This is a genomic window from Streptomyces sp. NPDC048504, assembly GCF_043200035.1.
Taxonomy (GTDB): domain Bacteria; phylum Actinomycetota; class Actinomycetes; order Streptomycetales; family Streptomycetaceae; genus Streptomyces.
This window is the reverse complement of record NZ_JBICXA010000017.1, coordinates 111,404-278,826: the sequence shown is the minus strand read 5'-3', so window position 1 is coordinate 278,826 and position 167,423 is coordinate 111,404. Positions and strand designations below refer to the sequence as shown.

Sequence of the window (167,423 nt, the reverse complement as noted above, 5' to 3'; positions counted from 1 at the left end):
ACCGGGAAGCCTGCCGACCCGCGGCCCCGGTCGCGTACGCGAGGAGCCCCCCGACCCCCCCCCCCCCCCCCCCCCCCCCCCCCCCCCCCACCCCCCCCCCGCCCCCCCCCCCCCCCCCCCCCCGCGCGCGCGCCGCGCCCCCCCCCCCCCCCCCCCCCCCCCCCCCCCCCCCGACGGGGACTCACCCAGACAGGGACGGTCTGTCACAGGCGGGGTAGGGCAGAGCGGTCCTGGGCGGTGATGTGGAGGGTGTGCAGGGGCTGGGTCCGGGTGGGGCGGACGACCTCGAACCAGTCGGTGCCCTCCTGCAGGTGGTGGGAAATGCTGCGGTGGTGGCTCCAGCCGAATCCGATGCCGGTCTGCCAGGTGGTGTTGCTGTAGCGGCTGCCGATGACCGGTTCCCCGTGGAGGTAGACGGAGTCGAGGGGGCGGGAGGTGGCTTCGAGGTGAGCGAGGACGGCTGCCGCGGCGCGGCGCAGCGGGCTGGTCTCGCTCCAGCGGGTGAGGGCTTCGAGGGCTGCGGGATGGGCGGGTTCGGCGTCGGGGAGCTGGAGTTGGCGGATGGTGGCGGCCTTGCGGTCGACGAGGTCGGTGAGATCGATGCGGACTGGGCGCGGGACCCAGCGGTCGATGCCGTCGAAGGCTTCGATCATGTGGTCGCGTGGGGCGCGGCCTGCCTCGGGGTCGGGGGTGATGGCGGCGAGCCGGGTGCGGGCGGCATCGACGGGTTCGCCCCGGATCCACAGCAAGGTCAGTTCGAATCCTTCCGCTTCGAGGCTCTTGCGTTCACCGAAGTGGATCTGCAGGCCGCGGCTTCTGCCCTTGAGGGCGCGCTTCATCGAGGCGGAGGGGTCGCCGCCGTAGGACAGGGAGTGAAGGAACTCGGAGGTGAGGCGGTCGTCACGGCGGTGCTCAACGACCATGTCGACGTCCGAGGGGTTCAGTGCGCCGCGTGCGTAGGAGCCGAAGACGAGGATCTCGTCGACGAGGTCCAGCGGCCAGCCTCCCTCCTCCAGGCGGTCGAGCATGTCGTTGAGGAGCGTGGTGGCGCGCTCGCGTTTCACGGAAAGCCTCCGCTGGTCGGTTCGGATGACGGCTTTGAGCTTGTGGTTTTCAGCCGGTCTGCCGCGGGGCGCCCGGCCAGGGGTGTAGATGCGGTGGTGTCCTACAGGGTGGTCGGCAGGGAGATCACCGGCTGGGAGATGGCCTGCGGGATGCAGGCGGGAGCGGTGCGGCCCGCCTGGGTGCAGGTCAGGGTGAGGAGTTGGAGGTAGCCGAGGGAGACCGGGCGTCCGGGGAGCTTGCCCGTTGCCTGTTCGAAGCGCTGGAGTGTGGGGGGCTTGATGCCCAGGTGGCCGGCGGCGTCGTGGAGGTCGAGTCCTGCGGCTTCGCGGGCTTCCTGGAGGGTTTGGGCGTTGTCGTGCCAGACCTGCGGTGCACTCTCGGCGGTGTCCCGGGCCACGGCTGCCCGGGCCGCGGCAAGGGCGGTGTGGATCCGGTCGGTACGGGGTCCGAGCAGGAATCGGGCGAGGCGGGCGGCGTCGGCCGCGTGGTCGACGCCCTCGCTCCAGGGCTGTGAGGCCTCCTCGTACACACGGCCTCGGGCCCTGGCGCAGTCCTCACGCCCGCCGGATTCGGCACCGTAGGAGCGGTGGCGGTCGCTGGTGCAGGCCAGCGTGCTGTCCTTCGCGAGGTCCATGTCGCGGTCCTCGTCGTCGGCCTCGATGGCGTCGATGACGTCCTGGACCTGCCGGCGTTCTTGTGGAGTCAGGACGCTCGCGAGTGCTTCCGCGGCCGCCTGGGCTTCGGGACGTCCGGCGGGCTCGAAACTGCCGCCCCAGGCGTGGGATGCGTCTTCTCCCTCCGCCTTCTGGAAGGCCACGTCGATGGCTTCGAAGGTGTGCGGGCTCCAGGCCTGCATCATCAGGATGATCTCCTGCAAGGCACGCTGGGCGGCCGGCTCCGTCTCCTCCGCGGTACCGCTGCTGTGGCGGCCCCGGGTTCCGCTCATCCAGTCGGTGAAGGTCTCAGGCCGGCGGGAGTCGGACGGTTGCGCGGCCGCGAACCAGCGCGCCGCCCTCACGACGCAGGCGTGCGCGTGCTGGATGGCGGCGTACCAGCCGAACAGCGCCTCACGGTAGTCATCCACATGACGGTCCTCGGCAAAGGTGCCGGTCTCCGTTCGGCAGCGCTGCGGGCACTCCGCCGCGCTCACCCGGTAGAGAGCGGCACGGGTCTCGGGGAACGTCAGCAGAGCGGCGTCCAAGTGCTCATATTTGGGGCCGCGGTTGCGGCGCTTTTCGAGCCCCTGGTCGAGGAAGACATGGAAGCGGGGTTCCTCATGCCAGTTGGCCGCAGCGCTGCGGACACGGAAGTCGCTCTGCCACGCTCCGGTCGCGATGACCTCCCGCAGCGCCGAAGCCACGTCCCGCCGCAGTGCCGCACCCAGTGAGATCAGCACCGGCAGGCACTGGGGATCACTCCCCAGCGCGGACATCACCAGATCGACATCGTCATGACGATGAAGATGACGCTGGAACACGAACTCCCCCTTGAGTGCAACAGTCCCCAACTGCCGCCGCACCGTGGTGTGGAGGCAGTCCCCCATCTTGCACGAGGGCTACGACAACGCACCGGTCGATGGGGGCACCGGAGCTTAAGGAGTTCGACGGCGTCGTCACCGTCGAGGGCATCTACAGCTCGAAACTCCTCGACGCGCGATGGGACGCGAGACGCACGGATGAGGCGCGACGGCTGCTCCGGGTCGCGATCACACGCGCCCGCCGCACCGTTGTCTTCATCCGCCCGGCCGACGCTCTCCCCCTCACCCCGCCGCTCCCGGCCACGGGCTGAACGGTCTCTTTCTCCTTGCGCACCGCATTGACCGTGAAACCGGCGACTGCGGCATCGGGTCGTTGGAGGCGGGACGGATGGGCCGTCGCATCAAAATCGGCCGCCCTTTCGGGATTTCGCGCACGCGTCTCAATCGAAGCGACCTGGTGTCAGTGGGCGCTGCCATGTTGATCGCTCGCGGCCTGAACTAGGCCGAAGGCTGAAATGACCCGCAGTGCGGGTGGATGGGACGTGAAACGTGGCCTTGAGGGCGACGGCTGAACAGGAGGCGGCCCGGGAGGCGTTCGCCGCGGGCCAGGACTTGGCCCTGGTGGCCGGCGCCGGTACGGGAAAGACGTCGACGTTGGTGATGATGGGCTCGGGGACGCGGCGGCGGGGCCTGTACGTGGCCTTCAACAAGCCGATCGCGCAGGAGGCCAAGGGCCGGTTCGGGCCGAACGTGGAATGCCGTACGTCGCATTCGCTGGCGCACCGCGCGGTAGGCCGCCAGTTCCAGGACCGTCTCGACGCCTCTCGCCATATGCCGCTCAAGCGCACGGCGCAGTTGCTGGGGCTGGATCGGGACCTGGCGGTGGGCAAGCGGCGGCTGAGGGCGACGACGCTGGCGCGGCTCGTGATGGAGATGGTCCGGCGTTTTTGCTACAGCACGGACGAGCAGGTGGCGGCCCGGCACCTGGGGCCGGTGAACGGGCTGGACGACCAGGGTGCGCAGTATCTGGCGGAGGTGCTGCTGAAGCGGGCACGGTGGGCGTGGGAGGACATCTGCTCGCCTGCCGTGGGAAGCTGCCGTTCCAGCACGACCACTATCTGAAGATGTGGGCGCTGACGCGGCCGAGGCTCCAGCGGACTTCGTGCTGCTGGACGAGGCGCAGGACACCAACCCGGTGTTGGAGGAGATCTTTCTGACGCAGGACGCCCAGCGGGTGTGTGTCGGGGATCCGGCGCAGCAGATCTATGAGTGGCGGCATGCCAAGGACATCATGAGCGGATTCCCGGGGCAGCGGCTGGAGTTGACGCAGTCGTTCCGGTTCGGTCCGGCGATCGCGGAGGTGGCGAACCGGTGGCTGCGGGCGGCGGCGGCGGCGACGCAGCTGACCGGGCACGCCGGCGGGGCCTCCGCGCTGGGGCAGGTGGAGGTCCCCGATGCGGTGTTGTGCCGGGGCAACGCGGACGCCCTCGCCGAGGTGCTGCGCTTGCTCGAGGAAGGGGTGTCGGTTGCCCTGGCCGGGGGGCGGCAAGCCGCTGCTGAAGATCGCTGAGGCGGCGGCGGCAAGCCGCTGCTGAAGATCGCTGAGGCGGCGATCGACCTGCAGGCGGGCCGGCGGACCTCCCATCACGAGCTGTTCTTGTTCTCGTCCTGGGGCGAGGTGCAGGAGTACGCCGAACAGGACTCCGCGGCGGCGGAGTTGAAGGCGATCGTGGAGCTCGTCGACGCCTACGGGCCGCAGCAGATCATCGCGGCCGTCCAGCGGATGGTCGACGAGGATCGGGCGCGCGTGGTGGTGTCCACGGTGCACAAGGCCAAGGGCCGCGAGTGGCGGCGGGTGCGGATCGGGGACGGCTTCACTCCGCCGGCGGACGAGCCCCGGGCGCGGGGTGTGCATCCGGCAGAAGCACGGCTGATCTACGTGGCGGTGACGCGGGCGCGCGAAGTGCTGGACATCTCTGGGATCCGGTGGGCCGAGGCCCGGATCCGGCAGAACCGGCGCACCTCGGTGACGAGTACCCCGGAGGGTGTGCCGCTGGCCGCGCTGCCTTTGACGGGGCAGCTTCAGTACCCGCGCTCCCCCATGTCCACCTTCTTGTCCCGGCATCTGCCGCGCACGGAGCGGGTGGTCGGCTCATACCAGCACCGGTCGCGGGACCTTCCGCCTGCCGTGCAGCCGATGGACGAGCGGCGTCCCGACTATGCGGCTCTCGGACACACCGTCGACTACCGCCTGCGGCTCAGCCTCGGCCGCAGCCCGGGAAGCGCGGTACTGGCCGGTGTTCAACTGCTCGGCAGTACCTACCCGCTCGAGGGCTCTCCCCCGCCCGAGGTGCGCGCGGCCCTGCATGCGGCCGGCACCCGGCTGCTCGCCGCCCTCCACGCCCATCTGAAGGGTGCATCCCGGCTGGGTGAGCAGGAGCTGACCCGGCTGTGTCACGTGGCGGGGTTCTGCGAGGCGGTCTACCGCAACGGCGTCTTCTCCCGGCGCCGCAACCTGCTCGCCCACGCCGACGCGCACATCACTCTGGATCAGCTGACCGCGGCAGTCCCGGTCTATGTGCTGGACGACATTGCCGAGCAGATGGAACTCGCCGACCGGCCCTTTGCGCCGTTTCGGCGGCTGCCGGACGAACAGCGGGTGTGCGGACCGGTGTTCACCGGCAGCAGCGACCTCGGCGGCGCCGACGCGGACTTCATCGTGGGCGGCCTGCTGATCGACTGCAAGGCCACCACCCGCCCCCACACCATCAACCGCCCCGCAGTACAGCAACTCGCCGGATACCTGCTGCTCGACTACGACAACACCTACGCCATCGACCGAGTCGGCCTCTACCTGTCCCGCCAGGGCGCCCTGCTCACGTGGAGCGTCCCGGAGTTCCATACCGCTCTGGGAGCTCGCGTTCCTCTGCCCCGGCTGCGCGCCCTGCTACGCGATCACCTTCGCCAGGCACAGCGCTCGGCATCCTCGAAGGAGGCTTGACCGAACGCCTGGCTTGGCTCGCCCCGCCCGAAGCACGGGCGAAGCGCTCCAGCCTCTGGTTCCTGGAGCTCTTCGGGCGTACCGGCAAGGACGCGGTCCTCGCAGGTGGCAGCGCGAGTCTCCGAGCCGGTTGGTCATCGCAGGGCATCGAGTCTCTATGGCTCGGTGCCCTGTGGGACATCTGCGGGCGCTCGTCTGAACGCTTCCCGGGCGAGGGCGCGGCTTGTACGGGCGGCTGTGTCAGGAAGTGAACCATTTGGCCTCGTCCGCTACATCGGCCAGGTAGGCGTCCGCTCCGCTGCGTGCCGCCCTGTCCGCTTCGAGTACGAAGGTCATGGGGTACTCGAACGGAGACTCAAGGATGGCGGCAGCGGCCTCGGGAGGGATGCGACTCGGCACGGCCGTAACCGCGGCTCGGGGGCCGTGTGCTTTAACAGCGGCCAGAGTCTCGGGCCTGAGGGTGTGGGCCGTGCGGGCAGTGAGTGCCAGATGAGCGGGCCAGGCTGCCGTGCTGTAGGCGGCCATGCCCGCCAGCGCGGCGTCGGGCAGGGGACGCAACTCCAGGTCGCGCGCTGACTGTGCGGGGTGGGCAACGTAGTGGGCAACAGCAAGAGTGGTGCACGGGGCGAAGGCAGTGGCGGCGGGGAGGATGGCCGGGGACAGGCGGCGTGCGAGGGTGGCGCCCAGTCGGCTTGAGCTCATGAGGAGGGCGTGGCGCACATCCTCGGGAAGGCTCTGGAGTGCTTCGTCGATGCGGGGTAGGTGCGTGGTGACGACGGTTTCGTCGGCGATGGCCAGTAGGCCGAGTGTCCAGGTGGCGCGGGAGAGCGGATCGGTGTGGGTGGTGAACTGCTCGCTCCACCAGGCGGCGGCGGTGCGGTGGCGGCGCAGTTCCTGCAGCAGACGGCCGTAGTCGGGCTCGGGTCCGAGGGGCTGCGATCCCGCAGTGATGTCGCCGCCGGTGGTGAAGGCGGTCGCTGCAGCGCCGATCACGGTGATCTCTGCGGCCAGCCAGCACGGTCCCAGCAGGGCACTGAGCGTGCGGGCCGCGTTGCCCCAGGGTGAGGTGGTGCGTTTTTGGCCCTTACGGAAGGCGAGGGCGGTCTGCAGCGCGTCGAATCGCGGATCACGGTCTTTCAGCCGGGTCAATGCTGCCTGCCGCTGCTGGCCGAGTAGGTCGGGGTCGCGGTGGCCGACCGTTTCCAGCAGTGAGGGAGCGGAGTCGCTGGCCGCCATGCGAAGGAAGTTCTGCGGGCGCAGGATGCGCAGGAGGTCAGCGGCGTAGGTGGGTGTGGGGCAACTGGATTCGCTGGCATGGCCGTTGAGGACTGCCTTAACGAGTCGCTGCTCGTGGCGAGAGCCGGGCTCGGGGGCCAGGCCTGCGTGCAGGGCCGCGGCGGCCGTGGTGTCGTCGGCGAGGGCTAGGCGTTCGAGGTCCAGCCCGGTGAGCCGGCCGGCGCAGTGGAACGGTGCACCGAGGGTCAGCCAGGCCGCCTCCTGGCCGGTTCCCAGGGCCTCCCGCATGCATGGGTGCCACCAGGCGTGGAAGACGTGGGCGTCGTCCAGCAGGAGGACGGCCAGTTGCAGACGTTCGGCAGCCGCCGGCGAGGCGGGATCGCTCGCCACCTGCTGCAGGAACTGGTCGGCCAGGTGCTGGGCCCCGCGGTCGGCAGTGGGCAGGGGAAGATCGTCGTTGGTGTTCAGTTCGTGGTGGACGAAGCGGACGCTGAGATCGTCGAGAAACAGTTCGGCAGCGCGCCGCTGGGTGCGGGAGCGGCCGCTGAAGACACCGTCGGCCAGCAGGACCCAGGCGGACAGACGCAGTTGACGCGGGCGGGTGCCCTCGTCCCGCTCTTCTTCCAAAGTCTCCACCAGCCCTGCCAGTTCGTTGGGTTTGGCGAAACCCGCAAAGAATCGGCTGGTGTTGAGCCAGTAGCCTCTGCGCACCAGTTCGCGCAGGACTTCCGCCCGGTCGAAGCCGCGCTGATCGGCGCCTGCGAAGTCGTACAGGTAGCGGGCGGCGAAGTACTCCCGCAGCGGCTGCACATCGAACTCGAAGGTGCCCTGCGCCTTGCTGGTCAGGGCCCACACGCGGTCGGTGACGGCGGTGAAGAGGTCGTCGACCAGGGTGACGTTCTTGTCGACGCTGAACAGGTAGTTCAAGATCGCCCGCTGCAGTTCACGGGTCGGCAGCTGGCCGTTTCCGCCGTCCTTTTCCGCGCGGGCCTGCAGGTGCCAGCCCAGGTAGGCGGTGACCTCTTCGAGGTCGGTGCGGTGTTCGTCGACCGCGGCGGTCTTCTCCGCCTCCCGGTCGAGGAAGGTCTCCATGTAGGACGTGTAGAGGTCGGTGCGGTTGGCGGGCACCGAGTTGCCCCGCTTGTGCATCAGATACAGCAGGATGGTCAGCTGCATCGGGTTGTCGGCGAGCTGGGAGATGTGCGGTTCCGCGGAGCGGTGGCGGAAGATCCGCTCCAGAGCGCGGTGCTCCTTTTCCGGGATGGCTCGCGCTCGCGCCCATTTGTGCAGGTAGGTGATGCGCAGCGTCTCGTTGAGCCGGTTCAGGGCGATCGTCTCGAAGCGCTCTGGACTGGGTTCGGCCAGTCCCGCCACGTTGGGGCGCGTCGTGACGATCACCTGAGGGCGGAAGGCGGTGCGCAGCCGTGCGGTGAAGCTGTCGATCTCGTCGACGACTCGCTGGCGGGTTTCGGGGCGTGCGACTTCGTCCAGGCCGTCGAGGACGATCAGGACGGGCAGGCGTTCGAGGATGTCGTTGACCGTGGCGACGGTGGCGGGCAGACCGCCGCTGCGGGCGGTAAGCAGCTGCGCGAGAAAGGCTTCCAAGGAGCCCTGCTTGCGCAGCGTGGGGCGGGCAGGACGGTCTTCCTCGTTGAAGGGATCGCTCCCGGCCAGCCACGAGGCGTAGTCGCGCAGGTCGATCCTCAGCGGCAGACGGGGATCGGTGAGCAGGGCCCGGCCCAGGGACGAGGCGGGGTTGACCGTGGGTTCTTCATCGCTGAGGTAGGCGGCACGGTGCAGTTGGCAAAGGTACTGGCCAAGGGTCGACTTTCCCTGCCCGGGCTCGCCCCGCACGAGGGTGAACGGCTGGCGCGCGGTCAGCAGATAGTCGGCCGCTCCGCCCAGATCGTCGACCTCCAACTGCTCGAAGCGGCCCCGGCTGATCGCCGTCGGCATCGCCACGCGCAGTGCCTCGACGTCGATGAACAGATCCCCCAGACGGTGGGAAGTCAGCTCGACCTGCTTGAACTTGACCTTGGCGTCCTCGTCCCACTGAGTGGCGACGACCTTCAACGCCAGTGTGCGCAGGGCATGGTCGTGCGCGGCCTGTCCGGCCCCATCGATCAGATAGCGCACCAGGTCCTGGCCGGCGAGCATGTCCGAGTACGCCCACTTCAGCTCGGTGGGCGCGGCATCCACGCGGGCGTCGAGGTCGGCACGCCACCAGATATGGATGGGAATGCCGAACTGGGCGGTGTACTTGGCCAGGAGGGCATCCATCGTGTCCATCGAGCCACGCTGCGGAACAGCTGTCCCTGCCACCGACGTCAGCAGGTAGTAAGCCTCGGCGCCCTCCTCCACCAGACGGCGAATGTTGTCGGCCTCGCCGTTGATCGCCGCGTTCAGCCACGCGACCGGATTCTGCTGGGGCTTACTTGTCCACTTGACCTGGTAGATGGCCAGTCGGCCACCATCGCCACGAGTGGCGTCGCGACCGCCGTCGGAGTGCCCGACCGGGTAACAGCGGGTGTCACTGAAAACATGAGCGAGCAGGGCGTTGCACAGCCGCTGGAATGTCTTCTCCCCCAACCGCTCGTAGAGGTATCGCCCCTCCGGTGCCGCCACCTCGTGCCCTGTTTGCCTGGCCAACGCCCTGCCCCTCCCGATCTTGATGATGAGCGCTGCCCACTGTAGGACGCACCACTGACACGCTGCATGTGCTGCGGTGCAGGCCCCGGATCCACCAGCCCCGGTGCCTCACGCTGTGGCCTGGGCCAGCCGCTGACGCTCCTCACGGCTGGTGGCGCGTGAGGATGTACGGCCGGAGGCGCGAACGCCGAGTCGGGTCTTTCATCTTGTGCGCATTGGGCATCCGCGCGCTGCCGACTGCTTAGGGTCGATACGTCCGGCCTATGGAGAGGGACAATCCGTTGGGAAAGAAGTCGAAGGCGCAACGTCAGCGGGACAACACGCGTGCGCGTGCTCGCGCGGAGCAGCAGCGGCGCACAGCGGCGGTGGAAGAGTTCACCGAGGAGCACGCCCGGATGGTGGCGCGGCGTCACGGCGATCCGCGGTTTGTGCAACGGCGCCGGGGAGTGGACGGATCGGTCGAGGTGTCCTGGGCGGCCGGGTCCGAGCTGGATGTGCACATGCGGGAGGCGATGGAGGAGCAACGGGCCGCTTTCGAAGAGAAGTTCGGACGGCCTCCCGGCCCGCACGATCCGGTCTTCTTCGATCCCGAGGCCGACGAGCCGCGTCCTTTGACGCAGGAGGCCATCGGCCGGGTGATGGACGAGTTGCTGGAGGCGGCGGACCGTTCGGGAGTGGATCCCGCGCTCGTGCACGCCTGGCGCGAGTGCGGGTATCTCGTGACGGAGGACAACCGGCACACCTTCTCCGCCGCTGAGGTGATGGCCTTCAGCGATGCCGTGCACGCCTACCGGTCGACGGCGCACGGCGAGCAGGAAGCCGCCGGGGCCGAAGCCGTCACGGACGAGGTTCTCCCCGACGACGGCCGGGCGGCGGCGGTCGCAAGTCTGCGCAAGGTGGTGGCCACGATCCTGGTGCGGCGCGATCCGCGCATCGCACTACGGGTCGTGGTGGGACTGGAGCGGCTGGCGGAGGAGTCCGGGGACGAGGCCGCCGGGCTGGCGGGAGCCCTGTCGTTCGGGGTGCTGGCGGGATGGTTGGCCGGGGCGCGGGAGTCGGGCCTGTCACCGGACGAGGCCAAGGCGGCGACGGCCTGGGTCGATGAGTACCTCGGCGCCCGGGCAGGCGAGACGGCCTCCCGGATGTCAGGGCTGATCGGAGTTCCCGGAGCAGGCGACGTGACCGTGGCGGAGGTGACCGAAGACCTGGGCGACGATCTGCTGCCGGCGATGATCTGGCTGACGTGCGGCGTCGTGGCCGTCGCCGGAGCAGGCAACACCGACTGGCTGGAGCAGTTCGACCTCGACGTGTCCTGAAGACAGAAGAAAGTGGGTGATGAGAAGGCCGTGCACGAGGAGGGACCCGCGCTGGGTCCGCCGGTGATGGTGATACAGATTCCTCGCCTGGCGAAGGCCGTCGGCCCGGGCTGGCACGCCGTACTGCACCGTTTGCACGAGCAGCTGGTCGCCCGTTGGCCCGACTACCGGGCTGTTGGGGTGAAGGAGAAGTTCGGGGGCCTGCGGGTACAGATCGATGCCGGTGAGCGGGCCGCCCGCGAGGCGGCCTCGCGGTTCGTCAGGGCCGCCGAGGCGGAGGCTGCCGTGCTCTGCGAGTTCTGCGCGGGCTCGGGGCGGGCGCGGCCTCGCGGTGACGCACCAGCCGGGTGGATCAAGACCGTGTGCGCCGACTGTCACCGCGCATGGTCCGCCCGCGAAATCATGATCGCCAACGGTGCTGTCCGGTATTCCGGACGGGGCCCGCACAGTCCCGCGGCGCCTCCCGGGGACTAATAGAGCCAGGGGGCAGCCCTTGCGCCAGCCAGTTCAGGCTCACCGGCTCCAGCCCCCTCACCCCTCGACCTGGCCTGACCCGCTGACCCAGCCGACGGCCTTCCAGCCATGAAAGGAGCTATCCGGCCACGGCCAGCCCCACCACTCTCGGCCGCCACTACCGGCCGCCCACTAACGCTGAGCAGTCAACGCTCGTAGTGAGCAACCCTCAGAACCCGCAGGTCACATCACCTCAACCGGCGCGACCCATCAACCTACCCGCAAGTAACTTCCGGCGTGTCCCACTCATTAAACTGAGCAGTGCACAGGTCAGTCTCAAAGAGCTGCTCACTTTCAAGGGAGCCGCAACAACTGGCCCCATACCTGCACCAGCGCACCGCCGGCCGCATCGGCAGCTTCGCCCGCCTCATCCGCCAGGCCGCCATCACCGCCCTCATCGACGGCACCGAACGCATCACCAAAACCTCGCTCGACGCGATCCGCCTCGACCACCTCGCCGAACAGCACCACCGCCCCCGGGCCCGGAGCACCAACACCCCGTGAGCCCGACAGACGTCGCGGCCCGTGCTGCGGCAGGGGCCGGCACCGCGCAGCGCAGCGTCGTCACCACAGGGGCATGGCATCGGATCCCCTTCGCCGCGCCGGGCGTGTTCCGCGTACGGCCCCTGCCCCGCGAAGCGACCGCCTCATACATGCAACGCCTCGCCGACACCTACCAGCTGACGCTGCCCCAGCTCCTCGACGGCGCCGGCATCACCCTCCACCGCCACGGCACGCCACCGAGCGCCGAACTCATCCTCACTGCGGGCGCGGCCCGGCGCCTCGCCGTCCTGGCCCGCACCCCGCTCCCCCGCCTGACGTGCGCCCTGCCCCACCTCCCTCTCAGCGACGCCGCCCACGACACCGAGGCGGCCGCGTACTGGAAACGACTCGATGCCGGGCAACAACCCGTCCGTGCCTGCAGGCTGTGCACCCGCCACCGAAGTCACAACGCCACCGACACCGCCTGGATCCACCCACCGCCGCACCAGCTGGTGTGCCCACGCCACCACCAAGGAGCCCCCGACCCACGGCTCACTTCCACCGTCCGCACCTGGGCCGTGCCGGAGCTTGTCGCCGCGCACCACGCACACCAGCGACTCCTACGACGCCCCCGAGCTGCCACCGCCTGGACCACGGCACGCGCCATCACCACCCGCTGGTACGACCACCAGCAACACCTCACCCACCGCTGGCGCACCCGCCTGACCAGACTCTGCACGGCCAGCCCCCACCTGACCACCACGGGCAACGCCTCCCCCGCACTCCTGGCACGCGACCTGGTGACCTACCCCGAAACCGTCGCCCTCGCCCGCATACTCGCCACCCTGCCGAACCGACCACACCACACCACCGACCACGCCCTCAGCCTCATCGCCCACCGCCTCGGACTGCCCCGCCTGGCCAGCAACGCGAACGATCCCCTCCGGGTCTTCCTCACCCACACACGCCACTGACCAGCGCCAGAAAAGCCGGATCTGTCCATACACCATGCGGTGTGCTGCAATGCCAAGGCTGACCTTGTCAGGAACGTCGTTCCTGGCTACAAACTGCGCTGGCCCGACGGGCGAAGCCGCAGGGCAAGGACCAACGGAGGCTGAGAACGTGGTCACGTCGCGGAGCGGAGTTTGGTGGGCTGCCGATCATCCTGGCCGGCGGGTACCAGGGACCTTGGTCCGCGAGGACCGTACCTGGTCGCTCAACCTTGTTGGGACGCTGCTGCCCTTCGAGCACGACCATGACGGCGCCCTGTCGCTTGTCTCGCCCATGACGATCTACGGCATGTATTTGGGCACACGCTGCACTCTCGCCCCGGCGTACCTGTCCGAGCAGCAAGAACCCGGGAGACGCTATGACGTTCCCCGGGACGAGCGCGCCACAGACGATGATCAGCACTCACAGGTCTGGACCGCCTACAGCTTCCTCGAAGGCGACGCTCTACCCGACGACGCTTTGTTCCAGGCCGCCTCATTCGAATTGACGGGCCTGTCAGCGTGGTGGCCGCTGAGCGGTTTCAGGACACGCCGGATCGACCCGTCCGAGGTAAAGGGCTACGAGCCCCCAGAACCCACCATTGCGGACTGCGGCAATGGCTTGACCATCACTATCTGGGCCAGTCTGCGAGAGACCAGCAGGTGGAACCGATACCACTCTGTAGCGGAACGGGTGTGCATGGAAGTAGTCAGCGAGACCGGTCTCACGCTGACTCAACTACAGGAAGGGGTGATCACGCCTCTGCGCAGCCTGCTGGCCATCATCAGTCACCGGCGAGTCGAGTGCTTCAATCTGCAGCTCCGGCCACTCGACGCTGATTATCCCGACCAGGCCCGCTTCGGATACCCGATCACGGTTGATCCCGGAATGATCGACGGAGAGGCCGAAGTTGCGTCGGACCGTCCAGGTGAACGGCCGACGTTCACCGCGGATGACACCGACCTGAGCTCGTTCATCCCCGCATGGTTGACGCTTGCAGAGGTCAACTCGGTGCCTATCTCTGCTGCGGAAACACGCCACCCCTCGGGAGTCCTTCAAACAGGGGTTGTGGAGGTCGTCAACGCGGCCGAGACGCTCCACCGGACCACCCACAGCGAGCCTTCCGACTACCCGTTCGCCGACAAGGTGCTCGACATCCTGAAGGAATCGGAGAGGACGAACCGGAAGGAGCGGGACACCGTGTACTCCGCCGTCAAGATGACCCAGCTGCGTCTGGAAACACGGCTGCTGCAGTTGGCCGGAGGGCTGGGTGAGGAGTTCTGTACCTGGTTCTTCCCGAGCGGAGCAAAGGACTGGGCGTTCGTGGCATCTGTCATCCGAAACGCGCTAAGTCACGGCTACCCCACCAAGCATCGCCTTGAGCACGACGCAGAAGCCCTCGTAGGGGTCCTGCGAGTAACCCAGGCCGTCATCCAGCTCCGGCTGCTCGTCGAGGCAGGCCTCCCCCGCGGCAACGTGCTGAAAGCTCTTGTCGAGCAAGACCCCACGTTCGCCGCTGTGCGGCACCAGACCGTAGCCAACTGGCCAGCCCTCGCCGCCACCATCCGGTGATCTGCAACAGCAACTCACAGCTGCCTAAAGGCACACCACTACACCAACGAGATATCCAAGATCATTCCCACAAAACTACAGGACCGCAGGCCAACCATCAGAACACTCAAATCGAACAGACCTCAATGCCCTCCTCACCATCTCCGTACCGGACCACCCTCCTAGCCCCAAATCCCAACCAAATGACGAGACACCAGACCAGAGCCACCCAGACCCCTCAAAACCACTGCTCCATCACACTTGGGCACGCGGGAGCAGAGCGGCCGAGGTTGACCGCCCAGGAAGAGTTTACGTCAGATAGACGAGAATGGTGGGGCCCCCGCCTACTCGCAACCCTGAGGAACCGCGGTGTCCCGTCAGATGGACTGCACGAGGATGCCGCTGGCGCGCGCGGTGAACTCGCCTTCGCGGATGCTGGCCGCCGCGTCGAGACGCTACGGAGCACGGGAACGTACAGACCCCAGTCGGCATCACCGGCAGTGAGCCAGTCCCCGGCCCACGGGCCCGGGGTGGTCGACAGCTCCCGACCACCGAGCGGGCCGCCCACGAGTCGGACGATCACAGCGGCACCTCCATCCGGCGGGGCTCTCCCGCCTCACCCCTTAGGCGGGGCTCAGCCGCGAGAGGACTGCATCGAGATCACCACCGAGTTCTCCAGCCGTCCGGCGTCTCCCTCCCGTCCGGCATCGCGCGGCCCCGCCGTCGCGCGCGAGGAACACCGGCGGCGCCCGATCCCCTCGCCCGCCGCCCGGGGCCTGTCCCACCCACCCACTTCTCTTTCTTCCTGCTGTGGGGCGTGGACTCGGGGGCGTAGAGGGGATGTCGGCCTCCCGGCCATGACCCAACCAGGGATGGTGACCTGCGGTTTCACGGACAGACGCGGCAGAGCGTGCGGACGGTTGTCGGCCGGATTGTCGGCGGGGATGTGGGCCTGGTCCACGGCGGTGTTGTCGCTTCGTGACCGTGGTCGGGTCTTCGTGGTCGGGGTTCGGTCGGGGCCGGCTGCTGCTGTGACCGGTACGCGCGGCGCCGGACAGGACGGTGCCGCACCGTACGGGAAGCGAGCGGATCCGTGATGATCGGCGTGGACGTGGGCAGCGGGGACCGGATGGCGCTGGGGGTGCTGGCGCAGTACCGGATGGCCACCACCGAGCAGATGCACCGGGTGATCGCCCCCGCAGTACGCATCGAGCAGACCCAGCGGCGGCTGGCCCGGCTGCGCGGTGAGGGGCTGATCGACCGCATCACCCTGCCGCAGGCCGGACGGACCCGGGTGTGGTTCCCGACCTCGTACGGCGTGCAACTCGCCTGCGAGTGGCCCGAGATGCGCAGGCACCGGCCCTCAAGGACCTTGTCCGATCCGATCGCAGTACGGCTGAAGGTGGGCCACGCGCTGACCGTGACCGAGACCGCGTTCGCCTTCCTCGAGGACGCCCGCCGCCGCGGCGACGTGTGCGAGCCGCTGGACTGGATCCCCGAGGTCCACCATCCGACCGGGAGCGGCGAGGCCGTCATCACCGACGCGCTCCTCTACTACCGGAGCGGCCCCGTCGACGGCGCAGGCGGGGCGATGCTGAGGGCGTTCGTGGAAGTCGACCGGGCCACCATGGGCCCCGAACGCCTCGCCGTCAAACTGACCGCGTACGAGCGCCTCCACCGCTATGTGCCCGTGGTCCCGGGGCGCCGGCCGACCCTCCAGGAACCGGCGGTGGAGGAGTGGCGGCGGCGCTATCCGCTCTTCCCGCGTGTCCTGTTCGTCCTGGACGGCACCGGACCTGCCGGTGTCGAGAACCGGATCAGCGCCCTGCGCGCGGGGGCCGGGCTGCTGACCCCGTCGCGCTTCCTGCACGACGTCCCCGTGCTCGCGGCGCCGCTAACCGACCTGCTCCAGCACAGCCCCTCCGCACCCGTGTGGCGCCCCGTCCACGACCCCGACCGGCGAGTCCGCTGGACAGAGACCGGGCATCGGCAGACCTGACGTACGTGCCTCCACAGACGACGACACAGGTCTGCACTCGCTTCGCCCGACAACCCCTCCGCAGCAAAGCAGCCGGCCACCACACCCGCGCGAATCCACCTCTTCTCGCCCCAGTCAGCTGGTCGATGCGGTGCGAACGTATTTGCACAGGCAATGCACCTGCGGGTGCAATAGGTCAGAGCTGGCGGAGACCGCCGAGCACTCTCTTCAGCAGTCCCGCGTCAAGTCGGCCGCGGGTGGCCTCGGCTCCGTCAGGCTGATGAATCGCCACCAGTCCCTCCGCCGCCATGTCGGCGATGAGCATGCGCGCGATACCCAGAGGCACACGGAGAAGGGCTGAGATCTCGGCAACCGACCTGATCTCTCGGCACAGCTCCCAGATCCGCACCTGCTCGGGCAGATGTCCTTGTATCCGAGAGCGGTCCTCTGTGCTGCGCACCAGCGCCTCCACAGCGAGCCGGGGGCGTCCCCGGGCCAATCCGCTCTGAGGATCCAGACCGCCCATGGCATCCCCGCGCATATGTGCCGCGATCGTCGCCCGTCGGCGAGCCTCTACTTTTACGCGTAGGAGCACGGCCGCGACGGTCTCCGGCCCAGAGTACTGGTCAACGAGTCGGGTGTAGGTGGTGTCGATGTCAGCCGACTCAGGCTCATCGAGAGCGCTACGCATCGGGTCCATCGCCGGCCTCCTTCCTGTGGATCGCGCTGCTTACTGCACGCCGTGCGTGGGCAAGGTTGCCCCGCGCCTGTTCCGGGGTGCACCGGAGAACGTCGGCGATCTCCGACGGCGTCATGTCGACGAGCGTCAGTGTCATCACTTCCCGCTGCCGCGGAGGCAGAGCCGCGACTGCGGAACCCGCGACCAACGCCATTTCCACCGCGGCCAGGTCGTCCACGGCCCTGTGATCGACGATGTCCCGGTCGGACAGTACGGCCTGCTGATTCCACTTCAGGAGGCAGGCATGACGTAACGCGACGGTCCGCACCCAGGCCTGCGGCGTGGACACCTTCTGCCAGTGAAGAAGAAGGCGCGTCATGGCCTCGGCAGCCGCGTCCTCCGCGATATCCGGGGTGAACCCGCGGTAAGCGATCAGCATCGCTACTACCCGGGGGTACTGACACTGGAAGAACGCCGTGTATCCGTCGGACTCACTATCCACTCCGATCGTCCTTCCGGCCCGGGTGGGCTCCACGTCCACTCCTGAGCCCCACGACAAGAACCACGATGATGATCAGCAGGACCAGCACGGCCGAACCGAGCGTGACGGTAGCCGACTTAGTGGTTACGTAGAAGGTGCCCAGGCCCCCCAGAACAGAGTTGACGAGCAGCACCAGGCCCGCCATCTCACTCCGTCCCGAACCGCGTTCTTCCGCCTCCGGCACGACCGGCCGCCCCGGCACCTTCTCTCCTGATCCGGCCACAGGTCCGGGAGTGGAATCAGGCAGCCTTGGAAGCCGCGCACTGTTGTCCGTCATGCCTCTCTAGAGCCCCCGGACCCCGCCCGCATGAAAGTGACACCGGTCACTGCCCGAAAGCACAGGCCGAGGTCGAGCCTATGGCGTGGGAACGCCCCATGCGGCGGCTTCGGCGTCGGTGAGGAGCAGCGCCTGGGTCTGGCGGGCGCCTCCGCGGTGGGCGATGTGGACGCGGCCCGGGTGCAGTCGTCGGCCACAACCTGACGAAGATTGAGATACTGCCTCCTCTTTGAGACGGGGAGGCCTTGTTGATCATCTTTGATACGAACGCGGTGCACCTTCTGCCGCCTGAAGGACCGCGTGCCGACATCATCCGGAAGTTGCGGCAGTCGAAGCATCACAGGGTCGCCGTGCCGTGGATGGTGCTGGAGGAAATGGCCGCCCATCAGGCGCACCTCTACCCGGTGAAGCACCAGTCGGTCCTGAACGCCCTGGAGAAGTTGCGGGACATCCTTCCCTGGGAGCTGGAGAGCTCGGTGGAGTCGCTGGACCTGGAGCGGTATTTGGATCACTGGCGGGAGGTCTACGGAGAGATCTTCGAGGTGATCGAGACCAGCGACGGAGCCATCCGCAGGGCGTTCCAGCGGGAGGCGATGGCCCTGCCGCCGACGAAGCGCGGCAAGGACCACTCCGAAGGCGGCCGCGATGCGGCGATCTGGTTCTCCGTCCTGGAATTCCTGGAACAGAACCCGGACCAGCACGTCCACTTCGTCACGAACAACAGCAAGGATTTCACCGACGGGACCGGCTTCCCGTACCCGATGAACGACGACATCCGCGGCATGGAAGACCGGCTCGTCTTCCTGCGGGACTTCGACCAGGTCGTCTCCCGGTTCACCAGAGAAGTGTCCGGGACGGAGGCGGAGGCTGCGGCGGGCGAGCTCCTGAGGTCACTACCTGTGCGGGAGCGGGTTTCTCAGACGGCCGTAGAGGTTCTCAGCTCTCCTGCCGGATTCGCCGGCTTGGGGACCGCCGGCGTCGGGGTGGAGTGGCGTGAGTGGCTCGCCTCACCCGAAGTCGATCTCCTCAGCGTCACGGACGTGAAGGGACATGAGATCGAAGGTGACGTCTGGTACACGGCCAAGGCCAGCTGGCTGCTGTACGGTCTCGCCTTCAACGGAGAGGAGGCCAGTGCTCACTACATCGCCTGCGTGTGGCACATGAAGGTTCTCTTCTCCGCAACCGAGGGCGACACGGCACCGACACTTCTCGCAACAGAAGAGCCCTCGCCACCGGACACTGACGACGAACCATGCATGAGGATTCTGCAGGACCTCAAGAAGCGAGCCACTGGCGCTGCCGCAGACGCGAAGCAGAGTCTCCTCGCCGCGCAGTCTTCTGTGGAACGCGTGGTCACCGAGCAGCTGCCGCCTTCCGTGCGTACGCTCGACCTCGCCACCAACCAGCTAGCGCGAAGGCTCGCTGCTGACACGGCAGCGCTGCAAGCCCTGGCTGACACCCCGGGCCAGAAACTCGCCCGGCAGTTCGCCGAAAACCAGAAAATGGTACAGGCGTTGTTCGACAACCCGGGCCTGAAGATCGCCCAACAGTTCGCCGAAAACCAGGCAGCGCTACAGGCGTTGTTCGACAACCCGGGCCTGAAGATCGCCCGGCAGTTCGCCGACTCCATGCCGAAGCTCGACATCGCCACCACGGGGCCGCAATCGCCTGCTGGTGACAATGTGTCCGATGCCGATGCAGAGCAGCTGGAATCCCCAGGTGACGTTGAAGACGGGCCCGAGGACGAACCGGATGGCGACGGTGGCGAACGCTGTGAATAAGGAGGCGGGCGTTACCGCCGACTCTTCTTCGCGTCGATCGGGCCCCTGCTCGTCATGACCCCAGTCCCGGCCCGGTGCCTGTGCAGATTTCATGGCCGCGGCATCGAACCCCTCTGGGGCGCGGCTCCACCCCTCCCAGTCCAGGACCTGCAGAGGTGCCGTGAGGTTCGCACAGTGCAGGTCGCCGTGGTCAGCGCTCCAGCAGTGCGCGACCGGGGCCGGAATGCCGAGGAACTCGGGGATGGCCCGGTCCATGTACTGCTGCCATACGGCAGCGCGGTCGGTGCTGACGACCGCCACCCTCTGCATCGTCCCGGCGAGGCCGGTCCACCAGGAGTCCGGCAGCGGGAGGTCGTGCTGGAGGACCGGCTCATCGACACGCACCGACAGCTCCGCCCGGTAGACGGTGGTGTCGTCGGCTGCGTCGTAGACGGCCAAGAGGGCGGGTCGGTGGCCGTCGAGGTGAGCGTCGCCTGTGCTCACCACGACGGCAACAGTGAAGAGGCGTGCCGCCTTATGGTCGCCGCCCTCGCCGGACTGCCCGGCGACTTCCGTTCCGGCCTGGTCCGCCGCCGCGCCCTGGACCTGTACGAAGCGATCCCCGCCCAACACCACCACGAACGCGCCGTAAAAGAGTTGCGGGACGCCCTCGCTGCTTGAGGTACAGACACCGGGGTTCTAGTCAGCAGGGTGGTCCGGCCACACGAGGCGCAGGACGACCGTCCGTCCTACTCCGGCATCCCGCATCGCCTGAACCCGGTGCTGGCCGTTGATGAAGCCGTTGCTGATGTAGTCGTCACCAGAAGGCTGGATGGCGACGGGCGGACAGTACAGGGAATAGAGCGCTGCTCGTTCCCACTTGCTCGCGCCGACCCCAGCAGCGTACGCATCGGCGTAGCGCCTCATGTCGTCCGCTTTCACATCCTCGTCTCGCGCACGCGAGAGCGCGGTGAGCGCCATGTCGTTGACGCGGTGCCAGTCGCCTGAGTGGTACCAGCAGCAACGCCGCCGCAAGAGACGGTCCGTCCAGCTCCGCGCCCGGGATGTAGCGCCCGAACCACCGGACATGCATTCTTCGCGGAACGGGCGGGGCTGCGCCAAGCGCCCCAACTCGATCGTCTCGAACCGCGGCTCCGGCTCTGCTTCCGGCTCGGGCGGCAGGTAGCCCTCGCCACGGTCTTCGGCGACCGGACCGCCGACCAGGTGCACGACGTGGTCCCTGCTGATCGTGTCCCAGTGCGGATCGTGCACCTGGTGCGGCTCGGTCTCGCCGAAGGTGACCAGCTGGAACTCCGGCTCCTCGCCGAACGCTCCCGGAAGCTGCCGCTCGATCCACACCGGCGGCAGTTCCTGTTCGGGGCAGTGCTGCTGCCACACCGCTTCCGCACACAGCTCAGCAGTGTTCGTCAGGCTCGGTGCCTCATCCAGGTCCTGAGTCACCACCGCTACCGCCCGCTGCCCGGGGGCCGTGAACAACTGCAGCCGAAACGAGGTGCGCCCTGCGCGGAACATGTGGTCGTCCACAGTGCGCTCGCGCGAAGCAGCGAGGCACAGTAGGTCCGCCAGCGCCTCCTCGGACGGCCCGGGATCTGCTGCATCATGCCTGGCGGGCGGTGGGTCCTGAGGCACATCGTTCATGCCGCCATCATGACCGCCGATCGCCCCACCTCGCAGGCAGCGGCGGCCAGTTCCTCGGGTTCGCGCGGCCGTGTCGCGCTTATGTCGCAGCGGTGAGAGCAGCCGGTGCGGGCAGCCACCACGACGTCCGCCGTCGGCTCTCCTTCATCGTCCGTGGGAAGCTCGGCCGTCGGCAGCCGCAGTCCGGAAGCCACGCGCTGCTGTACCGCGAAATACCCGCCCGCGGTGCGAGCGCCAGGAGTCCGTCAGCAACGCCCGGGCGGCACGCGGTACGACAGCACGCTGACCTGCCGTGGTCGGGGTCATGGTCGGGGTGCCCACCACGGTTGTCGGGGCGGTGGTCAGGGTGTGTCGCCGGAGTAGTAGAAGCGGCACATCACACCCGGGCCGGGCGCGCGGGGTTCGCCGGGAGCCGGGTCGTACAGAGCACGGCCGCCGGGCTACCGCGACAGCTCGGTGGACAGGGCCACGCCGTCGTCGACTTCCTCGCTCCGCCACCCGTGGATGTCCAGCAGCAGGCCGTCCAGCGGCCCGCCGACCAGTTCGGCGTAGGTCCGGTGCGGGAGCGGGCCGGGGTTGGGGTCGTCGTGGTCGTGGCCGTAGACGCGGCCGTTGCGCAGCTGCTCGTCACCGTTCATCCGACCAGCCTTCCAGCCGCCACCGACAACGCGGGTCCCGCGCCGACCTCAGCGGTGGAAGGGGCCTCTTCCCACGGCTATCGCGCGGGAAAGTCGTCGTCGCAAGAAGGCCCACTCCCCCAGAACCCGCAGTTCCGGCAGTACGTGCCGGGTAACCTCCGGGCAGAGTGCGCTGAGCTTGGGGGTGGGCGTTGAGATTCACGATCGACACCGAATCCGATTCGTACGAGGACGCGATGCGTACCGTGCGCGCGGCCTATGGAAAGCCGCAGCCCGAGCCAGGTGGGCAGCCGGAGGTGTTGCCAGAGGATGTGGTGTGGAAGCCGCCCGGCCGGTACGACTACCCGGCCTGGACTGAGGAGATGCTGCGGTCCTGGGTGAAGTCGCTACACACCGTGGAGGAACTGGACGTGGTGTGGCGGGTGTGCGCGGAGCCCGGCCCACCCGGCGTCCGGGGGCAAGTCATCGCGGAATACCTCTCCCCCCATCTGACCGGCAAGCCGGCCCTCACGGCCCTGGGCGTCGTCAGCCGACGGATGAACACTGCCGCCCGCGAGCTGTGGGCCCGGCAGACGCCCTTCGTGATCGACGAAGTGAAGCGCACCCGCACCGTCGACCGGTCGGTGGCCGCGATCCTGCTCGACGCGCTCGCCGACCACCCCTTGTGGCTCCGGATGCGCCACCACAGCAACCCTCCCGCACTCGGCTCACCACACTCCTGAGCCCAGCCGTCTCCTGCTGGACAAGCCGTCCTCAAGGGTGGCTTGCCCACCAATGTGGTCGGGGCGGTGGTCAGGGTGCGTGCTCACCGCGCCTTCGGCAGCGCGTCCAGAGAGCGGCGTTCCTCCCTCATGCCACGGCCGACCACGCTCCACACCGGCTTACCGGGGCCCTGCTGAGTCAGCTGTGCCAGCGTCGTGGTCGCCACGATGATCCGGTAGTTCACGCTGTGGACGTGCTGGGCGCGCTGGTGGAAGACCGCTTCCCGGGTGGCCGGGGCCGCGCGTCGCGGGGCGGGAGCAAAGACGAACAGCACCGGCGGGAAGGGCCGGTCCAAAGACGGCCCGGCGTAGGTCTCCTGCCAGTGGCTGCGCGGGGCACGGGCGGCGTTGCCGCGTCCGGACGGCGGCGCGTTGCGGTAGGCGTCGTAGCGCTCCACCTTGGCGACCAGGCGGGCGTAGGACATCGTGCGGTCGGTCTCCATGAACGCGCTGGAGCCGTTGTTCAGGAGCACCACGCCGTCGGGCACCAGGTTCCCGGCCGAGGTGGGATGGGACGACTTCTACCTGCCAGTCGGCGCAGTCGGCCGCCTCCGCCTGGTGGAAGGCGACGACGGTGTCGACCAGGGCGAGGCCGTGCTCCCGAAGACCCGTCTTGCTGGCCGCGATGCGCTTGCCGGTGGTCCGGCCCGCCCTCGGTGCGAGTGCACCGGAGGCGGCGGCTTCGGCGAGGCCCGCCGGGGTGCAGTACCAGTAGCTCTGCTGGGCGCGGTGGGTCCGGCCGACCAAGGGCCGGGGATTCGGCGAGCAGGTTGCGCAGGGCGCGATGGACGTGGTCGGTGTCCTGCTGGTGCGGCAGCAGCAGTGGCTTGAGCTGGCGGGGTGTGGCCAGACGCAGCTGGGCGAGGGTGAGCAGGACTTCGCCGCGGATGTCCGCACCGGCCTTCGCCGCCGCCGCCTTCCGGGCCCGGGACGCTTCTCCAGGCACATCAGTGCTGGGAGAAGAGGAGTTGCAACCGGCCAGGACGGGTCGACAAGGGGTCTGATCAGCGACAACCGCCAGACGGCGGCTCGCAGCTGCAGGGCTCGGAGCGTGGCTCGCCGCAGGGCTCGTTGCGGGGCTCGCTGTCGCAGCGCTGTCCGACCCGGTCTGCGGCGTCGGCGGGGTCGGCGGGAGGGGTGCGGTGGTCATCGCGTCCTCGGGATTCTCCGGCCGTACGCGGCCGGATCGGTGACAGGTCCGGCCCGCGCGCGAGGCGTACGGGCCGGAGCCACCGTGAGAAGGCACCCCTTGTCCGCGACCTGACGGTCACCGCTCCCGAGTGTCCGTTATGACCCTTGACCACCCCTTGACGAGACGGTTCGTCCGTGGCCGACGCCACACGGCTGCGGGCGGCGAGGCAGGGAGTGGCACCGAGCTCAGGGGCTGCCCGACTGGGTGACGCCCTGCGCGAGCTGGCCGACGACGTCGAAGACGGTCTGGCCGAACGCGGTGGGGGCGTTCAGCACGCCGAAGACCAGCACGATGACGACGGTCAGCTTTTCGTCGTTCCGGCTCCGGGAGTGTGTATGGCTTTGTATCTCAGTGCGGGCTCTGGTCCACTTCGTGTGGTCGCGTACACAGGGTGACTGTCGATCTTTGTGTCGTGGCGGTTGAGTTCGCCCGAAAATCGCTGGGCTGGATGGTGGTGTGGTCGACAGTCCTTCGCCGTGAACGAAGTGCTTCCGCAGCTGGACGAGCTGCTGTTCTCCTCGGTCGAGGGCGTGTTGTTGGAATCGGTCGAGGCGACCGACACAGTCGTCAGGATCGATGCCCGTACGACCGCAGGGCAGGTGGCCTGTCCGGGGTGTGGATGCTGGTCCGGGCGAATACATGGCACCTACCTGCGATCTCCTCGCGATCTGCCGACAGCGGGCAAGCTCGTCGTGGTGTCGTTGCGGGTGCGGCGGTTCGTCTGCGAGGAGGAATCGTGCGAGCGGAAAACCTTCGCCGAGCAAGTACCCGGCCTCACCCGCAAGTTCGGGCGACGGACCGAGCGGCTGCGGTCGACACTGGTGTCGGTCGGCCTCGCGCTCGCGGGCCGGGCCGGCGCCCGGATGACGGACGCCTTCAAGGTCCCGGTCAGCCGGAACACCTTGCTGAGGCTGATCGCCTCGCTTCCCGGCCCCGCCACCGCAGCACCCCGCGTGGTCGGCGTGGACGAATACGCCCAGCGCAAGGGCCGTGTCTACGGAACCGTGCTGGTCGACGTCGAGACACGTCGCCCGGTCGACCTCCTTCCCGACCGGGAAGCGGACACGCTCGCGGCCTGGCTCGCCGAGCGACCCGGCATCGAGATCATCTGCCGCGACCGGGCTCCCTTCTTCGCCGAGGGCGCCACCCGTGGCGCCCCGCAGGCCCTCCAGGTCGCCGACCGGTGGCACCTCTGGCACAACCTGGGCGAAGCCGCCGAGAAGTGCGTCTACCGGCACCGCGGTTGCTTGCGCCCCATGCCGACACAGCCGGAGGAACCCCAGGAGGAGCCTGAGCCGACCGCGTTGTCGCCCTGGCCGACAGGGCACCGGTTCGCCGAACGCACCCGCGCCAAGCACGCCACCATCCACGCTCTCCTCGCCGCCGGTCACAGCAAGCGGTCCGTCGCCCGACAACTCGGCATGACCCTCAACACGATCCTGCGCTTCTCCCGGGCCACCACCCCGGAGGAGATGTTCACCGGTCAGTGGCAAAACCGCGCGACCAGGCTCGACGCGTACAAGCCCTACCTCGATCAGCGCTGGCAGGAAGGCTGCACCAACGCCTGGAAACTATGGGAGGAGATCAAGGAACAAGGCTATCCACGCGGATACGCCAGCGTCCGTGACTACGTCAGCAGGACTCTTCGCGGCAAGCCCCAACCGGTCGGTCCCCGACCGCCATCGGCCCGCGCCGTCACGCGCTGGATCCTCACGCACCCCGACGCGCTACCCGAAATCGACCGGATCCACCTCAAAGCCGCCTTGGCCAACTGCCCCGAACTGACAGCACTCGCCGAGCACGTGCGCTCCTTCGCCCACATGCTCACTCACCTGCAAGGCGACCGACTCCCCGAATGGATCGAAGCAGCCAGCGCCGCTACCGAACTGCCCAGCCTCCGCCACTTCGCTCAGCACCTACTGCGCGACCTCGACGCCGTCACCGCCGGTCTCACCCTCCCCTGGAACTCCGGCGTCGTGGAGGGCCATGTCAACCGGATCAAAATGCTCAAGCGCCAGATGTTTGGCCGTGCGGGATTCGCCTTGCTTCGCAAACGAGTCCTCCTGGCCACCCGAGAGGGCGGTATGCGAGTTTTTGTGTTGTATCTGACTCTGCTACGGGATTGGCGTGCAGATCAGGGCTGTTAACGAGTGCCGGTTGCATGGCTAGGACGAACAAATCGACTGGGATTCGGCCTGGCGGGCGCGTTGCCGCGGCCCGGTGCCCGGCATGGGACCGAGCGAGAGGGCCATCTCGGCCCGGGCTCCGCGACATACTGCGGTCATGAGTGGAGAGGATTCGACACGGCTGGCGAGAGCCCTCATCGAGTTCCGGGAGGCCGAAGGCATCTCGGAGCGTGAACTCGCGCGCCGCACCTGGCTGAGTGAGGCGACCATCAGGACCTTCGAACGCGACCGTGGAGACCTGCCCACCCCAACCGTTGCCCGAAGCTTCGAGGAAGTACTCGGCTGGGCTCCGGGCAGCATCAAGACCACGCCGTCCGAGGCGATGGGCCGTGAGACATCGGCCGACTCGACCATGGACCTCGAGTAGGTGTGCTGGTCAGGGCTGGCTTCCGGGCGATTGCGGTCGTGGCCTGGTGAACAGTCCTGGCTCGGTTTCGGCCAGGATTCCGCGGTCGGCCAGCCGCTTGAGCTTGAGGCGAACGTTGTTGATGTTGTTGGGCGCGACCGGCAGGTCCATCGCCTCGCACACCTGCCGCGCACGCAGCGGATGGTCGGCCGCGGTGAACACCGCCATGATCTGCTGGTAGGCCGGATGGTCCGGCAGTTTCAGTGCCGGCGGCGCGGGCGGTTGCGGGTCCGGCAGCGCCAGCAGCGTCATGCGGGTGATCCGGACTTCGTCGGCAGCCCGGCCGAGTTCGTCGAGCTGGGCGGTCAGCTGCGTGATCTGTTCCCGCGTCGTCTCGGCCTGCGCGGTGATCTGGCGTTCCCGCTCCTCCAGTCGGGCCAGCACCGCGCCGAGCGTCAGCTCCCCGCCGGTCATGCCGTGCGCCAGGCGGGTGCGGTCGCCGCGGTCAGCCGGCGCAGTATCACCGCGGTCATCACCCAGTACACCCGCGACTCCGAACTGCGGGGCCGGTGCTCGTAGTCGCGCACCAGCCTGCGGTGCAGCATCAAGATCCCATAGGCGCGTTCCACGACCCACCGCCTGGCCTGGGGAACGAACCCGGTCTGCTTGGGATTGCGCTCGACGATCTCCACCTCGATGCCCAACTTTTCCCCGTGCGCGACGACGGCGTTCTTGAAACCCTGGTCGACCAGGGCCTTCTGCACGTTGTCGGTGTCGGCGGCGACCCTGTCCAGCAGTGCGATGCCGACGGCGTTCTCGTGCGCAGAGGCGGCCGCCACGGCTACCGCGATCACCAGCCCCATAACGTCAACGGCCAGGCCGCGCTTGCGGCCCGGTACTTTTTTTGCCGCATCACGCCCCGTCGACACCGCGGGCACCCCAGCTGCCGCATGCACGCTCTGGGTGTCAAGCACCACCAGGCTCGGGTCCGCCTTCCGACACGTCATCTCCCGCACCTGCCAGCGCAGCAGGTCGTGGATGGTCAGATCGACGCCGTCGTCACGCCAGGTGTAGAAGTAGTACTTCACCGCGCCGGGCGGCGGAAAGTCGTGCGGGAGCAGTTCCCACTGGCAGCCGGTGCGGCCCTGGTAGAGCAGCGCGTTGACGATCTCCCCCATCGTGTACCGGCCCTGATGGCCACTGACCGAGGGATGCGCGGCCTTCCACCCGGCGATCACCGGCTCGACCAGCGCCCACTGCTCGTCGCTCACGTCGGTCTTGTAGGGCTTGCGCTCGCTCACAGCGACCAGCCCAACATGCCCATGGCCGCCGACCGGCCGGGATGCCGCACCGCCACACATTCAGGTGACGACAAAACTCCCATGCACTCTCATTCCACCCTCTCAGATTCGACTGCGTGACCGCCGGAGATATCGCACCCGGAGTGCACTTCGGGTCCTCGCTCGGCTCGCCCTTGAGATACCGGTAGTGGCAGGAGCCCGCGGCCAGCTGCTGCTGCACCGTGTACGTCTTCTGCGCCCCCCCACCGCGATCGCCCACCGCGATCGCCCGCCCGGCCCCGCCGGCGGCCGACGGACCCGCCGAAGGGGTCCCGCTCCCTGACGCGCCCGCGTTCGGGTTTCCGAGCGTGGGCGAGCAGCCCGCGAGCACCAGGCAGGTCAACAGCACGGATGATCCGGCACGGCGGGTGGAATGCATGACGACCCCTCACGGGCAGGCGGAAGCTGAGCAGATGCTGCCCTACCCTCCTGCCGCCCTACCGCGCGGGGCACGGCATACGGGCGCACAGATGCCGCACGCCCGGCGCCGTCGGCGCGCAAGGCAGGAACCGCACCCCGCATATCGCCACTGCCCGTGAACCACGCGTGGGCGGGCAGGGACGGCTCAGATCACCGACCAGATACTCAACGAGCGGGCCGGTGCGCATCGTCCACCGGATCCGGTCCAGCCGAATCCGCCACCGCGCTTCTCAGAGACAGCGCCCACGACGGGCTTCCCGAGGCCATGTCCGGTCTTCAATATCAACCCCCGGTCTCAGCCGGCTGAGACCGCCCTTCCCCGGGCCGCATGCGCCAGTTGATCGCACCGAGAACGAGACACGATTCCCGGACCGCTCGCGGACGCGGTCATGGACGGTCGAAGTACGCATCAACTGACCCCAAGACCGACCGCCAGCGTCAGTTCAAGGACCCGGTGTGGCGATGAGAGATCCGGAAACAGCTCCCGCAGCTGCGCCATCCGGTACCGGACCGTCTGGGGATGGACGAACAACGCCGCCGCCACCTCGTCCCGCCTGCCCTGGTGCAGCAGCCACGCCCGCAACGTCTCCTCCAGCCGCCGCGCGGTCGCGACAGGCAAGGGCCGCAAGGGGGCGAGGGCTCGGGCACGCAGGTCTGCGAACGCGTCCGCGTCGGCGCTCAGCACCAGTTCGGGCAGGTGGTCCTCGGTGTCGCGGATATCAGGGGAGAGGGAGCGCGCGCGTAGGGCTCGTGCGTACGAGGCGGACGCACGAGTCCATGGCCGGGCCGGGCCGACCACGGCGGTACGGTCGGTCAGCTGCCGCAAGAGATGTGACCGGTCGGCGTCGGGGACGAGCATTACACCGGTGGCGTCCGGCATATCGTCGAGGACGAGGGTGCTCGGGTCGAGCGCGCGGTAGGCAGGCCGGGCCTGGGCGGCGGGCAGCAGGACGGCGGTCAGTGAAACCGGAGGCTGCCACCCGGCCCGCCCAGCAGAGGCCAGCAGCACGTCCGGGCTCGCGCCGGCGAGGAGGTCGCGGGCCAGGTGTTCCAGGTGGCGTTCCTGGTCCCTGCCCCGGGCGGCCAGTTCGTCGGCGTGGCCCGCGGCGCTCGCGGCGGAGAGCTCGTCGATGTAGGCGAAGGTCAGCTCGGCGAACTTGGCGACCTCGGCGGCGGGCAGCCCTGCGGGTACGGCACCCGCTGCCAGGCATCGCCAGGCCACGCGGGCACCGACGCGGTAGGCGCTGAGCAGGGCATCCATCGAACGGCCGTCGCGCACCTCGCCGCGGCCCAGCTCGTAGGCCGCGTCACCGGCGTCGCCGCCTGTGTCGTTCCCGCTCGCTAGGTCCAGGTAGTGCCCCAGGGCGGTGCGCACGGCTCGGCGGATGGTGGCGCCCATACGGCCCGCGAGGGCGTTGGCGTAGGAAGGGACCTCGTCGATGATCGCCTCGACGATCTCGTCGGCGGTGGTCCTCAGCGCGGCCCGAAGTGCGGTGACCGTCGTCTCATCCAGGGCCAGTTCGCTGGCCCTCCGAACTGCATGCCCCATATTTTGTTCCCTGCGAACAATTCAGCCGACCAGATTTACGTCCTGCGGTCAGGACTTTACGCCTTGGGGCGCAGCAGGCTGGGGTCATGACGAGTACAGCCCTCCGCAGCAGGGCGTGGAAACTGCTGGAGATGGTCACGACGCCGCTGCTGCCGTCGGACTACCTCGACCTGGTCAGCCCGCTGCGTGCGGGCGCTGACCTGCGTGGGCGCATCGAGGCCGTGCACCCCGAGACGGGTGACGCCGCGACCATCGTGATCAGGCCGGGACGGGGCTGGCGCGGCCACACGGCCGGTCAATATGTGCGGATCGGGGTCGACGTCGACGGGGTGCGCCTGTGGCGTGCCTACTCCATCACCTCGCCGACAGACCGCCAGGACGGCCGCGTCACGATCACCGTGAAGGCGATCCCGGACGGCAAGGTCAGCAACCACCTGGTCCGCAGGGCGAAACCGGGCACGCTGATCCAGCTCGACCAGCCGACCGGTGACTTCGTGCTGCCGCAGGCCAAGCCCGCCAAGGTGCTCTACCTGACGGCCGGCAGCGGCATCACGCCCGTGATGGGCATGCTGCGCGACACCGAGTTCGACGACGTCGTCATGGTCCACTGCGCGCCACAGCCGCACGACGTGATCTTCCGCGGCGAACTGCACGGCCTGGTCGGGGACAACAAGTTGCGGCTCACCGAGGTGCACACCGACACGGACGGCCAGCTCGACGTCGCCCGTCTCGACGAACTCGTGCCCGACTGGGCCGAGCGCGAGACCTGGGCCTGCGGGCCCGCGGGCCTGCTCGACGCCGCCGAAGAGCACTGGACCAAGCACGGCGTACAAGAACTCCTGCACACCGAACGCTTCCGGCCCAGCATCGTCGTCACCGGTGATGGCGGCGAGGTCACGTTCAGCGCCACCGGCAAAACCGTCGACGCGGACGGCGCCACGCCGTTGCTGGACATCGGCGAGGAGGCCGGCGTCCTCATGCCCTCCGGGTGCCGCATGGGCATCTGCTTCGGCTGCGTCACGCCGCTCAAGGCGGGCGCCGTCCGCGACCTGCGTACCGGCGAGATCACCGAGGCCGAGCCGGGCGTCCTCATCCAGACCTGCGTGTCCGCCGCCGCGGGCCCCTGCGACATCGAACGGTAGGAGCACCTTGACCGCCACCGACCCCACCGCCCACCTGACCGCGGACCAGATCGAGGAGCTCGGCCGCGAGCTGGACGCGATCCGCGACGAGGTGATCGCCGGCCGCGGCGAGAAGGACGCCGCCTACATCCGCAAGGTCATCTCGGCGCAGCGCAAGCTCGAACTGGCCAGCAGGGGCGTGCTGCTGTTCTCGATCTTCCCGCCCGCGTGGCTGCTCGGCACCGCCGGCCTGTCCGTGGCGAAGATCATGGACAACATGGAGATCGGCCACAACATCCTGCACGGCCAGTGGGACTGGATGCGGGACCCGAAGATCCACTCCACCACCTGGGAGTGGGATCACGTCTCGCCGTCCGAGCAGTGGAAGCACTCGCACAACGAACTGCACCACACGTACACCAACGTGATCGGCAAGGACAACGACCTCGGCTACGGCATCATGCGCGTCGACGAGGACCAGAGGTGGCACCCGTTCCACCTCGGCCAGCCGCTGTGGAACTTCATCAACGCCTGCTTCTTCGAGTACGGCATCGCAGCGTACGACCTGGAGCTCGGCAAGAACCTGAACAAGCACCGCCGCAAGAACCCCGAGTTCCGCGCGCGGGCCAAGGCCGTGGGCCGCAAGATCCGCAAGCAGGTGCTCAAGGACTACGTGATCCATCCGCTGCTGTCGGGCCCGTCGTTCCTCCCCACGCTCGCCGCCACGTTCACCGCGAACCTGGTCCGCAACATCTGGACCCACTCGGTGATCATGTGCGGGCACTTCCCCGAGGGCGTGCAGGTCTTCGAGCGCCGGTCGATCAAGGGCGAGACGCGCGGCCAGTGGTACCTGCGCCAGATGATGGGTTCGGCGAACATCAGCGGCAGCAGCGCCATGCACTTCATGACCGGCAACCTCTCGCACCAGATCGAGCACCACCTGTTCCCGGACCTGCCGAGCAACCGGTACGCCGAGGTCGCGGTGAAGGTGCGCGCGCTGTTCGCAAAGTACGAGCTGGAGTACGTCACCGGGCCGCTGCCCAAGCAGGTGTTCTCCGCGTGGCACAAGGTCTTCCGCCTCTCGCTGCCGAACAAGGAGCCCAACGCCAGGACTCCGGACCGCGAACAGGAGCTCGTCGCGGCCTGATTCCCGGTATCGGTTCAGATCTCCCGGGCGTACCGGCGCCACCGCCGGGTTCGGTGAGATCCGTTGCGGACGGCGGGCGACCGCGACATCAGACCGTACGACACGAGATCCGGGCAGCCCGTAGTCCGGCTGCGCCGCCTGGACGTACGCCAGGAGCTCAGCTTGGTGTTTAACCAAGGCCGTTCACCTGACCCGCTGATCTTGATTCGTTCCCGCGACAGCAGGGCGGCCGTTCTTCACGCTTCGAGGTGTCGAGCAACGTCGCGTGAAGGAACGGCCGCTGGTGAAGAGTCTCGCCGCTGAACAGTCCGCTGACGCCGCGTTGGGCGTCCTGTCCCATTTTCGTGTCGAGTTCTACGACTGCCTCTACACACGGGCGGATGCGCTCTTCGAGCTCACCGACGCGGTGCTGTGCTCGGACGGCCCGGTGACGTCGCTGGTCGAGCTGACGCTCACGGCCGAGCACCGGCGTGGGCACGGGGCGATGTACGACGCGGTCAACCACGGCTGGCTGGAACCGCGGCGCCTGCGCAGGCTGCTGGCCTCCACGCCGTTGCCGCGTGCCGCCGACGGGCGGATCGTCCTCGCGGTGGACGTGAGCAACTGGCTGCGACCCGATGCCCCCACCAGTCCGGAGTTGCTGTTCTGCCACGTCTACGGACGGGGCCGCAGCGCGGATCAGTTCATCCCGGGCTGGCCCTACTCCTTCGTCGCCGCCCTGGAGACGGGACGCACGTCCTGGACGGCCGTGCTGGACGCGATCCGGCTGGGGCCGTGCGACGATGCCACCGCGGTGACCGCCACCCAGCTGCGCGAGGTGGTCACCCGGCTGGTGCACGCCGGGCAGTGGCGGCTGGGCGACGCGGACATCCTCGTCGTCATGGACACCGGCTACGACGTCACCCGCCTCGCCTACGTCCTGGCCGACCTGCCGTCGAGCTGGTCGGCCGCCTGCGCTCGGACCGCGTCATGCTCCGGGACGCCGGCCCACGCCGCTCCACCCCGCGCGGCGGACAGCCCCGCAAGCACGGCGGCGTCCTCACCTTCTCCAAGCCGGAGTCCTGGCACACCCCTGACCAGGCCACGACGTGCGACACCACCCGCTACGGCACGGCCGAAGCCCTCGCCTGGGACCGGATGCACCCCGGCTTGCAGGCTCGTGGCCCCTGGCTCGACCACTGCGGCGAACTCCCTTTGATCCACGGCACGTTGATCCGGCTGAAGGTCGAGTACCTGCCCTGTGACCGCGACCCGAAACCGGTGTGGCTGTGGTCCTCGCGCACCGGCATGACCGGCGCGGACGTCGGCCTTCGCTGGCAGGCGTTCCTCCGCAGGTTCGATCTGGAACGCACCTTCCGGCTGTTCAAGCAGACCCTGGGCTGGACCGTCCCCAAGCTCCGCGATCCGCACACGGCCGACCTGCGGACCTGGCTGATCATCGCCGCCCACACGCAACTCCGCCTCGCCCGGCCCCTCGCCGAGGACCTCCTCCGGCCCTGGGAACGGCCCGCCGAGCCGCGTCGGCTCACCCCCGCCCGGGTCCGCCGGGGGTTCCGCCACCTCCGCGTGAAGACAGCCCGTCCCGCCGACGTGCCCAGACCCTCCAAGCCCGGCCCAGGACGCCCACCCGGCTCGAAGAACCGCAGGCCAGCCCCACGTCACGAGCCGGGAAGACCGTGAAACGAATCGAAACCCTCACCGAACACGTCCGCCTGAAACAGCAGCGAGGTTAATGATCAAGCTCAGAAGCCGTTGCCATACCGATCATGGAGTCTGTCGATCGAACGGCAGTCTCGATCGGGTGATCGCGGGCACTGCCCGGCCTGAGAGCAGGTCCTGGCGATATACGGGGAAAGTCCTGGGGAGCGGACCGCCGCGCGCTGCTACGGTCGGGCGCTATGAGCTGGCTCCCCGATGGCTTCGTCCATCCCGTCCTGGTAACGCTGCCGGGCAGTGGTCATCACCTGCGGCCGATCCGGGAGGCGGACACCCCGCTCGACTATCCGGCTGTGATGGGTTCGCGCGAGCGGCTGTGGACCATCTTCGGCCCGGCCTGGGGCTGGCCCGCGGCCACCATGACCTACGAGGCCGACCAGGCCGACCTGTTGCGGCACGAGAAGGAGATCGCGGCACACCAGTCTTTCAACTACGCGCTGTTCGACGCGGCGGAGACAGCTCTGCTCGGCTGCGTCTACATCGACCCACCGGAGAGGGCCGGCGCGGACGGCGAGATCTCCTGGTGGGTGGTGGACGAGCTGGTGGGCAGCAAGGTCGAGCAGGCCCTCGACGAACTGGTACCGCGGTGGATCGCCGCCGACTGGCCGTTCGCGCGGCCGCGCTTTCTCGGCCGCGAGATCTCCTGGCCGGACTGGCTCGCCCTGCCGGAGCACCCCGACGCGTAAACAGCTTTTGTCGTAATGCTCTGGGGACTTGGTACTCGAACGGCCTTCTCGATCGGGTGGTCGTCGGGTGCTCGGCGCCTGCGAGGAGGGCTTCCTGAGCAGCTCGCTGGTATCGAATCACCGAGCATCAGGAGGCCCTGGTGTCGCAGTCCTGCGTGCCGATGCCCGTGCTGCTCCCAACACGCCCCCGAGCGCCGCCCTTTGACCGCTGGTAGGGCCGGCGACGGTCGGCTACTTCGCAAACATGACCCCGCACGGCCCCTATCCCAGCGACCTGTCGGACGCCCGCTGGGAACTGATCGAGCCCGTCCTGACATCCTGGCGGAACCAGCCCCGCCCCCCGCGCACCGGACATCGCCCACCGCCCGAACACGACCTGCGCCAGATCATGAACGCCATCCTGTACGTGGACCGCACCGGCATCCCCTGGCGCTGCCTCCCGCACGACTTCCCGCCCTGGACCACGACCTACGGGTACTTCGCCAAGTGGCAACAGGACGGGGTGTCGAGCAGCTCACCGGCCTGCTGCGGCGCCTGGTCCACGAAGCCGAGGGCCGAAACGCGGAGCCATCGACCTGCGAGCTGGACTCCCAGACCATCAAGTCCTCCGCCAACGTGGACCTCGCGGACCAGGGCACGGACGCCGGGAAACGCATCGTCGGTCGCAGGCGCCACCTCGGCCGCGACACCCTCGGCCTGCTGCCGACCGTGCTGGTCAGCGCCGCCAGCGTCTCCGACTCCGCAACCGGCGTGACCCTGCTGTCCCGCATCGCCGCCACCCACCCGCACATCACGAAGGCCTGGGGTGGACGCGGGCCACAGCACCACTGCCATCGACCACGGAGGCCGCCTCGGTATCGACGTCCACCCCGTCCAACGCCCGCACGGCGCACGCGGGTTCACGATCATCCCGAGACGGTGGACAATCGAGCGCAGCATCGGCCGGCTCATGCACCACCAACGCCTCGCCCGCGACCACGAACCCCACCCGCACCGCTCCGAAGCCATGATCCATCTCGCCATGATCGACCTCATGACCCGCAGACTCACCGGCCAAGCCACCCTGAACCGGCGCGGAACCTGACCGGGACCAAACACGAATCACCGGACCGAACCCTCAGTCATACGCTCACCTCGACGACGCGCGGCCCCCGGGCACGATGTCCGTGTCACCGCTCAGTCCCCGACCCCCACCAGCCCGCTCTCGTAGGCGAAGATCACCGCGTGGATACGGTCCCGGAGGCCGAGTTTGGTCAGGATCCGACCGAGATGGGTCTTCACGGTCGTCTCCCCGACGAAAAGGCGGCCCGCGATCTCGCCGTTGGCCAGCCCCCGGGCCACCAGCGCAAGGACGTCACGTTCCCGCTCGGTGAGAACCGCCAGGCGGCCACGCTGGGCGGACACGGACGCGGGGGCATGCAGGACGAAGCGCTCGACCAGGCGCCGGGTCAGCGACGGCGCCACCATGACCTCGCCCCTCAGCACCGCACGGACGGTCACCAGGATCTCCTCGGCGGGGGCATCCTTGACGAGGAAGCCGTTCGCACCGGCACGCAGCGCCGCGTAGGCGTACTCGTCGAGGTCGAAGGTGGTGACGACGAGGATGCGGGGCCCGTCGGGCTGCGCGCAGAGGTGTTCGGTCGCTGCGAGCCCGTCCAGACCGGGCATGCGTACGTCCATGAGGACGAGGTCCGGGTTCAGGGCGGCCACCCCCGCGATCGCCGCAGCGCCATCGGCGGCCTCGCCCACCACGGTGAGATCGGGCTGGCTGTCGACGACCATGCGCAGCCCCATCCGGATCAGCTCCTGGTCGTCGCAGATCAGCACCCGCGACGACGGCGTGGTGCGATGCGGGGTCAGGGGCAGGTCGTTCATGGAGTCGTCGCGGTCGGCTCGGGTCCGGCAGGGAGCAGGGTGGCGGCGACCTGGTAGCCGCCGTCGGGTGTGGGCCCGGCGTCGACGCGCCCGCCGTACAGGGCGGCTCGCTCGCGCATGCCGGTGAGTCCGCGACCGGACGGGAGCAGCGGAGCCGGACGTCGGCCATCGGCTCCGGCCGAGTTCTCCACCCTGACGCGGATCAGTCGCCCGGGCCCCTGTCTGCCGGTGTCGACCCGCACATGAACCGTGGCGTCCGGCGGCGCGTGCTTGACCACATTGGTGAGTGCCTCCTGCACGATGCGGTACGTCTGCAGAGTGACATCCGCCGCGAGGCCCTCCCGCTCACCGCGCAGGTCCACCAGGGCGCGCCTGCCGCTCGTGTCGAGGCGTCCGACCAGTCGCCGCAGATCGGCCCAGAGGTGTTCGCCGACCCCGTCGGGACCAGGGCCGCAGGCACCGGCCGAGGCGTCCGGGCCGGGGGTGCGCAGCACCTCCAGCAGTCGGCGCAGTTCGCCCAGGGCCTCGCGGCCGGTCGCGCTGATGACGCCCAGGGTGCGATCGACGACGGCGGGGTCGACCTGCCGCATCAGCCTGCCTCCCTCGGCGTTCAGCACCATCACGCTCACGCTGTGCGCGAGGACGTCGTGGATCTCACGGGCGATGCGTGCCCGTTCCTCGGCCACGGCGACCTTGGCCAGGGCGAGGCGTTCCGACTCGGCGAGCGCGGCCCGCCGCTCGAACTCGGCGGCATAGGCACGCCGGGCACGGACGTACTCGCCGAACACCCAGGCCCCGGCCAGCAGGAGCCCCACCGCGAGCGGAGTGAGCCAGGCCCCCCGGGCACCCGGCCCGCCGTAGTCCCGCTGCCACGCGGGAATCCACAGCACGACGCAGCCGGCGGCACAGACCACCGTCGCCGCGGCGGCGCGGCGCAGGCCACGCACCGTCAGGGTGGCCACGACCGCGGCCAGGGCGACAGCACCGCGTCCCGGTTCCTGTCCCCACACCTGCCCGAGGAACTGCACCCAGAACCCGGCTGTCACCAGGATCGCGACTAGCACAGGCCGACGGCGGCGCCACAACAGCGGCAACACCAGGGCCACGTACACACCCGCCTGTACCCAGACCGGCCGCCAGCCCGGCTGCGGCCGGATCACCGGAGGCACCGCCACCAGCACGACCAACAGGGCGTCGGTCAGCCACGGGTAGCTCCACCGCAGGCGGGACAAGGTCTCGATCAGCCGAAGCACCACTTCACGCTACGGCCGGGCCCGCTCCCCCACATCGTCCCGGCGGGCGTCATGGGGTCCTCCCACGGTCGTACACGGACCGGCCGGGAACACGACGTACGGCCACCCGAAGTGCTTCGACCATGGCCGCCATGTCGATCACCGCCGAATTCCTCCGACGCCCCCTCATGACCGGTGCCGTAGCAGCCAGTTCACGACGCCTCGCGTACGCGATGACCGAGAGCATCGGCCTCGAAAAGGCCCGGCTCGTGGTCGAACTCGGCCCGGGAACAGGGGTGTTCACCGACGCGATCCTCGCCCGGCTCGCACCCGACGCGCGACTCGTCGCGATCGAGCTCAACCCGGTGCTCGCGGCACGGCTGTCGGCCACCCGGCGCGACACACGCCTGACCGTGATACGGGGTTCGGCCGCCGAGTTGACCGCGACGGTAGGCGGACCAGCCGACGCGGTGGTCTCCGGACTGCCCTGGACCGTCATGCCCCGCGAACAGCGCCGGCTCATCCTGGACGCCGTGACCGAAGTCCTCACGCCAGGCGGCCACTTCACCACCTTCGCCTATCTCCACGCGGCCTGGACCCCACCCGCCCGCCACTTCACCGCCGACCTCGCCCGCCGCTTCAGCCGGTTGGAACGCTCGACCGTGGTCTGGGCGAACCTCCCACCCGCCTTCGTGCACCGCGCCACCCACACCCCATAACCACAACCACCACCACCGCAGCCGGTCCCACGCCGGCGCCGGTGGGGCGACGATCCGTCAGGGCCTCACGGCCGTCCCGGCCTGCGGAGCTGGATTGTCGGCCCCAACCCTGATACATCACGTTGTCATGGCCATGAATGCGATGGAACTGCACAGCATCAATCGCTGGGAGGCGTCCTTCCTCCGCGAGGAGGTGGGCGGCTACTTCGCCCACGGCATCGAGTGCGCACCGGGCGCGACGGTACTCGACGTGGGCGCCAACATCGGCGTGTTCTCGGCCGCCGTGTACGAACGGCTGGACGGAGACGTGCGGATCTACGCCTTCGAGCCGATGCCGCCACTCCACGCGACACTCGAACGCAACGCCCGCGAGTTCTTCAACGGACGCCTGACCGCGCTCCCCTACGGCCTGGCGTCCCGTGACGACGAGCTCGACTTCAGCTACATTCCGGCCGCCACGATCTTCTCGTCCTCCTCACGGGACCAGGGGAACATCGAGGACGAGCGGCGCCGGGTCACCGCCAGCGTCGTCGAAATGATCCGCCAGGGCGGCCTGGGACCGGTCCTGCGCCGCATACCCGCCCCCGTCCTCACCGTTCTCATCAGCCGCAAGCTGCGGGTGCTGCGGCAACTGGAGACACACCGAGTGAAGGTCAGACCCCTGTCATCGGTGCTCGACGAGCAAGGCATCGACCACGTCGACCTGCTCAAGGTCGATGTGGAAGGCGCCGAACTCGAGGTGCTCAGAGGCATCGAGGAACGCCATTGGCCGCTGGTCCGCCAGGCCGTCGTCGAGGTCGAGCACTGGCAGCACCACCGCGACACGGTCTGTGAGGTCCTCCTCACCCACGGCTTCACCGTCAGCACCGAGCAGGACCCGGTGCAGCGGGCCGGCGACATCGGCATGGTGTTCGCGGTCAGGCCAGAACCACACGCAACGCACGGCACCCAGGGATGTGTCAACGACTGACACAAAGAGGCTGATCGGTCCTGATGGCCTTGCCCGGGGCGGGAGTTGGACGTTCGGTCCGACGCGGGCACGTCGCCGTGTACCGTGCCGGATGAGGTGCGGGACTGCTTGGAGCCGTTGCTGCCGCAGCGCGAGCGCAGCTTCCGGTATCCGGACCGCGAGGCATTGCCGGACCGCGAGGTACGGTGCGGGATCCGGTACGTGCCGCATGCCGGGATCCAGCGGGAGTACCTGCCGCAGGAGTTGGGCTTCGGCTCGGGCATGACGTGCTGGCGCCGGTTGCGGGACGGGAACGAGGCCGGTGTCCGGCAGCGGCCGCACGAGGTCCCGCCAGCCGAGCCGAACGCGGCCTCACACCCGAGCCGGTCCCCCGCGCGGCTGGCTCCTCCCTCGCCCAGGCGTTAAAGCGTTCGGGCGATAAAGAGGGGGCGGCACACGGGGCCGCCGCCGGTCGACCGGGGCCGGCCCAGCTCGCAACGCCACTGGACCCGGAGTCCCTTGACCAGACGGGTTCACCAGCCTCGTGTCGCGGCGGCGGCACGGACGCGATCGGGCCTTCCGCCTATCGCGGCCCCGACGGTCCGGCCAGCCGGTTCGGCACAGCCTCGGCATTCCTGGCCGCGGCCGCCGCGACGGCTGCCATGTCCTCGCCCGAGAAGCCGGCGCGGCTCAGCACCGCCAGAGACTTGTTCGTCGCCAGCGTGCACAACGCCGGCTCCGCCGCCTCCCGCTCACCCGCCCCCGCCGCCCGCGACGCCTGCTCCAGCCTCGCCCGCAAGCCGTCGATCATGGCGCGGACCATCGCCTGCCCCTCCGCGTCGAGCGCCGGGAACTGCGCCGCCTACACCGTGAGCGGGCAGCCGTCCGGGACCGCCGGGTCGGCGATACGGTTCAGCGCGACCTGCAGGTAGGCGGCCACAACGGCGCCCGGGCCCGGGTGGGGGCCCCACAGTGCCCGCTCGTACAGCGGGTGGTAGGTCTGCGCGTACCGCTGGAGGCTTTTGCGGAAGAGGGCGCTCTTGCCGCCGAAGGTGCCGTAAAGCGAGACCCGGCCCAGGCCCGTGCCCTCGGCCAGACGGTCGATCGAGGCCTCCGAATAACTCCAGCGCCAGAAGACATGCATCGCACGTCGTAGCGCCTCGTCCACGTCGAACTGCTTGCGGCCTGCCATGGTCCCTCACCCCACACATCTTGTAACGATCGTTCAAAGATGGACAGGGCCGCCGGCATGACAACCTTGCGCTCGCTGCGACTGCCCGACGGATTCCCCGACGTCTGCACCAGCCGGCGCATGGAGGTGAACGGACTGCGGCTGCACGCGGTCACCGGCGGGAACGGCCCGGCCCTGCTGCTGATCGGCGGATGGCCCCAGACCTGGTACGCCTGGCGAGAGGTGATGCCCGCACTCGCCCGCCGGCACACCGTCGAAGCCGTCGACCCGCGCGGCACCGGGCTCTCCGACAAACCCGACGACGGATACGACGCCAGCACCCTGGCCGCCGGCCTGGCCGCGCTGATGGCCGCGCTCGGAGACGACCAATTCGACGTGGCCGGCCACGACATCGGCACATGGACCGGATACGCACTCGCCGCCGACCACCCCCTAGCGGGTGGGCCGCCTCGCCATCATCGAAGCGCTGAAACCCGGCCTCACCCCCCGCTCTTCGGCCCGGCCGCGGCGTAACGCGGGACGATTCTGAAAGACACCGAAAGGCTCGTCTGCGCAGGCCAGAGGCGGAAGTTGCCGAATCACCGCAGGTCAGCGCCCCCAGGTAGACAACGTCAAGAAGATCTCCTCGGCGACCGACGTACAGCACCGCGAGGTCGCCGACCTGTCACGAGCAGGTGGGGGACCGCGACCAGAGGCATCACTCCTGATCACGCAGTGAGTGCCACCCCGGAAGGGGGCCGGCCGGATTCACTCCAGTCGACCCCTTCATCGCGCGCACTCACCTGCGCGCACGGCTGTCCCGCCCGTTCGCCGCGTCTCCCTGCCCGGCTCAGCCCTGCGCCAGCTCTGCCACGGGCTGCCACTTCTCCCACACCGCGAGACGCTGCTCGTAGTCGGCCTTGGCAATGCCCAGCGGCGCCGAGCCGAAGAAGCAGCGCAGTGGCGGCTCGTCGGCGTCGACGATCTCCAGTACGGCAGCGGCGGACGCGGTCGGATCGCCCGGCGTGCCGACGCGCTTGCGGCGCTGCTCCTGCACTTGCTTGTGGAAGTCGGCGTATGCGGGCAACGGCTCGGAGGTGCTTGACGAGGAGCCCGCCCAGTCGGTGGCGAACCCACCGGGCTCGATCAGTGTGACCTTGATGCCGAACGGCGCCACTTCCTGGGCCAAAGCCTGGCTCATGCCTTCGAGCGCCCACTTCGACGCGTGATAGATCCCGACCAGCGGGAAGGCGCTGATGCCTCCGATGGATGAGACCTGGAGGATGTGGCCGCTGCCCTGCTCGCGCAAGAACGGCAGCGCCGCCTGCGTGATCCACAGCGCGCCGAACAGGTTGGTCTCCAGTTGCGCACGCGCTTCGGACTCGGTGAGTTCCTCGACCATGCCGAAATGGCCGTAACCAGCATTGTTGACCACCACGTCGAGGCGCCCGAACCGCTCGTGCGCCTGCCGTACGGCGGCGAAGTCGGCGTCACGGTCCGTCACGTCGAGGCGCAAGGGCAGCAGCCGTTCTCCGTGCTCCGCGCGAAGGTCCTCCAGCATGGAAAGGTCACGGGCGGTCGCGGCAACCGAATCGCCGCGTTCGAGGGCGGCGATGGCCCACTCCCTGCCGAAGCCGCGTGAGGCACCGGTGATGAACCAGATCTTCTGCGTCATGGTGTGCTCCTCAGGGAAACTCGTCAGCCGTAGCGTCAGTACATCGCGGTGTTCCAACCACCAGACAACACTCAGCTCGCAACGCACGCCACACCAACCGGGGACGAATCAACTCCACCGCTCCCGACAACCTCCAGAGTCAGCGGGCACACGGATCCGGAACACCTCGCCCGCTCCAGGCAGTTGCAGGCCTCCGCACGCGCCGCCGACCTCATCGAGAACACGCTGACCGCTTGAACCCGCACTCCCGCTGAGAAGAAAACCCGGTCAGCAGAAGGACCCGCCGAGTCCACTCCGCGACCGGAGAAGCCAGCCGCCGCCTCATGCGCTCCCCGGACGTGGCGCCGGTGCCAGCGCCCACCGGATCATCGAGGTGAGGACGGAGCCGAGCGGGCGCACACACAGCGCGTCCACCGCCGCGACTCGGGGCAACCACAGTTCCCGCGCCGCCCAACGCGGCAGGAGCGAGACTGCGTTCGCGGCGAGCGCACCATAGGGCAGACGCACCGCGAGAGGCAGCGGCGGGTTCAGGAGGAGAAAGCGTGCCGTGTCGTGTGCCTGCGGGGTCGCTTCCAGCTCCGGGCGGTACGCGAGAAGACGCTCGGCCAGCTCGGCGCGGTTGCGCGGCGGATCGGGCACTCCGAGCGCGACGGCGACCCTGGCGGTGTTCTCCACGTACCCGTCGCACTCCGCATCCGTCAGCGGGCGCGCCCCGTAGCGCTGGTGAGCCCGCAGGAAGCTGTCCACCTCGGCCACGTGGACCCAGCAGAGCAGGTGCGGGTCGGAGGCGTGGTAGGCCTCACCCCGGTCGGTCTCGCCGCGCACCCTCTCGTGCACGGCCCGGACCTGGTCACAGGCCCGCTGTGCCTGCTCGGCGGTGCCGTATGTCGTCGTGGCCAGGAAGGTACTGGTCCGTTGCAGTCGGCCCCAAGGGTCACCGCGGAAACCGGAGTGGGCGGACACGGCCGCCATGGCCAGCGGATGCAGCGACTGGAGGAGCAGGGCGGACAGCCCGCCAATGAACATCGAGGCGTCACCGTGCACGCGGCGGACAGGCTGCTCAGGTCCGAACCAGCGCGGGCCGGGGGTGTCGTGGATCCGGGCACGGTTGCGCGGGCCGTCCGGTCCGGCGACACGAGCGAACACAGCGGCGCCCAACCACTCCCGCGGGCCGGGACACCCGGCGATGGTGGCTTTCATCGGGGCTCTCCTTCGTGGATACCCCCGGGTTCAGCCGGGGGAGGAAACGAAGCTCCCGCGAAGCAGGACAGGGAAAGCCGGTTCGCCGTCAGAGCGGACCGGCGTGCGCCTTCCACCGGCCAACACCCGCCGCTCACACGGGGGTTGATACGGTGTGAGGTATGGCGCGGCAGGTCAAGCGGGCGTTCAGGTACCGCTGTTACCCCACGGACGAGCAGGCGGCGGAGTTGTCGCGTACGTTCGGCTGCGTCCGTCTCGTCTACAACAAGGCGCTGGAAGAGCGCACCCGGGCCTGGTACGAGCAGCGCCGCGTCTCCTACGTGCAGTCGTCGGCCGCGCTGACTCAGTGGAAGAAGACAGAGGAACTGGCGTTCCTGACGGAGGTGTCCTCGGTCCCGCTCCAGCAGGCGCTGCGCCACCTCCAGACGGCGTTCGGGAACTTCTTCGCCCAGCGTGCGAAGTACCCGCGCTTCAAGTCCCGGAAGACATCCCGGGCGTCGGCCGAGTACACGCGGAGCGCCTTCACGTGGCGCGAGGGCCGTATGACTCTGGCGAAGATGGCCGGTGCGCTGGACATCTGCTGGTCGCGTCCGCTCCCGGAGGGCAGCGAGCCGACGACGGTGACGGTGTCCCGCAACGCGGCGGGGCGTTGGTTCGTGTCGCTGCTGTGCCAGGACACCATCGCGCCGGCCGCCGCGACCACGGCGGCCGTCGGCCTGGACGCCGGGATCACCTCCCTCGTGACGCTCTCCACCGGGGAGAAAGTCGCCAACCCCAAGCATGAGAGGCGTGACCGCGCCCGTCTCGCGAAGGCGCAGCGGGAACTGTCCCGCAAGGCCCAGGGCTCCGCGAACCGCGAGAAGGCCCGTCGCAAGGTCGCCCGCGTGCATGCGCGGATCGCCGACCGGCGCCGCGACCACCTGCACAAGCTGTCGACTCGCCTCGTCCGTGAGAACCAAACGGTCATGATCGAGGACCTCACCGTCCGCAACCTGCTGAAGAACGGCACGCTCGCACGCGCCATCAGTGACGCGTCGTGGACGCACCTGCGCTCGATGCTGGAGTACAAGTGCGCCTGGTACGGGCGCGAACTCGTCGTGATCGACCGCTGGTTCCCCAGCAACAAGCTGTGCGGGGCCGGCGGCACGGTCGCGGCGAAGATACCGCTGAACGCCCGCGCGTGGACGTGTGATTGCGGCGCCGTGCACGACCGCGACATCAACGCGGCCCGCAACATCCTGGCCGCCGGGCTGGCCGTCTCTGCCTGTGGAGCCGGTGTAAGACCTCAACGGGAGTCCTCCCGGACGGGGCAGTCGTCGGTAAAACAGGAACCCCTACAGCGCGAGCCGTAGGAATCCCCCTTCCTTCAGGAGGGGGAGGAAGTCAAGACGGTGATCCTCTCCCCCGGCATCCCCCCGGATGGCAAGACTCATCATGGCAGTATTTTTGAACGCGTTCAACTACGGGGTGAGGTGATCCGGGTATCGGGAGATGCCTGCCGTCCGGACGCCCGCACGCCCGGACAACGGGCGATCACCGGGCAGAAGAGCCAAAGGTCAGGCGCACAGCCCTGCCGCCGACCGAGCCGTCCCAGTGTGCGGCCGCCGCCAGGACGGCCGCGGCCGCGCCCGTTCCGAGGACGGCGCCGGCGATGACGTCGCCCGGGTAGTGCACCCCGGTGTGAACGCGCGAGTAGCCCACGGCACAGGCCAGCAGTCCGAGAGGGACCGTGACGGCCGGGAACGCGGGCCCGACCGCCGCGGCGAAGGCGACGGCGGACGCCGTGTGACCGGAGGGGAACGATGCGGACGCCGGCATGGGGACGTGCCGGCCCGGGAACGGCGAGTCCTCGGCGCGGTGCGGGCGTGGCCGCCGTACAAGACGCTTGCCCAGGAGGTTGGCCGTGGTGGACGCGACGCCGATCGCTGCCACGCCGAGCACCGCGGCGCGGCGGGAGCGGCCGGGGCGCAGGGTCAGGGTGGCGGCGATCAGAAGGGAGATCTTGGAGTGATCGGCCGCCGCGGACAGTCGGCGCAGCGCCGCGTCCAGTGCGGGTGTGCTGGTGATCGTCACGGCCTCGTAGAGGGCCTGGTCGAGGCTGGCGAGGTCGCGCAGCAGGCCCTTCGGTACTCGTTGGTGGCGAGTCCGACGGTCAATCATCGCTCTGCTCCTGGTTCTTGTCGCGTGAGGGGGCTGCTCGGTCGTGGCTCTCGCGTGCGTGGGGCGACAGGTCGAAGGCGAGGCGCAGGACGCGGTACCAGTCGACGGTCGGTGCGACGTACGGTGCCCCGGGACGTTCCCGTGGCACGCGGACCCGCAGCACGCCGGGTCGTATGGAGCACACGACGGGCGGAGGCAGGGTGAGTGCCTCACCGTCCACGGCCACCGGGATCGCCTCCTCGTCGGACTCCACGACGACGCTGCGGGACGTCAGGACCGTCATGCCGCTGGCCCGCTCCCCCAACAGCGCCAGTTCGGCGGCCTGTACGGGGCCCCCGACCCGGACCGCGATCACGCCGAGCTCGCCCGTGTCGAGCCGTTCCCGGCGGCCACCGGTCAGGGGGTCGGCCCGTGCGTAGGGGTTGTTGCTGACCAACACCGCCTGCGGGGCCTCCAACCGCTCTTCGTCGGTCCGGGCACTGAGTGCGGCGCCCGCCTCGCCCGCCAGCAGGTCCGGCAACTGGTCGAGCGCGGTGACCGCTTTGGCGTCGCGGTAGTCGGGGTTCTGCACGATGTGCGCGTACGTACCGAACGAGGCGGTGTTGACGAACGGCCGGCCGGCGATGTCTCCGAGGTCGACGCGGAGTTCCACACCGTCCGAGAGCGCGTCCAGGCTGCTCACCGGATCGTCGCGGTCCAGGCCGAGGTCCATGGCGAAGTGGTTGCGGGTGCCGGCCGTCACGACCATGAACGGCAGACCGTGTTCGGCGGCCACTCCCGCCACCAGGGCCTGGGTGCCGTCGCCGCCGGCCACACCGAGCAGGTCGGCTCCTTCGGCCACGGCCTGCCGGGCCAGTGCCACCGGATCCGGATCCGTGTCGAGGTCGAGCAGGATCACTCGCGCGCCCAGTGCCTCGGCCCGCTCCACGAGTCCGTACTGCACGACCTTCCCGCCGCCCGACTTCGGATTCATGATCAGCACGGCCCGGCGGGGCGGGCGCGCCGTGCGGGTGTGCATGCCGTGCGGCTTGCGCAGACGGCGCAGGGCACTGCGCGCGCAGCCGAGCGCGGCCGTCCACGCCGCGAGGGCGACCACCGCGACCGCCCACAGGCCCGACACGGCGTACAGCACCAGGACGCCGACGGGTGCGGTGATCGCCAGCAGGGCACCGAGGAGCCGGGCGAATCCGCGGTGCGCCAACGCCCACCACAGGCCCGCGCCAGCCAGTCCGAGACCCGCCAGGCCCAGCAGCAGGATGAGCCAATGGTTGGTGCCGGCCACGACTGCGGCCACTGCGCCCGCGATGCACAGCAGGGCGAGACGGGCCAGGGCTCGCGCCGAACCGAGACCCTTGTCGGGTCCGTGGCGTTGCGTCTCACGCGTCGTTCCGGTCTCGTTCAATGTCGATTCCCCGTCATGCATGAGGCGGACGGCCGCGATCGCGCGGCGGGTTCTTCGTCTGTCCGTCACACCGGCGATTCATGTCGGTGTCCGTGAAACCTACGCGGTGTGCCCCGCCTCGTCCTCGGCCGGTCGCGGTCGGCGGCTCGTGTGCAAGCCGCGATGCGGATCGCGGGACGGCCCGCTCGCGACGACCGATGAAGCCGGCGTTGGCGATGCGGTCGGCGGGGCCGCCGTAGTTCGGGGTGACGAACGCCGAGCCGACGACGGTTCCGGTCTCGTCCCCGGCGACGTACACGCGCTTCGGCGGGCTCGTCCACAAGGCCCGGGCCGCCTCTTCGGAGGTGTCCCGGGCCCAGGTGTAGGTGTCGCCGGCGGCGACGATCCGGTGCCAGAAAGGCCAGATCCGCGGCCAGTCGTCGGCCGCGGCTTCTCTGATCGGCATGGGCGCGATTTTCGCACGCCCATGCTGTCGGCGATCGCGAAGGGTCCCGCGGGGTCAGTCCACGCTGGGCAGGATGTGGGGCTCGGCGAGGTCGTCCTCGTAGCCCGCGAGTCGGATGGGGGCGGACCGTGCCCACACGGCCAGGCTGCCGAGCTCGTCGGACCGGTGGCCCGCACGCTCCGTGTGTTCCTCGGGGCGTTGCTCGCGATTCGTCTTCTCCGGTGTCACCGCGCACTCCTTATGTGTCGGGTCACCCTCGGGGCACGACCGGCCGTCTCCGGTCCGGTACCTGGCCCGCTCGGGCATGGGTTGAAGGCAGTTCGGACGCGGTGGCGCCGCGATGCCCAAGAGTTCCTCCAAAGAGGCGGGTACGGCGGCGACGGCCCGGGCGGCATCAGGACGCCCTCTCGGGCTGCACGGTGGTCGTCGCTTCGTACCGTGCCAGGCACTCCTCGAAGAATGCGTGAGCCCGCAGATGGTACGAGCGGGCTGCCCAGCCGAGACTCATGTTGTGGCCGGCGTCCGGCTGCCGGTCGACGACCACCCGCGGAGAACGGGAGAAGCCCGCCGCCAACCCGGCCAGAGTCACCTCGTCGTGCCGCCACCATGCCTCGTGCTCGGCGAAGGTCAGCCGCACCGGCACCAGCACACGGGAGGCGACCTCGCGGAACAACTCGGGCCAGCGGGCCACTTCGGCCCGCTCCCGTTCGGGCATGGGCGCCACCATGGAGGCGCTGTTGCGGAAGGTGTTCGGCGGGTAGAGGCGCAGCGGACCCCAGTTCCTCATCCAGTGCCCGTGCCGGGGCGAGCCCGGCAGCTCGTTCCGTGCGACGGCGTACGTGTGGCCGCACCCGGAGATGTCCAGCCCGAGCAGGTTCCCGCCGGCCGGGTCCGCCGCGGCGCTCAGCGCGACCTTGCCGCCGTAGGAGTGCGCCAGCAGGAACAAGCCCGCGCCGGTCTCGTACCGGAACGTGAAGTCGTCCAGCGCGGCGTGCACGGAGTCGGCCTGGTCCGCGAGGGATTGTCCTTCGGGCAGCCGGGTGGCGGAGTGCCGGTAGCCGGGGCGGTCCAGAGCCAGGACGGTGTAGCCCAGGCTCGCGCCCAGCGTCAACAGGGAGAGGTGCGGGTGCGCCTGCCCGTCGAAGTATCCGGCGTTCATGCCGCCGCCGTGCAGGGCCACCACCACAGCGCGCGGAGGACGCTGCTCGGCTTCCAGGAGCAGCGCGGACAGCGTCACTCCGTCGGCGTCCAGGGTGATCGTCCGTACGCCGGGCGAGCGCGGTGCCGGGGCGGCGCCGGAACGGTTCATGGTCGGGCTGCTCCTCGTCGGTGGCGGTCCAGGGGCAGTGCGTGGTTACGGCACGGTCAGGCACGGCTCCACACCACGGGCCGCGTCCCGGCCGTAGGCCCGCTCGATGCTCAGCAGCAGGTCCGCCGCCGCGAACTTGTACTCCTGGGGGCCGACCACGCCGAGCACCGTGGTGGCCAAGGCACAGCCGAGGTACCCGGCCCATTCGTACGGCAGATCCCGGGCGATGCCCGCGAGGAAACCGGCGCGGAAGGCGTCGCCCACCCCGGTGGGGTCGACCGCCGACTCGGTGGCGACGGCGTCGACGTGCAGCCAGGGCTCACCTGCCCGGCCGATGTCCGCGCCCGCGGCACCACCGGTGACGATCCAGACCTCGCACTGCCGCAGCACCTCTTCCTCGCTCCAGCCGGTCCGCTCACGCAGGAGCGCGGCCTCGTACTCATTGGTGAACAGCAGGCGGGCGCCTTCGACCAGCCGGCGGGTCTCGGGTCCGTCGAGCCGAGCGAGCTGCTGGGAGGGGTCGGCGGCGAAGGGGATGCCGAGCCGGCGGCACTCGTCGGTGAAACCCAGCATCGCTTCCGGGTCGTTGGGGCCGACGACGACCAACTCCAGGCTCCCGGCCCGCTCCCGCACGGAAGCCAGGGAGACCTCCTTGGCCTCGGACATCGCCCCGGCGTAGAAGGTGGCGATCTGGTTGTGGTCGAGGTCGGTCGTGCACACGAACCGTGCCGTGTGGAGCCGCTCGCTGACGTGTACGCAGTCGGTGCCGACGCCGTTCTCGCGCAGCCACGCCCCGTACTCGCCGAAATCCTTGCCGACCGAGCCGACGAGCACCGGCGCCAGACCCAGCCGGGCGAGTCCGAGTGCGATGTTCGCGGCCACTCCTCCCCGGCGTATCTCCAGACTGTCCGCGAGGAAGGAGAGGGAGACCCGTTCGAGCCGGTCGGCGATCAGCTGGTCGGCGAACCGTCCTGGGAAGGCCATGAGATGGTCGGTGGCGATCGATCCGGTCACGGCGATACGCACGGCGGAGGACTCCTTCGCTCAGAACTGTCGGGCCGGGAGAAGCGCGCGCTCACCACCTGCGGCGGCCCGCAGGGCGTCCACACGGTCCGTACGCTCCCAGGTGAAGGCGGGCAGCTCGCGGCCGAAGTGTCCGTAGGCGGCGGTCCGGGCGTAGATCGGGCGCAGCAGGTCCAGGTCACGGACGATGGCGGCGGGCCGTAGGTCGAAGACCGCGCCGATCGCCGACTCGATCCGGCCGGCCGGGATCGTCTCCGTGCCGAAGGTCTCGACGAACAGACCGACCGGCGCGGCCTTGCCGATGGCGTACGCGACCTGCACCTCGCAGCGGCGTGCGAGCCCGGCGGCCACCACGTTCTTGGCGACCCAGCGCATCGCGTACGCCGCCGAACGGTCCACCTTGGAGGGGTCCTTGCCGGAGAAGGCACCGCCGCCGTGACGGGCGGAACCGCCGTACGTGTCAATGATGATCTTCCGGCCGGTGAGACCCGCGTCGCCCATTGGGCCGCCGATCTCGAAGCGGCCGGTCGGGTTCACCAGCAGCCGGTAGCCCTCGGTCTCCAGCTTGATGCCCTCCTCGGCCGACTCGCGGAGCACATGGTCCACCACGAACCGGCGGATGTCGGGCAGAAGCAGCCCCTCCAGGCTGATGTCGGCCGCGTGCTGGGAAGAGACCACGACGGTGTCGAGGCGGGCCGGTTTGTCGTCCCGGTACTCGATGGTGACCTGGGTCTTTCCGTCGGGGCGCAGATACGGGACGCTCCCGTTCCTGCGCACCTCGCTCAGCCGGTGCGCGAGCCGGTGGGCCAGATGGATCGGCAGCGGCATCAACTCGGGTGTCTCGTCACAGGCGTAGCCGAACATCAGCCCCTGGTCGCCCGCACCCTGCCGGTCCAGTTCATCAGGCTCCTCGCCCGCCTCGACTCCCGCGACACGCTGCTCGTATGCGGTGTCCACGCCCTGAGCGATGTCCGGCGACTGGGCGCCGATGGAGACGGAGACGCCACAGGTGGCTCCGTCGAACCCCTTCTGCGAGGAGTTGTAGCCGATCTCGAGGATCTTCTCGCGTACGAGGGCGGCGATCGGCACATACGCCTTTGTCGTCACCTCGCCCGCGATGTGCACGTGCCCCGTCGTGATCAGCGTCTCCACGGCGACCCTGGACGAGGCATCCATCCGCAGTAGTGCGTCGAGGATGGTGTCGCTGATCTGGTCGGCGATCTTGTCGGGGTGGCCCTCGGTGACGGACTCAGAGGTGAACAGACGTGTGGTCATGAAGCGTTCCATCTCCGGTTTCTGTCGGTCTTCTCGGCAACAGACGGGGCGGAATGTCAGTCCTTGATCTCGCAGATCGCGGCGCCGGAGGTGATGGACGCGCCGACTTCCGCGCCGAGTCCCTTGATGGTGCCGGACTTGTGCGCGTTCAGCGGCTGTTCCATCTTCATGGCTTCGAGTACGACGATGAGGTCGCCCTCCTTGACCTCCTGGCCCTCCTCGACCGCGACCTTGACGATCGTGCCCTGCATGGGCGAGGCGAGGGTGTCGCCGGAGGCGAGGGTGTCGCCGGAGGCGACGGGGCCGGACTTCTTGGCCGCGCGGCGCTTGGGCTTGGCGCCGGCGGCGAGCCCGGTGCGGGCCAGGGACATGCCGAGGGAGACGGGGAGGGAGACCTCCAGGCGTTTGCCGCCGACCTCGACGACGATCGTCTCGCGGTCGGTGTCCTCGTCCGCCTCGGCGTCCGTGGGCGCCGCGAAGGGTTTGATGTCGTTGACGAACTCGGTCTCGATCCACCGGGTGTGGACCGTGAACGGGTCGGGGCTGCCGGTGAGTTCGGGGGCGAAGGCGGGGTCCTTGACGACCGCGCGGTGGAAGGGGATCGCGGTGGCCATGCCCTCGACGGTGAATTCGTCCAGCGCCCGCGCGGCCCGCTGCAGGGCCTGCTCACGGGTCGCGCCGGTGACGATCAGCTTGGCCAGCAGCGAGTCCCATGCCGGGCCGATCACCGAGCCGGACTCGACACCGGCGTCGAGGCGGACGCCCGGGCCGGACGGGGCCGCGAAGGTGGTGACGGTGCCGGGGGCGGGCAGGAAGCCGCGGCCGGGGTCCTCGCCGTTGATGCGGAACTCGAAGGAATGGCCGCGCAGTTCGGGGTCGCCGTAACCGAGTTCCTCGCCGTCGGCGATGCGGAACATCTCACGCACCAGGTCGATGCCGGCGACCTCCTCGGTGACCGGGTGTTCGACCTGGAGGCGGGTGTTGACCTCCAGGAAGGAGATCGTGCCGTCCTGGCCGACGAGGAACTCGACGGTCCCGGCGCCGACATAGCCGGCCTCCTTGAGGATCGCCTTGGAGGAGGCGTACAGCTCGGCGACCTGCGCGTCGGAGAGGAACGGTGCGGGCGCCTCCTCGACCAGCTTCTGGTGGCGGCGCTGAAGGGAGCAGTCGCGGGTGGAGACGACGACCACGTTGCCGTGGGAGTCGGCCAGGCACTGGGTCTCCACGTGGCGGGGTTTGTCGAGGTAGCGCTCGACGAAGCACTCGCCGCGGCCGAAGGCGGCAACCGCCTCGCGCACCGCGGAGTCGTAGAGCTCGGGGACCTCTTCGAGGGTGCGGGCGACCTTCAGACCGCGGCCGCCGCCGCCAAAGGCGGCCTTGATCGCGATGGGCAGGCCGTGCTGCTCGGCGAACGCGACGACCTCGTCCGAACCGGACACCGGGTCCGGCGTACCGGCGACGAGGGGGGCGCCGGCGCGCTGGGCGATGTGCCGGGCGGCGACCTTGTCACCGAGGTCCCGGATCGCCTGCGGCGGCGGGCCGATCCAGATCAGGCCCGCGTCGAGGACCGCCTGCGCGAACTCCGCGTTCTCGGACAGGAATCCGTAGCCGGGGTGGATGGCGTCGGCACCGGACTCGCGGGCTGCGGTCAGGACTTTGCCGATGTCCAGGTAGCTGCTTGCGGGTGTGTCACCGCCCAGGGCGAATGCCTCATCCGCGGCGCGGACATGCAGAGCGTCCCGGTCCGGGTCGGCGTATACGGCCACGCTCGCGATCCCGGCGTCCCGGCAGGCCCGGGCTACGCGGACAGCGATTTCGCCACGATTGGCGATGAGCACCTTGCGCACGTGTGGCCTTCCTGTCCTCTCACGGACGGTGTGATCGTGACGCTCCACGGCTGCGGCTCGCACACCGGCAGCGACCCGGTCGGCCCGCCGCCGAGAGCCGCCGACCGGGCGTGGCCGGATCGGTCAGCGATCCTTGTGGCCGACGATCAGGACGTCGTCGCGGGAGTCCGTGAGCCCGACCGTCTCGGGCCGGAATCCGGCGTCCCGCAACCATCCGTAGCAGTCCTCGACGGAGTATTCATGGCCTCCGGCGGACCAGACGAGCATGCTGAGGCTCGCCATGACGGCAAAGAGCGGAGGTGTCTCGTCGCTGACCATGGGGTCGTAGATGATCACCGCACCGCCGGGCCGGACGGCCGTGTACGCGCTCTTCAGCAGTTTGATCCGCCCCTCCGTGCCCCAGTTGTGCAGGATGTGACCGAAGATCAGCACATCAGCCTCGGGCAGCGGGTCCGTGAAGAAGTCACCGCCGTGGAAGGTGATCGGCTTCGCGGGGGCGAGCTTCTCGACGTGCTGTGCGAAAGCGCGCTCCAGGGGCGGCAGGTCGAAGACTCCCGCCTCCAGGTGGGGGTGCGCGGTCACCAGGTGGTGGGCGAGGTTGCCGCGGGCGCCGCCGATGTCGACGAAAGAGGCGTACGAGCTCCAGTCGAGTCCGCCGACCCGCGCGGCGATGGGCGTGTTGAACATGTCCATGCTGTCGAGGAAGGAGTCGGTCGCCTCCTGGTCCGCGTACAGCGAGTGGTACGGATTTCCCTCGGTGGCGGCGGTGTTGTGCGGCTGTCCGGTGCGCAGCGACTCACCGAGTCCGGCCCAGGCGGGATTCAGTTCACGCTCGCAGAACTGCAAGTAGCCACCGATGAATTCGGGGCGGCCGCGGACCAGGAAGCGCTCGGCGGCGGGTGAGTTGCGATAGGTGCCCTCGTGGAGTTCGAGCAGGCCGAGGCCGACGAGCGCCAGGAAGAAGTCTCCCGCGCCCGGCATGCGGAATCCGAGGCGCTCGCTCAACTCCGCGGCGGTGGCCGGGGTGCCCGACAGCTGGGTGAAGAGTTCGGAGTCGGCGGCGGTGAGCAGGATCTTCGTCTGCCAGTAGCCGGACAGAATGCCCATCACCTGTCCCACATTGGGCTCTGCGGGCGCCTGCGGGGCTTGAGATTCCATGTGCCCAGTTCCTCCTGAGAAGGGAAATGCGGCGGGACGGGCAGTTCGGTCTTCGCGCGTCCTTTCCACTATTTTCCGTAGCGCGCATGAGGGAGCCAAGGGCCACTGCTCAAGGATTCATTGAAGAACCATCAAATCCCGCACAGGAATGCGCGGGGAATGTCAGGAATCCGTCAAGGCCGTCGACGGGGACCGTACTGACGCCCGCCCATCGCCTCCGGACATGCGTCACCCCTGCGTCGGGGACGGGGGAAGGACCCGACGCAGGGGCTGTTTTGAGGAGGCGCGGTCCGGATCCATACCAGACCGGGGCCCCGGGTCGATCCGGTCGGCATCGTGTGCTGGGTGCGACCGGGCCGACGTCAGGACGATGCGGGGGCGTCGACGGACTGCTGGCCGGGCACGCCCTGCGGTTCCTCCCCGGCCGGGGAGGCCGCGGGTGGCACGTCGGCGCGACCCGGCAGGAACAGGGTGGCGACGAGGAGGACACCGAGCGTGCCGATCGCGAACCAGTAGACGCCGTGGATGCCCTTCAGGAAGTCGCCGTCGCCGACGGTCTTCAGAATGACCGTGACGAGGGCGATACCGATGGCCGCGCCCAGCTGGTTGAGCATGTACAGCACCGAACTGCCCTGTGGAACCAGGTGCATGGGCAGCGTGCGGTACAGGGAGCCCATGGTCGGGGCCCCCACGAAGCCGAGACCCATGCCCATCACCAGGGCGGCGAGCGACGGCCAGACCTCGTTGGCGGTCGGGGAGACACGGGCGAGGAGCAGTCCGCCGAGGGCCGCCACGACCGCGCCCGCCTGGGCCAGGAACCGGCTGCCGATCTTGTCACTGAGCGTGCCCGCCAGCGGCATGGCAAGGGCGGCGCCCAGGCCCACCGGTGTCACCAGCAGACCGGCGGCGAGCGTGCCGTGGCCACGGATCTGCTGGTAGTAGAGCGGCAGGGCGAAGAGGCTCGCGAAGGTCGCCAGACCGCTCAAGGTCATGACGGTGACGCTCGCCGTGAAGCTGGTGTTCTTGAACAGCCGCAGATCGATCAGCGGGGGGATGCGGCGCACGCCGAGGGCGTGGATCGCGTATCCGATCAGCACGACCACGCCGAGGATCAGCGGGAGCAGTACCTGCCAGACGGCGAAAGCGGTGCGGTCGGCGCTCTGCGACATGGCGAGGACCAGCGCCGCGAAGCCCGGGCCGAGCAGGGCCAGGCCCAGAACGTCGAGCCGCACCTGCGATTCCGCCGTCCCGCGCGGCGGATCGGACGGCACGACCCGCACCGCGAGCACCAGGGCGACCAGCCCGACAGGCACGCTGAGCAGGAACATCCAGCGCCAGGACATTCCCTGCAGAATGGCGCCGCCCGCGACCGGGCCGAGCACCGGCCCGAGCGACAGGACGACACCCATCAGGCCCATCACGCGGCCGGCCCTCGATGGGCCCGCGCCGCGGGCGAGCAGCACCAGGACCAGCGGGTCCAGGATGCCGGCGGCCAGTCCCTGGACCACGCGGAAACCGATCAGGCTGCCCGCGTTCCACGCCGTTGCCGACAGCAGCGATCCGAGCAGGAACACGGTGAGCCCGATGATCCACATGCGCTTGCTGCCGAACCGGTCGACCGCCCACGAGGTGAACGGGATCGTCGCGGTGACGGCCAGCAGGAAGCCCGTGGAAGCCCAGCCGATCGTGGTGATGGAGGTGCCGAACTCTTTGCTCAAGGGATCGATCGCGACGGCCACCATCGTGCTGTTGAGGATGCCGAGCATCCCGCCCAGCAGGACCACGGCGATCAGCCGCACGAGTGCGGGTTCCAGTCGGTCATCCCGAACTTGCGTCATCGCTTCTCCGGTTGAAGATCTCAGCGTCTAATTGAACCTACGAGTTCAATCTAGTGATCCCCTAGGGCCTTCGCAACCCACTGGTACGCATAGTTGAACCCATGGGTATAGCTAAACGGGCCGTCGAGGTACGATGCGGTCGTGACCGAAGCGAGCACTTCAGCGGCGTCCGGGCGCAGGGCATCCCGGGGACGCATCGACAAACGGCAGGCGATCCTGGAAGCCGCCTTCACCGTGTTCGCGCGCGAGGGGTATGCGAACGCGTGCGTGAAGGTGATTGCGGCCGAGGCGGGCGTCGCCAAGCCGACCGTCTACAACCACCTCAGCGACAAGGCGAACCTCTTCCGCCATGCCATCGAGGCGGCTTCCGACACCGCGATGGCCCAGAACCTGGCGGTCGTCGGACGGCTCGCCACCCCGGGGGACGATCTGCGGGCGGCACTCGAAGACGTCGGCGACCGTCTGCTCCTGTGCTATTCGAGCGACGAGTCCTGGGCGCTGCGGCGGCTCATCTACGCGGAGTCCGCCCGCTTCCCCGACCTCCTCGACGTCGTCAGGGGCGGCGGACCGACCAACCGGGTCACCGAGGCGCTGGCCGACCGGCTGGCGCGCCTCGCCCTGGACGGCCGGCTGCGGCTGAGCGACCCCGCTCAGGCTGCGGAGCAGTACATCGCGCTGCTCACCGGCCCGATGGAGGAGCGGTCCCGCTTCGGCACCGAGCAGGTCCCCGCCGACGAGCAGCGCCGACTGGTCCGGGCCGCGGTCCACACCTTCCTGCAGGCGTTCGGCACAGGGGCCGCGGACTCCGCCGGTTCAGCGAATGCGCAGGGAATCGTCAAAGGTTCATGAAACCAACAAGGCACTGTCAACTCCGTTGACCTAGGCCCGAGTTGCCCGGATAGCGTCACCAGTCGTCCGCACCCGGGCGGGGTTCTTCCGCCCCGCCCGCGGACGATGCGCCTGTGTCACACAGCCCGCGGTACCGCCATGTCCGGGAGGACCTATGTCTTTCACCGACTCCCCAGCTCCCGCCTTTCCGTTCAGCACCACCGGATGCCCGATGGACCCGCCCGCGCTCGCCACCGAACTGCGCGAGGAACGGCCGGTCACCCGCGTCACGCTCTGGGACGGCAGCCGTCCGTGGCTGGTGACCCGGCACGCCGACATCCGGCAGGCGCTGCGCGACCCGCGCCTCAGCTCCGACGTCCGGCGCCACGGCTTTCCCTTTCTGTCCGCCGCGCAGAGCGAGGCCATCGGCGAGGCCCTGATCACCTTCATCCGCATGGACCCGCCCGAGCACACCGCGCAACGCCGCATGCTCACACAGGAGTTCATCGTCAAGCGCATGGAGAGCATGCGCTCCGAGATCGACACCACGGTCGACGCCCTGCTCGACCGGATGATGGCGGGCGGTGCACCGGCCGACCTGATGGAGGCCTTCGCCCTGCCCCTGCCGTCGCTCGTCATCTGCCGGATGCTCGGTGTGCCGTACGAGGACCACGCCTACTTCCAGACGCGCAGCCAGCTGGTGCAGGACACGACCGCCGCGCCGGAGGAAGTGAACACCGCGCTCGGCGAACTGGCCGTCTATCTCGACCGGTTGGCCGGCGAGAAGGCCTCGGAACCGGTCGACGACCTGATCAGCCGGCTCGTGGTCGAGCAGGAGATCCCCGGGCACCTCACCCGCCACGAGGTGGCAGGCATGGCCCTGAACCTGCTCATCGCCGGCCACGAGACCACGGCCAACCAGATCGCGTTGAGCGTGCTCGCGCTGCAACGCCACCCCGAGCAGTGGGCGAAGCTGTGCGAGCACCCGGACCTGGTACCGGCCGCCGTGGAGGAACTGCTGCGGCACCAGAGCATCGTGCCGACCGGTCTGCAGCGCGTCGCCGGCGAGGACCTGGAGATCGGGGGCACGGCGATCCGGGCGGGCGAGGGCGTGCTGCTGCAGATCGGCGCCGCCAACCGCGACCCGCGCGCCTTCACAGACCCCGACCGACTCGACGTCGAACGCAACGCGCACCGCCATATGGCCTTCGGCTTCGGCGTCCACCAGTGCCTGGGGCAGCCCCTCGCCCGGATCGAACTGCAGTCCGCGCTGACCGCGCTGGTGCGCCGGCTGCCCGGGCTGCGGATCGCCAAGCCGCTGGAGGAGCTTGACTTCCGGCACGGCGGGAACATCTACGGCCTGTTCAGCCTGCCGGTGGAGTGGTGAGGTCCATGGATCTGGAGCTGACCACGGACCCCGAGAAGTGCTGCAGCTCCGGACAGTGCGCGGCCGCCCTGCCCGAGATCTTCGACCAGGACGACAAGGACGGCAGGGTGGTCCTGCTCGTGACGCGCCCGCCGGCCGAACTCGCCGACGCCGTCCACGAGGCCGCCGACTGCTGTCCGGCAGGAGCCATCACCGTACGAGAAGGGCGCTGACCGCCGTACGGACAGAGCACCGACCGGCCCCTCACTGCAAAGCGACTGTCAATTCCACAGAGCCGTGTGAAATGCCGTCACACGGCCCTACAAGAAATCCCGGCCGGGCTTCCCCCGGCTCCGGGGACCGGTCTACGTTCCCCGTGCCGAGAATTCTTACGACGCAGGGCGCCGTGACACGGCCCAGGACTTCGGAGTGTGCCGATGGCGGAAACAACAAGCGAGCGGGAAATACCCGGGCAGCGCAGGGCCCGGCTTCCCACACTCACCGGAATGCGCGGAATCGCCGCACTCCTCGTATTCTTCTTCCACATCTCGACTTCGGGACTGTTCCGCAGTGCGGAAATGAATCACGACGTCCAGTTCGTGTTCGGCCCGGCTGGCGACCTGGGTGTCTCGTTCTTCTTCGTCCTGAGTGGTTTCGTACTCACCTGGTCGGCCCGGCCGAATGACACGAACCGCATGTTCTGGCGCCGGCGGTTCGCCAAGATCCTTCCGAACCACTTCGTCACCTGGGGCCTGGTCCTGGTGCTCATGCTGGCCACCGGAATCGCTCCCTCCCCCTTCGAGACCGTGCCCAACGTGCACAGCGCGGACGGTTTCCTGCCCAGCGTCGCAAGCTTCTTCCTGGTGCAGTCGTGGATACCGGACGTGCGCTACTGCGTGGCGGGAAATCCCGTGAGCTGGTCCCTGGCCTGCGAGTTGATGTTCTATGTGTGCTTCCCCTGGCTCCTGAGCGCCCTGTCCAGGATCCGTCCGGAACGGCTGTGGTACTGGGCGCTCGGCACGGTCGCGGTGATCGTCGCCGTGCCCGCGGTCGTCGGGGTCGTCGTACCCCACGGTCCCGCGCTGCCCCGGGACCCGACTGTCTCGGCCTGGCACCACTTCGCCATCTCGTTCTTCCCTCCGGTGCGGGCCCTGGAATTCGTGCTGGGCATCCTGATGGCGCTGATCGTGCTGTCGGGCCGCTGGATCCCCGTCGGGGTGCTCCCGGCGACAGCCCTCCTCGTCGCCGCCTATGTCATCGCGCTCTACGCGCCCCTGGAGTACGCCCTCGTCGCGATCACGGTACTGCCGCTGGCCCTGCTCGTCCCGGCCGTCGCGACCCAGGACGCGCGAGGTCCACGGAACTCGCCGGGACGACGGGCCATGGTCTGGCTCGGCGACGTCTCCTTCGCCCTCTACATGGTCCACATCAGTGTGATCGCGTACGGCCATGAACTGATCGGCGGACGCGGGCGCACCTGGTCGCTCCCCGCCGGCTTCGCCATCATGGCCGCCTTCTGCCTGGTAGCGCTGTTCCTGGCCTGGCTGCTCTGCACAGCCGTGGAGATGCCCGCCATGCGCCGGTTCGGCACCACGCCCCGGCCCGCGCCCGCGCTCACATCCGTGCCGTCCGGTGCTTCCGGCGCGTCGGCGCCCCAGCCGGAGCCGAACGGGGAAACGGGCGCGCCACCCCCCTCCTCCGTACTGCCCGGCTGACCTACGCACCACTTCACCGGCGAGTGGACCGGTCCCGGCGGCGTGAGGGCCGCCGGGACCGGCGGTGCGACGCGACGCTCGACGGAGAGCTTGTCACCGTGCCGACCGCTGGAGAGCTGTCCGAATCGGCCGGACCCCGGTGTGGCCGGGGCCCGACGTGCACGGGTCTACCAGGCGATGGGCAGCTTCCGTACGCTGCGGACGGCCCGGTTCGGCGTCCACTCCACCTCGTCGGAGGGGACGGCGAGGCGCAGGCCGGGCAGGCGTCGTACGAGCGTGTCGAGGACGACCTGGAGTTCCAGCCGGGCCAGCGGGGCGCCCAGGCAGTGGTGCGGGCCGTGACCGAACGTCAGGTGGGGGACGCTCTCCCGGGCGAAGTCGAGTTCGTCGGGACGGTCGAAGACCCTCTCGTCGCGGTTGGCCGAGGCGTTCTGGGCCACGACGGCCTCCCCGGCCCGGACGGTCCGCCCGCCGATCTCCACGTCCTCGGTGGCCAGGCGGGTGAAGCCGAGCCCGCCGACGCTCGCCTCCAGCGGGGTCAGCCGCAACAACTCCTCCACCGCGGTGGCCACCAGCTCCGGATCGGCGGCCAGTTGCTCCCAGCGCTCGCGCCGGCTGAGCAGCGTGTAGACGAAGTTGCCGATCTCCGCGGCGGTCGTCTCCTGGCCGGCGATCAGCACATTGACGCCGAAGGTGACGAGTTCCTCCTCGCTGAGCCTGTCCCCCTCGTCCCGGGCGGCGACCAGTGCACCGAGAAGGTCGTCCGCCGGCTCGGCCCTGCGCTCGGCGATCATCGCTCGCAGATAGGCGCGCAGGGCGTCGTCCGCCGCCTTGATGACCTGCGGATCGGCGGCCGAGAGGGCCACCGACTGCTCGGTCCAGCGGCGGAAGCGGTCGTGGTCGTCCACGGGAATCCCGAGGACGTCGCTGATCACGGTGAGCGGCAGGGGCCAGGCGAGCCCGGCGACCAGGTCCGCGGGAGCCCCGCTCCGGACCATGCGGTCGACCAGCCCGTCCACGACCCCTTGGACGTTCGGCCTCAGCTCCTTGACCCGGCGGGCCGTGAACGCCTTGGCCACCAGGCGGCGCAGCCGGCTGTGCTCCGGCGGGTCCAGGCTGACCAGGGAGGCGTTCTGCTGGTCGGGCAGCGGCAGGGTCCGCGGTATGTCGCGGCCGGCCGCGGCGGCGCGGCTGAACCGGGGGTCGGCAAGCACGGTCTTGACGTCCTCGTGGCGGGTGACCAGCCAGGCGTCGCCGCCGTACGGCATGGTCACCCTGGCCAGGGGTTCGTCCCGGCGCAGCAGGGCGTACCCGGGGTCCAGGTCGAGTCCTTCGGCGGCGAAGTCGGTGTGCCGGTAGGGGCAGGCGCTGGGGAACCGATCGGTCATGTCGGGTCAGCCTCCTTGTGATCGCCCGGAGGTGCGGGCGGGGCGTGAGGCCCGGGCTGCGGGCCGCGGGGGGGGTCGGCCGTGCGGCCGTGGAGAGGGGGCTCCACGGGGATCACGGGCGGCCCCGTCCCTGACACTGGAGACCGGGACGGGGCGGCCGGACCACGAACCGGGTCAGCGGGCCAGCAGTTCCTCGGTGACGGTGGCGAGGCGTGCCGCGGCGTCCTTGTCGAACAGCGCCGGGTGGTCGACCCTGATCCGCTCGCCCTCCACATAGGCGCTCAACGGCTCGACGGGCGGCGCGTCGATGACGGCGTCGATGGGCGCGACGGCCTGCGCCACGGGCTTGCCCATCCGCTTCAGGGCGTCGACGTGCGCCTTGGTCATGGCGTCGTACTGTCCGGCGATGCTGGTCGCGGTGCTGCCCGGGTTGATGAGCACGTAGCGCGTGCGGCCGGTGTGCTCGGCTGCGTAGGCGACACCGAGCAGGTCATTGGCGGTGCCCGCCTGCATCTGGGCGCCGACGCCGTTGTAGCCGCGCTCCGACTGGAGGTCCTGCCAGCGGATGCCGGGCTTCTGGATGCCCGGGCCGGCGACGTTCACGATGACCGGGGCCTCGGACTTCTCCAGCGTCTCGGTCAGTCCGTGGCTGAGGAGGTAGCGGCTGAGGTATTCCAGCGCGAACGTGTTCTCGTAGCCGTCGGCGGTCTGGAAGCGGTCCGAGCGGAAGAACCGTGCGCACAGCACCAGCGCGTCGACGACCGGGAACGAGGCCTTGATCTCGTCCAAGACCCTCCGGTTCTCGGCGACCAGGCTCAGATCCGCAGCGATGAAGAAGGCCCGGTCACCTGCGCCGCGCTCCTCGGCGGCTGCCAGTAATCCCTTGCCCTTCTCCTCGCTGCGGCCGATCACGACGACCTTGTCTCCACGTTCCAGACGCGTGAGGGCCAGGCCCCGTCCGATCCCGTCGTTCCCGCCTGTGATCACAACCGTCTTCATCAAGAAGCTCCTCGAACCTCGCCGCACGGCAGACATGCCGACTAAGTCACCAACGGATGACTTGGTTCAAGCTAGGCGCCCTCCATTACGATGTCAACGACGGCTGACTTCAGGGAGACACCGGTGACTCAGACCCCAAAGCGCAAGCGGGACCGCACGGCCACCAGAGCCGCGCTGCTGGCTGCGGCCCGGGCCCGATTCACCCTTCTGGGCTACGACGCGACCGGTGTGCGGGACATCGCCAGCGACGCGGGCGTGGACCCGAAGCTGATCTTCCGTTACTTCGGTTCCAAGGAGCGGCTGTTCGAAGAGGCCTCGCGACTGGTCGAGGAGCAGTCGGACACCGACGCCGAAGACAGCCCGGCCTATCTGCCGACCCGCCTCCTGCACGCGACCATGCGGCAGGACGAGGACGGGACGGCGGGCGGACACCCGCTCACCGCGCTCCTGTTGTCGTCGAGCCGCCAGGAATGCCGCGAGCAGCTCAACTCGCAGCTGTACGACACCTACGTGCGCAATTTCGAGGAACTCGTCGACCTGCCCGACCGTGAATTGCGTGCCGAGCTGCTCACCGCCTGGCTGCTCGGTATCAACGTGGCGCGCTCCATCGCCCACACCCCGGCGCTCTCCGACGCCTGCGTCAACGACATCACGCCCTATTTCGAGCAGGTCGCCGCCCTGCTGCTCGGCACACCTCCATCGGGAGAGAATTCGCGTTGAATTGACGTTCCTTGAAAAGTCTTTGCAGAGATGGCGGCCCACTGACATTAATTTGTCGACATCCTGGACCGACCCCCGGCCGAATTCACTCCCGTGCGGCGGAGAATGGAATGAGCAGTGCCGTGTCCCACGCCTTGAGGAGTTGTGGATGTCCAGCACGCCCGACACGCTTCCCCGTATCAGCCGCCCCGACGTCGACGCCGTACTCGTCGGCGTGCTGAACTCCGGCGGCGGCGAAGATCAGGAGGCCGTCGCCGACGCCGTCGTGTCGCACTGGCGGTCCGCGGAGTGGCCTGAGGGGCTCGTCTCCGTCAACTGCTTCACCAGCACGCAGAACGGCCAGGTGCTGACCTACGAGCAGTGGGCCTCCGAGGAGACGCTCCAGAAGTCCCTGCTGGACGGGAGCGGATTCCGCGCCACGCCGGCCGGGTCCGGCGGCCCGGTGCCGTACCGGCTGTACCAGGTCGTCCGCGGGACCGCCGTGAGCGACCCCCCGCCGCCCGCCCGGAGTTTCCCGGTCGCGGCGTTTCCCATGGAGAGCCACGAGGCGGCCCGGCAGTGGATCGACGATCTGCTGAAGGCCGAGGAGGCCGCCGCGGGCGCGGACCGTGCCTACCCCGGAGCGATCGCGGCGAACATCCACATCGCCCTCGACGGCAAGAGCGTCCTGATCTTCTCGGAGTGGCTCTCGGAGGAGCAGGCGATCACGCACATGCAGATCGTGACGAAGGCGATGCTCATGGACGTCGGCAACAGCGAGGACGACCTGGGGTCCCTCTACCGCCACCACACGACCCTGACGAGCTGACACAGTTCGAGGGGGCCGCCCGGCAGCTACCGGGCGCCCCCCTCGAACTGTGTCCGTCAGACGCCGATGCTCCGGTGGAGGTGGTAGCGCTTGAAGCCGATGGGCCGTACGCCGGGGGTGTCGTCGCTGACGCGGCGGGTCGTGACGTGCGTCGCGCCCGCCAGGAAGGCGATGTGCGCCTCGTCGGTCGTCCACTCCGCGTAGTTGAGCACGCGGGTGCCGTCCTTGCTGGCGTGGAAGTTGGCCGAGAGCATCCCCGGATTCCGTCGGCCGGCCGGGTCCTGGACGGCGCCTGCGATGGACTCGACGATCCGCTCCTGGCGGTCCGGGCCGTCCACGTCGAACATGGCCACGATCACGCAACCCGGTTTCCGCGGCGCGGAGTCGAGCACCACGCTGCGGTGCGGCCGGTACTCGACGGCCTCGGCCCGGGCCACCCCGCCGAGCGTGTCCAGCATCCTCCGGTAGGCGCCCGGTTCACCGCACTGCGTGTACGTCAGCACGGTGTCGTCGTCGGTGCTGAGGAAGCAGTTGAAGGACAGCACACCCGGGGGCCACGGAGTGGCGCTCCACTGCCCGACGAGGTCCTGGAGGTCGGCCAGCCCGCGCGCGCGGTTCGGGACGTACCAGTGACTGACGAAGACGGCCGCCACGTCCGGGCGCCGTAGGTCCGGCATGTCGAGCCCGGCCTGACGGGCCGTCCGGGTCCGCTGAGTCATCGCGCCCCTCCCTCAGCGCTCGTAGGGGCGTTCGGCGCGCGCGTCGCGCAAGGTGTGCCCCCACCAGACGAGGCGGTCCAGCATCACCTTCGCCGCGCCCGCGGCATCCTCGGCGTCCTTGGGCCTGCCGTCGCCGTCGAACCGTTCCCAGGCATTGTGGAAGCTGACGGACTCGCGCACGGTCACCGCGTGCAGCTCGGCGAAGACCTGCCGGAGCTGCTCCACGGCACGCAGCCCGCCGCCCATCCCCCCGTACGAGACGAACCCGACCGGCTTGGCCGCCCACTCGTCGAAGAACCAGTCAATGGTGTTCTTCAGCGCGGCGGGGCAGGCGTGGTTGTACTCGGGGGTCACCACGGCGAAGGCGTCCGCGGCGGCGAGACGCCCGGCCACGGCGTCACGGATCTCCGCGACCCCGGCCGGCGGCCGCGCCCCGGGTTCGGGCATCACCAGGGGCAGCGGATGGTCCAGTACGTCCAGGACGTCCACGCCCACGTCGGCGTGGGCCCGCGCCTGCTGGGCGAACCAGTCGGCCACCGTCGGCCCGAACCGCCCGTCGCGGACGCTGCCGACGATGACGAGCAGCGATATGGGGCGCCCGGTCATGCGCTCGGTCATGGCAGAACCTTTCGTGGTGATGTCACGGTGAGACCTTTCGGGGTGGTGTCGCTGCGGAGCCGCGGAGTCCCGTCAGCGCGACGAGCAGGCCCGCGCCGGCGACCGCCAGGACGAGCAGCAGCGCCGGGCGGTCCTTGTCGGAGGAGGCGAGCAGCAGGGCGGTCGACGGGAGCAGCACGATGGCCCCCAGCTGGACCGCCGTCTGGTAGAGCGGGACGGCCATGGGACGGTCCTGTGCTGCGACGGTGGAGGTGGCCTGGATGTTCAGCGCGGCGAAGGCGAACACGAAGCCCGCGCCGAGCAGCAGCAGTGTCGGCAGCGTCCCGGTCGCGTACGACGCGTCCGCCGGACGCCAGGTGCGGAGCGCGCACCCGGCGAACGTCGCGAGGGCGCCCAGCGCGATCAGCCTGGGCGTGCCGAACCGCGCGACCAGGCGGCCCGCGAAAGGCACGGTCAGCGCCAGGGGAAGACACGCGGGCAACAGGGCCACCGCGGTCTGCCACGGAGCCCAGCCAAACCGGTCACGGGACTCGAAGGTGATCATCACCAGCAGGCTGTGGTACGTGCCGTTGAGCGTGGCCGCGCCCAGCGCGGCGCGCAGCAGAGGGCCGTTGCGCAGCACACGGGCGTTGACTCGCGGAGCCCTGCCGCGGCCGGCGTCGGGTGGGACGAGGCGCAGCCCGAACAGCAGCAGCGCCAGCGCCACGGGGGCGGGGAAGAGGAATGTCAGGTGCCAATCGGCCTGGAGCAGCACTCCGGAGAGCAGCAGCCCTGCCGTGAACCCGGCGGCACCGAACAGGGAGTACACCGTGACGGCCCGGCGCTGCCCGGGTCCCTCCTCGAAGGTGGTGCTGATGATCGCGAGGCCGGTCGGCGCGGTCAGTGCCGCGCAGCCTCCCTTGACCACGCGGGTGGCGATGAGCAATGTCGCGTCGTCGGTCAGGCCGCCCGCGAGCGAGGCCGCCGCGAACAGCAGCATGGCTCCGAGGTAGGAACGACGCCGGCCCCAGCGGGCGTTGACTCGGGGACCGAGCACGAGCAGGGTCGCGAAACCGATCGCGAAGCCGCTCATCATCCACTGGACCTGGAACAGCGACAGTCCGAGGTCCGCTTTGATCGTGGGCAGCGCGACGAGAACCACGGACACTTCGAGAGCGTCGAGGATCATGTTGCCGGAGAGGACGAACAGGATGCCCCACAGGCGCCGGTCCCAGCTCCCCGTCCCGGCACTCGCGGCGGACGACGCGGAGAGCGCGGTCATGACCCGATCAGGGCCGGCAGTTTCTCGCTGACCAGCTGGATGTTCTCGGCCACCAGGTCGTCCGGCATGCCGGCGATGCTCGCCCAGAAGATGAGGTGCTGGACGGGCAGACCCTTGGTCATCTCCAGGATCTGCGCCGCGGCGTCCTCGGGGGTGAGGATCTTCAGCGCCCCCCAGGGGGCGTTGGAGGTGCGGTCGCGGAATTCGTCGGCGTGGATGACGGGTGGCCTCGGTCGGCCGGTGCCCTCGACGGATGCCTGCTGATAGCTGTTGACCTGGTGTGCCAGATACGGGGCGACCCGCGACCAGGCGGCGTCCGGGTCCTCGGAGAGGATGATCGGCAGCAGGTCGGAGACCCGGGCGGTGTCCGGGTCGTGGCCTCCCTCGACGAGGCCGGCGCGGTAGTGCTCGAACTTCTCGTGGGAGATGTGGAGCAGCCCGATGCCGAGGCGACCCGCGATCCGGGCACCGCGCGGACCGTAGAACCCGCCCCACAGTGGCACTGGGTCCTGGATCGGCACCGGGGTGACGGCCTGCTCCTCCCAGAGCCTGCGGACCTCGCGGATGTTCTCCTCGGTCCGCGCGAACCGGCCCTTGAAGTCGGCCTCGTACAGGGCGTACTCGGGCACGCGATAGCCGGCGCCGAGTCCGAGTTCCAGCCTGCCGCCGCTGATCAGATCGACGACGGCGGCCTCTTCGGCGAGGTGTGCGGGCCTGCGCAGCGCGGGCAGCAGGACGGAGGTGCCGATCCGGGCGTGCCGGGTGCGGGCCGCGGCCGCCGCGGCGAAGGTCAGCGGCTGCGGTAGATAGCCGTCCTCGAAGAGGTGGTGCTCGGTGAACCAGAGACCGCCCGCGCCGCGTTGGTCGGCCTCTTCGCAGAACTCCAGGGCCCGTGCGTAGTGGTCCGCCCAGGGCCGCTTCCATTCCTCGGGATTGCGCAGGTCGAAGAGAAATCCGACGTTCATTGCCTGGTCCCCATTCGTCGACAGCTCATCGTTGGCATCCGGGCTTCAGCGGATACCGTTCCGCCAGGCCCGGGGACTTTGGAAGCCGGGGCCGCGTTCGGGCCTGCGCCAGTGGGCCGTCCGCCGCCCGTGCCGGGCGGGTCGGCCGGGCCCGGCCGCGGCGGCCCGGGCGAGCAGCACCACGGTGAGCGCGGCCAGCTCCTCCTCACTGGGGCTGCCCTTCTCGACCCGCAGTCCGCAGGGCGGTCGAAGCTCGTTCATCTGGGCCTCCTGGAGATCACTGCGGCGGGTTTCCGTGCTTGCGGCGCGGCAGTTCGGCGTCCTTGGTGCGCAGCATGGCGAGGGAGCGGATCAGTACCGCCCGGGTGTCGCGCGGGTCGATCACGTCGTCGACGAGTCCGCGCTCGGCCGCGTAGTAGGGGTGGACCAGCTCGCTGCGGTACTCCTCGATCTTCCGCGCGCGCATGGCCTCGGAGTCCTCGGCCGCGGCAATCTCGCGCCGGAAGACCACGTTGGCCGCGCCTTCGGCCCCCATGACCGCGATCTCGTTGCCCGGCCAGGCCAACGCGATGTCGGCGCCTATGGAGCGCGAGTCCATGACGATGTACGCGCCGCCGTACGCCTTGCGCAGCACCACCGAGATCCGCGGCACGGTGGCGTTGCAGTAGGCGTACAGCAGCTTCGCGCCCCGGCGGATGATCCCCTCGTGCTCCTGGTCGACCCCGGGCAGGAAGCCCGGCACGTCGACCAGGGTCACCAGGGGGATGTTGAAGGAGTCGCAGAACTGCACGAAGCGCGCGCCCTTCTCGCTGGCCTTGATGTCCAGGACGCCGGCCATCGCCGCGGGCTGGTTGGCGACAATGCCGACCACCTGGCCGTCCAGGCGGGTCAGCACGCAGACGATGTTGGGCGCCCACCCGGCGTGGACTTCCATGAAGTCGCCGTCGTCGACGAGTTCCTCGATCACCGCACGGATGTCGTACGAGCGGTTCCCGTCCGCCGGAACCAGGTCGAGCAGTGCGTCCCCGGGCCGGTCGGCGGGGTCCTCCCCGTGCGTCACCGGAGGCAGCTCGCGGTTGTTGGCGGGCAGCAGGGAGAGCAGGTAGCGGACCTCCGCCAGGCAGCTCTCCTCGTCGTCGTACACGAAATGCGCGACGCCGGACGTCCCGCCGTGGACGTCGGCGCCGCCCAGCCCGTTCTGCGAGACCTGCTCGCCGGTCACGGCCTGGACGACGTCGGGACCGGTGATGAACATCTGCGAGATGTCCCGGACCGCGAAGACGAAGTCGGTGAGGGCGGGCGAGTAGGCGGCTCCGCCCGCGCAGGGACCGAGCATCACGCTGATCTGCGGGATGACCCCCGACGCCCTGGTGTTCCGCCGGAAGATGCCGCCGTAGCCGGCCAGCGCCGAGACGCCCTCCTGGATGCGGGCGCCCGCACCGTCGTTGAGCGAGACCAGCGGCGCGCCGGCCGCGAGGGCCAGGTCCATGATCTTGTGGATCTTCTGGGCGTGGGCCTCGCCGAGGGCGCCGCCGAAGATGCGGAAGTCATGGGCGTACACGAAGACCGTACGGTCCTCGACGGTGCCCCAGCCGGTAACCACACCGTCGGTGTGCGGCCTCTTCGCCTCCAGGCCGAAGCCGCTCGCCCGGTGCCTGCGCAGCGACTCGATCTCGGTGAAACTCCCCTTGTCCAGCAGGAGTTCGATCCGCTCCCGAGCGGTGAGCTTGCCCTTCGCGTGCTGCCGCTCGGTGGCCTTGGGGTCCGGGCCGTGCCGGGCCAGTTCCTTCAGTTCGCTCAGTTCCGTCAGCCGGTCGGTCTCCGCGGACGGAGCCTGCACGGTGGTCACTGTCTGTCCCCCGGTCCTGGGTTGCTGGTTGTCATTGGGTCGGTGTCACCACGACAGCTGCTGGCCGGTCGGTGTGGCGTCCTCCCCGACGAAGGTTCCGGTGGGGCCGTCCTCGCCGAGGGTGGCCAGCAGCACCGGGATGCGCGCACCCTCCTCGGGCGTCAGTACTCCTCGGTGGCCGTTGATGTCGGTGGCCACGAAGCCGGGTGAGACGGCGTTGACCAGGATTCCGGTGCCGCGCAGCTCATTGGCGTACGTGACGGTCACGGCGTTGAGTGCGGCCTTCGAGGTGTTGTACTCCAGCAGCGCCGGGAAGACGCCCGGGGGAAAGACTCCGGTCGGATCCTCCAGGGCCGCCGCGTGGGTGAGGGAGCCGAGGACGCTGCTGATGTTGACGATGCGGCCGGCCGGGGAGCGCCTGAGGTGGGGCAGCAGCGCGTTGGTCACGGCGATGACTCCGAAGACGTTCGTCTCGTAGGTGCGCCGCACCTCGGCGACCGGGACCTGGCTGGGAGGCAGTGCGGAGCCGCCGACGCCCGCGTTGTTCACCAGGGCGTCGAGATGGCTCACCTCCTCCTCCAGCCGTTTCGCCGCCTGCGCGACCGAGGTCTCGTCGGTGACGTCGAGGTGCAGGAAGCGCACGTCGAGCCCGTCGGCGCGCAGTTCGCGCTCGGCCGCCAGGCCGCGTTCCTCGTCGCGTGCTCCGAGATAGACCCGCATGCCCAGTTCGGCCAGGCGCCGGGTGATTCCTCGTCCGATGCCCTTGTTGGCGCCGGTGACGACGGCGGTGCGCGGGGTGTCCGCGGTCGCGCTCATCCGAGGAGGGTCCCGCCGGTCGCGTCGAGGAAGGCACCCGTGATCCAGCGGGCCTCGTCGGTGGCGAGGAAGGTCACCACATCGGCGACGTCCTTCGCCGCGCCCACCCGCTTGAACGCGGAGAGCTGGGCCATCTGCTCCACCGCCTCCGGCATGTCGAAGACGGCGCTGCCGTTGTCGGTGATGCCGGGTGCCACGGTGTTGACCGTGATGCCGCGGGGGGCCACATGGCGGGCGAAGTGCAGGGTGAGCTGCTCGATGGCGCCCTTGGTCATCGAGTACGCCACCTGCTCGGGGTTGGCGAACCGGGTGAGCCCCGACGAGATGTTGATGATCCGCCCGCCCTCCGGCATGACTTCGAGGGCGCGCAGCACGGTGAAGTAGGGCGCCTTGGCGTTGACGGCGAAGTAGCGGTCGAACTGTTCGGGAGTGACGTCCTCGGGCGCGACACCGCCCGTGGTCTCCCCCGCGTTGTTCACCAGGATGTCGAGCCGCACTTCGCCGATGCGTTCCTTCAGCCCCTGTTCCAGGCCGAGGAACAGCTCGTGCACATCGCCGGGCACGCCGAGTTCGGCGGCGATCGCGAAGGCCTGGCCACCGTCCTTCTCGATCTGCGCGACGGTCTCCTGGGCCGCCTCCTCGTTGCGCGCGTAGTGGACGGCGACCAGGGCCCCTTCGCGTCCCATTTCGAGTGCGGTGGCCCGGCCGATCCCGCGGCCGGATCCGGTGATGAGGGCCGTCTTGCCAGTGAGCCTGCTCATGGGGGAACTCCCGTGTGTCGTAAGGGTTGCGGAGGAGCGAGCAGCGCGCCCGGCGGGCGGCGGAGTCTCCTCGGTGTCCAGGCCGCTGATGGCGCGGGCGAGATGGCGGCGGACGACGTCCTTCTCCAGCAGCTCGCCGAAGATCGTCCGCAGCGCCTCCACCTCGGGGCCGCCGAGCAGCAGGCGCGCCTGCGCCTGGATGTGGTTGAGGGTGCGTCGGCCCGTGGGGTGGCGTTCGGCGTGGTAGCTGTCGAGCAGTTCGTCACCGGCCCTGCCGGTGATCCGCTCGCCCAGCTTCCAGCCGAGATTCGCCGCGTCCTGCAGGCCCAGGTTGAGCGCCTGGCCGCCGACCGGCATCTGCACATGGGCGGCGTCCCCGGCGAGCAGGACGCGGCCGCGCCGGTACGCGGTGACCTGGCGGCGGGTGTTGCCGAAGGTGTTCAGCCAGACCGGGATCCCCGCGCCGATGTCCTCGCCGGTGACCTCGGCCCAGGCGGCGACGACCTCGGCGAACTCGGGCTCCCCGGTGCGGGGCCGGGGCTGTTCGCCGTAGCGGTGCACCATGACGCGGGTGGTGCCGTCGGGCCAGCGGAACGCGGTGGCGAGCCCGTTCGGCAGTCGCTCGAAGCGCCTGTCGGGTACGTCGATGCCGGCGACGTCGGCGCGCAGCATCTCCCGGGTGGCGTCCTGGCCCTCAAGGTCGAACCCGGCGAGCTGCCGTACGGTGCTCAACTCGCCGTCGCAGCCGACCAGATAGGCGGCGGACAGCCGGTAGGGCGTGCCGGCCAGCGGCATCACCAGGGTCTCGACCCGGTCGTCGTGCTGGGTCAGTCCGGTCACGACGTGCCCGCGCCGGACCTTCGCACCCAGCTCGGTGGCCCATTCGTGCAGGACGGCCTCGATCCGGGTCTGCGGGCACTTCCACTGGCCGGCGTACCGGTGGCGCGGGTCGGCGGCCGTCAGGTCGAGCGGCAGGCCCCCGAAGTGGCCGGGGCCGCCGCTCGGCAGGCTGCCCAGGCGGTCCAGGAGTCCTCGTCGGTCGAGGATCTCCATGGTCCTGGTGTGCAGGGTGGAGGCCCGCGACTCGGTGGTGGGTTCGACGAGCTGTTCCAGGACGGTCACCCGGGCGCCCCAGGAGCGGAGTTCACCGGCCAGCATGAGCCCGACCGGGCCGGCGCCGGCCACGACGACGTCCGTGTCCCCTGCCTCGTCCATGGCTCAGCGCCGCGCTTCCGCGTAGTCCTTGGCGTGTCCGAGTGTGGCTGTGCTGTTCGTACCGAGCGCGGCGCGGATGAACTCGCGGGCCTCGGTCAGGCCGGCGTCCGGGCCGAGGATCCCGGTGATGTTCTCGGTCTTGATGACCACGGTGTGCTGCGAGGTGGCGGTAGTGACGCCGTCGGCGTCCTCGTCCAGTTGCCAGTAGCCCGTGTGGAGGTCCATCAACGCGGGCAGAGTCGTCTGCTTGTACGCGATCCGGTGGTGCGGGAAGCACACCCGTACCGACTCCGTGGTGTGCGAGGAGCCGTCCTTGGTGAGCGTGTCCATGCGCAGGATCTGCAGGCCCGGGGTGTCCTCGGTCAGCCGTACCTCGGCGACGTGCGGGAGCCGCTCGGCCCACAGCCGGGCCTCGTTGATGAAGTCGTAGACGTCCTTGGCGGAGCCCTTGATGCGGATGCTGTCCTCGAAGGAGAGGGTGCGTTCGTCGGGCTGCGCGGCGAGTTCGACGTTCTCCTTCAGGGACGGGAGTTCGGCGCGGCTGTTGGTGTCCACGGCCTTGTCGATCCAGGCCAGCCCCTCCGGGTCGTCGTCGACGGCACGGAAGGTGTGCAGCAGCCGTACCCGGGTCCGTCCGGCGGGGACCGGCTCAAGGATCCAGGTGCCGCTCATCTCGGCGACCGGAGGGGTGAAGACCTCCTGGCGGAAGGTGATGCGCAGGTTCTCCGCGTCGAGTTCGCGGCGTGAACTCCAGCTCTTCACCTCGCCGTTGGCGGTGGCGAAGATGCGGATGCGCTCGCTGTCGCCGTTGCGCTCCAGGTATTCCACGTGGACCGAGGGGGGAAAGAGGCGCGGCCAGTTCTCGACCTCCGCCAGGAGCCGGTACACGTCCTCGGGGGCGGCCTGCACGGTGATCTCGTGCTCCACCTCGCGGGGTGCCTGATCGGTCATGTTCATCTCCTTGGGTGCGTCTGCGGGCTGCCGAGCGGCGGGGCGTCAGAAGTTGCCGAGGCCACCGCAGACGTTGAGTGCCTGCGAGGTGATGGAGGCAGCGGTGTCGGACGCGAGATACCCGACGAGTCCGGCCACCTCTTCGGGCGTGGAGTACCGGCCGAGGGGGATCTTGGCCTGGAACTTGGTGAGGATCGCGTCCTCGGTGGTGTCGTAGGCGTCGGCGTATCCCTGGCGGACGCGCTGTGCCATGGGGGTCTCGACGTAACCGGGGCAGACGGCGTTGACGGTGATGCCGGTCGGCGCCAGCTCGTTGCCGAGCGCCTTGGTGAAGCCGACGACGCCGTGCTTGGACGCCGAGTACGGGGCGCCCAGGACGACGCCCTGCTTGCCCGCCGTCGAGGCGATGTTGATGATCCGGCCGCGTTTCTTGTCGCGCATGCCGCCGCTGGTGAGCACCTCGCGGGTCATCAGGAAGACGCTGTTCAGGTTGGTGTCGATGACGTCGAACCACAGCTCGTCGGTGATGTCGGCCGTCACTCCGCCGCCGCTGCGGCCCGCGTTGTTGACCAGTACGTCGATGGTGCCGAAGCGCCGGACCGCAGCCTGGACGACGTTCTTGATGTCGTCCCTGAGACGCACGTCCGCCGCGACGCCGTCCGCGTCGTGGCCGGCGTTCTCCAGTTCCTTGACGGTGCGGGTCACCGCGTCCTCGTCGCGGGCGCAGAGGAAGACCCGGTGGCCCTGCTCTGCGAGCAGCCTGCTCGATGCCAGGCCGATCCCACTGGTGCCGCCGGTCACGAGGGCCACCTTGCGTCCGTCTTGTGTCATGTCGAATCTCCCGGGGTGAGAGGAGGGGCAGGGGTTCGGAGTCGCGGTGGCGTCAGCCGGCGCCGACGGCCGCCAGGTGCGTGTTGACGACCTCGATCAGGGAGCCGGGCGTCCGCACGGTGGCCAGGGCGTCCTCGTCGAGGCTGATGCCGTACTCCCGCTCGATGCGGGTGTACGTCTCCAGCAGGGCGAGCGAGTCGTAGCCCAGCAGTTCGAACTCCAGGTCGGGAGCGATCTCTCCGGTCACGCCGGCCGCGTCGCGCAGGATCCGTGTGAGGTCGTCGAGGGTGAAGGGGGTGGCAGTGCTCACCGGTATCTCCTCTGAGTGGGGTTCACCGCGCCACGGCGCGCACGACCATGGCGGAGTTGAAGCCTCCGTAGCCGCGGGCAAGGACCAGTGCGGTGCGGAGTACGGCCTCGCGCGGCGCGTCCGTGACGAGGTCGATGTCGTAGCTGTCGGACAGGGTGGTGCGTACGGTCGGCGGGATCACGCCGTCCCTGATGCTCAGCAGGGCGGCGGCCACGTCGAGCGGCGCGGCGCCGGAGTACAGCCGGCCGGTCATGGTCTTGGGCGCGGTGACCGGAACGCCCCGAGGTCCGAAGATCTTGGTGATGGTCTCGGCCTCGATCCGGTCGAGTTCGGGCACGGCGGCCGCGTCGGCGAAGACGACGTCGATGTCGCCCGGTACCGCCCGCGCGTCGGCCAGGGCCAGTTCGACCGCCTTGCGCAGACCGGGCTCCCGGCCCCTGTCCGGGCGCGGGTCGAGGGTGCCGGCGTACCCGGCGATCTCGCCGTAGATCCGTCGGGCCCCGCGGTCACGGGCGTGCTCGGCGTCCTCCAGGACGAGCAGGGCCCCGCCCTCGCCGGGCACATGGCCCGCCGCCTCGTCGTCGAAGGGCACATAGGCGCGTTCGGGATCGTTCCGGACGCTCAGCCGCCGGCTGGCGAGTTGGGCGACCCAGCCCCATGGGCAGATCGAGGCGTCGACGGCGCCGGAGAGGACGAGGGGTGTTCCCTTGCGGATCTGGCGGCGCGCCTGGGCCAGCGCGTCCAGTCCGCCGGCCTGGTCGCTGACGACGACGCTGCTGGGGCCGCGCATGCCGTTGCGGATCGAGATCTGGCCGCTGTTGACCGCGTAGAACCAGGCGAACGACTGGTACGCGCTGACGTACTGGCCGCCTTTGCTCCACAGCGCCCGCAGTTCGTTCTGGCCGAATTCGAAGCCGCCGGAGGAGCTCGCCGTGATCACGCCCATGTCGAACTCGGGCAGTTCGCCCGGCACCACTCCGGCGTTCTCCAGCGCCCAGTCGGCGGCGGCCAGCGAGATCCGGGTCATCCGGTCGGTCTGCGGCAGCAGCCTGGCGGGCAGATGGTCCTCGGCGACGAATCCGTCGATCTCACCGGCGAGCCGGGCCGGGTAGGACGTGGGGTCGAACCGGGAGACGGTGCCGATGCCGCTCTCGCCCGCCAGGGTGGCAGACCAGTACGCCTCCAGGCCGAGGCCGTTGGGCGCCGCCACACCGAGCCCCGTCACCCAGGTGCCCTCGCTCACCGGGGGCTCCTTTCGACGTCGGCGAGCACGATCGCGCTCTGGAAACCGCCGAATCCGCTGCCCACGGACAGCACGGCGTCGGTACGCCACTCCCGTGCCGTGAGCGGGGTGTAGTCCAGGTCGCACTCGGGGTCCGGGGAGTGCAGATTGGCCGTGGGCGGTACGACGTCGTTCTCCATGGCCAGCACCGAGGCGGCGATCTCGATGGAGCCGATGGCACCGAGCGAGTGCCCGACCATCGACTTGATGGAGCTGACCGGTGTCCGGTACGCGTGGTCGCCCAGGCTCCGTTTGAAGGCGGCGGTCTCGTGCCGGTCGTTCTGCTTGGTGCCGGAGCCGTGCGCGTTGATGTAGTCGATGTCCTCGGGGTTGAGCCGTGCCTCGTCCAGCGCGACCCGGATCGCCTCGGCCATCTCGCGTCCGTCGGGGCGCAGTCCGGTCATGTGGAAGGCGTTCGAGCGGGTCGCGTATCCGGCCACCTCGGCGTAGATGTGCGCGCCGCGTCGGCGGGCGCTGTCCAGTTCCTCCAGGACGAAGACCGCCGAGCCCTCCCCCAGGACGAAGCCGTTGCGGCTCGCGTCGAAGGGGCGCGAGGCCGTCGCGGCCTCGTCGTTGCGGGGTGTGGTCGCCTTGATCGCGTCGAAGCAGGCCACCGTGATCGGTGAGATGGGGGCGTCGGTGGCGCCCGCGATCACCACGTCCGCCGAGTTCTCGCGGATCACTTCGGCCGCGTACCCGATCGCGTCGAGACCGGAGGTGCAGCCGGTCGAGACGACGGTGCTCGGGCCCTCGGCTCCCGCCGCCCACGCGACCTCGGTGGCGAAGGAGCTGGGGACGAGGTAGTTGTACAGGTGCGGTACCGCGTACTCGTGGTCGACCAGTTCGAGCCGACCGCCGTCGCTGACGGTGCGGTACTCCTGGTCCAGCCCCATGGTCGCGCCGACCGCGCTGCCGATGGTGACGCCGATGCGATACGGGTCCAGGGCGTCGAATTCCAGTCCGCTGTCCGCGATGGCCTCCCGCGCCGTCACCACCGCGAACTGCGCGGCGCGGTCCATACGCCGGATCTCCTGTGGCCGCAGCCCGTACAGTTCCGCGTCGAAGTCGGCCTCCGCGGCGACCTGGGAGCGGAACGCCGAGGGGTCGAAGAAGGAGATGCGGCGGGTGGCGGTACGACCGTCGGCGAGCAGCTGCCAGAAGTCCTTCACCCCGATTCCGCCCGGGGCGGTGACGCCGACGCCGGTGATCACCACCCGGCGGGTGCCGCTCACCGGGCGTCCCAGTTGTAGAAGCGCTGCGCCATCGCGTCGGCGGGCGAGCGCCAGGTGGCCGGGTCGTAGGCCTGGATGAACGGCTTGAGGTCCTGGCTGATCCCGATGAACCTCGGATCGGTCTTGGCCTCCTCTATCCGCTCCCCGCCGTCCTCGGAGTCGAAGTCCTGCAAGTGGAAGTAGAGCCCTCGGTACGAGAAGAGCTGCCGGCGCCGGGTCCCCATCAGATGGGGCATCTCGGTCTGGTCGAACGCGGCGAACTGCCGCGCGACCTCCGCCGCCGAATCGAGCTCCATGCGTGCCACGATCAACGTGCTGTGCATCAATTCCCTCTCTCGGACGCTCGGTGATTCGTCGCTGTGCGCGCTGCCGCGCCGGTTAACGCGCGTGCTCAGCGCGCGGGCCCGAACCAGCGCTCCAGTGCCGTGGGCAGGTCGAAATGGCTGCCGGGCGCGATCCACGCGACATGGCCGTCGGGGCGCAGCAGTACGCCGCCGACGCCCTGGAGCGCGCTGCCCCGGGGAAGGTCCTTCGCACGGGCGGTGACCACGTCGATCCGGTCCGCCCAGTCGGCCGCGCGGCGGCGCAGATGCGGGTTGTCCGTCAGGTCCAGCAGTACGCCGCGGCCCGCCCGGAGCAGGGCGGTGCTGCTGGTTTCGCGGCCTGCTTCGTCGAGTTCCAGGTGCGGCATGCGCGCCCCGAGCAGGGGGTGCCCGCCGCCGACGTCGTAGCGGATGTCCAGGCCGCTCGCCTTGGCCGCGAGGTGGCGGGCGACCTCCTCGTACTGGGCGAGTTCGGCGAGCACACCACGCAGCGGCTGGACGTCCTCGCCGCCGAGGATGATCAGGCTCTGTGCCCTGGTGTTGAGCAGCAGCCGCCTGCCGACCTCGTGCCGCTCGCCGTGGTACGTGTCCAGCAGTGCGGTGGGGGCGGCGCCGCGCAGGACCGCCGCGAGCTTCCAGCCGAGGTTCACCGAGTCCTGGATGCCGGTGTTCATGCCTTGGCCGCCGGCCGGCAGATGCACATGTGCCGCGTCACCGGCCAGCAGCACACGGCCGCGCCGGTACTCGGTGACCTGGCGTGCCGCGTCGCCGAAGGCGCTGACCCACACCGGCTCGGCGTGCGAGATGTCGATGCCGGTGAGCCGCTTCCAGGCGTCGGCGACCTCCGTGAAGGGCGGCGGCCCGGTGCGGCGCTGTGGGGGCGCACCATGTTCGCTGACGATGATCCGGTGCAGGCCGCCGCCGAGGTGCGCGGTCATCACCATGCCGCCGGTGACCCGGTCCGCGACCATGCGCGGTTCGAGGTCGACCCCTCGGATGTCGGCCAGGAACAGTTCGGTGGTGGCCTCGGTGCCGGGGAAGTCGAAGCCCGTCGCCTTGCGTACGCCGCTCCGGCCTCCGTCGCAGCCCACCACGTACCGGGAGGTCAGGGTCCGTTCGCCCGACTCGCCGCGCACCCGCACCTCGACCTGGTCTCCGAGGTCCCGTACGCCGACGACTTCGCGGCCGCGCCGGATGTCGGCCCCCAGTTCACGCGCCCGGCCCTCCAGCACCGTCTCCGTGACGGACTGGGGAACGGTCCGGGCCGCACGGTGCGTGGCGCCGAGCGTGGCGAGGTCGAGCGGAATTCCCCCGAAGTGCCCGTGATTGCTGGTCTCGATGTCTCCGAAACGGGGCAGCAGACCGCGCTGGTCGAAGATTTCCATGGTGCGGGTGGTGAATCCGATGCCACGGGATTCCCCAGTGCGCCGGGCGAGGCGGTCGAGGACGATGACGTCGATACCCGCCAGACGTAATTCGCCGGCAAGCATCAGTCCCGCAGGTCCGGCTCCCACGACAATGACCGATGCGTCCATAGAGCTCTCCCGATCGTCAGTGCATTTGCTGAATTCCACGGCGACAGCGCCTGGGCGGCGGTTCCTGGAAAGGCACTGATAATCCTCATCGCTGCACCCCCGGCAGCTCAAGTCAAAAATTCAAGGACATCCGCAAGGAAGTGTCAGCGGATTGTCAACTTCACAGGGGAGACTCAACTGCCGTTCAAGAGGAAACCAAGGACGCGGGCGGGTCTCATCCGGGATTACGTGACCCGGCCTGCCGCTTCACGGCTTGGCGCGACGTCGGAGGACCATCAAATCCTGCTCGCGGCGGCGGTCAGCAACCCGCCGCGGCGTAGAGGCGCTTGAGCTTGTCCGAGGCGTCGCTGCCGGGCGCCGCCGTGTGGGTCACGATGCGAATGTCGCTGTCCGGCACCATGAGCACATGGCAGTCGATGTGCATCGGCCCCATGACCGGATGATGGAGCGTCTTGCGGTTCATGGTGTGCACCGCGATGACGTACGCGTCCCAGAGATCGGCGAACCTGGTACTGACGACGCGTAAATCGGAGACCAGGGACCGCAGTTCGTCGTCGTCGGGCCAGCGGATGGTCGCGGCGCGCAGATCCGACACGAACGCGGCCTCCAGTTCGGCCTGCTGTTCCTCGGTGTGCGTGACGATGCCTGCCCGACCGGTGAAATGAGACCACGCCACATTCCGGTCCCGTCCCCGCAGCTCACCGGGTTCGCCGCTGAGGGCCACCCAGTGCCGGTTCCAGCTGATGAGGGTCCATGAGGCGTCGTAGGCACTGGCCGCCACGCCGTCCAGCTGCTCCAGCAGTTTGCGTGCCCCGTGCGACAGTGCGGAGGTGTGGCGGTCCGTGCTCGGGGGCTGGCCGGCCAGGAGGAACAGGTGCTCACGCTCCGCCTCGGAGAGCCGCAGGGCCCGGGCGAGGCCGGTGAGGATGGGGTGGGACGGCGAGACCGATCTTCCCTGTTCGAGTCGGGTGATGTAGTCCACCGATACGCCGGAGAGCAGGGCGAGTTCCTCGCGGCGCAGCCCCGTCGCCCGGCGCCGTTCCACCGCCCCCATGACGTTGGGCAGTCCGGCCGCCTCCGGTGTGAGCCGGTCGCGCCATCGCCGCAACGCGACCCCCAACTCCCGCGAACCGCTCATCACATCAGTATGCAGGCGGCGAACGCATGTGCGCATCCTGGTATTGCCGTTCCCAGGAAGCGGAGGGCACTACCTGAAGCACGCATGTCCAGCCAAGCTGGCCGCATGACCACCACTCTCATCACGGGCGCCAACAGAGGGCTCGGCAGAGAGACCGCGCGAAGACTGATCGCCGCCGGGCACACCGTCTACCTCGGATCCCGCGACGGACAGCGGGGCCGCGAGGCCGCGGCGCGGCTCGGCGCACGGCCGGTGGTCATCGACGTCACCGACAACGCCTCGGTGCGCGGCGCGGCGGAGTTGGTCGCCGAGGAAGCCGGCCATCTCGACGTACTCGTCAACAACGCCGGTGTCATCGGGCTGGGCAACGACGCCCAGGAGGCAACGGCCGATCAGGTCCGGACCACGTACGAGACCAATGTGTTCGGCCCCATCCGCGTCACCCACGCCTTCCTGCCCCTGCTGGAGAAGAGCGCGGCTCCCGTCGTCGTCAACGTGAGCAGCGGCCTCGGCTCGCTGAGCATCGCCGACGCGCCCGAGAGCCACACGTCGCTCCTGCCCGTCTACTACTCCGCGCTGGCCTACAACTCCTCCAAGGCGGCGCTGAACATGGCCACGATGCAGTACGCGCGCAGCTGTCCGAGGCTGAGGATCAACGCCGTCGACCCCGGGCACACAGCGACTGACTTCAACGCTCACAGCGGCCCGCAGACCGTCGCCGAGGGCGCCGAGGTCATCGTCCGCATGGCCATGATCGGCCCCGACGGGCCCTCCGGCGGATTCTTCGGGAAAAGCGGGCCACTTCCGTGGTGAACGGACAGCAGCCCGATCAAATCCAGCCAAGGAGCAAGCAGACCTTTGGTATGGCAACATCCGAATGTAGTATGCATTGGCACTGTCTGATACCGGCCGTATCGGACTCCGGGGGGAGAGGATCACACGGCGTGTGCAAGGCTTCATTGCAGCGGCGCACCGTTCGAGGGAAGACAACTTTCTACTACCGGTGAAATCCAGTAGTCAACGGGGGCAGTCATGAACTGTACAGAGCAGTGGGTTGCAGGGCCGCATTCTGGGCGACCAATCCGTCGTCGGCCCCACCACACGCTACTTCATCACTTGAGTTCCCGACCGCGTTGAAGCCGGGGAACTGTTCGCACCTTTATGGCGTCGCGAACGTCACCAGAGCGTAATTGCCTCGAAACCTACTCGACTGCTAATAGAAGCCGAGGCGCATATCGGCGGGTTCCATTATTTCCCCTCACGCACACTCATCGACGAACGACACGAGCTATCACTCACGTCGTCTCCCCCGAATACACGTCGGCTACACGCGCCCCACCGGACGCCGTGATCGTCAAATCGGGTAACCAAAGATGGAAGGCGTTATGGAGCTGCTCATCGTGGCAGGTCAAGAAGCTATGTCTCAACAACTCGCGCCCCGACTCGAACGGCATGGATTCGACGTCGTGACGGTCACGACCGGAGCAGAGGCCCTGGAGGCCAGCGACAGCGCGGAGCTCATCCTGCTCGACCTCGAACTCCCCGACATCGACGGCCTGGAGGTGTGCCGTCGCATCCGCCACACCAGCGACACGCCGATCATTTCCTTCGCGGACCGCGGTGCCGACCTGGACCGCGTTCTGGGACTGCAGGCGGGCTCGGACGACTGCCTCGACAAGTCCTACGAGTTCCGCGAGTTAGTGGCACGGATCGATGCCGTGATGCGCCGCGCCTGGCGGCCACGGGAGCAGGCGGGACGCACGCCGGCCGGAATGGTCAGCGTCGGGGACATGTGCATCAACGGGGCTTCGCGGGAGGTCCGTCTGCGTGGCATGCCCGTTCAGCTCACGCGCAAGGAGTTCGACCTGCTGTACTACCTCGCGTGCCACGCGGACACCGTTGTCACCCGGCGTCGGCTGATGACCGAGATCTGGGACGACGCCTCGAACCATGCCCTGAGCCCACGGGCCAGCCGCACGATAGACACCCACGTCAGTTCGCTGCGCAGCAAACTCGGGGACAGCGACTGGATTCTCACCGTGCGGGGAGTGGGCTTCCGGCTCGGCCCGAGGCGGGGCACCCTCGGCTGAGCCGTCACTGAGCTGTTTCAGAGTGGCCACTGATCGGGTGACGTCGGCGGGGTGCGCAACGCACGAGGCTCCCGTGCCGTTGGAGGAGGTGTTCGAAGTCTCAACCCACAGGCACAGGAGCCGCGTTGGTTCCGTATTCTGTCGCACTCGATCTGCCGCATGCCCTGGTCGAGTGGGTCACGATGCTCATCGTCACCCGCGAGGGTGATCGCCGCTGCAAGCTCCCGCCGCACCAGCGTGCCCTGGTCGGCCTGGTGTACCTGCGCCGGCACGACGCCCTCGCCCAACTCGCTGCCGGGTTCGGCATTTCCGTCGGCACCGCCCACGCCTACACGACAGCCGTCATCGACCTGCTCGCAGGCCGCGCGCCCGGCCTGCTGCGCGCCCTGCGCGAGGCCGACCCCGACTACGTCCTGCTCGACGGCACCCTGGCGGAGTGCGACCGGGTCGGAGACAGCCGGGCCGACTTCTCCCACAAACACCGACGCCACGGAGTGAACGTGCAGGTGGTGACCGAACCGGCCGGGCGGCTGCTGTGGATCTCGCCCGCCCTGCCCGGCCGCGCGCACGACCTCACCGCGGCCCGCACCCACCAGATCATCAGGATCTGTGAGCGCCAGGGCATCCCGGTCCTCGCCGACCGTGCCTACATGGGAGCCGGCCCATGGGTGACGACAGCCCTCAGACGCCCACCGGGCCGCGGCCTCACGCCCACTCAACAGACCGTCAACCGTGCACTGTCCGCAGCCCGGGCACCGGTCGAGCGCGCCATCGCACGCCTGAAGTCATGGCGCATCTTCCGCAGATCCCGGTGCAGCCCGAATCGAATGACGTCAATCGCCGCCGCCGTCCTCACCCTGGAGCGGCAACGCTGAAAACGCTCACTGTGTTGTTCCTCCCTCGGTGACGGCCCATTTCGTCACCGGGAATTCGGCTCGGAATCCGTGATCCCCACTACTCCCTCCGGTATGCCGAGCCACCCAAGGAATTTGCCAATCTCTCATCCTGCCCCGGGAATCCCGGTGAGCAAGCCGGAAATGAACCTACGGCCGCGATCTTCTGCCCATGCGAAGGCGCGTCAGTCCAGCGTCCCGCGCCCGGCCACTTGGACACGGCAGCGCGACGCGCGTCCCGTCCAAGCCGTACTCGGCCGTGACGAGCGGCAGTTCACCGCTCGCGACCATCATGAGGCCGGCGGCCCTAGTTGATCCGGTTCTTCGAAGTTCAGCGGTACGGAGGAGTCTGCAGGCTCGGCGGCTGGTGGCGCCGTGTGTCCGTACGCGTGGGTTCCCGGCGGCGCCACACCGTCGGGGAGCACTACCGCGACGTGCTCCCCTTATCGCCCGCCGTACTGGCCGTGACCGCCGCGCAGACCAGCACGATTCGGTCCGTCCACGCCCGGCGCCCACAAGCGTCGAGAGTGCACGCCTTTCCGCCGGCGCGCAGCAGGCCGGCGGGTAGTTGTAGTCGCTCGGCGTCGAGGCTGCCCTCGGCGTCGGTGCAGACCATGAGCGCGGGGCCGGGGTTGCCCGGTATGGGGTAGGCGTCCCAGTCCAGGTTCAGTTCGCCGACCTGCGGATGGTCGAGGCGCATCTGGCCGCGGGTCGGTTCGGTCACGTCGTGGAGGGCCCGCACCGCCGCGAACTCGTGTCTGCGGACGGCGAGTTCACCCACCAGCTCGACCGCGCGCGGGTGGCCGGGATCGGCGGCGACCTGGGTGCGCAGCATCCCGATCAGCTCCGCGACGGTGGCCACCGCGTCCGGCCGGCGGGATCACCTGATGCGGTCGGCGACGCGGGTCGTGCCGTGGAGCACGTGTTCCAGCGGGCCGCGACGGAACCGTCGGATACAGAGGGTCGCCAGGAGCATCGAGGTGGTGATGAAGACGAACAGGGACAGACGTGCGGGGCCGTCGACTCCTCCATGCCGACGGCACAAATGGCCAGGATGCGGAGAACGTAGGCGGTTACCGCGGTCGTGCCGACCGAGGTCACGGGTGCGGCCGGCGGGTGAGCCGGGGCAGCCGGTGTGTCGTCCAGAGGCAGAGGGCTACGACGGTGAGCGCGACGTCTGTGTTGCCGAGGATGGAGAACGTCGTCTGGCTGCGCGGTGTGGCCACCAGCAGCCAGGCGGCCGGGGTGTTGTCACCGAGGTCTCCGACGGTGCCGGACCACCAGGCCGAGGATGCGGAACCGCCGTTCGTCGCCGCGCCGATCGCGGTGAGCGCGTGCGGGACGAGGTGCAGGGCCAGCCAGGAACCGCCGTAGCCGAGCACGGTCAGGGCGCCGCCGGCGAGGAGCAGACGGGCGTGGAGCCTGGGGCGAGTGAGGTCGGCGCGGGACAGTGCCATGCCCGCGACCATGAACGGCATCCAGGTGAGCACCAGGTACGCACCGGTGAACAGCAGCTCCATGAAGCCGTCCGTGCCGGTGACCCTGGCGAGCGGATCGGCGGCGACGACGGCGTCGGCCCAGTCGCCGCCTTCGATGAACTGCCGTAGCGTCTAGAGCACTTGGGGCAGGACGAGGGCGCTCGGGGCGGCGACGGCCGCCAGCGTCCGTGCGCTCAGCCGGTGCAGTGGCAGGACGAGGAGGAAGAGAAGGCCGTAGCGGACAGGATCACGTCGACGTCGGTGTCCAGCGCGGTCAGGGCGTAGCCCAGTGCCATCAGGACGAGCGCGCGGATGACGCTCCGGCCCACGGCCTGCCGCCGCGCGCGTCCGGTGCGGGGTTCCGGGCGACCGGTGATGAGCACCAGCGAGAACCCGGCGAACAGCGCGGAGGAGCGGCCGCGTGCCAGCTCCAGGACGAGGCCCAGTGGCCCGCCGATGGCGGGATCGGGGCCGACGTGCGGAGCGTACATGCCGAGGACCGCGAGTCCGCGGGCCAGGTCGATGGCCACGAGCCGGCCCGTCGGCTGTGTGCGCGAGAGAGGCGGGGGGTCCAGGGTGTGCGAGGGCGGTTGGGGGGCGGATGGGGTAAGACCGGCGGCGCTGGTTGTGTCATGCGTTTCAGGATCGGGCGCGGTGGGCTTCCCAACCATCCGGCAGGTGACCGGAGTTGACCCCGCCGACGGGCGGGGCACCCCCGCCGACGGGCGGCGCGCGGAAGCACTCGCGGAACCAGCGGGTGGCGACCGGCATCGTAGCGATCCGGCAGTGATCGGGCGGGGAGCGGTGCGCACATGATGGTCGACGACGAGGCCATGGTCCGGACGGGGTTCCGGCACATCCTCGATGCCGCGGACGACATCGAGGTGGTGGCGGCCGTGTCCGGCGGCGGGGCGGTCCGTACCGTGCGGGAGACGCGTCCGGACGTCGTGCTGCTCGACATCCGGATGCCGGACGTGGACGGGCTCACCGTGCTGGCCGAGCTGCGCCGAATGCCGGAGTCGCCGATAGTCGCCGATAGTCGCCGATAGTCGCCATGCTCACGACCTTCGACATGGACCAGCACGTGGCGGCGGCCCTGCGGTCCGGTGCGTCCGGCTTTCTGCTGAAGGACACCGATCGGGAGCAACTGCCGTACCTGATACATTCCTTGGCCGACGGCGGGGTCGTACTCGGCCAAGGTCACCCGCACCGTCGTCGGCGGCTATCTGGACGCCGACCCGCGCGGCCCGGCCGCCCTCGGCATCGGCCGGCTGACCGAGCGCGAGCGGGCCGCGCTCGTGCTCGTCGCCGAGGGGCTGTCCAACACCGGGATCGCCGAGCGGATGCACCTCAGCTCCGCGACGGTCAAGGACCATGTGAGCGCCGTCTTGGTCAAGTTGGAGGTGGGCAGCCGGGTCCATGCGGCGCTGCTCTCCGACCGCGCCGGCCTGCTCAGGGAATCGCCGCCGCGCCGGAGGGCCGATGAGTACCCGCCGCCCGCCCGCTCCCCGGCTCGGCGCCGCTCTGCTCGCCGCCGCCCTGTTGGACGTCTGGGTCCACGTCGAACCCGGCGACCGCATCGCCATGGTCTGCGCCCTGCTGGGCGCCTTCTCCCTCGTGCTGCGTCACCGGCTGCCGGTGCTGACGTACCTGCTGGCGCTGCCGGCCACCCCGTCTCCTCCCGCCCGTCGGTGATCAACCGAGCCTCGACGACATGCCAGGCAAAGTGGATCAAGAATACAGGCCGGGTCGCGCCGACCGTGTCAGGCACCGGATCCGCCGACCCGCCCTGCCGCGTGGAGCGGATTCGACTTCTCCGTGCCCGGCGACGCCATGAAGCCCGGGGACAGCAACCCCACCGTCGTCTACGGCTCCTGGTCGTGCCGAACCGTGATCCGTCGGTTTCTGCTCTCGCCAAACGGTCCACGTGTGGTCAGGCGCGGGAGAGAAGGATCTTCCCTCGACCCGTGCCGGTCTCCTGCAGGTGGTGTGCCTTCGACGCCTCGGCCAGCGGGAGGGTCCGTGTCAGACCGGGCGGGATCCGCCCCGCCGCGAGCATCCGCGGAGCTTCGGCGAAGTACTCACCGATCCACTCGGGAGCCCGCCGAGACCGGACCCTGACGGTTCGCCCAGGTCAGCGACCGAACCAGTCCCACATGCTCGCAGTTTCCCAAGCTGCTGGCCTAAAGCTGTACGTAAAGACCGCGTTGCCCACGGTCCCAGCCTCTCTCACAGCGTTGAGCCGGTCGGTCTCTCTGCCTCACGATGATCGGCGTGCTGTCCATCGCGGATCTTGCCGGCTCGGCTCCAGCAAGCGCTCCTCCCAGTGCCGTCTTCTTCGTCTTGGTGGGGGTCGGCCTGCTAAGCGCAGGGACTGTCATTGCCACCGACTGCAAAAGGGCGGCGTCCCGCCTCTACGCGGAGGCGATGAGTACGCAGAGGAACAGGTCACCCCGTATCCACGGCAGTCCTCCGGTGGGTCCGTTGCTCCTCAGAGTGATAGGGCCCTTCCAGATCCTCGGCGGCACTGGCGTGGCCGCCGACGGCGTCTGCTTCCTCAGCCGATAGTCCCTACGGGTCGCCATGGGGCTACCGACGGAATTCGGTGACTTGCGCAAACGCGACCTCTGCCCCGTGGGCATCCCCACCTGGTCTGTGCAGATCCCGGTGAACTCCTGGCCGTCAGCTGACGGCCACTCGGGCGCAACCTTCCGGTGTTCTGGCGTGTCCACGTAGTGTGCTGACGATACGTAGAACATGGCGGACAGTAGCGGCCGCCACTTTCGCGACCGCCGTTATGGCAGTCGCGACCCCGGCCGCCCACGCCGCCGGAACGACGCTCGTCCTGGACACCCAGGAGAACTACTACCTCCCCACCGAGGGCGAGGGCCCGAACCTGGGCCTCGGCATCACCGCCTCGGGCGGGGACGCCCATGACGTCTCGGTCGCGGTCGACGCGTCGTCCCTCGCCGGGAAGGCGACGATGGAGGTCACGGGGGACTGCGTGAGCACCGGCACCCTGAAGGTGAGGTGCGACGTGGGCCCGCTGTCGGGCAAGGAGTCGATCGACCCGTTCTTCCTGAAGCCCACCGCGGCCGCCAAGGCGGGCGACACCGGTGCCATCACCTACACCGCCACCGCCTCCGACGCGGCCACCGTGACGGGGAAGACGGACGTCCTGGTCGGCGGGCCGAAGCTCGTCGCCCGGCCCTACCCGGCGCTGAAGGGCATCGCGCCCGGCGCCGTCTTCGAGCGCACCCCGGCCTTCGCCGACACCGGCACAGCCCCCGCCGACAAGGGCGTCATGCTGCTGGTGCAGGACGCGGAAGGCGTCTCTCTCGCCCGTGACCACTCCAACTGCCACTACTCGGACCGGCCCGACGCCGGCGCCTGGTGCCGGTTCGACACCCCGGTCGCGCCCGGCGCGGCCTACGAGACGGACGCGCCGCTGCGCTACACCGCCTCCAAGGACACGATGTACGGCTACAACACCTACGTCGTGTGGCCGGTCGGCGGCACCGCGCCCGACTCCTTCGACCCGTCCGACTTCCCCGACACCGGCACCGGCACGCCGCTCGGCCTGAAGTCCGTCGCCTCCGGCTCCGGATTCACCGGCTCCGGGTACGGCACCTTCGCCACCACTCAGCACGCCGACTACCAGGCACTCGCTGACACCGTCGAGGGCAAGGTCGGCCAGTCGGTGAGCATCACCGTGGGCGTGCGGAACAACGGGCCGGGCCGGATGAACTTCCGGTGGATGGACGCCGACAACTCCGGCACCTTCGTGGTGACCCCGCCCGCCGGTACCACCATCACCGGCGCCCCCGGCCCCGGTGAACAGGGCGACCCCGGGCCGCTGTGGAACTGCACACCGCGCAAGGCCGGCGCGAAGAGCTACACCTGCGACATCGCCAGCACGGACTTCCGGCCGGGCGACTCCGTGACCCAGGAGTTCACGGTGCGGATCGACAAGGTCGTCCCCGACGCGACCGGCAGCGTGCGGGCGGTGGAGAACCCCGAGTACCCCAACCGCGACGACGACGCGGCGAACGACACCGCGGCGATCACGGTGAAGGCCACCGGCTCGGCGACGTCCAGCCCCTCGCCCAGCGCGTCCGCGTCCCCCTCGGCCACGGCCACCGCGAGCCCGTCCGGCTCCGGGGCGGGATCCAGCAGCGGGACGACGACCGGCGGCGGACTCGCCGCCACGGGCACGGACGGAGTCCTGCTGCGGGCGGGCTTCGCCGTCCTGCTGGTGGCGGGTGGCGCGCTGGTGTTCCTGTCGGCGCGCAAGTCGCGACCGTCCCGCGGCCGCTGAACTGTCCTTTGCCACTCAATTTCGTCCGGGAGCGAGGTGCTGAGCTGAGCGGACTGGGTTGGGTGGCAATGCGGCTGTCATGGACTCGCTTGAGCATGGCTCGCCGGGTCGGGGCCGAGCCGGGAACGTCCTGAGCGGGACCGCATCCGCTCAGGACATACAACTCGTCCAGCCGTACGCCCCCGGCCCTCACGCCGTCCGATGCGACCGGAGCGACCAGCGTTGTCACCACGGGCTCGTGCACGTCCAGGAACCAGACCTCCACGTCCAGGCCGACGCTGTGGAAGAGAAGCCCGTTGCCCGTCTGCTTCGGGCCCGAAAAGCCGACGTCCTCGACCAGGAACGCGAACTCAACGCCCACCTCCGTCCGGAATGCAGCGCCGACGGAAGACTCAGACCCGGCGGAGCTTCGCGGTCAGAGCACTAGAAGAGGCCGACCAGGGTGCCCTGTGTGAGGTTCTTGAGGATCGTGCGCAGCCACGGGCTGCGCACGGCTGGTAGCCGGACCAAGGTGTGCTGGAACGTTCTCCCGTCGGCCCGGAAGAGGCGGTTGGGGAGCAGCGGGAGCGGGTCGTCGCGGAGGACGTCTTGGGGTATGCGGCCCGACGCGGGAACCGGCAAGCCGGGCTGAGGAGAGACCAGCCACAGCCACACCCCCAGCGGCAGGGGTACCAGGTATGCAGGCGCAGTCGGACCGGCGGGGGTCCAGGTCTGCCCCGTCTGGGGATGGACCGGTACGAGCAGGATGTCGGCGCCCTCATCCGGGGACGGCTGCCCCGGTCCAGCCAGGACGGCGCGCCGCTTCGGGGGGGCCTGGGGGCAGCAGGGCGTCGAGCGCGCGTTGGAAGACGTCCGCGGTCAGACCGCCCGGGACCTTCACCGGCTGTCCTTGGGAGGCAACCAGCAGGTGGGCGAGCGCCTGGCCGGCTGCCGCCTCCCACTGCGGACTCCACGACCAGTAGTGGCTCGACCCCAGCTGCCCTCCCCACGTGGCAATCGGCTCGAACGGGGGCGTCATCTCCCCCTTCTCTGCCAGCTCCGCCCAGGAGAGGGACGCGGCGTGGACACCGTCAACGGGGACGCGGTGCACGGCGTCCGAGCTGAGCCGCACTGCCTGCCAGAGCGAGCAGTCGTCGACTCTGGTCGCCACGGGGAGGTCGCATGCCTCGCAGGCCATGTTGGGCCCGTCGGCCCCGTCGAGGCCGCAGCAGGCACCGCCGCGCTTCTCAGGAATCAGCCGGGTTCCACGGATATCACCGGGCGCGATGACACTCGCCCCAGGCGTGCCGTCGGACAGGGCGTGGACCGGCGCGTAGCTGCCGCGTGCTTCCGCCTCGCCCGGATCGATCTCGTCCCACTTCCGCCACGGCCCTCCCCAGGGGTCCGGGTCCACGGCAAACGTCCCTGACTGCATGAGCACCGGAAGCTGGATGCCGTTCCCGTACTTCTGACGGGCGTGGACCGGCAGTGAGACCTCGGACAGCGGGGTGGTCAACTCGGCGCCGCATCCCGTGCACACGAAAACGAACAAATATCCTCCACCGGGGAAACAGGCCCATCTTCGCGGCCCGGCGACAGCTGGCCAACGTGTTTCCCCGTCCCCTGCGGGAACGGTACCTGCCACCGGGCTCTACCAAAGAGGTAATGGGCGAGGCGACCTTCGGGTTCCAGTGGCGCAACGCCGACGACGATTCCCCCGTGAGTGCAGGGGTCGAAGGGCTGAACTCCAGAGTGGCCCAAGGATTGGCCATGGAAATGGACCACACTCCTGGGCTACTCGGCTCCTAGGGTCGGAGACATGACGACGAGCGCATAGCAGTCCGGCCGACACCGTCCAGATCGCCGGCCGCGTCCTGCTGGCCTCGCCGAGGTGATGCCGGACGGGCGTTCCGTCCCTGCGGAATGTCCACCGAACAGACAGATGATCGAGGAAGTGATTCCCATGAAAGCGATCGTGGTGACGGACCAGGCCGCGGGAACGGCCGGGATGACTCTGGTGGAGCGGCCCGAGCCGCAGGCGGCGATCAACGATGTCGTCGTTCGGATTCACGCGTCGGGATTCGTCCCGACCGAGATGGAGTGGCCATCAACCTGGACCGATCGCGCCGGCCGTGACAGGACACCGTCGATCCCCGGACACGAACTGGCCGGAGTGGTCAGCGCCCTCGGCTACGGCACGACGGGACTGTCGGTCGGGCAGCGGGTGTTCGGCCTCGCCGACTGGCACCGTGACGGCACCCTGGCGGAGTATGTGGCGATCGAAGCACGCAACCTCGCACCGCTTCCCGGCGACGTCGACTTCACGGTAGGCGCGTCCCTGCCGATCTCAGGTCTGACCGCGTGGCAGGGGCTGTTCCAGCACGGCCGCCTTCGGGCCGGCCAGACCGTCCTGGCCCATGGCGCGGCCGGGGCAGTCGGGACGATGGTGACCCAGCTCGCACGGGAGGCCGGCGCCCGTGTCATCGCCACCGGACGTGCCGCGGACCGTGAGAAGGCACTCGACTTCGGCGCGCATGAGTTCGTCGACCTCGATCACGACGCGCTGGAAGACGTCGGCGGCGTCGATCTGGTCTTCGATGTCATCGGTGGCGACATTCAGAAGCGGTCCGCCGACCTGATCAAAGCTGGAGGAACGCTGGTGTCGATCGTCGGCCCGGTCGAGGCGCGGCCCGCTGCCGGCCTGGCGGTGGACTTCGTCGTCGAGGCCGATCGTGCCCAACTGGGTGAGATCGTGCAGCGGGTGCGGGACGGACGACTGCGGACGAACATCGACAACGTCGCGACCCTCGACGATGCCGTCGCCGCCCTCAATCCGACCGGGCGACGCAAGGGAAAGACGATCATCCACGTTCGTCCGTGAGGGACGGTGAAGGGCCGCCGGCCGGTGACCGCCTCGAAGAGCCCGCGCATCCAAGTGAGTACAGGCCGAGGCGGTGGTCGACGGTGCTGGACAGCCCATTCGAGGGGCGACTGATGGTCGGTGGTGCGTCCTTGCCCCTGGTGCGGTGGGCGGGCTCCGCGACTGAGCCCGCCCACCGATGACGGGGCGCGAGGCCGCGACTTCGCCGCGATATACGACATCGCAGTGATCGATGTCGTGGGCGGTTCCCAAGTCCCCGTCTTTCTGGACAGGTTGAACGACAACGGACGATACGTGGCTGTCGGCGTGGTCGGCGGACAGCCCCCAGCGCCCTTCGGCTCCGGCACCGTGCCCGGCGCCGACCGGCGGGCCGTGCGATCGTCCCAGTTCGACGACGACGCATTGGGAGACCTGCGGACGGTCGTCCACGAGGTGCTGCCGTTGCGTCAGACGGCCCTGGCCCACCACGCGGTGGACGCCGGTACGGTGTTCGAGGCCCTTTACGTGTCGCTGGTGGTCCGCGCTTGAGACGTCGTCGGCAAAGGTTCTGACGGGGTCTGGGCCGGTGAGGAAGTGATCAGTACGGAGCTGCCGGTGTCGCGGTCCGTGAGGCCTGCGAGGAGGGCGAGGCCGAGGCCGGCTGCGGCGAGCGCCGCGCCGACCAGGGCCGGTGAGGCCCAGCCCCAGCCGGCGGAGATGGCCAGGCCACCGAGCCAGGCGCCGCCGGCGTTGGCCAGGTTGAAGGCGGAGTGGTTGGAGGCCGCGGCCATCGTCGGGGCGTTCTTCGCCTTGGCCATGAGCAGCATCTGCACGGGGGTGGTGACCAGGGCGCCCATCGCGCCCATGACGGCGAGGGTCACCAGGGCGGGGACGGTGCTGTGGACGGTGAAGTAGAACGCCACGAGCGTCGCGCCGAGCAGGAAGAGGCCGCCGTACAGCGTCGGGCGCAGGGCCCGGTCGGTGAGCGGGCCCGCGATCAGGGTTCCCAGCGTCATTCCGATGCCGTAGAGCGCGAGGACCCAGGTGGTGGAGGAGTCGGAGAGGCCGGTCAGGTGGGTCAGGATCGGCACCAGGTAGCTGTAGACGGCGAAGAAGCCGCCGAATCCGACGACGGCGGTGGCCAGGCCGAGGGCGACCTGCCGGTTGCCCATCGCCCGCAGTTCGTGGCGGATGCCGGCCTGGCTGCTGCGGGACTGGTGGGGGACGAAGGCGGCCAGCGCGGCCAGCGCGACCAGGCCGATGACGGCGACGGCGCAGTAGGCGTACCGCCAGCCGAGATGCTGCCCGAGGGCGGTGCCGGCCGGAACGCCGACGATGTTGGCGACGGTCAGTCCGAGGAACATCCTCGACACGGCCCGCCCGGCCCGTTCGGGGGCGACCAGCCGGGAGGCCACGACAGCGCCCACGCCGAACAGTGCTCCGTGCGGCAGGCCCGCGAGGAACCGTGCGGCGAACAGCAGGCCGAAGTTCGGAGCGAGAGCGGAGGCGACATTGCCGACCACGAACAGTGCGGACAGCAGGAGCAGGAGCCGTTTGTGGGCGATGCGCGCGCCGATGCCGGTCAGGACGGGTGCCCCGACGACGACACCGAGCGCGTAGGCGGAGACGAGGTTGCCGGCGTGCGGCACGGACACGCCCACGCCGTGGGCGATCTGGGGCAGCAGTCCCATTGTGGCGAACTCGGTCGTACCGATACCGAACGCGACGAGGGCAAGGGCCAGCAGGGCCAGTGGCATGGAGCGCAAGTACCTTTCACGGGCGGTGGTTTGCGTGCGGATGCGGGGGAAGGGGGCAGGCTCGTGATGCGTCCCGTTCGCCCTGTTTCCGTAGCCTGTCGCGCCGACCGCCGTTGCCCGATGCGCCCCTCAGGGCAGGGAAAGTCTACGGGCGCTACAGCCGCGGCACGCACTCACGCATTCCAGGATCGGACGACGAAGATCATGGCCTGCGTCACAGTCGGCCGTCGAACTGCCTTCCGAAGGCGGAACGAACTGGAGCATCCCCGCCGGTCGGCAGATCAGTGTTCACGCGGCGGTGTTCACGCGGCGGTGTTCCCGCTGTTCCGTTCGATCGGGATCCACAACTGGGAGTGGGTCTCCTCGCCGATCTCCACCGGGTGGGTCCGCAGGAGTTCCGGACCTGGCCGGCTCGTGTACGGGTTCGAGGGGAACCACTGGGTGAACACGTCTCGCCACAGTTCCTGGAGCGCACCCGGATAGGGCCCGTCGTTGTCGAAGACCGCCCAGGTCCCGGCCGGCACGTCGAAGGCGTCGAATTCCTCGACGGTCGTCTCCGGGCCGGTGGCCACGCCGATCCAGTAGTCCGCCTCGGCGCCTTCCTCCCGGCTGTCGGTCAGGTACACCGCTGCCGACAGGATCCCCTCCGGTTCCCGGCCGGCCAGCTCCTTCATCCGTACGATCGCCCGCTCGTCCAGGTTGTCCACGTGCGCCGCGGCGGCCGGGTTGACGCCCTCGCGCACCAGCGGGACCCGGACCTTCCTGCCGACGATCCGGAACGCCTCCTTCTCCACGATCCGGTACCGCATCGTCGTACTCCCCTCGACGACGACGCGGAAGGACATGCGCGGCTGAGCCGTGAGCAGTGCGCCCGTGTGCCGCGCCTCGCCCGGACCGATGCCGTGCACCGACCGGAACGCCCGGGCGAAGGCCTCGCCCGAGCCGTAGCCGTACCGCACCGCGACATCGAGGAGCGTGCTTTCCCCGGCCAGTACCTCGGCCGCGGCGAGCGTCATCCTCCGGCGCCGCACGTAGACCGGGAGCGGCATCCCGGCGAGGGCGGAGAACAGCCGCCGGAAGTGGTACTCCGACACCGCGGCGATCCGGGCCGCCTCGGCCACGTCGACCTCCCGGTCGAGGCAGGCCTCCAGGTGGTCCAGCGCCTGATTCAGCCGGTCCAGCACGTGTGTCCGTTCCTCTTCCTTGACTCTCCCCCGCAGGAATGCGCACCCCGATGCGGCGGGCCGGGCCGTCCTCAGATGTAGGTGATTCCTTCGCACCCTGCCCGACAGAAGCCGTGCGGGAATTGTCGGGCGGGTGACCTCGGCGTTGCCTGAGGCTTGCGCACATGACTGATATTAAGGGGCGGTGCGAGCCGCGGTTCGCCGCAGTCGAGGAGGCCCTCGCGGCTTCGCTCGGCAAGGACGACGTGGGTGCCTCGGTCGCCGTCCACCTCGACGGCGAGCCGGTGGTCGACATCTGGGGCGGGTACGCCGACGCGGACCGCACGGTCTCCTGGGAGCGCGACACCCTCACGGGGGTGAACTCGACGACCAAAAACATGACCGCCTTGTGCGCGCTCGTCCTGGCCGACCAGGGCCTGCTCGATCTGGCCGCGCCGGTCGCCGTCTACTGGCCCGAGTTCGCCGCGGCGGGCAAAGAGCGGCTGCTGGTGCGCCATGTGCTGTCCCATACCGCGGGGCTGCCGGACCTGTCCGGGTGGACGGCGGTCGAGGACCTCTACGACTGGCAGACCGTGACGGCGGGGCTGGCCGCGCAGGCCCCCGAATGGGAACCGGGAACGGCCGCCGGGTACCACGCGCTCACCTTCGGGTTCCTGATCGGCGAGGTCGTCCGCCGCATCACCGGCCGTAGCCTCGGCGATTTCTTCGCCGAGGAAGTGGCCGGACCGCTGGGCGCGGACTTCCACATCGGGCTCTCCGCCGCCGACGACCACCGCGTCGCACCGCTCATCCCGCCGCCGTCGCTGACCGACGAGTTCGCCGCCGGCGCACCGCTCGGACCGGACGGCACACGTCGGGAGCACACCGGTGCCGCGATCCGGGTCAGGGATGCCAACTCCGTGGCCTGGCGCCGTGCGCAGATCCCCGCAGTGAACGGTTTCGGCAACGCTCGGTCCGTCGCCCTCGTCCACTCGGTCCTGGCGAACCGGGGTTCCGCCGGTGGCGTGCGGCTGCTGTCCCCACAGGGCTGCGAGCCCGCGTGGCAGGAGGTGTTCCGCGGCGAGGACCGTGTGTTGCGGACGCCGATGTCCTGGACCGTGGGCTTCGGGAAGTTCGGCAACACCTTCGGTTGGGGCGGATGGGGCGGCTCGCTGGTCGCGAGCGATCCTGACGCACGGATGACGGTGGCCTACGTGATGAACCAGATGATCGACCGGGAGGAGCGGGAGGACCACCGTGGCATGGAGATCATCATGGCCGCCTACAGCGGACTGCGGTGACAACCCGCAGGAGGGGGAAGCCCGTGTGCACGGGTTCCCGGAGCGACGGCCGTAAGAGCGTCCCGCCCGTCACCCGGGCGCGCCCGGGTGGTCGGTTAGGTCGAGGTGTGGTTCGAAGGCCCGCGGCGGGGGCGAGCGCATGCGGTACGGCCGCATCTCGGTCGAGCCGGGGAGGATCTGGATCGCCAGGCCGTCGACCGTCGCGGTGAACCGGTCGGCGAGGTCTTCGGGCCGGCACGCGTGCAGCACGTCCGACACGACCCGGTAGCAGCCCGAGCAGATCCCCCGCTGCGCGGGCCGTAGGCGGGGGTCGAGCATCGTCTGGTTCCCGAACTGGATCCGCACCAACCATTCGTCGATTTCCTCGGCGGCGAGCGGGAGTTGCACGTCGACGGATTCGAGTGTGCCGGGCATCCCGGTCAGGACGATGTCCCCGGCCTCGTCCTGATCCCGGCCGCCGCCCGCAGGCTGCGTATCCCGGTCATCGCGTCCGGCGGCTTCGTCACCGCGCGGGCTTCGTCGCGGCCCTGGCGCTAGGGGTGTGCGCGATCAGCATGGGGACCCGGTTCGAGGCGACCGAGGAGGCTCCGATCCACCCGAATGTGAAGGGCCCGGATCGTCACGAACGACGAGTGCGGCACCCAGATCGTCTTCCGAGAGTTCGGCAACACCGCCTGGGGGGCGCGCAATTCGCTCTCGCAGGACATCGCCCGCACCGACGCGCGCCCCGGGATCGCCTTCTCCGACGTCGCCGAACTCGCCTCCGGGGAACGCGGCAGACAACGGGGGCTGGGCGAGGGCGAGGGCGGCATGTTGCGAGCCGGTCAGGCGCAAGGCCTCATCGACGCGTGGAGAGTTGCGAGACGGCGGTCCGCACCATCGTGGCGAAAGCCGAGAACATCGTGCGGGACCCGCCTCCGATAGCAACTCGCGCTCTACGGACCGGAATTGGTCTAGACGAATCTTTCCCGGATCTCTTGACGCAGGCCGACGCGGCCAGCCACCCTTCGTCACGCAGGCAGATGTAAGGAAAGTTTCCGATTAACTTCACGACTCGCCGTTCGACGGTCTTCCCCTGTCTCACCCCGCCCTGATCAGGTCGCACGGCACCTCCCCGCCCATGCCTCCCCACCGTGCGACGGGCGTGCAGGGCACCGCAATCCGCGTACTGGCGCGACGCCGTACGCGGCCTCGCCCCACGGAGGAGTATCCGCATGAGACGTGCGTCGCTGCGTGCCGCATTGACCGCCGCCCTGATGGTCGGTGGCATGGCCACGACCGCCACCCCGGCCGCCCACGCGGCCGACAACACCGGTCTGATCGCCTCCTTCGGCATCACCTCCACCTGGGGTACCGGCTTCGAGGGCGGCTACACGGTCACCAACAAGTCCACCCACACGGTCACTTCATGGACCATCACCTTCACCCTGCCCGCCACCGAGGCCGTCACCAGTTCGTGGAACGGCACGCTCACCCACAGCGGGACGCAGTACACCATCACCTCCCCCACCTGGGAGGCCCCGCTCGCCCCCGGTGACTCCGCACCCGTCGTCGGCATGGACTTCAGCTACAGCGGCTCGGTCGTCCCGCCGAGCGCCTGTCTGATCAACAACGGCCCCTGCGCCGGCGTCCCCGCCGACACCGTCGCGCCCACGACCCCCTCCGGCCTCGCCGTCCGGGCCACCGGCCCCGGCAGCGTGACGCTGGGCTGGAACGCCTCGACGGACAACGTCGGCGTAGTCGGCTACCGGGTCTACGAGGGCAGCGACGTCATCGCCACCACCTCCGGCACCGGCACCACCTTCACGGTGAGCGGCCTGCTCCCCGGCAGCAGTCACACCTTCTCGGTGACCGCGCTCGACGACTCCAACAACCAGTCGGCGCACTCCGCGACGCTCACCGCGACCGCTGGCAGCGGCACCGCGCCCGGCGTGGCGGCCCCCTTCATCGACCTCGGGGCCTACCCGACGCCGAACCTCACACAGATCGCCACGAACACCGGACTGCGGCAGTTCTCGCTCGGCTTCATCACCGCGGGGTCGACCGGCTGCAACGCGAGCTGGTTCAACTCCTTCGACCCGGGCGCGGCCTGGGACCGGGCGGACTTCGACTCGCTGCGCGCGATGGGCGGTGACGTACGGCCGTCCTTCGGTGGCGCGTCGGGCACCGAACTGGCCCTCGCCTGCACCGGCACGACCGCGCTCCAGGCGCAGTATCAGAAGGTCGTGGACGCCTACGCCCTGGACCGCGTGGACTTCGACATCGAGGGCGCCGCCACGGTCGACCACGCCTCGATCGACCGGCGCTCGACGGCCGTCGCCGCCGTCCAGGCCGCACAGCGCGCCAAGGGCCGCGACCTCAAGGTCACCCTCACGCTCCCGGTCCTGCCCAGCGGTCTGACCGCGGACGGCCTCTACATCCTCAACTCCGCCAAGTCGCACAACCTGAACGTCGACACCGTCAACCTGATGGCCATGGACTACGGCGACAGCGCCGCCCCCAACCCGTCCGGAAAGATGGGCAGTTACGCCATCCAGGCCGCGACCTCGACCCGTGCCCAGATCGCCTCGGTGTGGCCGAACCTCACCACCGCCCAGTCCTGGGCCATGGTCGGCCTCACTCCGATGCTCGGCCAGAACGACACCGCCAGCGAGGTCTTCACCGTCGCCGACGCACAGCAGGTGCTCACCTTCGCCCAGCAGAACCACCTGGGCGAACTGGGTTTCTGGGACGTCACCCGCGACGGGAACGCCTGCACCGGCGCCCTGAGCCAGTGCACGAACATCCCGCAGACCCCGTACCAGTTCTCCAAACTGTTCGCGACCTACGCCGGCTGAGCCCGCCAGACCACCGAAAGCGGCTTGTGCGGGCCGAGCCTCACCTCGACCCGCACAAGTCGGGGACACGTTCAGGATGCGGACGGCCAGCACGTGCCTGGACGCAGCGGAGTCACCGCGCCGTCCGCCCCTCTCCGCTCATCGCACCGGTCAGCGCGGTCCGCGCCAGATCTCGTAGCCACATGTGTGCGGGGTCGGTGTCGTAGCGCTGATGCCACGACAGGTACACCGGGGCCGGTGGAAGGTCGAGCGGGAGCGGGAGCAGGACCATGCCAAGATCCGCGGCAGCCGAACGCGCCGTGGACTCGGGGGCGGTGACGACGAGATCGGAGCCCCGCGCGAACTCGAACGCGGCGCTTTCCGTGGGCGCGGTGACCACCACGCGTCGCGTGAGATCGAGGCGCGCGAGAGCGTCGTCGAGGATGTTTCCGAGCCTGCCGCGCCGCGAGACGCTGATGTGATCCGCCGCGGCGTACCGCGCGGCGGTGACGGTCTTGACGCGGTTGAGTGGGTGCCCCCGCCGTACGACGACGATCTGCTGGGTCTCGGCCACCCGGTCGGCGTGGATCTCGGGTGCGGCCGGGCGGTCGGCGTTCGCGGCGAGGTCGACCTCGCCGCGACGCAATTCTGGTGTGTCGATGCTCGATTCCGCGATGAAGCGCAGCCGCACGCCGGGGGCCTGCTGGCGCACGGCAGCCAGAAGCGCGGGCCCGCTGAGGGCGACGAGCGCGTCGTGCCAGCGGAGCGTGAAGGTGCGTTCGAGTGTCGCGAGGTCGAGTTCACGGCTCGGCGCCAGCACACCCCGGACCTGCTGGAGCAGGTCGTGCACCTGTTCCCGCACGGCGATCGCGTACGGCGTCGGGGTCATCGTGCGCCCTGTGCGGACCAGGATCTGATCCCCCGTCGTACGCCGGATCCGGCCGAGGCTGCGGCTCATCGCAGGGGCGGTGACATGCAGGCGGTCGGCGGCACCGGCCACGCTGCCTTCCTCCAGCAGCGCGTCGAGCGCGGCGAGCAGATTCAGATCCAGTTGCATGGGAGTCATCCTAGCCGTGCTTTACATGCACTTGATGTTAACGATGACCTCTCCTACCTTCGAACTGCGGGCGCGGACGAACCAGGTTCTCGCCCGGTCGACCTCGATCCCCCTGCTCAGATGGGAGTACCGCCATGCCCGAATCGATGCGGAACACCAGTGCCGCCACAGCCGCCGGCCCCGCCGTCATCTCCGACGCCGACTTGCTCGCACAGACCGAGACCGCCGTACGCACGGCAGGTGCGGCTCTGCGGGACCGCTTCGGGGACGTGGTCCCCTACCGGACCTTCGACGAACTGATGCACGCGCTCGCCGCCAACGACGACGCGGTCCTCGACATCCTGCGCCCCCGCCTCACGGCCCTGCGCCCGGACGCCCGCTGGGTGGAGGAGGAGTTGGACGGCGGCGCTCTCCCGGCCGGCGAATGGTGGGTGGTGGACCCGGCCGAGGGCAACGTCAACCACCTGCACGGCCTGCCGGAGTGGGCGGTAACCGCGACCCTCGTACGCGACAACCAGCCGGTGCTCACCGTGGTCCACCTGCCGATGACCGGCGAGACGTACACCGCGCTCGCGGGCGCCGGCGCTCACCTCGACGGCCGGCCACTGCACGTGTCCCGGACCCCGGAACTCGGCCTGAGCATCGTGGCCACGAGCCAGGCCAGGCCGGACGAGGACGAGAAGGTCGTGCGGCGCGTCGGGGCCTCGATCACCGAGATGCTCGTCGACGCTCTCGTGGTGCGGACCTCCGTGCCCGCCACCCTGCACCTGCTGAACGTGGCCGCCGGCCGGATCGACGCCTTCTGGCAGTTCGCCGGAGCCCGCGCGGACCTGCTTCCCGGGGTCCTGCTCGTCACCGAGGCCGGCGGGCGCGTCTCTGACGCCGAGGGCCGCCCCTGGACTCCGGAGAGCGAGAGTTTCCTGGCCGCCGCACCCGATGTGCACGCCGACGCGGTCGCCACGCTCTCCCGCTGAGCACTGAGCACTGAGCACTGGACGCTTTCGAGAAACAGAATGACCAGGAGGACCGGTTCAGCATGAGTGACATCACCGTTCTTGGCGGCGGCCGCGTCGGCGGCAGCCTGGCCGGCGCCCTCACCCGGGCCGGACACGAGGTGACCGTGGCGACCCGCTCCCCGGACGCCACCGCGGACGCGGTACGAACAGCGCGCATCGTCATCAACGCCACCCCCGGCGCAGGCTCGCTGGAGCGGCTCGCCGCTCTGCGCGCGGAACTGCGGGGCAAGATCCTCGTGGATGTCTCCAACGCCACCGTCGACGGACCGGACGGGCTGCCCACCGACCTGCTCTACCCCGGTTCGAGTCTCGCGGAGCAGCTTCAGGAGGCGCTGCCCGAGACCCTCGTCGTCAAGACGCTCAACACGATGCTCCACTCGGTGATGACCGAGCCCTCCTCGCTCGCTCAGCCGCCCACCGCTTTCCTCTCCGGCGCGGACCTGGAAGCCAAGCAGGTCGTCCGCGGGCTTCTCGTGGACCTCGGGTGGCGGCAGGAGTGGATCACGGACCTCGGCGGGATCGAGACGGCCCGGGCCACCGAGAGCGCGATCCTGTTCGTACCGCATGTCATCCGGTCCAGCGGATTCGCGCCCTTCGCGATCTCGATCGCCCGCTGATCCATGGGCTCGGCGCGGCCTGCGCCGATCAGGCGTTCTCGCGCTCGGTGCGCCGCTTGACCAACTCCTCCACCGCGCTCGGCAGGGTCGTCTCGAAGTCGATCAGCTTCACCCATGTCGGCGTCACCACAATGCGGACCATGCCGTCGTAGAGCGAGCGGACCTCGGCCTCCCACTCGACCCGCTGCTCGGGCGTCATCTCGTAGGAGCCGTTCATCCGCAGGTACTCCTCCGGGATGCCGTCCACGGCATCCAGCTCCGTCCGGCCCCGGATCAGCAGGATCTTGGGCGGATGCACCTCGGTGTCGATCGTCAGCGCGACCGTCGGGTTCTCCCGCAGAGCCGGGAGCTTCGGGGCGTTCTTCGTCGTACACATGACGATCTCCGAGCCGTTCCAGGTGAACGCGATCGGGACGTTCCGGGGCGTGTCGTCCTTGGCCACGTAGGCCAGCCGGAGCACGTCACGTGCCAGCAGTTCCCGGCTGATCGGCCGGTTCAGAATCTCGGTGATCTCACTCGCTCGCATAACGGTCCTCCAGGGAAGTCGTCGCCATCTGCCCCGGGGACGGAGCCGTCACCGCGATCTCGACATCCGCCGGTCCTCGAATTGCCTCGACGGTGCCGTCGATCCAGCGCGCAGCGGCCCGAGGCGATTCGGGCGGAGTCAGCCCCGTCCTCCGGGAGCGGTCGGACGCCCCGCGTAGCGGTTGCGCATCGCGGCGCTGGCCGCGGGGCCCGCGGTGAAGACGTAGGCGGCACTGTCGTCGAGTCGGCGGCCGGACTTCGCGTCGACGACGACGGGTTCGACTTCCTCGCCGCTCTCCGCGTCGACGAGGATCATGCTGCGCTCCGCCGGTGTGAGGCGGGAGTTGCCCCAGGCGGCCAGGGCGACGATCACCGGGCGCAGGGAGTGCCCGAGTTCGGTGAGTACGTATTCGTGGCGCACCGGATTGGTCTGGTAGGGCCGTCGTTCCAGCAGACCGTCCGCGACCAGGGTCTTCAGCCGTGTGGTGAGCATGCTGGAGGAGATGCCCAGGTTCTCCTCGAACTGGTCGAAGCGGGTGTAGCCGTCGAAGGCGTCATGGAGGATCAGCAGCGTCCACCACTCGCCGACGTGTTCCACCGTCGTGGACAGCGGGCACTCCCGGTCCTCCAGCCTGATCCGACTTGCCACGGTGGCCACCCTCTCAGTTACTGCTAAAGTCGAAGTTAGTGGCTTCCATTTTAGCAGTAAGTACGGGAGTGGCGCCTGGCATGCCCGCGCCCGGGAACGGACTCGACGTGACCCCATCCATCAGCGAATCCCTCGAAGGCCGACGCGCCCTGGTCACCGGCGGCACCAAGGGCACGGGAGCCGCGATCGCCCGACGGCTCTCCGAAGCCGGGGCGAGCGTGCTGGTCACCGCCCGCAGCCGCCCCGACGACATCTCGGCGAAGACGTTCATCGCCGCCGACCTGTCCACCGCCCAGGGCGCAGCCGATGTCGCCGCCGAGGTGGACGCCCGCGCGGGAGGCGTGGACATCCTGGTCCACACCCTCGGTGGCTCCGAGGCTCCGGCCGGAGGGTTCGCCTCGCTCGGCGAGGACGAGTGGGCGACGGAGTTGAACACGAACCTGCTGGCCGCCGTCCGCCTGGACCTCGCGCTCGTGCCGCACATGATCGCCACCGGCAAGGGTGCGATCGTGCACGTCACCTCCATCCAGCGCCGCCTGCCGCTGTGGAACGGCACCCTGGCCTACGCCGCCGCCAAGGCCGCCCTGTCCACCTACAGCAAGGGCCTGGCCAACCAACTCGCCCCGCACGGCGTCCGCGTCAACACCGTCGCGCCCGGCTTCATCCAGACCCCGGCCGCCGACCACCTCGTCGCCCGGATCGCCCACGAAGCCGGGATCAGCCAGGAAGCGGCACTGGGCCGGCTCATGGAGTCCCTGGGAGGCATCCCGCTCGGTCGCCCCGACCGGCCCGAGGAGGTGGCCGAACTCGTCGCCTTCCTCGTCTCCAACCGCGCCTCGGCCATCGTCGGCGCCGAACACGTCATCGACGGCGGCACCACGCCCACCGTCTGAACGCACCACCTCACCGTCCCAGCCCACCGTCACCGACAGGAGCGTCATGCACGACACCCAACCCCGGACCATCGCCCCGGACGACCTGCCGGAGGTCATCACCCGCTACCTCGCGGCGCACCGCGCCCACGACACCACCACCGCGGTCACGAAATTCACCGACGACGCCACTGTGATCGACGACGGCAACACCTACCGAGGGAGCGCCGCGATCGAGCGGTGGCTGGACCGCGCAGCCACCGAGTACACCTACACGATCGAACTGACGCACGCTCAGGAGACCGACACGGCGCACTACATCGCCACCCACCACCTCGAAGGCAACTTCCCCGGCGGCACCATCGATCTCCACTACCGGTTCACCTTGCGCGACGACCTCATCGAACACCTCGTCATCGAACCCTGAGCCCGTTCCCGCGGCACCTGCTCCCGCTCGCGGGAAAGGCCTCACCTCCACCCGTGCCGGCCGGGGCACGGGTGGTACGACGACCGGCGGCACCACACGTAGGCTCCGGGGCCGTGCCCGGGCGGGACGCCCGTCAGCCGTGGAGATCTCGATACGGGCGAGCGAATCGCGCGACGCGATATTCCGGCGAACCGGGGTAGCCGCCAGACACACGGCGGCTGGACGCCCACCATTCAAGGAGCAGCATGTTCGCACTCACGTCCCGACGTCTGCGCGGCACCGCCCGTCGGGTCTTCGGCTGGCAGCAGTTGCGTCCGGCCCAACTGAGCGCGATGAGGGCCGTGATGAAGGGGCGTGACGTACTCGCCGTCATGCCGACCGGCGCGGGCAAGTCCGCCGTGTACCAGGTGCCCGCGGTCCTGCTCGGCGGTCCGGTCGTGGTCGTCTCGCCGCTGATCGCGCTGCAGCGGGACCAGATGCAGAGTCTGCTCGGATCCGGCGCGCTGCGCACCGCCGCCGTCAACTCCGCGCAGCGCCGGAGCGACAACGAGACGGCATGGGCCCGCATCAGCGCCTCCTCGGTCGACGTGGTCTTCCTCGCTCCTGAGCAGCTCGCCAAGCCGGACGTCACGGACCGGCTCGCCGCCGTCCGTCCCCGGCTGCTGGTGGTGGACGAGGCGCACTGCGTGTCGTCCTGGGGGCACGACTTCCGGCCGGACTACCTGCGGCTGTGCCACGCGCGCGAGCGGCTCGGCAACCCGCCGGTGCTCGCCCTGACGGCGAACGCGGCGGCCCCGGTACGCCGGGACATCGCCGAACGTCTCGGTATGCACGACCCGGTGGAGATAGTGGCCGGCTTCGACCGTCCCAACATCCACCTGGACGTGACGGCCTTCCAGGACGCGGCCGCCAAGGAGCGGTTCGTCCTGGAGCGGACGGCCGTCGAGGAGAAGCCGGGAATCCTGTACGCGGGGACACGCAAGGCAGCGGACAGCTACGCCGAGCAGCTGAGCGACCTCGGACTGGCCGCCGCGAGCTACCACGCGGGCCTCTCCCCCGCCGAACGCCGCCGAGCCCAGGACCGGTTCAGCTCCGGTGAACTCGACGTGGTCGTGGCCACCTCGGCGTTCGGGATGGGCATCGACAAGGCGAACGTACGGTTCGTGCTGCACGCGTCCGTCCCCGGCTCGCTCGACGCCTACTACCAGGAGATCGGCCGGGCCGGCCGCGACGGCGCACCGGCCAGGGCGATCCTCGCCTACCGCCCGCAGGATCTGGGCCTGCAACGCTTCTTCGCCGCCGGCGCTCCCGACGCCGACGCACTGCGCCGCGTCGCCGAGCGCCTGCGCGGCGACGCGGCCGCCGTGAGCGCGACCCGGCTGCGGGCCGACTGCGAACTCGGCGCGACGGCGCTGTCCGCCGTACTGAACCTGCTGGAGGGGACCGGGGCCGTCCGTACCGGACGGGACGGCAGCCGCTTCATCGGCGCGGTCGGCACCGACGGCGGCCCCGCGGATGACGACGTCGACGCCGTTGTGCAGAGCGCCCTCGCCGTCCACGCCACGCACCTCGAACTCGAACGGTCCCGGGTCGACATGATGCGCGGGTACGCCGAGACGACCGACTGTCGGCGGCGGTTCCTCCTGGGATACTTCGGCGACTCCGTCCCCGTTCCGTGCGGGGCGTGCGACAACTGCGCGGGCCCGGTGACCGAGTCTGCGAGCGGTCTGAGGCGCGAGCGGTCCGGTGACGGCGGACGGCCGCGCAAGGCCGCCGCACGCCGGCGCCGGTGGACCTGGACCGGGGCAAGTGCGGACGTCTCAGCGGGCGCCGTCCGCACGACGAAGACCGTCGTACGCCCCACGGCGGACAACCACACCTACCTCCCGGGCGTCCGCGTCAGCCACGACCAGTGGGGCCGGGGCGAGGCCATGAGCGAGGGCGACGGCAAGATCACCATCCTGTTCGAGTCGGTCGGCTATCGCACCCTGTCGCTGGCCGTGGTGACGGACAAGCAGTTGCTCGTCGCCTTGCCCGATGCGCCGCGCTGACGCGGGTCCCGGGCGTCCCGATACGGCCCTGCCCTGTTCTTGGCTGCGTGGGCGAGGGCCGGGGTGAAGGTGGGCTCGCGGTCGTCGAAGGGTGCCCTGCGGGGCTGAGGTCGCCCACGGTCCGTTGCACCGTGCTGGTGTGTGCCATGAGGATCTGCGCCGCGGGCGAGGTGGTCTGGCCGGTGCGCGGTTAGCCGGTGACCAGGAGCGAGGGCGTCGCCGGGAGAGATGAAGCGCTCGGTCACAACCTGGAGCAGCAGCTCGGCGCCACGACGGTCCAGCTCTGTACAGCCCAACTCACCCATGCAGAGAAGGACGAGCTTGGTGGCCGGGACGTACCTGCCCCGGAAGCCGGCCGTCGCGCCCTCGGTTGCTCCTGAGGTCGGAGTCCCGGGCCGGCGGAACCTTTTTCTTGCACGACCCTTGCCGTCGTTCGCGGCTGCTCCCTACAGTCTCGTCCCAGTCAGTCGATACGTATCGACATGTATCGACACCGAGGGAACCGAGGGAGGTGCTCGCATGGTGACAAGCCGGGACGTGGCCCGGTTGGCGGGCGTCTCCCAGAGCACGGTCTCCTATGTCATGAGCGGGCGCCGCTCGATATCCCCCGAGACCCGGCGTCGGGTCGAGGAGGCGATCGAGACGTTGGGGTTCCAACCCAACGCGGGTGCGCGGGCGTTGGCGAGTCAACGCAGCCAAGTCATCGGTCTGGTCGTGCCGTTCGCGCCGGGGGCCGACATGACCGGGGTGCTGCCGTTCATCGAGACGATCACCAAGTGCGCCCGGGAAGAGGACCACAACGTCATCCTGGCCACCGAGGACGAGGGCGCCGAGGGCCTCACCCGGCTCAGCGACCAGTCCCTGTGCGACGCGATCGTGCTGATGGAGGTCGGGGCGAAGGATCCGCGCATCCCCGTGGCGGCCGGCCTGAGCGTGCCCGTCATCCTGATCGGCGTGCCGGACGACCCCGAGGGGCTGTACTGCGTCGACCTGGACTACACCCTGGCCGGACGCATGGCGGTGGACGAGCTGGCCGCCTCCGCGCACGACCGCGTCGTCCTGCTCGGGTACCCGCGTGACGTGATGGCGCGCGACGTCAACTTCGTCCGACGCTTCCTGCGGGGAGCCGAGGACGCGGCCGCCGCACACGGCATCGCCTACGCCGAGTTCAGCCCGCCGGACACCAGCCGCGTCGGTGCCGAGGCCGCCCTGGACGAGGCACTCGCGGAACAGGGGCCCGGCGGCGGCAGGTTGGGTCTTGTCGTCCCCGATCCCCAGTTGATCCAGCCGACGTTGCAGAGCCTGCTGGACCGCGGTCTTGTCCCCGGACGCGACCTGTCCGTCATCGGACTGTGCACGGACCGGACGGCCGAGACCTCCACTCCCCCCGTCACGAACGTCTCGCTGGAACCCAGGGACGTTTCGCGCCGCGCGATGAGGATCCTGTTCCGGCTGCTCAACCGCGAGAGCGTGCCCACCCCTTCGACCGTTGAACTGGTGACCCCACGTCTGACCCTGCGTCAGACAAGCCTGCCTGCCCGCTGATCCCCACTGTTCGTGTCAAGGGGGATGACGCGTCACCGCTGTCGATACGCATCGACACCCCGCGCGGTCCGCCCGAGACAGCGCCGACCGAGGAGAGAACGAACATGGCTCAACGACGAGCGATCCTCAGCAGAACGACACTGACGGTGGCCCTCGCGCTGCTGGCGCCGCTCAGCCTGAGCGGCTGTGGTTCGAGTACCGGATCGTCCGGCGGCGCCGACACCCTGCGGGTGATGGACTACTACGCCGATCAGCCCGACAAGGGGATCTACGCGAAGGTCCTGGACGCGTGCGGACAGCAGAACGGCGTCAAGATCAAGCGGGAGGCGGTGGCCGGGCCGTCCCTGATACCCAAGGTGCTGCAACAGGCCTCGTCGCGGACTCTGCCCGACGTCCTGATGCTCGACAACCCCGACCTGCAGCAGATCGCCGCCAGCGGTGCCCTCGCCCCGCTCGGCGACTTCGGCCTGAAGGCGGACGGATACGCCAAGGGTGTGGTGGACGCCTCGACCTACCAGGGCAAGCTCTACGGCCTGCAGCCGGTGACCAACACGCTCGGCCTGTTCTACAACAAGGACATGCTCGACAAGGCCGGGGTCAAGCCGCCGACCACCTGGGCCGAGCTCAAGTCGGCCGCCAAGAAGCTCACTTCGGGCAAGAGGTACGGCATCGCCTTCGCCGCACCGGCCACCTACGAGGGGACCTGGCAGTTCCTGCCCTTCATGTGGTCCAACGGCGGCGACGAGAAGGACATAGCAACTCCCCAGGCCGCACAGGCACTTCAGCTCTGGGTGGACCTGGTCAAGGACGGTTCGGCGTCGAAGTCGGTGGTCAGCTGGGCCCAGGCCGACGCCGACGACCAGTTCGCGGCGGGCAACGCGGCCATGATGGTCAACGGCCCCTGGCAGTTCCCGGTCCTCGACAAGAAGACGAGCCTGCACTACGACGTCGTCCAGATCCCCGTGCCGAAGGCCGGCGGAACTCCCGTCGTCCCGCTGGGTGGTGAGACCTGGACCGTTCCGCAGACCGGCAACGCGCAGCGCCAGGACAAGGCGGCCAAGGTCGTCGCGTGCCTCAACTCAGACAAGAACCAGCTGTCGTTGGCCCAGCAGCGCCAGACCGTGCCGACGAAGACCGCGCTGATGGACAAGTTCGCCACCGAGCAGCCCCGGATGAAGGCGTTCACCGACCAGGTGCGCAACGCCCGTGCCCGCACTGGTGAGTTGGGCAAGGACTGGCCGAAGGCCGCCACCAAGATCTACACCGCGATACAGACGGCGCTCACCCAGGGGGCGACTCCGGCGAAGGCACTGAAGCAGGCCCAGGATGGCTGACGTACTGCGCCGCGCGGTGCGGGCCAAGGAGCGTACGGTGCCGGCCACGGACAGCGCCCCGGCGGGCCGGAGGCTCGGGATGCTGGGCAAACGCGGCCGGCGGGGTCAGTCCCACCTGCTGTTCCTGCTGCCCGCCGTGGCCTACATGGTGGCCTTCTTCGGCTACCCGGTCGTGAAGAACGTCGTCATGGGCTTCCAGCACTACACGACGACCACCTTCTACACCGGCGAGGCGCCCTGGGCCGGCTTCGCCAACTACCGGGCGGTCATCTCGTCCTCCGTCTTCGACAAGGCACTGCTCAACACGGTCCTGTTCACGGTGGGTTCGATCGCGGGGCAGTTCCTCACCGGTCTGGCGATCGCCCTGTTCTTCCGCCGCAGGTTCCCGCTGAACGGTGTCATGCGCTCCCTGCTGTTGCTGCCGTGGCTGGTGCCGCTGATCGTCTCCAGCGCGGTGTGGCGGTGGATCCTCGACCAGGACAACGGCGTGCTCAACCGGTTCCTCGGCGCCCTGCACCTCGTACAGGACCGTCCCGGCTGGCTGACCAGCACCTCGCTGGCGCTGTTCGCGGTGATCGTGGTCAACATCTGGATCGGGATCCCGTTCAATGTCGCGATCCTCTACGGCGGGCTGCAGGACATCCCCGAGGAGTTGTACGAGGCGGCGGCCCTGGACGGCGCGACGGGCTGGCGGGCGTTCCGGCACGTGACCTGGCCCCTGCTGCGTCCCGTGGTCAGCGTGGTGCTCGTCCTCGGCGTCGTCTACACGGTCAAGGTGCTCGACGTCATCCTCGGGCTCACCAACGGCGGACCGGCGAACGCGACGCAGACCATCGCCAGTCAGTCCTACCAACTCTCCTTCCAGCAGTTCGACTTCGGGCAGGGTGCCGCGCTCGGCAACATCCTCATCGTCATCTCCCTGGTCTTCGCCGTCCTCTACCTGCGCGCGAACCGTCGCGCCGTCGAGCAGTGAGGCCGTCATGTCATCGATCACGCACGCCTCTGTCCAACCGGCCACGCACACACCCGTCCACCGGCGGCGCTCCCGGCGGCCCTGGGGATACACCGCGATCGGCGCGCTGATCCTGGCCATGATGCTGTTCCCGGTCTACTGGATGGTCAACGTCTCCCTCCAGCCGGCCAACACCGCGGTGAGCACGCCGTGGTTCCCGACGCATCTGAACTTCGACGGCTACGCCACCGCGCTGAGCCAGCAGGGGCCAAATCTCCTGACCAGCCTGGTCGTTGCGGTGGGGAGCGTCGTGTTCAGCCTGATCATCGCGAGCCCGGCCGCGTACGCGCTCGCGCACGTCAACGCGCGCTGGGTCGGCCCCGTGCTGTTCGGGATCCTGATCAGCCAGATGGTCCCCGGGATCGTCGTGGCCAACGCCCTCTACAGCGCGTACAACGACCTCGGACTGCTCAACTCGGTCCCCGGCCTGATCCTGGCCGACTCCACCGCCGGCATCCCCTTCGCGATCCTGATCCTGCGGGCCTTCATGGGCAACATCCCCGCATCGGTGATCGAGGCGGCCCGCGTGGACGGAGCGGGCAGGGTCCGGGCGTTCGTGTCGATCGTCCTGCCGATGAGCAGGAACGCCCTCATCACGGCTGGGCTGTTCACGTTCCTGTTCACCTGGAGCGACTTCCTCTTCGCGCTGACCCTGACGACGACCGAGGACGTCCGCCCCGTCACCCTCGGCCTCTACCAGTACCTCGGCTCCCACGTCAGCGACTGGAACGCGGTGATGGCCACCGCGACCCTCGCCTCGGTCCCGGCTCTCGTGCTGCTCCTGGTGGCTCAGCGCTACATCGCCACCGGCGTGACCGGCGGAGCCGTCAAATGACCCGCCCTCAGGGCGACTTCGGAGAAAGGCAGAACACCCCTGTGACCACGTCTTCCGCACCGCCCCCGGCCCCGATCCGCGTGACCGTGTGGGGGGAGAACCGCCACGAGAAGATCGAGGAGCACGTGGCCAAGATCTACCCTCAGGGCATGCACAGCACGATCGCCGAGGGCATCAAGGAGAACCTCGGCGACGCCTGCGTCATACGTACCGCGACACTGGACGACCCCGAACACGGCCTGACCGAAGGGGTGTTGGCGTCGACCGATGTCCTCACCTGGTGGGGACACGCCGCCCACGCCGAGGTGTCCGACGAGGTCGTGGAACGGGTGCACCGGCACGTGCTGTCGGGCATGGGCCTCGTGGTGCTGCACTCCGGGCACTGGTCGAAGATCTTCGTCAAGCTCATGGGTACCAGCTGCACCCTGCGCTGGCGCAACGAGCACGACCGCGAGCTGGTGTGGACGGTGAACCCAACGCACCCGATCGCCAAGGGAGTTCCGCATCCCCTCGTCGTCGAGGAGGACGAGATGTACGGGGAGTTCTTCGACATCCCCGTCCCGGACGAACTGGTCTTCGTCAGCTCCTTCACGGGCGGCGAGGTGATCCGCAGCGGCTGTACCTTCCGTCGCGGTCACGGCCGGATCTTCTACTTCAGCCCCGGCGACCAGGACTACCCCGTCTACCACAACAAGGACATCCGCCGGGTGATCGCCAACGGCGTGCAATGGGCGCGCACGGACCGGCCCGAGCGCGCCCACCCGGTGCTGCTGCGCTACGACACCGACGACTTCTTCAACGGTGTGGACTATTCGGGGCCGCTTCGATGACCCACCGGACCATCCCCTGCGGGCCCGACAACCCCCTGCGCGTGCTGGTGGTCGGTGCCGGCTCCATGGGACAGCAGTGGCTGGCCACCGTCACCGCCGCACCCGAGGCCGAACTCGCCGGCATCGTCGACCTCGACCTGGACGCGGCCCGGCGGTCGGCGGCCGGCCTGGGCCGGCCGGACCTCCCGGTCGGCCCCGACGCGGTCGCCCTCGCGGCCGACACCGGCGCCCAAGCGATCATCAACGTGACGGTTCCGGTGGCCCACCACCCCGTCACCACCGCCGCGTTGTTCGCCGGCCTGCCCGTCCTCGGCGAGAAACCGATCGCCGACACCCTGGCCCACGCCCTGTCGCTGGCCGCCGCGTCCGAGGTGAGCGGCGAGCTGTTCATGGTGAGCCAGTCACGGCGCTGGAATCCCCAACTCTTCGCCCTGCGCGGGATGTTGGAGGAACTCGGTGCGCTCGGCACGCTGACGACCGAGTTCTTCAAGGCTCCGCACATGGGCGGTTTCCGCGAGGAGATGGCGTACCCGCTGCTGATCGACATGGCCATCCACGCCTTCGACTCGGCCCGTTTCCTGCTCGGCGCGGACCCGGTCACCGCCTACTGCCAGGCGTACAACCCGCCGTGGAGCTGGTACGACGGCGACGCCGCGGCGAGCGCCGTCTTCGAGATGGAGGGCGGAACACGCTATGCGTACAACGGCAGTTGGTGCAGTCCGGGCGCCGAGACCTCGTGGAACGGCACCTGGCGGGCGAGCGGCGAGAAGGGCTCGGCGCTGTGGGACGGCGACACCGAGCCCGTGCTCGCCGCCGACGTACAACCCGCCGAGCGGCCCCGCTCGCCGTACTCCGACATCGCCGGAGCGCTGCGGGTGTTCGTCGAGTCGCTGCGGACCGGCGGTGTGCCCATGGGCGAGGTGCACGAGAACACCATGAGCCTGGCGATGGTCGAGGCCGCGGTCGAGTCGGCCCGCACCGGGCAGCGCGTACTCGTGGACGACGTGCTCGACCGGGCATACGCGGCGGCCCTGAGCGACGAGAAACGCCCCGCCGTACGTGCTGCCCTTGCCAGTTGGCCGTCGGTCCGCGGCGCCCTCGCCCCGCACGAGACACCACCCGCCGCCGCGTCCGCCTGACGCCCTACCGATACGGAGACCAAGTGCCCCGCCCTTCACCCGACCTCGTCTCCGGCCGCCCCCGCCTCGGGGTGGCGATGATCGGCCACTCGTTCATGGGAGCCGTGCACTCCCAGGCCTGGCGCACCGCGCCCCGCGTGTTCGACCTGCCCTTCGACGTCGACATGACCGTCGTCTGCGGCCGTGACCCGAAGGGCGCGGCGCGGGCCGCCGAGCGGCTGGGGTGGGGCGACTGGGCGGCCGACTGGCAGGAGGTGGTACGACGCGACGACGTGGACGTCGTCGACATCTGCACGCCCGGCGACTCCCACGCCGACATCGCCATCGCCGCCCTGGCCGCCGGCAAACACGTGCTGTGCGAGAAACCCCTCGCCAACACGGTCGAGGAGGCCGAGCGGATGGCCGCCGCAGCGCGGGTCGCCGCCGAGGCCGGCGTCCGGTCGATGGTCGGCTTCAACAACCGGCGCGTGCCCGCCCTGGCACACGCCGCCCGGCTGATCGCCGAAGGACGGATCGGCGAGGTGCGGCACGTCAGGGCCCAGTACCTCCAGGACTGGATCGTCGACCCCGAGTTCCCGCTGGTGTGGCGGCTGCGCAAGGAACGGGCCGGTTCCGGCGCGCTCGGAGACCTCGGCTCGCACGTCATCGACCTGCTCCAGCACCTGACCGGCGAGCGGCTCACCGGGGTGTCGGCGACGCAGGCCACGTTCGTCACCGAGCGCCCCTTGCCGACGGAATCCAGCGGGCTCTCGGCGCGGGCGGGGGAACAGCGCGGCCCGGTGACCGTCGACGACGCGACCGCGTTCACCGGCCGACTGCAAGGAGGCGCACTCGTCGTGGTCGAAGCGACGCGCTTCGCCACGGGACGCAAGAACGCGCTGCGGATCGAGGTGAACGGCTCACGCGGGTCGGTCGCCTTCGACTTCGAGTCGATGAACGAGCTTCTGCTCCACGACGCCACCGACCCGGAGACGGAGGCGGGATTCCGCCGGATCCTGGTCACCGAGCCCGGGCACCCCTACCTGGGTTCCTGGTGGCCGCCCGGTCACGGCCTGGGCTACGAGCACGCGTTCGTCCACCAGGTCCACGACTTCCTGACCGCGGTGGCGGGCGACGGGAGCGATCCGTGCCCGTCGTTCGCCGACGGCCTGCAGGTCCAGTACGTCATGCGGGCCGTCGAACGCAGCGCCGCGGACTCCTCCCGCTGGACGGGCATCGGCTGACCACACGTCACCTCTCGGCGCCTTCAGGGGCTTTCTCCGTATCCGCCGTCGAGGCAGCCGGAGCAGCCGCCGGGGACCGTTGACCGCGTCGTCACCGGCGAGGCAACCAGCACCCCCACGCGCCCGCCCGGTCGGTTCGACGCGTCCAGGGCCCACAAGGCACTCCCGTGGTACTCCGCCACACGCCTCACATTCACAACATCCGAGGTCAGAGGGTTGCAGTGCTCTTCACCAGGGAGTTCACCGGAAGTCCTGCGCGCGGTCCGGCACCCGCATAGCGTGCGATGACCCGGACCATTCCCCGCCTTCTCGCGGTCCGCACCTCTTGGGGCCCACGACCCACTAGGAGATCTTGGAATGTCTTCCGACAGCTCCGAGTTACACCCGCTCCAGTACCGGCCCGGACGGCACGCCTCCCCCGCCACGCCCACGTGGGCGTCGGCCCCGCAGAGCGGCCGCCGGCCGACGGCCCTGCCCCGTTCGGCGGCCGGACCGCACCGCGATCTGCGTCTCCTGCGCCGGGCCTGCCGCTGGCAGCGGCGCGTCGCCGCGTTCGCGGCGCTCGGCTACTTCGCCGTCTTCCTCACGCTCACCGTCGAATTCCCCTCGGTGATGGCCCGTCCCGCCCCGGGCGGCTTGCCCACCGGACTGTTCCTGGCCCTGGTGCAACTCCCTGTCACCTGGCTGGCCGTGGTCTTCTACGAGGGGATCGCGCGTCGGTACGTCGACCCCCTCGCCCGCCGGGTGCGCCGTCAGACCCGTCACGCCCGCGACGGGGAGGTGCGGCCGTGACGGACTTCAAGGGCGCCGCGCAGTCCTGGTCGCTCGTGGCGTTCTTCAGTGTCGTGACCCTCACGCTGCTGCTGTGCGTGGTCACCGGTCCCGACCGTGACGACCTGGACGAGTTCTACACCGGCTACCGGTTGCTGTCGCCCCTGCGCAACGGCCTGGCCATCGCCGGTGACTACATCTCCGCGGCCACCGTCCTCACGGTCGGCGGCATCATCGCGCTGTGCGGCTACGACGGTGTCGTACTGGCCCTGAGCACCCTCCTCTCGCTGCTGCTCCTGATGTTCGTGCTGGCGGAACCCCTGCATCACACCGGCCGGTTCACGATGGGCGACGCGCTGGCCCGTCGTATGCCCGGCCGTGCGGTGCGGATCACCGCGTGCGCGGTCACCCTCGCGGCACTGGTGCCCATGATGGTCGTACAACTCGCCGGCGTGGGGCAGCTGTTGGCGTTCGTCCTCGGCTTCTCCGACAGCACGATGCGCACCGGCTGCGTCGTCGGGGCCGGAGCGCTGATGATCACGTACGCGGCCATCGGGGGCATGCGCGGCACCGCCCTGATCCAGATCCTCAAGACGGTGATCCTCCTCGGCTCCGGGCTCGTCGTCGCCGCGCTCATCCTGCACACCTTCGGCTGGAGCCCGCAGACCCTGTTCCAGTCCGCCGCACAGAACAGCGGGGCCGGTCCGAACTACCTGCGCTACGGGCTGCAGTTCGCGGGCGGACAGCATCCCGCCCTCGACATGGTGAGCACCCAGTGCGCCATCGTGCTGGGCGGCGCCTGCCTGCCGCACGTCACCATGCGCATGTACACCGCCGGCAGCACCCGTCAGGTGCGACGCGCGATGTCCTGGGCGGTCTCGGCGGTCGCCCTGTTCATGGCGGTCATCACCGTCGTCGCCGTCGGCGCCACCGCGCTCATCGGCGGCAAGACGATCGCCGCCGCGGACCCACGCGGCAACACCGCCTATCTGCTCGGGGCGCGCGCCGCGTTCGGAACGGACCTCTCCCGCGCGGAGAGCCTGCTGTTCACCACGGTCACCACGGCCATCTTCCTGACCCTGCTGGCATCCGTGGCCAGCATGACGCTGGCCTGCGCCAACTCCCTGGCCCACGACGTCCTCGCCCGCTCGAACACACCGCCCCTGCGCGAGATGGCGCTGGCGCGCCTGGCCGCGTTGGCCGTGGGGATCCCGGTGATCGTGCTGGCGGTGCTCGCCCAGCACCGAAGTCTCCAGCCACTGGCCATCGTCTCCTTCTGCCTGGGCGCCTCCGCCATCGCCCCCGCACTCGTCCTCGGCCTCTTCTGGCGGCGCTACACCCGCGCCGGTCTGCTGTGCACGCTCATCGGCGGCACCCTCAGCGTCCTCATCCTGATGACCGGCACCAACCTCGTCTCCGGCTCCCCCCAATCCGCCTTCCCCGAGGCCGACTTCAACTGGTTCCCCTTCACGACCACTGCCCTCGTCTCCGTCCCGGCCGGCTTCCTCTTCGGAGTCCTCGGCACCCTCCTGTCCGGCCGAAAGGCCACCGCACGCGAACGCCACCGCTACGAGGCGATCGAACCCGTGCTGCTGGCCGGGCCGTCGCAGCCCAGAAGCGGATGACCGTGCGCCGCCGACCGGGCCGGGGTCCGCACGCAATCGCGGGGAACGGGCACAGACCGGCGAGCCGGTCAGGACTGCTGACGGCAGGCGCCCCGTGCGGGTCAGTTCCGCGCCGCCGTGGTCGAGCGGGCGTAGTCGGTCGGCGTCCGGCCGTAGTGCTTCTTGAAGGCCCGGATGAAGTGGCTGCTGTCCGCGAACTGCCAGTGGGCGGCGAGTTCCGAGACGCTCAGCCGGCCTGAGGGCGGCGCGCTGAGAGCGAGTCGGGCTTCTTCCAGGCGCCGTTGGCGGATGTAGGCGGTCACCGATTCCCCCGCCGCGGCGAACGCCCGTTGCAGGCTGCGTACGGAGACGTTGAGTTCGCGGGCCAGCATCGCGCCGGAGAGATCGGGGTCGGTCAGGTGGTTGTCCGCGAGGTCCTTCGCGGCCTGGGCCAGCGCCAGGGCCAGGTGGGGTTCCGCGTCGTCGACGCGGCGCCTGGCGACCGCCTTGGCCAGTTCGATGAGCGTGCTGTGCGCGGCCTGCACTCCGGCCGGGCCGAGGTCGGCGGCCGTCTCGTAGATCATGTTCGAGTGGGCCACCAGTAGGCGCACCTCGGCGGAGTCCGCCGGCCCGCTGACGCTCTGCCGCTCGCCGAGCAGTGGTCTGAGGGTGGCGGCGGGCAGGACGAGAACCTTCGCCCTCGTGTCGGGCACCGTCTCGAAGTGCAGGGGCTTTCCGATGTGACGGATGAGGAACTGCCCTGCCGGCACGGTCTGTTCGTCGCGGGCGAGCGGGGCACCCACGGACCAGGAGCCACTCCGCACGACGTACATCCGCACCTGGTCCTCGACCCCGTTGAGGGGCCCCTCGGTCCGGATGGCCGACGCGCCGTGGAGATCGGTGACAGCCACGTCGCCCACCTTGGTGGCGCGGCTCCTGACCCGGAAGTCACGCGTCGTGGCCGGACTGAACGTCGGCAACGGGAAGCCGTCGCCGATCTCCGTCTCCCAGCCGTCGCGGAAGGCGTCGAACGCTCCCGGCCCGGCATCCGAAGGGCCGGAATCCCCGGAGAGCGCCGGGACCGAACCGTCGGCCTCCACTCCAGTGCGGTCCATCTGCGGTCGTCCCCAGCCTTCGTCGCTCCGGCGTCATCTGGCGCGGATGTTCTGCCGGGATGGCGCTCTGGTTCAAGCCTGTGCTGCAGCGATCTTCCTAGGCTTCCTTGGCAGAGACAACCCCCGGCCCGAACCGGGCAGTTACGCAGAAGGAGGTTCTCGTGAGCCGACGGAATACCGCCGACGTGGTGATCATCACGGCCGCCGACAGCCTCGCACAGAAAGGAGATGGCGTGATGGGACAGGAATCCCACCCGAAGCCCGACCAGGCACCCGACGAGCGATCTCACACGGCCCGTATGCGGTACTTCGTCGAGCAGGTTCAGGAGATGGGACGGCTCGACCTGATCGACGAGCTCGTCCATCCCGAATTCCGGAATCACACCGTCGAGCCGGGGCAGCGCCACGACCGCGAGGGGATGCGCGCGACCATGCCAGCTCTGCACGCGGCGTTCTCCGGCCTGCGGGTCCAGGTCCTGCACAGCGTCGGGGACGGAGATCTCGTGGCCACGCACAAGCCGTCCCGCGGGACTCACACCGGCACTGCCACCGGGACGGCCGGCTCTTCGAGCACTGGGCCGTCGCCGACGCGGTGAGTCTGCTGCGCCAGACCGGCGCCCTGCCGTAACCACTCCGGGTGCGGGTCGGCGTCCCGCTCTCCGGTAACCCCGTTGATTTCAGGGCCTGTTCGCAGACGCTCGCACTCCCCCTCCCTGCAGATCCCTTCGACACATTTCGACACATGAGGAGGTGACGTTCTCCCATGACTGAGAACACATTCACCGGCAAGGTCGTCATCGTCACCGGCGGCGGATCGGGCATCGGCGCGGCCACCGCTCACCGCTTCGCCGCCGAGGGCGCCACGGTGGTGATCATCGGCCGCACGCAGGCCAAGTTGGACGAAGTGGCGTCCGAGGCGCCGCCCGGCGCGGCTCTGATCGCCCGGGCCGGTGACGTCTCCGACGAGGAGGGCATCACGGACCTGGTGAACGCCGTGGCCCACGACCACGGCCGGTTGGACACGTTGGTCAACAACGCCGCGACCGTCGAGCCGTTGGGCACCGTGACCGACATCGACGCGGCGGGCTGGCGACGCGTCATGTCCACCGACCTCGACGGAGTCTTCTACACCTCCAGGGCCGCGCTCCCCCATCTGCGCGCGGTGGGCGGAAGCATCGTCAACGTCGGTTCGGCGTCCGGGCTCGGCGGTGACTGGGGCCTGGCCGCCTACGACGCCGCCAAGGGCGCGGTGACCAACCTGACCAACGCGATGGCGCTCGACCACGGCGCGGAAGGCGTGCGCGTCAACGCCGTCCACCCGAGCATGATCTCCACCGACATGACCGCGGGATTCCTGCAGAGCGACGCCATCGTCGCCGCCGCGCTCAACCGCGTACCGATGCGACGTTTCGGCGAGCCTGCCGAGGCGGCCTCCGTCATCACGTTTCTGGCCGGTCCGGCGGCGAGTTACGTGAACGGGGCCCATATCCGCGTCGACGGCGGTCTCGGCGCGTCGAACGGCAATCCTCACATCGCCTGACACCGCGACACGCCCCGCACGCTGCGGCACTACCCGAACGGCAACCCTCATCATGAGAGTTAACTTGCATAAAGGGATCGACTCACCTACATTGATGAGAGTCAACCCCAACGAACACAGTCCACTCTCTCAAACGGAGGCTCAGATGACAGACGTCTCAGTGGTCGGTCCCGACGCCGGTGAGTCGATCCAGCTCGGCCCGACCCGGATGCGGATCCTCGAAGACGGCACGACGACCAATCACCGCCTCGGCATCGGGGAGATCACGCTCGCGCCGCACACCGACGGTCCGCCGCAGCACCGGCACGCCCGCCACGACGAGGGCTTCTACGTCGTGTCCGGCGCGGCCCGGTTCACCGTCGGCGAGACCGTGCACGACGCGCCCGCCGGAACGCTGGTCATGATCCCGCCCGGCGCCCCGCACACCTTCGCCAACCCGACCGACGGCACAACGGTCCTGCTCAACACATTCACCCCGGACCTGTACGTCAACTACTTCCGCGACCTGCGCGACATGATCGCCGCCGACCGACCTCTGACGCCCGAGGGGACGATCGAGGCGATGAGCCGCTACGCCACCGAACCGTCCACCGACTTCGCCTGAACACCCCCACCCATAACCCGTTGACGCGTCAGCCCACGCAACACCCGAACCAATCAAGGAGAAGCCCATGGCAACCACCACTCAATACACCGTCAGCCTCGCCGGAGTCGGCCCGGTCGAGGTGTCCGTGGCCGGATACGGGGACGGGGACGGGCAGCCGTTCCTGCTGCTGCACGGCGGGGCCGGCCCGCAGTCGGTGACGGGGTTCGCCGAGGAGTTCGCCGCAGCTCACGACGTGCGCGTGCTGGTCCCGACCCACCCCGGTTTCGGCGGCACCGATCGCCCCGAGGGACTGACCACCATCTCCGGCCTGGCCAGGCTCTACGGCGCGCTGCTGGAGCAACTGGCGCTGACCGACGTCACCGTCATCGGCAACTCGATCGGCGGCTGGATCACCGCGGAGATCGCGCTGCTGAAGTCGCCGCGCGTCAGCGGCATCGTCCTGATCGACCCGGTCGGGATCGAGGTGCCCGGCCATCCGGTGGCCGACTTCTTCTCCCTGACCATGGATCAGGTCTTCGGGCTCACCTTCCACAACCCGGAGCCGTTCCGCATCGACCCCGCGACCCTGCCCCCGGCGGCGCAGGCGATCGCCGCGGGCAACCGGACCGCTATCGCCGTCTACGCGGGCTCCGCCATGGCCGACCCCACTCTCGCCGGGCGCCTCGGGTCCCTGGAGATCCCCACCCTCGTGCTCTGGGGCGAGAGCGACGGGATCGTCGACGTCGACTACGGACGCGCCTACGCCGCCGCGATCCCCCTGGCCCAGTTCCAACTGCTCCCCGAGACCGGCCACTCCCCGCAGCTGGAGACTCCCGACCAGGTCATCCACGCGATCTGGGACAGCGCCCACACGGACTTCACCGCCTTCACCCGCTGAACCCCCGACCACCCATCACTCCTGGCCCCCCGGAGAACCGACCATGCCCAAGACCGCGGTCACCCGCATCACGCACAGCTGCCACCTCATAGCAATCGGTGGCCGCACCTTCCTGACCGACCCCTGGTTCAGCACCCGCCCCGGGTACTACCAGGGCGAGCCGATCGCCATCGGCATCCCCGACCTGCCCCGGCTCGACGGTGTACTGATCAGCCACGAGCACTACGACCACTGCGACTTGGAGGCCTTCGCCGCCTACCGCGACCGCTCGGTCCCGCTGTTCGTCGCCGAGACCGTCGTCGAGGCGGCACGCAAGCACGGCTTCACGAATGTCACAGCCCTCGCGCCTTGGCAGGAGGCCGAGGTCGGCGGCGTCACCATCACCGCCACGCCCGCCAAGCACGGCGTCTACGAGGTCACCTTCGTCCTGCGCGCCGGCACCGACGCGGTGTACTTCGCCGGGGACACCATGCTCATCCCCGAACTCGCCGAGATCCCCAAGCGGTTGGGGCACATCTCACTCGCCCTGCTCCCCACCAACGGCCTGCACATCCGGCCGGCCGGCAACGCGCAGGTCGTCATGAACGCCGACGAGGCGGCCGAACTGACCGCCCTCCTGAAGCCCGAAGTGGCCGTCCCGCACCACTACGCCTTCACCAAAGGGTTCCTGGGCGACCGGCTCATCACCCACAGCGACAAGAACCCGCTGCGCTACCAGGACGCCTCCCGCGGCCTGGCTCCCGAGACCAGCGTCCGCATCGTCGAACCCGGCATCAGGATCGAGCTCTGACCCATGCCCGACACCGACAACTTCCTTGCCGCGAGCCTGAGTCACGGCAACCTCCAGGTCGACACCGACGACCCGGACCCGCGCCCCATGATCGCCGTCCTGGACGCCAGGCCCGGCCAGGAAGACGCCTTCCGCGCGAAGATCGTCGAACTCGTCCGCGAGGTACGCCGCGAATCCGGCTGCGTCACCTTCACCGCCTACGAGGCACGCGACGTCCCCGGCCGCTTCTACCTCTACGAGGTCTACACCGACGCCGCCGCGTTCGCCGCCCACCTCCGCACCGAGCATGTCCACCGCTTCATCTCCGCCATCCCCACGCTCAGCACCGGCGGCCCGAGCAGCCTCGTCCAGCTCGATGAAATCCCCATCGCATAACCGCAGTTGATCCACACGCCTTCCTGGCATCGCACCGCCACGTCAGGAACCGGCGAAAACACACAGGATCCGGCGCAGGCAACGCGCCCACCGCCACCGCATCATCCCGACGAAGGACGAGCGAGCGCCGACCGGCCCGTTTCCCCGCGCCGCCTTCCGGCCCCTTCCGCAGCCCGGTGACCACCACGAAGCCCCAACTCCCGTGCCACACCTTGCCGTTCGCGCCCCGGACCGCCGGACACGCCGTACGCCAGGGCCGCGGAACGCACCATCCCTGATCGAGGAGAACGAACATGCCGTCGCACACGCCCCTCCCGATCGACACCCGTCGGCGGGCGGGGCTCGTCCTCGCCGTGTGCTGCCTCAGCCTGCTGATCACCGCCCTGGACACCACCGCCGCGAACGTCGCCCTGCCCGCCGTGGGAGACGATCTGCACGCCCCGGTGAGCGGGCTGCAGTGGACCGTCGACGGTTACACCCTCGCCGTCGCCGCCTTCATGATGCTCGCCGGATCCACCGCGGACCGGATCGGACGACGCCGGGTGTTCCAGGCCGGGCTGCTCCTCTTCACCGCCGGTTCGCTGGCCTGTTCCCTGGCTCCGAGTCTCGGCTGGTTGATCGCCTTCCGGGTCGCCCAGGGTCTGGGCGCCAGCATGCTCAACCCGGTCGCCCTGTCGATCATCACGCACGCCTTCCCCGATCCGCGCGAGCGCGCCCGTGCGATCGGGCTGTGGGGCACCACGGTCGGCCTGTCCCTGGCCGCAGGACCGGTGGTGGGCGGTCTGCTGGTCGCCTCGGCCGGCTGGCGCTCGATCTTCTGGATCAACATCCCGATCGGAGTCGCCGCCCTGGTGCTCGCCGCCATCTTCATCCCCGAATCCAGGGCCGCCGCGCCCCGACGCCCCGACCCGGTCGGCCAGTTCCTCGTCGTTGCGATCCTCACCTCGCTGATCTTCGCGATCATCGAAGGCTCCCGGCAGGGCTACGCCAGTGCCCTCATCGTCGCCCTGTTCATCCTGGCCGCGGGCGCGGCCGTAGCGCTGCCCGCCTACGAACGGCGTCGCCAACAGCCCCTGGTGGACCCGGTGTTCTTCCGTTCGGTCCCGTTCACCGGCTCCTTCGTCGCCGCCGTCACGGCGTTCCTCGTGCTGTCCGGGTTCCTGTTCCTCAACACCCTCTACCTGCAGGACGTACGCGGCTGCAGCGCGCTGGAGGCCGGTCTGCTGACCGTGCCGATGGCCGCCGGCACCGCGCTGGCCTCACCGCTGTCCGGACGCCTCACCGCGGCGCGCGGCCCCCGCCCGCCGCTGGTCGCCGCGGGCCTGCTGATCGCCGTCGCCGCACTGACGCTGACGACACTCACCCCGACCACGCCGTGGGCGACCCTGCTCGCCGCCTATGTACTGTTCGGCATCGGATTCGGCCTGGTCAACGCCCCGATCACCAGCACTGCCGTAGCGGGGATGCCGCGTGCCCAGGCCGGGGTGTCCGCCGCGATCACCACCACCGGCCGGCAGATCGGCAACAATCTCGGCGTCGCGGTCCTCGGCTCGATCGTCACCGCCCGCACCCGCGCCCCGGGCGGACCCGGCCTCGCCACCGCCGGCCACCCGGGCTGGTGGATCCTCGCCACCGGCGGCCTCGTGATCACGGCGATAGGCGTGGCGACCACGACAGCCCGCGCCACCGCCACCGCCGCCCAGGTCGCCGCGCGCTTTCCGGCCGAGCCGGTCGTCACAGCGGTGAGCGCCGCGCCCGCGGTACCCGGCAGCGCCCAGGCCTGACACCACATCAGCGCTGCGCCACGGCATCCGGGGCGGCCCGTGGCCGTTGGTCACGCCACTGCCGCAAGAGGCCCGAACACGCCTGCCGCAGCGCGGAGTTCGGCACCAGGATGTACGCGCCGTCCCCCTTCCCGCCCAGAACCCCACCCGGCTGAACCAATGCGCACAGGAACCCTCAGCCGCAAGGGTTGACAACGATGTCGGCCAGGAGCAGATTCCACCAGGCGCGAACGGGAACCGGCACACCTCCACCACGGGCCCACGTGGCCCCACTCCAGGACGGAGCTGTCCGTGAGAAGACGATCGGCGTCACGCACCACACGCTTCCCGCGAAGACACGTCACGGTCCTCGCCCTCATCAGCACCCTGGCCGCCATGCTCGTGACCGGAACCGGAGCGGCCTCGGCGCACGCGGCGGCCAACCACCGTGCCGCATCGGTGACTTCGGGCGACGCGCGCTTCCAGGTCCTGTCCCCGACCCTGATCCGCACGGAGTACGCGCAGGACGGGAAGTTCACCGACAGCGCGACGTTCAACGCGATCGGCCGCACCGCGTTCACACCGCCCCCGTACACATCGAGTACGTCCAACGGCTGGCTGACCATCACCACGAGCGCGCTCACCCTCAAGTACCAGGTGGATTCAGGGCCGTTCGACGCGCAGAACCTCTCCGTGCACCTGTCGGCCGGCGGGTCGGCGGTCGACGCGAGCCCGTGGCACCGGCTCACCTGCGGCCTGGGCGCCCTGTGCGAGGCCGAGCAACTGCCCCACAGCGGGGCCGGTTTCGCCACGGACCACGACGGCTACACCGGGTCCGGGTTCCTCGCCGGTTTCGAGGGGACGGGCGACTCCGTGTCGGCCGACGTCAATGTCAGCGCGGCGGGGACGTACACATTCGACGCGCGCTACGCCAACTCCGTCGGCGGGGACGGCCAGAACACCACCCGCACCCTCACGCTGTCGGTGGACGGCGGCGCGAGCCGCACGGTGAGTCTGCCGACCACCGCCAACTGGAACACCTGGGGTCTCGCGAGCAGCGCGGTCCAACTCGGCGCCGGACAGCACACGTTGACGCTGACGAGGACCGCCGCCGACTCCGGGGACATCAACCTCGACAGCGTCGCCCTGGTGAACCAGGGCAGCGGCTTCCCCTCCACCTCCACGACCGCGATCACGAGTTGCGGATACGGCGTGAACTGCGAGGCGGAGGCCGACCGCGTCTCGGGTACGGCGATCACCGCCACCGATCACGCCGGGTACTCCGGGAGCGGCTTCGTCGCCGAACTCAACCAGGGCACAAGCGCGTTGACCCGCGTGGTCGGCGTACCGGCCGACGGCACCTACGCGTTGCGGGTGCGCTACGCCAACGCCACCGGCAGCGACGGGCTCTACCAGACCCGTACGGCGACGGTGTCGTCCGGCGGCACCACGCGGACCCTGTCGCTGCCGGTCACCGGCAACTGGGACACCTGGAGCACCGCCTCCGTCCCCGTCGCTCTCAAGGCCGGGGCGAACGACATCACCGTCGGCTGCCCGGACGCCGCGAGCTGTCACGTCAACCTCGACACGGTCTCCGTCACGGCGGCCAACTCCCCTGCCCCGCAACCGCACTTGGCGCTCGGCGGCTACCGCCGCAGCCTCGACGGCGTCGACGGCGACAACGGGGCGCCGGCCACCACACCCGGCCTGCTCTACAAGGACGGCTGGTACCTCCTCGACGACACCTCCTCCGCCCTGTACGACACCGGCACCCACCAGGTCACCCAGCGCCCCTCCCACGGCGGCGCGCCGTACCAGGACGGCTATGTCTTCGGCTACGGCCACGACTACCAGCGGGCGCTGACCGACCTGGCCACCCTCACCGGTCCGCCCGAACTGCTTCCCCAATGGGCGTACGGCGTTTGGTATTCGGAGTACATCGACCGCACCGCCGCCGACTACGAGAACAGGATCCTGCCCGCCTTCCGCGCCGAGGGTGTGCCCCTCGACGTCCTGGTGACCGACACGGACTTCAAGTCACCCAACACGTGGAGCGGTTGGGAGATCGACCAGTCCAAGTTCCCTGATCCGAAGGGGTTCTTCGACTGGGCCGCCTCCCAGGGGCTGCACAACACGCTCAACATCCACCCGAGCATCCTGAGCAGCGACCCGCAGTTCACGCAGGCCCAGGCGACCGCCAAGGGCAAGCTGCACAAGGGGGGTTGCGCGCCCGCCGCGAGCAGCGGTGCCGGTGACTGCTACACCTTCGACTGGGGCGACCCCGACCAGCTCAAGGCGTACATGGACCTGCATCAGACGATGGACCAGCAGGGCAACGACTTCTGGTGGCTGGACTGGTGCTGCGACGCCTCCCAGTCCTCGCTGCCCGGTGTCACTCCCGACGCGTGGATCAACCAGCAGTACGCGACGGACGCCGACAAGACCATCGGCCGGGGCTTCGCCGTCTCCCGCGCCTACGGCTCGCTCCAGGCGGGCGGTTACAGCGGCCAGCAGGGGCTGCCCACCGGGCCGTGGGCCGACAAGCGCACCACCGTCCACTTCACCGGTGACACCTCCTCCACTTGGGGCACCCTGAAGGCCGAGGTCGGCTACACGCCCGGTGAGGCGGCCGCCACCGGCATGTCGGCGATCAGCCATGACATCGGCGGCCACAACGACACGACGAACCTGACCGGTTCGGAGACCTACACCGCCGACGGCACGACCCACACCACGCACAAACTCCCCGACGACATGTACGCCCGCTGGGTCCAGCTCGGCACCTTCCAGCCCATCGACCGCCTGCACAGCAACCACAGCGACCGCCTGCCCTGGCAGTACGGCACGGCGGCCCGCGCCTCGGCCGACAAGTTCCTCAACCTCCGCGAGAACCTGGTGCCCTACACCTACTCGCTCGCGCAGCAGGCCAACACGACCGGCGTCCCGGTCACCCGCCCGATGTACCTGCAGTACCCCAACGAGCCGCAGGCGTACGCCACTTCGGGCAGCGAGTACTTCTACGGCCCCGACATGCTCGTCGCCCCCGTCACCACGCCCGGCGCCACGGCGACGACCTCGGTGTGGTTCCCGCCGGGCAGCCAGTGGACCGACTACTTCACCGGTCAGACCTACGCCGGCGGCACCACCCAGAACATCACCTCCGGCCTCGACACCATGCCGGTGTTCGTCCGGGCGGGCGCCGTCATCCCGACCCGCACGAACGACGTCACCAGCAACGACAAGGCCCCGCTGACCAAGGTCACGCTCACCGTCGCCGCGGGCGCCTCCGGCATCTCCACCCTCTACGAGGACGACGGGACCACCGGCACCGGGCGGGGCCACAGCGCCGTCACGAAGATCCGGTACCGGGAGAACGGCACCCGGCACACGGTGACGATCGATCCTCCGGCCGGAAGCTTCCACGGCCAGATCAGAAACCGGCACTGGACCGTCTCGCTCCTCGGCGTCACCGCCCCGAACACCGTCCGAGTGGGAGGGGCCCGACTCCCTTCCCACGCCTACCACTTCGACAGCACGACCAGCACCCTGACCGTCACACTCCCGGCGCGGAGCGTGCGCACGCCGATCACCATGACGTTCGGTTGATCGACTCCTAGCCGGTCGGCACGTCCGACTGGGCCTGCCGTGTACTTCCCGGCCCGGTAGCAGGGTCCGAGCTGTCCGGGCCGGGAAGGAGGCGCAGTCGGTCCCCGTGTCGGGGCTCGATCAGTGCCAGGCGCTTCAGCAGCTTCGGGGTCAGGCGTCGGTACGCGGCCGGATCGACCGGGCCGAGCCAATGGGCGGCGCGGACAAGCGGGTTGATGTCGATGTCCAGGTCGCCGAGCACTTCGTCGGCGTTGTGCATCGAGAACGGGATGATCTTGGTGCCGCGGCAGTGGTGCGTGTCGGTGGCGATGTCCATGAAGGCGAGTTGTTCCACGACCGCGTGCCGCATGGTCCCGGTGTCGGGTGTCGCCAGCGCGCCGGCGAGGTCGGCGGCGATCCACAGGGCGGCGATCTCGGCGTTGAGCGGGCTGAAGAAGGAGGAGTTGTAGCCGTTGAAGTACAGGCCGGGGATCCCGAGGGGCAGGATCTGGCGGTAGAGCATGAAGTTGCCGCGCTCGTCGAGGAGTTGCTCGCGGACTTTCTCGGGCAGGAACGGGACGCCCTGGGTGAAGCCGGTGGCGCAGACCATCAGGTCCGCGGGCAGCACGGTGCCGTCGGAGAGGCGGGCGGAGGGCTTGCCGTCCACGACGAGGAGCTGCTCGATGGTGCGGTCCCGGTGGACGGTGATGTCGCCCGCGGTGACGGCCTCGAAGAAGCCCTCGGTCGCGAGGCCGATCGCGCCGCGCACGATGTCCTCCATCGTCCCCCGGGGCACCAGATCCAGCCGCTTCAGGCCGAGTTGGCGTATCGACACCGTGCCGATGGAGTTGATCATCCGGCGGCGCAGGCCGTTGCCGGGGCCGTGCAGGAAGCGTTCGAAGCCTCGCGGGCGGATGTACCGGAACAGCGCTTCGCCGAGCCGGGTGAGCAGCAGCATCTTGAAGTTGAGTCTGCCGCCGATCTTGCGCGGGACCTTCCACAGCAGTTGGCGCGCGATCACGTCGGTGCGGGCGGCGACGGCGCTGATCGGCACGGCCACGTCGCAGGCCGACTTGCCGTAGCCGACGACGAGGACATGGCGGTCGCGCGCCTGTTCGGCGTCGTGGAACTCGGTGCCCGCGCACACCCGGCCGCCGGCCGCGGTGAACTCCGCCAGGCCGTCGAACCTCGGGACCGCCGGTTCGCAGAACACCCCATTGGCGACGACGAGACGGTCGTACGTCTCCGTGCTGTGTGTGCCCGCGGAGTCGCGGTACTCGACGCTCCACGCGCCGTCGGCGGTCGGCCGTGCAGAGAGCACCTCGGTGCTCAGGCGCAGGACGGGTTCGAGTCCGAAGTGCGCGGTGTAGTCGGCGAGGTAGGACTGGACCTGAGCGCCGTCGGGCCACTCGGGGAAGTCCGCGGGCATGGGGAAGTCGGAGAAGGAGTACTGCGCCTTCGGGCTCTGTGTGGTGACTCCCGGGTAGCGGCGTGTGCGGCTCCACACGCCGCCGACGTCCGGGGTCTTGTCGAACACGTCCGTCCGGTGACCGGCCTGGGTGAGCACCTTCGCGGTGACCAGGCCGGCGACACCGGCACCGATGATGGCGATCCTCATGATCAGGCGACCTCGGGCGGCAGTTGGAGCTCGATGCCGAAGTCGGCCATGATTTTCTTCATCAGCCCGATGTCCTTCGGGCCGGGTGGCATGTCCGCGAGCGTCTGGTAGTAGGCCTCAAGGCCGGCCGGCGAGACGACGGAGATGACGCGCGACTCCTCCTGGTAGGGGTTGCGGAAGGCGTGGATCACGTCGCGCGGCAGGTAGAGGTAGTCGCCGTGTTCGAGGACGAAGTCCTTGCCGCCGAGGTGCACGTCGAGCCGTCCGGCGAGGCAGATGAAGGACTCGTCCTCACGGGTGTGCAGGTGGGGCGGCGGTCCGTCGGTCTCCGGCGGGACCGTGTACTCGAACAGCGAGTACGCGTCGTGTGTCGCGGCACCGTCCGCCTTGAGGGTGATGCCCAGCCCGATCGCCGCGATCTTGTGTCCGTCGCGGGAGGGCAGCATGTAGCCACCGCCTAGAGTCACCGTCGTCTCCTTCCGGTCGCCACCGTGGCCGACCGGCCACGGCGCTGGTCTGCTGCGCCCAGCGTGGGTTCGGCACGGCCGATGCGCAATGATCCAGTCCCACCGGCTGGGACTTTTTCAACGACGGTTGCTGTAGGCCCGCGAGGCCGCCGCCGCGGCGAGCCGTACCGCGGGCCCGGCCCGGTCGGCGCGGACCAGGGCGGTGGGCCCGGTGACGGACAGGGCCGCGGCGACCGCGCCGGAGGGGCCGAAGATCGGGGCGGCGACGCAGCTCACGCCGATGTTGCCCTCCTCGCGCTCCACCGCCCAGCCCCTGGCCGGGACGGCGGTCAGCTCGCGGATCACGGCTTCCTTGGTGGTCAGCGTGCGCGGGTTGCGCGGCGGCGTTCCGGCATCGAGTACTGCGTCGATGGTCTCGGTCTCGCTGTAGGCCAGGATGGCCCGGCCCAGCGCCGAGCAGTACGCCGGGATGATCCCGCCGACCTGGGAGAGCATCGGCATGGGGCGGTGTCCGGTGATCTTCTCGACGACCAGGATCTGCTCGCCCTCCAGGACGCCGAGCTGCACGGTGTTCCTGGTCGCGCTGTGCAGGTCCTGCAGGTAGGGCAGCACGGCCTCGCGCAGTTCGAGCCGGATCGGCGCCAGGCTCGCGATCTCGAAGAGCCGGTTGCCGATCCGGTAGTGGCCCTGGGGTTTGTCCAGCCAGCCGAGCCGGATCATCCGGTCCGCGGTGCGGTGGGTGGTCGACCGGGGCAGCCCGCAGCGGGCCACGAGCGCGGAGAGGCTCAGTTCGCGGTGTGCCGCGTCGAAGGCGCCGAGGATCGCCGCCGCGCGCTCAAGGCCCGAGGTCTCGGTCTTGCTGTCCCGCGCAGTGGGACTCATCTCTTGTTCCCCGGGGGTCATGCCGGTCACGCTAAGGCTGTCCCCGCCCGGCGGACAAGGGGAGGGCTCGGCCACGACCGTCCCCGCCGGCGGACCTGGGGCGGATTCTGGAGGATGCCAACATCATGCGGACAGCATTGGTCGGCGGCGGTGCGAGCGGTATCGGGCACGCGGTCGCGGAACGCCTGGCCGGTTCGGGCGACCGGGTGGTGATCACCGGCCGTCGCGCCGAGGCCCTCGAAGCCGCGGCCACGCGGCTCACAGGCGCCGTGGGCGACGGTCCGGCTCGCGAGGTGCACGCCCTGGTGAGCGACATGGCCGATCCCGCCTCGGCCGTAGCGGCGATGGAAGAGGTCGACGACCGGTACGGCGGCCTCGACGTGCTCGTGCTGAACGCCGGTGGTCCGCCGCCCGGCGGGATCCTCGACCTCGACGACGCGCGGTGGCGGGAGGCGTCCGAGCTGTTGCTGCTCGGCCCGCTGCGGCTGGCCCGCTGCGCGATGCCGGGCATGGCGAAGCGGGGCTTCGGGCGGGTGGTGTTCGTGACGTCCACGGCGGTACGGCAGCCGCAGCCCGACCTGGCGGCGTCGGTGGTGCTGCGTTCCGCGGTCACGGCCGCGGCCAAGCTGCTCTCCCGCGAGTTCGCGGCCGCGGGCGTGACCGTCAACTGCGTTGCCCCCGGCGCCACTTCGACCGAGCGGCGCACCCAGATCCTGACCAGCCGGGCACACGCCACGCACCAGGGATTCGACGAACTCGACGCGCAGGACCTCGCGCACATTCCGGCCGGGCGGGCCGCGCGACCGGCGGAGATCGCGGCCGCCGTGGCGTTCCTGGCCTCCGACGAGGCGGCGTACATCAACGGGACCGTGCTCACGGTCGACGGCGGAAGGACGGAGACGATCTGATGGCGGAATCAGGATCCGGCTTCACCATGGGTGATTTCCTCGGCTCGATCCACGACACCGTGCGGCCCGGTACGGCGCGGCCGGTCGTCGTGCACGCCGACCAGCTCGCGCCCCTGCCCGCCGACCAGGTGCACAACCCGACCGTGCTGGCGATCGCCGGGCTGCTGCCGACGGCCAGCTTCGAACTCTTCCGGCAGACCATCCCGGCGGGTCTCAGTTCGGACATGCAGCGCCACCATCACGAGACGGTGCACTTCGTCATCAGCGGGCATGGCCACAGCGAGGTGGAGGACGACACCGAACCCTGGGCCACCGGCGACTTCATCTACACCCCGCCCTGGACCTGGCACCGCCACTACAACGACTCCCGGACCGAGCCGGTCGAGTTCCTCACCATCGAGAACTCCCGTCTGCTGAACCTGCTGGGCGTCGGCCGCCGGCAGAGCGCGGGCCTGGTCACGGTCGCCGAAGCCCGCGCGCGATTCAAGGAGGAGCAGGCATGAGCCCGTTGCCCGCCCACATCGGCATCTGGGGCGAACTGTCCGACGTGGAGCACGAGTTGCGCTTCGTCGACGTCGCCGGCGTCCGCACCCGGGTCCTGCGCGCAGGAGCCGGCCCCGAGTTGATCCTGCTGCACGGCACCGGCGGACACCTGGAGGCCTACGCCCGGGACATCGCCGGGCTCGCCGCCGACTTCCGTGTCACCGCCTACGACATGGTCGGCCATGGCTGGTCCGACCTCCCGGACCGGCCTTACACGATCGACGTGCTCTCCGACCATCTCATCGGCCTGATGGACGAGTTGGGGATCGACTCGGCGCACCTGTCCGGCGAATCACTCGGCGGATGGGTCACCGCGTGGACCGCGGCCCACCACCCCGACCGCGTCGAACGACTCGTGCTCAACACCCCCGGGAACATCGCCAACAAGCCCGAGGTGATGGTCAAAATGCGCGAGAGCACCCTGGCCGCCGTCCGGGACCCGAGCGACGAAACCGTGCGCCGCCGGGTCGAGTTCCTCTTCCACGACACCTCGATGGTCACCGACGAGCTGGTGAATCTACGGCGTGCCGTCTACGGCCGCCCCGGCTTCCTGCGCGCGATCGAGAACACCTTGGTGCTCCAAGACCCCGAAGTACGCAAGGACTTCGCCTGGGACCCCGCCTGGGTCGGTGGCATCACCGCGCCCACACTCCTGTTGTGGACCGACCACGACCCGACCGGCGGACTCGACGAGGCGGCGATGCTCCAGAGCTGGCTGCCCGACGCCCGCCTGCACGTCATCGAGGACGCGGGCCACTGGCCGCAGTGGGAGAAGCCCGCTGAATTCCTGCGCGCCCACCGCGACTTCCTCCTCCTCGGCAAGGACCCGGTATGAGCGAGATCCTCGGCCTGGCCGCCATGTCCCACTCCCCGTTCGCCACCCTGCTGCCGCCCGACGGTCCCGAGCAGCCCGGCGGAAAGTTCCTATCCGAGGCGGCCCGGCTCTCCCGGACGGTCGCACGGTTCGCGCCCGACGCGGTCGTGGTCATCGGCCCCGACCACTTCCACGCGAACTTCTACGACGCGATGCCGCCGTTCCTCATTGGCGTCGAACACGCCGTCGGATTCGGCGACTTCGGCAGCAGGCCGGGCCCGCTGCCCGTCGCCGGCGAACTGGCCTGGTCCGTGTACGACGGGCTCACCCGCGCCGGTTTCGACCTGTCGCTGTCGTACTCGCTGACCATCGACCACGGACTCGTGCAGAGCTACGAGATGGTGTGCGGCGGCACCGACATCCCGATGGTCCCGCTCGTCGTCAACACCGCCGCTCCCCCGCTGCCGACCATGGAACGCTGCATCGGCTTCGGCCGGGCGCTCGGCGACACCCTGCGCGGCGACGGCGCCGCCGGCCGGGTCCTGCTCATCGCGAGCGGCGGCCTCTCCCACTGGCTGCCGAGCAACGACCCGCGCGATCCGGCGATGGCCGGGGACCGCCGGCACTCGGTGATCCACGGCCGCGAGGACGCCCGCGCCTTCGCGGCCGCGCGTGAACCCCGGGTCCGGGCGATGGGCGGCGACCCGCACGCGCACGTCAACAGCGCGTGGGACCGCTGGTTCCTCAAGCAGTTGGGGACGGGAGAGTCCGAGCCGATCGCGGCCCTCGGTGACGCGGGTCTTGAGGAGCAGGCGGGCAGCGGCGGGCACGAGATCCGCACGTGGCTGATCGGGCAGGCGGCGGTACGGGCGCCGCTGGTGTGGAGCGCGTACGAACCGGTTCCGGAGTGGATCACCGGGATGGGGATGGGGGCCACCTTCGAGGTGGAGTAAGGCGCCCGGTTCTGCGGCGGCGTCGCGAGGGGGTATCAACTGGGTTTGGTGCAGGCCGAGTTGGGGATTCCCGGCCGGGGCGCCCGGCTTAAGATCAACACGGCGGAAGCGGAGAAATGAAAGGAAGCCGTGTGTCTGCGTTCCCCGACAATCCGCGGAAGGCGATCTCGACCCAGGATCTCGAAGCACTGGTCGCCCGCTTCACCGAGGACTACCGCTGCGACATGCCGACGCACCCGGCGCGGAGATTCATGGGGCAGGACGTCGTACGCAGGAACTGGACCGGCCTCTTCGCCCGCGTGCCGGACACCGAGGCGCGTGTGCTGCGGTCCGTCCAGGACGGCGACGTCGTCTGGAGCGAGTGGGAGATGGCCGGCACCGCTGTCGACGACACTCCCTTTCTGGTGAGGGGCGTGGTCGTCGCGCGCACCGAGGGCGACCGGGTCGCGCAGGCGAGCTTCTATCTGGATCCGGTCGAGCAGGAAGGTGCATGAACTTCCTGCGGGTCAGCGGAAGATGGAGGAGTCACGCTCCGAAAATCCGTGCCCGCATCCGCACCTCTCAACGGCTGCCGAGCCGTTCCGCATCGCGCAACCGCCGTCATCGGAGGCCGCCGAGAGCCCGCCGAATCGATACACCCGCCACAGCACTTCACTCCGTCGGCCACAGGAACCGTTCGATCGAATAGTTGCCAACTCCGATCACTTGTGACCGTTTTCAATGAGAGGGTTTAGCCCCTCGTGCGGTCCGTGCAGGATGGAACCGTGTTAGGCAACCTCCCAGTGATGACGACCAGCTTTGTCGGCCGCGAAAGCGAACTCGACACAGTCAAGACGGCGTTGGCGCAGCAGCGATGCGTCACGCTCACCGGTGGTGGCGGTGTCGGGAAGAGCCGCCTGGCGCTGCGCGTCGCGGAGCAGGTCCGGGGGCAGTACGCCGACGGGGTCTGGTGGATCGACCTGTCCAACCTCTACGACGACCGGTTGTTCACCGCGACGGTCTGCGACGCGGTCGATCTCCTGGACCACAATCCGCGCGCCCCGGTCGAGGCGTTGTGCGAGTGGCTGACCGGTCGGCAGGTTCTCCTCGTCTTCGACTGCTGCGAACGGGTGTTGGCCTCCTGCCTGCTCCTGGTGAGCGAACTCCTCGCCGCAGCGCCCCAGTTGACCGTGCTGGCCACCAGCAGACAGGCCATCGGGGTCCGGATCGAGCACCGTATCGAGGTGACTCCGCTCTCCCTGGACGAGGGCGGCGGCGGAGACGCCGTACGGCTGTTCCGGGAGCGCTGTGCCTCGGCCTCGCCCGCGCTGTCCCTGGACTCCCCCAGATCGGCCGAAGCCGTCTCCGCCATCTGCCGCCGCCTGGAGGGGATCCCGCTCGCGGTCGAACTCGCCTGTGCGCGCCTGCGGGAGAGCAGCCTCGCGGAGATCGCCGAGCGTCTCGGTTCACGGCTGGACACGCTCGTGGACGAGACGGTGTGGCCCAGGCGACACCGCGCGCTTCGTACGGCGATCGGCTGGAGCCATGAACTGTGCTCGCCGCTGGAGCGGTTGCTGTGGGCCAGGCTGTCCGTCTTCCGCGGTCCCCTCGACGTGGCCGACGCTCAGTCCGTCTGCGCGGGCGGCCCACTCATTGCCGACGACATCCCGTGGCTTCTGGAGCGGCTGGTCGACCAGTCAGTGCTCCAACAGGTGGGCGACCGCTACCGGATGCTGGACACACTCTGCGAGTACGGCGCCATGTGGCTCGCGGAACTCGGTGAGGCGGACGCCCTCGCCCGGCTCCACGCCGCGCACTTCGCCGCCATGTTGGCCGAGGCCGAGGCCGGTTGGCTCAGTGACCGGCAGGTCGCCTGGTACGCGCGGATCTCGGCGACCCACGCGGACGTGCGCGCCGCGCTCGACCACCTCATCGAGACGGATCCGGATGCCGCCGTCGAGATGGCCGGCCGCACGGGCCTGTTCTGGCCCTGTTGCGGACACCTCCACGAATCCCGCGACTATCTAGAACGCGTCCTGGCCCTCGACACCCCCAAAGGCCCGTCCCGCACCCGTGCGCTCTGGGCCCTGGGGATCACGCTCACCCTCCAGGGCGACCACCGGACCGCCCTGCGCATCGGGGACCAGTGCACCGAGGCGGCGTGCGAGGACGGCACTCCACAGTCCGAACTCTTCGCCGCCCACACCGTCGGCCTGACCCACCTCATGGCGGGCCGTCCCGAGACCGCGTACGACGTGTGCGACCAGGCGCTGATCAGGCACGGCACGTCGCCGCCGTCGGGCGCGCCGCAGCTGTGCTGCATGGTGATCCGGACGTTCGCCCACTCCGCGCTGGGCCGCCTGGCCGAGGCCTACGAGGCGGCCATCGCCCTGCGCCGGCTCAGCGTCCGGTACGGCGAGCACTGGGCCCGGTCGTACGCGTTCCACCAACTCGCCTTCATAGACCTTCTCCAGGGTCGCCCGCACGACGCCGAACTCCATGCCCGGGCCATGCTCACCAGCAAGCACAACCTCAACGACAACCTCGGCATCGCCCTCGCGCTCGACCTCCTCACCGGGGCGAACGCGGTCCAGGGCAACGGCATCGCGGCCGCGCGCACGTCCGGCACCGGGAACACGTTCTGGCGCATGCTCGGCCACCCGAACCACGGCACCCCCGAACTGTCCGAGGTCCGCGACCAGTGGGAGTCCCAAGCCCGCAAGTCGGTGGGCGACGACGCCTACGACAAGGCCTTCACCAACGCCCTGAACGACGACGCCGAACAGGGCCTCGCCCTGGTGATGCAGGGCCCGATTCCCTCCTGACCGTGGCTTTCGCGGTCAGGAAGGAAGAGCGGGAACCTGCCGTGCGCCACGCAGGAAGCCAAGGGGGAGCATCTGCTCCTATGCCTGTGCAGGCTTCCGCGATCGCCGCGTGTTGGGCTGCGCACACAGCCTCTCTCCGAAGAGTCACATGCGGTTCAGGCGTAGCAGCGCGAGCGGGTGCCGATGCGGATGCCGGTCACGTTGCCGTAGCCCTGGATGCGCAGAGAGGCCTGGCGGCCCGGTTCGACGCAGCTGGTGTAGCCACTGCTGTAGAGGAAGTACGCGACACCGTAGTGCCGGGCGTTGTAGGCGTACCTGACGTCGGTACGGCTGAAGGTCTGCCAGTAGTCCGTGACGTATTTGGAAGCGCCCACCATGACCTCATGGCGTTCGTACAGACAGACGTACGGATGCCTGCATCCACTGAGCGATGACGATGACGCGTGGGCTGTCGTTCCGGTCGCCAGACCTGACCCTATGAGCAGCGCGGCGGACGCGCACAGCACGGCGAATCGTTGCACAAGACGATGACGCATGTCCTTTTCCCCCTCGTTGTACGGACGACGAGCCCATCAGTGCCCGGCCTCGAACAGGAGGGCGTGCGAGGGTGGTGCGGACGTGTGGGTACGGGGTGCGGTCGGCCCCTGCGCTCTTCTTCACGCCCGTGCCGTGCGGAAGGTGTTGACGGTTCGTCATGCTTGCGACTGGTCCGTCGCCGGCAGCAGGGCGAGCGCGGATCGTGGTCCCTCCGCGTGCCCGGCCCGGCGCATGGTGACACCACGTCAATTGCCTTCACAGGTCCCGGCGGTGGGGTGCTGGCCCCCCGATACCCCCAGCACTCAGCACTCAGCCGAGAGACGCGAGATATCCCTGAGCCCGCCCGAGCGGCCACACCTCGCCGATCTTGTGCTTGATGTCGAAGAGGTTCGCCGCGTGGATGTCCGGGTCCCGGTCGCCCACGGCGTCCTCGACCACGACCGGTACGAACCCGTACTGCATGGCGTCCAACGCGGTGGCCCGCACGCAGCCGCTCGTCGACAGGCCGCCGATGAGAAGGGTGTCGATTCCGTGTGCAGTGAGGTGGTCGGCCAGTGCGGTGCCGAAGAAGGCGCTCGGGCACTGCTTCGTCACGGTCAGATCGTCCGGCGCCGGAGCCAGGCCCTCGATGAACTCGCCGAAGGGGCTGCCCTCGGCGAATGCCCGCAGGACGGGCACCTTGCGCAAGAAGAGGCCGCCGTCGCTGCCGTCCGCGCGTAGCAGTACCCGCGTCACGATCACCGGAATCCCGGCCCGGCGTGCGTCGGCCAGGAGGAGCCTCATCGCGTCGACCGCCGGTTCGACCCCGGCGTAGAGCGGGCAGTCCGGGTCGACGTAGGCGCGGGCGGGGTCCACCAGGATCAGGGCCGGGGACGTTCCGGGGGTGAGCTGTCCGTCGAACCCGGCGCGCTCGTAGTCCTCCTGCTGATGACCGGTCATGACGATGCCCTTCGTGAAGTGGCGGACTCCGGTGGGGTGTTGACGGCGGCTACGTCAGCGGTACGGGGTGCCCGCAACGACGTAGGCAATGCCAGGCAGATCACTCCCCCGGCCACGACGATGCCCGTGAGGACGAACCCCGTGGCGCGGATGTTGGCGACGAACCGGTCCAGTTCGCCCGACGCGAGCACGTTCAGGGTGTTCAGTGTCCCGTCGTACGCGGCCTGGCGGGCCGGTTCGCTCAGCCCGGTCGTCGTGAACGCGAGCGCGAGGGCCGTGCTGAGGAGGTAGCCCACGTTCTGTGTGGTGGACCGCAGGCCGTTGGCCATTCCGCGCCGGTCGGCCGGTACGGAGAGCATCAGCGCGCTCGTGCTCGGTGTCATGAACAGTCCGGTGCCGGCCCCGACGAGGAAGAGGAACGGAGCCACGGCCAGGAACGGCACGGCCGTAGTCGAGAGTGTCAGCGAGAAGCCCAGCAGTCCGCACGCCGTCACCACCATGCCGGTCGTGGTCAGCTCGCGCGGAGTGAAGCGGTCGAACAACGAACCCGCGGCGGCGGAGGTGAGCAGCGTGCCGGCCGCGACCGGTGTCACCAGCACCCCCGCCTCCAGGGACGTGGCACCGCCGGCCGCCTGCTCGTGCAGGGACGCGAGGAGTACGACGGCGTAGCTGCCGACCGCGTTGGCGAGTACGGCCGCGAGCACGAGGGCGATCGCGCGGGTGCGCAGCAACGCCACGTCGACCAGGGGGTGGGAGCGGCGCGTCTGGACGACGACGAACGCCGCGAACAGCGCGACGGTCGCGGCACCGCAGGCCCACGGCAGCCAGTCGGCGACGGTGGACGTGACGCCGGGTGTGAGGCTGAGGACGAGGGCGGTCAGCATCGCCGTGGACAGCAGCGCGCCCGGCAGGTCGAACGGTTCACGGGCCCCACCGACCCGCGCTCCGCTCGCCGGAACGGCCAGCACCGACGCCCCGATCGCGACCAGCCCGATCGGCACGCAGACGACGAACAGCCCACGCCAGCCGAGGAGTTGGGTGGCCGCGCCGCCGACGACCGGTCCGGCGACCTGGGCCGTGGCGGCCACGGTGACGTTCCAGCCGAGGGCCCGGCCCAGTGTCCGCGCGGGGAACACATCGGTCAGCAGGGCGGTGTTGTTGGTGATCACGGCTGCGGCGCCGACACCCTGCACGAGCCGGGCCGCGATCAGGAACCCCGCCGACGGGGAGAGCGCCGCGAGCCCGGTCCCGGAAGTGAAGACGACGAGCCCGCCGAGATACAGGCTGCGGCGGCCGACGATGTCGGCGAGCCGGCCGAAGACGAGGATCAGGGCGGTGGTGACCAGCATGTAGCCGAGCAGGATCCAGTCGGCCTGTCCCGGGTCGGCCCCCAGCTCCCGGGTGATGGTGGGCAGCGCGACGGCGAGACCGCTCATGTTGAGGAACACGGCCACCACCCCTACGGCGGTGGCCGCGAACACCCGCCACGGACCTCGGCCGACGGTCACGACCGCGGGCCCGGAGCATCGGGAGCGGCGGTCACCCGGCCTGCGACCGGGACTTCATCAGCGGCTGGATGCGGGTGCCGAAGTTCTCCAGGCCCACGAGGAAGTCGTCGAAGACGAGCATGATCCCCTTGGTGCCCTCGACCTCGGCGACCTCGTCGAGCATCTTCGCCACGGTCTCGTACGAACCGACCAGCGTGCCCATGTTGAAGTTGACCGCGCCCTCGGGCAGCACGATGGTGCGGGCGGTGGAGGTGTCGTCGGCGGTGGTGTCCGTGGCGGATTCGCCGGCCATGTACGCCAGCGCGGCGTGGTCGGCGTTGTCGTGGTAATCCTGCCACTTCGCCTGGGCGGCCTCGTCGGTCTCGTCGGCGATGACCATGAAGAGGGAGAGCGCGCCGACGTCACGGCCGGTCCCCGCCGCCGCGTCCACGAGCGAGGCCGTGGTGTCCGCCAGGCCGAGCGGGGTGTTGACCCCGCTGCCCAGGATGAAGTTGTACTCGGCGTGCTCGGCGGCGAACCGGATGCCCGTGGGGCTCTGCCCGGCCGCGACGATGTCGATGTGCCCGTCCGTCGGGCGCGGCGAGAGTACGCAGTCGTCCATCTCGTAGAACTCGCCCTTGAAGTTGCTGACGCCCTCGCTCCACAGCTCCTTCATCACGGTGACGTACTCGGCGGCGCGGGCGTAGCGGTTGCCGAAGTGTTCGTCGCCGGGCCACAGGTCCATCTGGGAGTACTCGCCGGGTGCCCAGCCGGTGACGATGTTGATGCCGAAGCGGCCCGGAGCGATGGAGTCGATGGTCGTGGCCATGCGGGCGACGATCGCCGGGGGCAGGACGAGGATCGGGGTGGAGGCGTACAGCTTGATGCGTTCCGTCACGGCGGCCAGGCCCGCCATCAGCGTGAACGACTCCAGGTTGTGGTCCCAGAACTCGGTCTCGCCGCCGAATCCCTTGAGTTTGATCATCGACAGCGCGAAGTCGAGCCCGTGCTCCTCGGCCTTCTGCACGATCGCCTTGTTCAGCTCGAAGCTCGGCAGGTACTGGGGTGAACTCTTCGATATGAGCCAGCCGTTGTTGCCGATGGGGATGAATACGCCGATGTCCATGCCGCTCCTGTGTGACGGGTGGGCGGGGGTGAGTCTGACGGGGTGACAACGTCCGGACATGATCAAGGGGTTCCATACCCCGTTCACGACACCCCGTTCCCCCGGATGCCGAGTATTGTCACCCGAGCGAACGCGGGTGGACCACCGGGGCAACTCGGTCTGGAGCGCTGCCTGTTGAGAGCCGTGTGCGAGAGCGGGAGTCAAAGGTGAGAGTCCTGCGCAGCACCGCGTTATGTGAGGCGGGAACGGTAAAATTTACGGTATGAACGCACGTCTGGCCCTGCTCGGCACCGTGGACCCCGGCGTCACCGAGAGCGAGGTCTTCCGGCTGGCACTGCAGCACGCGGTGGGCGAGCTGGGCGCGCTCGGGGGAGCGATTCATCTGCGTGGGCCGATGTCCGCGCTGCGGCTGGTGTCGTCGACCGGTCTGCCGCCCGCCCTCACCCGCCCGTGGGAGATCATCGACCAGGAGGGCCCGACGGCCCCGGCCGGGGCCGTGCGCCAGGGCCGTGGTGTGTGGGTGCCGGTGCAGCCCGCCGCCGCGGGTCAGAAGCTCGCCTGGCCCGGCACCGGGCTGGCCGCCGTACCGGTGTCCGGCGGGGACCGCAGCATCGGCGCGCTCACGGTCCTGATGGGCGAGCAGGGCGAACCCTCGCCTGAGCAGTGGGACTTCCTCCGGGATCTGGTCGCCTGGACCGAGGAGCGGATGAGGCAGGCGCCTCCGCCCTCCGGGCCTTCCCAGAGCGAGCCGAGCGGCCACCGTGACCGGCTTCGGCAGGCGCTGAAGGAGGTCAGCGTCGGCTCGTGGGACTGGGACATCCAGGGCGGCGAGCTGATCTGGGACGAGGCGGCCCTGGAGCTCTACGGCACCCGGCCCGAGGACTACACCGCCAGGGTCGAGAACTGGATGGCGTGCGTCCACCCCGACGACCTGGCGCCGACGCTGGACGCGGTGGACCGGGCGATCCGCGAGCACGGCGTGTTCGAGGCCGAGTACCGGGTACGGCGCCTGGACGGCACGTACGGCTGGACGCAGGCCCGCGGCCGGGCGACCTACGACGAGCAGGGCGAGCCCCTCCGGATGATCGGCGTGGGATGGGAGAGCAACGAGTCGCGGTCAGCCCGGGACGCGCTGAGCCGGGCCCTGCGTCACATGAGCGACGGGTTCCTCGCGGTGGACGAGGAGTGGCGGATCACCTTCGCCAACCTGGAGGCGGAGCGCACGCTGGGGCTGTCCGAGGAGGAGCTTTTCGGGCGCCTGCTGTGGGAGCTGCCCACGGTACGGAACGTCCCCGGCCTGGAAGACCGCTGCCGGAAGGCCGCGGCCGAGGAGACGCCCGTCGGCTTCGACGCCCAGCTGGAGGGCACCGGCCGCCGTCACCACCTGCGGCTGGTCCCGGGTCCCGACGGAGTGACCCTCTACCTCACCGATGTGACCGAGAAGCGGCAGCACGAGGAGGAGCGCCGGGCGTCCGAGCTGGCGGTGGCCCGGCGCGCGGTCCGGATGGGCGAGCTGACGGCAGCTCTCGCCAAGGCGACGACCTCGCAGGACGTGGTGGCCGCGGTCGCCCGCCGGGTGCTGCCGCCGTTCGCCGCCGCCGGGCTGCTGGTGCAGGCCGTGGAGGGCGACCGGCTGCACACCGTGGGCGCGGACGGTTACCCGGACGACTTCCTGGCCACCGTCGACGGCGGCGTGCGTACGCCCGGTGAGCCGGGCTGGGACGTGATCGCGTCCGGTCTGCCGATGTTCCTCTCCTCGACCGAGGAGTACGCGGCCCACTACCCCGAGCTGGCCGCCAGACCGGAACGGGCGGGGAAGGAGGCGTGGGCGTTCCTGCCGCTGACGGCGTCCGGTCACACCTTCGGGGTCTGCGTCGTCGCCTTCGACCGCGCCCGCCGGCTCACCGACGAGGAACGCACCCTGCTGACCACGATCAGCGCCCTCGTCGCCCAGGCCCTGGAACGAGCCCGGCTCTACGACGCCGAGCACACCCGGTCCCGTGAACTCCAGCGGAGCCTGCTCCCCCGGGTCCTGCCCGAGCTGCCGGCGTGCACCGCGGCCGCCCGCTACCTTCCCGCGGGCCAGGGCATGGACGTGGGCGGCGACTGGTACGACATCATCCCGCTCTCCGGCGGCCAGGTGGCCCTGGTGGTGGGCGATGTCATGGGCCACGGCCTGCCGGAGGCGGCGACGATGGGCCGCCTGCGCACCGCGCTGCACACCCTCGCCGACCTGGAACTACCGCCCGACGAGATCATGAGCCACCTGAACGAACTCGTCGCCGGCATGGGCGAGGAGTCGTACGTGACGTGTCTGTACGCGCTCTACGACTCGACGACGCAGATCTGTTCCATCGCCGGGGCCGGCCATCCGCCACCGGCCGTGGTCCACCCGGACGGCACCGTCCACTTCCCTGAGCTGTCGGCCGATCCGCCCCTCGGCGCGGCGGAACCTCCTTTCGAGACGGTCGAGTTGAAGGTGCCGGAGGGAAGTCTCCTCGTGCTCTACACCGACGGCCTGGTCGAGTCGTCGAAGCGCGAGATGGACGAGGGCATGGCGGATCTGGCCCGCATCCTGAGCACGGCGATCCGGACCGGGTCCGGCGCGGAGGCGGACCTGGAGGACCTCTGCGACACCCTCACCGCGGGCCTGCTCCCCGCCGAGCACTCGACGGCCGACGACGCCGCCCTCCTCGTTGCCCGACTCCACGCCCTGACCAGCGACAAGATCGCCTCCTGGCCGCTCCCCCAGGACCCACGGGCGGCAGGCCAGGCCCGCCGTCACGTCCGGGAGCAGCTGCGCACCTGGGGTCTGGAGGACCTGACCCCGACCACGGAACTCCTGGCCAGCGAGCTGGTCGGCAACGTCGTACGCCATGCCAAGGGCCCGGTCAGTCTGCGCCTCCTGCACGGCGCCGAGCTGATCTGCGAGGTCTTCGACGGCAGCCTGACGATGCCCCGGATCCGCCGCGCCACGGACACGGACGAAGGCGGGCGCGGTCTGCAACTGATCACCGCTCTCTCCCAGCGCTGGGGCACGCGCTATACGCCGACGGGCAAGTGCATCTGGACGGAGCAGACCCTGGGCGCTCCCGGAGCCCGGCAGGAACTACCGGACGACGCCTTGGAGTTGATGTTCCCGACGGCGGTGGACTTCACCGGGGATCTCGATTCGCTGCCGTTCGGGGACGAGGACTGACGGGACGCCGCGGACAGGGACATCGAGCGCGGAGTCGCGAACTCAGCACGGTTCCATGGCGGTTGGGTCCCTCACGTAGCCCTTCTCCTTGTCGACCACGTTCCGCAGCGGCCGGCCCTCCACCCTGCGGGTGAGGTTCTCCAGGAACAGGTCCGCCAACTCGGCACGCCACCCGGTGACTTCGCCCGCCGTGTGCGGGGAGACGATCACGCCGGGCATGTCCCACAGCGGTGAGGCGGCGGGCAGCGACTCCTGCGCGAAGACGTCCAGGGCCGCTCCGGCCAGGCGGCCGTCCGCGAGGTGTTTGACGAGCGCCTCTTCGTCCACGAGGCCACCCCGGCCGACGTTGACCAGGCGGGCCCCGGGTTTCATCGCGCCGAGGACGGACGCGTCGACCATGCAGCGGGTCGCGGGGGTGAGCGGGGCCGCGAGGATCACGTAGTCCGCGCCGGCGAGCGCGGTCCGCAGGCCCGCGCCCTCGTGCACGGTGCCGAAGTCCGGGTCGTCGGTGCGTGCGGTGCGCCCGGCGCCGCACACCCGCATGCCGACGGCGCGCAGCATGCGGGCGACGGCACGGCCGATGGGCCCGGTCCCCCACACCAGTGCCGTACGGCCGCCGATGCGCTCGCTGTCGCGGGGGCGCCACTCGCGGCGCCGCTGGTGCTCCCAACTGCCGGGGAAGTCCTTGGCGAGGGCGAGGACCAGGCCGAGGACGTATTCGGCGATGGCCCGGTCGTAGACGCCCCGCGAGTTGGTCAGCAGCACGTCCGGGTGGTCGACCAGTGCTGGGAAGAGCAGCGAGTCCACTCCGGCGGCGGCCACGTGGACCCAGCCGGGGGCGAGGGCCGGGTCCTTCGGCCAACTCGTCGCGACCGCAGGGGTGATGGAGTGCCAGCACAGGAGGATGTCCGCGCCGGGGAGCAGGAGCGGGAGTTCCTCCTCGGTGGCGTACACCGTGTCCGCGAGCGCCTCGATGTGCTCGGCGTTCGGCGGCAGGGTGCCCTGGTGCAGGACGACGAGCCGGTCAGCCACGGCTGTCCGCCGCCCCGGACACCACGGGGATGGCCAGGTACTTGTACTCCAGGAACTCGTCGATGCCGACCCGTCCGCCCTCACGCCCGAGACCGGACTGCTTGACGCCGCCGAAGGGGGCGGCCGGCTTGGAGACCAGGCCGGTGTTGACGCCGACCATGCCGGTCTCCAGGCGTTCGCCCACGCGCAGGGCGCGGTCGAGGTCGCGGGTGAACAGGTAGCCGACCAGGCCCCATTCGGTGTCGTTGGCGGCGCGGACGACCTCGTCCTCGGTGTCGAAGGTGAGGATGGCGGCGACCGGACCGAAGATCTCCGCCCGCATCAGGTCCGAGTCGGGGCGGACCTCGGTGATGACTGTCGGCGGGTAGAAGTGGCCGGGCCCGTCCGGGACTTCGCCGCCGGTCAGCACCTTGGCGCCGCGCGTCACGGCGTCCTGGACGAGACCGTCGGCCTTGGCGCGTCCGGCGGCATCGATCAACGGGCCCACCTGGGAGCCGGGTCGGGTGCCGGGACCGACTGCGAGTGCCGACATCCGCTCGGCGAGCCGTGCGGCGAACGCGTCCGCGACCACGCTGTGCACGAAGAAGCGGTTGGCCGCGGTGCACGCCTCGCCCATGTTCCGCATCTTCGCGACCATGGCGCCCTCGACGGCCCGGTCGAGGTCGGCGTCCTCGAAGACGATGAAGGGCGCGTTGCCGCCCAGCTCCATGGAGGTGCGGACGACGGTGTCGGCGCACTGGGCAAGGAGCAGCCGCCCGACCTGAGTCGACCCGGTGAAGGAGAGTTTGCGCACGCCTCCGCCGCGCAGCAGGGGCTCGATCACTCCGGCGGCGTCGGTCGTGGTCACGACGTTGAGGACGCCCTCGGGCAGACCCGCCTCGGTGAGGATCCCGGCGAGGGCCAGGCTGGAGAGCGGGGTCTGCGGGGCGGGCTTGAGGACCATGGTGCAGCCGGCCGCGATCGCGGGTCCGATCTTGCGGGTGCCCATGGCAAGAGGGAAGTTCCACGGGGTGATGAGAAGGCAGGGGCCCACCGGCTGGCGCATGACCAGGACGCGGTTGGCTCCGTCGGGGGTCCGGGTGAACCCGCCGTCGATCCGGACGGCCTCCTCGGAGAACCAGCGGAAGAACTCCGCCGCGTAGCCGACCTCGCCGCGCGCCTCCGCGGGGGGCTTGCCCATCTCCAGGGTCATCAACAGGGCGAGTTCTTCCCGCCGTTCGAGGATGATCTCGTAGGCGCGGCGCAGTATCTCGCTGCGGGCGCGGGGCGCGGTCGCCGCCCAGGCCTCCTGCGCCGCCACCGCCGCGTCGAGGGCGCGTTGCCCGTCGGCCGGTGCGGCGTCGGCGACCTCGCACAGCCGCTCGCCGGTGGCCGGGTCGTCCACGGCGAAACGGCCGCCCTCGGCCGCGTCCTGCCAACTCCCGCCGATGAACAGCTGCTTGGGAACGGTCTCGACGACAGACACGGTGTCGACGACGGACGTGGACGTGGTGGTGGTCATCAGCGGCTTCCTCCGGGCGGGTTCGGGTCGAGCAGTTGGGCCAGGTGCCGGGCCTGCGGTCCGTCGGGGCCGGTGAGATGGTCCGCCTGGGTACGGCAACCGAAGCCGTCGGCAAGGACGGTGGCGTTCGGATCGAGTGCGGCGAGTTTCGGGGCGACCGAGAGGGCACCGACGGCCATCGAGGTGTCGTAGTGCTCGGCTTCGAAGCCGAAGTTGCCGGCCAGGCCGCAGCAGCCGTTCGCCTCGTCGACCTGTCCGACGCCGAGGCGGCGCAGCAGTGTGCTCTGGGTGGTCTCGCCGAAGACGGCGTACTCGTGGCAGTGGGTCTGGAGGGTGACGCGGTCGGGGACGGCCGCGGGTTTCCAGTCGGGGTCGGCGAGTTCGGTCAGCGCGCCGGAGAAGGTGTGGACTCGGGCGGCGACCCTGCGGGCGGTGTCCGTGCCGAGGAGGGCGGGTGCGTCGTGACGGAGTGCGGCGGCGCAGCTCGGTTCAGGCACGATGATGGGCAACTCGCCCTCGGCGTCGAGCCGTTCGACGGTTCGGGTCAACACGCGGCGGGCGATGCCCAGTTGGCCGGTGCTGATCCAGGTGAGACCGCAGCACAGCCCGTCGCGCGCGGTCGCGGGGACCCCGGCGTCGGCCAGGACGCGGGCGGCGGCTCCGGCGACGTCGGGTCGGAAGGCCCGGGTGAAGGAGTCGACGAGCAGCACGGCGGCCGGGGTTGCCGGTTGCGGGGGCAAGTGGGCTTGGAGGTCACGGCGTCGGGCGAAGCGTGGCAGAGTGCGCTCGGTGGTCACCCCGCCGAGCCGTGCGACCAGTCGGCCCGACGGTCCACCGAGTACGGCGTTCACAGGACGGGCGAACCAGCGGGCCGGCGCCGCCCACCAGGGCAGCCAGCCCAGGCTGTAGTGGCTGAGCGGGCGCAGCCGACGCCGGTAATGCCGGTGCAGGAACTCCGACTTGTACGTCGCCATGTCGACGCCCACCGGACAGTCGGCTGCGCAGGCCTTGCAGGACAGGCAGAGGTCGAGGGCGTCCCGTACCTCCGTCGAGCGGCTGCCGTCGGTGATGACGGTGCCGGGGCCGTCGCGCAGCATCTCCTGCAACAGCCGGGCGCGGCCTCGCGTGGAGTCGCGTTCGTCGTGGGTGGCGCGATGGCTGGGGCACATGGCTCCGCCGGTGTCGCTGCGGCAACGGTCCACGCCGATGCACCGGCTCGCCGCTTCGGCGAGGCCGCCCGGGTCGTCGGGGAAGGTGAAACCTCCCTGTAGCGCGCGGGAGGTGATCGGATACAGCGCGAGGTCGGCGTCGACGGCCGCCGGGTCGACGATCACCCCGGGATTGAGGATGCCGTCGGGGTCGTACACCCGCTTGTAGGAGGCGAACGCGACGCGCATGCGCGGGCTGTACATGGCGGCGAGGAGTTCGCTGCGGGCGCGGCCGTCGCCGTGTTCGCCGGACAGTGTGCCGCCGTGCGCGACGACCAGGGCGGCGGCTTCCTCCAGCAAGGCACGCATGGCCGCTGCGCCCTCCGCCCTCGCCGGGTCGAAGTCGATGCGGACGTGGACGCAGCCTGCGCCGAAGTAGCCGTAGAGCACGCCGGTGAAGTCGCGCTTGGCGAGGAGGGCGCGGAAGTCCCGCAGGTAGTCGGCCAGTTGGCGCGAGTCCACGGCCGCGTCCTCCCAGCCCGGCCACGACGTGCCGCCGTCGACCAGGCGGGCCGCGAGTCCCGCGCCGTCCTCGCGTACGCGCCACAGGGACCGGCGTTCGACGGGGTCGTCGATGACGCGGCCCGCCACCATCCGTTCCCCGGTGCGGAGTTCGGCCAGGAGGCTGGCGGCTCGTGCGTCGGCGTCGGTCTGGTCGGTGCCGTCGAGTTCGACGTAGAGCCAGGCGGCGCCCTCGGGCAGACCGGTGACGGCGTGCGGGCCGCGTCGGTGGCGGAGGGTCGCGACGATGGCCTCGTCCATGCCCTCGACGGCGGTGGGCCGGTGGCGCAGGATCGCCGGGACGTCCGACGCCGCGTCCACGACGTCCCGGTAGCCGAGCGCGAGCAGTGTGGTGGCCGCGGGCACGGGGTGCAGTCGTACGGTCGCGCGGGTGACGATCGCGCAGGTGCCCTCGGTGCCGACCAGGGCCCGGGCCGCGTGTCTGCCGTGTTCCGGGAGGAGGTGGTGGAGCTGGTAGCCGGAGACCTGGCGGGGGATGCGGCCGAGTTCGGTGCGCAGGGCGGCGAAGTTGTTGTCGACCAACCGCGTCAACTCTGCGTCCAGCGCGGCGAGTTCGGCCGCGTTCTCGCTCTCGACGGCGCGCAGTCCCCCGACTCCGGCGACCGCGCGCACCCCCGTGGCCGTCACGATCTCCAGCTCCTCGACGTGCTCGACCGTCCGGCCGTAGCGCACCGAGTGGTTGCCGCACGCGTCGTTCCCGATCATGCCGCCGAGGGCGCAGCGGCTGTGGGAGGACGGGTCGGGGCCGAAGAACAGGCCGTGCGGGGCGGCGGCGCGCTGGAGGTCGTCGAGGAGGGCGGGGAGCTGGTCCTCACCACGGGCATGCCGCACCCCTCGGACCCGACACAACTGCGCGGCTACGTCGACCAGTTGGCGGACGTCGGAGTGGCGGGGCTGGTCGTGGAACTGGGGCGCCGGTATCAGCAGGCTCCCCCGGATCTCGTCACCGCGTGCAGTGAGCGGGATCTGCCGCTGATCGTGCTGGCGCGCGGGGTGCGGTTCATCGAGGTCACTCAGACCGTGCACGCCCTGATCCTGGACGCCCAGGGCGAGTTGCTGCGCCGCGCCCAGCATGTGCACGAGCTGTTCACGTCGCTCACTCTGCGCGGTGCCGAACCGGAGGAATTCGTACAGACCGCTTCGGACCTCTCGGGATGTCCGGTCGTGCTGGAGAACTTGATCCACCACGCGGTGAGCTGGGCCGTGGCCGGGCGCGCGGACGGGCAGGTCCTGGATGCCTGGCCGCGTCGTTCGCGCGCCGCCGGGACGCCGGACCGGGCCGCGGTCAGCGGGCCCGAGGAGTGGCTCGTGGCGCCGGTCGAGGAGCGGAGCAGCCGGTGGGGGCGACTCGTCATGCTGCCCCTCACGGGCGGACCGCCGTTCGGTCCTGAGCACACGATGATCCTCGAACAGGCCGCCACCGCCCTCACGTTGGCCCGGCTCACCGGCGCCCCGGAGTGGGATCGGCGAGCGCATAGTTCCGTCCTGCTCGATCTGCTGCACTGGCGGTATCGCAGCCGTACCGAGGCGCGACTGCGGGCCGAGGCGCTGGGGCTGCCGACGACCGGCCACCGTCTCCTGCCGGTCGTCGTCGACCACGCGGGGGCGCGGGTCGGCGACGCCACGGTGAGCGCCCACCTCGCCGAAGGGCTCCTCACCTCCGGCGTCAAAGCCCTGGTGGGAGATCTGTCCGGGCGTCGTACCGGACTGCTCATGGCGCTGGCCCGCGCGAGCGCCTGGCAGCCCGTCGTGGAACGCATCGCCCTCGATCTGCGGGCCACGTTCGGAGAGGACATCGTCGTCGCCGTCGGTCCGGGTGTCACCGAACTCAGCCAGGTCACCCGGTCGTTCCGCGAGGCCGAGGAGGTCGCCGACGCCATCGGTCCCGCCTCTCGCGGCCGCCCTTTCCATGTCGCCTCCGACGTGGGCCTGCCGGAGCTGCTCCACTCCCTGCGCGATGACGTCCGGGTCCAGAAGTACGTGGAACATCGCCTCGGGCGCCTGGTCCAGCACGACGCCCGGCACGGCAGCGACCTGCTCGCCACCCTGCGCGAATACCTCGACGCCGCCGGCAACAAGTCGATCGCGGCCAAACGCGTCGGCCTCTCCCGGCAGGCCTTCTACCAGCGCCTGCACACCATCGAACGCCTCCTCGGCGCCGACCTGGAGTCCGGTGCCGAACGCACCCAACTCCACGTCGCCGTAACCGCGTTGGAGGTTCTGCACGGGCGGCCGAAGGATTGATCAATCGGAGGCTTCGTCTCCGGCCCGGGGCGGGGGCACCGTCGCTTCCGGCGGGGAACCGGGTCAGGCCTGCAGGCGACTGCCGTTGACAGCGATCCGACGGCCCTCTCGGGTGTGCGGGAAGTAGTCCCAGACGGCGTGGTGTTGGACGCTGCGGTTGTCCCAGAGGACGAGGGTGCGCTCCTGCCAGCGGACCCGGCAGTGCAGCAGCGGGGTGCGGGCTATGTGCGCGTACAGCATGTCGAGCAGGGCGTCGCTCTCCACGCGGGACAGCTGGGTGATGTGCGAGGTGTAGGGGGCGTTGACGAAGAGGAGCTTGCGGTCGGTCTCCGGGTGGCGGGGGACGACCGGCTGTTCGGTGCGCGGTACCTCGTACTCGGGCGGCGGGGTCTGTCCGGCGGCGGTCCAGGGCAGGGCTCCGTCGTGGACGGCGGTGAGGCTTTCGAGGAAGCTCCGCATCGCCGGTGAGAGGAGTTCGTAGGCGAGGTGCATGTTGGCGAAGACGGTGTCGCCGCCGCTGCCGCCCTCGGGGGTCGTGGTGATGTACAGCAGCGAACCGAGGGAGGGTTCGGCGTCGGCGGTGCCGTCGGCGTGCCAGCCGTTGCCGGCCACGGCCTTGGACTCCTTGGTCGCCTTGATGTCCAGGATGTACGGGTCGGATCCCTCGGGTGCGAGGGCCACGGGGTGCAGTTCGCCGAAGACGCCCGCGAACCGCTTGTGTTCCTCGGGGGTGATGTCCTGGTCGCGGAAGACGAGGACGTGGTGGGTCTGGAACGCGTGCTTGAGTTCCTTCTCCTGCTGGGGTGTCAGCTCCTGGGACAGGTCGAGGCCGGTGACCTCGGCGCCCAGCAGCGGGGTGATCGGGGCGATGGACAGGGTGTCGTAGGGATCGGCGGGGCGGGTGGTGAGCCGCTCGACGGCCTTGAGTGCGTAGTCCTCCATGAGGGACCTCCGTGGCATCGGTGGGGGCGGGGTGAGGGCGAAAAGTGGGCAGGGGTGCCGCACGGAGACGTCCTCAGGATCTTCCGGCGGGGTGGGGCAGCGCGGCGACGGCGGCTTCTGTATGGGGTGGCGCCGCTGCGAGCGCGGCGGCGATCGCTTCCACGTGGGGTTGCGCGACGAGTTCGTAGTGGGTGGCGTCGACGTGGCGGAGGCGGAAGGGACGGAGCAGATGGGCGTCCCACGCGTCGGGGGCGGCCGGTTCCGGGGCCAACATCCCTTCGTCTACGGCGCGTCGGGCGAGCCATACCTCGGCGGGCGTCCGGTGCAGTCGAGGCAGCCGGTGCTCGGCCATGGCGGCGAGGTTGGTCCGGCAGCAGGCCGCGAGGCGTTCGGCGTAGGCACGGCCGGACGTCGACAGCCGTCCCCCACCGTCACCGTTGCCGCTCAACTCGCGGGCGAACACGGCGTCCACCTGTCGTTCGTCGTACGCGGCGAGCCGTTGTCCGGCGCCGGGTGGCGGCGGATCGAGGAGGTGGACGGCGTCGACGGGTCGGCCGTCGGCCTCGGCAAGTGCCGCCATGGACAAGGCAGTCCAGGCACCGAACGACCAACCCGCCAGGCGCAGGCGGTAGTTCGGGTCCGGAAACGCGGCCCGCACGGCGTCCAGGTAGTGCGCGGCACGGTCGGTGATCGACCGGGCGGGCTGCGCCGGGTCGCGTAGTTTCGGGTCGGCGATGAGGCAGACGGTCAACTCGTCGGGCAGGGCCGCCACCAGAGGCCGGTAGGCCTGGATGTCGCCGCCGACCGGATGGACCAGGCACAGTACGTCCGGGCCCGGTCCGCGCTGCCACACCTCCACGTCCACTCCGGCGGCGGACGCGCGAGTGCCGGTGTCGAGGTTGCCGAGGTGGCCGAGGATCTCGGTGAGGCTCACCCGGTGGCTCAGCCGGGCCAGGTCGATGTCGGTGCCGTAGCGGCGCTTCACCTCGTCGATGAGTTCCAGCAGGGTGAGCGAGTCGGCGCCGAGGTCGTACAGCGGGGCCTCCGGGTCGACGGTGTCCAGCCCGAGCAAGTCGACCAGGATCTCGGTGAGTTCGGCCGTGGGGTCGCTGTGTGCGGGGTGCGCGGAAGATACGGGGTGTGCGGAGGGTGCCGGTCGTGCAGCGGGAACCGGCTCATAGAAGTAGCGAGCCTCCGCCAAGGGCGTGGTGTTGACCATCAGGTGGGGCAACTGCAGGTACAGGGCGCGTTCGAAGACCGCGGCACCGTCCTCGGGGGTGAGCGCCACCTTGAGGTGTTCCTGGTGGCGGGCGTCAGCGGTCAGGGCGTGCTGCGCCATGCCGACGTCCCGCCAGGCGTCCCAGCCGATGCTCATACGGACGGTGGTCGCGTCGTCGCCGGGCGGCGCGTGGTGGGCGTAGGCGTCAAGGCAGGCGTTGGCCGCTGCGTAGTCGAACTGTCCAACTCCCCCGAACTGGGCCGCCATTGACGAACAGTAGGCCGCGTAGTCGGGGTCGTGCTCGGCGATGAGCCGTTCGACGAGCAGGGCACCGCGCAGTTTTGCGGCCATGGCGCGGCGCGAGGTTGCGGGGTCGCGGCGGGCGAGAAGTCCGCCGGCGGCTGTGCCCGCGGCGTGGACGATGCCGGCGAGGCCGTCAAGGTGCGGGGCCAACCAGTCGGCGACCGTGGTCAGTTCGTCCGTTGCGAGGTCGGCCCGCACCAGCGTGACGCGGCCCTGGTACGGCCGTAGCGCGGGCGGTGTGTCGGTCCCTCGGGCGACGAGGACGACGCGGTTGCCGGGGTGCTCCAGGAGGCGGGCGGCCAGGGTGGCACCGATGCCTCCGGTGCCGCCGAGCACCAGGTGGGTTCCGGGGGCGGCCGAACGGACTGCGTTCGGCGGGGAGTTGAGGCCCGGAACCGGTTGGAGCGTGCTCTGCCACCAGAAGCCGTCGCGCAGAGCGGTCGCCGATTCGGTGATCGTGTCGTCCAGGAGCAGGTCGGGCAGGTGTGCCGCCCAGTCGGCCGGGCGGGGTCCGGGCAGGTCGGTCCAGCGCAGGGCCACGCCCAGTTCCTGCCGGGGCACTTCGAGGGCGGCGGCGAGCAGGCCCGCCTCAGGGGTGCGGACGGGGCCGGTGACCGGCTGCGCTCCGTGGGACAGCAACCAGGCGCGTGGCCGTACGGCGTCCGGGACGTCGGCCAGAGCGCGGGCGAGCGCCGCGACGGTGTCTAGGCAGGCCAACTGGGCGGCTTCCAGGGCGTGTTCATCGAGGTTGCCGTCGAGGGCCAGCGGCAGCGCATGCAGCCAGTCGACCCCGGGGCCGCCGGAGCGGGTGACCCGCTCCAGCAGGGCGGCCAGTTGCGCGGAGTCGGCGGGATCGGCCTCGTAACGGTCCTCGTCGAGACGGGCGAAGGCCTTCCCGGCGCGCACGGTCACCACCCGGGCGTAGTGCCGCTCCAGGAACCGCCACGACTCGCCGCGCGCATCTCTGACCACCACGGCGGTGCGCCGCGGTTCGTGAACGCCGGTGCGGGCGCGGCGCAACCGTGTCCACTGCGGCTGGTGCAGCCACCGGTCGGCGGGCAGTCGCGGCGGGCCGGCCGACGGCGCGGACACACCGGCCGGGGCCGCTACGGACGTACGCGCGAAGTCGTACTCCGCCGTCTCGAAGGCGGGCGGCGGGAAGTCCCAGGGTGCGGAGGCGGGACCCTCGGGCCATACGAGGGTGTGCCCGGCCGTCCATGCCTCGGCGAGGGCACGGGGGTCCTGGTCCCGGGTCGGGCTGCCGGTCTGCGGGTGCGGCGCCGTGATGTCGGAGAGCGCTTCGAGCCATGCGACGGCGGAGCCGGCGTCCGGGCAGACCTCCGCCGCCCGGTGGCCGAGCGCGGGCCGTCCGGCCTGAAGGTGGTGCAGGACCTGCGGATAGGTGTCGGGACGCGCCCTCAGGTATGCGGCGATTCGACGTCCGTCCGCGCGCACGGCGGTCTCGGAACTGCCGGACAGGACCAGGCACGGCACCAACTCGCGCGCGGCATGGGCAACTTGCGCTGCATCCGGCTGTTCGAGGAGCAGATGGGCGTTGGTCCCGCCGATGCCGAAGCTGCTGACGGCGGCCACCCGTGGCCCGTCCTGCGGCCAGGGTTCGGCCACGACCGGTATGCGGAACGGGCCTTCGTCGATCTCGGGGTTGAGCCGGTCGAAGTCCGCCGTGGGCGGAACGATCCCGTGGTGCACGGCGAGCACGGCCCGCACCATTCCCACAACGCCCGCAGCGGCGCCCAGGTGTCCGATCTGGCTCTTCACGGAGGACAGCGCGACGCGCGCGTCGTCCGCCAGTCCGTACGCCTGGCGCAGCGCGGCCGCCTCCACCGGGTCCCCGAGGCGGGTGCCGGTGCCGTGCGCCTCCACATAGCCGAGATCGGCGCCGCTACGGCCGCTGCGGTGCAGGGCGGTGCGGATCGCGGCTCGCTGCCCGGCCAGGGCGGGGGCGCTGTAACTGAGCTTGTCCGAACCGTCGTTGTTGATGCCCGAGCCGGTGACGACGGCGTAGACGGTGTCCCCGTCCCGGCGGGCGGCGGCGAGCGGCTTGAGGACGACGACGCCGGTTCCGCTGGCCCCGACGGTGCCGGCGGCGTCCGCGCTGAAGGGCCGGCAGTGGCCGTCCGGGGAGAAGATGTGCTGCGGCCGGTAGGTGTAGCCGTCGGTCAGTTCGGTGTCGACGAGGACACCGCCGACGAGCATCACGTCGGCGTCGCCCTGCCGGAGCAGCCCGGCGGCGACATGCACGCCGACGAGCGAGCTGGAGCACGCCGACTGCACGGTGAAGGCGGGTCCGGTCAGGCCGAGGTGGTAGGCGGCCTTGGTGGCCAGGAAGTCCTTCTCGTGGTGCAGCGCGAGCCGGAAGGTGTCGGGCAGTTCGGCCGACTCCGCCTCCCGCAGCATGCGTTGGAAGTAGGTGTTCTCCCCGCAGGCGGCGAGGAGTCCGACCCGGCGGGCCGTCGGGTCCCCGATGCCCGCGTGGGCGAGTGCCTCGACGCAGTTCATCAGGAGCTGCCGCTGTTGGGGGTCCATCAGGCGGGCCTCGTGCGGGCTGATCGTGAAGCGGCCCGGGTCGAAGTCGAGCATCCCTGCCAACTGGCTGCGGGCGCCGACCTGGCCGTCCGTCGTAGGGAAGTGCTCGATGCCCCGGCGGCCGGAGACCACCAGGTCCCAGAAGGCGGCCAGGTCAGGGGCGCCAGGCAGGCGTACGGCCATCCCGATGACGGCGATGGGTTCCTCGGCCCGTTCCCCCGGCGGCGGTGGGGATTCGGCGATGACGGGGGTCGTGACGGCGCCCTCCGATGCGCGTCCTTCCACAAGGCGGCCCAGCGCGCGGAGGCTGACGTGCTCGAACAACTCCGGGACGGTGAAGGCGAGTTCGTCCTCGCCGGCGCAGCGGAGCTGGAAGCGCATCAGGTCCAGGCTGGTGGCGCCGGCGTCGAAGAACCGCTGTTCCACGCCGATGGCCTTGCCGGTCACCGTCTCGAACAGTGTGGCCAGCCGTCCTTCGAGCGGTGAGACGGCCGGGGCGGTCGCGTCGACGGGGCGCAGCTCCCGGCCGGGGGCGGTGTGCGCGGCCCGGCGGTCCAGCTTGCCGCTCGGCGTACGCGGCAGCTCCGTGAGGCGGCGGAAACGGCTGATGCGCACGTAGGCCGGCAGTAACCCGGCCAGATGGTCCGCGAGTTCGGCCGGATCGGGGTCGCCGCCCCGGCATTGCAGGCACGCCACCAGCTGCCCGCCCTCCACCGCCGCGACCGCGTGGGTCACACCGGGATACTGCAGCAACGCGGCCTCTACCTGCCCCAACTCCAGCCGGAATCCGCCGAGTTTGACCTGACTGTCGTCGCGGCCCGCGTAGTGGAGTAGCCCCTGCGCGTCGAACCGGGCCAGATCGCCGGTGCGGTAAAACGTCCCGAGGTCCGGGTCGTCGGTGAAGCGGTCGCGGTTCGGCGTGTCGTCGCCGACGCCGACGTAGCAGCGGTTGGCCATGACACCGCCGATCAGCAACTCGCCGGTGACACCGGTCGGGACGGGCAGACCACCCTCGTCGACGACACGTAGGACGGCGTTCGCCACCGGCCGCCCGATCGCGGGGCGCAGCGGCCAGGCGGCGGGGTCGCCGTCGAGGCACAGGCCGCTGACGACGTGGGTCTCGGTGGGCCCGTAGTGGTTGAACAGCCGGGCGTCCGGCAGACCGGCGAACCAGCGGCGGATCGCGTCGGTGCACACCAACTGCTCGCCGGCGGTGACGACTTCGCACAGCCGGGACGGGAACCGCCACGTGCGTAGCCCGTGTTCGGCGAGCAGTTGCAGAGCGACGTACGGCAGGAAGATCCGCTCCGCTCCCCCGGTCTCCAACTCCCGCAGCAGCGACGGGACATCGTGCCGCCAGCCGGGCTCCACCAGGCGCAGCAGGCCGCCGGAGCACAGGGTCGTGAAGATCTCCTGGAAGGAGACGTCGAAGGACAGCATGGAGAACTGCTGGGTGACGGCGGGCCCGCTCAGCCCGCCGTCGGTGCGCTGCCAGGTCAGCAGATTGCACAGCGTCCGGTCGGTGACCTGGACGCCTTTGGGAGTGCCGGTCGAACCGGACGTGAACAGGGTGTAGAGCGGGCGCAGCCCCTGGTGCGTGGGCAGTTGGAGTACCGCGGTGGGGGTGTCGGCGAGGGTGAGGATGTGCCGGGGCAGGGACGGTGGCGCGATCGCGTCGAGGACGTGCTCGTCCTCGGGTGTCACGAGGACGCACAACGGGTCGGCCTGGTCGAGCACATGCCTCAGCAGGGGCGGCGGGTAGGCGGGGTCGAGGGGTACGACGGTGAGGTTGAGGCGGGCCGCCGCCAGGAGCGCCACGACATGCTCGACGGAGGGCTGGAGGTAGAGCGCCACGGCCGCCCGTGCGGCGGGATCGGCCGGGAGGCGGGTGCCGAGTGAGGCCGCCAACTCGGCCGCCTGTGCGTCGAGTTCGGCGTAGGTGAGGGTGGTCTCGCCGGTGGTGACGGCCGGGGCGTGCGGAGTGCGGGCCACCTGCCGGGCGAAGCCGTCTGCGACGGTGGTGAAGTCCGGTGCGCGGGTGGGCCCTTGGCCGTGGTCGGGCAGGGTACGGCGGTAGTCGGCGACCAGCTCGCGCAAGGTGATGTCCGTGTCACCGGTCAGGTGGTCGAGGGTCCGGCGGAAGAGGCGGGCCGCGGCCTGGGTGCGTTCGGCGCCGATGTCGTCGCGGTACTCCCACAGGCAGTCGAACCCGCCCTCGTGCTCCACGACCGACAGCGTGAGGGCGCACTTGGCACCGAGCGGCTCGGGCCACAGTGGCCGCACCTCGCAGCCGTCGAGGCGCAGTGCCGAGAAGTCGGTGTTCTCCAGGACGAACAGGTAGTCGAACAAGGGGGTTCGTTCGCGGAAGGCGCGGTCCGCGAGGACGTCGGCGAGGGCGACCTCCTGGTCCTGGAGCACGGCGCCAACGGCAGCGGAGTGAGCCGAGAGCTGAGCGTCCAGTGAGCGGTGCGGCTCCAACGGCAGGTCCAGGAGCACGGTGTTGGCGAACATGCCGACCGTGTCCGCGAATTCGGGGCGGGGCCGGTTCACCACCGGCGTGGCGACCAGCGGACGACCTTGGCCGGTCACGCCGTAGAGGCTCGCGGCGAACGCGGACACCAGCAACTGGAAGCGTGTCAGGCCGAGTTGTGCGGCACGACGGTCCAGAGCGCTGCGGCGGACCATGTCGAGCGAGGTGCGCAACAGGCGGGCTCGTGGCGCGTCGGGCGTCGGCAGCGCTGGGGATGGTTCACCGTCGCGGCCGTAGTGGGCGCGCAGCCGGGCTCGACGGTCCTCGTAGGCGGGGGTCGTGTGCCAACTGCGTTGCCAGCGCGCGAAGTCCAAGGGTGTGAGGGCAGCCGACGGCCGGACGCCACCGCCGTTGCAGGCGTCGGTCAGGTCGCGGAGAAGGAGGTTGAGCGACCAGCCGTCCACGGCGACGTGGTGCAGGTGCAGCAGGAGCAGTCCGCCGTCGGGCTGCTCCACCCAAGCGGCCCGCAGCATCCGGACGTCGCCGAGGTCGAAGCGGTGGTCGAAGAACCGGTCGGCGGTGTCCTGCCACTCCTCCCCGGGGTGTGCTTCGACGTGTTGCCACGGGTCGTACGGATCGCCGGCCTGCTGGAGCAGCCCGGCGGGGGTGGGGACCAGCCGGGTACGCAGGGCCACGTGCCGTTCCACCAGTGTGCGCACCGCGCGGTGCACGGCCGCCGTGTCGACGCGGCCCTCGACACGGAAGGCCAACGGCACGTCGTAGGAACGGTTTTCGGGCTCGCGCTGGTGCAGGAGCCAGAGGCGTTCCTGCTCACTGGTGGCCGGTGCGGTCGGCTCCCCGGAGGGGGCGGGTACGGGTGGGTGTTCTCCCGTAGTCGCGTCCGGGGCGTGTACGGCGTCGGCGAGGGCGCCGAAGTCGGCCCGTAGGACGAGGTCGTGCGGCAGGTCGACGGCGAAACGGTTGAGGATCTCGAAGCGGAAGCGCAGCGCCTTCAGCGAGTCACCGCCGCTCGCGGCCCAACGGTCGCCGGGACGCAGGCCGTTGACGGCGAGGATGTTCTCGGCCACCTCCAGCACCCGCCGTTGTTCGGCGCTGACGGGTACGTCACCCTCCTGCGTACCGCGCCACGGGGTCCCGGCATCACGCAGCAAGGTTGCCTGGTCGACCTTGCCGTTGGCGTTTCGCGGCAACTCGGCAACGAGGTATGTGTGGTGGGGGCGCATGTACGAGGGCAGGGCGGCGGCGAGGTGACGGTCGTAGGCGTCGTAGGAGAGTTCGTCGCCGAGGACGAGGAAGGCGAGCAGTTCGCTGCGGTTCGCTTCGTCGCGGCGGGTGCATATGTAGGCCTGGCGGACGGTCGGTTGGGCCAGGATCTGCCGCTCCACCTCGCCCGGTTCGATGCGGAAGCCGCGCACCTTGACCTGGCGGTCGGCCCGGCCGACGTAGGAGATCCGGCCTTCGCTGTCCTGGCGTACGAGGTCGCCGGTGCGGTACCAGCGGCGTTCGCCGCCGTCCTCGTCCGGCAGTTCTACGAAGCTCCGGCCAGTCTGCTCCGGGAGGTTGCGGTAGCCGCGGGCCAACGCCGGTCCGGACAGCAGCAGTTCGGCGATCTCGCCCGGCTCGGCGGTGCGCTCGTCCTCGGTGCGCAGCAGTATGCCGGTGCCGGGGAGCGGGGTTCCGATGGGGACCGTGTCGCCGTCGAACTCGCGTGGGATGGGGTGGCAGAGGGCGAAGGTCGTCGCCTCCGTCGGCCCGTACCCGTTGTGCAGGACGGTGCGGGCTTCGGGGTTGGTCTCGTACCAGCGGCGGACGATGCGTGCGTTCAGCGGTTCGCCGCCGATCAATACCCGTGCGGTGGTGGCGAAGCAGTCGGGCGCCTGCTCGACGACCGCGTTGAACAGGGCCGCCGTGACGAACAGCGTGTCCACGCGGCGCTCGGCGAGCGCCCCGGCGAGTCGGGGCGCGCTGCGCACCTGGTCGTCGTGGAGCACGACGCAGACGCCGCCGGTCAGGAGCGGGACCCACACCTCGAAACTCAGCGCGTCGAAGGCGGGGTTGGCCAGGCTGGCGAAGCGCGCGCCGGGCCGCAGGTCGAGGAAGCCGGGCTCGCCCAGGCGCAGCACTCCGGCGTCGGTGACCTCGACGCCCTTGGGGTTCCCGGTGCTGCCCGAGGTGTAGAAGACGAAGGCCGTTGCGGTTTCGCCGGGTTGTCCCACGTTCACGGCGGGCAGGCCGGACCCGTCACCGGTCAGCAGCTGGTTGGCATCCAACGGCGTTACGTGCTGCGGCAGTTGGGGCGCGTGTCCGCTGTCATGGACGGCGGCGACGGCGCCCGAGTCGTCGAGGATGTGCCGCTGGCGGTCGGGTGGGCTGAGTCGGTCGAGGGGGACGACGGTGGCTCCGGCGAGGCGGATGCCGAGCATGACGCAGACCAGTTGCCAGGAGCGGGGCAGGTGGACGGCGATGGCGTGGCCGGGGCGAACTCCGGCCGCGCGCAGCCGCTTTGCCACTCGGCCGGCGGCCTGTTCGAGTTCCGTGTAGTCGAGGACACGATCGCCGTCCTCGATGGCGACGGCGGAGGGGCTGCGGCGAGCCTGCTCCAGTACGGCTTCGGCGAGGGAGGCGGACTTCGCGGGTTCCGGGAAGTCGGTGCGGGTGGGGCGCAGTTCCATCACGCCTCCCGTATCGACAGTGTCAACTGGGCCTCGTGCTGGGCGAGTTCGGCGCCGAGCAAAGCGGCGACCTGGGCCGCTCCGACGCCCTCCAGGATCTCCCAGTGGTCGCACTCCATCGTCTCGACGCGGTAGTCGCCCTCGGCGCGGCGCCGCCAGAAGTCACGGACCTCGGCGTGGAAGGGCGTGTCGTCGCCGTCGGGCACGGCCTGGGCGAGGACCAGGCGGGCCGGGGAGGCCGCGGGGAGGTGTTCGCGGGCGGTGAGCCGGTTGTGGTTGTAGAGCTGGAAGTAGCGGTCGACCTGGGCGTCGTCGATACCGGGGTACATCCCGTTGAACCTCACGAGTTTGTCGCGGAACTCGGCCGCGTCGACGGCGCCGATCTCCGCGCGTGCGGACGCATCGTCGGTGGCCTGGGTGTCGAGGAGGACGACGCTGACGGCGCGGTGTCCGGCACGGGCCAGGAGACGTCCCATCTCGTGGGCGACGAGGCCGCCGTAGGACAGACCGGTCAGGACGAGTGGTGCCTCGCCGTCGGGTTCGAGCAGTCTCAGGTACTCCTCGGCCATGGCCTCCACGCTGGGCAGGAGCTCCTCGCCGGGGTTCACTCCCGGGGACTGGATGCCGTACAGCCCGACGCTCTCGGGCAGGAGGGTGGCCAGGGGCAGGTAGCAGAAGGCGGTGCCGCCGGCGGGGTGGACGCAGACCACGCGCGGGCCGGTGCCGGGGCGGAACTCGATGAGGCTGCCCGGGGAGCGGGAGGCGCCGTCCTCGCGCAGCAGCTCGGCCAGTGCCTCGATGGTGGGCCGGGTCATCACCTCGCCCACGGCGAGCCGTCGGCCGAACGTCTCGGTGACGGCGTGGGCCATCTTGATGGCCGACAGTGAAGTGCCGCCGATCTCGAAGAAGTTGTCGCTGACACCGATGTCGGGGTGGAGCAGGATCCGCTGCCAGATGCGGTACAGGCCGTGTTCGACGTGGTCGCGCGGGCTGGCCGTGTTGACCTGGTCGGAGGTCGACTCCTGGGCCAGGCGCAGCAGTTCGGGCCGGTCGAGTTTGCCGCTGCGGTTGAGCGGCAGGGCGTCGAGGTCGAGGAAGACGGCGGGGATCATGTAGTCGGGCAGCCGGCGGCCGAGGGCGGTACGCCAGTCGTGGGTGGTGCGGGCCGGCGCGGTGCCCCGGCCGATGCCGGCGACCAGGCGGGGCTGGCCGGCCGCGTCGTGGTCGACGAGGACGGCGGCTTCGCGGACGCCGGGCAGCGCCATGAGCGCGGCCTCGACCTCCGCGGGCTCGATCCGGAATCCGCGGAGTTTGACCTGGTCGTCGGCGCGGCCCAGGTAGTGGGCCTGGCCGTCCGCGGAGCGCCGGGCGAGGTCGCCGGTGCGGTAGATCCGTTCGCCGGGCACGAACGGGTCGGGCAGGAAGCGCTCCTTGGTGAGGTCGGGGCGGCCCAGATAGCCGCGGGCCAGCGATGCTCCGCCGAGGTACACCTCCCCCACCACGCCGGGCGGGACGGGTTCCATGCGGCCGTCGAGCACGTACATACGGGTGTGGGGCAGCGGGCGGCCGATGGGGCAGGGTCGCTCCAGCGGGCGGGGGTCGTAGTAGGCGGTGCTGTAGAGGGTCGCCTCGGTGGGGCCGTAGCCGAAGCAGATCCGCAGGCCGGGAAGGTGCTGTGTCATGCGATGCAGCGCGGCTTCGGTGAGCGACTCGACTCCCGTGAGCAGCGTGCGCAGTTGGAGTCCGCGCAGTCGTACGGCGGGGTCCTCGTCGATCCACTTGACGTAGGCGGGCGGCAGGAACGCCTGGGTGACGGCGTGTTCGCGCATCCACGCCAGCAGGGCCTCGGGGTCGCCGCGCAACTCCTCGGGGACGATGTGCAGTTCGCCGCCGGTGGTCAGGGGCAGCAGCAGTTCGTGGATCGAGGCGTCGAAGCCGATGCTGGACCAGGCCGAGCCGGCCTCGCCGGGTGCGGCGCCCATGCGGGCCTGCCAGGTGGCGAAGAGGTTGAGGACGCTGCGGTGTTCCAGCGCGACACCCTTGGGGCGCCCCGTGGACCCGGAGGTGAAGATCACATAGGCCAGCCGGTCCGGCGTGTGACCGATGTCTGCGGGCGGTCCCTGGCGGCTCGCGCCTTCGGCTTCTACGGCGCTCAGGTCGAGCCATCGCGGTGCGCGGTCCGCGCTGTCGTGGTCGCTCAGCACGAGGGGGCAGGCCGCGTCCTCGACCATGTTCGCGAGGCGTTCGGCGGGCTGGCCCGGGTCGAGCGGGAGGTAGGCGGCGCCCGCCTTGAGGATGCCCAGGATGCCGACGGTCAGGTCGCAGGACCGCTTGGCGTGCAGGCCGACCACGTCGCCGGGGCGGACGGAGCGGGCGACGAGGGCGTGCGCGAGGTGGTTGGCGCGACGGTCAAGTGTGGCGTAGTCCAGTGAGCGGTCGCGGTCGACGACGGCGGTCTGCTCGGGCCGTTCACGGACCTGGTTCTCGAAGAGTTCGACGAGTCCGGACGCCGCCCCCAAGGCGGACCCCGGGGCCTCTGTCTGCGTGGCGTCACCGTCGAGCAGCACCCGTCGGCGTTCCTGGGGGTCCATCAACTCCAAGGCGTGGATGTCCCGTTCGGGGTGGCGGACCATGTCGGCGAGCAGAAGCTGCAGATAGCCGGCCCACCGCTGGGCGGTCGCGGGGTCGAGAAGGGCCGTCGCGTAGTCCAGGTGCCCGGTGATACGGCCCTCGGACTCGATCGCAACCACAGCGACATCGAACTTGGCGGGCGCCTCGGCGATCGGCAACGGCTCGGCCTCGACTCCTGGCAGGTGCAGCAGGCCCCGGCGGTCGGGCTGCCAGGCCAGCATGGTCTGGAACAGCGGTGTGCGGGAGGCGCTGCGCGGCGGGTTGACCAGTTCGACGATGCGCTCGAAGGGCAGGTCCTGGTGCGCGAGTGCCTCACGTACGACGGCGCGGGTCCGGGTGAGGGCCTCGGAGGCGGTGAGGGAACCGGACAGATCGATGCGCAGCGGCAGGGAGTTGACGAGGAATCCGATGATGCCGGCCGCTCCCGGGCCGCGTCGGTTGGCGAACGGGCTGCCGACAACGATGTTGTCCTGCCCGGAAAGACGTGACAGCAGGATGGCCCAGCCCGCCAGCACCGCTACGTAGGGGGTGGCTCCGTGCCGGCGGGCAAGGCCGCGCAACCCGGCCGTGACGTCGGCATCGAGGTTGAACTCGGCCCGCCCGCCCTCGTATCGCTGTTCCGCGGGCCGTGGACGGTCGGTGGGCAGTTCCAGGACGGGCGGCGCGTCCTGGAGCGCGCGCCGCCAGTACTCCTCCTGGGCGCCGAGTACGGCTTCGCGCTGGGCGCGCACGTGGTCCGCGTACTGCACCGCGAGCGGCGGCAGGGTGTCCGGGGCGCCTGTCGCGAACGCCTCGTAGAGTTGGCCGAGTTCGTCCATCATGACGTTCATCGAGACGCCGTCGTAGATGCTGTGATGGAACGTCAGCAGGAGCACATGGCGCTCGGGCCCCAGGGTGAGAAGGCGGCCGCGTCCGAGCGGCCCGGCTTGGAGGTCGAACGGCCTTTGCGCTTCGTCGAGTTGACGGGCCGCCAACAGCGCGTCGGGGTCGGCGTCGGCGGCGACGTTCTCGAAGGTCAGGGAGAATCCCGCGCCGGGCGGGTCGATGTGCTGGCGCACGTCCCCTTCCGTGGCCACCAGCCGTGTCCGCAACGTCTCATGACGATTGGTCAGAGCATCGAAGGCGCGGTTCAGTACCTCGCCGTCGAGCGGGCCCGTCAGCGAGAAAGCGATCGTCTCGTTGTACGCGGCGTTCGCGCCCGGGAGTTGGGCCAGGAACCACAGTCGCTGCTGGGCGAAGGAGGCGGGCTGGATGCGCGGCGCCCGCTCGCTGTCGTCCGTGGCCGTTTCGGTGGACGCGCGGGGCGTGGGGACGGGGTGGGGGGTGTGGGGCACCGGCGGTACCTGGCCTTCCCATCGGTGTGGGGCTGGGGTGACATCGGGCGTGACAGGCCGGGATCACTGGACTGCCGACGGCCCCGAACAGGATGTGCTCACCGTCGAGCTGGCTTCGTGGGGAGGGGGGTGCGCTCACCGTCGAGCGGGCTTCATGGGGAGGGGGGCGCGAGGCCGGCGGACGGGATATGCGGGGTGCCGCCACCGGGCAGCATTCACCGGGAGACGGGGCACATGTCAGGTCGTTGGTGAAGGGGCGGGCCCGCGGGGCGAGGTGGTCGAAAGCGGCCCGGGGATTCGATAATTCGATTCCCGGAATCGCCAACCAATTACCCGTCACATCGCTTTCTTACTCACTCCCGATTTCCGCCCGAACTGCGTGACACCGCCGTAATCATCGATCACGGGCTCAGCGCATGTCAATACTCGACATTCTGCAACATCCGACAGAAGGCCCACACCGAAAAAGAGTCACATGAAACTGACATACAGGAGGAAAGGGTTCCACAACGTCCCGCTTTCTCCGCTGGAGCGCTGCGAAACACCATTACGGGTAAAGAAGGCCTCATATTCCGGCGGCCGGTGGCGCGTCAAGGGTGACCCCGGCGTCACGACACCGGCCGGAATGACGGGCGAGGCCGCACTCGGCGCCAGGAACTGGAACTAGGAACTCGGCCGCTCTTCCTCCTGCGATACGGCATATCCAGGCACGGACGGCCATCGCACGGTCAGTACGACGGACTCATCCTCCGCCACCCAGGAGTGGTCCACTCCCTGACCCCACATGACATAGTCGCCTTGTTCTTCCAGCAGCACACTGCGCCCGGGGAACTCCATACGGAACCGGCCCGAGATAAGCACCAGAAGAGCTGTACGTAGTTCGCCCTTCACCCACTGTGCTCGCCGGTCGCCGCGAGGATGGACGCCCCATTTCACCTCGACCGCGTCACTATGCCGAGGACCGCCGGGCTCCTTGAAGTGCCCGAGCAACCATCCCCGGTCCAATGCCGCGTCCTTGCCCGCATTTCCCACGTACACGCCGTCATCCATGCGCCGGGACGCTAGCAGCCGACCACGTCCGGGGTGAAAGAGCGCCGAGCGGCAACGCGGGTTGGCCGAAGGAGTCCCCGTCGGATTCACGCCGACGGAGACTCCTTTGCGCCCGCTCAGTCGGAGTGCTCTTCCTCGGCCTCGGCGCTCGTGCCCGCTCGCGTCATCCAGGGTCGGCGGGCGGGGCCGGCCTCGCTCACCGGACGGCGGCGAGCAGCAGGTTCGCGGCCACGGCCGCTCCATCGGTGCGGAGCTTGCCGCCCAGGGCCTGGGCCCGCGCGCGGGTCTCGGGCGCCAGGGCCGTCTTGAACGCGATGCTCAGGGACTCCATGGTCGGAGTCGGACTGTCGAGGGCCGCTCCGATGTCCAGGTCTGCCACCTGGCCCGCCCAGTACGGGTTGTCCGCCAACTGGAGAGGCACCACGACCTGCGGCGCACCCGCCCGGGCGGCCGTCAGCGTGGTGCCCGCGCCGCCGTGGTGTACGACGGCGGCCACCCTGCCGAACAGGCGCTGGTGGTTGACCTCGCCGATGGTGAAGCAGTCGTCCCGGCCGTCGACCAGGTCGAGCTCCGCCCAGCCGCGGGAGACGAGTACCCGGTGATCCTGGGCGCGGACCGCCTCGACGGCCCTGCGGGCGATGTCCGGCGACGGACGTATGCTGCCGAAGCCCACATAGACGGGCGGCGCGCCCGCGTCCAGGAACGTCACCAGCTCGGCGGGGAGCGGGCGTTCGTCCGGCAGGGTCCATGCCCCCGTCTGCGTCACGTCGGGGCCCGGGGTCTCGTGCCACGGTCCCAGCACCGGGTCAGCCGCCAGCCACGGCCGGTCGGTGACGACGTGGTCGCGGACGTTGTCCACCGGCGGCAGGCCGATCGACGCCCGGCGGCCGTTGAGCGGCTCGGCGAACTGCGCGTTCACGTTCTGCGCGTCCAGCTCCCACAGCGTCCGGTTGTCGGTCGCCTCAGGCGCCGGCCAGCCAGGACGCGGGGGCGGCGCATGATGCGGAGACGGCAGGTTGACCGCCGAATAGCTCGCGTACACGTAGCGGACGCCCGCGGCTTCGGCCACGGACCGCGCGGCGATCTGCGCCAGGCCGGCCGCCACCATCACGTCGCATCCGTCGAGTGCCGCAGGGAAGATGTCGAACTGTGTGCCGACCATCTCGGTCCGGTAGCGCGACAGATCCGCCGCCGACGGCAGAGTCGTCCCACGCATCAACTCCCTCACCGGCGGCCCGACCGGCACGAGTTGCACCCCGAGCCCTGCCAGCCGCTCCGCGAACTCCTCGTCCGGCGGGGCGCACATCCGTACCTCAGCGCCGAGTTCACGTAGCCGCACCGCGAGTGCCACCAGTGGTTCGACATCGCCACGCGTCCCGTACGTGGATAGCAGCACCCGCATTCGGTGTCCTCTTTCGCTCTGACTTCCCGTACGTTCCGGCGTTCCGGCCCGTGCCCGCCCGGGCTTCGAGCGGTCTTCGTTGACGGCGCTACGTCTGTCGTGGCGGGTGCGAGACAGCAGTGTACGGGGGCGTGTTACTGAAGGGACGCGTGGTGCTGAGGGCCGACGGTAGTCCCGAACACAGGGCTGCCGAGGGCCCGTTCACGGCTTGCCTTCGCACGGACGCGTGGTCACATCGGTGCCGTCGTACGGGAGTTGGAAGCGGTCAACGCCGGTCAGGTAACAGTCCCATAGTGTCGGTTGATCCGTCCCTCTCGGGTCAACTCAGCGATCTCGATGCTGATTTCGGCCTCTGCAAGCAATGGCAAACCTTCAACAAAGCCCCCGGCGGACGATCTCTTTGATCAACGTGCCCTCTCGCGTGGAGCCGTGCTCGGTGGCTACGGTGAGCACCGGCGTTCCTTCCAGACCGATGGTGTGACCTCGGCCTTCGGGCCGCCCGCACCCGTATCCGCGGCCGACGAAGCCCGCAAGGTTCCTGATCGTCAACTCAACCTGAGGGCCACTCAATGCACAGTTCGTCCGCGCCCGTCCCTGATGTTTCGATCATCCTGCCCTGCGCCGGATTCGGAACCCGCTTCGGAGCCATCTACGCGAAAGAGCTGCACTGTCTGGCTCCCGGGGTCACCGTGCTGGACCGCAGCCTGGCGCCCGTTGTCGAACTGGCCGAAAGCGGACTCACCGTGCGCCTCGTCGTCGTGTTCGGGACACACAAACTGGACACCGTGAGCTATCTCGCGCGCTACGCCGAGATCTTTCAACTGGTCTTCGTCTACCAGGACCAGGCGTTGGAACCGGATCTCGACGGCGCGATCAGGTCGGCGCTGCCGATGACGCACGGGCCGGTGGCCCTCGTCCTGCCCGACATCGTCGTCTCCGGCGCGGGCAGTGCCGGCAGTCTTCTCGCCGCGTTGCGACAGACAGGGGTGGCGGGTTGGAGCGTCGTGGCCGCCGAAGAGCGGGATCCTGACATCCTGCGGCACATGGGCGCGTTGGCCGTGGAGGAGCGAGACGGCGTCGTCACCGTCGGAGAGGCCACCGACAAGCCGGCGGAGCCGTCCCGCTTCAACGCGTTCTGGGGCATGGTGGCCGTCACCGAGGAGGAGGCACACCGGCTGCCCGACGTGGTGGGCAAAGGGGCGGACAGCCCACTGGCCGGTGCGGTCGCCCTCCTCGTTGAGCGAATCGTCAACTACAACACCGCCGCGGGCTGACTCACCGGACGCCGACGACGTCGTGCGGTCGGCCCTGCGCACGCTTGCGTAGGGCCGACCGGGCAGCCCAACGGGCTGCCGAGCCGTCCCCAACTGCCTGCCACCTGACGATGCGACAGGCTGGGTAGTCTCACCGCTTTGTGACGGATGGTCACCCAGGTCGGCGGTAAATCCGAGCCGACCGGCGACGGTTGCGAGCGCGACCCTCGCCTTCACCGTGCCTGTGCCAGGACCTCGCGATTCCGGGAGGGACCGACCGGCGTCGGCCAGGCCCCTCCCTTGATCGGGGATCTAACTGTCAGGCGGTCAGGAGACCTTCACCAGGGTCCACTGCTGGTTGGCGGTGCCTCCGGCGGGCCAGGTGTCGACGATCCCTCCGTTGGTGGTGGAGTTGTTGTAGACGTCGAGCCGGTAGCCGTCCAGACGGGACTCGATGAGGTAGCTGCCGTTGTCCGTCGGGGCGATCTGCCACTGCTGGTTCGGGCTGCCTGTGGAGGTCCACAACTCCAACTGGGTGCCCGGCCAGGTGGTGGCGTGGCTGATGTCCAGGGCCTTGCCGCTTCCGACGCCGGTGATGGCGTAGTAACCGGCACTGTTGCGGGCCAGCTTCCACTGCTGGTGGGTGCCTCCGCTGTAGGACCACTGGTCGATGAGGGTGCCGTTGGTGGTGGCGGCTCCGATCGCGTCCAGCGCCTTGCCGCTTCGGACGCTGACGATCTCGTACGTACCGGAGAGGTCGGGCACCGTACCGGGGGTGATGGACAGGTTGGAGTAC

Annotated in this window: 141 protein-coding genes and 7 pseudogenes (1 of these 148 cut by a window edge); 74 read left to right on the top strand and 74 right to left on the bottom strand. The window is 69.9% G+C overall.

Annotated elements, in window-relative coordinates:
• Nucleotides 1-203 precede the first annotated feature (203 nt).
• Nucleotides 204-1,064 carry a nucleotidyltransferase domain-containing protein gene (locus ACGFY9_RS36455; RefSeq protein ID WP_393761447.1) on the bottom strand — a complete coding sequence of 287 codons (861 nt, stop codon included), beginning with the start codon at nt 1,062-1,064 and terminating at the stop codon, nt 204-206.
• Nucleotides 1,065-1,165: 101 nt separating this feature from the next.
• Nucleotides 1,166-2,542: a helix-turn-helix domain-containing protein gene (locus tag ACGFY9_RS36450; RefSeq protein WP_393761445.1), complete on the bottom strand. Its 1,377-nt coding sequence runs from the start codon at nt 2,540-2,542 to the stop codon at nt 1,166-1,168.
• 98 nt (nt 2,543-2,640) lie between these two features.
• Between ACGFY9_RS36450 and ACGFY9_RS36445 the strand changes: the two genes are divergently transcribed.
• From ACGFY9_RS36445 to ACGFY9_RS36425, 5 genes are all read left to right on the top strand, one after another.
• On the top strand, nt 2,641-2,853 hold the full coding sequence (locus tag ACGFY9_RS36445; protein ID WP_393761443.1) for a hypothetical protein: 213 nt from the start codon (nt 2,641-2,643) through the stop codon (nt 2,851-2,853).
• A 238-nt stretch (nt 2,854-3,091) separates the two neighbouring features.
• Nucleotides 3,092-3,664 carry a hypothetical protein gene (locus ACGFY9_RS36440; protein ID WP_393761441.1) on the top strand — a complete coding sequence of 191 codons (573 nt, stop codon included), beginning with the start codon at nt 3,092-3,094 and terminating at the stop codon, nt 3,662-3,664.
• 40 nt (nt 3,665-3,704) lie between these two features.
• The gene (locus ACGFY9_RS36435) at nt 3,705-4,112 is read left to right on the top strand and encodes a UvrD-helicase domain-containing protein (RefSeq protein WP_393761439.1); all 408 of its coding nucleotides are present in this window, start codon (nt 3,705-3,707) and stop codon (nt 4,110-4,112) included.
• An 87-nt stretch (nt 4,113-4,199) separates the two neighbouring features.
• The gene (locus ACGFY9_RS36430; RefSeq protein WP_393761437.1) at nt 4,200-5,543 is read left to right on the top strand and encodes a 3'-5' exonuclease; all 1,344 of its coding nucleotides are present in this window, start codon (nt 4,200-4,202) and stop codon (nt 5,541-5,543) included.
• Nucleotides 5,540-5,794, top strand: a complete 255-nt coding sequence (locus tag ACGFY9_RS36425) for a hypothetical protein (RefSeq protein WP_393761435.1) — start codon at nt 5,540-5,542, stop codon at nt 5,792-5,794. The genes ACGFY9_RS36430 and ACGFY9_RS36425 overlap by 4 nt, the downstream gene beginning before the upstream one ends.
• Here the strand turns inward: ACGFY9_RS36425 and ACGFY9_RS36420 are convergent.
• Nucleotides 5,784-9,428, bottom strand: coding sequence for an NACHT domain-containing protein (locus tag ACGFY9_RS36420; RefSeq protein WP_393761433.1), 3,645 nt, complete (start codon nt 9,426-9,428; stop codon nt 5,784-5,786). The two genes, ACGFY9_RS36425 and ACGFY9_RS36420, sit on opposite strands and share 11 nt — an antisense overlap.
• 281 nt (nt 9,429-9,709) lie before the next feature.
• On the opposite strand from ACGFY9_RS36420, the gene ACGFY9_RS36415 reads away from it, so the two are divergent.
• The 6 genes and pseudogenes from ACGFY9_RS36415 to ACGFY9_RS36390 all read left to right on the top strand — a co-directional run bounded on the left by ACGFY9_RS36415 (nt 9,710) and on the right by ACGFY9_RS36390 (nt 16,280).
• Nucleotides 9,710-10,744: a hypothetical protein gene (locus ACGFY9_RS36415; RefSeq protein WP_393761431.1), complete on the top strand. Its 1,035-nt coding sequence runs from the start codon at nt 9,710-9,712 to the stop codon at nt 10,742-10,744.
• A 12-nt stretch (nt 10,745-10,756) separates the two neighbouring features.
• On the top strand, nt 10,757-11,218 hold the full coding sequence (locus tag ACGFY9_RS36410; protein ID WP_393761429.1) for a hypothetical protein: 462 nt from the start codon (nt 10,757-10,759) through the stop codon (nt 11,216-11,218).
• 348 nt (nt 11,219-11,566) lie between these two features.
• Nucleotides 11,567-11,761 (top strand): annotated as a pseudogene (locus tag ACGFY9_RS36405) (ATP/GTP-binding protein); the annotation flags it as partial.
• Nucleotides 11,758-12,714 carry a TniQ family protein gene (locus ACGFY9_RS36400; RefSeq protein WP_393761427.1) on the top strand — a complete coding sequence of 319 codons (957 nt, stop codon included), beginning with the start codon at nt 11,758-11,760 and terminating at the stop codon, nt 12,712-12,714. The pseudogene ACGFY9_RS36405 and the gene ACGFY9_RS36400, both read left to right, overlap by 4 nt.
• A 34-nt stretch (nt 12,715-12,748) precedes the next feature.
• Nucleotides 12,749-14,302 (top strand): HEPN domain-containing protein, encoded by a 1,554-nt coding sequence (locus tag ACGFY9_RS36395; RefSeq protein WP_393761425.1) that lies wholly within the window; start codon nt 12,749-12,751, stop codon nt 14,300-14,302.
• A gap of 1,075 nt (nt 14,303-15,377) precedes the next feature.
• Nucleotides 15,378-16,280, top strand: a complete 903-nt coding sequence (locus ACGFY9_RS36390) for a replication-relaxation family protein (RefSeq protein WP_393761423.1) — start codon at nt 15,378-15,380, stop codon at nt 16,278-16,280.
• 175 nt (nt 16,281-16,455) lie between these two features.
• Here ACGFY9_RS36390 and ACGFY9_RS36385 read toward each other — a convergent pair whose 3' ends face one another.
• Nucleotides 16,456-16,959, bottom strand: coding sequence for a DUF742 domain-containing protein (locus ACGFY9_RS36385; protein WP_393761421.1), 504 nt, complete (start codon nt 16,957-16,959; stop codon nt 16,456-16,458).
• Nucleotides 16,943-17,377 carry an RNA polymerase sigma factor gene (locus tag ACGFY9_RS36380; RefSeq protein ID WP_393761419.1) on the bottom strand — a complete coding sequence of 145 codons (435 nt, stop codon included), beginning with the start codon at nt 17,375-17,377 and terminating at the stop codon, nt 16,943-16,945. The genes ACGFY9_RS36385 and ACGFY9_RS36380 overlap by 17 nt, the downstream gene beginning before the upstream one ends.
• Before the next feature lie 627 nt (nt 17,378-18,004).
• Between ACGFY9_RS36380 and ACGFY9_RS36375 the strand changes: the two genes are divergently transcribed.
• Nucleotides 18,005-19,537, top strand: a complete 1,533-nt coding sequence (locus ACGFY9_RS36375) for a PIN domain-containing protein (protein WP_393761417.1) — start codon at nt 18,005-18,007, stop codon at nt 19,535-19,537.
• 174 nt (nt 19,538-19,711) lie between these two features.
• The gene (locus tag ACGFY9_RS36370) at nt 19,712-20,197 is read left to right on the top strand and encodes a hypothetical protein (RefSeq protein WP_393761415.1); all 486 of its coding nucleotides are present in this window, start codon (nt 19,712-19,714) and stop codon (nt 20,195-20,197) included.
• Between the two features lie 18 nt (nt 20,198-20,215).
• On the opposite strand, the gene ACGFY9_RS36365 is transcribed toward ACGFY9_RS36370, so the two are convergent.
• The gene (locus ACGFY9_RS36365) at nt 20,216-21,175 is read right to left on the bottom strand and encodes a hypothetical protein (protein ID WP_393761413.1); all 960 of its coding nucleotides are present in this window, start codon (nt 21,173-21,175) and stop codon (nt 20,216-20,218) included.
• Between the two features lie 341 nt (nt 21,176-21,516).
• Nucleotides 21,517-21,813 (bottom strand): annotated as a pseudogene (locus ACGFY9_RS36360) (hypothetical protein).
• Nucleotides 21,814-22,049: 236 nt separating this feature from the next.
• On the opposite strand from ACGFY9_RS36360, the gene ACGFY9_RS36355 reads away from it, so the two are divergent.
• On the top strand, nt 22,050-22,535 hold the full coding sequence (locus tag ACGFY9_RS36355) for a hypothetical protein (protein ID WP_393761411.1): 486 nt from the start codon (nt 22,050-22,052) through the stop codon (nt 22,533-22,535).
• 83 nt (nt 22,536-22,618) lie between these two features.
• On the opposite strand, the gene ACGFY9_RS36350 is transcribed toward ACGFY9_RS36355, so the two are convergent.
• Entirely contained in the window at nt 22,619-23,062 is a 444-nt protein-coding gene (locus ACGFY9_RS36350; RefSeq protein ID WP_393761409.1) for a hypothetical protein, read from the bottom strand.
• Between the two features lie 1,180 nt (nt 23,063-24,242).
• Here ACGFY9_RS36350 and ACGFY9_RS36345 point away from each other — a divergent pair.
• Nucleotides 24,243-25,913, top strand: coding sequence for an ISL3 family transposase (locus tag ACGFY9_RS36345; protein WP_393761407.1), 1,671 nt, complete (start codon nt 24,243-24,245; stop codon nt 25,911-25,913).
• 136 nt (nt 25,914-26,049) lie between these two features.
• Complete coding sequence (locus ACGFY9_RS36340; RefSeq protein ID WP_393761405.1) at nt 26,050-26,319, top strand: multiprotein-bridging factor 1 family protein; 270 nt, start codon at nt 26,050-26,052, stop codon at nt 26,317-26,319.
• Nucleotides 26,320-26,328: 9 nt separating this feature from the next.
• Here the strand turns inward: ACGFY9_RS36340 and ACGFY9_RS36335 are convergent, their stop codons facing one another.
• The 3 genes from ACGFY9_RS36335 to ACGFY9_RS36325 all read right to left on the bottom strand — a co-directional run bounded on the left by ACGFY9_RS36335 (nt 26,329) and on the right by ACGFY9_RS36325 (nt 29,607).
• A complete protein-coding gene (locus ACGFY9_RS36335) occupies nt 26,329-26,772 on the bottom strand; it encodes a hypothetical protein (protein ID WP_393761403.1) in 444 nt (147 codons plus the stop codon).
• On the bottom strand, nt 26,769-27,599 hold the full coding sequence (locus ACGFY9_RS36330) for an IS5 family transposase (RefSeq protein ID WP_393761401.1): 831 nt from the start codon (nt 27,597-27,599) through the stop codon (nt 26,769-26,771). The genes ACGFY9_RS36335 and ACGFY9_RS36330 overlap by 4 nt, the downstream gene beginning before the upstream one ends.
• 868 nt (nt 27,600-28,467) lie before the next feature.
• Nucleotides 28,468-29,607, bottom strand: coding sequence for a PucR family transcriptional regulator (locus tag ACGFY9_RS36325; protein WP_393761399.1), 1,140 nt, complete (start codon nt 29,605-29,607; stop codon nt 28,468-28,470).
• 86 nt (nt 29,608-29,693) lie between these two features.
• On the opposite strand from ACGFY9_RS36325, the gene ACGFY9_RS36320 reads away from it, so the two are divergent.
• From ACGFY9_RS36320 to ACGFY9_RS36295, 6 genes and pseudogenes are all read left to right on the top strand, one after another.
• Nucleotides 29,694-30,749, top strand: a complete 1,056-nt coding sequence (locus tag ACGFY9_RS36320; RefSeq protein ID WP_393761397.1) for a ferredoxin reductase — start codon at nt 29,694-29,696, stop codon at nt 30,747-30,749.
• Nucleotides 30,750-30,756: 7 nt separating this feature from the next.
• Nucleotides 30,757-31,875 (top strand): fatty acid desaturase family protein, encoded by a 1,119-nt coding sequence (locus ACGFY9_RS36315; protein ID WP_393761395.1) that lies wholly within the window; start codon nt 30,757-30,759, stop codon nt 31,873-31,875.
• A gap of 265 nt (nt 31,876-32,140) precedes the next feature.
• A complete protein-coding gene (locus ACGFY9_RS36310; RefSeq protein WP_393761393.1) occupies nt 32,141-33,073 on the top strand; it encodes a transposase in 933 nt (310 codons plus the stop codon).
• A complete protein-coding gene (locus ACGFY9_RS36305; protein ID WP_393761473.1) occupies nt 33,025-33,555 on the top strand; it encodes a hypothetical protein in 531 nt (176 codons plus the stop codon). Before ACGFY9_RS36310 ends, ACGFY9_RS36305 begins: the two co-directional genes overlap by 49 nt.
• 218 nt (nt 33,556-33,773) lie before the next feature.
• Nucleotides 33,774-34,277 (top strand): N-acetyltransferase, encoded by a 504-nt coding sequence (locus tag ACGFY9_RS36300; RefSeq protein WP_393761391.1) that lies wholly within the window; start codon nt 33,774-33,776, stop codon nt 34,275-34,277.
• Between the two features lie 244 nt (nt 34,278-34,521).
• Nucleotides 34,522-35,361: pseudogene (locus ACGFY9_RS36295) on the top strand (IS5 family transposase).
• 92 nt (nt 35,362-35,453) lie between these two features.
• On the opposite strand, the gene ACGFY9_RS36290 reads toward ACGFY9_RS36295, so the two are convergent.
• Nucleotides 35,454-36,152, bottom strand: coding sequence for a response regulator (locus ACGFY9_RS36290; protein WP_393761389.1), 699 nt, complete (start codon nt 36,150-36,152; stop codon nt 35,454-35,456).
• Complete coding sequence (locus ACGFY9_RS36285) at nt 36,149-37,405, bottom strand: sensor histidine kinase (RefSeq protein ID WP_393761387.1); 1,257 nt, start codon at nt 37,403-37,405, stop codon at nt 36,149-36,151. The genes ACGFY9_RS36290 and ACGFY9_RS36285 overlap by 4 nt, the downstream gene beginning before the upstream one ends.
• 131 nt (nt 37,406-37,536) lie before the next feature.
• Here ACGFY9_RS36285 and ACGFY9_RS36280 point away from each other — a divergent pair, with 131 nt between their 5' ends.
• From ACGFY9_RS36280 to ACGFY9_RS36270, 3 genes are all read left to right on the top strand, one after another.
• Nucleotides 37,537-38,103, top strand: a complete 567-nt coding sequence (locus ACGFY9_RS36280; protein WP_393761385.1) for a class I SAM-dependent methyltransferase — start codon at nt 37,537-37,539, stop codon at nt 38,101-38,103.
• A gap of 127 nt (nt 38,104-38,230) precedes the next feature.
• Complete coding sequence (locus tag ACGFY9_RS36275; RefSeq protein ID WP_393761383.1) at nt 38,231-39,073, top strand: FkbM family methyltransferase; 843 nt, start codon at nt 38,231-38,233, stop codon at nt 39,071-39,073.
• Between the two features lie 96 nt (nt 39,074-39,169).
• Nucleotides 39,170-39,478 carry a transposase gene (locus ACGFY9_RS36270; RefSeq protein ID WP_393761381.1) on the top strand — a complete coding sequence of 103 codons (309 nt, stop codon included), beginning with the start codon at nt 39,170-39,172 and terminating at the stop codon, nt 39,476-39,478.
• A gap of 157 nt (nt 39,479-39,635) precedes the next feature.
• Here ACGFY9_RS36270 and ACGFY9_RS36265 read toward each other — a convergent pair whose 3' ends face one another.
• Nucleotides 39,636-39,863, bottom strand: a complete 228-nt coding sequence (locus ACGFY9_RS36265) for a hypothetical protein (RefSeq protein ID WP_393761379.1) — start codon at nt 39,861-39,863, stop codon at nt 39,636-39,638.
• Between the two features lie 51 nt (nt 39,864-39,914).
• Nucleotides 39,915-40,244, bottom strand: a complete 330-nt coding sequence (locus tag ACGFY9_RS36260) for a TetR/AcrR family transcriptional regulator (RefSeq protein WP_393761377.1) — start codon at nt 40,242-40,244, stop codon at nt 39,915-39,917.
• Between the two features lie 39 nt (nt 40,245-40,283).
• Between ACGFY9_RS36260 and ACGFY9_RS36255 the strand changes: the two genes are divergently transcribed.
• Nucleotides 40,284-40,757: an alpha/beta fold hydrolase gene (locus ACGFY9_RS36255; RefSeq protein WP_393761375.1), complete on the top strand. Its 474-nt coding sequence runs from the start codon at nt 40,284-40,286 to the stop codon at nt 40,755-40,757.
• A 316-nt stretch (nt 40,758-41,073) separates the two neighbouring features.
• Here ACGFY9_RS36255 and ACGFY9_RS36250 read toward each other — a convergent pair whose 3' ends face one another.
• Both ACGFY9_RS36250 and ACGFY9_RS36245 read right to left on the bottom strand, forming a co-directional pair.
• A complete protein-coding gene (locus tag ACGFY9_RS36250; RefSeq protein WP_393761373.1) occupies nt 41,074-41,898 on the bottom strand; it encodes an SDR family oxidoreductase in 825 nt (274 codons plus the stop codon).
• A 321-nt stretch (nt 41,899-42,219) separates the two neighbouring features.
• Complete coding sequence (locus ACGFY9_RS36245; protein WP_393761371.1) at nt 42,220-43,098, bottom strand: oxygenase MpaB family protein; 879 nt, start codon at nt 43,096-43,098, stop codon at nt 42,220-42,222.
• 161 nt (nt 43,099-43,259) lie between these two features.
• Between ACGFY9_RS36245 and ACGFY9_RS36240 the strand changes: the two genes are divergently transcribed.
• Nucleotides 43,260-44,450: an RNA-guided endonuclease InsQ/TnpB family protein gene (locus ACGFY9_RS36240; RefSeq protein ID WP_393761369.1), complete on the top strand. Its 1,191-nt coding sequence runs from the start codon at nt 43,260-43,262 to the stop codon at nt 44,448-44,450.
• 181 nt (nt 44,451-44,631) lie between these two features.
• Here the strand turns inward: ACGFY9_RS36240 and ACGFY9_RS36235 are convergent, their stop codons facing one another.
• From ACGFY9_RS36235 to ACGFY9_RS36190, 10 genes are all read right to left on the bottom strand, one after another.
• The gene (locus tag ACGFY9_RS36235; RefSeq protein ID WP_393761367.1) at nt 44,632-45,258 is read right to left on the bottom strand and encodes a phosphatase PAP2 family protein; all 627 of its coding nucleotides are present in this window, start codon (nt 45,256-45,258) and stop codon (nt 44,632-44,634) included.
• On the bottom strand, nt 45,251-46,660 hold the full coding sequence (locus tag ACGFY9_RS36230) for a diacylglycerol/lipid kinase family protein (protein ID WP_393761365.1): 1,410 nt from the start codon (nt 46,658-46,660) through the stop codon (nt 45,251-45,253). The genes ACGFY9_RS36235 and ACGFY9_RS36230 overlap by 8 nt, the downstream gene beginning before the upstream one ends.
• A gap of 13 nt (nt 46,661-46,673) precedes the next feature.
• Entirely contained in the window at nt 46,674-47,105 is a 432-nt protein-coding gene (locus ACGFY9_RS36225; RefSeq protein ID WP_393761363.1) for a GNAT family N-acetyltransferase, read from the bottom strand.
• 54 nt (nt 47,106-47,159) lie between these two features.
• A complete protein-coding gene (locus ACGFY9_RS36220) occupies nt 47,160-47,333 on the bottom strand; it encodes a hypothetical protein (RefSeq protein ID WP_266865392.1) in 174 nt (57 codons plus the stop codon).
• Nucleotides 47,334-47,499: 166 nt separating this feature from the next.
• Nucleotides 47,500-48,414 (bottom strand): alpha/beta hydrolase, encoded by a 915-nt coding sequence (locus tag ACGFY9_RS36215; RefSeq protein WP_393761361.1) that lies wholly within the window; start codon nt 48,412-48,414, stop codon nt 47,500-47,502.
• A gap of 45 nt (nt 48,415-48,459) precedes the next feature.
• Nucleotides 48,460-49,440: a carbohydrate kinase family protein gene (locus ACGFY9_RS36210; RefSeq protein ID WP_393761359.1), complete on the bottom strand. Its 981-nt coding sequence runs from the start codon at nt 49,438-49,440 to the stop codon at nt 48,460-48,462.
• An 18-nt stretch (nt 49,441-49,458) separates the two neighbouring features.
• Nucleotides 49,459-50,712 (bottom strand): methionine adenosyltransferase, encoded by a 1,254-nt coding sequence (gene metK / locus ACGFY9_RS36205; RefSeq protein WP_393761357.1) that lies wholly within the window; start codon nt 50,710-50,712, stop codon nt 49,459-49,461.
• A 56-nt stretch (nt 50,713-50,768) separates the two neighbouring features.
• Nucleotides 50,769-52,559 carry an acetyl/propionyl/methylcrotonyl-CoA carboxylase subunit alpha gene (locus ACGFY9_RS36200; RefSeq protein WP_393761355.1) on the bottom strand — a complete coding sequence of 597 codons (1,791 nt, stop codon included), beginning with the start codon at nt 52,557-52,559 and terminating at the stop codon, nt 50,769-50,771.
• Between the two features lie 123 nt (nt 52,560-52,682).
• On the bottom strand, nt 52,683-53,717 hold the full coding sequence (locus tag ACGFY9_RS36195) for a methyltransferase (protein WP_393761353.1): 1,035 nt from the start codon (nt 53,715-53,717) through the stop codon (nt 52,683-52,685).
• Nucleotides 53,718-54,079: 362 nt separating this feature from the next.
• Nucleotides 54,080-55,555, bottom strand: a complete 1,476-nt coding sequence (locus ACGFY9_RS36190; RefSeq protein WP_393761351.1) for a DHA2 family efflux MFS transporter permease subunit — start codon at nt 55,553-55,555, stop codon at nt 54,080-54,082.
• A gap of 141 nt (nt 55,556-55,696) precedes the next feature.
• Here ACGFY9_RS36190 and ACGFY9_RS36185 point away from each other — a divergent pair, with 141 nt between their 5' ends.
• The 4 genes from ACGFY9_RS36185 (at nt 55,697) to ACGFY9_RS36170 (ending at nt 59,464) form a co-directional block, all read left to right on the top strand.
• The gene (locus ACGFY9_RS36185; protein WP_393761349.1) at nt 55,697-56,404 is read left to right on the top strand and encodes a TetR/AcrR family transcriptional regulator; all 708 of its coding nucleotides are present in this window, start codon (nt 55,697-55,699) and stop codon (nt 56,402-56,404) included.
• Between the two features lie 154 nt (nt 56,405-56,558).
• Complete coding sequence (locus ACGFY9_RS36180) at nt 56,559-57,770, top strand: cytochrome P450 (RefSeq protein WP_393761347.1); 1,212 nt, start codon at nt 56,559-56,561, stop codon at nt 57,768-57,770.
• Between the two features lie 5 nt (nt 57,771-57,775).
• On the top strand, nt 57,776-57,982 hold the full coding sequence (locus tag ACGFY9_RS36175; RefSeq protein ID WP_393761345.1) for a ferredoxin: 207 nt from the start codon (nt 57,776-57,778) through the stop codon (nt 57,980-57,982).
• 273 nt (nt 57,983-58,255) lie between these two features.
• A complete protein-coding gene (locus tag ACGFY9_RS36170; RefSeq protein WP_393761343.1) occupies nt 58,256-59,464 on the top strand; it encodes an acyltransferase family protein in 1,209 nt (402 codons plus the stop codon).
• Between the two features lie 167 nt (nt 59,465-59,631).
• On the opposite strand, the gene ACGFY9_RS36165 is transcribed toward ACGFY9_RS36170, so the two are convergent.
• Nucleotides 59,632-60,852, bottom strand: coding sequence for a cytochrome P450 (locus tag ACGFY9_RS36165; RefSeq protein WP_393761341.1), 1,221 nt, complete (start codon nt 60,850-60,852; stop codon nt 59,632-59,634).
• Nucleotides 60,853-61,026: 174 nt separating this feature from the next.
• Nucleotides 61,027-61,851 (bottom strand): SDR family NAD(P)-dependent oxidoreductase, encoded by an 825-nt coding sequence (locus tag ACGFY9_RS36160; RefSeq protein ID WP_393761339.1) that lies wholly within the window; start codon nt 61,849-61,851, stop codon nt 61,027-61,029.
• A 123-nt stretch (nt 61,852-61,974) separates the two neighbouring features.
• On the opposite strand from ACGFY9_RS36160, the gene ACGFY9_RS36155 reads away from it, so the two are divergent.
• Together ACGFY9_RS36155 and ACGFY9_RS36150 are read left to right on the top strand one after the other, a co-directional pair.
• Nucleotides 61,975-62,571: a TetR family transcriptional regulator gene (locus ACGFY9_RS36155; protein ID WP_393761337.1), complete on the top strand. Its 597-nt coding sequence runs from the start codon at nt 61,975-61,977 to the stop codon at nt 62,569-62,571.
• 148 nt (nt 62,572-62,719) lie between these two features.
• The gene (locus ACGFY9_RS36150) at nt 62,720-63,379 is read left to right on the top strand and encodes a hypothetical protein (protein ID WP_393761335.1); all 660 of its coding nucleotides are present in this window, start codon (nt 62,720-62,722) and stop codon (nt 63,377-63,379) included.
• A 56-nt stretch (nt 63,380-63,435) separates the two neighbouring features.
• Here the strand turns inward: ACGFY9_RS36150 and ACGFY9_RS36145 are convergent, their stop codons facing one another.
• From ACGFY9_RS36145 to ACGFY9_RS36070, 16 genes are all read right to left on the bottom strand, one after another.
• On the bottom strand, nt 63,436-64,098 hold the full coding sequence (locus ACGFY9_RS36145) for a hypothetical protein (protein WP_393761333.1): 663 nt from the start codon (nt 64,096-64,098) through the stop codon (nt 63,436-63,438).
• 12 nt (nt 64,099-64,110) lie between these two features.
• Complete coding sequence (locus ACGFY9_RS36140; RefSeq protein WP_393761331.1) at nt 64,111-64,716, bottom strand: NADPH-dependent FMN reductase; 606 nt, start codon at nt 64,714-64,716, stop codon at nt 64,111-64,113.
• Nucleotides 64,717-64,738: 22 nt separating this feature from the next.
• A complete protein-coding gene (locus ACGFY9_RS36135; RefSeq protein WP_393761329.1) occupies nt 64,739-65,977 on the bottom strand; it encodes an MFS transporter in 1,239 nt (412 codons plus the stop codon).
• Entirely contained in the window at nt 65,974-66,942 is a 969-nt protein-coding gene (locus ACGFY9_RS36130; protein ID WP_393761327.1) for an LLM class flavin-dependent oxidoreductase, read from the bottom strand. The genes ACGFY9_RS36135 and ACGFY9_RS36130 overlap by 4 nt, the downstream gene beginning before the upstream one ends.
• 45 nt (nt 66,943-66,987) lie before the next feature.
• A complete protein-coding gene (locus ACGFY9_RS36125) occupies nt 66,988-67,203 on the bottom strand; it encodes an acyl-CoA carboxylase subunit epsilon (protein ID WP_393761325.1) in 216 nt (71 codons plus the stop codon).
• Nucleotides 67,204-67,219: 16 nt separating this feature from the next.
• Nucleotides 67,220-68,782, bottom strand: a complete 1,563-nt coding sequence (locus ACGFY9_RS36120) for an acyl-CoA carboxylase subunit beta (protein ID WP_393761323.1) — start codon at nt 68,780-68,782, stop codon at nt 67,220-67,222.
• A 54-nt stretch (nt 68,783-68,836) separates the two neighbouring features.
• Complete coding sequence (locus ACGFY9_RS36115; protein ID WP_393761321.1) at nt 68,837-69,607, bottom strand: SDR family oxidoreductase; 771 nt, start codon at nt 69,605-69,607, stop codon at nt 68,837-68,839.
• Nucleotides 69,604-71,583: an SDR family oxidoreductase gene (locus tag ACGFY9_RS36110; RefSeq protein WP_393761319.1), complete on the bottom strand. Its 1,980-nt coding sequence runs from the start codon at nt 71,581-71,583 to the stop codon at nt 69,604-69,606. The genes ACGFY9_RS36115 and ACGFY9_RS36110 overlap by 4 nt, the downstream gene beginning before the upstream one ends.
• Before the next feature lie 3 nt (nt 71,584-71,586).
• Nucleotides 71,587-72,534, bottom strand: a complete 948-nt coding sequence (locus ACGFY9_RS36105) for an aromatase/cyclase (RefSeq protein ID WP_393761317.1) — start codon at nt 72,532-72,534, stop codon at nt 71,587-71,589.
• 45 nt (nt 72,535-72,579) lie between these two features.
• Nucleotides 72,580-73,365: a 3-oxoacyl-ACP reductase FabG gene (fabG, locus tag ACGFY9_RS36100; protein WP_393761315.1), complete on the bottom strand. Its 786-nt coding sequence runs from the start codon at nt 73,363-73,365 to the stop codon at nt 72,580-72,582.
• A gap of 52 nt (nt 73,366-73,417) precedes the next feature.
• On the bottom strand, nt 73,418-73,675 hold the full coding sequence (locus tag ACGFY9_RS36095; protein WP_393761313.1) for an acyl carrier protein: 258 nt from the start codon (nt 73,673-73,675) through the stop codon (nt 73,418-73,420).
• Nucleotides 73,676-73,697: 22 nt separating this feature from the next.
• Nucleotides 73,698-74,918, bottom strand: coding sequence for a ketosynthase chain-length factor (locus tag ACGFY9_RS36090; RefSeq protein ID WP_393761311.1), 1,221 nt, complete (start codon nt 74,916-74,918; stop codon nt 73,698-73,700).
• A complete protein-coding gene (locus tag ACGFY9_RS36085; RefSeq protein WP_393761310.1) occupies nt 74,915-76,189 on the bottom strand; it encodes a beta-ketoacyl-[acyl-carrier-protein] synthase family protein in 1,275 nt (424 codons plus the stop codon). Before ACGFY9_RS36085 ends, ACGFY9_RS36090 begins: the two co-directional genes overlap by 4 nt.
• A complete protein-coding gene (locus ACGFY9_RS36080; protein WP_393761308.1) occupies nt 76,186-76,512 on the bottom strand; it encodes a TcmI family type II polyketide cyclase in 327 nt (108 codons plus the stop codon). Before ACGFY9_RS36080 ends, ACGFY9_RS36085 begins: the two co-directional genes overlap by 4 nt.
• A gap of 68 nt (nt 76,513-76,580) precedes the next feature.
• Complete coding sequence (locus tag ACGFY9_RS36075; protein ID WP_393761306.1) at nt 76,581-78,047, bottom strand: FAD-dependent monooxygenase; 1,467 nt, start codon at nt 78,045-78,047, stop codon at nt 76,581-76,583.
• A gap of 298 nt (nt 78,048-78,345) precedes the next feature.
• Complete coding sequence (locus tag ACGFY9_RS36070) at nt 78,346-79,185, bottom strand: helix-turn-helix transcriptional regulator (protein ID WP_393761304.1); 840 nt, start codon at nt 79,183-79,185, stop codon at nt 78,346-78,348.
• 105 nt (nt 79,186-79,290) lie between these two features.
• On the opposite strand from ACGFY9_RS36070, the gene ACGFY9_RS36065 reads away from it, so the two are divergent.
• The 3 genes from ACGFY9_RS36065 to ACGFY9_RS36055 all read left to right on the top strand — a co-directional run bounded on the left by ACGFY9_RS36065 (nt 79,291) and on the right by ACGFY9_RS36055 (nt 82,150).
• Nucleotides 79,291-79,998, top strand: coding sequence for an SDR family oxidoreductase (locus ACGFY9_RS36065; protein ID WP_393761302.1), 708 nt, complete (start codon nt 79,291-79,293; stop codon nt 79,996-79,998).
• 560 nt (nt 79,999-80,558) lie between these two features.
• The gene (locus tag ACGFY9_RS36060; protein ID WP_393761300.1) at nt 80,559-81,275 is read left to right on the top strand and encodes a response regulator transcription factor; all 717 of its coding nucleotides are present in this window, start codon (nt 80,559-80,561) and stop codon (nt 81,273-81,275) included.
• A 125-nt stretch (nt 81,276-81,400) separates the two neighbouring features.
• Nucleotides 81,401-82,150 (top strand): transposase family protein, encoded by a 750-nt coding sequence (locus ACGFY9_RS36055; protein WP_393761298.1) that lies wholly within the window; start codon nt 81,401-81,403, stop codon nt 82,148-82,150.
• 442 nt (nt 82,151-82,592) lie between these two features.
• Here the strand turns inward: ACGFY9_RS36055 and ACGFY9_RS36050 are convergent, their stop codons facing one another.
• The 3 genes from ACGFY9_RS36050 to ACGFY9_RS36040 form a co-directional block, all read right to left on the bottom strand.
• On the bottom strand, nt 82,593-83,030 hold the full coding sequence (locus ACGFY9_RS36050) for a hypothetical protein (protein ID WP_393761296.1): 438 nt from the start codon (nt 83,028-83,030) through the stop codon (nt 82,593-82,595).
• Between the two features lie 235 nt (nt 83,031-83,265).
• Nucleotides 83,266-83,688, bottom strand: a complete 423-nt coding sequence (locus ACGFY9_RS36045; RefSeq protein ID WP_393761294.1) for a hypothetical protein — start codon at nt 83,686-83,688, stop codon at nt 83,266-83,268.
• A 152-nt stretch (nt 83,689-83,840) separates the two neighbouring features.
• Entirely contained in the window at nt 83,841-84,176 is a 336-nt protein-coding gene (locus tag ACGFY9_RS36040; RefSeq protein WP_393761292.1) for a hypothetical protein, read from the bottom strand.
• Nucleotides 84,177-84,458: 282 nt separating this feature from the next.
• Between ACGFY9_RS36040 and ACGFY9_RS36035 the strand changes: the two are divergent.
• Both ACGFY9_RS36035 and ACGFY9_RS36030 read left to right on the top strand, forming a co-directional pair.
• Nucleotides 84,459-85,109, top strand: a pseudogene (locus tag ACGFY9_RS36035) (response regulator); the annotation flags it as partial.
• Nucleotides 85,110-85,128: 19 nt separating this feature from the next.
• Nucleotides 85,129-85,341, top strand: a complete 213-nt coding sequence (locus ACGFY9_RS36030) for a hypothetical protein (RefSeq protein ID WP_393761471.1) — start codon at nt 85,129-85,131, stop codon at nt 85,339-85,341.
• A gap of 238 nt (nt 85,342-85,579) precedes the next feature.
• Here the strand turns inward: ACGFY9_RS36030 and ACGFY9_RS36025 are convergent, their stop codons facing one another.
• Nucleotides 85,580-85,735: a zinc-binding dehydrogenase gene (locus ACGFY9_RS36025; protein ID WP_393761469.1), complete on the bottom strand. Its 156-nt coding sequence runs from the start codon at nt 85,733-85,735 to the stop codon at nt 85,580-85,582.
• 708 nt (nt 85,736-86,443) lie between these two features.
• On the opposite strand from ACGFY9_RS36025, the gene ACGFY9_RS36020 reads away from it, so the two are divergent.
• Nucleotides 86,444-87,964 (top strand): hypothetical protein, encoded by a 1,521-nt coding sequence (locus ACGFY9_RS36020; protein WP_393761291.1) that lies wholly within the window; start codon nt 86,444-86,446, stop codon nt 87,962-87,964.
• 423 nt (nt 87,965-88,387) lie between these two features.
• Here ACGFY9_RS36020 and ACGFY9_RS36015 read toward each other — a convergent pair.
• Nucleotides 88,388-89,495: pseudogene (locus ACGFY9_RS36015) on the bottom strand (hypothetical protein).
• Nucleotides 89,496-89,906: 411 nt separating this feature from the next.
• On the opposite strand from ACGFY9_RS36015, the gene ACGFY9_RS36010 reads away from it, so the two are divergent.
• Nucleotides 89,907-90,824 (top strand): NADP-dependent oxidoreductase, encoded by a 918-nt coding sequence (locus tag ACGFY9_RS36010; RefSeq protein WP_393761467.1) that lies wholly within the window; start codon nt 89,907-89,909, stop codon nt 90,822-90,824.
• Between the two features lie 183 nt (nt 90,825-91,007).
• A pseudogene (locus ACGFY9_RS36005) lies at nt 91,008-91,352 on the top strand (hypothetical protein); the annotation flags it as partial.
• Here the strand turns inward: ACGFY9_RS36005 and ACGFY9_RS36000 are convergent.
• Together ACGFY9_RS36000 and ACGFY9_RS35995 are read right to left on the bottom strand one after the other, a co-directional pair.
• Nucleotides 91,325-92,560, bottom strand: coding sequence for an MFS transporter (locus ACGFY9_RS36000; RefSeq protein WP_393761289.1), 1,236 nt, complete (start codon nt 92,558-92,560; stop codon nt 91,325-91,327). The pseudogene ACGFY9_RS36005 and the gene ACGFY9_RS36000 sit on opposite strands and share 28 nt — an antisense overlap.
• Nucleotides 92,561-92,862: 302 nt before the next feature.
• Nucleotides 92,863-93,744, bottom strand: a complete 882-nt coding sequence (locus ACGFY9_RS35995) for a GyrI-like domain-containing protein (protein ID WP_393761287.1) — start codon at nt 93,742-93,744, stop codon at nt 92,863-92,865.
• Nucleotides 93,745-93,908: 164 nt separating this feature from the next.
• On the opposite strand from ACGFY9_RS35995, the gene ACGFY9_RS35990 reads away from it, so the two are divergent.
• Complete coding sequence (locus ACGFY9_RS35990) at nt 93,909-95,024, top strand: serine hydrolase domain-containing protein (RefSeq protein ID WP_393761285.1); 1,116 nt, start codon at nt 93,909-93,911, stop codon at nt 95,022-95,024.
• 69 nt (nt 95,025-95,093) lie between these two features.
• On the opposite strand, the gene ACGFY9_RS35985 is transcribed toward ACGFY9_RS35990, so the two are convergent.
• The gene (locus tag ACGFY9_RS35985; protein ID WP_393761283.1) at nt 95,094-95,438 is read right to left on the bottom strand and encodes a TetR family transcriptional regulator C-terminal domain-containing protein; all 345 of its coding nucleotides are present in this window, start codon (nt 95,436-95,438) and stop codon (nt 95,094-95,096) included.
• A gap of 800 nt (nt 95,439-96,238) precedes the next feature.
• Between ACGFY9_RS35985 and ACGFY9_RS35980 the strand changes: the two genes are divergently transcribed.
• On the top strand, nt 96,239-97,861 hold the full coding sequence (locus ACGFY9_RS35980) for a cellulose binding domain-containing protein (protein ID WP_393761281.1): 1,623 nt from the start codon (nt 96,239-96,241) through the stop codon (nt 97,859-97,861).
• 112 nt (nt 97,862-97,973) lie between these two features.
• Here the strand turns inward: ACGFY9_RS35980 and ACGFY9_RS35975 are convergent, their stop codons facing one another.
• Entirely contained in the window at nt 97,974-98,897 is a 924-nt protein-coding gene (locus tag ACGFY9_RS35975) for a LysR family transcriptional regulator (protein WP_393761279.1), read from the bottom strand.
• 134 nt (nt 98,898-99,031) lie between these two features.
• On the opposite strand from ACGFY9_RS35975, the gene ACGFY9_RS35970 reads away from it, so the two are divergent.
• Nucleotides 99,032-99,871, top strand: coding sequence for an inositol monophosphatase family protein (locus ACGFY9_RS35970; protein ID WP_393761277.1), 840 nt, complete (start codon nt 99,032-99,034; stop codon nt 99,869-99,871).
• Nucleotides 99,872-99,933: 62 nt separating this feature from the next.
• On the top strand, nt 99,934-100,530 hold the full coding sequence (locus ACGFY9_RS35965) for an NADPH-dependent F420 reductase (protein ID WP_393761275.1): 597 nt from the start codon (nt 99,934-99,936) through the stop codon (nt 100,528-100,530).
• Nucleotides 100,531-100,558: 28 nt separating this feature from the next.
• Here the strand turns inward: ACGFY9_RS35965 and ACGFY9_RS35960 are convergent, their stop codons facing one another.
• Both ACGFY9_RS35960 and ACGFY9_RS35955 read right to left on the bottom strand, forming a co-directional pair.
• Entirely contained in the window at nt 100,559-101,056 is a 498-nt protein-coding gene (locus ACGFY9_RS35960) for a pyridoxamine 5'-phosphate oxidase family protein (protein WP_393761273.1), read from the bottom strand.
• 138 nt (nt 101,057-101,194) lie between these two features.
• Nucleotides 101,195-101,704 (bottom strand): winged helix-turn-helix transcriptional regulator, encoded by a 510-nt coding sequence (locus tag ACGFY9_RS35955; protein WP_393761271.1) that lies wholly within the window; start codon nt 101,702-101,704, stop codon nt 101,195-101,197.
• Nucleotides 101,705-101,784: 80 nt separating this feature from the next.
• Between ACGFY9_RS35955 and ACGFY9_RS35950 the strand changes: the two genes are divergently transcribed.
• The 3 genes from ACGFY9_RS35950 to ACGFY9_RS35940 all read left to right on the top strand — a co-directional run bounded on the left by ACGFY9_RS35950 (nt 101,785) and on the right by ACGFY9_RS35940 (nt 105,054).
• The gene (locus ACGFY9_RS35950; protein ID WP_393761269.1) at nt 101,785-102,597 is read left to right on the top strand and encodes an SDR family oxidoreductase; all 813 of its coding nucleotides are present in this window, start codon (nt 101,785-101,787) and stop codon (nt 102,595-102,597) included.
• Nucleotides 102,598-102,643: 46 nt separating this feature from the next.
• On the top strand, nt 102,644-103,003 hold the full coding sequence (locus tag ACGFY9_RS35945; RefSeq protein WP_393761267.1) for a nuclear transport factor 2 family protein: 360 nt from the start codon (nt 102,644-102,646) through the stop codon (nt 103,001-103,003).
• A gap of 245 nt (nt 103,004-103,248) precedes the next feature.
• Nucleotides 103,249-105,054, top strand: coding sequence for a RecQ family ATP-dependent DNA helicase (locus ACGFY9_RS35940; protein ID WP_393761265.1), 1,806 nt, complete (start codon nt 103,249-103,251; stop codon nt 105,052-105,054).
• Nucleotides 105,055-105,287: 233 nt separating this feature from the next.
• On the opposite strand, the pseudogene ACGFY9_RS35935 reads toward ACGFY9_RS35940, so the two are convergent.
• Nucleotides 105,288-105,425: pseudogene (locus ACGFY9_RS35935) on the bottom strand (AAA family ATPase); the annotation flags it as partial.
• Nucleotides 105,426-105,573: 148 nt separating this feature from the next.
• Here ACGFY9_RS35935 and ACGFY9_RS35930 point away from each other — a divergent pair.
• From ACGFY9_RS35930 to ACGFY9_RS35890, 9 genes are all read left to right on the top strand, one after another.
• Entirely contained in the window at nt 105,574-106,599 is a 1,026-nt protein-coding gene (locus tag ACGFY9_RS35930) for a LacI family DNA-binding transcriptional regulator (RefSeq protein ID WP_393761263.1), read from the top strand.
• 104 nt (nt 106,600-106,703) lie between these two features.
• Nucleotides 106,704-107,933, top strand: a complete 1,230-nt coding sequence (locus ACGFY9_RS35925) for an extracellular solute-binding protein (protein WP_393761261.1) — start codon at nt 106,704-106,706, stop codon at nt 107,931-107,933.
• A complete protein-coding gene (locus ACGFY9_RS35920) occupies nt 107,926-108,906 on the top strand; it encodes a carbohydrate ABC transporter permease (protein ID WP_393761259.1) in 981 nt (326 codons plus the stop codon). The genes ACGFY9_RS35925 and ACGFY9_RS35920 overlap by 8 nt, the downstream gene beginning before the upstream one ends.
• Before the next feature lie 7 nt (nt 108,907-108,913).
• Nucleotides 108,914-109,780 (top strand): carbohydrate ABC transporter permease, encoded by an 867-nt coding sequence (locus tag ACGFY9_RS35915; protein WP_393761257.1) that lies wholly within the window; start codon nt 108,914-108,916, stop codon nt 109,778-109,780.
• Nucleotides 109,777-110,610 (top strand): ThuA domain-containing protein, encoded by an 834-nt coding sequence (locus tag ACGFY9_RS35910; protein WP_393761255.1) that lies wholly within the window; start codon nt 109,777-109,779, stop codon nt 110,608-110,610. The genes ACGFY9_RS35915 and ACGFY9_RS35910 overlap by 4 nt, the downstream gene beginning before the upstream one ends.
• Nucleotides 110,607-111,749 carry a Gfo/Idh/MocA family protein gene (locus tag ACGFY9_RS35905; RefSeq protein WP_393761253.1) on the top strand — a complete coding sequence of 381 codons (1,143 nt, stop codon included), beginning with the start codon at nt 110,607-110,609 and terminating at the stop codon, nt 111,747-111,749. The genes ACGFY9_RS35910 and ACGFY9_RS35905 overlap by 4 nt, the downstream gene beginning before the upstream one ends.
• A gap of 77 nt (nt 111,750-111,826) precedes the next feature.
• Complete coding sequence (locus ACGFY9_RS35900) at nt 111,827-112,972, top strand: Gfo/Idh/MocA family protein (protein WP_393761465.1); 1,146 nt, start codon at nt 111,827-111,829, stop codon at nt 112,970-112,972.
• 357 nt (nt 112,973-113,329) lie between these two features.
• Entirely contained in the window at nt 113,330-113,764 is a 435-nt protein-coding gene (locus ACGFY9_RS35895; protein WP_393761251.1) for a DUF485 domain-containing protein, read from the top strand.
• Entirely contained in the window at nt 113,761-115,368 is a 1,608-nt protein-coding gene (locus tag ACGFY9_RS35890; RefSeq protein WP_393761249.1) for a cation acetate symporter, read from the top strand. Before ACGFY9_RS35895 ends, ACGFY9_RS35890 begins: the two co-directional genes overlap by 4 nt.
• 101 nt (nt 115,369-115,469) lie before the next feature.
• On the opposite strand, the gene ACGFY9_RS35885 is transcribed toward ACGFY9_RS35890, so the two are convergent.
• Nucleotides 115,470-116,462 carry a helix-turn-helix domain-containing protein gene (locus tag ACGFY9_RS35885; RefSeq protein ID WP_393761247.1) on the bottom strand — a complete coding sequence of 331 codons (993 nt, stop codon included), beginning with the start codon at nt 116,460-116,462 and terminating at the stop codon, nt 115,470-115,472.
• Nucleotides 116,463-116,623: 161 nt separating this feature from the next.
• Between ACGFY9_RS35885 and ACGFY9_RS35880 the strand changes: the two genes are divergently transcribed.
• The 8 genes from ACGFY9_RS35880 (at nt 116,624) to ACGFY9_RS35845 (ending at nt 126,020) form a co-directional block, all read left to right on the top strand.
• Nucleotides 116,624-117,058 (top strand): ester cyclase, encoded by a 435-nt coding sequence (locus tag ACGFY9_RS35880; protein WP_393761245.1) that lies wholly within the window; start codon nt 116,624-116,626, stop codon nt 117,056-117,058.
• Nucleotides 117,059-117,225: 167 nt separating this feature from the next.
• A complete protein-coding gene (locus ACGFY9_RS35875) occupies nt 117,226-118,002 on the top strand; it encodes an SDR family NAD(P)-dependent oxidoreductase (RefSeq protein ID WP_393761243.1) in 777 nt (258 codons plus the stop codon).
• A gap of 145 nt (nt 118,003-118,147) precedes the next feature.
• Nucleotides 118,148-118,606 carry a cupin domain-containing protein gene (locus ACGFY9_RS35870; RefSeq protein WP_393761241.1) on the top strand — a complete coding sequence of 153 codons (459 nt, stop codon included), beginning with the start codon at nt 118,148-118,150 and terminating at the stop codon, nt 118,604-118,606.
• A 67-nt stretch (nt 118,607-118,673) separates the two neighbouring features.
• Nucleotides 118,674-119,486: an alpha/beta fold hydrolase gene (locus ACGFY9_RS35865; RefSeq protein ID WP_393761239.1), complete on the top strand. Its 813-nt coding sequence runs from the start codon at nt 118,674-118,676 to the stop codon at nt 119,484-119,486.
• Between the two features lie 43 nt (nt 119,487-119,529).
• Nucleotides 119,530-120,276 carry an MBL fold metallo-hydrolase gene (locus tag ACGFY9_RS35860; protein WP_393761237.1) on the top strand — a complete coding sequence of 249 codons (747 nt, stop codon included), beginning with the start codon at nt 119,530-119,532 and terminating at the stop codon, nt 120,274-120,276.
• 3 nt (nt 120,277-120,279) lie between these two features.
• Nucleotides 120,280-120,651, top strand: coding sequence for a putative quinol monooxygenase (locus ACGFY9_RS35855; RefSeq protein WP_393761235.1), 372 nt, complete (start codon nt 120,280-120,282; stop codon nt 120,649-120,651).
• Nucleotides 120,652-120,944: 293 nt separating this feature from the next.
• A complete protein-coding gene (locus tag ACGFY9_RS35850) occupies nt 120,945-122,435 on the top strand; it encodes an MFS transporter (protein WP_393761233.1) in 1,491 nt (496 codons plus the stop codon).
• A gap of 375 nt (nt 122,436-122,810) precedes the next feature.
• Nucleotides 122,811-126,020 (top strand): TIM-barrel domain-containing protein, encoded by a 3,210-nt coding sequence (locus ACGFY9_RS35845; RefSeq protein WP_393761463.1) that lies wholly within the window; start codon nt 122,811-122,813, stop codon nt 126,018-126,020.
• Between the two features lie 7 nt (nt 126,021-126,027).
• Here ACGFY9_RS35845 and ACGFY9_RS35840 read toward each other — a convergent pair whose 3' ends face one another.
• The 3 genes from ACGFY9_RS35840 to ACGFY9_RS35830 form a co-directional block, all read right to left on the bottom strand.
• On the bottom strand, nt 126,028-127,617 hold the full coding sequence (locus ACGFY9_RS35840) for a flavin-containing monooxygenase (RefSeq protein ID WP_393761231.1): 1,590 nt from the start codon (nt 127,615-127,617) through the stop codon (nt 126,028-126,030).
• 2 nt (nt 127,618-127,619) lie between these two features.
• Nucleotides 127,620-128,084, bottom strand: a complete 465-nt coding sequence (locus ACGFY9_RS35835) for a cupin domain-containing protein (RefSeq protein ID WP_327406873.1) — start codon at nt 128,082-128,084, stop codon at nt 127,620-127,622.
• A 117-nt stretch (nt 128,085-128,201) separates the two neighbouring features.
• Nucleotides 128,202-128,966: an IclR family transcriptional regulator gene (locus ACGFY9_RS35830; RefSeq protein ID WP_393761229.1), complete on the bottom strand. Its 765-nt coding sequence runs from the start codon at nt 128,964-128,966 to the stop codon at nt 128,202-128,204.
• 125 nt (nt 128,967-129,091) lie between these two features.
• Between ACGFY9_RS35830 and ACGFY9_RS35825 the strand changes: the two genes are divergently transcribed.
• The 6 genes from ACGFY9_RS35825 (at nt 129,092) to ACGFY9_RS35800 (ending at nt 134,988) form a co-directional block, all read left to right on the top strand.
• The gene (locus ACGFY9_RS35825) at nt 129,092-129,874 is read left to right on the top strand and encodes an SDR family oxidoreductase (RefSeq protein WP_393761227.1); all 783 of its coding nucleotides are present in this window, start codon (nt 129,092-129,094) and stop codon (nt 129,872-129,874) included.
• The gene (locus ACGFY9_RS35820; RefSeq protein WP_393761225.1) at nt 129,874-130,377 is read left to right on the top strand and encodes a cupin domain-containing protein; all 504 of its coding nucleotides are present in this window, start codon (nt 129,874-129,876) and stop codon (nt 130,375-130,377) included. The genes ACGFY9_RS35825 and ACGFY9_RS35820 overlap by 1 nt, the downstream gene beginning before the upstream one ends.
• Nucleotides 130,374-131,252 (top strand): alpha/beta fold hydrolase, encoded by an 879-nt coding sequence (locus tag ACGFY9_RS35815; protein WP_393761224.1) that lies wholly within the window; start codon nt 130,374-130,376, stop codon nt 131,250-131,252. Before ACGFY9_RS35820 ends, ACGFY9_RS35815 begins: the two co-directional genes overlap by 4 nt.
• Nucleotides 131,249-132,184 (top strand): 2,3-dihydroxyphenylpropionate 1,2-dioxygenase, encoded by a 936-nt coding sequence (locus ACGFY9_RS35810; protein ID WP_393761223.1) that lies wholly within the window; start codon nt 131,249-131,251, stop codon nt 132,182-132,184. Before ACGFY9_RS35815 ends, ACGFY9_RS35810 begins: the two co-directional genes overlap by 4 nt.
• A 131-nt stretch (nt 132,185-132,315) precedes the next feature.
• A complete protein-coding gene (locus ACGFY9_RS35805) occupies nt 132,316-132,678 on the top strand; it encodes a nuclear transport factor 2 family protein (RefSeq protein ID WP_393761222.1) in 363 nt (120 codons plus the stop codon).
• Nucleotides 132,679-132,969: 291 nt separating this feature from the next.
• The gene (locus tag ACGFY9_RS35800; protein ID WP_393761221.1) at nt 132,970-134,988 is read left to right on the top strand and encodes an ATP-binding protein; all 2,019 of its coding nucleotides are present in this window, start codon (nt 132,970-132,972) and stop codon (nt 134,986-134,988) included.
• Nucleotides 134,989-135,143: 155 nt separating this feature from the next.
• On the opposite strand, the gene ACGFY9_RS35795 is transcribed toward ACGFY9_RS35800, so the two are convergent.
• From ACGFY9_RS35795 to rutA, 4 genes are all read right to left on the bottom strand, one after another.
• Complete coding sequence (locus ACGFY9_RS35795) at nt 135,144-135,365, bottom strand: hypothetical protein (protein WP_393761219.1); 222 nt, start codon at nt 135,363-135,365, stop codon at nt 135,144-135,146.
• A gap of 469 nt (nt 135,366-135,834) precedes the next feature.
• The gene (locus tag ACGFY9_RS35790; protein WP_393761217.1) at nt 135,835-136,464 is read right to left on the bottom strand and encodes an isochorismatase family protein; all 630 of its coding nucleotides are present in this window, start codon (nt 136,462-136,464) and stop codon (nt 135,835-135,837) included.
• Entirely contained in the window at nt 136,461-137,972 is a 1,512-nt protein-coding gene (locus ACGFY9_RS35785; RefSeq protein WP_393761215.1) for an MFS transporter, read from the bottom strand. The genes ACGFY9_RS35790 and ACGFY9_RS35785 overlap by 4 nt, the downstream gene beginning before the upstream one ends.
• 31 nt (nt 137,973-138,003) lie before the next feature.
• Entirely contained in the window at nt 138,004-139,077 is a 1,074-nt protein-coding gene (rutA, locus tag ACGFY9_RS35780) for a pyrimidine utilization protein A (protein ID WP_393761213.1), read from the bottom strand.
• A gap of 262 nt (nt 139,078-139,339) precedes the next feature.
• Between rutA and ACGFY9_RS35775 the strand changes: the two genes are divergently transcribed.
• Nucleotides 139,340-142,276 (top strand): SpoIIE family protein phosphatase, encoded by a 2,937-nt coding sequence (locus ACGFY9_RS35775; protein WP_393761211.1) that lies wholly within the window; start codon nt 139,340-139,342, stop codon nt 142,274-142,276.
• A gap of 42 nt (nt 142,277-142,318) precedes the next feature.
• Here ACGFY9_RS35775 and ACGFY9_RS35770 read toward each other — a convergent pair whose 3' ends face one another.
• The 3 genes from ACGFY9_RS35770 to ACGFY9_RS35760 are packed head-to-tail and all read right to left on the bottom strand — an operon-like array spanning nt 142,319 to nt 147,370.
• Nucleotides 142,319-143,308, bottom strand: a complete 990-nt coding sequence (locus tag ACGFY9_RS35770; protein WP_393761209.1) for a D-2-hydroxyacid dehydrogenase — start codon at nt 143,306-143,308, stop codon at nt 142,319-142,321.
• Nucleotides 143,301-144,809, bottom strand: a complete 1,509-nt coding sequence (locus ACGFY9_RS35765) for an NAD-dependent succinate-semialdehyde dehydrogenase (RefSeq protein WP_393761207.1) — start codon at nt 144,807-144,809, stop codon at nt 143,301-143,303. Before ACGFY9_RS35765 ends, ACGFY9_RS35770 begins: the two co-directional genes overlap by 8 nt.
• Nucleotides 144,809-147,370, bottom strand: coding sequence for an FAD-binding and (Fe-S)-binding domain-containing protein (locus ACGFY9_RS35760; RefSeq protein WP_393761205.1), 2,562 nt, complete (start codon nt 147,368-147,370; stop codon nt 144,809-144,811). The genes ACGFY9_RS35765 and ACGFY9_RS35760 overlap by 1 nt, the downstream gene beginning before the upstream one ends.
• Between ACGFY9_RS35760 and ACGFY9_RS35755 the strand changes: the two genes are divergently transcribed.
• Nucleotides 147,299-148,783 carry a PucR family transcriptional regulator gene (locus ACGFY9_RS35755; RefSeq protein WP_393761203.1) on the top strand — a complete coding sequence of 495 codons (1,485 nt, stop codon included), beginning with the start codon at nt 147,299-147,301 and terminating at the stop codon, nt 148,781-148,783. The genes ACGFY9_RS35760 and ACGFY9_RS35755 overlap by 72 nt on opposite strands.
• A 63-nt stretch (nt 148,784-148,846) precedes the next feature.
• Here ACGFY9_RS35755 and ACGFY9_RS35750 read toward each other — a convergent pair whose 3' ends face one another.
• The 5 genes from ACGFY9_RS35750 to ACGFY9_RS35730 form a co-directional block, all read right to left on the bottom strand.
• Nucleotides 148,847-149,725 carry a TauD/TfdA dioxygenase family protein gene (locus tag ACGFY9_RS35750; RefSeq protein ID WP_393761201.1) on the bottom strand — a complete coding sequence of 293 codons (879 nt, stop codon included), beginning with the start codon at nt 149,723-149,725 and terminating at the stop codon, nt 148,847-148,849.
• 73 nt (nt 149,726-149,798) lie between these two features.
• Nucleotides 149,799-158,957, bottom strand: coding sequence for an amino acid adenylation domain-containing protein (locus tag ACGFY9_RS35745; RefSeq protein ID WP_393761199.1), 9,159 nt, complete (start codon nt 158,955-158,957; stop codon nt 149,799-149,801).
• On the bottom strand, nt 158,957-162,922 hold the full coding sequence (locus tag ACGFY9_RS35740; RefSeq protein ID WP_393761197.1) for an amino acid adenylation domain-containing protein: 3,966 nt from the start codon (nt 162,920-162,922) through the stop codon (nt 158,957-158,959). The genes ACGFY9_RS35745 and ACGFY9_RS35740 overlap by 1 nt, the downstream gene beginning before the upstream one ends.
• Nucleotides 162,923-163,585: 663 nt before the next feature.
• Nucleotides 163,586-163,972: a signal peptidase I gene (locus ACGFY9_RS35735; protein ID WP_393761195.1), complete on the bottom strand. Its 387-nt coding sequence runs from the start codon at nt 163,970-163,972 to the stop codon at nt 163,586-163,588.
• Nucleotides 163,973-164,168: 196 nt separating this feature from the next.
• Complete coding sequence (locus ACGFY9_RS35730) at nt 164,169-165,374, bottom strand: glycosyltransferase (RefSeq protein WP_393761193.1); 1,206 nt, start codon at nt 165,372-165,374, stop codon at nt 164,169-164,171.
• A gap of 569 nt (nt 165,375-165,943) precedes the next feature.
• Here ACGFY9_RS35730 and ACGFY9_RS35725 point away from each other — a divergent pair.
• On the top strand, nt 165,944-166,648 hold the full coding sequence (locus tag ACGFY9_RS35725) for a hypothetical protein (protein ID WP_393761191.1): 705 nt from the start codon (nt 165,944-165,946) through the stop codon (nt 166,646-166,648).
• 306 nt (nt 166,649-166,954) lie between these two features.
• Here ACGFY9_RS35725 and ACGFY9_RS35720 read toward each other — a convergent pair whose 3' ends face one another.
• A protein-coding gene (locus ACGFY9_RS35720; RefSeq protein ID WP_393761189.1) for an RICIN domain-containing protein crosses the window boundary here: on the bottom strand, nt 166,955-167,423 show its 3' end. It continues 2,000 nt past the right edge of the window; 469 of the gene's 2,469 nt are visible here — the last part of the coding sequence; its start codon lies beyond the right edge, outside the window — the gene reads right to left on this strand; the stop codon is at nt 166,955-166,957.

Bases quoted from the DNA above. Each gene is read 5' to 3' on its own strand.
- ACGFY9_RS36010 (WP_393761467.1), top strand. From the start codon at position 89,907: ATGAAAGCGATCGTGGTGACGGACCAGGCCGCGGGAACGGCCGGGATG.
- ACGFY9_RS36125 (WP_393761325.1), bottom strand. From the start codon at position 67,203: ATGAACGAGCTTCGACCGCCCTGCGGACTGCGGGTCGAGAAGGGCAGC.
- ACGFY9_RS36080 (WP_393761308.1), bottom strand. From the start codon at position 76,512: ATGCACAGCACGTTGATCGTGGCACGCATGGAGCTCGATTCGGCGGCG.
- ACGFY9_RS36045 (WP_393761294.1), bottom strand. From the start codon at position 83,688: ATGGAGCTGCTGTTCACCGGTGCGTACCTGGTGCTCACCTGGATGCCG.
- ACGFY9_RS36265 (WP_393761379.1), bottom strand. From the start codon at position 39,863: ATGATCGACGGCTTGCGGGCGAGGCTGGAGCAGGCGTCGCGGGCGGCG.
- ACGFY9_RS36325 (WP_393761399.1), bottom strand. From the start codon at position 29,607: ATGGGGCATGCAGTTCGGAGGGCCAGCGAACTGGCCCTGGATGAGACG.
- ACGFY9_RS36250 (WP_393761373.1), bottom strand. From the start codon at position 41,898: ATGACGCAGAAGATCTGGTTCATCACCGGTGCCTCACGCGGCTTCGGC.
- ACGFY9_RS36115 (WP_393761321.1), bottom strand. From the start codon at position 69,607: ATGAGCGCGACCGCGGACACCCCGCGCACCGCCGTCGTCACCGGCGCC.
- ACGFY9_RS35725 (WP_393761191.1), top strand. From the start codon at position 165,944: ATGCACAGTTCGTCCGCGCCCGTCCCTGATGTTTCGATCATCCTGCCC.
- fabG (WP_393761315.1), bottom strand. From the start codon at position 73,365: ATGACACAAGACGGACGCAAGGTGGCCCTCGTGACCGGCGGCACCAGT.
- ACGFY9_RS35940 (WP_393761265.1), top strand. From the start codon at position 103,249: ATGTTCGCACTCACGTCCCGACGTCTGCGCGGCACCGCCCGTCGGGTC.
- ACGFY9_RS36300 (WP_393761391.1), top strand. From the start codon at position 33,774: ATGAGCTGGCTCCCCGATGGCTTCGTCCATCCCGTCCTGGTAACGCTG.
- ACGFY9_RS36335 (WP_393761403.1), bottom strand. From the start codon at position 26,772: ATGACCGGCGGGGAGCTGACGCTCGGCGCGGTGCTGGCCCGACTGGAG.
- ACGFY9_RS35910 (WP_393761255.1), top strand. From the start codon at position 109,777: ATGACCCGCCCTCAGGGCGACTTCGGAGAAAGGCAGAACACCCCTGTG.
- ACGFY9_RS35815 (WP_393761224.1), top strand. From the start codon at position 130,374: ATGAGCCCGTTGCCCGCCCACATCGGCATCTGGGGCGAACTGTCCGAC.
- ACGFY9_RS36160 (WP_393761339.1), bottom strand. From the start codon at position 61,851: ATGAAGACGGTTGTGATCACAGGCGGGAACGACGGGATCGGACGGGGC.
- ACGFY9_RS35925 (WP_393761261.1), top strand. From the start codon at position 106,704: ATGGCTCAACGACGAGCGATCCTCAGCAGAACGACACTGACGGTGGCC.
- ACGFY9_RS36365 (WP_393761413.1), bottom strand. From the start codon at position 21,175: ATGAACGATGTGCCTCAGGACCCACCGCCCGCCAGGCATGATGCAGCA.
- ACGFY9_RS36355 (WP_393761411.1), top strand. From the start codon at position 22,050: ATGCGTACCGTGCGCGCGGCCTATGGAAAGCCGCAGCCCGAGCCAGGT.
- ACGFY9_RS35875 (WP_393761243.1), top strand. From the start codon at position 117,226: ATGACTGAGAACACATTCACCGGCAAGGTCGTCATCGTCACCGGCGGC.
- ACGFY9_RS36065 (WP_393761302.1), top strand. From the start codon at position 79,291: ATGACCACCACTCTCATCACGGGCGCCAACAGAGGGCTCGGCAGAGAG.
- ACGFY9_RS36130 (WP_393761327.1), bottom strand. From the start codon at position 66,942: ATGAACGTCGGATTTCTCTTCGACCTGCGCAATCCCGAGGAATGGAAG.
- ACGFY9_RS35750 (WP_393761201.1), bottom strand. From the start codon at position 149,725: ATGGAGGACTACGCACTCAAGGCCGTCGAGCGGCTCACCACCCGCCCC.
- ACGFY9_RS36150 (WP_393761335.1), top strand. From the start codon at position 62,720: ATGTCCAGCACGCCCGACACGCTTCCCCGTATCAGCCGCCCCGACGTC.
- ACGFY9_RS36260 (WP_393761377.1), bottom strand. From the start codon at position 40,244: ATGGCAGGCCGCAAGCAGTTCGACGTGGACGAGGCGCTACGACGTGCG.
- ACGFY9_RS35735 (WP_393761195.1), bottom strand. From the start codon at position 163,972: ATGGATGACGGCGTGTACGTGGGAAATGCGGGCAAGGACGCGGCATTG.
- ACGFY9_RS35905 (WP_393761253.1), top strand. From the start codon at position 110,607: ATGACCCACCGGACCATCCCCTGCGGGCCCGACAACCCCCTGCGCGTG.
- ACGFY9_RS35895 (WP_393761251.1), top strand. From the start codon at position 113,330: ATGTCTTCCGACAGCTCCGAGTTACACCCGCTCCAGTACCGGCCCGGA.
- ACGFY9_RS35870 (WP_393761241.1), top strand. From the start codon at position 118,148: ATGACAGACGTCTCAGTGGTCGGTCCCGACGCCGGTGAGTCGATCCAG.
- ACGFY9_RS35950 (WP_393761269.1), top strand. From the start codon at position 101,785: ATGCCCGCGCCCGGGAACGGACTCGACGTGACCCCATCCATCAGCGAA.
- ACGFY9_RS35745 (WP_393761199.1), bottom strand. From the start codon at position 158,957: ATGGAACTGCGCCCCACCCGCACCGACTTCCCGGAACCCGCGAAGTCC.
- ACGFY9_RS35850 (WP_393761233.1), top strand. From the start codon at position 120,945: ATGCCGTCGCACACGCCCCTCCCGATCGACACCCGTCGGCGGGCGGGG.
- ACGFY9_RS35790 (WP_393761217.1), bottom strand. From the start codon at position 136,464: ATGACCGGTCATCAGCAGGAGGACTACGAGCGCGCCGGGTTCGACGGA.
- ACGFY9_RS36105 (WP_393761317.1), bottom strand. From the start codon at position 72,534: ATGACCGATCAGGCACCCCGCGAGGTGGAGCACGAGATCACCGTGCAG.
- ACGFY9_RS35970 (WP_393761277.1), top strand. From the start codon at position 99,032: ATGCCCGAATCGATGCGGAACACCAGTGCCGCCACAGCCGCCGGCCCC.
- ACGFY9_RS36380 (WP_393761419.1), bottom strand. From the start codon at position 17,377: ATGCTGATCGCTTACCGCGGGTTCACCCCGGATATCGCGGAGGACGCG.
- ACGFY9_RS36235 (WP_393761367.1), bottom strand. From the start codon at position 45,258: ATGATTGACCGTCGGACTCGCCACCAACGAGTACCGAAGGGCCTGCTG.
- ACGFY9_RS35945 (WP_393761267.1), top strand. From the start codon at position 102,644: ATGCACGACACCCAACCCCGGACCATCGCCCCGGACGACCTGCCGGAG.
- ACGFY9_RS36280 (WP_393761385.1), top strand. From the start codon at position 37,537: ATGTCGATCACCGCCGAATTCCTCCGACGCCCCCTCATGACCGGTGCC.
- ACGFY9_RS36070 (WP_393761304.1), bottom strand. From the start codon at position 79,185: ATGAGCGGTTCGCGGGAGTTGGGGGTCGCGTTGCGGCGATGGCGCGAC.
- ACGFY9_RS36140 (WP_393761331.1), bottom strand. From the start codon at position 64,716: ATGACCGAGCGCATGACCGGGCGCCCCATATCGCTGCTCGTCATCGTC.
- ACGFY9_RS36320 (WP_393761397.1), top strand. From the start codon at position 29,694: ATGACGAGTACAGCCCTCCGCAGCAGGGCGTGGAAACTGCTGGAGATG.
- ACGFY9_RS36290 (WP_393761389.1), bottom strand. From the start codon at position 36,152: ATGAACGACCTGCCCCTGACCCCGCATCGCACCACGCCGTCGTCGCGG.
- ACGFY9_RS35810 (WP_393761223.1), top strand. From the start codon at position 131,249: ATGAGCGAGATCCTCGGCCTGGCCGCCATGTCCCACTCCCCGTTCGCC.
- ACGFY9_RS36145 (WP_393761333.1), bottom strand. From the start codon at position 64,098: ATGACTCAGCGGACCCGGACGGCCCGTCAGGCCGGGCTCGACATGCCG.
- metK (WP_393761357.1), bottom strand. From the start codon at position 50,712: ATGACCACACGTCTGTTCACCTCTGAGTCCGTCACCGAGGGCCACCCC.
- ACGFY9_RS35765 (WP_393761207.1), bottom strand. From the start codon at position 144,809: ATGACCACCACCACGTCCACGTCCGTCGTCGACACCGTGTCTGTCGTC.
- ACGFY9_RS36030 (WP_393761471.1), top strand. From the start codon at position 85,129: ATGAGTACCCGCCGCCCGCCCGCTCCCCGGCTCGGCGCCGCTCTGCTC.
- ACGFY9_RS36245 (WP_393761371.1), bottom strand. From the start codon at position 43,098: ATGAAAGCCACCATCGCCGGGTGTCCCGGCCCGCGGGAGTGGTTGGGC.
- ACGFY9_RS35885 (WP_393761247.1), bottom strand. From the start codon at position 116,462: ATGGACCGCACTGGAGTGGAGGCCGACGGTTCGGTCCCGGCGCTCTCC.
- ACGFY9_RS36445 (WP_393761443.1), top strand. From the start codon at position 2,641: ATGGGGGCACCGGAGCTTAAGGAGTTCGACGGCGTCGTCACCGTCGAG.
- ACGFY9_RS36020 (WP_393761291.1), top strand. From the start codon at position 86,444: ATGGCAGTCGCGACCCCGGCCGCCCACGCCGCCGGAACGACGCTCGTC.
- ACGFY9_RS35860 (WP_393761237.1), top strand. From the start codon at position 119,530: ATGCCCAAGACCGCGGTCACCCGCATCACGCACAGCTGCCACCTCATA.
- ACGFY9_RS36395 (WP_393761425.1), top strand. From the start codon at position 12,749: ATGCGGTGTGCTGCAATGCCAAGGCTGACCTTGTCAGGAACGTCGTTC.
- ACGFY9_RS36225 (WP_393761363.1), bottom strand. From the start codon at position 47,105: ATGCCGATCAGAGAAGCCGCGGCCGACGACTGGCCGCGGATCTGGCCT.
- ACGFY9_RS35795 (WP_393761219.1), bottom strand. From the start codon at position 135,365: ATGGTGGGCGCTTCCAAATACGTCACGGACTACTGGCAGACCTTCAGC.
- ACGFY9_RS36240 (WP_393761369.1), top strand. From the start codon at position 43,260: ATGGCGCGGCAGGTCAAGCGGGCGTTCAGGTACCGCTGTTACCCCACG.
- ACGFY9_RS35965 (WP_393761275.1), top strand. From the start codon at position 99,934: ATGAGTGACATCACCGTTCTTGGCGGCGGCCGCGTCGGCGGCAGCCTG.
- ACGFY9_RS36190 (WP_393761351.1), bottom strand. From the start codon at position 55,555: ATGACGCAAGTTCGGGATGACCGACTGGAACCCGCACTCGTGCGGCTG.
- ACGFY9_RS35830 (WP_393761229.1), bottom strand. From the start codon at position 128,966: ATGAGTCCCACTGCGCGGGACAGCAAGACCGAGACCTCGGGCCTTGAG.
- ACGFY9_RS35730 (WP_393761193.1), bottom strand. From the start codon at position 165,374: ATGCGGGTGCTGCTATCCACGTACGGGACGCGTGGCGATGTCGAACCA.
- ACGFY9_RS35775 (WP_393761211.1), top strand. From the start codon at position 139,340: ATGAACGCACGTCTGGCCCTGCTCGGCACCGTGGACCCCGGCGTCACC.
- rutA (WP_393761213.1), bottom strand. From the start codon at position 139,077: ATGGACATCGGCGTATTCATCCCCATCGGCAACAACGGCTGGCTCATA.
- ACGFY9_RS35915 (WP_393761257.1), top strand. From the start codon at position 108,914: ATGTCATCGATCACGCACGCCTCTGTCCAACCGGCCACGCACACACCC.
- ACGFY9_RS36385 (WP_393761421.1), bottom strand. From the start codon at position 16,959: ATGGACCCGATGCGTAGCGCTCTCGATGAGCCTGAGTCGGCTGACATC.
- ACGFY9_RS35975 (WP_393761279.1), bottom strand. From the start codon at position 98,897: ATGCAACTGGATCTGAATCTGCTCGCCGCGCTCGACGCGCTGCTGGAG.
- ACGFY9_RS35990 (WP_393761285.1), top strand. From the start codon at position 93,909: ATGACTGATATTAAGGGGCGGTGCGAGCCGCGGTTCGCCGCAGTCGAG.
- ACGFY9_RS36340 (WP_393761405.1), top strand. From the start codon at position 26,050: ATGAGTGGAGAGGATTCGACACGGCTGGCGAGAGCCCTCATCGAGTTC.
- ACGFY9_RS36075 (WP_393761306.1), bottom strand. From the start codon at position 78,047: ATGGACGCATCGGTCATTGTCGTGGGAGCCGGACCTGCGGGACTGATG.
- ACGFY9_RS35840 (WP_393761231.1), bottom strand. From the start codon at position 127,617: ATGAGGATCGCCATCATCGGTGCCGGTGTCGCCGGCCTGGTCACCGCG.
- ACGFY9_RS36165 (WP_393761341.1), bottom strand. From the start codon at position 60,852: ATGACCGATCGGTTCCCCAGCGCCTGCCCCTACCGGCACACCGACTTC.
- ACGFY9_RS36180 (WP_393761347.1), top strand. From the start codon at position 56,559: ATGTCTTTCACCGACTCCCCAGCTCCCGCCTTTCCGTTCAGCACCACC.
- ACGFY9_RS35820 (WP_393761225.1), top strand. From the start codon at position 129,874: ATGGCGGAATCAGGATCCGGCTTCACCATGGGTGATTTCCTCGGCTCG.
- ACGFY9_RS35985 (WP_393761283.1), bottom strand. From the start codon at position 95,438: ATGCCCGGCACACTCGAATCCGTCGACGTGCAACTCCCGCTCGCCGCC.
- ACGFY9_RS36275 (WP_393761383.1), top strand. From the start codon at position 38,231: ATGGCCATGAATGCGATGGAACTGCACAGCATCAATCGCTGGGAGGCG.
- ACGFY9_RS36000 (WP_393761289.1), bottom strand. From the start codon at position 92,560: ATGCCACTGGCCCTGCTGGCCCTTGCCCTCGTCGCGTTCGGTATCGGT.
- ACGFY9_RS36060 (WP_393761300.1), top strand. From the start codon at position 80,559: ATGGAAGGCGTTATGGAGCTGCTCATCGTGGCAGGTCAAGAAGCTATG.
- ACGFY9_RS36170 (WP_393761343.1), top strand. From the start codon at position 58,256: ATGCGCGGAATCGCCGCACTCCTCGTATTCTTCTTCCACATCTCGACT.
- ACGFY9_RS36215 (WP_393761361.1), bottom strand. From the start codon at position 48,414: ATGAACCGTTCCGGCGCCGCCCCGGCACCGCGCTCGCCCGGCGTACGG.
- ACGFY9_RS35825 (WP_393761227.1), top strand. From the start codon at position 129,092: ATGCGGACAGCATTGGTCGGCGGCGGTGCGAGCGGTATCGGGCACGCG.
- ACGFY9_RS36110 (WP_393761319.1), bottom strand. From the start codon at position 71,583: ATGGACGAGGCAGGGGACACGGACGTCGTCGTGGCCGGCGCCGGCCCG.
- ACGFY9_RS35930 (WP_393761263.1), top strand. From the start codon at position 105,574: ATGGTGACAAGCCGGGACGTGGCCCGGTTGGCGGGCGTCTCCCAGAGC.
- ACGFY9_RS36255 (WP_393761375.1), top strand. From the start codon at position 40,284: ATGGACAGGGCCGCCGGCATGACAACCTTGCGCTCGCTGCGACTGCCC.
- ACGFY9_RS35900 (WP_393761465.1), top strand. From the start codon at position 111,827: ATGATCGGCCACTCGTTCATGGGAGCCGTGCACTCCCAGGCCTGGCGC.
- ACGFY9_RS35845 (WP_393761463.1), top strand. From the start codon at position 122,811: ATGCTCGTGACCGGAACCGGAGCGGCCTCGGCGCACGCGGCGGCCAAC.
- ACGFY9_RS36175 (WP_393761345.1), top strand. From the start codon at position 57,776: ATGGATCTGGAGCTGACCACGGACCCCGAGAAGTGCTGCAGCTCCGGA.
- ACGFY9_RS35865 (WP_393761239.1), top strand. From the start codon at position 118,674: ATGGCAACCACCACTCAATACACCGTCAGCCTCGCCGGAGTCGGCCCG.
- ACGFY9_RS36195 (WP_393761353.1), bottom strand. From the start codon at position 53,717: ATGGAATCTCAAGCCCCGCAGGCGCCCGCAGAGCCCAATGTGGGACAG.
- ACGFY9_RS35855 (WP_393761235.1), top strand. From the start codon at position 120,280: ATGCCCGACACCGACAACTTCCTTGCCGCGAGCCTGAGTCACGGCAAC.
- ACGFY9_RS35960 (WP_393761273.1), bottom strand. From the start codon at position 101,056: ATGCGAGCGAGTGAGATCACCGAGATTCTGAACCGGCCGATCAGCCGG.
- ACGFY9_RS36390 (WP_393761423.1), top strand. From the start codon at position 15,378: ATGATCGGCGTGGACGTGGGCAGCGGGGACCGGATGGCGCTGGGGGTG.
- ACGFY9_RS35800 (WP_393761221.1), top strand. From the start codon at position 132,970: ATGACGACCAGCTTTGTCGGCCGCGAAAGCGAACTCGACACAGTCAAG.
- ACGFY9_RS35920 (WP_393761259.1), top strand. From the start codon at position 107,926: ATGGCTGACGTACTGCGCCGCGCGGTGCGGGCCAAGGAGCGTACGGTG.
- ACGFY9_RS36135 (WP_393761329.1), bottom strand. From the start codon at position 65,977: ATGACCGCGCTCTCCGCGTCGTCCGCCGCGAGTGCCGGGACGGGGAGC.
- ACGFY9_RS35980 (WP_393761281.1), top strand. From the start codon at position 96,239: ATGAGACGTGCGTCGCTGCGTGCCGCATTGACCGCCGCCCTGATGGTC.